Origin of the sequence: Anaerofilum hominis (genome assembly GCF_014287275.1) — a bacterium.
In the GTDB taxonomy this organism is placed as follows: domain Bacteria; phylum Bacillota; class Clostridia; order Oscillospirales; family Ruminococcaceae; genus Pygmaiobacter; species Pygmaiobacter hominis.
In genome coordinates this window covers 567291-785741 of sequence record NZ_JACONZ010000002.1, presented here as the reverse complement: position 1 = coordinate 785741, position 218451 = coordinate 567291, and the positions used below count along the sequence as shown (strand labels likewise).

General features: G+C 60.9%; 183 protein-coding genes, 3 tRNA genes, 1 pseudogene and 1 other annotated feature (1 of these 188 cut by a window edge). Of the genes and pseudogenes, 69 read left to right on the top strand and 118 right to left on the bottom strand.

Annotated elements, in window-relative coordinates; all coding sequences use genetic code 11:
• Positions 1-318 precede the first annotated feature (318 nt).
• From H8S23_RS08640 to H8S23_RS08570, 15 genes are all read right to left on the bottom strand, one after another.
• Entirely contained in the window at positions 319-1086 is a 768-nt protein-coding gene (locus H8S23_RS08640) for a response regulator transcription factor (RefSeq protein WP_186887916.1), read from the bottom strand.
• Positions 1079-2605, bottom strand: a complete 1527-nt coding sequence (locus tag H8S23_RS08635) for an ATP-binding protein (RefSeq protein ID WP_186887915.1) — start codon at positions 2603-2605, stop codon at positions 1079-1081. The genes H8S23_RS08640 and H8S23_RS08635 overlap by 8 nt, the downstream gene beginning before the upstream one ends.
• Before the next feature lie 181 nt (positions 2606-2786).
• The gene (locus H8S23_RS08630; RefSeq protein WP_186887914.1) at positions 2787-3458 is read right to left on the bottom strand and encodes a sigma-70 family RNA polymerase sigma factor; all 672 of its coding nucleotides are present in this window, start codon (positions 3456-3458) and stop codon (positions 2787-2789) included.
• Positions 3459-3461: 3 nt separating this feature from the next.
• Positions 3462-3893 carry an anti-sigma F factor gene (gene spoIIAB, locus H8S23_RS08625; protein WP_186887913.1) on the bottom strand — a complete coding sequence of 144 codons (432 nt, stop codon included), beginning with the start codon at positions 3891-3893 and terminating at the stop codon, positions 3462-3464.
• Entirely contained in the window at positions 3890-4213 is a 324-nt protein-coding gene (locus H8S23_RS08620; protein WP_243165931.1) for an STAS domain-containing protein, read from the bottom strand. Before H8S23_RS08620 ends, spoIIAB begins: the two co-directional genes overlap by 4 nt.
• Positions 4214-4409: 196 nt before the next feature.
• Positions 4410-5705, bottom strand: a complete 1296-nt coding sequence (locus H8S23_RS08615) for a bifunctional folylpolyglutamate synthase/dihydrofolate synthase (RefSeq protein ID WP_186887912.1) — start codon at positions 5703-5705, stop codon at positions 4410-4412.
• A 264-nt stretch (positions 5706-5969) separates the two neighbouring features.
• Positions 5970-8669, bottom strand: coding sequence for a valine--tRNA ligase (locus tag H8S23_RS08610; protein ID WP_186887911.1), 2700 nt, complete (start codon positions 8667-8669; stop codon positions 5970-5972).
• 74 nt (positions 8670-8743) lie between these two features.
• Positions 8744-8961 (bottom strand) — a binding site (T-box leader).
• Between the two features lie 33 nt (positions 8962-8994).
• Complete coding sequence (locus tag H8S23_RS08605) at positions 8995-9687, bottom strand: hypothetical protein (RefSeq protein WP_186887910.1); 693 nt, start codon at positions 9685-9687, stop codon at positions 8995-8997.
• A gap of 223 nt (positions 9688-9910) precedes the next feature.
• Positions 9911-11140, bottom strand: coding sequence for an aminopeptidase (locus H8S23_RS08600; RefSeq protein ID WP_186887909.1), 1230 nt, complete (start codon positions 11138-11140; stop codon positions 9911-9913).
• Between the two features lie 26 nt (positions 11141-11166).
• Positions 11167-12120 carry an ABC transporter ATP-binding protein gene (locus H8S23_RS08595; protein WP_186887908.1) on the bottom strand — a complete coding sequence of 318 codons (954 nt, stop codon included), beginning with the start codon at positions 12118-12120 and terminating at the stop codon, positions 11167-11169.
• 1 nt (position 12121) lies between these two features.
• A complete protein-coding gene (locus H8S23_RS08590; protein WP_186887907.1) occupies positions 12122-13099 on the bottom strand; it encodes an ABC transporter ATP-binding protein in 978 nt (325 codons plus the stop codon).
• An 11-nt stretch (positions 13100-13110) separates the two neighbouring features.
• Positions 13111-13983 carry an ABC transporter permease gene (locus H8S23_RS08585; protein ID WP_341479906.1) on the bottom strand — a complete coding sequence of 291 codons (873 nt, stop codon included), beginning with the start codon at positions 13981-13983 and terminating at the stop codon, positions 13111-13113.
• 7 nt (positions 13984-13990) lie between these two features.
• Complete coding sequence (locus H8S23_RS08580; RefSeq protein ID WP_186887905.1) at positions 13991-14923, bottom strand: ABC transporter permease; 933 nt, start codon at positions 14921-14923, stop codon at positions 13991-13993.
• A 102-nt stretch (positions 14924-15025) separates the two neighbouring features.
• Positions 15026-16567, bottom strand: coding sequence for an ABC transporter substrate-binding protein (locus tag H8S23_RS08575; RefSeq protein WP_186887904.1), 1542 nt, complete (start codon positions 16565-16567; stop codon positions 15026-15028).
• Positions 16568-16854: 287 nt separating this feature from the next.
• Complete coding sequence (locus H8S23_RS08570) at positions 16855-17931, bottom strand: 6-phosphofructokinase (protein WP_186887903.1); 1077 nt, start codon at positions 17929-17931, stop codon at positions 16855-16857.
• A gap of 222 nt (positions 17932-18153) precedes the next feature.
• Between H8S23_RS08570 and H8S23_RS08565 the strand changes: the two genes are divergently transcribed.
• Positions 18154-18227 (top strand) — tRNA-Gln (locus tag H8S23_RS08565).
• A 37-nt stretch (positions 18228-18264) separates the two neighbouring features.
• Positions 18265-18340: transfer RNA gene (locus tag H8S23_RS08560), tRNA-Pro, on the top strand.
• Between the two features lie 111 nt (positions 18341-18451).
• Here the strand turns inward: H8S23_RS08560 and H8S23_RS08555 are convergent.
• Positions 18452-18748: a hypothetical protein gene (locus H8S23_RS08555; RefSeq protein WP_186887902.1), complete on the bottom strand. Its 297-nt coding sequence runs from the start codon at positions 18746-18748 to the stop codon at positions 18452-18454.
• Positions 18749-18921: 173 nt separating this feature from the next.
• Between H8S23_RS08555 and H8S23_RS08550 the strand changes: the two genes are divergently transcribed.
• A complete protein-coding gene (locus H8S23_RS08550) occupies positions 18922-19701 on the top strand; it encodes a S24 family peptidase (protein ID WP_186887901.1) in 780 nt (259 codons plus the stop codon).
• A gap of 1092 nt (positions 19702-20793) precedes the next feature.
• Here H8S23_RS08550 and H8S23_RS08545 read toward each other — a convergent pair.
• Complete coding sequence (locus tag H8S23_RS08545; RefSeq protein ID WP_186887900.1) at positions 20794-21759, bottom strand: 1-phosphofructokinase family hexose kinase; 966 nt, start codon at positions 21757-21759, stop codon at positions 20794-20796.
• Between the two features lie 291 nt (positions 21760-22050).
• Here H8S23_RS08545 and H8S23_RS08540 point away from each other — a divergent pair, with 291 nt between their 5' ends.
• The gene (locus tag H8S23_RS08540) at positions 22051-22272 is read left to right on the top strand and encodes a YdbC family protein (RefSeq protein WP_186887899.1); all 222 of its coding nucleotides are present in this window, start codon (positions 22051-22053) and stop codon (positions 22270-22272) included.
• A 2-nt stretch (positions 22273-22274) separates the two neighbouring features.
• Complete coding sequence (locus H8S23_RS08535; protein ID WP_186887898.1) at positions 22275-22859, top strand: hydrolase; 585 nt, start codon at positions 22275-22277, stop codon at positions 22857-22859.
• A 445-nt stretch (positions 22860-23304) separates the two neighbouring features.
• Here H8S23_RS08535 and trxA read toward each other — a convergent pair whose 3' ends face one another.
• The 18 genes from trxA to H8S23_RS08445 form a co-directional block, all read right to left on the bottom strand.
• The gene (gene trxA, locus H8S23_RS08530) at positions 23305-23616 is read right to left on the bottom strand and encodes a thioredoxin (RefSeq protein WP_186887897.1); all 312 of its coding nucleotides are present in this window, start codon (positions 23614-23616) and stop codon (positions 23305-23307) included.
• A gap of 599 nt (positions 23617-24215) precedes the next feature.
• Positions 24216-25337, bottom strand: a complete 1122-nt coding sequence (locus tag H8S23_RS14120) for a coiled-coil domain-containing protein (protein ID WP_279289068.1) — start codon at positions 25335-25337, stop codon at positions 24216-24218.
• Between the two features lie 222 nt (positions 25338-25559).
• Positions 25560-26714: a cell division protein FtsZ gene (ftsZ, locus tag H8S23_RS08520; protein ID WP_186887896.1), complete on the bottom strand. Its 1155-nt coding sequence runs from the start codon at positions 26712-26714 to the stop codon at positions 25560-25562.
• Positions 26715-26966: 252 nt separating this feature from the next.
• Positions 26967-27974 carry an FtsQ-type POTRA domain-containing protein gene (locus H8S23_RS08515; protein ID WP_186887895.1) on the bottom strand — a complete coding sequence of 336 codons (1008 nt, stop codon included), beginning with the start codon at positions 27972-27974 and terminating at the stop codon, positions 26967-26969.
• Between the two features lie 163 nt (positions 27975-28137).
• On the bottom strand, positions 28138-29442 hold the full coding sequence (locus H8S23_RS08510) for a UDP-N-acetylglucosamine 1-carboxyvinyltransferase (RefSeq protein ID WP_186887894.1): 1305 nt from the start codon (positions 29440-29442) through the stop codon (positions 28138-28140).
• 174 nt (positions 29443-29616) lie between these two features.
• Positions 29617-30765, bottom strand: coding sequence for an undecaprenyldiphospho-muramoylpentapeptide beta-N-acetylglucosaminyltransferase (murG, locus tag H8S23_RS08505; RefSeq protein WP_186887893.1), 1149 nt, complete (start codon positions 30763-30765; stop codon positions 29617-29619).
• A gap of 302 nt (positions 30766-31067) precedes the next feature.
• Complete coding sequence (locus H8S23_RS08500) at positions 31068-32219, bottom strand: FtsW/RodA/SpoVE family cell cycle protein (protein WP_279289067.1); 1152 nt, start codon at positions 32217-32219, stop codon at positions 31068-31070.
• 53 nt (positions 32220-32272) lie between these two features.
• Positions 32273-33286 (bottom strand): phospho-N-acetylmuramoyl-pentapeptide-transferase, encoded by a 1014-nt coding sequence (mraY, locus tag H8S23_RS08495; protein ID WP_186887891.1) that lies wholly within the window; start codon positions 33284-33286, stop codon positions 32273-32275.
• 78 nt (positions 33287-33364) lie between these two features.
• Entirely contained in the window at positions 33365-34732 is a 1368-nt protein-coding gene (locus H8S23_RS08490) for a UDP-N-acetylmuramoyl-tripeptide--D-alanyl-D-alanine ligase (RefSeq protein ID WP_186887890.1), read from the bottom strand.
• A gap of 38 nt (positions 34733-34770) precedes the next feature.
• The gene (locus tag H8S23_RS08485; protein ID WP_186887889.1) at positions 34771-36216 is read right to left on the bottom strand and encodes a UDP-N-acetylmuramoyl-L-alanyl-D-glutamate--2,6-diaminopimelate ligase; all 1446 of its coding nucleotides are present in this window, start codon (positions 36214-36216) and stop codon (positions 34771-34773) included.
• Between the two features lie 40 nt (positions 36217-36256).
• On the bottom strand, positions 36257-38506 hold the full coding sequence (locus tag H8S23_RS08480; RefSeq protein ID WP_243165928.1) for a penicillin-binding transpeptidase domain-containing protein: 2250 nt from the start codon (positions 38504-38506) through the stop codon (positions 36257-36259).
• A gap of 140 nt (positions 38507-38646) precedes the next feature.
• Positions 38647-39108, bottom strand: a complete 462-nt coding sequence (locus H8S23_RS08475) for an FtsB/FtsL family cell division protein (RefSeq protein ID WP_186887888.1) — start codon at positions 39106-39108, stop codon at positions 38647-38649.
• A gap of 125 nt (positions 39109-39233) precedes the next feature.
• Entirely contained in the window at positions 39234-40157 is a 924-nt protein-coding gene (rsmH, locus tag H8S23_RS08470; RefSeq protein WP_186887950.1) for a 16S rRNA (cytosine(1402)-N(4))-methyltransferase RsmH, read from the bottom strand.
• A gap of 35 nt (positions 40158-40192) precedes the next feature.
• The gene (gene mraZ / locus H8S23_RS08465) at positions 40193-40612 is read right to left on the bottom strand and encodes a division/cell wall cluster transcriptional repressor MraZ (RefSeq protein WP_186887887.1); all 420 of its coding nucleotides are present in this window, start codon (positions 40610-40612) and stop codon (positions 40193-40195) included.
• Between the two features lie 413 nt (positions 40613-41025).
• Positions 41026-41310, bottom strand: coding sequence for a zinc-ribbon domain containing protein (locus tag H8S23_RS08460; RefSeq protein ID WP_186887886.1), 285 nt, complete (start codon positions 41308-41310; stop codon positions 41026-41028).
• A gap of 140 nt (positions 41311-41450) precedes the next feature.
• Positions 41451-41999 (bottom strand): sigma-70 family RNA polymerase sigma factor, encoded by a 549-nt coding sequence (locus tag H8S23_RS08455; RefSeq protein WP_186887885.1) that lies wholly within the window; start codon positions 41997-41999, stop codon positions 41451-41453.
• A 359-nt stretch (positions 42000-42358) separates the two neighbouring features.
• Entirely contained in the window at positions 42359-43735 is a 1377-nt protein-coding gene (locus tag H8S23_RS08450) for an MATE family efflux transporter (protein ID WP_186887884.1), read from the bottom strand.
• Positions 43736-44016: 281 nt separating this feature from the next.
• The gene (locus H8S23_RS08445) at positions 44017-44418 is read right to left on the bottom strand and encodes a hypothetical protein (protein ID WP_186887883.1); all 402 of its coding nucleotides are present in this window, start codon (positions 44416-44418) and stop codon (positions 44017-44019) included.
• A 301-nt stretch (positions 44419-44719) separates the two neighbouring features.
• On the opposite strand from H8S23_RS08445, the gene H8S23_RS08440 reads away from it, so the two are divergent.
• Positions 44720-44806, top strand: a tRNA-Leu gene (locus H8S23_RS08440).
• 601 nt (positions 44807-45407) lie between these two features.
• Here the strand turns inward: H8S23_RS08440 and H8S23_RS08435 are convergent.
• The 10 genes from H8S23_RS08435 to H8S23_RS08390 all read right to left on the bottom strand — a co-directional run bounded on the left by H8S23_RS08435 (position 45408) and on the right by H8S23_RS08390 (position 55664).
• Entirely contained in the window at positions 45408-46664 is a 1257-nt protein-coding gene (locus H8S23_RS08435; RefSeq protein WP_186887882.1) for an MFS transporter, read from the bottom strand.
• 14 nt (positions 46665-46678) lie between these two features.
• Positions 46679-47536 carry a hypothetical protein gene (locus tag H8S23_RS08430; protein WP_186887881.1) on the bottom strand — a complete coding sequence of 286 codons (858 nt, stop codon included), beginning with the start codon at positions 47534-47536 and terminating at the stop codon, positions 46679-46681.
• Between the two features lie 74 nt (positions 47537-47610).
• A complete protein-coding gene (locus tag H8S23_RS08425) occupies positions 47611-48609 on the bottom strand; it encodes a zinc-dependent alcohol dehydrogenase (protein WP_186887880.1) in 999 nt (332 codons plus the stop codon).
• A gap of 106 nt (positions 48610-48715) precedes the next feature.
• Positions 48716-49462, bottom strand: a complete 747-nt coding sequence (locus tag H8S23_RS08420; protein WP_186887879.1) for a ThuA domain-containing protein — start codon at positions 49460-49462, stop codon at positions 48716-48718.
• An 86-nt stretch (positions 49463-49548) separates the two neighbouring features.
• A complete protein-coding gene (locus H8S23_RS08415) occupies positions 49549-50511 on the bottom strand; it encodes an ABC transporter permease (RefSeq protein ID WP_186887878.1) in 963 nt (320 codons plus the stop codon).
• Entirely contained in the window at positions 50508-52007 is a 1500-nt protein-coding gene (locus H8S23_RS08410) for a sugar ABC transporter ATP-binding protein (protein WP_186887877.1), read from the bottom strand. The genes H8S23_RS08415 and H8S23_RS08410 overlap by 4 nt, the downstream gene beginning before the upstream one ends.
• Before the next feature lie 166 nt (positions 52008-52173).
• Complete coding sequence (locus H8S23_RS08405) at positions 52174-53172, bottom strand: sugar ABC transporter substrate-binding protein (protein ID WP_186887876.1); 999 nt, start codon at positions 53170-53172, stop codon at positions 52174-52176.
• 75 nt (positions 53173-53247) lie between these two features.
• Positions 53248-53643 carry a D-ribose pyranase gene (gene rbsD, locus H8S23_RS08400; protein WP_186887875.1) on the bottom strand — a complete coding sequence of 132 codons (396 nt, stop codon included), beginning with the start codon at positions 53641-53643 and terminating at the stop codon, positions 53248-53250.
• A gap of 81 nt (positions 53644-53724) precedes the next feature.
• Positions 53725-54651, bottom strand: coding sequence for a ribokinase (gene rbsK, locus H8S23_RS08395; protein ID WP_186887874.1), 927 nt, complete (start codon positions 54649-54651; stop codon positions 53725-53727).
• Complete coding sequence (locus H8S23_RS08390; RefSeq protein WP_186887873.1) at positions 54651-55664, bottom strand: LacI family DNA-binding transcriptional regulator; 1014 nt, start codon at positions 55662-55664, stop codon at positions 54651-54653. The genes rbsK and H8S23_RS08390 overlap by 1 nt, the downstream gene beginning before the upstream one ends.
• A gap of 719 nt (positions 55665-56383) precedes the next feature.
• Between H8S23_RS08390 and H8S23_RS08385 the strand changes: the two genes are divergently transcribed.
• From H8S23_RS08385 to H8S23_RS08355, 7 genes are all read left to right on the top strand, one after another.
• Positions 56384-56728: a helix-turn-helix transcriptional regulator gene (locus H8S23_RS08385; RefSeq protein ID WP_186887872.1), complete on the top strand. Its 345-nt coding sequence runs from the start codon at positions 56384-56386 to the stop codon at positions 56726-56728.
• Positions 56729-56747: 19 nt separating this feature from the next.
• Positions 56748-57320, top strand: coding sequence for an RNA polymerase sigma factor (locus H8S23_RS08380; RefSeq protein ID WP_186887871.1), 573 nt, complete (start codon positions 56748-56750; stop codon positions 57318-57320).
• On the top strand, positions 57317-58063 hold the full coding sequence (locus tag H8S23_RS08375) for a DUF4367 domain-containing protein (protein ID WP_186887870.1): 747 nt from the start codon (positions 57317-57319) through the stop codon (positions 58061-58063). Before H8S23_RS08380 ends, H8S23_RS08375 begins: the two co-directional genes overlap by 4 nt.
• 38 nt (positions 58064-58101) lie before the next feature.
• The gene (locus H8S23_RS08370; RefSeq protein ID WP_186887869.1) at positions 58102-58527 is read left to right on the top strand and encodes a hypothetical protein; all 426 of its coding nucleotides are present in this window, start codon (positions 58102-58104) and stop codon (positions 58525-58527) included.
• Entirely contained in the window at positions 58493-58987 is a 495-nt protein-coding gene (locus tag H8S23_RS08365) for a hypothetical protein (protein ID WP_186887868.1), read from the top strand. The genes H8S23_RS08370 and H8S23_RS08365 overlap by 35 nt, the downstream gene beginning before the upstream one ends.
• A gap of 78 nt (positions 58988-59065) precedes the next feature.
• Positions 59066-59317, top strand: coding sequence for a helix-turn-helix transcriptional regulator (locus H8S23_RS08360; RefSeq protein WP_186887867.1), 252 nt, complete (start codon positions 59066-59068; stop codon positions 59315-59317).
• Complete coding sequence (locus H8S23_RS08355; protein WP_186887866.1) at positions 59292-59525, top strand: DUF6514 family protein; 234 nt, start codon at positions 59292-59294, stop codon at positions 59523-59525. Before H8S23_RS08360 ends, H8S23_RS08355 begins: the two co-directional genes overlap by 26 nt.
• A gap of 148 nt (positions 59526-59673) precedes the next feature.
• On the opposite strand, the gene tig is transcribed toward H8S23_RS08355, so the two are convergent.
• On the bottom strand, positions 59674-60792 hold the full coding sequence (gene tig, locus H8S23_RS08350; protein WP_186887865.1) for a trigger factor: 1119 nt from the start codon (positions 60790-60792) through the stop codon (positions 59674-59676).
• 345 nt (positions 60793-61137) lie between these two features.
• Between tig and H8S23_RS08345 the strand changes: the two genes are divergently transcribed.
• From H8S23_RS08345 to H8S23_RS08330, 4 genes are all read left to right on the top strand, one after another.
• Entirely contained in the window at positions 61138-61485 is a 348-nt protein-coding gene (locus tag H8S23_RS08345; RefSeq protein ID WP_186887864.1) for a hypothetical protein, read from the top strand.
• Positions 61486-61774: 289 nt separating this feature from the next.
• Complete coding sequence (locus H8S23_RS08340; protein ID WP_186887863.1) at positions 61775-62263, top strand: HD domain-containing protein; 489 nt, start codon at positions 61775-61777, stop codon at positions 62261-62263.
• Positions 62264-62579: 316 nt separating this feature from the next.
• Complete coding sequence (locus H8S23_RS08335; protein ID WP_186887862.1) at positions 62580-64268, top strand: methionine synthase; 1689 nt, start codon at positions 62580-62582, stop codon at positions 64266-64268.
• 26 nt (positions 64269-64294) lie between these two features.
• Positions 64295-65368: an NAD/NADP-dependent octopine/nopaline dehydrogenase family protein gene (locus tag H8S23_RS08330; protein ID WP_186887861.1), complete on the top strand. Its 1074-nt coding sequence runs from the start codon at positions 64295-64297 to the stop codon at positions 65366-65368.
• 86 nt (positions 65369-65454) lie between these two features.
• On the opposite strand, the gene H8S23_RS08325 is transcribed toward H8S23_RS08330, so the two are convergent.
• The 16 genes from H8S23_RS08325 to H8S23_RS08255 all read right to left on the bottom strand — a co-directional run bounded on the left by H8S23_RS08325 (position 65455) and on the right by H8S23_RS08255 (position 83490).
• Positions 65455-66753 carry an acetyl-CoA hydrolase/transferase family protein gene (locus H8S23_RS08325; protein WP_207721113.1) on the bottom strand — a complete coding sequence of 433 codons (1299 nt, stop codon included), beginning with the start codon at positions 66751-66753 and terminating at the stop codon, positions 65455-65457.
• A complete protein-coding gene (locus tag H8S23_RS13845) occupies positions 66731-67045 on the bottom strand; it encodes a SelT/SelW/SelH family protein (RefSeq protein ID WP_207721112.1) in 315 nt (104 codons plus the stop codon). The genes H8S23_RS08325 and H8S23_RS13845 overlap by 23 nt, the downstream gene beginning before the upstream one ends.
• Positions 67042-67335, bottom strand: coding sequence for a NifU family protein (locus tag H8S23_RS08320; protein ID WP_186887859.1), 294 nt, complete (start codon positions 67333-67335; stop codon positions 67042-67044). The genes H8S23_RS13845 and H8S23_RS08320 overlap by 4 nt, the downstream gene beginning before the upstream one ends.
• Positions 67336-67341: 6 nt before the next feature.
• Positions 67342-68793 carry a 4-hydroxyphenylacetate 3-hydroxylase family protein gene (locus H8S23_RS08315; RefSeq protein ID WP_186887858.1) on the bottom strand — a complete coding sequence of 484 codons (1452 nt, stop codon included), beginning with the start codon at positions 68791-68793 and terminating at the stop codon, positions 67342-67344.
• A 40-nt stretch (positions 68794-68833) separates the two neighbouring features.
• On the bottom strand, positions 68834-69889 hold the full coding sequence (locus H8S23_RS08310; RefSeq protein WP_186887857.1) for a DUF2804 domain-containing protein: 1056 nt from the start codon (positions 69887-69889) through the stop codon (positions 68834-68836).
• 191 nt (positions 69890-70080) lie between these two features.
• A complete protein-coding gene (locus H8S23_RS08305; RefSeq protein ID WP_186887856.1) occupies positions 70081-70794 on the bottom strand; it encodes an ABC transporter ATP-binding protein in 714 nt (237 codons plus the stop codon).
• Complete coding sequence (locus tag H8S23_RS08300) at positions 70766-71506, bottom strand: ABC transporter ATP-binding protein (protein WP_186887855.1); 741 nt, start codon at positions 71504-71506, stop codon at positions 70766-70768. Before H8S23_RS08300 ends, H8S23_RS08305 begins: the two co-directional genes overlap by 29 nt.
• Before the next feature lie 16 nt (positions 71507-71522).
• Complete coding sequence (locus H8S23_RS08295) at positions 71523-72512, bottom strand: branched-chain amino acid ABC transporter permease (RefSeq protein ID WP_186887854.1); 990 nt, start codon at positions 72510-72512, stop codon at positions 71523-71525.
• Positions 72513-72531: 19 nt separating this feature from the next.
• Positions 72532-73404 (bottom strand): branched-chain amino acid ABC transporter permease, encoded by an 873-nt coding sequence (locus H8S23_RS08290; protein WP_186887853.1) that lies wholly within the window; start codon positions 73402-73404, stop codon positions 72532-72534.
• A gap of 71 nt (positions 73405-73475) precedes the next feature.
• Positions 73476-74735 (bottom strand): ABC transporter substrate-binding protein, encoded by a 1260-nt coding sequence (locus tag H8S23_RS08285; RefSeq protein ID WP_186887852.1) that lies wholly within the window; start codon positions 74733-74735, stop codon positions 73476-73478.
• An 85-nt stretch (positions 74736-74820) separates the two neighbouring features.
• Positions 74821-76152: an acetyl-CoA hydrolase/transferase family protein gene (locus tag H8S23_RS08280; RefSeq protein ID WP_186887851.1), complete on the bottom strand. Its 1332-nt coding sequence runs from the start codon at positions 76150-76152 to the stop codon at positions 74821-74823.
• Positions 76153-76186: 34 nt separating this feature from the next.
• Positions 76187-77299, bottom strand: coding sequence for a 4-hydroxybutyrate dehydrogenase (locus H8S23_RS08275; RefSeq protein ID WP_186887850.1), 1113 nt, complete (start codon positions 77297-77299; stop codon positions 76187-76189).
• 425 nt (positions 77300-77724) lie between these two features.
• On the bottom strand, positions 77725-79155 hold the full coding sequence (locus H8S23_RS08270) for a sigma-54 interaction domain-containing protein (protein ID WP_243165926.1): 1431 nt from the start codon (positions 79153-79155) through the stop codon (positions 77725-77727).
• A gap of 86 nt (positions 79156-79241) precedes the next feature.
• On the bottom strand, positions 79242-80534 hold the full coding sequence (gene rpoN / locus H8S23_RS08265) for an RNA polymerase factor sigma-54 (protein ID WP_186887849.1): 1293 nt from the start codon (positions 80532-80534) through the stop codon (positions 79242-79244).
• Between the two features lie 52 nt (positions 80535-80586).
• Positions 80587-82077, bottom strand: coding sequence for a glycerol kinase GlpK (glpK, locus tag H8S23_RS08260; protein WP_186887848.1), 1491 nt, complete (start codon positions 82075-82077; stop codon positions 80587-80589).
• 858 nt (positions 82078-82935) lie between these two features.
• Positions 82936-83490: a DUF4352 domain-containing protein gene (locus H8S23_RS08255; RefSeq protein WP_186887847.1), complete on the bottom strand. Its 555-nt coding sequence runs from the start codon at positions 83488-83490 to the stop codon at positions 82936-82938.
• Between the two features lie 297 nt (positions 83491-83787).
• Here H8S23_RS08255 and H8S23_RS08250 point away from each other — a divergent pair, with 297 nt between their 5' ends.
• The 3 genes from H8S23_RS08250 (at position 83788) to H8S23_RS08240 (ending at position 86311) form a co-directional block, all read left to right on the top strand.
• Positions 83788-84834, top strand: a complete 1047-nt coding sequence (locus tag H8S23_RS08250; RefSeq protein ID WP_186887846.1) for an MFS transporter — start codon at positions 83788-83790, stop codon at positions 84832-84834.
• 367 nt (positions 84835-85201) lie between these two features.
• Positions 85202-85423 (top strand): HPr family phosphocarrier protein, encoded by a 222-nt coding sequence (locus H8S23_RS08245; RefSeq protein ID WP_186887845.1) that lies wholly within the window; start codon positions 85202-85204, stop codon positions 85421-85423.
• Between the two features lie 237 nt (positions 85424-85660).
• Positions 85661-86311: a rhomboid family intramembrane serine protease gene (locus tag H8S23_RS08240; RefSeq protein WP_186887844.1), complete on the top strand. Its 651-nt coding sequence runs from the start codon at positions 85661-85663 to the stop codon at positions 86309-86311.
• Positions 86312-87296: 985 nt separating this feature from the next.
• Here the strand turns inward: H8S23_RS08240 and H8S23_RS08235 are convergent.
• Positions 87297-88184 carry a LysR substrate-binding domain-containing protein gene (locus H8S23_RS08235; RefSeq protein ID WP_186887843.1) on the bottom strand — a complete coding sequence of 296 codons (888 nt, stop codon included), beginning with the start codon at positions 88182-88184 and terminating at the stop codon, positions 87297-87299.
• A gap of 255 nt (positions 88185-88439) precedes the next feature.
• Here H8S23_RS08235 and H8S23_RS08230 point away from each other — a divergent pair, with 255 nt between their 5' ends.
• A complete protein-coding gene (locus H8S23_RS08230) occupies positions 88440-89744 on the top strand; it encodes a cation:proton antiporter (RefSeq protein ID WP_186887842.1) in 1305 nt (434 codons plus the stop codon).
• Positions 89745-90019: 275 nt separating this feature from the next.
• Here H8S23_RS08230 and H8S23_RS14115 read toward each other — a convergent pair whose 3' ends face one another.
• Complete coding sequence (locus H8S23_RS14115) at positions 90020-90154, bottom strand: hypothetical protein (RefSeq protein ID WP_279289065.1); 135 nt, start codon at positions 90152-90154, stop codon at positions 90020-90022.
• Between the two features lie 218 nt (positions 90155-90372).
• Between H8S23_RS14115 and H8S23_RS08225 the strand changes: the two genes are divergently transcribed.
• Both H8S23_RS08225 and H8S23_RS08220 read left to right on the top strand, forming a co-directional pair.
• Positions 90373-91884, top strand: coding sequence for an IMP dehydrogenase (locus tag H8S23_RS08225; protein WP_186887841.1), 1512 nt, complete (start codon positions 90373-90375; stop codon positions 91882-91884).
• Between the two features lie 264 nt (positions 91885-92148).
• Positions 92149-92655 carry a hypothetical protein gene (locus tag H8S23_RS08220; RefSeq protein WP_186887840.1) on the top strand — a complete coding sequence of 169 codons (507 nt, stop codon included), beginning with the start codon at positions 92149-92151 and terminating at the stop codon, positions 92653-92655.
• Between the two features lie 147 nt (positions 92656-92802).
• Here the strand turns inward: H8S23_RS08220 and H8S23_RS08215 are convergent, their stop codons facing one another.
• Together H8S23_RS08215 and yeiL are read right to left on the bottom strand one after the other, a co-directional pair.
• On the bottom strand, positions 92803-93558 hold the full coding sequence (locus tag H8S23_RS08215) for a heparan-alpha-glucosaminide N-acetyltransferase (protein ID WP_243165962.1): 756 nt from the start codon (positions 93556-93558) through the stop codon (positions 92803-92805).
• Between the two features lie 253 nt (positions 93559-93811).
• Positions 93812-94552, bottom strand: coding sequence for a transcriptional regulator YeiL (gene yeiL, locus H8S23_RS08210; protein WP_243165925.1), 741 nt, complete (start codon positions 94550-94552; stop codon positions 93812-93814).
• A gap of 50 nt (positions 94553-94602) precedes the next feature.
• On the opposite strand from yeiL, the gene H8S23_RS08205 reads away from it, so the two are divergent.
• Positions 94603-95577 carry a nucleoside hydrolase gene (locus H8S23_RS08205; RefSeq protein WP_186887838.1) on the top strand — a complete coding sequence of 325 codons (975 nt, stop codon included), beginning with the start codon at positions 94603-94605 and terminating at the stop codon, positions 95575-95577.
• A 15-nt stretch (positions 95578-95592) separates the two neighbouring features.
• Positions 95593-96531 carry a nucleoside hydrolase gene (locus H8S23_RS08200; protein WP_186887837.1) on the top strand — a complete coding sequence of 313 codons (939 nt, stop codon included), beginning with the start codon at positions 95593-95595 and terminating at the stop codon, positions 96529-96531.
• 527 nt (positions 96532-97058) lie between these two features.
• On the opposite strand, the gene H8S23_RS08195 is transcribed toward H8S23_RS08200, so the two are convergent.
• Positions 97059-97547: a helix-turn-helix domain-containing protein gene (locus H8S23_RS08195; protein WP_243165924.1), complete on the bottom strand. Its 489-nt coding sequence runs from the start codon at positions 97545-97547 to the stop codon at positions 97059-97061.
• A 402-nt stretch (positions 97548-97949) separates the two neighbouring features.
• The gene (locus H8S23_RS08190) at positions 97950-99377 is read right to left on the bottom strand and encodes a D-alanyl-D-alanine carboxypeptidase family protein (protein WP_186887836.1); all 1428 of its coding nucleotides are present in this window, start codon (positions 99375-99377) and stop codon (positions 97950-97952) included.
• A 463-nt stretch (positions 99378-99840) separates the two neighbouring features.
• Here H8S23_RS08190 and H8S23_RS13970 point away from each other — a divergent pair, with 463 nt between their 5' ends.
• Positions 99841-100518, top strand: coding sequence for an HAD family hydrolase (locus tag H8S23_RS13970; protein ID WP_186887835.1), 678 nt, complete (start codon positions 99841-99843; stop codon positions 100516-100518).
• Entirely contained in the window at positions 100515-101522 is a 1008-nt protein-coding gene (asnA, locus tag H8S23_RS08180; protein ID WP_186887834.1) for an aspartate--ammonia ligase, read from the top strand. The genes H8S23_RS13970 and asnA overlap by 4 nt, the downstream gene beginning before the upstream one ends.
• A 159-nt stretch (positions 101523-101681) precedes the next feature.
• On the opposite strand, the gene udp is transcribed toward asnA, so the two are convergent.
• Entirely contained in the window at positions 101682-102443 is a 762-nt protein-coding gene (udp, locus tag H8S23_RS08175; RefSeq protein ID WP_186887833.1) for a uridine phosphorylase, read from the bottom strand.
• A gap of 645 nt (positions 102444-103088) precedes the next feature.
• On the opposite strand from udp, the gene H8S23_RS08170 reads away from it, so the two are divergent.
• From H8S23_RS08170 to H8S23_RS08160, 3 genes are all read left to right on the top strand, one after another.
• Positions 103089-103361: a sporulation transcriptional regulator SpoIIID gene (locus H8S23_RS08170; RefSeq protein ID WP_186887832.1), complete on the top strand. Its 273-nt coding sequence runs from the start codon at positions 103089-103091 to the stop codon at positions 103359-103361.
• Between the two features lie 162 nt (positions 103362-103523).
• Positions 103524-104948: an amidohydrolase gene (locus H8S23_RS08165; RefSeq protein ID WP_186887831.1), complete on the top strand. Its 1425-nt coding sequence runs from the start codon at positions 103524-103526 to the stop codon at positions 104946-104948.
• 14 nt (positions 104949-104962) lie between these two features.
• Complete coding sequence (locus tag H8S23_RS08160) at positions 104963-105379, top strand: EamA family transporter (RefSeq protein ID WP_186887830.1); 417 nt, start codon at positions 104963-104965, stop codon at positions 105377-105379.
• Between the two features lie 220 nt (positions 105380-105599).
• On the opposite strand, the gene H8S23_RS08155 is transcribed toward H8S23_RS08160, so the two are convergent.
• On the bottom strand, positions 105600-105824 hold the full coding sequence (locus H8S23_RS08155) for a helix-turn-helix domain-containing protein (RefSeq protein WP_186887829.1): 225 nt from the start codon (positions 105822-105824) through the stop codon (positions 105600-105602).
• A gap of 199 nt (positions 105825-106023) precedes the next feature.
• Between H8S23_RS08155 and H8S23_RS08150 the strand changes: the two genes are divergently transcribed.
• Complete coding sequence (locus H8S23_RS08150; RefSeq protein WP_186887828.1) at positions 106024-106176, top strand: hypothetical protein; 153 nt, start codon at positions 106024-106026, stop codon at positions 106174-106176.
• A 261-nt stretch (positions 106177-106437) separates the two neighbouring features.
• On the top strand, positions 106438-109758 hold the full coding sequence (locus H8S23_RS08145) for a peptidoglycan-binding protein (protein WP_243165923.1): 3321 nt from the start codon (positions 106438-106440) through the stop codon (positions 109756-109758).
• A gap of 603 nt (positions 109759-110361) precedes the next feature.
• Here H8S23_RS08145 and H8S23_RS08140 read toward each other — a convergent pair.
• The gene (locus tag H8S23_RS08140) at positions 110362-111219 is read right to left on the bottom strand and encodes an AraC family transcriptional regulator (protein ID WP_243165922.1); all 858 of its coding nucleotides are present in this window, start codon (positions 111217-111219) and stop codon (positions 110362-110364) included.
• Between the two features lie 379 nt (positions 111220-111598).
• On the opposite strand from H8S23_RS08140, the gene H8S23_RS08135 reads away from it, so the two are divergent.
• From H8S23_RS08135 to H8S23_RS08105, 7 genes are all read left to right on the top strand, one after another.
• Positions 111599-112972 (top strand): carbohydrate ABC transporter substrate-binding protein, encoded by a 1374-nt coding sequence (locus H8S23_RS08135; RefSeq protein ID WP_186887827.1) that lies wholly within the window; start codon positions 111599-111601, stop codon positions 112970-112972.
• Positions 112973-113122: 150 nt separating this feature from the next.
• Positions 113123-114010, top strand: a complete 888-nt coding sequence (locus tag H8S23_RS08130; RefSeq protein ID WP_186887826.1) for an ABC transporter permease subunit — start codon at positions 113123-113125, stop codon at positions 114008-114010.
• A gap of 13 nt (positions 114011-114023) precedes the next feature.
• Positions 114024-114914, top strand: a complete 891-nt coding sequence (locus H8S23_RS08125; protein WP_186887825.1) for a carbohydrate ABC transporter permease — start codon at positions 114024-114026, stop codon at positions 114912-114914.
• Between the two features lie 9 nt (positions 114915-114923).
• Complete coding sequence (locus H8S23_RS08120; RefSeq protein ID WP_186887824.1) at positions 114924-115136, top strand: DUF6903 family protein; 213 nt, start codon at positions 114924-114926, stop codon at positions 115134-115136.
• A 55-nt stretch (positions 115137-115191) separates the two neighbouring features.
• The gene (gene gnpA / locus H8S23_RS08115; RefSeq protein ID WP_341479905.1) at positions 115192-117387 is read left to right on the top strand and encodes a 1,3-beta-galactosyl-N-acetylhexosamine phosphorylase; all 2196 of its coding nucleotides are present in this window, start codon (positions 115192-115194) and stop codon (positions 117385-117387) included.
• A 150-nt stretch (positions 117388-117537) separates the two neighbouring features.
• Positions 117538-119673 (top strand): nucleoside hydrolase, encoded by a 2136-nt coding sequence (locus tag H8S23_RS08110; protein ID WP_186887823.1) that lies wholly within the window; start codon positions 117538-117540, stop codon positions 119671-119673.
• 189 nt (positions 119674-119862) lie between these two features.
• Positions 119863-121236, top strand: a complete 1374-nt coding sequence (locus tag H8S23_RS08105) for an MATE family efflux transporter (RefSeq protein WP_186887822.1) — start codon at positions 119863-119865, stop codon at positions 121234-121236.
• Positions 121237-121674: 438 nt separating this feature from the next.
• Here H8S23_RS08105 and H8S23_RS08100 read toward each other — a convergent pair whose 3' ends face one another.
• Together H8S23_RS08100 and H8S23_RS08095 are read right to left on the bottom strand one after the other, a co-directional pair.
• A complete protein-coding gene (locus tag H8S23_RS08100; RefSeq protein WP_186887821.1) occupies positions 121675-122121 on the bottom strand; it encodes a DUF188 domain-containing protein in 447 nt (148 codons plus the stop codon).
• A complete protein-coding gene (locus H8S23_RS08095) occupies positions 122118-122552 on the bottom strand; it encodes a MerR family transcriptional regulator (protein WP_186887820.1) in 435 nt (144 codons plus the stop codon). The genes H8S23_RS08100 and H8S23_RS08095 overlap by 4 nt, the downstream gene beginning before the upstream one ends.
• A 272-nt stretch (positions 122553-122824) precedes the next feature.
• Here H8S23_RS08095 and H8S23_RS08090 point away from each other — a divergent pair, with 272 nt between their 5' ends.
• Together H8S23_RS08090 and H8S23_RS08085 are read left to right on the top strand one after the other, a co-directional pair.
• A complete protein-coding gene (locus H8S23_RS08090; protein WP_186887819.1) occupies positions 122825-123949 on the top strand; it encodes a DUF362 domain-containing protein in 1125 nt (374 codons plus the stop codon).
• Between the two features lie 37 nt (positions 123950-123986).
• Positions 123987-124901: a carbon-nitrogen hydrolase family protein gene (locus H8S23_RS08085; RefSeq protein ID WP_186887818.1), complete on the top strand. Its 915-nt coding sequence runs from the start codon at positions 123987-123989 to the stop codon at positions 124899-124901.
• Positions 124902-124956: 55 nt separating this feature from the next.
• Here H8S23_RS08085 and H8S23_RS08080 read toward each other — a convergent pair whose 3' ends face one another.
• From H8S23_RS08080 to galE, 3 genes are all read right to left on the bottom strand, one after another.
• Positions 124957-126054, bottom strand: coding sequence for a phosphotransferase enzyme family protein (locus tag H8S23_RS08080; protein WP_186887817.1), 1098 nt, complete (start codon positions 126052-126054; stop codon positions 124957-124959).
• Positions 126051-126980 carry a nucleotidyltransferase family protein gene (locus tag H8S23_RS08075; RefSeq protein ID WP_186887816.1) on the bottom strand — a complete coding sequence of 310 codons (930 nt, stop codon included), beginning with the start codon at positions 126978-126980 and terminating at the stop codon, positions 126051-126053. The genes H8S23_RS08080 and H8S23_RS08075 overlap by 4 nt, the downstream gene beginning before the upstream one ends.
• A 142-nt stretch (positions 126981-127122) precedes the next feature.
• Entirely contained in the window at positions 127123-128139 is a 1017-nt protein-coding gene (gene galE / locus H8S23_RS08070) for a UDP-glucose 4-epimerase GalE (protein ID WP_186887815.1), read from the bottom strand.
• Positions 128140-128636: 497 nt separating this feature from the next.
• On the opposite strand from galE, the gene H8S23_RS08065 reads away from it, so the two are divergent.
• The 8 genes from H8S23_RS08065 (at position 128637) to H8S23_RS08030 (ending at position 136139) form a co-directional block, all read left to right on the top strand.
• The gene (locus H8S23_RS08065; RefSeq protein WP_186887814.1) at positions 128637-129128 is read left to right on the top strand and encodes a COG2426 family protein; all 492 of its coding nucleotides are present in this window, start codon (positions 128637-128639) and stop codon (positions 129126-129128) included.
• A 664-nt stretch (positions 129129-129792) separates the two neighbouring features.
• Positions 129793-130338: an RNA polymerase sigma factor gene (locus H8S23_RS08060; protein WP_207721109.1), complete on the top strand. Its 546-nt coding sequence runs from the start codon at positions 129793-129795 to the stop codon at positions 130336-130338.
• Entirely contained in the window at positions 130325-130840 is a 516-nt protein-coding gene (locus H8S23_RS08055; protein ID WP_186887813.1) for a cupin domain-containing protein, read from the top strand. Before H8S23_RS08060 ends, H8S23_RS08055 begins: the two co-directional genes overlap by 14 nt.
• Positions 130837-131388: a hypothetical protein gene (locus H8S23_RS08050; RefSeq protein WP_186887812.1), complete on the top strand. Its 552-nt coding sequence runs from the start codon at positions 130837-130839 to the stop codon at positions 131386-131388. The genes H8S23_RS08055 and H8S23_RS08050 overlap by 4 nt, the downstream gene beginning before the upstream one ends.
• A gap of 2 nt (positions 131389-131390) precedes the next feature.
• Positions 131391-132368 carry a hypothetical protein gene (locus tag H8S23_RS08045; RefSeq protein WP_186887953.1) on the top strand — a complete coding sequence of 326 codons (978 nt, stop codon included), beginning with the start codon at positions 131391-131393 and terminating at the stop codon, positions 132366-132368.
• A 425-nt stretch (positions 132369-132793) separates the two neighbouring features.
• Positions 132794-133483 (top strand): ABC transporter ATP-binding protein, encoded by a 690-nt coding sequence (locus H8S23_RS08040; protein ID WP_186887811.1) that lies wholly within the window; start codon positions 132794-132796, stop codon positions 133481-133483.
• A gap of 199 nt (positions 133484-133682) precedes the next feature.
• On the top strand, positions 133683-135044 hold the full coding sequence (locus tag H8S23_RS08035) for an MFS transporter (RefSeq protein ID WP_186887810.1): 1362 nt from the start codon (positions 133683-133685) through the stop codon (positions 135042-135044).
• Positions 135045-135266: 222 nt separating this feature from the next.
• Positions 135267-136139: a zinc dependent phospholipase C family protein gene (locus tag H8S23_RS08030; RefSeq protein WP_186887809.1), complete on the top strand. Its 873-nt coding sequence runs from the start codon at positions 135267-135269 to the stop codon at positions 136137-136139.
• A gap of 293 nt (positions 136140-136432) precedes the next feature.
• Here H8S23_RS08030 and H8S23_RS08025 read toward each other — a convergent pair whose 3' ends face one another.
• From H8S23_RS08025 to H8S23_RS08015, 3 genes are all read right to left on the bottom strand, one after another.
• Positions 136433-136960 carry a DUF3592 domain-containing protein gene (locus H8S23_RS08025; RefSeq protein ID WP_186887808.1) on the bottom strand — a complete coding sequence of 176 codons (528 nt, stop codon included), beginning with the start codon at positions 136958-136960 and terminating at the stop codon, positions 136433-136435.
• Between the two features lie 130 nt (positions 136961-137090).
• Positions 137091-137963 (bottom strand): hypothetical protein, encoded by an 873-nt coding sequence (locus H8S23_RS08020; RefSeq protein WP_186887807.1) that lies wholly within the window; start codon positions 137961-137963, stop codon positions 137091-137093.
• Positions 137960-138520 carry an RNA polymerase sigma factor gene (locus tag H8S23_RS08015; RefSeq protein WP_186887806.1) on the bottom strand — a complete coding sequence of 187 codons (561 nt, stop codon included), beginning with the start codon at positions 138518-138520 and terminating at the stop codon, positions 137960-137962. Before H8S23_RS08015 ends, H8S23_RS08020 begins: the two co-directional genes overlap by 4 nt.
• A gap of 521 nt (positions 138521-139041) precedes the next feature.
• Here H8S23_RS08015 and H8S23_RS08010 point away from each other — a divergent pair.
• On the top strand, positions 139042-140424 hold the full coding sequence (locus tag H8S23_RS08010) for an MATE family efflux transporter (RefSeq protein ID WP_186887805.1): 1383 nt from the start codon (positions 139042-139044) through the stop codon (positions 140422-140424).
• A gap of 431 nt (positions 140425-140855) precedes the next feature.
• Here the strand turns inward: H8S23_RS08010 and sdaAA are convergent, their stop codons facing one another.
• Together sdaAA and sdaAB are read right to left on the bottom strand one after the other, a co-directional pair.
• A complete protein-coding gene (gene sdaAA / locus H8S23_RS08005; protein ID WP_186887804.1) occupies positions 140856-141734 on the bottom strand; it encodes an L-serine ammonia-lyase, iron-sulfur-dependent, subunit alpha in 879 nt (292 codons plus the stop codon).
• Between the two features lie 20 nt (positions 141735-141754).
• Positions 141755-142417 carry an L-serine ammonia-lyase, iron-sulfur-dependent subunit beta gene (gene sdaAB / locus H8S23_RS08000; RefSeq protein ID WP_186887803.1) on the bottom strand — a complete coding sequence of 221 codons (663 nt, stop codon included), beginning with the start codon at positions 142415-142417 and terminating at the stop codon, positions 141755-141757.
• 503 nt (positions 142418-142920) lie between these two features.
• Here sdaAB and H8S23_RS07995 point away from each other — a divergent pair.
• Positions 142921-143655, top strand: a complete 735-nt coding sequence (locus H8S23_RS07995; RefSeq protein ID WP_186887802.1) for an acyl-[acyl-carrier-protein] thioesterase — start codon at positions 142921-142923, stop codon at positions 143653-143655.
• Positions 143656-143694: 39 nt separating this feature from the next.
• Positions 143695-144258 (top strand): glycerol-3-phosphate responsive antiterminator, encoded by a 564-nt coding sequence (locus tag H8S23_RS07990; protein WP_186887801.1) that lies wholly within the window; start codon positions 143695-143697, stop codon positions 144256-144258.
• Between the two features lie 340 nt (positions 144259-144598).
• Here the strand turns inward: H8S23_RS07990 and H8S23_RS07985 are convergent, their stop codons facing one another.
• Together H8S23_RS07985 and H8S23_RS07980 are read right to left on the bottom strand one after the other, a co-directional pair.
• The gene (locus tag H8S23_RS07985; RefSeq protein ID WP_186887800.1) at positions 144599-145444 is read right to left on the bottom strand and encodes a pentapeptide repeat-containing protein; all 846 of its coding nucleotides are present in this window, start codon (positions 145442-145444) and stop codon (positions 144599-144601) included.
• Positions 145434-146387: a DMT family transporter gene (locus tag H8S23_RS07980; protein ID WP_243165921.1), complete on the bottom strand. Its 954-nt coding sequence runs from the start codon at positions 146385-146387 to the stop codon at positions 145434-145436. The genes H8S23_RS07985 and H8S23_RS07980 overlap by 11 nt, the downstream gene beginning before the upstream one ends.
• A 249-nt stretch (positions 146388-146636) precedes the next feature.
• Between H8S23_RS07980 and H8S23_RS07975 the strand changes: the two genes are divergently transcribed.
• Positions 146637-148568 carry a fructose-1,6-bisphosphatase gene (locus H8S23_RS07975; RefSeq protein WP_341479904.1) on the top strand — a complete coding sequence of 644 codons (1932 nt, stop codon included), beginning with the start codon at positions 146637-146639 and terminating at the stop codon, positions 148566-148568.
• A gap of 88 nt (positions 148569-148656) precedes the next feature.
• Here the strand turns inward: H8S23_RS07975 and H8S23_RS07970 are convergent, their stop codons facing one another.
• The 8 genes from H8S23_RS07970 to H8S23_RS07935 all read right to left on the bottom strand — a co-directional run bounded on the left by H8S23_RS07970 (position 148657) and on the right by H8S23_RS07935 (position 162679).
• Positions 148657-149145 carry a MarR family winged helix-turn-helix transcriptional regulator gene (locus H8S23_RS07970; protein WP_186887798.1) on the bottom strand — a complete coding sequence of 163 codons (489 nt, stop codon included), beginning with the start codon at positions 149143-149145 and terminating at the stop codon, positions 148657-148659.
• A 141-nt stretch (positions 149146-149286) separates the two neighbouring features.
• Entirely contained in the window at positions 149287-150483 is a 1197-nt protein-coding gene (locus H8S23_RS07965) for an MFS transporter (protein WP_186887797.1), read from the bottom strand.
• Between the two features lie 327 nt (positions 150484-150810).
• On the bottom strand, positions 150811-151848 hold the full coding sequence (locus H8S23_RS07960; RefSeq protein ID WP_243165920.1) for a nucleoside hydrolase: 1038 nt from the start codon (positions 151846-151848) through the stop codon (positions 150811-150813).
• A 141-nt stretch (positions 151849-151989) separates the two neighbouring features.
• Entirely contained in the window at positions 151990-152211 is a 222-nt protein-coding gene (locus H8S23_RS07955) for an ABC transporter permease (RefSeq protein ID WP_186887796.1), read from the bottom strand.
• Between the two features lie 358 nt (positions 152212-152569).
• Positions 152570-156076 carry a UvrD-helicase domain-containing protein gene (locus H8S23_RS07950; RefSeq protein ID WP_186887795.1) on the bottom strand — a complete coding sequence of 1169 codons (3507 nt, stop codon included), beginning with the start codon at positions 156074-156076 and terminating at the stop codon, positions 152570-152572.
• A complete protein-coding gene (locus tag H8S23_RS07945; RefSeq protein WP_186887794.1) occupies positions 156069-159365 on the bottom strand; it encodes a PD-(D/E)XK nuclease family protein in 3297 nt (1098 codons plus the stop codon). The genes H8S23_RS07950 and H8S23_RS07945 overlap by 8 nt, the downstream gene beginning before the upstream one ends.
• A gap of 1128 nt (positions 159366-160493) precedes the next feature.
• Positions 160494-161333, bottom strand: a complete 840-nt coding sequence (locus tag H8S23_RS07940) for a hypothetical protein (RefSeq protein ID WP_186887793.1) — start codon at positions 161331-161333, stop codon at positions 160494-160496.
• The gene (locus H8S23_RS07935) at positions 161330-162679 is read right to left on the bottom strand and encodes a citrate synthase (protein ID WP_186887792.1); all 1350 of its coding nucleotides are present in this window, start codon (positions 162677-162679) and stop codon (positions 161330-161332) included. Before H8S23_RS07935 ends, H8S23_RS07940 begins: the two co-directional genes overlap by 4 nt.
• A gap of 156 nt (positions 162680-162835) precedes the next feature.
• Between H8S23_RS07935 and spoIID the strand changes: the two genes are divergently transcribed.
• Positions 162836-163888 carry a stage II sporulation protein D gene (spoIID, locus tag H8S23_RS07930; protein ID WP_186887791.1) on the top strand — a complete coding sequence of 351 codons (1053 nt, stop codon included), beginning with the start codon at positions 162836-162838 and terminating at the stop codon, positions 163886-163888.
• Positions 163889-164141: 253 nt separating this feature from the next.
• On the opposite strand, the gene dcd is transcribed toward spoIID, so the two are convergent.
• The 11 genes from dcd to H8S23_RS07875 form a co-directional block, all read right to left on the bottom strand.
• Positions 164142-164663: a dCTP deaminase gene (gene dcd, locus H8S23_RS07925; RefSeq protein ID WP_186887790.1), complete on the bottom strand. Its 522-nt coding sequence runs from the start codon at positions 164661-164663 to the stop codon at positions 164142-164144.
• Positions 164660-166363 (bottom strand): MutS-related protein, encoded by a 1704-nt coding sequence (locus H8S23_RS14190; RefSeq protein ID WP_186887789.1) that lies wholly within the window; start codon positions 166361-166363, stop codon positions 164660-164662. Before H8S23_RS14190 ends, dcd begins: the two co-directional genes overlap by 4 nt.
• Positions 166364-166419: 56 nt before the next feature.
• Positions 166420-168858, bottom strand: coding sequence for a transglycosylase domain-containing protein (locus tag H8S23_RS07915; RefSeq protein WP_186887788.1), 2439 nt, complete (start codon positions 168856-168858; stop codon positions 166420-166422).
• A gap of 279 nt (positions 168859-169137) precedes the next feature.
• On the bottom strand, positions 169138-170082 hold the full coding sequence (locus H8S23_RS07910) for a glycosyltransferase (protein WP_186887787.1): 945 nt from the start codon (positions 170080-170082) through the stop codon (positions 169138-169140).
• On the bottom strand, positions 170069-171196 hold the full coding sequence (locus tag H8S23_RS07905; RefSeq protein WP_186887786.1) for an FAD-dependent oxidoreductase: 1128 nt from the start codon (positions 171194-171196) through the stop codon (positions 170069-170071). Before H8S23_RS07905 ends, H8S23_RS07910 begins: the two co-directional genes overlap by 14 nt.
• Positions 171197-171201: 5 nt before the next feature.
• Complete coding sequence (locus tag H8S23_RS07900; protein ID WP_207721108.1) at positions 171202-172008, bottom strand: glycosyltransferase family 2 protein; 807 nt, start codon at positions 172006-172008, stop codon at positions 171202-171204.
• Positions 172005-172790, bottom strand: coding sequence for a sugar phosphate isomerase/epimerase family protein (locus H8S23_RS07895; RefSeq protein WP_186887785.1), 786 nt, complete (start codon positions 172788-172790; stop codon positions 172005-172007). Before H8S23_RS07895 ends, H8S23_RS07900 begins: the two co-directional genes overlap by 4 nt.
• 19 nt (positions 172791-172809) lie before the next feature.
• Positions 172810-173754, bottom strand: a complete 945-nt coding sequence (locus H8S23_RS07890) for an NAD-dependent epimerase/dehydratase family protein (protein ID WP_186887784.1) — start codon at positions 173752-173754, stop codon at positions 172810-172812.
• Positions 173755-174782: 1028 nt separating this feature from the next.
• The gene (locus H8S23_RS07885; protein ID WP_186887783.1) at positions 174783-176063 is read right to left on the bottom strand and encodes a competence/damage-inducible protein A; all 1281 of its coding nucleotides are present in this window, start codon (positions 176061-176063) and stop codon (positions 174783-174785) included.
• 147 nt (positions 176064-176210) lie between these two features.
• Entirely contained in the window at positions 176211-177383 is a 1173-nt protein-coding gene (thiI, locus tag H8S23_RS07880; RefSeq protein WP_186887782.1) for a tRNA uracil 4-sulfurtransferase ThiI, read from the bottom strand.
• A gap of 685 nt (positions 177384-178068) precedes the next feature.
• Positions 178069-179199 (bottom strand): cysteine desulfurase family protein, encoded by a 1131-nt coding sequence (locus H8S23_RS07875; protein WP_186887781.1) that lies wholly within the window; start codon positions 179197-179199, stop codon positions 178069-178071.
• A gap of 488 nt (positions 179200-179687) precedes the next feature.
• Here H8S23_RS07875 and H8S23_RS07870 point away from each other — a divergent pair, with 488 nt between their 5' ends.
• Complete coding sequence (locus H8S23_RS07870; protein WP_186887780.1) at positions 179688-179996, top strand: hypothetical protein; 309 nt, start codon at positions 179688-179690, stop codon at positions 179994-179996.
• Here H8S23_RS07870 and H8S23_RS14250 read toward each other — a convergent pair.
• From H8S23_RS14250 to wecB, 13 genes and pseudogenes are all read right to left on the bottom strand, one after another.
• A pseudogene (locus tag H8S23_RS14250) lies at positions 179985-180283 on the bottom strand (DUF2304 domain-containing protein). The gene H8S23_RS07870 and the pseudogene H8S23_RS14250 overlap by 12 nt on opposite strands.
• 44 nt (positions 180284-180327) lie before the next feature.
• On the bottom strand, positions 180328-181050 hold the full coding sequence (locus H8S23_RS07855; protein WP_186887777.1) for a glycosyltransferase: 723 nt from the start codon (positions 181048-181050) through the stop codon (positions 180328-180330).
• An 18-nt stretch (positions 181051-181068) separates the two neighbouring features.
• Entirely contained in the window at positions 181069-182310 is a 1242-nt protein-coding gene (locus H8S23_RS07850; protein ID WP_186887776.1) for a lipopolysaccharide biosynthesis protein, read from the bottom strand.
• Positions 182311-182347: 37 nt separating this feature from the next.
• Positions 182348-183541, bottom strand: coding sequence for a Coenzyme F420 hydrogenase/dehydrogenase, beta subunit C-terminal domain (locus H8S23_RS07845; RefSeq protein ID WP_186887775.1), 1194 nt, complete (start codon positions 183539-183541; stop codon positions 182348-182350).
• On the bottom strand, positions 183541-184629 hold the full coding sequence (locus H8S23_RS07840; RefSeq protein ID WP_186887774.1) for a polysaccharide pyruvyl transferase family protein: 1089 nt from the start codon (positions 184627-184629) through the stop codon (positions 183541-183543). The genes H8S23_RS07845 and H8S23_RS07840 overlap by 1 nt, the downstream gene beginning before the upstream one ends.
• 1093 nt (positions 184630-185722) lie before the next feature.
• Positions 185723-187681, bottom strand: coding sequence for a DUF2142 domain-containing protein (locus H8S23_RS07835; protein WP_186887773.1), 1959 nt, complete (start codon positions 187679-187681; stop codon positions 185723-185725).
• 9 nt (positions 187682-187690) lie between these two features.
• Positions 187691-188116, bottom strand: a complete 426-nt coding sequence (locus H8S23_RS07830; RefSeq protein ID WP_479771386.1) for a methyltransferase domain-containing protein — start codon at positions 188114-188116, stop codon at positions 187691-187693.
• Positions 188117-188168: 52 nt separating this feature from the next.
• The gene (locus H8S23_RS07825; protein ID WP_186887771.1) at positions 188169-188537 is read right to left on the bottom strand and encodes a YcgL domain-containing protein; all 369 of its coding nucleotides are present in this window, start codon (positions 188535-188537) and stop codon (positions 188169-188171) included.
• 5 nt (positions 188538-188542) lie between these two features.
• Complete coding sequence (locus tag H8S23_RS07820) at positions 188543-189778, bottom strand: glycosyltransferase (protein ID WP_186887770.1); 1236 nt, start codon at positions 189776-189778, stop codon at positions 188543-188545.
• 24 nt (positions 189779-189802) lie between these two features.
• Positions 189803-192076, bottom strand: coding sequence for a glycosyltransferase (locus H8S23_RS07815; RefSeq protein WP_186887769.1), 2274 nt, complete (start codon positions 192074-192076; stop codon positions 189803-189805).
• 27 nt (positions 192077-192103) lie between these two features.
• On the bottom strand, positions 192104-193423 hold the full coding sequence (locus tag H8S23_RS07810) for a polysaccharide pyruvyl transferase family protein (RefSeq protein WP_186887768.1): 1320 nt from the start codon (positions 193421-193423) through the stop codon (positions 192104-192106).
• A 233-nt stretch (positions 193424-193656) separates the two neighbouring features.
• Positions 193657-196500, bottom strand: coding sequence for a GH25 family lysozyme (locus H8S23_RS07805; protein WP_186887767.1), 2844 nt, complete (start codon positions 196498-196500; stop codon positions 193657-193659).
• Positions 196501-196536: 36 nt separating this feature from the next.
• Positions 196537-197667, bottom strand: a complete 1131-nt coding sequence (gene wecB, locus H8S23_RS07800) for a non-hydrolyzing UDP-N-acetylglucosamine 2-epimerase (RefSeq protein WP_341479903.1) — start codon at positions 197665-197667, stop codon at positions 196537-196539.
• A 207-nt stretch (positions 197668-197874) separates the two neighbouring features.
• On the opposite strand from wecB, the gene lepA reads away from it, so the two are divergent.
• Positions 197875-199674 carry a translation elongation factor 4 gene (gene lepA / locus H8S23_RS07795; protein WP_186887765.1) on the top strand — a complete coding sequence of 600 codons (1800 nt, stop codon included), beginning with the start codon at positions 197875-197877 and terminating at the stop codon, positions 199672-199674.
• Positions 199675-200581: 907 nt separating this feature from the next.
• On the opposite strand, the gene H8S23_RS07790 is transcribed toward lepA, so the two are convergent.
• Positions 200582-201745, bottom strand: a complete 1164-nt coding sequence (locus tag H8S23_RS07790) for a PfkB family carbohydrate kinase (RefSeq protein WP_186887764.1) — start codon at positions 201743-201745, stop codon at positions 200582-200584.
• A 409-nt stretch (positions 201746-202154) separates the two neighbouring features.
• On the opposite strand from H8S23_RS07790, the gene H8S23_RS07785 reads away from it, so the two are divergent.
• The 12 genes from H8S23_RS07785 (at position 202155) to H8S23_RS07730 (ending at position 215497) form a co-directional block, all read left to right on the top strand.
• Positions 202155-203096, top strand: coding sequence for a carbohydrate kinase family protein (locus tag H8S23_RS07785; RefSeq protein ID WP_186887763.1), 942 nt, complete (start codon positions 202155-202157; stop codon positions 203094-203096).
• Between the two features lie 107 nt (positions 203097-203203).
• Positions 203204-204370, top strand: coding sequence for a BMP family lipoprotein (locus tag H8S23_RS07780; RefSeq protein WP_186887762.1), 1167 nt, complete (start codon positions 203204-203206; stop codon positions 204368-204370).
• A gap of 84 nt (positions 204371-204454) precedes the next feature.
• Positions 204455-206005 carry an ABC transporter ATP-binding protein gene (locus tag H8S23_RS07775; RefSeq protein WP_186887761.1) on the top strand — a complete coding sequence of 517 codons (1551 nt, stop codon included), beginning with the start codon at positions 204455-204457 and terminating at the stop codon, positions 206003-206005.
• Entirely contained in the window at positions 206002-207111 is a 1110-nt protein-coding gene (locus H8S23_RS07770) for an ABC transporter permease (RefSeq protein ID WP_186887760.1), read from the top strand. The genes H8S23_RS07775 and H8S23_RS07770 overlap by 4 nt, the downstream gene beginning before the upstream one ends.
• Positions 207104-208111: an ABC transporter permease gene (locus H8S23_RS07765; RefSeq protein ID WP_186887759.1), complete on the top strand. Its 1008-nt coding sequence runs from the start codon at positions 207104-207106 to the stop codon at positions 208109-208111. Before H8S23_RS07770 ends, H8S23_RS07765 begins: the two co-directional genes overlap by 8 nt.
• Positions 208112-208138: 27 nt before the next feature.
• Positions 208139-209254, top strand: a complete 1116-nt coding sequence (locus H8S23_RS07760) for an SIS domain-containing protein (protein WP_186887758.1) — start codon at positions 208139-208141, stop codon at positions 209252-209254.
• Between the two features lie 17 nt (positions 209255-209271).
• Positions 209272-210420 carry an SIS domain-containing protein gene (locus tag H8S23_RS07755; RefSeq protein ID WP_186887757.1) on the top strand — a complete coding sequence of 383 codons (1149 nt, stop codon included), beginning with the start codon at positions 209272-209274 and terminating at the stop codon, positions 210418-210420.
• 63 nt (positions 210421-210483) lie between these two features.
• Complete coding sequence (locus tag H8S23_RS07750) at positions 210484-211431, top strand: carbohydrate kinase family protein (RefSeq protein WP_186887756.1); 948 nt, start codon at positions 210484-210486, stop codon at positions 211429-211431.
• Entirely contained in the window at positions 211432-212400 is a 969-nt protein-coding gene (locus H8S23_RS07745) for a carbohydrate kinase family protein (RefSeq protein ID WP_186887755.1), read from the top strand.
• 59 nt (positions 212401-212459) lie between these two features.
• Complete coding sequence (locus H8S23_RS07740; RefSeq protein WP_243165918.1) at positions 212460-213272, top strand: BtpA/SgcQ family protein; 813 nt, start codon at positions 212460-212462, stop codon at positions 213270-213272.
• Positions 213273-213332: 60 nt separating this feature from the next.
• Entirely contained in the window at positions 213333-213770 is a 438-nt protein-coding gene (locus H8S23_RS07735; protein ID WP_186887754.1) for a hypothetical protein, read from the top strand.
• Positions 213771-214246: 476 nt separating this feature from the next.
• On the top strand, positions 214247-215497 hold the full coding sequence (locus tag H8S23_RS07730) for an MFS transporter (RefSeq protein WP_186887753.1): 1251 nt from the start codon (positions 214247-214249) through the stop codon (positions 215495-215497).
• An 86-nt stretch (positions 215498-215583) separates the two neighbouring features.
• On the opposite strand, the gene H8S23_RS07725 is transcribed toward H8S23_RS07730, so the two are convergent.
• Complete coding sequence (locus tag H8S23_RS07725) at positions 215584-216783, bottom strand: MFS transporter (RefSeq protein ID WP_186887752.1); 1200 nt, start codon at positions 216781-216783, stop codon at positions 215584-215586.
• A gap of 98 nt (positions 216784-216881) precedes the next feature.
• Here H8S23_RS07725 and H8S23_RS07720 point away from each other — a divergent pair, with 98 nt between their 5' ends.
• Positions 216882-217793, top strand: coding sequence for a carbohydrate kinase family protein (locus tag H8S23_RS07720; protein ID WP_186887751.1), 912 nt, complete (start codon positions 216882-216884; stop codon positions 217791-217793).
• Between the two features lie 376 nt (positions 217794-218169).
• Here the strand turns inward: H8S23_RS07720 and H8S23_RS07715 are convergent, their stop codons facing one another.
• On the bottom strand, positions 218170-218451 hold the 3' portion of the coding sequence (locus H8S23_RS07715; RefSeq protein WP_186887750.1) for a secondary thiamine-phosphate synthase enzyme YjbQ. It continues 123 nt past the right edge of the window; 282 of the gene's 405 nt are visible here — the last part of the coding sequence; its start codon lies off the right edge, out of view; it ends in the stop codon at positions 218170-218172.

Genomic DNA, 218451 nt, shown 5'->3' with positions numbered 1-218451 from the left:
CGCTTGCGTCCTTTTGTGAATTACTTTAAAGGAATTTTTTATTTTTACGAGCAGGTTTCTTCCTGCTCTAAGGGTTCCTTCAAGCTTCTTCCTATATTGTTTAATTTTCAAGGTCCTGTGCCGCTTTTTGGGCGGCCCCGCAGGCTTTTCGGTTGTCCGTGTTTCCTGCGGCTTAGTTATAATACCACACTCCCAAAGCGAAAGTCAACACCTTTTTTCAGTTTTTTTACTATTTTTTGCTTGCAAACAGAAGCTTCGGCAAACCGCCCTAAATCCATCTTCCCTTTTTGTGTTTTTTACATTTTGCGGGCACTTTTTTCAACAGTTTTCCACTTTTTCCACGCGCTTCCCCGCCGCCGGGGTCTCGGGGGATCTTTTCTCCGTTTCTTCCTCCTCTGCGCTGTCCACAAACCGGTATCCCACCCCCACCTCGGTGAGGATATAGCGCGGGTTCGCGGTGTCCCGCTCGATCTTGCGCCGGATGCCCGCCATAAAGACCCGCAGCCTCTGGTTGCTCTCATCGTCGCTGTAGCCCCACACCTCGCGATTGATATAGGTGTGGGTGAGGACCTTGCCGGGGTTTTGCACCAGCAGCACCAGCAGACGGTATTCGATGGGAGTAAAGTGGATCTCGCGCCCGTCCACCGACACCCTGTGCCGCTGGAAGTCCAGCGCCAGACCGTCCTTTTCAAACACGTCGCTGCGGGCGATCTGCGGCCGGGTGCGGCGCAGGTTGGCCCGGATGCGCGCCTGCACCTCGCCCAGGGTAAAGGGCTTGGTGACATAGTCGTCCGCCCCGGCGTCCAGCGCCTCGATCTTGTCTTTCTCCTGTCCGCGGGCGGACACCACCAGCACCGGGGTGTCCTGCCGCTGCCGGATGCGGGCCAGCAGTTCCACACCGTCGTAGTCAGGCAGGCCCAGGTCCAGCAGGATCAGGTCGGGGTTATTGGCCCGCGCCAGGGTATACCCCCCGGTGGCGGTGTCCGCAAGGTCGCAGGTATAGCCGATCTTCCGCAGCGACATCTCCAGCAGCCGCTGGATGCCGGGGTCGTCCTCCACGATCAGGATATGCGGCGCCTCACGCATGGGCACTCTCCTCCTTTTCTTTCAGGGGCAGCGTAAAAAAGAATCCCGCGCCCCCCTGCGCATTGTTTTCCGCCCGGATGGCGCCCCCATGCGCCTGTACGATGGCGGCACAGACCATCAGCCCCAGGCCCATGCCCCGCTTGCCGTCCGCAGTGGCGGACTGCTCGGACACAAAGCTCTCGAAAATATGGTCCAGCAGCGCGGGGGGGACACCCCCGCCGTCGTCTTCCACTGCAAAAAGCGCGTCCTCGCCCAGCCGCGAAACGGTCAGCCGCACGGCGGTGTCGGGCCGGGTATGGCAAAAAGCGTTGTCCAGCAGGTTGCACAGCACCTGCCGGATCAGCAGGCCGTCCATCGGCACGGTGAGCAGCTCATCCGGCAGATGCACCTGTACCTGGCGCCCGCCGCGCAGGCTGCGGGTGCGCTCCAGCGCGTCCGCCACCACGTCGTCCACGACCTCCGGCACCTTTTTGACCAGCAGCCGCCCCTCCTGGATGCGGGTGAGATGCAGCAGATTGGTCACCATATTGTTCATCCAGACCGCATCGCGGTCCACGTCCCGCATCAGACCGTACAGCTCGTCCCGGCTGATCGTGGCGGCGTTGCGGGCCACATAGTCCACGGTGCCCGCAATGCCGGTGAGCGGGGTGCGCAGGTCGTGGGAGATGCTGCGCAAAAAGCTGCTGCGCATCTTTTCTTTTTCCACCTCAAGCCGGATCCTCTCGCCCTCCGCCGAGAGCTTTTCCCGCTCCAGAGAAAGGGAGAGCTGGGTGACCGCGGCCTTGAGATAGGACCGGTCCGCCTCGCCAAGTTTCCGCCCTCCCAGGCGGAGGGCCGCGACCCCCAGCAGCCTCTCCCCGCCCATCAAAGGCAGGTTTTCCCATCCGGGAGCGCCGGGGCAGGCCTGCGGCGTCCCCGTCTGCCACTCCTCAAAGCAGCGGTACACCCAGGGAGCGTTTTCCGCCTCGCCGCTTTTGCTGCAGCTGCCAAACCGCAGCGGCGGCCGCAGGCCTCCGTCCCCGCCCGTCAGGTAGACCGTGCACTCGGCCCCCACCAGCTCAAAAATGCCCGTCTGGCCCTGGCGCACCACCGCCTCCTCCCCGCGCCGCACCAGATAACCCTGCCCGGTGCGGGCCAGCAGGTCTGCGCGGCGGGCGCTTTCCTCCGCCTGCCAGGCCCGGTGCTGCAGCTGGGTGGTGAGCGCGCCGGCCACCAGGCTGACCATCAGGTAGAAGAGGATGGTCAGCAGGTCGTCGGCACGGGTGATCTCAAAGCTGCCCACGGGCGGCAGAAAAAGCAGATTATACAGCACCGCACAGCAGATGGCCGCGCCCATGCCGTACAGGTTGCTGCCGGTGACGGCACACACCAGCAGCACGCAGAGCAGATAGAGCAGAGCGATGTTCACGTTGTTGATGGCCAGCACAGCGGACAGCAGCGTGGCGGCCCCGAGCAGCAGCAGCGTGGCGGCCACTTTATAGAGCGCCGAGGAGCGGACAAGTGCCGTGAGTCTCTGCATAACAGACGGCCTCCCTTCTCCCCGCCGCGCCGGGCGGGGACCTGATCTCACACTTCCCTGTTATCATACCATATCCGCGCAAAAACCCCAACCTCCGCGCCCCGGGACAAACAAAAACGGAGCGAAAAGCAGCCCTGTGCGCCGCTTTCCGCCCCGTTTTTTTCTTCTGTTTCGCGTCTGCTCAATCGGTCAGCAGGCCCCGCAGCATTGCCAACAGCTTGCGCTCCCGCCGGGAGATCTGCACCTGGGTGGTGCCCAGCCGCTTTGCCGTCTCGCTCTGCGTCTTGCCCTCATAAAAGCGGCAGCGGATCAGCAGGCGGTCCCGCTCGTCCAGGCGGCGCAGCGTCTCGCGCAGCGCCAGGGTCTCGGCGATCTTCTCCTCGTCGCTGTTCACCGGGATGTCGAACTGGGACGGGCTGTCCTCATCCTGCACTGGGGTGAGCGAGAGCACCGGCATGGCCGCGCTGATCGCCTCCGCCACCTGCTCGGGGCTGACCTGCAGATACGCCGCAAGCTCGCCCACGGTGGGCTGGGTCCCGGTTTTTTTCTGCAGCGTGTCCCGCGCGGCGTTGATCTTCAGCGAGAGCTCTTTGAGCGAGCGGCTCACCTTGACCGAACCGCCGTCCCGGAAGAGCTTTTTGATCTCGCCCAGGATCACCGGCACCGCATAGGTGGAAAACTGCACCCCCCTCTCCTCGTCGAACGCGTCATAGGCCTTGACCAGGCCCATGCATCCGGCGGAATACAGGTCGTCGTACTCGATCCCGCGGCCGCGGAAGCGGTTGGCGCAGGCATGCACCAGCCCCAGGTTGTTCTCGATGAATTCGTCGCGGCTGCACTGTTTGAGCGGCATAGGCTAACACCTTCTGGCAATGGTTTTCCCCATGGTCACGACGGTGCCCTTGCCGGGCGTGGAGCGGACCCGCAGCGTGTCCATAAAGGTTTGCATCACCGTGAACCCGAGGCCGGCCCGCTCTGCGCCGCCGGTGGTGGACATGGGCTGCATGGCGGCCTGCACGTCCGCGATCCCCACGCCCTTATCCGCGATGCGCAAACGCACCCGGCCGTCCTCAAAGATGCTCACGGTTATGTACACATTGCCGATGGTGCCGGGATAGGCATGCACGATGCAGTTTGTGACCGCCTCGCTGACTGCGGTCTTGATATCCGCCAGCTCGTCCACCGTGGGGTCGAGCTGGGCCACAAAGGCCGCCACCGCCCCGCGCGCGAACGCCTCGTTGCTGCTGCGGCTGGGAAAGGTGATCTTGGTCTGATTGATGGGCTTCATACGTTTGCGCTCCCTTCCAGCGTGATGATGCTGCCGATGCCGGACAGCCTGAGCATTTTTGCGATCTGCGCGCTGACCCCCTGCACCGCCAGCACGCCCCCGGTATCCTGCAAAAGCCGGTACCTGCCCAGGATCAGGCCGATGCCCGAAGAGTCCATAAAGCCCACGCCGCCAAAATCCAGCACCACCCGCTCGGGGGAGGCGGCCAGGATGCGCGCGTCGATCTGTTCCCGCAGCCTGCCCGCCGCGTGGTGATCGATCTCACCTGAGAGATAGACCGCCAGCACCGTGCCGCTCTGTTCCAGTCTGCATTCCGCCAATTTTTTCACTTCCCTGTCTTTTTTCCCTCTCTTTCCGCGGCCGGGGGCCATCCCGCCGCCCCTGTCGCCGCGGCCGTCCCTGAAAAACAAAAAAATCCCTTATCCCGGACAGTCCCGGCAAAAACTTCCGCCGGGGCGTGTCCGCGGGGATGGTTTGTCCATCACCTAGGATAAGGGATTTGCCCTGAACATTCTGTCACAGGCTGTCGAGGCCGCCGGAGAGTTTTCCCTCGCCGCAGAGCAGCCGCCGCGCCTCTCCCGCCAGATAGAACGAGCCACAGACGCAAAAGCCCCGGCCCCGCTTTTGGGCCAGTGCCAGCGCCTGTGCAAGGCTGCCGCAGGCCTCCACCCTGGGAAAATGCTCCGACGCGGCCGCGGCCAGCAGGTCGGCGCTCACCGCGCGCGGCGTGTCCGGCGCAGCGGTGTACACCTGGTCAAAACAGCCCTCCAGCGCTTTCAGCACCGCTTGGGCGTCTTTGCCTTTCAGCATCCCCAGCACGCCGGTGATCGGCGGCGTTTTGGTGCCTTTCAGCAGCGCGGCAAGGGCGGCGGCGCTGTCCGGGTTATGGGCGCCGTCCAGCAGCACCGGCGGGTGCAGGGACAGCACCTCGGCCCTGGCGGGCAGGGAGGCCTGTTCCAGCCCGGCGAGGATCGCCTCGTCGGGGATATCGTAGCCCTGGTCGCAGAGGCCGAGGGCCGCCTCGATCGCAACGGCGCAGTTGGCGGCCTGATGGCTGCCGTGCAGCCGCAGGCGCACCGCGTATCCGCCGTAGTCCACGTGGTTCTCGCGCAGGGTCTCCCAAAGCAGCTTTACATCCTGCGGCTCGGGCAGCCGCAGGGGAACGCCCAGTTCTTTACAGCGGCGGGCGATGACGGCGGCCGCCCCCGGCCGCTGGCCCGGATAACTCACCGCCACACAGCCGGGCTTGAGGATGCCGCACTTTTCCTCCGCGATGGCCTCCACCGTGCCGCCCAGCAGCTCGGTGTGGTCGAGCCCGATGCGGGTAAGGCAGGCCACTTTGGTGCTGCGGATGACATTGGTGGCGTCCCGTCCGCCGCCCAGCCCCGCTTCCAGACAGACCAGTTCGCACCCCTGCTGCAGAAAGCACAAAAACCCCACCGCTGTCACCAGCTCGAACTCCGTGGCGTAAACGCCTTCCTTTTCCAGCTGCCCGGCGGCGGCCCGCGCCTGTTCCGCCGCCTCGCCCAGCACGCCGGCGGGCAAAGGCGCGCCGTCCACCGTGATGCGCTCGCCGAACTCCTCCACAAACGGTGAGACGAAGAGCCCCGTCCGGATGCCCGCCTCCCGCAGGATCGAGGCCAGCATTGCCGCCACGCTTCCCTTGCCGTTGGTCCCCGCGATATGCACAAACGCCAGCCGGTCCTGCGGGTCCCCCAACAGGGCCATCAGCCGCCGCATGGCGTCCGGGTCTTTTTTCTCCCCCAGTCTCCTGCGGCCATGCAGCCACTCGATCGCCTCCTGATCGGTCATGGTCTGTTCCTCCTCCTGGTCGAAAACTCAGCTTTCTCTATCAGCATAGCAGCAAAGGGACCACAGGGCAAGGCCCGGCGGTCCCTTTGCTGATCGATCTTTTCAGCCCGCGCCGCTTTGAGAAACAGCGATGGTCTGGCCCCGGCGCAGGCGGCGGCCCCGCCGGGAGGCGTTTTGCTCCGGCCCCCGTGCGCCCGACCGAGGCCGCCGTGGGGCGTAGCCGTCAGCGTGCGCGCCCCGCGGCGGCTCAGAGGAGTCTGCCGTTCACCCCAGCGCCTGGATGGCAGCCTGGATATGGGCTTTTTTGTCCTCAGCCCGGGCCAGCTGGGCGCGCACGTTTTCCACCACCTGGGCGGGCGCCTTGGCGATAAAGCCCTGATTGTTCAGCTTGCCGCTTGCGGAGGCGATCTCTTTCTCGCAGCCCGCCAGCTCTTTTTCCAGGCGGGCCAGCTCTTTCTCCCGGTCCACCAGCTCCATCATGGGGATGAAAGCGCGGGCCTTGTCGGTGGCCACCTGCACGCTGCCGGAGGCGTCGCCGCTGAACGCGCTGCCGATCTCGATCTCGCTGGCAGCGGCAAACTTTTCCAGGTAAGCGCGGCCGGTCTCAAAATCCGCCGGGCTGTCGGTCTGGATGAAGATACGGGTCTTTTTGGCCGGGTGCACCCCCATCTCGGCGCGCACGGCCCGCACCGCCTTGATGAGCGCCACCAGATTGGTGAAGCCCTCTTCGTCCTGCGGGAAGCAGAGCTCCTCCCGCCAGACGGGCCAGGCGGAGATCATGATGCTCTCGCCGCTGCCGGGCAGGGCGCGGTAGATCTCTTCGGTGATGAACGGCATAAACGGGTGCAGCAGTTTCAGCGCCTCGCGCAGCACATACACCAGCACACGGCGCGCGCTGCGGGCCTGTTCCTCGTCCTCGCCGTACAGGCGCAGTTTTGCGATCTCGATATACCAGTCGCAGTAAACGTCCCAGATAAAATCATAAATTTTCTGCGCGGCCAGGCCCAGCTCAAACTTTTCGATATTGTCGGTGACCTCTTTCACCAGCGTGTTCAGGCTGGAGAGCACCCAGCGGTCGGACAGGTCCAGCTCTTCCGGCAGGCCGGGCTCCAGTTCGCCCTTGAGGTTCATCAGCACGAAACGGGCGGCGTTCCACAGCTTGTTGGCGAAGTTGCGGCTGGCCTTGACCTTCTCTTCGCTGTAGCGGGTGTCGTTGCCCGGCGTGGAGCCGGTGACCAGCGTGAACCGCAGCGCGTCGGCGCCGTACTGGGCGATGACCTCCAGCGGGTCGATGCCGTTGCCCAGGGATTTGGACATTTTGCGGCCCTGGGCGTCCCGCACCAGGCCGTGGATGAGCACGGTGTCAAAGGGCGTCTCGCCGGTGTGCTCCAGCCCGGAGAACACCATGCGCACCACCCAGAAAAAGATGATGTCATAGCCGGTGACCAGCGTGTTGGTGGGATAGAAATATTTGAAATCCGCAGCCTCGGTGTCCGGCCAGCCCAGGGTGGAGAAAGGCCAGAGCGCGGAGGAGAACCAGGTGTCCAGGGTATCCTCATCCTGGTGCAGATGGGTGCAGCCGCACTTGGGGCATTTGTCCGGCATGGCTTTTGCCGTCACATACTCGCCGCACTCGTCGCAGTAATAGACCGGGATGCGGTGGCCCCACCACAGCTGACGCGAGATGCACCAGTCCTTGATATTCTCCAGCCAATGGTAATAGGTCTTGTCGAACCGCTCGGGCACAAATTTCAACTTGCCGCTGCGGCACGCCTCAATGGCCGGCTTTGCCAGCGGCTCCATTTTGACGAACCACTGTTTGGAGATCATCGGCTCCACCGTGGTGTGGCAGCGGTAGCAGGTGCCCACGTCGTGGCGCAGCGGCTCGGTCTCTTTCAGATATCCGCCGGCGCTGAGATCGGCCAGGATGGCCTTGCGGGCCTCTTTGGCCGTCATGCCGGCGTATTTGCCGCAGTCCAGCACCTCCGGCTCGTCCGCCGCCGCCCTGCCGCCGGCGATCAGCTCGTCGGCGGCGGCCTTGTCGGCGGGCCCGGTCATGCGGCCGTCGTAGGTAAAGACGCGCACCAGCGGCAGGCCGTGGCGCTTGCCCACCTCGTAGTCGTTGGGGTCGTGGGCGGGGGTGATCTTCACCACGCCGGTCCCCTTTTCCATATCCGCGTGGTCGTCGCAGACGATGGGGATCTCTTTGTTGAGCAGCGGGAGGATGACATGGCAGCCGTGCAGGTGCTGATAGCGCGGGTCCGCCCCGTTGATGGCCACCGCGGTGTCCCCCAGCATGGTCTCGGGCCGGGTGGTGGCCAGCTCCAGCTGTTCGCCCGTCTCCTTGACGGTGTAGAGCAGATGCCAGAAGCTGCCCTCCTGCTCCTCATATTCCACCTCGGCATCGGAGATGGAGGTCATGCAGCAGGGGCACCAGTTCACCAGCCGGTTGCCGCGGTAGATCAGGCCCTTGTCGTGCAGCCGGATAAAGACCTCCTTGACCGCCTCGCTGCAGCCCTCGTCCATGGTGAACCGCTCCCGGTCCCAATCGCAGCTGGAACCCAGCTTTTTCAGCTGTTCCACAATGCGGCCGCCGTATTTTTCTTTCCACGCCCAGGCGCGCTCCAGGAAGCCGTCCCTGCCCAGGCTCTCCTTGGTGAGGCCTTCCTCCCGCATGGCGGCCACGATCTTGGCCTCGGTGGCGATAGAGGCGTGGTCGGTGCCCGGCAGCCAGAGCGCGGAATAGCCCTGCATCCGCTTGGTGCGGATGAGGATATCCTGCAGCGTCTCGTCCATGGCGTGTCCCATGTGCAGCTGGCCGGTGATGTTGGGGGGCGGGATGACGATGGTGTAGGGTCTCTTCTCCGGGTCGCGTTCGGCGTGAAAATACTTGTGTTCCAGCCAGAAGCGGTAGGTGCTGTCCTCCACCTGGGAAGGGTCGTATTGCTTGTCCAGCTCTCTCATCTGTTCTCTCCCTTTCTTTTGCTTGGTGTGCGCTGCCCGGGGGGACAAATAAAAAATCCCATACGGCAAACGCCGTATGGGACGGAAAGCTCCGCGGTACCACCCACATTGCCGCGCTTGAAAGTGCGGCCGCTCAAAACTCCTTAACGCGGAAAACGTGCGCGGCTAATGGCCCGAAAGCGTTCACCCGCCTGCTCCGGAGCGACCGCCGCGGCTGCTCCCCACCTGCTCGCACCCACCGCAGGCTCTCTTCAGGGAAGCGGGCCCCAGCCCTCTCCTTCACTGCATTTTCTGTTTTTGATTTTATCCGCTTTGGGCGGGATTGTCAAGACGGGAAAGCGGGCGGCCACGCAAACCCCAGCAGATCATAGGCGGAAACGCCGCAGGCTGCTGAAAACCCCGCGGCAAGCAGCTCATTCAGATAGTGATAGTGCAGCCTCACGCCCGCAAAGCGGATGTCCTGCGGCGGAAAACCCAGCCAGAAGCTGCGCGCATTGCCGATGTTCCACAAGAAGTCCTGCTTTAGGACCGTCTGCCCCACCACAGCGGGATGGGCGGTGGCTGTCTCCCAGCAAAGAGCATAGAGTACCAGCAGCGCTGCCAGCAGCAGCGCGTTCCCCCAGCGCGGACGCCACTGCCGCAGCGCGCTGGCCGTCCGCCGGGCATCCGCGCGGAAAAGGAAAAAGCCGATCAGAGCAACCGCCGGCGGCACTGCCCGCAGCGGCCATACCAGGCCGAAGCGGGCGCAGACACAGGTGAGCGCAGCAAAAAAGCCGCTGCCCAGCAGCAGAGTCAGGGGCAGATCAAACCCCTCCGGCAGACGGGTCAGGCGCCTGAGCGCAAACAGAAGCGCGCAGCCGGGCAGGAGGATGCAGACCCCGGCCCCCAGCAGCAGCGCCGGAAAGGCCTGCCAGGCACACCCGCCCGCCGCGGCCACGTCCCATACCACGGCCGCCGCGGGCAGCAGTGGCAGCCATGCGGCCCATTTTCCCTTTTCTCCGCTGATCTGTTTTTCCATTTTCACACCCTGCCTGCGTCACACGCCGCTGCCGCAGCCCTTTCCGCCCAGTTTTCCGCCTCTTTTCCGGGCCCCCGCCCGGCCCGCAAAAGTGTTTTTATCCTGTGCTAAGTATAGTGGAAATCCCTTTCTGTTTCAAGCCGCGCCCGGACGGCCCGCTGCGGAGACAGCCCCGGGGACGTTTTTCATCCCCGGGGCTGCCGGCATTTGTTTTTTCTGTTTTTCAGATCACGAACAGGCCGTCGCGGAAGATCTCCACCTCGCGGCCGACAGCGTCCCGCGCCGTGCAGCGCATGTCGCGGCTGCCGAACATGAAATCCACATGCAGCATCGAGGTGTTCAAACCGCGGGCGATGAGCGCCTCTTTGCTGCGGTCGCCCCCCGGGATCACATCCACATAGCCTGCGCCCAGCGCCAGATGGCAGGAGGCGTTCTCGTCGAACAGCGTGTCGTAGAACAGCACGCCCAGCTGGTTGATGGGCGAGTCAAAGGGCACCAGCGCCACCTCGCCCAGGCGCCGGGTGCCGCCGTCGGTGTCCAGAATACCCGCCAGCACCTCCGCGCCCTGGCCGCAGCGCCAGTCCACCACCTCCCCGTCCCGGAAGGTGAGGCAGAAGTCGTCGATGACGCTGCCGCCGTAGACCAGCGGCAGGGTATTGTACACCACGCCGTTCACCTTGTCCCTGTGCGGGGTGGTGAGGATCTCCTCCGTGGGGATATTGGGGGCAAAGACGATGCCGTCCGGCTCGGGGCAGTGGCAGATGCCGCCCGCAAACACCGCGCCGTCGCAGAGCTCCAGCGTCAGGTCGGTGCCCTTGCCGTTCTGAAAATGCAGGCTGCGCACCCCCAGGGCGTTGATCTTGCGCACGTTGCGCTGCATCTCCTCCACATGGGCGTCCCAGCCCGCCTCGGCGCTCTCCCCGCTCACATAGCAGCAGCGGTAGACCGCCTGCCACAGGGCCTCCAGCGCCTCGGCCTCCCCCATCTGGGGAAAGACCTTTTTCGCCCAGCGGCAGTTGGGCACAGGCACGCCGCTCCAGGCAAGGTCATTGGACATTTTTTTCAGCCGCAGGCCCTCCAGCGGGGCGCTGACCGCCTTTTTCCACAGCGAGAGCCGGGCCGGGTCCACCCCGGCCATGCCGTCGGGGTCGCCGGAATCCAGCCTCAGGAAACAGGCGTTTTTCTCGCCGTACAGGGTCTGGCTCTCCACCTGCCAGCGGGGGATATCGCAGAGGGTCTCCTCGTCCGCGTACTGCAGCCGCAGCCGGTCGGCGTCGGGGTCGGCGTAATGGGTCACCACATCCCGGGCCCCCAGCCGAAAGGCCTCCTCGGTGAGCAGGCGCACGAATCCGCTGGTCCAGACCGGGGCGTCGATCACCAGGATCTGCCCCGGCTGCAGGCTGACCCCGCGGGTCAGCACCAGCCGCGCATAGTTTTGACGGATATCGGACATGTCATCGCTCCTTTCCGCGGCGGGGGTCATCGCGCATAGGGGCAGGCCACAAAGTGGCCCGCCGACAGTTGGCGCAGCTCCATCCGGCCGGCGATGCAGCCCTCGCAGGCATATTTGCAGCGCGGGGCAAACCGGCAGCCCGGGGCCGGATCAATGGGCGAGCTCACCTCGCCCTGAATGGTCTCCAGCTGCTTGCCGCGCCGGGTGATGTCAATCACCGGGATCGCCGCCAGCAGCGCCTGGGTATAGGGGTGGGCCGGGTGGGCGAACAGCTCCTGCGTCGGGGCATACTCCACGCACTGGCCCAGGTACATGACCGCGATGTGGCTGGAGATGTGCTTGACCACGCTCAGGTCATGGGTGATAAACATATAGGACAGGCCTTTTTCGTCCTGCAGGTCCATCAGCAGGTTGAGGATCTGGGCCTGGATCGAGACGTCCAGCGCGGACACCGGCTCGTCGCAGACGATAAAGCGGGGGTCGGTGGCCAGCGCGCGGGCCACCCCGATGCGCTGACGGCGGCCGCCGTCCAGCTCGTGCGGGTAGCTGTTCATCAGCCGGGGCGCCAGGCCCACGGTCTCCATCAGCTGCGCCACACGGTCGTTCATCTCCGCCCTGCTGCGGCAGCGCTTTGCCACGATCAGCGGCTCGGCGATGATCTCCGCCACCGACAGGCGGGGGTTCAGGGACGCATAGGGGTCCTGAAAGATCATCTGCAGCTCCTGACGGGCCTGAAACATGCGCTGCTTGTTAAAGCGGGTGATGTCCTCGCCGTTATACAGCACCTTGCCCGCCGTGGGTTCCAGCAGGCGCAGCACCGTGCGCCCCAGCGTGGACTTGCCGCAGCCGGACTCGCCCACGACCCCCAGCGTCTGGCCCGCCTCAATGGTCAGGCTCACATCGTCCACGGCGTGCAGCTGGCCCGCCGGGGTGGAAAAATATTTTTTCAGGTTCTGGATCTCAAGCAATGGGGCCGCCATCTCACCGCACCTCCTCTTCCATCCGGTGGCACCGGATCATGTGGCCGTTTCGCAGATACTGCGCGGGGGCCTCGGCCCTGCACCGCTCGGTACAGTGCGGGCAGCGGGGATGGAACCTGCAGCCCTCCGGCAGCGCGGTGGGGTCTGGCATCAGGCCGTCGATGGGCGAGAGCCTCTTTGCCGACGCGTTGAGGCCGGGCAGCGAGCCGAACAGCCCCTCGGTATAGGGGTGATGGCGGCTGCCCAGAAAAATGTCCTCCGCCCGGCCGTACTCCACCACCTCGCCGGCATACATCACCGCCACCTTGTCGCAGGTCTGGCTGACCACGCCCAAGTCGTGGGTGATCAGCAGCATCGAGGTGTCCAGCTTGGTCTTCAGGTCGTTCATCATCTGCAGCACCTGCGCCTGGATGGTCACGTCCAGCGCGGTGGTGGGCTCGTCGGCGATCAGCAGCCGCGGCTCCAGCGCCAGCGCGATGGCGATGACCACCCGCTGCTTCATGCCGCCGGAGAACTGATGCGGATACTCCCGTTTGCGGGCCGCCGGGATGCCCACCATCTCCAGCATTTCGTCCACTTTTTTTGCCTGTTCCGCCCGGGACATGTCCGGCCGGTGCAGCTTGAGGGCTTCCAATATCTGGTCCCCCACCCGGATGACCGGGTTGAGGCTGGTCATCGGGTCCTGAAAGATCATCGAGATGCTCTCGCCCCGGATCAGCCGCATCTCCGCCTCGGTCCGGGCCAGCAGGTCCTGCCCCTCAAAGCGGATCTCGCCCCCTTTGACCTCGCCGATCCGCTTGGGCAGCAGCCGCATGATCGAGAGGGCCGTGGTGGTCTTGCCCGCGCCGGTCTCCCCGACCAGCCCCAGCGTCTCGCCCTTGTCCAGGCTCAGCGTGATGCCGTTCAGGGCGTGCACGTCGTCCTCGTCGGTGTGATATTCCACCACGAGGTCTTTGATCTCCAGCAATGCTTCACTCATGGCGCGCCTCCTTAATTCTTCAGCCGCGGGTCAAGGGCGTCGCGCAGCCCGTCGCCCAGCAGGTTGAGGGACATGACGGCCAGCGCGATGGCCGCGCCGGGGAAGATCACCAGATAGGGATCGTTGCGGATCACGTCCCGCCCCTCGTACAGCATCGTGCCCCACTCGGGCGCCGGCGGCTGGATGCCCAGCCCCATAAAGCTCAAAGACGAGATGATCAGGATGGCCGCACCCATGGTGAGGGTGGCCTCCACGATGATGGGCCCGATGGCGTTGGGGATGATGTGCCGCAGAATGATGCGGGCGTTGCCGGTGCCGCAGGCCCTGGCCGCCTCTACAAACTCCTGTCCCTTGATGGAGAGGATGGTGGAGCGGATGACCCGGGCGAAAACCGGCACATAGGCGATGGCCAGGGCGATAAGCAGGTTGACCATGCTCTGCCCCAGCGCGGCCACGATGGAGATGGACATCAGCATCGGCGGGATGGCCAGCAGGATATCCATCAGCCGCATCAGCACGTCGTCCACCCTGCCGCCGTAATAACCCGCCACCGCGCCGATGCAGGAGCCGATGGCCACCGCCACCGTCATGGCGATGATGCTCAGCGACAGCGACAGGCGGCTGCCGTGGATGATGCGGGCCAGCACGTCCCGCCCGAACTGGTCGGTGCCGAACCAGTGACTGCCCGAGGGGCCCTGCAGCCGCTCGGCCATGTTCTGGCCGATGACCGCCGTGTCGTAATCGGCCAGCAGGTCGGCGCAGACGGCGATCAAAATCATGGCGGTGAGGATCACCAGCCCGAGCATGGCCAGCTTGTTCTTTTTCAGCCGGCGCCACACGGCGGAAAACTGGCTGCGCTTTTTATAGGTCTGTTTTGTTTTCACCGTGTCCTCACCCCTTTGCATATTGTGATTTGACCCGCGGGTCGATAAAAGCGTAAATGATGTCCACCAGCAGGTTCACCAGGCTGTAGGCAATGGTCACAAACATGACCGCCGCCATCACCACCGGGGTGTCTTTCATGCGGATGGCGGTGATCAGCAGGGTGCCCAGGCCCGGCAGCGAAAAGACCGACTCGATGACCACAGTGCCGCCCAGCAGATAGCCGAAATCCACGCCGATGACCGTGACGATGGGCAGCAGCGCATTGCGCAGCGCATGGTTGAGCACCACCGACCGCTCCGCCGCGCCCTTGGCCCGCGCGGTGCGCACATAGTCCTGCCGGATGGCCTCCAGCATGGTGGAGCGCGTCATGCGGATCAGGGTCGCCATCGTGGCGGTGGACAGGGTGACGGCGGGCAGTATGTAGCTTTGCCAGCTGGCCGCGCCCGTGGCAGGCAGCACCCGCAGGTTGAGGGCAAACTCAAGCTGCAGCAGCAGGCCCATGACAAAGCTGGGGATAGAGGCGAACAGCATGGCGGTGACCATGCTCACCCCGTCCACAAGCGAATACTGGCGCACGGCCGAGATCACCCCCACCGGCACGCCGATCAGGGTGGCGATGAACATGGCGGCGGTCGCCAGCTTGAGGGTGGTGGGGAAGCGGGTCAAAATCTCCTCAAACACCGGCAGGCTGGTCTGATAGGACTTGCCGAAGTCCCCCTGCACCGCGCCTTTCCAGAAATTGAAATAGCGGACAAAGAACGGCTGGTCCAGGCCCAGCTCCGCCTCCAGCTTCGCCACCTGCTCGGGGCTGGCGGATTGGCCCAGGATCATCTGGGCCGCGTTGCCGGGCGTCAGGTTCATGATGGTAAAAACGATGAGGGAGATGCCCAGCACCACCAGCACCATCATGCCCAGACGCTTGAGGATATACTTGCTCATCAGCATCGGCTCCCTTAAAGGATTTTGTGAGACGGAGGAAAGGGGCGGAGGCTGCCCTCCGCCCCTTTCCTGCTGCTGCGGGCCTTACGCCCCGCGGGGAATTTATTCAAAGTAGAAATCCTTGAACATGTACACGCCCAGCGGGCTGGGCTCCACGCCTTTCAGGCCCGCGCTGGTGGTGATGGTGGTCTGCTGATAGACCAGCGGCAGCTGATAGGCGTGCTCGAGGATGTTGGCGCAGACAGCGTCGTAGGCCGCAACCTTGTCGCTGTCGCTGGCAGCGGCGGCCGCGTCCAGCAGGCCGGACAGCTCGTCGGTGGTGACATGGGTGATGTTGCCGGTGCCGCCGTAGCAATCCTTGTGGAACTGGCTGTACATGACCGAGTAGGCGTCCAGGAACATCGAGAACCAGGAGCCGATGGTGAGCTGATAATCGCCGTTGGTGTAAACCTTGTCGGTCCAGGCGCCGCCCTCCATGATGTCGATGGTCACGTCGATGCCCACCTCGCCCAGCTGGGACTTGATGATCTGGGCCACTTTCTGGTTGGTGTTGTCCTCTTTCAGGCAGAGGGTCAGGGAGAGGCCGTTCTCATAGCCGGCCTCTTTCAGCAGGGTCCGGGCCTGTTCGGGGTCATAGACGCTGCCCGGGGTGGAGGCGGAATAACCCGCGCAGACGGTGGGCACCGGGGAATTGGCCGCAGTGCCCAGCCCCTCCAGCGCGCCGGCGATGATGTCGTCCTTGTTGACGGCGGCGAAGATGGCCTGGCGCACCTTCTCGTTGGAGAGGATCTCGTCTTCCACGTTCATATTCAGGCTGAGCACGCTGGCCGCATCGCAGCTGTACAGCTTGAGGTCCGGGTTTCCCTCAATGGTGGGGATGTCGCTGGGGTTGACGTTCAGGAAAGCGTCGATCTCCCCCGCCTCCAGGGCGATCATGCCGGTATTCTTGTCCGTGATGGGGCGCAGGGTGACGGTCTTGATGGCGGGCGCGCCGGCGAAATAGTCCTCGTTCGCCTCCAGCGTGATGTGATCGCCCGAGACCCACTCGGCCAGCTTGTAGGCGCCGGTGCCCATGGGCGCGCGCTTGAGCCCCTCGTCGCCTTTCTCTTCGCAGTAAGCCTTGCTCATGATGGAAAAGAAAGGAGAGGCCAGAGAACCCATCATGCCGTTGAACGGCGCGTTCAGGGTCATCACGACGGTGTTCTCGTCCACGGCCTCGACGCTCTCGATATAGCGCGCCATATCCGCGGCCCAGCCGGCATCGATGGTGCGCTGGATGGAGAACGCGATGTCCTCGGTGGTGAGGGTGGTGCCGTCCTGGAACTTGACCTCTTTGTTGAGGATGATGGTATAGGTGAGACCGTCCTCCGAGACCTGCACGTCATCACACAGGTAGGGCACATAATTGCCGCTGCCGTCCGGCGCGGTGAGGGTGTCGTACAGCGCATAGGTGACGGTAAAGGTGTTCATGCTGGCGATGTTCATCGGGTCCAGGGTGCTGGGCTCGGCGCTCATGCCGTAGACCATCGAGGTGCGGGGGCCGTCGCCGCCCGCAGCCGCGCTGCTGCTGCCGCCGTTACCGCCGCAGGCCGCCATGGAAAACGCCATCACAGCAGCCAGCAGCAATGCCAGAACTTTTTTCATTTTCTTCTCCCCTTGTATCAAATCTGGATTCCTTTTCCAAAACGCGCCTCTGGGCGCGCTCTCCGCCCCCCCGGCCCGGCGGCTGCGCCGCGGCGGGACCTGAAAAGGCAGATGCAAACAGATACCATTTTAGCAACAAAAAATTTTGTTTGTCAATATGTCCAGGGCCGAAAAGCTGCAAAAATTTTCATTTTTCGCAAATAAAGCGCTTTTTTATGCAAAAAACCGGCCCCCAAAAGGGGCCGGCCGCTGCTTTTGCAAAAAAGATTGCGCTGAAAGGGCCGCGCTCAGCCCAGGCTGACGCCCATGCTGCGCGCCAGGTCCAGCATGGGGCAGTCGGCGGGCACCAGCTTGCTTTTGCCCGCGATCTCGGCCAGGGGGTTGTCCGTCACGACGCTGTTCACCATCGCCACCGCCACGCCGTACCTGTCCTCGGCCACCAGTTTGGCCGCATAGGCCCCAAACTGGGTGGCCAGGACCCGGTCGTAAGCGGAGGGGGTGCCGCCGCGCTGCATATGCCCGGGCACACACACCCGGGTCTCAAAGCCGGTGATGCGCTCGATGTCGGCGGCGATGCGGTTGGTCGCCGTCTTGACGCCGGCCGCGGCGCGGGCGGCGGCCCGCTCTTTCTTTTTCATCTTCGCTTCCGCGACGTCGTAAGCCCCCTCGGCCACGGCGAGGATGGAGAAAGTGCGGCCATTTGCGTTGCGCTTTTCAATGGCCTTGATGACCTTGTCCATATCATAGGGCAGCTCGGGGATCAGGATGATGTCGGCGCCGCCGGCGATGCCGCTGTAAAGGGTCAGCCAGCCCGCCTTGTTGCCCATCAGCTCGATGACCATGACCCGGCGATGGCTGGAGGCGGTGGTGTGGATGCGGTCGATGACCTCGGTGGCGATATCCACCGCCGTGTGGAAGCCGAACGTCACATCGGTGCCCCAGATGTCGTTGTCGATGGTCTTGGGCAGGCCGATGATGTTCAGCCCCTCCTCCGCCAGCAGGTTCGCCGTCTTGTGGGTGCCGTTGCCCCCAAGGCACAACAGACAGTCCAGCTTGGCCTTTTTATAGGTCTTTTTCATCTCGGCCACCTTGTCCACCTGGTCGTCCTCGATGACCTGCATCATTTTGAACGGGGTGCGCTTGGTGCCCAGGATGGTGCCGCCCTGGGTGAGGATGCCGGAAAAATCGCTCTGCTTCATCTCATGCCAGTCGCCGGTGATCAGGCCGGAATAGCCGTCCCGCACCCCGACGATCTCCACGTCCGCCCCAAAGCGCTCGTACAGCGCCTTGGCGGCGCCGCGGATGGTCGCGTTCAGGCCGGGGCAGTCCCCGCCGGAAGTCAAGATGCCCACGCGTTTTGTCATTTGTCGTCCCTCCCGTAGCTTCTCCCGCCGGCCGGCCCTCAGACGCCCGGCAAAGGCGGCGGTGTTTTGATCTTCTACTTAAAAGAGTATTCTTTCCCGCGGGGTTTGTCAATATAAGTCTGCCCCGCGCCGTCCGCCCAGGGGCAGAGAAAAAAACAATGATTTTTTTGTTTTTGAGGTGTTGACAAACGGTGGGTCGTTGGATATAATAATTAAGCACGTTGCGGAATTGTGTAATGGTAGCACGACAGACTCTGACTCTGTTTGTGAGGGTTCGAATCCTTCTTCCGCAACCACAAAGGCAGCAGTTGAATCTCTGCTGCCCTTTTGTTTCGGGGTATAGCGCAGCTGGTAGCGCGCTTGGTTCGGGACCAAGAGGCCGGGAGTTCAAGTCTCCCTACTCCGACCAGCAGAAATCCGCCGCTCTCTGAAGAGAACGGCGGATTTTTTTATCCTCCTTTGCCGCAGGCCGGGCGGCGGAGTTTCTCCGCCCGCGCCTCACCGCGCCAGAAGTTCTTTTTTAAAAGCGGTCCGCCGGTCCCCGGGGGCTGCTGCTGCGCTCTTCTTCCTCTAAAAAGAAAAGCAGCGCGCCCCGGCCTCCCTGCGGCCAGAACAAATGCTCCAAAACGTAATCCCGCGCCGCGTCCGCCAGATGTTCGGCTGCAAGTTCCTCTTGCCCAAACCTCTCTGCCAGCTTTTGGGCAAGCTCCCGCTGGGCAAAAAATAGCCCCGTGGTCTCACCGCTCCGTGCACGGATGCCGAACGCCTTGCCGTCCGGGCGCGCGACGATCGAAAATCGCTGTTGATCTGTTGTCATGACTGATCCTCCTATTGCCGTCGGCGGCGACGGCGTGATCGCGCGGCGCAAAGCCGTGCCTTTCCCATCATAAGCAGTTTCCATTATTTGTCAACCGAAAGGCAGGTTTTATGCAAAAAAAACGCAATATTTTACCGTACACGGATAATTGTCAGAAAGAAGAGCCGCTTTCCGTGGGACAGAAGCTCGATTATCTCAAGCGCCGTGACCAGCTCACCGTCAAGGAGCTCTCGCGGCGTTCGGGTGTCCCCGCCGGCACGCTGAACAAACTTTTGTGCGGCGTCACCCACCACCCCTCCATGCAGACCGTGGAGCGTCTGGCGGAGACTTTCCAGGTGCCGCTGCTTTATTTCAGCGACGACTTTGAAAAAGCGCGCCCCGCCTGTGAAAGCGCTGCGGCCGCCCACCGCAGCTCTCCGACCTCCCTCACGCTGCAGGAGCTGCGCCTCCTTCGGCTGTACCGTCGCGGCGCCCCGCGGGAAAAGAAGATCATCGAGGGCTTTCTGGAAAGTCTGGACCACTTTTACCGCACGCCTCCCTGTGGCGACGATGCCCTCACCCTGCCCTGCTATGTGCCCGCACATCTGGGCGCGCACGGGGTGGCCGCAGACGGCATGACGGTACATACCATTCAGGTGCGCGCGGACAGGACCGCACAGCAGGCGGATTTTGCCGCGCTTCTCTATGGCGTCTCTATGGAGCCGGCCTATACGCGGGGGGCCATCCTGGCGGTGCAGCGGGCGCAGGCGCACCATGACCAGGCCGGTATTTTTGTCCTCAACGGCGAGGGCTATATCCGTCTTTACTTTGACCACCGCGGTGTGCGGCGTCTGGACGCCCTCAACCGGGCCGTGCCCAATATCCCTGTGCGCCCTGGAGATGACCTGCGCTGCCTCGGAACTGTGATCGGGGCGCTGACGCGGGTGCGTCCGGCCGAGTCGGGCTGTCTTTAAAACGCCGCGGCAAAACTTTCTGTATTTCCCATCCCAGCGGCAGGTCCCTCTGCCGCTCTGCGTTCCGCCGCCTCTGCGGCGACTGCCTCCCTCCGACGCCCGTCTGTTGCCGCTCCCGCTGCGGCCGACAGGGGGAGGACAGACCGCTGTGAGCCCTGTGCAAAGGCAGAAAAACGCGCAGGCGCGTCCCGGCGTCATCGACTTGTATGCCGGGCCTGCGGCGTGACGGGCGTTTCGGCCTGTGGCAGGCCGCGGGTCTGACCGGAACACCCCGCCGCCCGGTCAGGCCTGGCCCGCTCCCCGGTAAACCGTGGCGGGAAGCAGCTGTTGCCCATGCCTTGGTGCGCACCGATCTTCCGGTCTGCAGCGCACCAGAACGGAAAGCAGTGTGCGCGGCCGGCGCTTTTATCCCCGCGGCGGCCCCTGCGGGAAAACCGCGCTGCACGCTTTCCATCACTGAAGCCTTTGGGGCAATCCCGGCCGCCGGGACCTCATTCCATAAAACAGCCCCCGGCAAAGCCGGGGGCTGTTTTACTTGCAGGCAAAGTTCCAGAGTACCGTACCCACAGCGCGCCGCGTCGGCACTGCCTGCCATCTGCGGGAGAGCGTCCGCCGGCCGCCCGAAAATGGGCTCATTAGAATCTCTCTATTGCAGGCTGTCCATCTGCCTTATCTTCTTTAAACCGATGTCCACTCTGTTCTTCTATTTTCTTTGCATTTTTCTCGAAAGTGTTCCAGAGTGTTCCCGCTCCCGGTACAGGGCCGCCGATGATGGGAACAGGTCCCGGTCTCCTGCCGGTGTGCGCGGCGCAAAAAGCCCCGGAGGCGGTCAGACTCAGACGGCAGCCCCAACCGGGTCCTACCGCCTGCTATGCTTTTTATTGCCTCGCGATAAAAACATCTTATTTCTATGCCTTCGCCCTCGCCGCTCACGCGCCAGTCGGGCGGATGGCCGAAAAAATAGCCTCCGGCTATTTTTTATTGCTCCGCAACAAAAAACATCTTATTCTCATTCGCCGTGGCCTGAGGACAGGCCACATGGCTACTAAAAAATAGCCTCCGGCTATTTTTTATAAAACCCCCGTCCGATTTTTACAGTTCTTTCAGCGTTACCCGCGCTTTCATCTCTTCGATCTCCTCCAGCCGCGGCGGCTGGGTGCCGGGGCGCAACACCTTGGCGGTAGCCGCGGCCACCGCCTGCCGGGCCAGCTCGGAAAGCGTCTGCCCGTCCTGCGGCTCCCACTGCTCCGGCCGGTGCGCCAGCCAGCGTGCCAGCACCGCCGTCATCGTGTCCCCTGCGCCCACCGTGCTGGCGGCGCGCACACGGGGCGCTGCGGCCAGCACGGCAAAGCGGCGCGCTGCAAAAAGCGCCCCGTCCGCCCCCAGGCTGACCGCTGCCAGGCCGGTGCGTCCTTGCAGCAGTGCCCGCGCCGCCGCAAGCAGCGCTTCCCCCTGCAGGGCCGCGCCGCCACAAAGGTATTCCAGCTCCTCCCGGTTGGGCTTGACGATCTCCGGCTCGCCCGCAAGACCCAGCCGCAGCGCCTCCCGCGAGGCGTCCAGCACCACCCGCGCGCCGCAGCCGCGGCAGCACCCGGCGGCCCGGGCGTACCAGTCGGCGGGTGCGCCGGGCGGCAGACTTCCCGCCAGCACCGCCACTGCGCCCGGCGGCAGCTGCCGCAGCTGCGCTTCCAGAGCTTCCAAAGCCCCGGCATCTGCCCGCGGGCCCAATTCGTTGAATTCCGTGGTGACGCCGGCCGACCGGTCCACGATCTTGGTGTTGACCCGGCAGGGGGCGGGCAGGCGCACAAACCCGGCCCGCACCCCTTCTTGCCGCAAGGTCTCTTCCAGCTGGTCGCCCGGGCCGCCCCCCAGCAAGCCCAAAGCGCAGGTGCCGCCGCCCATGGCGCGCAGCACCCGGCTGACGTTGACCCCTTTTCCGCCCGCGTCTCCCCGCACGGCGCCCAACAGGTGGGTGCCGCCCTGCACCAGCCTTTCCACCTCCGCCGTGCGGTCCCACGCCGGGTTGAGGGTAACGGTATAGACCATCTCCCCGCTCATCTCTCCACCCCTGTCCTCATCTTTTCTCGCCGCAGCGCCGCGGCCGGGCCGGCGCCCCCTACGGCTTCCTGCCGCAGCGCTCTTCCCCAGCGGGGCCCGCCGGCAACGCGCTGCTTCCGTCTCCATTCTACCTTTCCGTCAAAGCCGATGCAAGTGCCGCGGCCCTTTCTCCCGCACTTTTGGGGGCTTGCAATTGAGAGGCCAAACCTTTACAATAGAAAATCAGTACGGCAGCCGCCCTCAGGGGACGGCGAAATACTGAAAATCAAGGACTTAGGATGGTGGGATACAATGGCAGAATTCAAATATGAGATCGTGGAGAGGATCGCGGTGCTCTCCCAGAGCCCCAACGGCTGGGAGCGCCAGCTGAACCTGGTGAGCTGGAACGAGCGCGAGCCCAAATACGACATCCGCGACTGGGCGCCGGACGGCAGCAAGATGGGCAAGGGCATCTCCCTGTCCCACGACGAGCTGGCGATCCTCAAAGGCATCCTCGCCGAGATGGAAATCTGAGCATGGGATATCAGGAAGATTTTATCAGCGCGTTCAGCGAGCACATCCATCGCGACGGGGCCGAGGCCCTGCTCGCCTGGATGCAGACCACGGATTTTTTCACGGCGCCCGCAAGCACCCGCTTTCACGGCGCCTGCGAGGGTGGGCTGGTCATGCACAGCCTGAACGTCTATCAGGTGCTGTGCAGCCGCTTTTACACCGAGGGCGAAAACCCGGAGAGTTACGCGATCTGCGGCCTGCTGCACGACCTGTGCAAGGCAAACTTTTACAAGCCCGGTTTCCGCAATGTCAAAAACGATGAGACCAACACCTGGGAGCGTGTGCCCACCTATTCGGTGGCCGACGCGTTCCCCTATGGGCACGGTGAAAAGAGCGTGTACCTGATCGAGCGTTTCCTGCGGCTCAAACCGGCCGAGGCAATGGCGATCCGCTGGCATATGGGCGGCTTTGACGACTCGGCGCGGGGCGGCAGTTTTGCCATCAGCGAGGCCTACCGCGCCTATCCGCTGGCGGTCAAGCTGCATCTGGCCGATCTGGAGGCCACTTATCTGGTCGAAAAGGGCACCAGCGCGGTCAATCGCAGATAAGCGATCCAAAAAGAGAGGAGACCTCCGGGTCCCCTCTCTTTTTTGCTTTTTCCATTGCCCCGCGTTCCCGCAGGGGCGCTCTGCGCCGTTTCTCTCAAAGGGACCTCCGGGGCGACGCTTCCGCTTTCCGCCCCGCCCGGCGGGCGCGCCGCGTGCGGTTCCCCGCGCCCGGCCGCCGCAGGACCGTCGCCGTAGGACTGCCGCCGCAGCGCGCCTTTTCAGAAACGCCGCCCCAAAAACGGTTCGCCCCCTGTCCCAAAGCGCGTCCGCGCGCCGTAGGACGCTCTGCCTCCCACTGCGGTCACGGCGGCCCGGGCAGCATACAGAACACGGCCCCGCCGTATCCTGCCCGCTGCCCTGCAAGGTCCGGGGGCCCGCAAAAAAAAGGGAGCAAAAGGCGGCTGCAGTGCGGCCAGCTTTTGCCCCCCTGTCCGGCTCCTGCAGATCACAGGCCCAGGTTGGTGCGCAGTTTTGCTTTCGGCACAAATCCCACGCTGCGCTGCGCTTCTTTTCCGTCTTTGAACAGCACCACGGTGGGGATGCTCATCACGCCGTAACGGGCTGCCAGATCCTGCTGCTCGTCCACATTGACCTTGCCCACCACTGCGGTGGCGGCCAGCTCCTCTGCCAGCTGGTCGATGACCGGGCCCATCATTTTACAGGGGCCGCACCAGGTGGCCCAGAAATCCACGACTACAGGCTTCGTGCTTTTTAAAACGACCTCTTCAAAGTTTTCCGCAGTAATTTCCATCGCCATACGGATCAGCCTCCTTAAAAAAGTGAGAAATTTTCCTGTTTGGGAATATTATACCATTATAGTATAGTTATTGCAAGCCCTGTTTTCTGCCCTTTCGCCGGCGCGCAGAACAGGGCGCAGGGGATAAGGCGCAGCGGCCCTCTCTGTTAGGATGCCACCCGTCCAGCCGGGTATGCGGCGGGAGAAAAATCCACGCCCAGGCGGGAGGAAAGACCGGCCCGCCAGCGTCCACGGCCCGCAGGCATACGCGTGCCTGCCGAGGGCGATGAGTATGCTCCCCATGCCGATGCTCTCTGCAGCACGCAGGCACGCGGGTGTCTGCAGTGTGCCCGCCTCTTCGCCTATGCGTGAAAAAAGCGTCAAAGCTCCTCGCGCCCCTCTGCACCCTGCCGCGCTCCAGGCGGCAAAACGCTTTTCATCGCGGCTTCCCTCTTTCATCTGCCGGCCGCCCGGCCGTCGCACTGCCCTGCCGCAGCCCTGAAAAGCCAAGGTTTTCCGCCCACCGGCCGGGCTGGCAGGGCTGGGTCAGGCCTCTGCTGCGAAACCGTGCACAAAACGACAGGAGCCGTGAAAAGGTGATCTTTCACGGCTCCCCTAATTCAGCTGAGAATGTGGGCCAGTTTTTCCAGCACCAGATCGGACAGGCTGCGCGCCTTTGGTTCCGCCGCGTGAGGTTCGGCCGCTCTGGGGCGGCAGGGGGCGGGCTCCTGCCGGGGCTGTGCGCCCGGGGCGGCGGGCGGCACGGCATCCGCCGTCTGCCGGGGGGCGTCGAGGCGGGCGGCAGCGCCGCTCACCTGCTCTGTCTGAGCGCCCACATCCGCTGCCGCTTTCTGGATGCGCTCGGTGGCGGCCTTGAGGGAGGCATATGCCTCGTCCATCTGGCGCTCTACCGCTTCCAGCTGGCTGCGGAGAAGCTGCACGCTGCGGTCCATCTCCTGCGCGCCGAGGACGGCGGCTTCGCGGCGCTGTGCCGCTTGTGCCTGCGCATCCTCCTGCAGGTGGACTGCGGCGCGGTTGGCGTCGGCCAGGATCTTGTCCGCGTCCCTGCGCGCCCCGGCCGCGGTCTGCGCCGCTTTTGCGTCCGCCTCCCGCTTTACCCGGGCCGCCTCCTCCCGGGCCCGGCTCTCCGCCTGCCCGATCTCCGCCTCCCGTGCTTTCCACCCGTCCAGGGAGAGTTCCAGCTCTTCCACGCGCCCGGTCAGGCGCTCGTTTTCCGTATGTAGCTGGTCGGCCTGTGCCGCACGCGCTGCAGCTTCCTGCTGCGCGCGCTCCAGCGCCGTCTGGGTCTCCGTGGCCTGTTCCAGCGCCTGCTCCATCCGGCTCGCCCGCTCGCGCAGTTCAGCCGTCTCCTGCCGCAAGGCATAATTTTCCTTTTCCGAGGCAAACAGTTTTACCTTGAATGTCTCGCTCTCTTTTTTGGCGGCCGCAGCGGCCTGCTCCATCCTGTGGCCCGCCTCTTCCTGGGCGCTCAGCTTTTCGCAGAGCTCCCGCGTTTTTTCCAGCACCAGCGTCTTATCTTCCTGCGCGGCCTGAAGCTCTTGCTGCAGGCCCGCCAACTGTTCGCCCAGCGCGCGCTGCTGCTCTGCGTTCGATTTCATCAACGCGTCGATGGCGGCCAGCACGTCCCCCTTGCGGAACCCGAACAGAGCGGTCGGCAGCGGCTTGCCGCCTGTATCCCCGATGACGCCGATCGCCGCCGCTCCGTTTTGCGTCGCTTCCATCCCGGCCTCCTTGTCCCGCCGCCCCGGCCATCGGTATCGGCCGGGCGCAGCGTCTTTTATTTTTCCCGTGCCCTTTTGACAGAGCTCCTGTCCAACATTATAGCATCCCCTGCCGTCGAACAAAAGGGATTTTCTCAAAAAAGCGGCCTCAAAGGCGCTTTGCCAAAAATTAGCAAGACGGGCGCGCCCCTTGCCGGAGCGCGCCCGCGATCAGATCTGCTTTTATTTGCCGTGGTTGTTCAGCAGGGTCAGGACGTCATCGTAATAGCTGCCGTCGTCTTTTTCCTCTGTGTCGTCCTTGCCGCCGAAAGAGACGCCCGCGCCGGAAAAGCTCATAAAGGGGGGCGGCTCTATGCCGCTGTCTCCGTCGCCGGAAAAACTGATCCTGTCCTTTTCTTTCTCCTTTTCAAGCGAGGAGGGCGGGTTTTCAAAACCGGTGGCGATGACGGTGATGCGCATCTCGTCGCTCATGGCCTCGTCAAATGCAGCGCCCCAGATGATGTTGGCGTCCGGATGCGCGGAAGTAGTGATGAGGGAGGCGGCCGTCTCCACCTCTTCCAGGCCGATATCCGGCGAGGAAGTGATGTTGATGATGACCCCGCGCGCACCGGAAATGCTGGTCTCCAGCAGCGGGGAGGAGATGGCGGCCTTGGCCGCTTCCTCCGCCTTGGTGTGGCCGGTGGCGGAGCCAACGCCCATATGCGCGTGGCCCGCGTCTTTCATGATGCTGCGCACGTCCGCAAAATCCAGATTGATAAAGGCGGGGATGTTGATGAGGGCCGAGATGCTCTCCACGCCCTGGCGCAGCACGTTGTCCGCCGCCTCAAAGGCGTTGAGCAGAGTGATCTTTTCCTGGCTGATCAGCTTGAGGCGCTCGTTGGGGATGACGATGAGGCTGTCCACCTGCTCGCGCAGGTTGGAGATCCCCTCTTCCGCCAGGCTCATCTTGCGCTTGCCCTCAAAGGCAAAGGGCTTGGTGACAATGCCGACAGTGAGGATGCCCATCTCCTTGGCGATAGAGGCCACCACCGGCGCGGCCCCGGTGCCGGTGCCGCCGCCCATACCCGCGGTGATAAAGATCATCTGGGCGCCTTTCAGCGCCGAGGCGATCTCGTCCCGCGTCTCCTCGGCGCTGCGCTTGCCGATCTCCGGGTCGGCGCCCGCGCCCCGGCCGCGGGTGAGCTTTGCCCCCAGCTGCACCTTGTGGGTGGCATGGGAGGCGGAAAGGGCCTGCTGGTCGGTGTTCATCGAAATAAACTCGACGCCCCTGAGACCGGAGTCCACCATGCGGTTGACCGCGTTGCCGCCGCCGCCGCCCACACCGATCACCTTGATGTTGGTGACGTTCTCCGTCTCTTTGTCGAGAATAAAAGCCATTTGAAATTCCCCCTACAGCGTCTGTTGACAAAACCGCGGCGCCGCAGGGCCTGTCCCGTTTCGCCCTGCGCCCGCGCATCTATATTTAGTGGTTTTTATATGAAAGCATTCCTGTCGCACTCTATATATTACTTTATTTAGAGTAACAGATTTCAAAATACAATTCAATAGTTTTTGCAATAATGTACAAAATTCGTTCCCTGTTTTTGTTTACAAACGGGCAGTTGACAAAAATTTCGACAGCGCTGCGGCTCAGCCGGGCTGAAACACCGCCTTGCCCGCGTCGCTGGCGTCCAGCGTGCCCGAGGTGGCATCGGTAAAATAGGGGTCCTCCAGCGTTTTTTTCACGATCTCCAGTTTATAGTCCAGCTGGGCCGTGGTGCCAAGGCCCACGGTGATGCGCCCCGCATAGCTGAAGGAAAGCTCGTAAGGGTCGGTAAAGTCCACCGACGACACCTGCCCCAGCCCGCTCTGCCGGATCGCCCCCAGCACTGTTTTCACCAGCTCGTTGGAGGTCTCGTCTCCCGCGGAAAAGGGCTTGCCCGCCACCGGCGCAGAGGCGGATACCCCGTCCAGCCGGCAGAGCCCCTCCGGCGTCTGCGCCGCCGTGTTGAGGACTTTCAGATTTTCGCTGAGCAGCAGCGCGCCGCCCGCGTTTTCGATGTAGTAGGCCTCTACAGCCGGCGTGACGAGAAACACCACGGTGCCCGGCAGCCTGCGCCGCACCTTTACCGTTTCCAGGTAGGGCAGCTTCTGCTCCATCTCGGTCTCCGCCTCACTCAGCCGGAAGCGGAACATATTCTCGCCCTCCGGGTGTCCGAACGCCGCCACCAGCTGTTCCTGCGTGTAGGCGCAGTCCCCCTCTACCCGGTAAGAGTCGATCTTGAACAGCACCGTCACGGACAGCACGAAACCGGTGATGATAAAGACCAGCAGCAGCCCGGCGGTGATCAGGGCCCGCCGCCGCCTGCGCCTGCGCGCCTCGCTGCGGGTGACCCGGCGCGGCGTCTCTCCGTCCGGCAGGCCGCCCGGGGTGCTGAGCGCGTTTTTTTTGCGCTGCCGCAGGCGCTGCTTTTCGATCTGTGCCTGCCGCCGGCGGCGCTCTTTTTCCAGTTTCTGCTGCGCCTTTTGCTGCTGTTTCGCCTGTTTCTTTTTTTGCTTGACCCGCTCGCGGATCGCCTTGTCCCTCGCCTTTTTCTGCGCCTCCGTCAGCGGCGGGCGCTGCGGGGCGCCGCCGACCGGGCCGGCTGACCGGGCCACGGCCTGCGGCGGCAGGGGCCTGCCCGCGGGCCGGCTGTTCCCCCCCGGGGCAGGCGGCCGCCCGGACGGAGCCGGAGGGCGCGGCGGAGTGCGCCGCCTCCCGTTCTGGTCTCTTTGCCCCTGCATCCGCGTCCCTCCTTTTTTACGTCTTTGGACTTTATCCTCACTGCGCCAGCAGCGCTGCCTGCCGCAGCGGCGCTTCGGCCTGCGGGCGGCTGTCCACCTGCGCGCCCAGCGCCCGAAACAGCCCCGCGATATCCTCGTAGCCCCGGCGGATGAATTCCACGCCGGTGATCTCGCTTTCCCCCTGCGCGGCCAGGGCCGCGATCACAAGCGCCGCGCCCCCGCGCAGGTCTCTGGCTTCCAGCCGTGCGCCCTGCAGCCGGCTCACGCCCCGGATGCGCAGCAGCCCGCCGCCCTGCTCCACTTCGGCCTGCGCGCCCATGCGGGCAAACTCAGCGGCGCAGGCAAAGCGGTTGGTGAAAATGGTCTCCCGCAGGGCGGTGCCGCCGTCCGCCGTCAGCATTGCGGCCGCCAGCAGCGGTCCTGCGTCGGTGGCAAAAGCCGGGTAAACGCCGGTCTCCAGGCGTCCGAGACCGGCCAGACGTCCCGCCGCTTCGATCCGCACCCCGTCCCCCGGCAGCTGCCGCACTGTGCAGCCCGCCCGCTGCAGCAGGCCCGCCAGCGGCTGCAGCGGCGCAAAGGGCGCGCGCCGCAGCGTCACCGCGCCCCCGCAGGCCGCCGCCGCGCAGAGCACCGTCTGCGCAGTGATGCGGTCCGGGATGGGGGTGTAATCGCATCCGTGCAGCGCTCCGCCGCGGATGACAAGACGGCCGCTGCCCGCGCCCTCGACCCGTGCGCCGCAGGCGTTTAAAAATCCCGCCAGGTCCACCACCTCGGGCTCCCGCGCGGCCCCGGTGAGCACCGAGACGCCGCTGGCGGCAGCGGCGGCCATCATCAGCGTTTCCGTGGCCCCCACGCTGGGAAAATGCAGATGGAACTGCGCGCCGTGCAGGCCGCGGGGCGCGGCGCAGTCCAGCTCCTCACCGTCCCGGGAGATCTCGGCCCCCATGGCCGCCAGCCCCTCCAGATGGATGTCGATGGGGCGCGCGCCCAGCCTGCACCCGCCGGGAAAGGTGATCCGCGCCCGGCCCCCGCGCGCCAGCATCGGGGCAAGGTAGTAAATGGAAGAGCGCATCGCCGCCATCAGCTTCGGCGGCACGCTGTCCCCCACCGCCCCGCCGGGGGCAAGCAGCAGGTCCCCGCCCGTGCGCACCGCCGGGCAGCCCAGCGCCGCCAGCAGCTGCAGCGAGGTGTCCACGTCCCGCAGCAGAGGCGCGCGCCGGATGCGGACCGGCCCCTGCGCGAGCACCGCTGCCGCCAGGATGGGAAGGATGCTGTTCTTTGCGGTGGGCATTTCCACCTCGCCGAAGAGCGGCAGGCCGCCGCACGCCACGATCTTATCCACACAAAACGCCCCCCACGCGCGCCGCGCCGTGGCGTGCCGCGCACTGTATTGGGCTATCCTATGCGGAAAAGCGCATTCCTGTGCAAAAAGCGAAAAAACGGACGGCTGCGGCGCGTTTTTGCAGCGGCCGCCGCGCAAAATCCGCCTTTTCGCTCTGCCCTGCCCGGGCGCCGCTCAGGCCTTGCCGTCTGACTGCGGCCGGCGGTCGTCCTGCAGCAGTTTTTCCAGGTGGGAATAGATCTTCTCCAGGCTGTTCAGATGCGCGCAGCCACGGGCCGCAGCCCCCATCTGTGCCAGCACCGCGGGGTCGCCGGTGAGGCGGTCGACGGTCTCGATCAGCTTCTCGCTGGTCAGTTCCTTTTCCTCGATCAGCACCGCGGCGCCCGGCCTTGACAGCTCGAGCGCGTTATAGTACTGGTGGTTCTCCGCCACATTGGGGGAGGGGATCAGCACCGAGGCGCGCCCCGCCGCCGCCAGCTCGCTGATGGTGATGGCGCCGCTGCGGCTGATGACCAGGTCCGCCGCGGCAAGGCAGGACGCCATGTCGTCGATGTACTCCTTGACCAGCAGGCGGCTGTCCCCCAGGATGCCCTTTTCCTGACACAGGTCGCGGAACAGTTCCACCCCGTAGCTGCCGGTGGCGTGGATATGGAAAAAATCCCGCTCGCGGATATGCCAGGCGGCCAGATCCGCCACCACCTGGTTGATGGTGCGGGCCCCGAGGCTGCCGCCGAACGAGAGCAGGCAGATCTGTCCCGGCCGCACCCCCAGCTTTGCGCGGGCGCCCTCCCGGTCCGCCCGCAGGATCTCGGGCCGCACCGGATTGCCCGTGACGATGGTCTTGTGGGGCACGCCGAGCTTTTCCACCGCGTCGGGCATGGCGGCGAACACCGCGTCCACCTGTTTTGCCAGTATCTTGTTGGTCACGCCGGGAAAGGCGTTCTGCTCGTGCAGGGCGGTGGGGATGCCCTGCCGGGCGGCGCTCAGCACCACCGGCCCGCTGACATACCCCCCGGTGCCGATGACCAGATCGGGTGCAAAGTCGCGCAGGATGCGCCTGCTCTTGCGCCCCGCAGAGGACAGGTACCACAGGGCTTTCAGGTTGCGCACGATATTGTGCGGGGTCAGGCTGCGCTGGATGCCCTGGACCTCGATATGGTAGAACGGATATCCCTGCTTTTGCACCAGGCCGTATTCCATGCCCTCCCTGCGGCCAGCAAAGGCGATCTCGGCGTCCGGCTGCCGCTCTTTCAAATAGGCGGCGATGGCAAGCGCCGGGTTGATATGCCCGGCAGTGCCCCCCGCCGCGATGAGAACGCGCATCTCACACTCTCCCTTTCTTAAAGGCCTTGCGGCCCAAAATCGCCGCGGTCCGTGCGCCGCTGCAAGCAGGCCCCGTCCGCGGGGGCCGCCGCGCGGGGCAAAGCCCGTTCCAGGCGGAAAAACGCGGGGCCGCCGCATGCTTTTTCGGGGAACGCATGGCCGGGCCCCCGCCTGCCGACCGCTCCCCGCAGGGCCGCGCCGTTTCCCCCATGCCGCCCCCTGCGGGGCCCGGGCGCACAGCGCCGCAAAGGGGATGCGCGCCCCTTTGCGGTCCCCTCTCCGCACCCCCGCGGGCGCAGGCGCTATGTCTTTGGCGACCGCCCCTGCCGGCTGACCGACAGCACGATGCCCATCTCGCCCAGCAGCATCATCAGCGAGGTGCCCCCGTAGCTGAAGAACGGCAGGCTGATGCCGGTGTTGGGGATGGTGTTGGTGACCACGGCGATGTTGAGCACCGCCTGCACCGTCACCTGGGCGATGATGCCCACCACCAGCATGGCGCCGAATTTATCCTTGGCGTTGAGCGCGACCACCGCGCCCCGCACCAGCAGCAGCACGAAGAGCAGGATCACCACCATGGCGCCCACAAAACCCAGCTCCTCGCAGATGATGCTGAAGATGAAGTCGTTCTGCGGCTCCGGCACATAGAGGTGCTTCTGGCGCGAGTTGCCGAGGCCCAGCCCCATCACGCCGCCGCTGCCGATGGCCAGCAGGCTCTGCACGGTCTGGTGGCCCTTGCCCTGGATGTCCAGATAGGGGTTTTGCCACATCTCAACGCGGGTCATGGCATAGGGCACCAGGTCGGGGAAAGCCAGCACCGCCGCGGTGATGCCGCCCGCCACCAGGCCGCCGCCCAGGCCAAACCATTTCAGGCCCGTGCCGCCCACGAACATCATGATGCCGCCGATGGCCACGATCAGGATCGTGCCGGACAGATGCGGCTCCAGGATCATCAGCACGATGACCGGCACCAGCACCACCATAAAGGGGACCACGCCGTAGGAGAAGGTTTTCATCTTCGCGTAGTTGATGGAGATGATGTGGGCGAACAGGACGATAATGGCAAACTTTGCGATCTCACTGGGCTGCAGGGTGCCAAAGCCCGGGATCTGGATCCAGCGGTGGGCGTTGTTCAGCGCCGGCATGAAAAGCACCACCAGCAGCAGCAGCAGCGAGACGGCCATCAGCGGCCAGGCCAGCCGGTGAAAGATGTGATAGTCCACCCGCGAGGCGATGAACATGGCCGTCACCCCGACCACCGCGAACAGCACCTGGTCCTTGATGAAGTGAAAGCTGTCGCCAAAGCGGTAAAGCGCTGTGGCATAAGAGGCGGAAAAGAGCATGATGAGCCCAAAGACCACCAGGATCAGCACGATGATGAGAAACGGTGCGTCCACTGCCGAGCGCTGCTTGTCATCGCGGGGTTTCTTTTGTTGTTTTTTGCGGCTGTGCAATGCGCGTTTCTCCTTTTGCCGTGTTTTTGCGCCGCCGCGCGGCGCGCAGGGGGTCAGTTCAGATAGATGTAGACAAAGCCCAGCACCACGCCGATCAGGGTGACAAAGGAAAAGACCCCGTCGATCTTCACCTCGCTCCATCCGCACATCTCGAAATGGTGATGGATGGGCGTCATCTTAAAAATGCGTTTGCCGTGGGTGAGCTTGAAATAGGTCACCTGGATCATCACCGAGGCCGCCTCGGCCAGATAGACGATCCCCAGCAGGAACAGCAGCTCCGGGTGCCCGATGCCAAAGGAGATGGTCGCCACCGCCCCGCCCAGAAACATACTGCCGGTATCCCCCATAAACACCTTGGCGGGATAAAAGTTCCAGAACAAAAAGCCCGCGCACCCGCCGGCGATCGCCGCGCCGAAGATGCCCATGGTGTGATAGCCCAGCAGGGTGGCGATGGTCATGTATCCCAACATCGCCACAAAGGTGACGCTGGAGGACAGGCCGTCCAGCCCGTCGGTGAGGTTGACCGCGTTGACAAAGCCGATGATCAGGATGTACGCGAGCGGGTAAAACCAGTACCCCAGCTCCAGCCGGCCAAAGATGGGCAGGCTCAGCGCGGTGGACAGCGAGCCGTTCAGCTGCATGCCCGCCAGAAAGGCGGTGGTCACCACCACCTGCATCACGATCTTGTACCGCGCCATCAGGCCCAGATTCTGCTTGTGTACCACCTTGAGATAGTCGTCCACAAAGCCGACGAAAGAAAAACCGAAAGTGGCCAGCACCGCGATGAGCAGGGTGCGGTTCTGCTGCGCCTGCACCCCGCCCAACAGGTCGGGTTCCGCGACCGCAAGGGTGGTGAACGCGGCCGCGATCGCCGCCGTGCTGCCCAGAATGAACATCAGGCCGCCCATCATCGGGGTGCCCTGTTTTTTGTTGTGCCAGGTGGGGCCGATCTCCTTGATAGTCTGCCCGTAGTGCAGTTTTTTAAGCCAGGGCAGAATAAAAAAGCCGGAGACCGCCGTGACGGCGAGCGACAGCAGCGCCGCGATGATCAGCACGAATCTTGCCATTTTATCGATTCCTTCCTCTCGCCCGGCCGCGCCGGGGTCTGCTTTGGTTTTCTTCTTCGTCGCCCGGCCCGCAGGGGGTCACATGGGGCGGCCGCAGTACAGCGCCGCGATCTCCTCAAAGGCCATGCCGCGGCTGGCCTTGAACAGCACCGTATCGCCGGGCCGGCAATAGGCCCGCAGCAGTGCGGCGGCGTCCTCCTTGGTCTGACAGGGGTGCGCCTCCGCCAGGCCCGCGGCGGCGGCCCCATCGGCGATCAGCGCCCCGCCGGGGCCAAAGGTGATCAGGCAGTCCACACCGCCCTGGGCGGCCAGCCGCCCCACCTCCCGGTGCGCCTGTTCCGAGATGGCGCCCAGCTCCAGCATGTCGCCCAGCACCGCGACCTTTCTGCCGCAGGCGCCCAGCGTCGCCAGCGTCTCCAGTGCGGCGCGCATCGAGTCCGGGTTTGCGTTGTAGCAGTCCTCAATGATCTGCACGCCCTCGTGGTCCACCAGCTTCTGCCGCATGCCGGTGGTGCGATAATCCGCCAGGGCCGTGGCCGCGCGGGCGGGGTCCAGCCCCAGCCGGGTGGCCAGCGTATAGGCCGCCAGGGCATTGTAGACGTTGTGCCTGCCCACCGCCGGGATGCTCGCCGCAAAATCGCCATGCAGCCGGTCGCGGATGCGGAAGCTCTCGCCCTGCGGGCCGCTGACGATATCGCAGGCGGTCACCTGGGCAAAACGGCTGTTCACGCCGAACTGGATCTTTCGGATATGGCGCGGCGGCGCCACCGCCGCAAGGCGCGCGTCGTCCCCGTTCACCACCAGCAGACCGTCGTCCGGCAGGCCGTCGCAGATTTCCATCTTTGCCGCCAGGATATTGTCCTGGCTGCCCAGATTTTCGATGTGGGAGACCCCGATGCGGGTGATGACCGCTGCGCAGGGCCGCGCGGCGAGCGTCAGCTTATGCAGATCGCCCCGGTTATCCATCCCCATCTCCACCACTGCGTACCGGGTGGACTCGCTGAGCCGGAACAGCGTGCCGGGGACGCCGATCTCGTTGTTCTGGTTCCCCTCGGTCTTTACCGTCTGGCCAAAAGCGGAAAAAACGGCTGCGCAGAACTCTTTTGTGGTCGTCTTTCCCACGCTGCCGGTGATGCCGGCCAGCACGGGCGTATAGCGGGCTCGGTAATTGCCGCCCATGCGGATCAGCGCGTCCCGGACATTGCCCGCAGCGAACACCCTTTCGCGCGGCAGCCCGGGGATCTCGTGCTCCGCCACCACCGCCACAGCGCCGGCCGCCAGCGCCGCGGCGGCATGGTCGTGGCCGTCCGCCCGCTGGCCCTTGATGGCGATAAAGACGCTGCCGGGCCCCACGGCGCGGGAGTCGGTGACCACCGCCGTGACCGGCGAGACGCTGCCGGTCTCAGCCACGCCGTCCAGCAGCTCTTTCAGGGGGATCGCGTTCATAGTATATCACACCTGTTCTGTGTTTTTGTCGCAAACGGTCATTCCGCCAGGCCCTGTTCCCGCAGCCAGTCGGCCACGATGCGGTGCTCGTCGAGATAGATGGTCACCCCGTCGATGGCCTGATAATCCTCGTGCCCCTTGCCGCAGAGCACCAGCACGTCGCCCTCCCGCAGCTGCTCCAGCGCCAGGCGGATGGCGCGCCGCCGCTCCACCTCCACAAGATAGGGCTTGCCGCCGGTCTTGAGGGTGGGCTCCACGTCTGCAAGGATGTGATAGGGGTCCTCCCCGCGCGGGTTGTCGGAGGTGAGCACGATCAGGTCGCCGTACCGCAGGGCCGCCAGGGCCATGGGCTGCCGCTTGCGCGCGTCGCGTTCACCCGCGCAGCCGAACAGCACCACCAGCCGCCCCTGCACAAAGGGGGCAAGCCCCGCCAGCACCTTTTCGATGCCGTCGCCGGTGTGCGCAAAGTCGCAGATCACGGTAAAGCGGCCGCTGTAAAGCACCTCGCACCGGCCGCGCACCCCGGGCGAGCGGGTGAGCGCGTCCGCCGCCACGGCGGGGTCGACGCCCAGCGCCACGGCGGCCCCCGCCGCGGCAAGGGCGTTATGGGCGGAATAACTGCCCGGCATGGGGAACTTCACCCTGCGGATGAACCCCTCCCCCACCATCTCAAAGCGGACGCCGCCCGCATGCAGCTCCAGATTTTTCGCCACCAGGTCCGCCCGGTCCAGTGCGGTGGAATAGGTGATCACCCGCTGGGCGGGGATCTCGTCCATCAGCCGCCGCCCGTAGGGGTCATCCAGGTTCAGCACCGCCGTCTTTGTCTGGCTGAACAGGCTGCGCTTGGCGAGGTAGTAGTTTTCCATGGTCCCGTGATAGTCCAGGTGGTCCTGGGTAAGGTTGGTGAAGATGCCCGCCTCAAACTGCAGCCCATAGAGCCGCAGCTGGTCCAGCGCCTGGCTGCTGGCCTCCAGCACCACATGGCTGCACCCGGCGTTCACCATGCGGGAGAACAGGGCCGCCAGGTCCCACGCCTCCGGGGTGGTGAACTTGGCCGGGATCTCCATGTCGCCCACCTCGCTGCGGATGGTGCCGATCAGACCGCAGCGGCAGCCGGTCTTTTCCAGGATCTGTTTGAGAAGATAGGTGATGGTGGTCTTGCCGTTGGTGCCGGTCACAGCCACCAGCTTGAGGCTGCGGGCCGGGTTGCCGAAATAATTGTGACACAGCAGCGCATAGGCGCGCCGGGTATCCGCGACCACCACTTCCCGGGCCAGGCCCAGGCGGTGGTCTGTGACCACCAGCGCCGCGCCGCTTTCCAGCGCGGCAGCCGCAAAGGAGTGCCCGTCGGCAGAGCTTCCGCGCGTACAGACGAACACGGCGCCCGGCTTTGCCCTGCGCGAGTCGATGGTGACCAGCGCGGCGTCGGCCGCGGGCAGTTCCCCCTCGTAGGGGACCCCCTCAAAAAGTTGCTGCAGTTCCATCTGTCCTCTCCTCTCTGCGTTGGCGCTCTGTGCGGCGCGCTCAGTCCGCCGACACGCTGGGGTCATGGAAGCTGACGGTGACCACCGTGCCCAGCGGCACCTGGGTGCCGGCGGCAAGGTCCTGCGTGGTGGCGATCACCGACGATGAGCCGGTCGAGCCGTCCTTGCGCAGGTTGAGCCCGGCGGCGGCCAGCGCTTTTTCCACCGAGGCCATATCGCGGCCGGTGACTTCCGGCACCGTGACCATCTCGTCGGCCAGCCCCTCTTCTGTATAAAGTGTGACCGTGCCGCCGCGCGGCAGCGTTCCGCTGCTGGGGAACTGGCGCACCACCGTGCTGCCGCTGCCCTTGACGTCCACTGACAGGCCCTTGTCGCGGGTCAGCGTGACCTGGGCGTTGGCGACCTCCTGCCCGGTGACGTTGGGCACCGTGACGTCGGCCTCCGCCGCCTCTTCGGCGGTGTAGATCTTTTCGACGCCCAGATAGGGCAGCGCCTGGCTCATGATCTGGCCCACCACCGGCGCGGCCAGATAGCCGCCGAACACCTCGCCCAGCACCTTGTTCTGGGGCTCGTCGAGGATGACCAGCACTGCGATCTGCGGGTCGTCGCAGGGCGCGATGCCCACAAACGAGGAGATGCGCGCCTCGGGGTCGCCGGAGTCCAGCTTCTGCGAGGTGCCGCTCTTGCCGCCCACGCGGTAGCCCTTGACCGCCGCGCGGCCGGAAGCCTCCTGCATGATGGAGCAGATGGTCTTTGCGGTCTCCTCGCTGATGACCTGCCGCTTGGCCTCAGGTTCCAGGTCCTCCACCAGGTTCCCGCCCGCATCCAGCACCTTGCTGACCAGGTGCGGCTGCACCAGATCGCCGCCGTTGGCGATGGTGGCCACCGCGGTGATCATCTGGATGGGGGTGATCTTGTTGGACTGGCCGAACGAGCAGCTGGCCAGCTGGACCGGGCCCAGCCCCTCGGCGGTGTAAAACTGGCTCTGCGCCTCGCCGGGCAGGTCGATGCCGGTCTTTCGGGTGAGCCCGAAAGCGTTGAAATAATTAAAGAAAGTGCCCGCGCCCATCTTGGTGCCGATCTGGATGAAAGCCGGGTTGCAGGAGTTGACCAGCGCCTGCGAAAAGTTTTCAGCGCCGTGCCCCTCGGTGTGGGCGCAGCGCATGGTGGTGCCCGCCACCTTGATGGAGCCGGTGCAGTTGAAGCTGTCGTTCAGCGTGGAGGAGCCGGAGTCCAGCGCCGCAGAGGCGGTGATGAGCTTGAAGACCGAGCCCGGCTCGTACAGGTCGGACACCGCTTTGTTGCGCCACTGGGTCTGCTGGGCCTCCAGCAGCGCCTGCTTGTGTTCATCCACATCCTCAGTGGCCGGGTCGTCGGCCACGGCCTCCACCTCGGCCCGCTTTGCCTCGTCATAAATAGTGAACGGATTGTTGGGATCGTAATCCCCCTTGGTGGCCATTGCCAGGATGCCGCCGGTATGCACATCCATGACGATCACCACGCCGCGCGCCAGCGCGTTGTAATCCTGCACAGCGCGGTCCAGCTCTTTTTCCGCGTAGTGCTGGATCACCTCGTCGATGGTCAGCACCAGGCTGTTGCCGTCCTGCGGCGCGTAAAAGCTGTCGTATTCGTAGCCCATATCCCCGCCGGTGGCGGTCTGCGCCGACACCTGGCGGCCCGGCGTACCGGACAGCACGTCGTCGTAATAGGCCTCCAGCCCCGAAAGGCCGTTGTTGTCGGTGCCGGTAAAGCCCAGCACCGTGGCGGCAAAGTTGCCGTAGGGATAATACCGCTTGGAGTCCTGCGACAGGCTGATGCCCTTGTATCCCTTGCCGCCCTTGCCCTCGATGGCGAACTGCCGCACCGCGTCGGCCACCGGCTTTTCCACCTTGAGTTTGATGGTCTGGTAAGAGCTTTTGGTCTTGGCCAGCTTGTCAAGCACCGACTGCTCGTCGACCCCCAGGATCTCAGAGAGGCCGGCGGCGATGCCCGCCCGGTCCTCTTCGTCGATCTCGCTGGGGGCCACGGCCACGGTCCACACCGTGGCGCTCTGCGCCAGCACTTTCATGTTGGCGTCGTAGATCACGCCCCGGTTGGCCGGGATAACGGTGTCTTTCAGCTGCTGGTTGGCGGCTTTCACCTTATAGTCCTCATACTCGATGATCTGCAGGTCCACAAGACTGTAAACGACGCTGCCGAACCCCAGCAGGATCAGAATCGCCACCAGCGCCAGGATGCGGCGGCGGATCACGGTATTCATATTGGGCTGCGGGGCCTGCCGGTCGGACATGGCTGCCGCCTCCTTTTCCCTCAAATTTTGAAATTCCCCTATCGGGAAAGAAAAAGGGGTAAAAACCCGTTTTACCCCTTCCGTCCCTCTTGTATCCACGGGCCGCGCTGCCACGCGGCCCGATACTCTATCCTATTTTGTCACGGCGCAAGGTATTCCATCACGTTCATGAAGCCGGATGAAAAATTATCAAAGAAAGTTTTGACCTCGCTCTCCGGCTTGACGATCTTATCCTCGTTTTCCATCGTCAGATAAGTGATCTGGCTGGCGTCCATTTTGGTCAGCCCCAGCTGGGTGACCGCGTAGGTCTCCACAGAGGCCAGATCCGTTTTGCTCTCAAGCTGCAGGTTCAGGTAATCATATTCGCTCTTTGCGTCTGAAAGATCGCTTTCCGCCGCAGAGATCTGAGTGGTGAGCTCGGTGATCTGTGCGCGGGAGTACAGCACCCCCCATGCCAGCGAAAAGATCACCGCCACGGTGGCGACGATCTTGAGGCCCGAAAAATCGAACTTCCGTTTGGGCTTGGCGCCGCGCGCCACCTGCAGACGGGGGCGCTCCTCCCGGTTTTCAAATGTGCTGAGATCATAAGCGGCCTGCTGCATTTTTCGGGCCCTCCTTTCCTTTTAAATCGGTGTGCTTGCTGTTTTTTTCTGCCATGGGATGTTTCCTCCGCGCCCTGCGGATCTTTTAAGGGTCCGCCCTGTTCCGCCGGCGGCCGGCGGGGGGCTTAAAGTTTTTCGATGACCCGCAGCTTCGCGGAGCGGGAACGGCGGTTTTCCCGCTGTTCTTCCGCGTCTGCCTGTACGGGCTTGCGGGTGATCTGTTTTGCCTTTGCCACACCCCCGCAGACACAGACCGGGAATTCCGGCGGGCAGGTGCAGGCGGTACACCACCCGCGGAACCGCTGCTTCACCAGCCGATCTTCCAGCGAGTGAAAGGTGAGGATGCAAAAGCGCCCGCCCGGGGCCAGCAGGTCAAAGATGGCGTCCAGCCCCTCGCTGAGGGCGTCCAATTCCCCGTTTACCGCGATGCGGATGGCCTGAAAACTGCGCCGGGCCGGGTTCTTGTCTTTGCGGCGCACCGCGGGGGGCATTGCCGCCGCCACGATCCCGGCCAGCTGCCCGGTGGTCCGGATCGGCGCCTGCTGCCTGGCGGCCACGATCTTGCCCGCCACCTGCCAGGCATAGGGCTCTTCGCCGTACTCTTTAAAAATGCGCGAGAGCTCGTCCCGTTCCAGCGTGTTCACCAGGTCCGCCGCGGTGGGACCGCTCTGGCTCATCCGCATATCCAGGGGCGCGTCTCCCAGGTAGGAAAACCCCCGCTCCCGGTCGTCCAGCTGGTGGGATGAGACTCCCAGGTCCAGCAGGGCCCCATCCAGCCGGGAAACGCCGTGCGCGGCAAGCAGCTCTTTCGCGCTGCGGAAGTTGCCTTTCACCACTGTGGCAGGCAGGCCGGCCAGCCGCTCGCCGGCGGCCGCGATGGCGTCCGGGTCCTGGTCCATGGCGTAGAGCCAGCCGCCCGACAGGCGCTTGGCGATCTCCCGCGAGTGCCCGGCGCCGCCGGCGGTGCCGTCCAGATAGATGCCGTCCGGCCGGATGGCCAGCCCCTGCAGGCACTCGTCCAGCAGGATGGGGATATGAGAAAACTCCATTGGCCCGTCCCCCTCCCTGTCCTGCGTCTTTTTCATCAGAGGTCCAGCTCCTCCATGGCTGCGGCCATGTCGCCGCTGCGCATGCTGTCCTGCATCGCTTTCCAGCGGGCGGGGTCCCAAAGCTCGACGCAGTCGCCCACGCCGATGACCACGACCTCCTTGTCCAGGCCCGCATGCTCGCGCAGGGGCGGCGGCAGCAGGATGCGCCCCTGCTTGTCCGGCACCGCCTCCACCGCGCCGGCGTAAAGCATCCGGCGCAGGCCGCGGTTTTTGACCATGCCGCTCTCTGTCAGGCGGGCAAAGATCTGCTCGAACCTTGCGGCGGGCAGAGCGATCAGGCACTCGTCCAGCCAGCAGGTGACATAGAACTGGTCGCCCATCTCGTCGCGGAAGCGGACGGGAAAATTGAGCCGGCCCTTTTCGTCCAGCTTTTGGCTGTAGGTGCCGATCAGCAAACCGCCCGCCCCCTTTCGGGAAAAGGACTGTTCACCACTTCTCCCCACTTTTACCCACTGATATAGCATTATTATACTTGATGCCCAGTGGGAATGCAAGAAGAACTTTGTGAAAAAAGAACTGGCAAAAAAGTGGGTTTTCCGCTTGAGATCGCGGTTTTTTCGCAAATACGGCCAGGTCTGTCCCCAGCTTTCTCCGATCGGGAACACGGGGGGAGGAAGCAAAGCAAGACAAAGGCCGTTTCACCGCCGCCCCGCCGCCTGATTTTCAGGTGTTTCAAAGGTTAAAATTTCAGGGCCGCAGCGCCCCGCCGCGTTTTTTCCTTTGTCTTGTCACCCCGGTTTGAAACACAAAAAAACGCGCCTTTCTCACGAAAGGCGCGTTTTCGCAATCATCATTTTGAGACCGGGCTTCAGCCGTTCTCTTCTTCTTTCATGCGCGCGAAGCACTCGCTGCAGTAGACGGGACGATCCTCGCGGGGCTTGAACGGCACGCGGGCTTCTTTGCCGCAGCTGGCGCAGACGGCGGTGAACATCTCGCGCTGGCCGCGGCCGCCGTTCTTGCGGGCGTCGCGGCAGGCCTTGCAGCGCTGCGGCTCGTTCTCGAAGCCACGGCTGGCGTAGAACTCCTGCTCACCGGCGGTGAACACGAACTCGTTGCCGCAATCTTTGCATACCAATGTTTTGTCCTGATACATGCTTAGTTCTCCTCTAACATAGTTTTTTGCCCGCGGAAGGATTCAAACCGACACCTTTGGTAAGGACCAACGCTCTGTTTTAAGCTACATGGGGCGTATATCAAAAAGCCTTGCGGCTCTTTTGAACCGGCAGCACCGAATCATGGGGTTCTCTTGAGTTTTCTGCGCACTCTCACGAGGGCGTTGTCCACCGCCTTCGGTGTTTTCGACAGTTCCGTTGCGATCTCGGTGTAGCTCTGGCCCCGCAGGGAGAGGATGAGCGCTTTTTTTTCAAAGCTGGACAGCTCTGTATCGATGCTTTTCACCGCTTCGTGAACCTGTTCTTTTAAAATGGCGAGCTCTTCGGGCCCGGGCGCGGCCACCTGCTCGTCCAGGGGCAGCGCGCCGCTGAGCGCCTGATGCTTTTTGCGTCCGGCCGAGCGCCGGGCCGCCACGACGGCATTGCGGATGCAGACGGTCGCATAAGTGGAAAAGGAGGCCTGTCCGCCCTCTTCCTCAAAGCTTTTCACCGCGTGGAAAAGGCCGATATATCCCTCCTGCACCGCGTCGTCAAAATCAAGGCCCGGGCACACGGCCGCGCGCGCAAAGCGGCGGATCACCGGCATGAATTTTGCGATCAGCGCAGCCAGGGCCGCCTCGTCGCCGCCCCGCGCACTGCGCACCCGGACGGCTTCACTCTGCTCGGACATAAAGGGGACGCCTTTCCTCTGCAAGATGTTTTCTGCAATCCATTATAGTATAGAAGCGGACCCGCAGATTGTCAATAGTTTCCGCAAAAATACAGCCCTTTATAATAAAATTTTTGTTCAATCTGCACGATTCCACATCTCAAAAAAGGGGCAAAACGCCTGCAGCCCAGACGTCGATGCCCCACAGGATCCTCTTTTTGCTGAAACCGGACGAAAAAGGCCGGACAAAACGCGCCTGCCCGCGCGCAGCGGGCAGCCGGACGCCGGGGACCGCCGCCGGGAACCGCCGCCGGCCGCACGCCGTTTTGTATCGCCCTTTCCCCCGCGGCCAAAGGCCGGCCGCAGGGCGCTGCAGCGCGCTAGCCCTCTTCCGCCCGCGTGACGTTGCGGATCCACTTGCCCGAAAACATGCGCACCGACCCCAGCACCAGCTTTACCGGCGAATCCATTTTCATGCACAGGAATACAATGGGCGCGGGCAGCCGCAGCACCAGACCGGTGAGGATGCCCAGCGGCACCCCGATCAGCCACAGGCCGCCGCAGTCAAACAAAAAGGCGGTGCGGGTGTCCCCGCCTCCCCGCAGGATGCCGACGATATTGGTGATGTCCGGCGCAAAACACAGCTGCAGCACAGCCAGCACGGTGAGGATGGAGGTCGCGGCGGCATGCGCTTCCGGCGTGACATTGTAAATTTTCATCACCGGGCCGCGCAGGGCCAGCAGCACCAGACAGCTGAACGCCCCCACCCCAAAGGACATGGCCCACAGGGTCTGGGCCGTCTGCTGCGCGTGGCCGCTTTTGCCCTGCCCGATGGCCTTGCCGGTGAGCACCGCAGCCGCGTTGGCGACGCCGAAGATAAAGACGCCGCACAGCTGGTTCATGACGTTTGCAATGCTGTTTGCCGCCACAAAGCTGGAGCCGATGCGCCCGATCACCAGATTGGTCGCCGCTGCGCCCAGCCCCCACAGCACCTCGTTGCCCACCACCGGCAGCGCGTGGCGGATGTAGTCCGGCAGCAGCCCCCGGTCAAAGGACAGCAGGTGCCGCGGCTTGAACCTGACCCGTTTTTCAAAAAGCGCCATGTAGATCAGCACCATGATAAACTCTGACACGCGGGCAAAGATCGTGCCCACCGCCGCGCCTGCGACCTCCATGCGCGGAAAACCGAACTTGCCGAAAATGAAGCAGTAGTTGAAAAACACGTTGACGAAAAACGAGATGCCGTAGATCACGGCCGATACCTTCACCTGCTCCACCGCGCGCAGGCTCATGATATAGTTGCTGGACACCGCGAAAAAGATATAGCTGAACGCCAGCACGAACAGGTAGCTGCTGGCGGCCTCCACCACCGCCTCTTCATGGGAGAACAGCCCCATGAGCTGGCGCGGAAAAGCCAGCGACACCGCGGTGAAAATGACCGAGATGATCAGCACCAGCCGCATCGAGATGCTCATCACCCGCCGCGCCGCGTCCAGATCCTTTTTGCCCCAGTACTGGGCGATGAGCACGCCGCCGCCGGAGGACAGCCCAAAGCTGAACATCATCAAAATAAAAAACGGCTGGCCGCCCAGCGAGGCCCCCGAGATGGCGATATCCCCCAGGCTGCCCAGCATGACGCTGTCCATGATGTTGACCCCAAAGCTGATGATGTTCTGCAGCGCGATGGGGATGGCGATGGCCGCCACCGATCTGTAGAACTGCTTGTCCTTTACAAAGAAACTCTGTTTTTGTTCCAACTTGCACCTTTCCCTTGCTGATTGCCGATTGTCTCCCCGGCCTTTCCCGGGCCGGAGGCCGCCGCCGCCGGCGGCCAGCTCTATCCTATCACGGCGGCGCCCGACTTGTAAAGTTCCGCGCCGCCGCGGCAGCCGCCCGCCTTTTTCCTGTCTTCTGCGCCGCTTTGTCCCTTTCTCCCGGTGCGGCCGTCAAACGGGAGGAAAAGACGGCCCGCACAGCGCCAGAGGCAGCCCTTTTCAGACAGTCTGCCTTTGCCCGCCTTGCGGCCGGCCGCCGACCGTTACGGGCGGTCGGGCCCGGGCGCGTCCGTTTCAGCGAACCGTTCCCCGTCAGCCACCTTTACATAGAGGAAATTGCCGGAGTTTTCTTCCTGAAAGACAAGAGCTCCCCCGCGCACTTTAAAGCGGTTCACTGCATCGCGTCCCGCCTGCGCATCCTCTGTCAGGATCAGAACGTCTTCGTCCAGCTGCCAGGTCCCGTTTCCGATATAACTGCTCAAAAGCCCCTCGTAATATTGAAAAGAGCCGTCCTCCCCGATCGTGATGGTGAAATCCCCGCCAAAGCCCTCCTTTTCATAGACATAGCTTTTCCCCGCGACATCGCCGGCCTGTACCTGCCTGCCGCAGCCCACTGCGGACAGGGCAAGCACCAGGACTAAAACGAATGCGATCTGTTTTTTCATGACGGCATCCTCCCATTCCTGCCGGCGCTTCTTCGCCCCGCCGGCAATTCAAAAGTTTTTTCCCGGGCTTCCTTGAAAGGTTTATCCTCCCCGCTTCACCCAAAGAAAAAACTGTGCTGAATTTTAAATTTGATCTTCCGCTGAGAAGTTGTTATTTTACCATATCCGGGCGTTTTTTTTCAATACAGCGGGGCAAGATCATCCTCATCCGGGCCGGCAGCGCTGCGGGCAAACGGGACTTTTGATCCCACCCTTGATTTTCCGCCGCACATCCGATATAATAATATGGTCTTAAAAATGTGCCGGTATGATGGAATTGGCAGACGTGACGGACTCAAAATCCGTTGGTAGCGATACCGTGCCGGTTCGACCCCGGCTACCGGCACCACGCCGGAGCAAAGTAAACTTTGCTCCGGCGTCTTTTTATGCCTGCGGGGGCAAAGGCGTCCTCCATCCGCCTCCTTATTCTTCCTCTCCTAGTCGGGACCGCTGCGCCGGGTCCCGGTCTGGGGGCCGCCCTGCGGGCGGCTTTTTTTCACTGCGGGGAAAACATCGGCTCTGATCTTCCCGTCCGTTGGGCCGCGCCCGCGGCCGGGGTGCGCACTTCACGCTGTGAAGTGCGCTTTTTGATTGCGGCGGCTCCGGCCTCCCCGTCCCGCCGCCTGCCGGCAGACGTCGCGCAGCAGGACGCACCAAAAACGCCGCCGCAGGGACACCACCGCTCCCCTTTTTCTCCCCCTCCGCCGCGTGCGGAACAGCCGCGGTTCCGCCCCCCTGTCCCGCGCCGGAACAGCCAACGGGAGCCGGCTTTTGCGTTGCTCTCCCCGCCCCGCCGCTTTCGCCCGGCTGAAAATCCCCCGCAGATAAAAAGCTCCCGGGCGGCTGTCCGGCCGCCCGGGAGCTTGGAAATCGATGTCACTGTCTCCGCCGTTTTTTCTGCGCAGGGCGCCCTCAAAAACGACATGGGCCCTGACGCAGGCACAGACGGCTCATGCCTGCGCGCGCTGCACCAGCTTTTTGCCCAGGCCGACGGCCGCCGAGCCGAGGACGAACGCCCCCACATACAGGCCCATGGCCATCAGGAACGCGCCCTTATAGCTGCCGCCCACGTCATAGAACAGGCCGATGGATGAGAACGTGAACGCCCCCACCAGACTGTTGCCCGTCATCATGACCGACCAGATGGAGGAATAGTCCCTGCTGCCCAGCGCGGTGCGGGCCAGCAGCGGGCACTGCACCGTGTACATGCTGCCGCCAAGGCCCACCAGCAGGGCGGAGGGGATCACAAAGCCGGGGTTCGAGATGCTGTAGAGCATGCCGCCGTAACCCAGCAGGATGAACAGCGCCCCCCAGCCCAGCCCGGCCCTGACGCCGAATCTGTCGTTGACATAGCCAAGGATGACGCTGCTTGCCACACAGCCAAGGCTCATGCACATGGCGGCAGTCGCGCCGTAAGGGATGCTCTGCCCCAGCTCCATGGTGGAAAAATTGGCGATGTACTGCTGTACGCCGCAGCCCACGCTGTAGAGCATGCAGGTGATCCACACCATATAGAACACCGGGCTGCGCAGCGCCTGCCTGCGGGTGAGGCCCCATTCGGGGGCGGCGGGGGCGGCGGTCTCCGCCGCGGCTGCGGCCTCGTCGCTGCCGTAAGGCTCGCATCCAGCCTCCTCGGGGCTCTTGACAAACAGGAACAGCGCCGGCACCGACACCACAAGGCAGACGGCGGCCATCACCACATAGGCCATCCGCCAACCCAGGCCCACGATCAGCTGGGCGGTGATGAGGGTGAACAGAACGGTGGAGATCCCCTCCGCCGCCACGATGATGCCCAGCACCGTGCCCGCCTTTTTGCGGAACCACATGTTGACCACGATGGGGATCGCCACAAAGCCGGTGAACGCCACCCCGACGCCCACGATGGCGCCGGAGAGGTAGAACATCCAGACCGATCTGTAAGTGGCCATCAGCGCGATGCCGGCCACCTCGGCCAGGGCGGCGATCCCCATCACCCTGCCGATCCTGCGGGTGGTCAGCACCTTGGCGGCCGTGGTGTACATCAGCGCCATCGCGGCCGCCTCCACGCTCACCAGCATGGTGAACTGGCTGACCTGGCAGCCCAGCTCCGCCACCACCGGCGTCACAAAGTTGCCCGCGATGCACATGACCGCGCCGCCCAGGCCCATCTTCAGCAGGATGCAGCTGGCGAACACCACCCATGCGTAATGTATCTTTTTCTTCTTCATAGTTTACCTCGTCTTCACACCTCGCCCTTTATAATGCTGGAGGCAAAGGGGCTGCTTCTCGGGCGGATATCCGGCAGCCTCCTCTCGATCGCCGCACGGGCGTATTCGATGTCCTCTTCCGCCTCGTCCGCGTTGAAGCAGCCGATGCACACCATGTCCTGTTCCCGAATGGTGTTGAACGCGAAATTCAGCCCCACATACGGGGTGGTGCGGCCCGCCGCGCAGGGCTTGATGGTCAGCACCGGTTTTTTCGCGCTGTGGATGATCTTTGCCACGCTCTCGATCTCCACCTGCATCAAAAAGCCCATACAGTTGTAAAGCTGGATATAGGTCTCCACGTCATAGTCGTTGAGGTCGGCGTACTGGATGACCTCCGGCATGTGGGCGGACAGCCCCGGGATCATGCCCGCGCTGCGGATCATCGCCAGATAATCGGGCAGCCGGTTGATGGTCTTGGTGTTCTTGTTCAGCAGCTGCTCCACGCAGGAGTGCAGCGGCAGGCAGAACTTTGCGCCCCGGCGGGCGCACTTTTTGATCTCCGCCTCGGCCTCCATGCGCGCCATGGGGTTGTCGTCCATGTTGAGCACCGGCTCGTCCATCATGATCATTTCCCTGCCGGTGCGCTCCTGCGCCATCAGCACCGATGTGTGCAGGTCTTTATCCACCTCGAACAGGCCCAGGCAGGCGTCCACGCCGTTGTTCAAAAAGGTCTCAAAGATGTCGGCCACGCTTTCGGGCCCGCTGTGTTTTTGCAGGATCAGCGCGTCCTTTGCCGGGCCCTGGTGGCTGAACCCGGAGATCCAGTTGCAGCCGATGACCAGCCTCGGCAGCGATATTCCCGCCACTTGCGTGCGGGGAAACTCCTTGCTCATAACTTCCTCCGATCAGACAAAATTGAATCAACAAGAGTGCGCGGGAGGCGCACTCTTGTTGATCTCAAATCTGCTTATTTGTAGAAGAGGATAGCGCCCTTCATGTAATTGTCGCCCTTATCGCACGCGCGCTGGAACATATTGTCCATCGCTTCCATGTCCTCGAAATAGGCGGTGTGGGTGACCAGCTTGCCCGGCTCCAGCACGCCGCGCTCGATCATCGAATAGCAGCGCGGGCACATCTCTTTGAAGTGCGGGTTGCTCATCGGGGCCAGGTTGTAGACATACAGGCCGCCCAGGTGCCACTTCGTGCCATTGAAGGTCACGTCGCTGCGGTGGAACGAGCCGATGGTCAGCTTGCCGGCCTGACGGGTCATGGAATCGGCGAGATGGAAGCCGGAGTCGGAAGCGCCGAAGTCGATGCAGACGTCCGCGCCGCCCGCTGCGATGATATCCGCGACGGCCTTTTTGCCCTCTTCGCTCTCGGGGTCCAGCACACGGAAGCAGTCGGGGTTGCCAAAGTCTTTCCCGTACTCCATCGCCATCTTGCGGCGGTCCTCCCGCAGCTCAAAGACGGTGATGCGGCCCGCCTGGGAAGCGCGGGTCAGCAGCTGCAGGGTCTGCAGGCCCATGTAGCCCGCGCCCACCAGCACCACGTGATCGCCCAGCTGGACGTCGGTGATGTTGAGCAGGTTGGTCACGCAGCAGGCGGGCTCATAGACGACCTTCGCCCAGTCGTCGATCACGTCGGGCAGCTTCACCAGGCCCGCGGCGGGCACGGTGGAGTACTCGCACATCATCTCGTTGTTGCCGCTCAGGCAGGAAACGTTGTCGCCCGGCTTGAGCCCGGTGACGCCCTCGCCTACCCGCTCTACCACGCCCACGCCCTCGTGGCCGATGATATAGGGGTACGGGCCCGGCGCGTTGACGCCGCGGTACAGCCAGGAATCCCAGCAGCACAGGCCCACGGCCATGGTCTTGATCATCACTTCGCCGGCCTTGGGTTCCGGCACGTCATACTCCCGGATGGAGAGCTTCATATAATCTTCTACAAATACGCCTTTTGCCAACATTGCAAATGCACCTCCGGATTTTGTTTTATCGAGCCGTCCGCGGGGGCCGCGCCATGCGGCTCCGGCCGCCCGCGGGACGTCAGGTCTTTTTCAGTTGGTCCGCACCTCAGCGGGCCGCCCACAGAAAGCCGCGCCGGGTGAACGTCTCCACCTGCGGGATCTCCAGGATATTGTCCTGGTGCCCCAGCGAGCTGTAGAACACGCGCCCCTTGCCCCAGTGCTTGGTGTAGATGACCGGCATCTCCACGATGCCGTTGGACGCGTGCTCGCCCTTAGAGTCGACGCGGGTGGTGGCCAGCACGTCGATGCAGGGGTCCACATGCAGATAGTACTGCTCGGTATGCACCATAAAATCTTCCAGCCCCTCGATGATCGGAGAGGAGGAATTCTTTTTGAACTCCACCTTGTAGTCCCGCTGGAACGCGCCGGGCACTGTGTTCTGGGGATAATTTTCAGCGATATATTTCTGATGATCCTCAGAGAGCTTGGACATGTGGTGCAGATAGACGTCGCCCGGGTGGGACACCCACTGGCTGCCGGTCATGTACTGCCATTCCACGCTCCAGCGGAACGAATCGCACATGCCGCCGTGGACGCCCGCCAGGCCGGTGCCGGCCGCCACTGCTTCGGAGATGCCGAAGCAGTACCAGTCCGCCATCTCGCCCTGGGTCCAGCAGGGGATGATCAGGTCGAAAGACTTCATGTACTCGCGGTCATCGCAGCGCTCGAACGTGTCGGTGCGCGTGACCTCAAAGCCGTCCTCTTCCAGCCATCGTTTGAAGCGGGCGCTCTCCAGGTCGGGCTCGTGGCCCTCCCAGCCGCCGTAAAAAATAAACGCTTTCTTTTTGCTCATGGTCTCTTCCTTTCTGTCGGCGAGGCGGCCGCAGCCGGCCTCTTGGCACAGCCCCGGGGCTTTGGGCGCCCGCGGCTTACAAGCACTCAGTCCAGGCTCTTGGTCGCCAGCTTGGCCCGGAAAGTGTCGAACAGCACCGCGCAGATGATGACCACGCCCAGGGCGACTTTTTGCCAGTAGGCGTTGACGTTCAGCAGGTTGAGGGCGTTGTTCATAAAGCCCCAGACCAGCGCGCCCGCAAGCGTGTTGATGATGCTGCCCTTGAACGTGCCGCCGATGTACACGGCCGCGATGCCCTGCAGGGACAGGTCCGCGCCGGAGCTGGGCTGGCCGGAGGAAAGGCGCGCGGCCAGCACGATGCCCGCGCAGGAGAAGCAGAAGCCGCAGAACGAGTACATCGCCACTTTCACCAGGTTGACGTTCAGGCCGGAGAGCTTGGCCGCGGTCTCGTTCTCGCCCACGGCGATGACCGCGCGGCCAAAGGTGGTGTATTTCAGCAGGATGTGGCCCAGCAGGACAAAGACCAGCATGATGATGACCGGCACCGGGATGATGTCCGCCACATAGCCGCGGCCCAGGGTGAGAAACGCGTCGGGCAGGCCGGTGATGGGTACGCTTTTGGTGGTGACGAAGATGATGCCGTTGACGATGTACTGCATGCCCAGAGTGCCGATAAAGGGCGGGATCTTGAGATAGGTGATGAGCAGGCCGTTGGCCGTGCCGATGACCACGCCGATGAGCACGGCCACCGCCATGGCGACGAACATGTTCCAGCCGAAGCTCTTCATGAAAATGGCCGCGTTGCAGCCCGCAAAGGTGGCGATCATACCGGTACTGAGGTCGAAGCCGCCGCCTAGGATGACCAGCGAGACGCCGATGGCGCCGATGCAGACCACCGCGATCTGCCGGAAAACGTTGAGCAGGTTGTCAACGGTGAGGAACTTGTCGCTGGCGAAGACCATGATCACCGCGATGACGATGAGCAGCATCCATGCGCCCAGCTTGTCGGCGACCTTTGCCGCGACGTTGGAAACTTTTTTTACTTTCATACGGGTTGGGTCCTTTCTCCTACAGCGTATTCTGTGATCAGGCTCTGTGAAAAGTCCTCTTTCTGTACCTCGCCGGCCACATTGCCCTCGTACATGACCAGGATGCGGTCGCTGACCCCCATGATCTCCTCCATGTCGGACGAGACCACGACCACGGTCTTTCCGTCGGCCACCAGGTCGTTGATGATCTGGTAGATCTCGCGGCGGGCGCCCACGTCGATGCCGCGGGTCGGCTCGTCGAAGATGATGATCTCAGAGTCGGAGAACAGCCATTTGGACAAAACGACCTTCTGCTGGTTGCCGCCGCTGAGGAACATGGCTTTCTGGTTGATGGAGGGGGTGGCGGTGCGCAGCTTGTCGACATAGTGCTGGGACACCTCCGCCTCCTTTTTGTAATTGATGAAACCGTGGCTGAGGATCTTGCCCAGCGCCACCATGACCGTGTTCACCCGCACCGACGAGCGCAGGAACAGCCCCTCGTCGCGCCGGTTCTCAGTGATGAAGCCGATGCCGTGCCCAATGGCGTCCCGCGGGCTTTTCAGGTGGATCTCCTTGCCGTGCAGAAACACCTGGCCGCCCGCCTTGGGGTCCACGCCGAAGATCATGCGCATCGTCTCGGTGCGCCCCGCGCCCACCAGGCCGTAAAAGCCCAGCACCTCGCCGCGGCGGGCGGAAAAGGAGACGTCGTTCACGTGCTTGCCCCCGTCGGAGATGTTTTTGACCTCCAGCGTCACCTCGCCGATCTCGTTGCTTCGCTCGGGATACTGCTGGGTCAGTTCGCGGCCGATCATCATGGCGATCATCTCGCTCTTGGTGATGCTCTGGATGTCCCGCTCCCCGATGTAATGGCCGTCGCGCAGCACCGTCATGCGGTCGCACACCGCAAAGATCTCGTCCAGCCGGTGGGTGATAAAGACCACCGCCACGCCGTTCGCTTTCAGCTTGCGGATGATGCGGAAAAGGGACTCGGTCTCTTTGCTGGAGAGGGAAGAAGTGGGCTCATCCATGATGATGACCTTGGCGTTGATGCTGACCGCCTTGATGATCTCCACCATCTGCTTTTGCGCCATGGTCAGCGAGCGCACCAGCCGCTTTGCGTCGATCTTCAGATCAAATTCGTCAAAGAGCGCCTGTGCGTCCCGGGTCATCTTGCCCCACTGCACAAGGCCGTGCTTCAGGGGATAGCGGCCGGTAAAGACGTTCTCCGCCACCGTGATGCGCTCGATGAGGTTCAGCTCCTGGTAGATGATCGAGATGCCCATCAGCTCCGACTGCTTGGGAGAGGTGACCTCCACCTCTTTGCCGTCGAACCAGATGCTGCCGCTGTCCTTTTTGTAGGCCCCGGAGATGGTCTTCATCAGCGTGGACTTTCCCGCGCCGTTCTCGCCCACCAGCGCGTGGACTTCGCCCTTTTTCAGGGTGAGATCCACGTCTGTCAGGGCTTTTACACCGGGAAAGGACTTGTTGATTTTTCTGAGCCTCAGGATATCTTCCATCCAGGGCCCTCCTTTCCGTAATCTAATTCGGGTGCGGTTTTCCCGCACCCGGGGGCCGCCCCGCGGCCCGCGGCCGGATACGTCCCGCCGCCGGACCGTGTGGTGTTGCCCGCGCAGTCACCCCGCACCCGAATCAAAGTCAAATGTTGTTGTTCAGCCGTCCGTCTTACTTGGACTCCACATAGCCCACGCCGGTGCCGTAAACGATGGCCGGGGTCTCGTGGCCGCCCTCGACGGTGCCGCCGCCCAGCACGGTCTTGATGGCCTCCACCGTGACGGCGGACTCGAGCGCCGGCTGCTGGCAGACGGTGGCGATGTAGTTGCCGCCCTCGTCGATGTGCTGGATCTCCTCGTCCTCGCCGTCGAAGCCGACGACCATGACCTCGGTGCGGCCGGCGTTCTGGGTTGCGTCATAGGCGCCCAGGGCAGAGGTGCCGGCGGTGCCGAAGAAGATGTCGATGTCGTCGTGCGCGGTCAGCATGTCCTCGCAGCCGGACAGGGATTTTTCACGGGTCAGATCGCCCACAGTGTTGATGGTGTTGACGGTGTAGCCGTTCTCTTCCAGGCCTTTGACAAAGCCGTCATAGCGCTGCTGCAGCGCGTCGCTGACCAGCGAGACCTGCACGATGTTCAGATCTTTCTTGTAGTTCAGGCCGTCCAGATACTGCGCGACCCACTCGCCGCCCAGATAACCGGCGCTGTCGGAACGGGTGCCCTCCCAGAAGGTCATGAACTCTTTGGCCTCGGGGATGAGGTTCAGGTTGCCGATGTAGAAGATGGGGATGCCCAGCTCTTTGCACTTGGCAAAGCTGTCGACCAGCGCCTCGCTGTAGTTGGTGGAAACGGCCAGCGCGTCGATGTCGCTGCTGATCAGGTCCTCGACCGCCTTGACGGTGGACTCGGCGTCGGCGCCGCCGTCGGCAAAGACGACCTCATAGCCCTCTTTCTCAGCGGCTTCCATGAAGCCGTCATACATGCGCACATAGTACGGCATGGTCAGGCCGGCGATGGACAGGCCGATCTTCACCTTTTCACCGGACGCGCCGGACGTTGCGGCACTGCTGCCGCCCGCGGCCGGGGTACTGCTGCTGCTGTTGCTGCCGCCGCAGGCGGTCATCGCAAAGACCATGGCTGCTGCGAGCACGAGGCTCAGAAACTTTTTCATAATTTTCCTCCTTGATTTTCCCTATTGAGGCGGGGCCGGCCTTACGGCATTCTGCCGCGGCCCTCCACGCCGTATTTAAAAGTTTACCCCGCCAACCAGGATGACGTTGGCATAAGAGCTGTTTTCGCCGGTCCTGATGATGCACTTGGCTTTCTCAGTCAGCTTTTTGAACTCCTCGTGAGGTACCTTGCGGATGGGCTTGCCCTCAAACCGCCTGTTCATCTCTGCGGCCAGCGGCTGGTTCTTGTCGTCGATCTCTTCGGCGAGGATGATGGATTCCACCACCAGCTCCTCATCCACCGCGTCCAGCACCTCCAGGAAAGACGGCTTGCCCGCAGTGATCGAGATGTCGATCACCCTGACCCCCTTGGGGACCGGCAGGCCGCAGTCCGCGATGCACATGTACTCGGTATGACCCAGCGCGGCGACCTCCGAGATGATCTCCCGGTTCAGTAGTCTATCGCGTTTCATGCTTCACCTCCTCGTCTTTCATCCGCCCGCCCCGGCGGGCTTTCGCCCTTTGCCGGGGCCGGCTTTATCCAAGCGTGTTGATCAGTCACGCGTTGAATCCATCAGTTGTTCCGCCTCTTCCCTGGTGGGGATCGAGGTCTGCGCCCCCTTGCGGGTGATCGAGATGGCGGCGGCGGCGTTTGCCAGCCGGATGGCCTGTTCCAGCGCCATCCCCTCCGCCAGGCCCACCACAAGGCCCGCGTTGAAGGTGTCCCCCGCGGCCGTGGTGTCCACCCGCTGGGCGTCAAAGGTGGGGTAGATCTTTTCCCCCGCTTCGCCGCACAGCAGCGCGCCCCTGGGGCCGATGGTCACCAGCACGTTGCGCACGCCCCTGTCCCGCAGGCTTCTGGCCGCGGCGGTGATCTCGGGCACGGTGCCGGTTTTCATGCCGGTGAGTTTTTCCAGTTCGGTCTCGTTGGGGGTGATGAAGTCCAGCCCCCGCAGCACGGCGTCCGGGATATCGTCCGGCGCCGGAGCCGGGTTAAGTACGGTGGTCTTGCCCGCCTGTTTGGCCTCTTCCAGCAGGCGGTAGATATCCTGCGCCGGGGTCTCGAGCTGGGCCAGCACGATATCCGCCGCCGCCAGGCTCTCCCGGTTGGCCTCAAAATAGGCTGTGCCGCAAACGGCGTTTGCGCCGGGCACCACCATGATGCTGTTTTCTCCCTCGTCGTTCACCGAGATGACCGCCATGCCCGTGGGCGCCTCTTTGTCGCAGAGCACCTTGTCCACCTTTACCCCGGCGGCCCGCAGGCTGTCCAGAACGATGTCCCCCAGCCCGTCGGTGCCCACGGCGCTCAGAAAGGTGCAGTCGCCGCCCAGCTTGCCGCAGGCGCAGGCCTGGTTGGCCCCCTTGCCCCCCGGCACCTTGCTGAAAGACTTTGCCCGCACCGTTTCGCCCTTGCGGGGCATCTCGGTGACGCGAAGCACAAAATCGATATTCGAGCTGCCGGCCACAAGTATTTTTTTCATCATGTACTCCTCACTTTGGTCGTTTTTCTCATCAGGATCTTGGGCTGCAGCCGCACGCTTTCGGTGACCGTCTGCCCGCCGATCAGGCTGAGAAGCATCTCCGCCGCCCTGACCCCCATCTCCACCGTCGGCTGCTGGATCGTGGACAGGGGCGGATCAAAATATTTGGAAAAGCTGATATTGTCAAAGCCGATCAGCTCGACCTCTTCCGGCACCTTGTAGGACAGCTCCTTGAGAGCGTTCAGCGCCCCCAGCGCCATCATATCGTTCGCCGCCAGAATGGCCGAATACTTTTCGCCGGCCCGCTCCAGCTCGATCACCGCTTTGTAGCCGCTCTCCACCGTGTAGTCGCCATACTTGACCAGATGCGGGTCGTAGCCGCTGCCGTATTGCTTGAGGGCCAGCTTGTAGCCGTCCAGCCGCTCGGTGCTGGTGGAGACCCCCAGTGGGCCGGACAAAAACGCGATGCGGTCCGAGCCGTTGTTGATCAGCGTCTCACAGGAGCGGAACGACGCGTACTCGTTGTCGGAGTAGACGCCCAGCCAATCGTGATCGCCCGCGAGATTGCGGTCCAGCAGGATCATCGGGATGCCGTACTTTTCCGGCGTCAGATGCTCGTTTCTGGTATGGACCCCGGAGGGTACCAGGATGATGCCGTCGATTTTTTTCGCCACCAGACTTGCCAGGTATTTGATCTCGTTGCGCTCGGAAAAATCCGTGTTGGCCAGGATGGTGATGTAATCCGCCTGCTTGGCCCGCGCCTCGACGGCCTTGGCGATATCCGCAAAAAACGGGTTGGTGATGTCCGGCAGCACCAGCGCGATGCTTCTGGAACGCATCGTGCGTGTCATGAAGCTGGAGCGGTCGGTGGAGTAGTTCATCTTCTCGATGACCTGCTGCACCCGCGCCCGGGTCTCCGGCCCGACGCCCTCGGGGACGTCGTTCAGTACCCTGGAAACCGTAGCTTTGGAAACACCGGCGATCTTTGCAATTTCTTCAATCGTTACTTTCATGTTCTTATTTGTCCCTGTTTCCAATCGCATTTTGTTTCGTTGGTTTTAACTTTATTTGAGAAAACTTGTTTCGTAAACAAAATTAATGTCCAAATATCAACTATCGCTCTTGTGTAATTTTGCTCAGCCTCCAAGAACCGCTAAAAGGCCCGGGCAAATAACCGTTTTCTGTGGAATTTCGCCAAATCCGCCCGCCGCTGCGCCCAGATTTTCCGGCTTTCTTTTTGTCTTTTAAGGTAAGGGGCGCGCCGCCGGGACGGGAAAAGTTTTCCCCTGCGCCCTTTTTGTCCCGGCGTTTTTTTCGCCCCGGCGCCCCCAAAACGGCGGCGGCGCCCTGCAAAAAGCGCGGGGGGCGGCAGTTTTCCGTTTTTGTTTCTTTTTTGTTACTTTTTCCATTTTCTGCGCCCTGTCCCTGCTGGGGTCAGGGCGCCACTTGTATTCTGCCTCGTTGTATTGCTATAATGTGTGGCAGCACCCACCGCGGCGACCGGCTGCGGCAGAGCAAAAAGAAAGGACCGCGCCCGCCACGGCCTTTTTAGAGATCCTGCGCTTGAGGTGCCGTGGAGGGTGGGTCCGTAAAAATTAAGTGTTCTTTCTATTTTTTCTTCGCAAAATAGTTAAAAAGCTTTGTTAATATTACCTCTAATGCCAATTAATTAAGTTATCCTGCATTTATAGATCAGTTCATTCTTGTTAACCTTATTCAGGAGGTGAACAGAATGATCAATACGCTCGACTATGAGAAGCTCCGCGCCCAGATCAGGACCCGGCGGGTGCGGAATCACTGGCGGCAAGCGGATCTGGCCGAGCGCATCGACGTGACCCCCGCCTATATCAGCCGCATCGAAACAGGCAAGGACCGGCCCTCGCTGAGCATCCTGTACCGCATGTCCCAGGTCTTTGAATGCACGGTGGACGACCTGATCGGCGCGGACACGCGGGAGGCCGGCAGTTACCTGATCGCCACCATCAAGTCCCGCGCTGAAAAGGCGAGCGATCCGCAGCGGCGCAAGATCCTGCGGATGATCGAGCTTCTCGTGGCAGAGGACGTCAGCGTGGATTAGAGGAAGGCGGAGTGAAGATTTGCTGTTTCTGTCGCTGTTCACAGACCCGGAGGAACGGGATCTGTTCGTCTACCTTTTCAAAAGATACGAGAGGATGCTGCGCTCAAAGGCGCTCAAGATCGTACACAACCCATCCGATGCGGAGGATTGCGTCGCCACTGCCTTTGAGCGGGTGGGCCGGCTGCTGGCGGCTGACCCGGGCAGGCTGAAAGAGTTCGGCGTGCCCCGCGCGGTGAGCTATCTCGTCGCCGCGGTGACCAACGAGGCCAAGAACCTGGTGGGCTGCAGCGCCTACCGCACCAAGGCGGACTTTTCTTTTGAGGACGCCCACGGGCTTTCCGACGAGGGTGCGTCTGTGGAGGAACTGGCCATCCGGCGGGAGGATCACCAGCAATTGGTGGAGCTGGTCAACGGTCTGGCGGAAAAGTACCGCACGCCGCTGGTGATGCACTTTTACCTGCAGCTGTCCGACAAGGAGATCGCGCAGGCGCTGTCCATCAGTGAAAATTATGTCTCGGTGCTGTGCCATCGCGGCCGCGAGCTGCTGAAGCGCCAGCTGAAAGACCTGCGGGAAAAGGAGGGTCAGGTATGAGCGGCAAGGGACCGTCCTCTTTTGACGACGAGCTGTTTGACCTTATGCTGCGGCACGCGGTCATCGAGTCGGCGCAGGCGCAGGCCCAGCAGGTGATGGACGCGGCCCCTGCGGCCGAAGACCCGTTTCCGCCCTCGGAAAGATATCTGCGGCGGATAGAAAGGGCACACCGCCGCCAAAAGCGCGCGCTGTTTGTACAGCTTCACCGGCGGGCGCTCAAAACCGCGGCCTCGGTGCTGCTGGTGCTGTTTGGGCTGGCGGCCACCTCGTTTGTGACGGTGAGCGCCGTGCGGGCGGGCTTTTTGAACTTTCTGCTGGGCGAAGCGTCGGACCACACCAAGGTCATGCTCAGCGACGCGGCCGAGGGGTACGATCTGGCCAACCTGCCGGAGGGCTGGGACGCGATCTACATCCCCACTTATTTGCCGGAGGGGTTTCAACTGGATAAAGTTACTATAGGGAAAGAAGCTGTCATCGCTCAATACATAGATGGAAAAAACAGATATATCACGATTACACAATGGAATCGTCCTGATGTTTCCATATTTTTAGATAATGAACATGGTCAGCTGCAACCTCACACAGTAAACGACAATGCGGCCTTGATACGAAGTGATGGAACAGACACATCAATCGCCTGGACCAAAGATGATTATAGTTTTTTAGTTATGTCCTCTCTTTCTCAAAATGACTTATTGAACACTTGCGAGTCTTTAAAAAAGTATGAAAAAGAGTTATCATAGGAAAAGAAAATTTTCCCAATATAAAAAGGAGGCCCTTTATGTTAAAAAAGTCTGTCAGTGTATGTTTTTCCGTTCTCTTATTGTTGTTGACGCTTTGTGCGCCCGTGAGCGCCGCTGCCCTTGACGAGGATACCGCAACGCCGCGTTATACCCATTTTGGTGCTGTTTCTATTAACCTTTCTATTGACGCTCTCGGTTGTGCCACCGCCACTGGAGTTATCCAGGGCCGTCCCGGCGTGACGACCGGGATCAAAGCGGTCCTGCAAAAGTACAATAATAGCAACGGCACTTGGAGCGATATCAAAACTTTCAATGCCAGCAGTACTGATTTTAATTGTTTGCTGTCCGGCTCTTATTACGTCGCCCGCGGCACTTACCGCGTCTATGCCGAGTTTTATGCGTTCAACAACACCGGCGTCTGCGTGGAGATTGCCAGCGGCTACTCCCCCATCAAAGATTACTAAGTCAATCTTTTCTGTTCGCCCGGGCGCGGCCGTTTGGCCGCGCCTTTTTTGTCACTTTTGCCGCCCGGGCTTTCTGCCGCGTGCGTTTCTGCCCATCGGGGCCAAAGACGAAGCCGAAGGTGCGGAATGTCGGGACGCGCTGGGGGCAGTTTCCCTGCGCGTTCCCCGCGCATTTCCCTCCCGCCGGGGCGATGTGTCCCTTTTTTCTTCCCTGCACCTCTCATTTTTCTTCCGGCAGCCGTCCCGCGCGGCTGCCTTTTTTGTGTTCTTTTGCTTTCAAACTGGCAAAATCAAAATTTTTTTAAAAAATTCTCCACTTTCGTGTCATATTTTGTCTTTTGATTTGTCTATACTATGCCAGCCTCTCTCCAGAGCGGCAAAAGACCGTTTTTTTATTTTTCCGCGTTCCAAAACTCAAAAAGGGGGGATCCAAGATGATAAATTACAGGCCAAAAAATGAGGCATTTTCCACAATAGGAAGTATGTCTCGTTTTCACCAGCCTCGGGGCAGGCTAAAATCGCTGACGGGAGGTTTTTCATGTCTATCAACAGGAGTTTTTCGGGGAAACTGTATGACTACCGGGTCCGGCACGGACTGACGCAAAAAGACATGGCGGAGCTTTGCGGTCTTTCGCTTCGCCATTATCAGGATCTGGAGATCGGGCGTTCTTTGCCCAAGCTGGAGAACGCCGTGAGGATGGCTGCCATTTTGGACATCAGTTTAGATTCCCTGAAAGGGGAATTCAGAGGAGAGGTCGAATCTATTGACATATCGCTACACGATTTTTGAACAGCAGCTCTTTGAAGAACATATCGGCTATTACCGCACCTTTGGCATTGAGGGATGTGTGCGGACCGACAGCGGCTGGCAGCCCTGCATCCGGCTGCCGGACGTCTCTGTCGACCGCGAATTTGCCCACTGGCTGGCCGGGCGCTGCACCAGCAGCCAAATCTCCCCGGTCCATTTAAAAGACGCCGTGCTGGACGCGCTTCCCTGACCGCCCCTGCCGGCAAGATCTCCCGCACCGCTGCCGGCGGGCCCGCCCCTCTCCCCTTTTGATCTTCCCCTTTTTGAGCCCAGCGGAAACAAGAAGAGAGCGGCCTCAAACCGAGGCCGCTCTCTTTTTGCCGTTTTTTCACTGCCGGTCAGGCCAGCACGGCCTGACCCACCAGATAGTCCAGCACCTTGCGGTTGAGCACCGTCATGCGCACGAAGCCGTCGCCGTAATTTTTGGTGTAGCTGCTGTAATCATCCAGATACATAAAATCCTTGAAATAAGCGGCCACGTCCTCTTCGCTGACGTCAATGTCCGCATCCTCGGCCACCGCCTGCATCACCAGCCCCTGCAGCGCCTGATCTTTCAGGTCGTCGGCATATTTTTCGCCCAGTTCCTCCCGGTCCGACACCCCCACCGAGGAGAGCGCCTGCTCCAGCGTCATGCCGTAGCTCTGGGCCGCCATCTTATACTCCGCCATGGTGCGGTCCAGCTGATAATCGATCATGCTTTGGGGCACCTCGCTCACCTTTGCCTGATCCAGCAGCGTGGTCCACAGGTATTGGGCCGTGGCGTTCCACTGCAGATCGCTGCGCAGCTGGGCCAGCAGCTCGTCAGCCGTCTGCCAGCCGTAGGTCTCGGTCAGGTTTTCTTTCACGAACTCGTCGGTCAGCTCCGGCGTCACCTTTTCCTCGATATAGTTGACCGTGGTGGCAAACACCGCGTCTTTGCCGCTCAGGTCGGGGTTGGGGGTGTAGTCGTCGGGGAAAGTGACCTCCACGTCAAAGCTGTCGCCCGGCTTGTGGCCGATCAGCTGCTCGAGGAAATCGTCGATGTAAGAGGTGACGCCGATGGTGACGCTGGTGCCCGCGCCCTGCGTGCTGCCGCCCTCAAACTCGGTGCCGTCCACTTTGCCCACATAGTCGATGTTGACGGTGTCGCCGTCCTTTACCTCCCGGTCCAGCACCTGGTTGGTGGTGGCATAGCTGGACAGCATGCTCTGCACCTGCGCGTCCACATCCTCTTCCTTGATGGTGTGTACGTCGGCGGGCACCTCGAGCCCCTTGTAATCCCCCAGATCCACCAGATCCAGGGCGGTGATGCCCTCCCAGCGGCCGTGCTCGTCCAGCCCGTCGCTATAGTTGAAATCCGCGCTGCCCGCCCCGCTGCCGGACGCGCCCGAAGACGCGCCGCCGCCGCAGCCGGTGAGCACGCCCGCCGACAGTGCGGCGGCAAGCAAAAGGGCAAGCGTTTTTTTGGTCAGGTTCATACTGCAACTCCTCAAAATGATTTTCACCCGCGCCGCGCACCGCGCGCGCCGGGACCGGCCCGCCGTCCTGCCGGGCAGCTGCAAGGCCGATAAGCCGATAAGCCGATAAGCCGATAAGCCGATAAGCCGATAAATTGTATTATACACCTTTTGATGATAAAATGAGTAGGTTTTTTGTGAATTTTAACCTGTCGCCGCCCTCCGCGTCCCGCTCTGCCCGCCGGGCGGGCCCGGCAGGCGCGGCCTTTTGCGGCTTTTGCGGCAAATTTCTTGCACCGGCGCCGAAAATCCCGTATAATAGCATTCAGTGCCAACTGAAAAAATTACTGTCAAGGGAGATTTCCTATGGATGTACTTTTGATCGTCGCCTGCTTCTACTTTGCGTTCAGCCAGGCAAAAGCCCTCGTCGATTATGGCAATCAGCCCTGGGAGCTGGTCCATTATCTGCTGCTGTTCCTCACCCTTGCCCTGGCCGGGCTGGGGCTGTGGCGCTCTTGGATGTATTACAAGGATTGGAAATACAAAAAGGAACACCCCGAAGAGGCCGAGGTCCTTGGCGCCGGCGAGGCCGTGGAAGAGGACGCGGACGACGCGGAGGAAGAGGGCGACGGGGAGGAAGAGGCCGCAGAGGTCTCCGCCCTGCCCGAGGCGGAGGAAGCTGCGGACGGCGAGGAGCCGAAAGAAGAGCAATGACCTTTTGCGGGCCGCGGGGCCCGCTGCCCGCACGGCTTTCAGCGGGACGGACGGCCGCTGTGCCGCGCAGATCGGATGAGAACAGCCCTGTGCGCCGCCGGGACGGAGTTTTCCGTCCACAGCGGGCCGCAGGGCTTTTTCACTCATCTTTTTTGGTATTCCGCTGCGCCTGCGCTTATAATAAGGACAAAACCTCCCTTTTGCGCCGGCCCTGAAGCCCCGGGGGCCGCGAGGTCGTTTTATGGGCAGAACGGCGCTGCTTCGCCGGGAAAGTGAGAGGGCGTTTGCCATGAGACCAGCTCTGAGCCAACAGCAGACAGAAGAATTCATCAGCCTTGCGGGGGAGGTGCTTGCCAACCCCCTGGTGCGCGGCATGTCTGCCTACATCCAGCACGGGCAGACCAGCTGCCTTGCCCACAGCGTGGCGGTGGCCTGGTACAGCTTTGCCGTCTACAAACGGCTGGGCCTGCACGGACAGGAGCGCGCTCTGGTGCGCGGGGCGCTGCTGCACGATTTTTTCCTCTATGACTGGCACGAGCCCGGTCACCCGCGCCTGCACGGCTTCACCCACCCCGGCGCGGCGGCCCGCAACGCCGTGCGCTATTTCGGCATCAGCGGCCTGGAAGAGGATATCATCCGCAAGCATATGTGGCCGCTCACCGTGCTGCCGCCCCTGCACCGGGCCGCGCTTATCGTCTCGCTGGTAGACAAGGTGTGCACGGTGGCGGAGGTATTCGGCCACAGCTACCGGCCTCTATTGCTGCGCTGCGCGCTCTGAGGGCCGCCGCCCGTCTTCGCGAGGAGGAGTTTTCCCATTCTCGCAAGGGGACATTCCCTGTTCCCGTGCGGGCCGCCGTCCGCTCTCTCTGCCCCGCCCCTCATCTTTGTTTTCAAGCGTCCCTCCCCCGCGCCGTGGCGCGGCGGGAGGGGCGCTTTTTTTGAGCGACGCACTGTTCCGCCGCCCACTTTACAAAAACATTACAGGATACTGCGCCAAATAGGATTGCTTTTTTCTCCCACTTTTCTTTATAATAAAAACATACAACTTTATTTATTTTAAAAGTTGTCACTTATCATAAAAAGGAGGCGATCCCATGGATCACAAATTGGTGTTGGCCGCATCGCTGGGCAACTGCGTCCATGTGGCGGGGGCGATCCATTTTCTCGAGCTGGCGGCAGACGAGGGCTATGAAACGCTTTTTCTCGGCCCGGCCGTCGGCGTGGACGCGCTGCTGCGTCAGGTGCGGCAGCTGCGCCCGGCTATGGTCGCGGTGGGGTACCGCCTCACGCCGGACAACGTGGAACCCCTGCTGGACGCCCTGATCGCCGGGGACCGCCAGCTGGAACAGCATCCCCGCTGGGTTTTCGGGGGCACCCGCCCGGTGGCGGAACGGGCGGCCCGGCGGGGTTTCTTTGAAAAGGTCTTTTACGGGACCGAGGAGATGGATGAGACCATCGCTTTCCTGCGCGGGGCGGACCCTGCCTCCGGCGGAACGGCTCCGGCGGACGACCTGCTGGCGCGGCTGGCGCAGAAAAGCCCTTATCCCCTGCTGCGGCACCATTTTGGGCTGCCGGACTTTGCCGCCACAGAGGCGGGCATCGGCGAGATCGCGCGGGCGGGCGTGCTGGATGTGATCTCCCTGGGGCCGGACCAGAATACCCAGCAATATTTTTTCCATCCCGAGCAGCGGGACCCCGCCATGGACGGCGCGGGCGGGGTGCCGGTGCGCACCCCGCAGGACTTTTGCCGCCTCAAGGCCGCTTCCCGCCAGGGCAATGCGCCGCTGATGCGCTGTTACAGCGGCACGGCGGACGTCTTCCAGTTTGCAGAGCTGCTGCACCGCACCATCCGCAACGCCTGGTGCGCGGTGCCGCTCTGCTGGTACAACGAGCTGGACGGCCGCGGGGCGCGCCCGCTGGAGGTCTCGGTGAGGGAGGCGCAGGCTTTGATGGCCTGGCACGGGCGACGGGGCATCCCGGTGGAGGCCAACGAGCCGCACCACTGGGGGCTGCGGGACGCCCATGACGTGATCTCGGTGGTCATGGCCTATGTGGCGGCTTACAATGCCAAGCGGGCCGGGGTGCGCGATTACATCTCCCAATATATGTTCAACGTGCCGGGTTCCATGGGGTTTGCAATGGATCTTGCCAAAGCGCTGGCCATGCGGGAACTGGTGGAATCGCTGGCGGACGACAGCTTCCGCCCCCTGCGGCAGGTCCGCGCCGGGCTGCCCTTCCTGTCCGGCGATCTGGACGTGGCCAAGGGCCAGCTGGCGGCGTCCACCTTTTCCTCTATGGCGCTGGGGCCCCACATCATCCACGTGGTGGGCTACAGCGAAGCGGAGCATGCCGCCGGCCCGGCGGTGGTGATCGAAAGCTGCAAGATCGTGCGGGGGGTGGTGCGCTCGGTGCTCTACGGCGCGGCGGACCCCGCCGCTGACGGGCTGGTGCAGCAGCGCCGGGCCCGGCTGTTGGAAGAGGCCCGCTTTCTGCTGGCATTCATCCGGCGGCTGTACGGCGGCGTTTCGGCCGATCCCCTGGCGGACCCCGCCGTTCTGGCCGACTGCATCCGGCGCGGCATCCTGGACGCGCCCCATATCCTGAAAAACGAAAAATTCCGCGGCCTGTTGGAGACGCGGGTGGTGGCGGGCAGCTGCCTTGCCTGGGACAGCCGGGAAAGGCGCCCGCTCACTGAGGCGCAGCGGCTGGACCGGCTGGCGGCCGCAGGCAATCTGGAGGGGGCCGGCGCCCTGCCGGCCCGCAGCCCCCAAAGCGCGCGGTGACGCCCGCGGGGAGAAAGGAGCGCACAATGGCATTGAATGAAAACCGGGTGGCCGTCATCAGCTCGGGCAACGGCGGGCAGTCCATGGCCGCCTGGTACGCCCTGCACGGCTGGGAGGTGCGGCTGTACGCCCGCGAGGCGGAGCGGGTGGCCATGTTCCCCTCCGCCGAATTTATCCTCTCCGGCGCGGTCAGCGGCCGGGCGCCTTTGCAGCTGATTTCCTGCGAGATGGAAAAGGTCCTGCAGGACGCGGCCCTCATCATGGTGACCACCCCGGCCCAATATCACGCAGTGATCGCCCGCGCCATGGCCCCCTGGCTGCGGGACGGGCAGACGGTGGTGCTCAACCCGGGGCGCACCTTTGGCGTGCTGGAATTTGACGCGGTGCTGCGGGAAAACGGCTGCCGCGCCCGCCTGCGGCTGGCGGAGACGGACACCTTTGTCTTTACCTGCCGCTGTGAACAGGTGGGCCGGCCGGTGATCCACCGGGTCAAGGACTGCCTGAAAGTGGCCGCGCTCGCCCCGGCCGACACCCTGCCGGTGACCGCGATGCTGCGGCGGGCCTTTCCCACCGCCTGCCCGGCGGGCGGCATTCTGGACACCGGCCTGTCCAACATGGGGATGCTGTTCCACCCGGTGCCCGCGCTGATGAACCTGGTGCGCATCGAGGCCGGAGAGCGGTTTCGCTATTATCACGAGGGCATCTCCCCGCTGGTGGCGGAGATGCTGGAGCGTCTGGACGCCGAGCGGATGGCCCTGGCCCGCGCGGTGGGGGCGCCGGTGCTGCCGGTGCTGGACTGGCTGCGCAGCAAATACGGCTCTGCAGGCGGCACCCTTTACGACGCTTTGCAGGACACCAACGCCTATGCCGAGGTCTATGGCCCGGGCGACACCCACACCCGCTACATTTATGAGGATGTGCCCACCGGCTGCGTGCCGATGCTGGCGCTGGGACGCCGCCTGGGCCTGCCAATGCCGCTGACCGCGTCGGTGGTGGGCTGGGCCTCCGCCGTCTGCGGGGTGGACTTTTATGCCCGGGGCCGCAACGAAAAGCGGATCGACCTGACCGCCCTGCTGGAGGGCGCGGGCGCGACCGCGTGACCCGGGGCGCAAAGCGGCGGAACAGACGAGAGGACCGGGGCGGGAGAGCACTTTCTCCCCGCCCCGGTCCTCTCGTTTGATCGTTTTCAGAAGCGCTCCCGGAAGCGCCGCTCATACTCCTCGCGCAGCCCCCCGCGAAAATCGGGGTGCGCGATGCCGATCAGCGCCCGGGCCCGCTGGCGCAGCGTTTTGCCTCTCAGCTCGGCAGTGCCGTATTCGGTGACCACATAGCCCACGTCATAGCGGCTGGTGGTCACCGCCGCGCCCTCGTCGATCAGCGGCACGATCTTGCTGATGGCGCCGTGGGCGGCGGTGGAGGGCATGGCCATGATCGACCTTCCCCCGCGGCTCATATTGGCCCCGCGCACAAAGTCCACCTGGCCGCCCACCCCGCTGATCTGCCGCAGCCCCACCGAGGTGGAGACCACCTGCCCCATCAGATCCACCTGTACGCAGGAGTTGATCGAGACCAGGTTGTCGTTCTGCGCGATGACGCGGGGGTCGTTTACATAGTCCACCGGGTACATCTCCACCTCCGGGTTGTCGTGTACATAGTCGTACAGCCGCCGGGTCCCCATCAAAAAGGTGACCACGCTCTTGCCGGGGTGAAAATTCTTGCGCGCGTTGGTGATGACCCCCGCCTCCACCAGCTCCACCACGCCGTCCGAGAACATCTCGGAGTGGATGCCCAGATCCTTTTTGTCTTTCAAAAAGAGCAGAACGGCGTCCGGAATGGCCCCGATGCCCAGCTGCAGGGTGTCGCCGTCCCGGATCAGGGAGGCGCAGTGCCTGCCGATGGCCCGCTCCACCTCGCCCACGGCGGGCGGCGGCAGCTCCAAAATGGGCTCATCCGCTTCCACCACCGCGTCCAGCCGGCTCACGTGGATGAAAGAATCGCCCAGCGTGCGCGGCATGCGGGGGTTGATCTGCGCCAGCACCACCCTTGCGGCCTCGGCGGCCGGCTTGGTGTAATCCACCGCCACGCCGAAGCTGCAATAGCCGTGGCTGTCCGGCGGCGAAAGCTGCACCAGCGCCACGTCCGGCGACAGGCTGCCCCGCAGCAGGGCGGGGATCTCGGAGAAGTAGACCGGGGTCACGTCGGCGCGCCCCTCCTCCACCGCTTTGCGGGTGTTTGCGCCCACAAAAAGGGCGTTGTGGCGGAAGTGGCCCTCCATCTCCGGCCTGCAGTAGGGCGAATCCCCCATGGCGATCATGTGAACGACCTCCACGTCCCGCAGGCGGGGCGCGTCCGCCGTCATCGCCTCGATCAGGCGGGCGGGTTCGGACACCGCGTGCCCCACCACCACCCGGTCGCCCGACTGGATCTTTTTTACCGCCTGTGCGGCGGTACATTTCTTCTGTTCATAAAGCGTCGTCCAGTGCAATCCTTTCAGCTCCCTTTGCCGTTTCTTGGCCCTGCTCTTCCCCCTGCGCCCGCAGCCAGCGGCAGAGCGCGTCCCAGCCGGCCGGCGCGCAGAGGACAAAAGCGCGCGCGCCGGGGGAGGGCCGGGCGCAGCGGCGCTCGCAGCCGCACACCAGCACCTCCCGCCCGCAGGGGCCGCCTGCCGCCCCAAAAACGAACTCCAGCCCGGGAAACGCCCCCGGTAGCCGCCGGGCCAGGGCGGCGCGGTCATACCGCGGGTTGCAGCCGCCGCAGTAGCGCACCCGCACCCTCATCCCGGCCGCCGCGCCCGCAGCAGGCGGCGCGCCTCGTCCATCAGATCGTCGCCGACCCCCTGCTCCAGTTCTACCGCGCACAGGCCGTCCACCGCCGCGCAGAGCTCTTTCTCCACCAGCTGGCGGGTGGTGAGGGCGGCCGAGGGGCAGCTGCTGCAGGCGCCGGTGAGCCGCACCCGCAGAACGCCGCCGCGCAGACAGACCAGTTCCACGCCGCCCCCGTGCAGCCGCAGGCGCGGGCGCACCCGCTCATCCAGCGCGCGCTCTATCTCCTGCCGCAGTGCTTCCATACCGGTTCACTCCGCAACGCGGGCGATCTTTTTCGCCAGCGCTTTTTTCATCGGCAGGTTGCCCTGCCGCGCGATCATGACCCGCTGCGCCTGCGGCGAGCCCGCGCCGTGCAGCGACTCGGTGCGGTAGCCCACAGCCGCCGTGCCAAGGCAGAGGTTTTCGATCAGCCTCAGGATCCGCAGGCGGTTTTCCACGCTCACGCCCGGGGCGGCTTTGAAGTATTTTTCCACATAAGGCCCGATCTTCTCGTCCCTCAGGTCGGCCTCCGAGGGGGCGGTGACCACCACGCCGCCGGCGATGTCCTCTGCCAGCCGCGCGATCTCGTAGGGGAAGCGGGTCACGTTCTGCTTGCAGACGTTGGCCAGCAGCAGGTCGATGATGTAGCTGCCCGCCTCGGTGGGATGCCCCTCTGCCGAACAGGCGATGCCGCAGCAGTACAGCGTCTCGTTGAGATGGGTCATCTCGATCAGCTTATCCCGGATATGGCTGGCCCGCGGCACGCCGTTGTAATCCGCCGCCACGGCCGCCGCGCCGATCAGCACGTCGCCCACGCCCACCTTGCAGCCGCCGTAGCTCTGGCGGTGATAACCGGCAAAGCGCTCCACCAGCATGCCGGCAAACTCGGTCTCGCCGTTCAGGAAAATACGTTCGTTGGGCACGAACACGTCGTCGAACACCATCAGCGCTTCCACGCCGCCAAACTCGGCGTTGCCCACGTCGATGTCCCCGTTTTCCAGCTTGCGGGTGTCGCAGCTCTGGCGGCCGATGACCATAAACAGCCCCGGCGTGTTCATCGGCACGGCAAAGGACACCGCGTAGTCCCGGTCCTCCGGCTTCATGGCGATGGTGGGCATGATGATGACCTCGTGCGAGTTCAGCGCCCCGGTCTGGTGCGCTTTTGCGCCCCGCACCACAATGCCGTCCGCACGCCGCTCCACCACCCGCAGGTAGAGGTCGGGGTCCTCCTGCTCGTGAGGCGCTTTGGACCGGTCGCCCTTGGGGTCGGTCATGGCGCCGTCCACGGTCAGGTCCCGCCGCTGCACATCGAACATGAATTTTTTGAAGTTTTCGTGATAGGAGGTGCCGTATTTTTTGTCCACCTCAAAGCTGGTGCTGTACACCGCGTTGAAAGCGTCCATGCCCACGCAGCGCTGAAAGCAGGCCGCCGTCTGCTGGCCCAGCAGACGCTGCATCTTCACCTTTTTCACCAGATCTTCGGCGCTGCGGTGGATGTGGGTGAACCGGTTGATCCGCTCTCCCGTCTCGGGCGCCACCGCGGTCATCAGGTCCTCATATTCGGCCAGCTGCGCCAGATCATAGGTCATGCGCACCGAATTCAGCGAGGGCCTCAGGATGGGGTCCTCCACCGGGTCCTCCACCCGCCTGCCGAACATATAGACCTCCATCTTCAGGCGCCGGATGCTCTCGATATATTCTTCCCCCGTCATCAGGGACATGGCGATCATCTCTTTTCCCAGGATTTTTTGGCCGCGGGACTCACCAGGCGTTGCCCACCTTTTCCGCAAAGCCGAACAGGTCTTTAAACTCCAGTTCGGTGCCGTCGTCCAGCACCGCTTTGCCGCTGAACAGGCCGAACACCTGATGCTGGCCGGAATTATAGTCGCCCACCGACAGGCCGGACTGGCGGTCGTGCACGGGCACAAAGTCCATGTCCAGACGGCCGTCGCTGGATTCGAATTTCCACGGCTTCATGTAGTTTTCATCCGGCAATGTCAGCTTCAGATCCCCGATCACATCCCCGGGGATGCGGAAGATCACATCTTCCAGCTTGTTGGCTTTGCGGTCGTAAAAGACAATATTCTCGGTGGCGCTCGAAGTGTCCCCGAAGCCGTGCCCGATGTTGAAACCGAAAGGCTTGCCGTTCAGCATCGTGCTGCAGGAGCCCCAGTACCACTGGTTCACATGCTCCCAGATACCGCGGCCCCAGTCGTTGGTCCCCATCGCCGTCTCTTTGTGGAAGCGGTAGGTCTTGCCCTCAAACTCCATCGTGCCCTCTACCGGCATGCAGTTGACCTTATAATTGTAATAGAACAGGTTGGGGTCGGTCTTGTAGGGGATGACCATGACCGTCTTGTCCCCCTGCGGCACCGTAAAGACCAGGTCGGCGCAAAGATCCTGTCCCGGCGTGAAATTTTTATAGGCGATGCGCACATGGCAGGTGTCCCCCTGCTTTTCATAGATGCCCTCGGCGGTGGCCGTCCGGTAGTGGGTGGTGCTGTAGACGTCCCGCGGCATGGACAGCCCCTCGCTGCCCTCGGCGATCCACAGATCGGACTCGCAGATATGCCGCCCCCCGGCAAAGTCGATGAAATGTACTGAAAGGCGCGAGGTGGAACCCACATTGGCCATCGAGAGGCCCAGCGCGTAGTCCCGCTCCAGCGCGAGAAAATACTCCCATTCCCGGATGTCCTTTTCCGGCACCTGGATGGCGTCGCGGTTGTACTCCAGCAGATAATCCCGGGACCAGCCCGCCTCGATGACGCGGCCGTTTTCATCCAGCAGCGGATGTCGTGTCGTGATCTCGTGTTGCATCTGTCACAGCTCCTTTTTTCTGATCTCTGGCGCCGCCCTGAAAGCGGCGCAAAAAAGCGCGGGCGCGCCGCGCGCCCCGGCGGCGCGCCCGCGACGGTCTTTTTTTGGCAACGGGGGCCGCCGCGGCGGCCCCCGTTGTCGGAGGTTTCTAAAAAGGCCCGTGGGGATGCTGCGGGCCGTTCTAGCAAGAATTACAGGCCCAGGTACGCCTCCTTGACCCTGTCGTTGTTGAGCAGTTCCTGCCCGGTGCCCTCCATGGTGATCTTGCCGCTCTCCAGCACATAGGCGCGGTCGGCGATGCGCAGCGCCTGCCGCGCGTTCTGCTCGATCAGAAGGATGCTCATGCCGGTGGCGTTGAGCTGTTTGATGGTCTTGAACAGCTCCTCCACCACCAGCGGCGCAAGGCCCAGGGACAGCTCGTCGATCATCATGATCCTGGGGTCGCTCATCAGGCCGCGGGCGATGGAGATCATCTGCTGCTCGCCGCCGGAAAAGGTGCTGGCGATGCGTCCCTCATACTTTTTCAGCACCGGAAACATCGCGTAGCAGCGCTCCAGATTGTCCAGCACCCTCTTTTTGTCCTTGCGGTAGTGATAGGCCCCCATCAGCAGGTTCTCACGCGCGGTCAGCTCGGGGAAAAGCTGCCGTCCCTCCGGCACCATGCACAGGCCCTCGCCCGCCCCGTCGTGGGAAGCCTGGTTCGTGATCTCCCGGCCGCAGAACTCCACTTTGCCCGCGGCGCAGGGGTTCATGCCGCAGATGGTGCGCAGCAGGGTGGACTTGCCCGCCCCGTTGGCGCCGACCACGACGACGAGCTCCCCCTCGTTGACCCCCAGGCTGACGTCCTGCAGGATCTGAAGGCCGCCCAGCACCACTTCAAGGTTGCTGATCTGCAGTAACATCATAATCATCTCCTAAATAAGCTTTGATAACCTTGGGGTCGCTGGTGACCTCGGCCGGGCTGCCGCTGGCGATGATCTGGCCGTATTCCAGCACATAGATCTTGTCGCACAGGCTCATGATCACCTTGAGCACATGCTCGACGATGAGCAGCGTGATGCCCAGCTCCCGGTTGACCTTTTTCACGTATTCCAGGATATAGCCCACCTCGGTGGGCACCAGGCCCGCGAACAGCTCGTCGAGCAGCAGCATCTGCGGCTGGGTGGCCAGCGCCGCCGCCAGCTCGGCCTTTTTGCGCTCGTACATATTCAGCTTTGAGATCTTGACGGTCTGCTTTTCGGCCAGGCCCACAAACCCGATCATCTCACGGGCATAGGCCAGCGCCTCTTTTTTGCTTTTGCGGCGGCAGTAGGCCCCCACCAGCACCGACTCTTCCAGCGTCATGTCCGCAAAGGACTGCGCCTTTTGAAACGTGCAGGCGATGCCCGCCTTGCACACATGGTTCGGCTCCAGGTTGGTGATCTCCCGGCCGTCGAACCAGATGTGGCCGCTGTCGATCTTGTTGAAACCGGAAATGGATTTGAACAGCGTGGACTTGCCCGCGCCGTTGGGGCCGATGAGGCCCACGATCTGTCCTTTTTCCACCTCGACGTTCACGTCTTTGTTTGCCACAAGGCCGCCGAACGCGATAGTCGAATTTTCCACCTTGAAAAACATCGCGGTACCTCCTCTCCTATTTCTGCGCTTTCGCTGCGGCTTTTTTGTTCTCCACGCTGCGCGCGTCGGTCTCTTTGGGCTGGAAGATCTTGCTGCCCATGATCCCCTTGGGCTTGAGCAGCGCCATCACGATGAGCACCAGCGCGTAGACCACCACCGCAAAGGAGGCGAATTTGCTGGGCATGACGCCACGCACCAGCTCGTCAAAGACGATCAGCCAGCAGCCCATGACCGGGCCCCAGACGTTGCCCAGGCCGCCCACCATGCAGACCATGATGATGCGCAGCGAGATGGTGGAGGCAAACACCTCGGGGGTGTTGGCCATCATGTAAAAGGCGTAGAACGCGCCCATGATGGAGGCCATCATGGCGCTGATGATCACCGCCAGGATGCGCCAGCCGCGGATGTTGGAGCCCAGCGAGACGGCCAGGTCCGGGTTCTCCTTGAGCGCGACAAAGTTGGTGCCGATGCGGCTTTTGCGCACCCATACAAAGATCAGCATCATCAGGATGGCCAGGCCCAGCACCAAAAAGTAGAGGGCGCGGCGGCTCATCAGGTATTCGCGCGGCATGGACAGCCCCAGCGCGTACCCGGTAAAGGACATCTGCCCCGCCAGCGTGTAGATGATGGCGTGCAGCGCGATGAGGGCCATCGTGAAATACAGCCCGGAGAGCTTTGACCCCACGAAGCCGACGATCAGCGCCATCACCACATTGGCCGCCAGGCCCAGCAGGATGCCGCCCACCACCGGCAGCCCCAGTTTGGTCATGCCGATGGTCATGCCGTACACGCCCAGGCCGAAGAAGAGGGCGTGGGCGATGGAGAACAGCCCCGACATGCCCGAGAGCAGGTTCCACGACTCGCCCAGGCCGATGTACATCAGCACCAGGATGGCGATGTTCATATAGCGCCGGTTGCCCCACACGGGGATAAAGATGACCAGCGCCACCAGGAGAACGAGCAGTAAAGTCTTGATATTCAGATAGTCTTTCAGATCTTTTTTCATCACAGCTCACTCCCCTCCCTTAAATCGAACGCGCGACGTTCTGTTTTCTGGTAAAGATCCCATGCGGCCGTGCCAGCAGGATGATCACGAACAGGCCGTAAAGGATGGGGGTGCGGAACTGCGCCCCCAGCAGGCCGACGATGAGCTGTTCCAGTACGCCCACCAGAATGCCCGACATGAACGCGCCGGACAGATTGCCCAGGCCCGCCGAGACGCAGACGATGAAAGCGATGGACTGCATGCGGTCGCCGTAGGCCGGCTCCACCTGATACATGCTCATCAGCATGATGCCGGCGACGGCGATCAGGATATAGCTCAGCGCAAAGGCCAGGTCCAGCGTGCGGGCGCCCTTGACGCCCATGAGGGTCGCCACCTCTTTGTTCTGCACGACCGCCCGGATGGAGCGCCCCGTCCAGGTCTTGCTCAGGAACATCTGGAACGTGATGAGGATGACCGCGGACATCACAAAGCAGATGAGCTGGGTGCGGCCGATGCTGATGGAATCGGTGAAGAAGATGCGGGTCTCAAGAATGCCGAAATCGCGCGGATAACTGGTAAAGACAAAGTCCACCAGATTGATGATGATGAGGCTGAGGCCCATGGTGCAGAGGATCTGCGTGTTGCGGTCATGCCGCCAGAGCACGGTCTTGCGCATGAGAAAGCCCAGGCAGATGTCCATGACCAGCACGATCAGGACAGCGATGGGCAGCGGGATGTTCCACTCCCGGATGGAAAAATAGGTGATATACATCGACAGCATGATGCTGGCGCCGTAGGCGAAGTTTGCAAACTTCAGCGCCCCGCACTGAAAGCTCCAGGCGCTGGAGACCAGGCCGTACACGCCGCCGATACAGATGCCGTTGAGAACGTACCCCAGTATCGCCGAACCCATTTAAAAACCTCCTTAATCCGGCAGAGCGGGCCGCGGGCCCGCTCTGCCAAACCATCAAAAAATCAGTGTGTTCAGCCCTTCCAGGGAATGACGGCCTCGTCGGTCTTCAAAAAGTCGGGGAAGACGCACTTCAGCTCGCCGTCGACCCACTGGTTGACCACGAACTGGTTGGCCAGCGTATTGTTGTTCAGCTCGTCGAAATCAACGCCCCAGTACCATACCAGATCGCCCTCTTCGGCCTTGAAGTTTTTCAGCGCCTCGGCCAGCTTGGCGGTGTCATCCCAGTCGGCCGGGTCCATGGTCTCCAGCACCTTGAAATAGATCTGCATGCCGCCGTAGGCCTGCAGCGCGTGGGCCAGGGGCTTGTGGCCGTACTTCGCCTCAAAATCCTCGCGGAACTTGGTGATTCCCGGGGCGGCGCCCTCGGCGATGTAGGGGGTGGTGTAGGACTGGGTCAGGATGCCGTCGGTGATCTCGTTGCCCAGGTCGGCAAAGTTGGGGGTATCATAATAGCAGCCGGCGCCCAGGGTCACATTGGGGGTGTAATTCATCTCGTGCAGTTTTTTCTGGAACGGGGTGCCGTCCGCAGCGCCCTGGATAGGGATCAGGATGTCGTAGTCGGTGTTCATCAGCTTGGTCACGATCGCCGAGAAGTCGGTGGTGTCGTCGGGATAATTCTCCTCCAGCGCGATGGTGACGCCGTGCGCGGCCGCGTACTCTTTCATGGGATCGGCCACGTGGGACAGGCGGGTGGTGTAGACCAGCGCGACTTTCAGCTGGTCGGCGGGGACGTTGAGATACTGTTCGCCGATGCCGATCGCCTGCTCCATGACGCCGCTGCCGAACGCGGTCACGTTGGCGCCGCCGCGGAAGAAATAGTCGCTGGGGCCCTGTATCAGGTCATAGTCCCAGGCCAGCGAGAGATACAGCACCTTCATCTCGTCGCACATCGCGGCAAAGGTGCGGTCGGAGATGCAGCCGTAGCCGGACAGGAACACGCGGGAGCCCTCGTTGTACAGCCGCTCGAACTCGGAGACGGTGGCGTCGGTGTTGGGGCCGTCGGCAAAGACCAGCTCGATCTTGCGGCCGTTGACCTCGCCGCCCTGATGCTCCAGGGCCAGCTCGGCGCCGTACTGGTACTCGTGACCGCCGAACGAGTTGTTGCCGGTCAGCTGGGTGATCATCGAGATCTTGAACGGGGGAAGCTCGCCGCCCGCTGCGGCGCCGCTGCTGCCCGCGCCCGCCGCGGAGGAGGGATCGCTGCCGCCGCAGGCGGCAAGGGAGATGGCCAGACATCCGGCCAGCAGAAGTGACATCGTTTTTTTGAACATGTTTTGCCTCCTTGAATTCTTCTTTTATTGAGCTATATGCGATCGGGCACGCCCTTGTGCCCGTGGGTCCTGTGGTTTGCCCGCCTCACAGCCCGATGGCCCGCCGCTGCGGCTGGCTGTCGAACTTTTGAAAAAAGCGGTTCTCGTATTCCTCGATCAGCCCCGGCCGGAACGAGGGATGCGCGATATCGATCAGCGCCCGGGCCCGCTGCCGCAGCGTGCGCCCCCGCAGCGCCGCGATCCCGTACTCTGTGACCAGGTAATCCACGTCGTTGCGCGAGACGCTGACCGCGGCCCCCTCCTCTAAAAAGGGGACGATGCGGGAAAACCGCCCTCCCGCCGAGGTGGACGCCATCACGATGATGGAGCGGCCCCCGGGGCTGAGGGAAGCGCCGCGGATAAAATCCGCCTGTCCCCCCACCCCTCCCACCTGGGTGAGGCCGATGGTCTCCGCCGCGATCTGCCCCATCAGGTCCGCCTCCATGCAGGAGCTGACGGACACCATATTGCGGTTGCGCAGGATCACGCCGGGCGCGTCCACGTAGCTGACGGGGTACAGTTCCAGGCAGGGATTGTTGTCCGCAAAGCGGTACATCCGTTCGCCGCCGGCCAGGGCGGCCGCCACGATCTTGCCGGGGTGCAGGGTCTTGCGGCTGCCGTTGACCGCCCCCAGCTCTACCAGATCCAGCATGGCCTCGGTAAAAAGCTCGCTGTGCAGGCCCAGGTCCCGCTTTTGTCCCAGCGCGCAGAGCACGCCGTCGCAGGCCGCGCCCAGCCCCGCCTGCAGGGTGTCGCCGTCGCGGATGAGCCGCGCGCAGTGGCGGCCCGCTTCCAGCTCCTGCGGGCCCGCCCGCTCCCTTGCCAGCCCCCGCAGCGGGCGGCTGACCGGCACGGCGCAGTCGATGCGGTCCATGGTCAGAAAGCTGTCGCCCAAAGTGCGGGGCATGCGGTCGTTCACTTCCGCCAGCACCAGGCCCGCGCTCTCCGCCGCCTCTTTTATGTAATCCACGGTCGGCCCCAGGCTGCAGCGGCCCTGTTCGTCCGGCGGCGACACCTGCACCAGCGCCGCGTCGATGGGCAAAGTGCTGGTGAACAGCGCGGATAACTGTGAAAAGTGGATGGGGGTGAAGTCCCCCTTGCCCGCCATGACGATGTCGCGGGTGCCGTCGCCCACAAAGACGGCATTGTGCCGGAAGTGCGCCTCCATGCCCGGCCTTGCGCAGCCCGCCGGCCCCGGCGTCTCCATGTGCAGGAGCTCCACGTCCCGGTAGCGGCCGCGCTGCTGGATCAAAGCCTCGATCAGGGACAGCGGCTCGCCCGCCGCGTGTCCGACGGCGATGCGGCTGTGAGAGCGGATGCGGCGCACGGCCTGCTGCGGGGTGGCGAGCTTCCGGCGATAGCGGTCCTGCCAGTCCATACCGGCCTCCTTTCCGCCCTGTGCTCTGCCGGTCTCAGTACAGCTCGCCGTAGATCTTGCGCACCCGCGCCGCGTCCAGCAGCACGAAGTTGTTTGCGGTGATGCGGCCCTGCTTTTCCATCACATTCGCGGTGAAGTCGTCCAGATCGGCCAGCGTCACCCCGTATTCGCGCAGGGGCTTGCGCACGAGCACGGCGGACAGCAGCTCTTCCAGCCGCTCGTATACTGCCTCCCGGGGACATTCGAGCTCTGCGGCAAGCAGGCCGTTCAGCTCGTCGATGCGCCCCGCGGCGCTGATCTCCATATAATTGCGGAAGATGCCGGTGAACAGCGCATAGTTCGCCTCGCCGTGGGCCACGTGGTATTTTCCGCTGAGCGGATAGCTCATCGCGTGCACCGCCCCGCAGCCGGCGTTGCTGAACGCGCAGCCCGCGAAATTGCTGGCGGTGAGAAAATCGTCCAGCAGCTCGCCATACACCTGCTGCCCCTCCCGCTGGATGCGGCGGTAGCCTTTCAGGATCATGCCGATCGCCCGGTACCCGAACAGCTTGGTGTACGCGGTGGCCCTGGGCGAAACGCTCGACTCCACCGCGTGGATGAGCGCGTCGATGGAGCTGGTGGCAAAAAAGCGGTAGGGCAGGGTGCGGAGCAGCTCCGGCACCAGCGCGGCTTCGTCCGCATAGAGCGCCTCGTGGGCCAGCCCCAGTTTGGTGCTGCGGCTCTTGAGTTCCAGGATCGAGATGTTGGTCACCTCGCTGCCGGTGCCGCAGGTGGTGGGCACCAGCACCAGGCGGCGCTTTTTGCGCGGCTCGATCTTTTTGTCATAAAGATCCAAAACAGGGGTGACGGTCTCCAGGGCAAACAGCTTGGAGAGGTCCAGGACCGTCCCGCCCCCGATGCCGATGATCCGCTGCGGATCCCCCTGCACGTCGCGCCAGATCGCCTCCGCCATCTCGTCGGACGGTTCGCCGCCGCCGTACTTTTCCTGAAAGATCACCTGAGCGCCCGACCCGCACCCGTCGAAAAACGGGCGGTAAAGGAATTCATTGGTGAGGATGAGGTCGCCCCGGCCGATCTTCAGTTCCCGGCAGAACTGTTCGCAGCTGTCATACCGGCAAAGCGCCGGGTGCAATTCAAACTGTTTCATACCGTTTCCTTTCTCTCAAACTGTAACTATGCTTTCACTTCTCTACAAGGAAGCATATTCCGTGCCAGTTTTAATTATTTTTGCTATATTTTTTATTTTTTGTGTATTTTAACTATCTTATATTTCCAAAAATTGTAAGCATTGCTAATTGATTTTTTCTTTTTCCCTCCGGGGCCGGAGCCTCTTCCTGAAAGCAGCCGTTCCGGCACAAAAAAAGCGCCGGTGTGCTGCAAATTTGCAACGCACCGGCGCTTTTTTCCTCCGGGATTTGAGATTTAAGACAAAAACCCAGCTGTTTCATGCTCTTTTTGCTGTTGCACAAACGCAACAAAATGCATTTGTGCAACAAATTCCAATTTGCGGCCGCCTTTCCCCCGCCCGGGCGCGCGGCTGCTCCCCGCGAGATCGGAGGGGCGTTTTGCGGGTCATCTGCGATAGCGCTTCCGCTTGCGGACAAAGGTCGACGCATCCATGCCCAGGCTGGCCGCGGCGTCCCGCACATTGCCGTATTCCGCATACGCCGCCTCGATATATTCCAGCTCAAACTTTTCCGTCAGGCGCTTCAGGTCCACGGTCTCCCCCAGCGCCTGCCGCACCTCCGGCCCTGCCGCCGGAGCGGCCGGCCGCAGGGACAGGTCCTCCGCGCAGATCGTGGGTCCGTTGCTGAGAATGGCCGCCCGCTCGACGATATTTTTCAGCTCGCGCACATTCCCGGGCCAGTCATAGGTCCGCAGGCTGGCGAGGGCTGAGGGCAGAAATTCTTTTCTCATGCCGTATTTGCGGTTCAGCTCCGCCAGAAAACTTCTGGCAAAGGGGACGATATCGTCCGGCCGCTTGCGCAGCGGCGGGATCGTGATGGGAAAAACGTTGAGCCGGTAGTACAGGTCCTCCCGGAACAGCTTGCGGGCCACCATCTCCTCCAGGTCGCGGTTGGTCGCCGCCAGCACCCGCACGTCGATCTTGACCGTCCGGTGGGAGCCGATGCGCTCGATCTCCTGCTCCTGCAGCACCCGCAGCAGCTTCACCTGCATCTCCAGCGGCAGTTCGCCCACCTCGTCCAAAAAGATGGTGCCCCGGTCCGCCACCTCGAATAGGCCCACTTTGCCCTCGCGGCTGGCGCCGGTAAAGGCCCCCTTTTCATACCCGAACAGCTCGCTCTCGATCAGCTCTGCAGGGATGGCCCCGCAGTTCACCTTGATGAACTGTTTGTCGCTGCGGCTGCTGGTGCGGTAGAGGTGCTTGGCCACCTCTTCCTTGCCCACGCCGGTCTCGCCCAGCAGCAGCACCGTGGTGTCCAGGCGGGCCACACGGCCGACCATGCGCAGCACGTTCTGCATATTGCGGTCGGCTGCGATCAGGTCCTCGGTGCCCATCAGCTGCCGCCGCAGCGCCTCCGCCTCGCTGGTGGAGCGCCGCTTTTTTTCCTCGTTGCGCTCCAGCTCCTCCTGCAGGCGGCAGATCTCGGTGATGTCGCGCACATTGGTCACCACCATCGCCACACTGCCGTTTTCGGCCAAAATGGGCGAGCTGGTGATCATGGCCCGGTTGCCGTTGCGGAACTGCTGGTCCAGGGTCACGGGCCGTTTTTTCTCCAGCGCCAGCAGTGTGCCGGAGGCCGAGATCAGCCCTTCTTCCACGATCTGTTTCATGCTTCTGCCCAGCACCTGCTCCGCCTTCAGGCCCGAAATGGTCTCATAGGCCCGGTTCACCATGATGGTGACCGCCTGCCCGTCGGTGATGAAAATGCCGTCGTAAGAGTTCTGGATGATCGCGTCCAGCGTGTGGGCATTGATCTCAATATCCGGCAGCCGCATCCTCCGCGACTCGGATTCCATGTAAAAAGGCGTCTGTTCCATTCCTCACTCCCCTGTCCAGGCTGTAAACAGACTGCAGGGGCCGGCGCCCCGAAAAGCCCCGGCCCCTGCCTGTTTGCCCTGATCCCCTATGCCCCGCAAAGTCTGTCCCGGCGCTGCGCGGCGGCGGGGTAGCCCAGTGCGGCCCTGTATTTTGCCACAGTGCGGCGCGACACGGCGTCCTCCCCGCCCAGCAGCGCACAGAGGGCCGCGTCGCTGTAAGGCCGCGTCGCATCTTCCGCGCGCAGCAGCAGCTCCAGCCGCCGTTTCAGGTCCTGGCTGCTGCTCTGTGTTCCGCCCGCGCCGACCGCCTGGGCAAAAAACTGCCGCATGGGGTAAACGCCGTGATGGCAGCCCAGGTATTTGCCGCGCACTGCGCGGCCCACCGTGGTCTCATGCAGGCCCAGTTCCTCCGCCACCTGGGCCAGGCGCAGGGGCGCCAGACGGCGCTCCCTGCCCACAAAAAACTCCCGCTGGTGGGCGACGATGCATCCCGCCACCCGCAGCAGCGTCTCATTCCTGCGCTGCAGGCAGCGGCACAGCAGCGCGGCGCTCATCAGCCGTTCTCCCAGATAACGGCGCACCTCCTCGTCCGCAGAGGTGCGCTGCAGCTCCCGGTAAGGTTCCTCTACCGACACATGATACCGTTCGGGGGCCGTCACGGCCAGAACCAGCCGCTCCCCCTCGCTGCGCACCTCCACGTCGGGCAGGGCCAGGGCGGGCGGGTCCCCCTGTTCAAAGGCCGCGCCCGGCTTGGGGTCCAGTGCCCGGATCGACCGCCACGCCGCGCGCAGCTCCTCTTCAGCCACGCCCAGCCGCCGCGCAGCCGCCTCAAAGCGCCCCTGCGCCAGCGCGCCCAGCTCTTCTTCCACCACCCGGCGCTCCAGCGCCGTGCAGCCGCCGCGCCGCGCAAGCTGCAGCAGCAGGCACTCGCGCAGATCCCGCGCCCCCACGCCCGCCGGCTCCATGCCCTGAAGCAGCTCCAGCGCATCTGCAAGGCGTCCGGCGCGCGGCCCCTCGGTGAAAAGGCCGTCCGGCAGGCCCGTCAGATAGCCGTTCCCGTCCAGAAAAGCCGCCAGGGCCGCCGCGTCCTTTTTCTGCTGCGCCGGCGCGCGCGACGCTGCAAGCTGCAGCAGCACGCTGTCGTACAGCCCCGGCCCGGCGGCGCGCACGCCCGCAAAGGGGTCGTGCTCTTCCTCCGCGGCGGCGCGCACTGCCGGGCCGGGCCCGCAGTTCCACTCAAGGCGCACCGCCGGGTTCTGCTCGCTCTCCCGCTGCAGATAGGCTTCCAGCTCTTCTCCGTCCATCTGCAGCAGCTGCACCGAAAGCTTCTGCGCCACGCCGAGGGTCAGGCGCTGGCTCTGGTTCTGGATCAATTTCACGCGTTTCCCCTCCCCCTGCCGCTTCAACCGCCCCGGGCGTGTCCGCAGACGCTCATTCGTGCTCTTCCCAGTCCAGCGAGCGGCTCACCGCCTTGTGCCACTGGCGCATCAGATGCTCGCGTTCCGGCTGTTCCATCTTTGGAGTATACACCTTATCCAGGGTCCAATGGCTGCGGATCTCGTCGAGGTCTTTCCAAAAGCCCACCGCCAGCCCCGCCAGGTAAGCCGCGCCCAGGGCGGTCGTCTCCCGGATCATCGGCCTGCGCAGCGGCAGGTCCATGATATCCGCCTGGAACTGCATCAAAAAGTTGTCCCGGCTTGCGCCGCCGTCCACCCGCAGCTCTTTCAGCCGGATCCCCGTGTCGCTGGTCATGGCGTCCAGCAGGTCTTTGGACTGATAAGCGGTGGATTCCACCGAGGCGCGGATGATGTGCGAGCGGGTGGTGCCGCGGGTGATGCCCACGATGGTGCCGCGCGCGTACATGTCCCAGTGGGGCGCCCCCAGGCCGGTAAAGGCGGGCACCACATAGACGCCGCCGTTGTCGCGCACCTTGGTGGCGAAGTACTCGCAGTCCCGCGACTCGTCGATGAAGTGCATCTCGTCCCGCAGCCACTGCACCACCGCGCCGCCCACGAAGACACTGCCCTCCAGCGCATAATTCACCTTGCCGTCGAGGCCGATGGCAATGGTGGACAGCAGCCCGTTTTTGCTGCGGCAGATCTCGTCGCCGGTGTTCATCAGCAAAAAGCAGCCGGTGCCGTATGTATTTTTGGCGTCCCCTTTGTCAAAGCAGGCCTGCCCGAACAGGGCCGCCTGCTGGTCGCCCGCAATGCCGGCGATGGGGATCTCGGCGCCCTGGATGCTGACCGCCCCGTACACCTTGCTGCAGTCGCACACCTGGGGCAGCATCTGCATGGGGATGCCCAGATAATCGCAGATCTTCTTGTCCCAGCACAGGTCGTGGATGTCGTAAAGCATGGTGCGGGAGGCGTTGGTGTAATCGGTGACGTGGACCGCCCCGCCGGTCAGCTTCCAGATCAGCCAGCTGTCCACGGTGCCGAACAGCAGCTCGCCCGCCTCGGCCCGCTCCCGCGCGCCCTCCACGTTGTCCAGGATCCATTTGATCTTGGTGCCGGAAAAATAGGCGTCCACGATCAGGCCCGTGGTGTCCTTTACATAGGGTTCCATGCCGTCGCGTTTCATCTGCTCGCAGATATCCGCGGTGCGGCGGCACTGCCAGACGATGGCGTTGTAGACAGGACGGCCGGTCTTTTTATCCCATACGACGGTGGTCTCGCGCTGATTGGTGATGCCGATGGCCGCCACCTCGGCGGGGTCGATGCCGCTTTGGGCCAGCACCTCGATCAGCACGCCGTACTGGGAGGCGTAGATCTCCATGGGGTCATGCTCCACATAGCCGGGCCGGGGGTAGATCTGGGTAAATTCTTTCTGCGCGATGCCCGCGATGTTCTGGTCGCGGTCAAAGATGATGGCGCGCGAACTGGTAGTGCCCTGATCCAGCGAGATGACATACTTTTTCATGCACAAGCCTCCTGTTTTTCGCCTTTGCAGAGAAACAAAAAAGCCAAAGCAAACAGCCTTGAAAAGGCGTTTTTCGCTTTGGCTCTTGTCTCTAAGCGCAATTCGTTTTTCTTCTTCTTAATATATCATACAAAACTCAAAATCACAACCAGCGATCATTTGACGTTTTTCACAAATTATTCTCTTGTTTTTTGGGGATTTCTTTTTCCGCGCCGCCGCCGGGCCGGGTGTGCACACCGCGGAAAAGCAGGGCCCTGCAGCCATGGCCCGGGCGCGCTGCTCGGGGGCCGGGCCGGGCGCGCGCACCGCGGAAAAGCAGGACGGCAGCACCCTTGCCCCGGAGCGAAGCATCACCTGGCTGTGCCGGAGCAGCGCAAAAATGAGCGGCCGCCCGGCGGGGGGGCTGAAGCCCGCCGGCAAACGCTTTTCTCATGCTCCCGGACAAATCGCCGCCCGCAGGAGCGGTGCGGACCGCAGCGCGCACATAAAAAAGGGGGACTGGAGCGGACAAGCCGCTGTCCGCAGGGGGGCGCAGACCAAAACGGCGGCAGCCTCACGAATGCTGTGGGGACGAATAAGCCCCCGCCCGCAGAAGCGGCGCGGCTGCGCGCAGGCGTTTTCCTCCCTGCGCCCTCCCCCACGGGGAGGCGGCAGAAAAGCCGGCCGGCCCCGCAGCCTCTGGACGCCGCATGGGGCCGGCCGCACCATGGGCCGCACCTGCGTCCGTCATCTGCCCGCACCCCCGGACGCCGCACGGGCCGGCCGCTGTGTCGCCGGTTTTAGAGATAAAAACAGCGCCCGGCCGCTGGGGCCGGGCGCACACGGAGAAGCGGCCTCACCGCCGCCCTCTTCCGTTCCTTACACTTCAAAATCCACATAGTAGGCATTGCCCACAAAATCGTCCTCGTAGACCTCCAGATACAAAAGCGAAAAGCTGTCTGCATCCTCCGGCACCTCATAGGCAACTTTGGCGGTGATCTCCTCGTCTTTTGCCAGCTCATACTCCAGTTCCATCAGGCCGTCCCCTGCCGCTTCCACCGGGAAGCAGTAGTCCTCGTCCCCAGCGCCGTAATACAGCACAAAATCGCTGGAAAACATGGGGATGGTCTCGCCGAAAGTATTTTTCACCGTGATCTCGGCCACCACCAGCGTCGTGCCCTCGCCTGCTGCAGCGTCCCCGCAGCGGTCGGTCCTCTCCACCGAATCGACGGAGAAACTGAAAAACTGAGTGGTCAGTTTTTCGCCGACCTCGCCCACGACATATCCGCCGGTCTCCCGGCCATCTTCCGCCACTGAGGCGCCCGTCGTCATCGTGTCCACGCCCGGCAGCTTGTCGCAGCCGGCAAGGCTCAGCGCCAATGCGCCGGCCAGCGCCACCGCCGTCAGCTGCGCGGCCAATTTTTTAAGTTTCATATGCTCCTCCTCATTCCAAAACGATTCTCCCAAACAGTCCGTCGGTCACAGCGGGCGGCGGTCCGGCTCTTCCATGCGCAAGCGCGGTAAAAAAACCGGCGGTCCCCTCTGTGCAAACGCCGCGCTTTTAGAGTATCAGATGAGGGCCGCTCTGTCAAGAAATCCCATCTTGTCCGCTTTTCCGCCCCGGCTGTTCTTGTCACTGATGTGGGAATATAGTATACTGATTTTGACACCATACCGGGGGACCGATCCGGCCGCGGCTGTCATGATATCATTAAGGGGGAAGTGTATCGCATGGATTTTGCTCAATTTTCCGATTTTGCGGCTGCGCGCGGCTGCCGCCAGGTACAGGACGACGCTTTCGGCATCTACCGCGGCTATCCGTTCACCGTCCATTATAAAAAGGGCGGCCAGGGGCAGCTGACCGCCGCTTTCAAGTTCGGCTCCAAGACGCCAAAGTCCCTGCTCAAAGAAATGCGCGCCGCGCTCAAACCCTACGGCGCCTCTCCCATGTCCTATGCGCCCGACCGGGTGGGGTTCCTGCTCGCCGGCAAAGAGGGGGCGGAAGAAAATTTTGACAACGCCCTTTCCGCGCTGGCTGAGCTTTTTACCGCCGCAGGGCTGACGCCCCCCACCGTCTGCCCGTTCTGCAAGGGCAACGGCTGCGACACCCTCGCTTTTGTGGGCGGAGGCTATGTGCCCGTACACCGCGCCTGTCTGGACCGGGCGCTGGCCAGCAACGCGACCGCCGCCCGCCGCAGCATGCAGCAGGGCAATTACTTCACCGGCATCCTGGGCGCGCTTGCCGGCGGCCTGGTCGGCGCTTTGCCCTCCCTGCTGACCATCTGGTTTGCCTCCCGGGTCTTTGCGCTGCTCTTCGCCCTCATCCCCATCTGCGCTTATCAGGGATATAAGCTCTGCCGCGGCAGGCTCAACCGCGTCGCCACGGTGGTGACGATCCTGTCCTCCATCCTGCAGGTATTCGTGCTGGAACAGCTGCTCTTTTATATCTCCGTAGTGGACTACTACGGCATCTGGCCCAGCATTTTTTCCAGCATGATCCTCTATTTCCGGCTCTACACCCTCGGCGACATGATCGCCAGCATGGCCACTCAACTGGTATTCGTTGCGCTGGGCATCTGGATCAGCTGGCGCATGATCACCCAGACCGGCGGCACGGCCCTGCAGAGCGTGCAGTACATCAACGCCACCGTCGCCCCGTATGCCGCCCCCGGCACCACCCCTGCCCCGGCGCAGGCCCCGGCCCCGCAGGCCCCGGCAGGCGCGGCGCCCCCCGAAGTTCCCCTGTCAGAAGAAGATCCCTGTGAATGGAAAGGATAAAAGGGGAGTTTCTTTTCCTTTCTCTCTGCGGCAGGAGATTTGTCCATAATTTGTGAGCGATCTCAAAAGCGCCATTCTACTGAAAAATCAGTAGTTTATGGCGCTTTTTTCTTGTTTTATTGGTATGGAATCGGTTTTGTCTCAACCATTTTCGAAACATATAATTTTATATCGAATTTTTTGTTGGCATTTTTTACAAACAGCCTCAGGGAAAAATGGAAGAATTGTCTAGATTAGAGAACCTCTTCTTGAAAAACCGGTTTTTGGCACTTTGCACAAGACGGGCGTCATTTCTTATGCTATAATGACAATGCAGTCAGGAAAGACCTGCTGCAGAACACCACCTAAAGAAAGGAAGATGTGCATTATGGTTAAGCAAATCAACGTCAAAAACCTGTCCCAGGTTAAGGAGATCGTAAAAATGGCAAGCCGCTGCGACGACGAGATCGGCGTCCACGACGAGGCGGGCGCGATCGCAGACGCCAAAAGCATCCTTGGCCTGATGCGCCTTGACTATACAAAGCCCGTGCGGCTGGTGAGCGAGAACGCGTCTGCCATTGAGTACGTCGCGAAAGCTGTCCGCAGCTGAACTGGTTTTTGAGGGGCACTTACGGGAAAGAAGAGGGGATCCGCCCACAGGGGCGGGTCCTTTTTTATGCCTCCCTGCGCGCCGCAGGGGATAAAATTGCCATGCGGCGCAATATTTACAAAATATTCACCGCCCCCGGCTTTGCTTTCCCGCCCCTTTTTGTTAAAATAGAGAATATCCGGCAATACTGCCGGTGCGCGGGCCCTGCCCGTATTCTGACAAAAAAGAGGTAATCTGATGAGCTGGCTGGACAAACTGGAGCGCAAGTGCGGTAAATTTTCGATTCCCGGCCTGATGCGGATCATTGTGGCGGGTATGGCGCTGGTGTTTTGCTGCGATCTGCTGTTCCCCCAGGCCAACCTGATCTATTATATGTATTTCGATCCCGCCCTCATCCTGCAGGGGCAGGTCTGGCGGGTGTTCACCTTTATTTTTCTCCCCCCTGAAAGCAGCCTGCTCTTTATCGTTTTCTCCCTGTACTTTTATTACCTGATCGGCACCAGCCTGGAGAACGAGTGGGGCAGCTTCCGCTTTACCGTCTACTATCTGGTGGGCATGATCGGCACCATCGTGGCCGGCTTTATCTCCGGCGGGGCGACCAACAGCTATCTCAATCTCTCCCTGTTTTTCGCCTTTGCCGCGGTCTATCCCAACATGCAGGTACTGCTTTTCTTTCTCATCCCCATCAAGATCAAATGGCTGGCCATCGCGGACGGCGTCCTCTTTGCATTTCAGCTGGTCTTCGGCACCTGGCAGACGCGGGCGGTCATCATCGCCTCGCTGGTCAATTTTCTGCTGTTTTTCGGTCCCGACGTGCTGCGCAGGATGCGGGACAACTTCAAATACCGCAAGCAGCGCGAGGAGTGGCGCCGGCAGATGCGCGGCTGAGCTTCTCCCCGCCCCGCTTTTCCAAAACAGCAGCGTCCGGATGTTCCACGTCCCGGCAGCACAACAGAAAAAACTTCCTGCCCGATGCGCCGGGCGGGAAGTTTTTTGTTGTGAGCGCAAATCGGTTTAGGGGAGAACCCGGTACTGCAAGCGCCGGGCCGGCTGGGACGGCAAGCCAAAACGGCGGCGTTCACGCCGCCGGTATGGGAGAGGTCTGCGCTCTTTCCTGCAGGCCGGCCCCAGAACTTTCTGCAATTTTTGGGGCGTCCCCGGGCGCCGGTTTCCCTGGGCCGTTCTTTGCCGTCCCCGGGGCGGCGCTGGAGCGCGGTTCCACCCGCGGAGGCAAACGGAAAAGCCGCGGAGAGCTGCGGGGAACAGCGGCACGGTCTCAGCCAAAACCGGGCCGTCGAGCCCTCAGGCATTGCGCCTGCCGCCGCCAAACAGCAGTCAAAGCGGACGCCGCCAAAGCTTTTTACAGCCGGGCCCGCGCGGCCGGCCGCGGGACAACAGGACAGCCGCCGATGTCCACAGCCGTTTCCGTGAGGTGCGCCGCCGGGCGGGAGAGCTCTGTCCGCTTTTCCATCCCTGCCCGTGCCTCCCAGTTTATGTCTGTGTCGCCGGCCCGGGCAAAACTGGAACGCGGTTTTGCCCCCCCGCCGTAAAACGCCGCGCCGGACTACTGCTCCAGGCCGCTGCGCCTTTTGCTTCGCCGCGGGGCTTCCGCGGTCCGCGGCTTCTGAACCGGTGGCCGCGCGGCTGTTTTTTGAGCCGTCTCCCCGCTGAGGAGAGGGGCCCGGAAAGTCTCCCGCTGCCCTTGTCCGGGCCGCCGCACAGCCACAGTCATCTGCGCCCGCTTTTTACAGCGGGCCGTTTTTTGTCCCTGTCCCAACGCCCGGAAACGCTGTTCGGCGCCGTCCTGCGGACGGCGTGAAAAAACCTGTGCTGCGCCGGGGCTTTCCCGCCGCCGAAACGCCGCTCCCGCGTCTCAGCGGATGCGGTTATAAATGGCGCGCAGCTCTTCCAGCACATCGGGATGGCTGAAATCGCCGTGATAAACAAGCTGGATGTTGCGGGACATGCTGGCGTTTTCGATGGGCACCGCGACCAGCCGCCCGGCGCGCTCCTCCTCCCGGCAGGCGCTTTTGGCGATGATCGAGACCCCAAGGTCCTGGCTGACCAAGTCCTTGATCATGGCCACGTTGTCCAGCTCCATCATAACGTTGAAGTTCTGCACCGACTCACCCTGGCTTTGCAGATAGCTGTCGAACAGGGCGCGGGTGCCCGCTTTTGCGGGGCGCAGGATGAGCCGCTCGCCTTTCAGCTCGCCGGGCAGCACGCTCTGCCTGCGGGCAAAAGGATGCTGGGGGGACACGATCAGGCAGAGATAGTCGGTATCCAGCAGCACCGAGTGAAACCGCCCGCCGGGCAGCGCCCCCTCCACCACGGCCAGATCCAGCTCGTAGAGCTCCATGCGCTGATAAAGATTGTTTATGGTGTCCGTAACAATATTTATATGGGTCTCCGGGTGCTCATGGCAGTAAAGGGCCAGCACCTGCGGCATCAGGTTTTCTCCTGCGGTGGGGGTCAGCCCCACCGCCAGGTGGCGCAGGCTGCGGCGGCTGTCCTCAATGGCCTGCCGGGCCGACCGGTCCAGGGCCAGCGCCCGGCGCGCATATTTGATCAAAACCGCCCCCTCCGGGGTGGGGACCAGCTCTTTTTTGTCCGGCCGGAAGATCGGGATGCCATATTCCGTCTCCAACTGCCGGATATGATGGCTGACCGCGGGCTGGGTGAGATGCAGGGCGGCGGCCGCCCGGGTGAAGCTGCCCTCCTCGATCACGCGGATCAGGGTTCTGATTTTGGGATCGATCACAGCAAAACGCCTCCTTTTCCATCTCATCAAGTCCATTTTTTGTGCAAAGATTCAATTATCCATAAATATTTTTTATTGTATTAAAACGAATCATAATTTGATATTAGCACTTCCCCCTCATATAATCAAGACGTACCAAAAAGAAATGTAAATTTCTTGTAAAGTCTTTTCTGGTTTTCCCCTTACCCGCTTCACCGCTGCAGCCGGACGCGCCGCCCGGCCGCGGCGATCTCATTTTGAAAGGAGGGATGCGCCTTGGCACTGCTGGACCGCATCTCAAACACCAACGCGCAGGTGATCCTCTCGCTGGCCGCCATGCTTCTGGCCGGCTTTCTTGCCACCCGCGTGACCAAAAAGCTGCGCCTGCCCAACGTCACCGGCTATATCCTGGCCGGGGTCGCCATCGGGCCGTGGGCGCTGCATCTCATCCCGGACAGCGTCATGGGCGGTATGGATTTTGTCACCGACGTGGCGCTGGCCTTTATCGCCTTTGGGGTAGGCAAGTATTTCAAGCTCTCTGAGCTGCGCAAAAACGGGCTGCGCATCATTGTGGTCACCCTGTTTGAATCGCTTGCCGCCGGGCTGGCGATCACGCTGGTGATGTACTTTCTGTTCCACTATTCTCTCGCTTTTGCCCTGCTGCTGGGTGCCATCGGGTGCGCTACAGCGCCCGCTTCCACCATCATGACCATCCGCCAGTACAAGGCAAAGGGCGAGTTCGTCAACACCATCCTGGAGGTGGTGGCGCTGGACGACGCGGTGGCGCTGCTCGCGTTCAGCATCGCCGCCGCCTATGTGGGCGCGGTGGAAAGCTCCGGCGCTGTGGACCCCAAACTGGTGGTGCTGCCCATCCTTTACAATCTGGGCGGCATCCTGGCCGGGGCGCTGGTCGGCTTCTTCCTGCACCTCATCGCCGACCCGGAGCGCCGCTCCGCCGAGCACCGGCTTGCGCTGGTCATCACCCTGATCTTCATCCTCACCGGCCTGTGCACCAGCCTTGACATCTCGCCGCTGCTCTCCTGCATGGTGATGGGCACCGTCTATGTCAACGCGGGCGGCAATAAAAAGACCTTTAAAATGGTCACCCGCTTCACCCCGCCCATCCTGCTGCTGTTTTTTGTGCTGTCCGGCATGCGGCTTTCCCTGCCCGCCCTGCAGAGCGCCGGGCTGGTGGGCGTGGTCTATTTCTTCGTGCGCATCCTGGGCAAATACGCGGGGGCCTGGGCCGGCTGCGCCGTCACCGGCGCGCCCAAACCGACCCGCGACTGGCTAGGGCTGGCGCTGATCCCGCAGGCCGGCGTCTCCATCGGCCTGGCGGTGCTGGGCCAGCGCATGCTGCCCGGCCCCACCGGCGTGCTGCTCACCACCATCATCCTCTCCTCGGGCGTGCTGTACGAGATGATCGGCCCCGCCTGCGCCAAGGCCTCTCTGTTCCTGTCCGGCACCCTGCAGCGGCAGCCCCGTCCCCAGCCGCCCCACAGCGGCGAGGCGAAGCCCCTGCCCGGCAAGGCGGTCAAAAGCGCCAAGCCCGCAAAGGCCGTCAAAAAGGCTGCCTCCTGACCCGGCTTCCATGCCGGGCCGGCAGTCTGCAGCTCAGCGGCACAAGGTCCCGGGCCGGTGTTTTTCCGTCTGTTTTCCTCCTGCCCCGTGCCCCGGCTCCTCGTTTGGGGGCGCGCTGCGGAGCGCAGAAAGGGCCTGCCCGTATCCCCTTTCTGCGGCAGCCCTGCCGGCGCAGCGCTCAGACGCTGCCGCATACGGACCTTTACCTACCTTATACAAATATAAAAAAGGGAATGGCGCCTGCCATTCCCTTTTTTACGGATAAACGCCCGCGCTCAGAAGCTGCGCGGCGCTTTGATCTTTTTGGACTTGACCATGCCGATGGCGCTGAATACCAAGGCGGTCACTGAGATCGAGACCGAGATGCAGCCCATCACCAGGCCCACGATGCTGAAGATCTTCCCTTTCATGCAAAACGGCTCCTTTCCTTGGCCGGGCCGTGGCCCGGGCCGATTTCTACCGTTATTATACCAGTCACAGCTGCCCGCGGCAAGCAGCTTTTAGTTGTTTTGCGGTGTTTTGTAGCGGCGGACATTTTTGCCTTGACAAGCCAGATGCAAAAAGAATATTATTATGAATAATCCAGTGGAACGACCGAGGAAACGATCAAAGTAAAGGAGAAGAAACTATGGCTTTTATTTACGATGAACCGTCTCACACTTTTGGCGAATATCTCATTATACCGGGGTATTCCTCCTGCGAATGCGTACCTTCCGCCGTCAACCTCAAGACCTCGGTGGTAAAGTACCGCAAGGGCGAAGAGGAATGCCCCCTTACTATGAACATCCCCCTTGTCTCCGCCATCATGCAGTCGGTCTCCAACGACACCATGGCCATCGCCCTGGCAAAAGAGGGCGGCATCTCCTTTATCTACGGCAGCCAGTCGATCGAAAGCGAGGCCAGAATGGTCTCCAACGTCAAGAGCTATAAGGCGGGCTTTGTGGTCAGCGACTCCAACATCCGCCCCGACGCCACCCTGGCCGATATCCTTGCCCTGAAAGAGAAAACCGGCCACTCCACCGTTGCGGTCACCGAGGACGGCACCGCCGCGGGCAAGCTGGTGGGCATCGTGGCCAGCCGCGATTACCGCGTCAGCCGCATGTCCCCGGACGAAAAGGTCTCCAGCTTCATGACCCCCATCGACAAGCTGGTCACCGGCGACGAGAACACCACGCTGAAAGAGGCTAACGACATCATCTGGGACAACAAGCTCAACAGCCTGCCCATCGTGGATAAGAACGGCACCCTCAAATACTTTGTTTTCCGCAAGGATTACTCGGACCATAAGGCGAACCCCCTGGAACTGCTGGACAGCCACAAGCGCTATATCGTGGGCGCCGGCATCAACACCCGCGACTATGAAGAGCGCGTTCCCGCCCTGGTGGGAGCGGGCGCCGACGTGCTGTGCATCGACTCGTCGGAGGGCTTTTCCGAGTGGCAGAAAAAGACGCTGGAATGGGTGCGCGGCAAATACGGCGACAGCGTCAAGGTCGGCGCCGGCAACGTGGTGGACCGGGAGGGCTTCCTGTTCCTGGCAGAGAGCGGCGCCGATTTTGTCAAGGTCGGCATCGGCGGCGGCTCCATCTGCATCACCCGCGAGCAGAAAGGCATCGGCCGCGGCCAGGCCACGGCGCTGATCGAGGTCTGCAAGGCCCGCGACGAGTACTTCGAGCGCACCGGCGTCTATGTGCCGGTCTGCAGCGACGGCGGCATCGTACACGATTACCACGTCACCTTGGCCCTTGCCATGGGCGCAGATTTCATCATGCTGGGCCGCTATTTCTCCCGCTTTGACGAGAGCCCCACCAACAAGCTGAACATCAACGGCAGCTATGTCAAAGAGTATTGGGGCGAGGGGTCGAACCGCGCCCGCAACTGGCAGCGCTACGACCTGGGCGGCGGCGCCAAGCTGTCGTTTGAGGAGGGCGTGGACAGCTACGTCCCCTATGCCGGCAGCCTGAAAGACAACGTGGCCCAGACGCTGGCCAAGGTGCGCCACACCATGTGCAACTGCGGCGCGCTCTCCATCCCCGAACTGCAGCAGAAAGCCAAGCTCACGCTGGTCTCCTCCACCAGCATCGTGGAGGGCGGCTATCACGACGTCGTCCTCAAGGACAAGGGCCTCTCCTCTGCGGAATGACCCTTTCCTGCTTTGTGAAAATCAGCGGCCGCGCGGCGGCCGCTGATTTTTTGTGTTGTTTTTGTAAAAACTGTTTAAATTTTTCTATAACTTTTTAACTAATATGGATATTTTACCTAAAATCTATTGTTTTTAGCGGCGCAGGGCGGTATAATATGGTTGTAAAATAAGACAGGGGAAATGAGACCGGTGCTTATTTTGCGAAAGCGTTTTCCGGCAGCCCGCCGCGGCTGCGCCCCCCTGTCTGGAATAGAGGTAATCGCGATGTTTGAGGTTTACAAGATGATGGGGACCGATTTTGAAGGCAACGCGGTGCTGGAGCCTGAAAATCCCAACGACGCCTACGACCGTCTGCAGGCCGACCTGGCGGTGGCGGATGAATTTCAGGGGTATGGCGAAGAGGGCGATGAGGACCGCGTCTCTTTCAGGGAACTGCTCGAGCTTCGGTACGACCTGGAATCCCGCGCCTACTCAAAGCTCAAACGGGAGCTCACGCCGGTGCGCACCTACGAGGCCTTTGCCTCGCTGGAGGCATTCGGCTGCAGGATCAATCAAAAAGAGGTCTTTGACTACACCGATATCACCGAGATGGAGCAGGCCGAGCCGATGGACCTGGAGGGCGGCATGGAGGAGGCCGAGCACGCCAGCTACACCTCGCTGCTGGCCGGAGCGCCTGTGGACGACGACCCCCGCTATCACGAGCTCTCGCTGAAAAAGATCCGCGAGGAGCGCGACCGCATGCTGCTGCGGGAAAAGCTGAAAGTGAAATAGGGACGGTCGGATTTCTCTGCAAAAACAGCGGAAAATTTTAAGAGGCGGGCGCTTTTACACCAAAAGCGCCCGCCTCTCTTTTTTCATCAAAGCCCCCCTGCATCGGGCGCGTCTCACCCCCGCACAGGCGCTTTTCTGTTCCCCTCTTCAGGCGCAGAATCGGTACCACATCCATACAAGGCCGTAGATTACCGGCTGGTGCAGCAGATACACCACAAGGGTGCGGCGCCCCAGCGCACTCAGCAGCGGCGCCTGCGGCGCCAGGGCGCGCCGCAGGCGGGGGGCGTTTTCCAGCACACGGTGAAATGCCGTCCCTGCCCAGAACAGAAAAATCCAGGGCAGCAGCGGGAAATAATCCGACGAGTAAAAATCCGGCCCGGGAAACCCCAGCGGAAAAAGCCAGCGGGTGGTATACAGCCCGGCGGGCAGTTCCAGCAGCGGCAGACGCCAGACGCCCCAATAGCCCCACTGGGTGCCGTTGGTGAGCAGGAACAACAGCAGGCCGCCCGTCAGGAGGACGCCGGCGGGAAGCCGTTCCAGAAAACGCCCCGTCAGCGCCCACAGCAGGGCCGCGCAGCCCAGAAAATGCAGTACGCCAAAGCGGATGATCTGCTGGGGCATCACCAGCCAGGTGCCCAGGCTGAGCGCCATGCCCCACCCCAGCAGCTGCGCGCCGCGCCGCGCATTGCTGCGGCTGAAGCCGCAGGAGATGCCGGATAAAAAGATAAAACCGCAGGCGATGAACTGCTGCCAGACCGTCCCCTGCCACTCCCAGAACCAGCTCAGGCGGACGCCGAACAGGGCGACCAGATCATAGAGCAGATGATAGACAAGCATATTGAGCAGCACAAAGCCGCGCGCTGCGTCCAGCACGCCCAGCCGTCTGCCGGATGCGGTCTGCATTGTTTTCAAAGCGGGATGCTCCTCTCTCTGCGCGGCTGGGGCCCGGCAGGGCCCCGCGGCCCCCAAACGGACTTTGCCGCAACCGCGGCGTTTTTCTATTTTTCCCCCTGCGCGGAACAGCGGGGCCGCAGCCTCTCTTCAGGGGGGCCGCTCCGCCGCGGGACGCGGGGGAAATTTTTCCCAGCGCACCGGCGCGGCCCTCCCTTCCGGCCCTGCAAAACCTGCACTTTGCGCCGGGCGCCCGCGGGCCCGGCTACTCCTGCAGCTCGTCCTGCAGCGCCTGCAGGCGCTGAGGGTCCCGCAGCAGGTATCCTTTCGGGCCGCGTTCCAGGATGCCCTCACGGCAAAAATCGGCCAGCACATACAGCAGATGCCGGTAGCTGATGCCCAGATACTCCGCCGCCTCCGTGTGCGGCTCCGCGTAGACGCCGTCCCTGCTGGTAAAAAGGATATAGGAGGCCAGCCGGTATTTCAGCGGATAAGACTGGCTCTGGGCATAGTGCCAGGAATTGCTCACCGCCTTACGGCCCAGATAAAGGCAGATCGCCCGCAGAAAACGGGGGTCGTTCAGCACCCGGTCCCCGCAGCGGGTGAGGTCCAGCGCGATGCAATAGCAGCGGGTGTGGGCGCGCACCCCCTTGGTGTGGGCCTCCGGGTCCAGCATCTCCATCTCCCCCAAAAAACTGGGCACCTCATAAAAATTAAACAGGCTCACCTTGCCGTTTTTGAGGGTGGCGAACAGCTTGGCCCGCCCCTTTACCAGATAATAGAGCTTGGTCACCCGCTGCCCCTCCCGCAGGATCAGCTCCCCCGGCTCAAACACCGCCAGGCTGGCGTAGGGTGTGATATCAAAGGAAAAATACTCCTGAAACCGATACTCTTTGAGCATGGGCCCCAGCTTCCACTCTTCCGCCGTGGTCTCCCCCTCCTTTTCTGCTTCCGCGGCCGGCGCGGGATTTTTTTCAATGATTGGGATCTGTGTGAGATTTCTCATATCATTTTATCTCATCTGATGCTAAGATGCAATCAAAAGAGGATCACCGAGTGAACCATTTGACTGAAAGGAGCCATTTCATGAACAAGATCCCTGTTATTCTCGACGTCGACACCGGCGTGGATGACGCCGTGGCGATCATGTATGCGCTGACCTGTGAAGAGCTGGACATTTTAGGTATCTCCACGGTTGCGGGCAACCAGACGCTGGACAAGACCACCCGCAACACCCTTGCGGTGCTGGAATATCTGGGCCGCCCCGAGGTGCCGGTGGCCAGGGGGGCGGCCGGGCCTTTCTGCCGCCCGCTGCACACCGCGCCTCAGGTACACGGTGAAAACGGCCTTGGCAACGTGCAGCTGCCCGAGCCCGTCAAACAGCCGGAGGCCGGCGACGCGCTCACCTGCCTGCGGCGCTGGATCGAGGGCAGCGCCCAGCCGGTCACCATCATCGCGGTCGGGCCGCTCACCAACATCGCCCTGCTGCTCAAAGCCTATCCCCACCTCAAGGCGCGCATCGAGCGCATCGCCATCATGGGCGGCGGCGCGTTCCGCGGCAACGCCTCCCCCGCCGCCGAGTTCAACATCTATGTGGACCCCGAGGCGGCCCGCATGGTTTTTAAGGCCGGCATCCCCATGATCATGTGCGGGCTGGACGTGACCATGAAAGCTTATGCCACCGGCGAGGACATTGACGCCTTTGCCGCCCTGGGCACAAAAGCGGGCAAGTTCTGCGCCGACATCTTCCGCTTTTACTACGATTTCCACATGAGCGGCGTGCGCGGCAAGCTGCCCGGCTGCGCCGTCCATGACGCGGTGACGGTGATGGCCCTCACTCACCCTGAACTGATGCAGGGCCAGGACGCTTATGTAGAGGTGGACATCGACGGCGAGCACACCTGGGGCTGCACCGCTTCGGACTTCCGCGAGCGGAACTGCAGCGGTGAAAAAAACGCCCGGGTGATCTTGGATATCGACCGCGAGGCATTTATCCAGCAGCTGCTGAAAGCGGCCGCCAGCTTTTCGTAAAGGAGGAACCAAACCATGAACAAACGACCTGTTGTCATCGACTGTGATCCGGGCGTGGACGATACGCTGGCCCTCTGCCTGGCCGCCAGCCGCCCGGAGCTGGATATCCGCGCCATCAACCCGGTGGCGGGCAACGTGGGGTACGAGAGCACCTCGCAGAACGCCCTGCGGCTGGCCGACCTGATCGGCGTGGACTGCCGTGTGGGCCGGGGCGCCGAGGAGCCCCTGCTCGCCCCCTGCCGCACCGCGGGTTCCATCCACGGCCAGGGGGGCCTGGGCGGCTATCAGCTGCCCGCGGCGGCGCGGGATTTTGACCCCGACTATGCCTGGGACGTGCTTTACCAGGAAGCGGTGCGCGCCGGCGGCGAACTGGAGCTGGTCACCCTGGGCCCGCTCACCAATGTGGCCATCGCCCTCAAGCGGTATCCCGACCTGAAAGGCCTGATCAAAAAGATCACCATGATGGCCGGCACGGCCGGGCAGGGCAATACCAACGTCTACGCCGAGTTCAACGTTTGGGTGGACCCCCACGCCTGCGACATCGTTTTCAGATCCGGCATCCCCATCGCCATGTGCGGGCTGGACGGTAACGACAGCTGCCGTCTGGACACCCGGGAGATGGCCGAGATCTTCGACCGGCCCGGCCGCCTGTCCGCGGTGATCAGCCATGTGGCCCATTTTATCCACCAGCGCAACACCGAGCAGTGGCATCTGCCCGGTTCCACCATCAACGACCTGGTGACCATGGCCTGCTTTATCGAACCCTCCATGACCGTCTATGAGCCCTGCTATACCGTCTGCGAGACCCGCAGCACCATCTCGGCGGGCCAGACGCTGGTGGACCTGTACCACGTCAGCGGGAAAGAGCCCAACGTCGACGTTCTGCTGCGTGCCGATAAAGAGCGCTATAAAGAGCTGCTTCACGGCATGATGGATTTTTACGCCGCCCAGTAGCGGCCGGCCTTACAGCTCGGGACAGCCTTTCTTTTCTGCAGCGCGGCAAAGAAGGCCTGCAGAGATAAAAAACGCGCGCGGAGAATTGAATTTGCAGCTATAAGGAAGTATTACAAAAAAACTGACTGAACGGCTGACAAACAGATGCAACAAAGCAGAGAGTTGATCACTTTCAAAAGTGGTCGGCTCTCTGCTTTTTGTTACGCAGTAGAACGCTGTTTTTGAGGGTTTATATGAAAGTATCGTCCAAGTGATTTTTATGCTCTGAAAGCCGCATAAACCAAGGATATTTTGTCCTCTATTGCGTAATATTCCCACCCTAAAAGCAACTATCTGATAAGGCCATTGAATTAGACGGATTTGAGAATAATTCTATCCGATATTGGATTTCCCGATACCGGATGATCCGACGCCGGAAAATCCAATGCAATCAAATAAAGATATGTAAAATTTATGTGCGTGGAAATCCCCTCGCCAAACAACGGTTTTCTTGTTTACCGTTGGGCAGCTGACTGAACATTTAATGGTCAATCTACTTTCTGATATTTTGCATAAAAATAGATTGCGATATTTCCGCAAACAAAAATCAATATACCCATAACTCGCATAACAATTTCCTGCATAACATTCAGATTAAGAATAGCCGGAAAAGTAAGAAATATTATGATGCCACAAACAATTAGTCCCCATCCCATAAGGCGAATAATGAATAGCTTCTTTCTGTTATGCAACAAACTTATTAAATTGTTTTCTGCGTTCTCTTTATACTTATCCATATCACTCATATCAATTTTCCCTCCTGTGAGAAGTTCATTTACGCTGATATTTAATAAACTGCAAAGTTCTAACATAATAGAGGAATCCGGCATGGATCTTCCCGTTTCCCATTTAGATATGGCTCTATCTGTAATGTTCAGTTTTTCTGCGAGTTGTGCTTGAGTTAATTTTTTCTCTTTGCGACATTCCGCAATAAATTTTCCTGTTTCTATTTGGTTCATTAAAGCTCCTTCTTTCATCCTTACAATACGCCTATTTTCTGCTTTTTAACACGAACTATTGGTTGAATATGCTAAACTCAACCGTTGGTTTGGCAATTCTATTACACTCTGATCAATAATGTTGAGCCAATTTCGTGGGAGAAATCCATTTTCCTACCGCACCGCAGACAAAACGCAAAGAAGCCACAAAATAGGAAAAGACGGCATAGCCCTTTGTGGGGCTATACCGCCTAATTGGAAGAATATACTTCCTTGTAACCCGAAACCCTTTTCCCCGCGCGCTCTTTTTATCTCTTTATTGGGCCAGGGACGGCGGTGCGTCCGCTCCCCGCGCTGCGCGCCCTGCAAAGAACCTTCCTCGAAAGCGGCGGCCTGCCCGGCCGCCGGCAAGGAGCGCAAAGGCGGAAACCGGGCTTCGGGTCAATTGTACCGCGCGCTGTTGCGCAGTGGGCGCTGGGCGGAAGAGAGGCCCTGTCCCTCGCCGACCGCCCGCGGGCGGGGCTGCCGGTCCGGCCTGCGGGGCGCCTGCCGGGGCGCCTGCATCCGACGCGGCGCGCCCCCATGCCGCCGGCGATAACGCCGCATCAGCCGCCGGATATCGTAGCGCAACCTTACGTACAGCAGCAGACACACAAAAATCGCGAGCGCGGCGCCTGCCGCGACGCCCAGCCATTTCAGCGCCGTGAGGCCCGCCGCTTTCCAGTCCATTCCCTTTTCCGGGGCTGCTCCCGCGCCCGCCGACGCGGCGGCCAGCGGCACCACATACCGCAGCTCGGCACTGGCCACCTCGCTGTACTGGCCGCTGCTGCCCTCCGGCAGCGAAAGCCCCACCCTCACCGTCATGCCGTAACGGTCGCTTTTTTCCACCTGATAGCTCTTTTGCAGGCTGTCCACGCCTGTGCCCGCAGCCAGCAGCAGGGTGACCGGCTCCTCGGTAGCCAGGGCGGCATCCGCGGCCTCGATCTCCGCGCCCAGCTCCTGCGGCGTCAGGGTCACGCTGGTAAAAGCGTTAAAGCCGTAATCCAGCAGGGCCACGCTGTCCTCGTACATGGCGGCGTTTTTCGGCTCCGCCAGCACCACGCTGATCAGCGTGCGCCCGTCCCGCTGCGCGGCCGAGACCAGCGTGTGCCCCGCTTCGGTGGTATAGCCGCTTTTGCCGCCGATGATGCCGGGATAATAATATTTGGTAAAGTCAAACATCATTTTGTTGCTCGCGCCGATATTGCGGGCCTCCGCCTGCTTGTTGGTGGGCGGTATCACATATTCGGCGGTGGAAAAGACCCGCACGAACGCCTCGTTCTGCAGCGCCGCGCGGGTGATGAGCGCCATGTCCCGCGCGGTGGTGAGATGGGCGGCGTCGTCCAGCCCGTTGGCGTTGACGAAATGGGTGCTGCGCGCGCCCAGCTCCGCCGCCCGCGCGTTCATCATCTCCACAAAATTTTCGATGGTGCCGCCGACGGTCTCCGCGATGCCGTTGGCCGCATCGTTGGCAGAGGGCAGCATCGCCCCCATCAGGGCCTGTTCCATGGTCAGCTGTTCGCCCGGGGTGAGCGCCAGATGGCTGGCGCTGCGCGGCACGCTGAAAACGGAGGCGTCGGTCATGGTGACGGTATCCTCCCAGCTGCTGTTTTCCACCCCCAGCAGCGCCGTCATGATCTTGGTGATCGAGGCGGGCGGCAGCTGGGCGTCCATGTTTTTTTCATAGAGGATCTGCCCCGTGGAGGTGTCCATCAGACAGGCTGCGCCCGCGGAAAGCGGCGGCGCTGCCGCTTCCTCGGCGAGCGCCGGCGCTGCGGCGCCCAGCGCAAGCAGCAGCGCGGCGCACAGGGCAATGATTTTTTTGAACAAGGGAGGCTCACACCTTTGCGGATTTTTTGAGGCGCCGGGCGGCGGCCGGCACGGGCGCACAGGCGGCCGCTCCTGCCCGCGCTCTTTTAGTATGTCAGGAGGCGTGCGGTTTCATTCGCGGCCTTTCGCTTTGTTTCCGCCTCACAATTTGTCAGTCCATGCCGGATCATCGGCCTGTTTGTTACTTATTTTAACACAGCCTGTCCGTCAAGGAAAGGCCTGTCCGCTGCAAATCCTGTGAAAGTTCACCCGGCCGCCCGTCCGGAAGGGCCAGGGCCGGTGAGCGCGAAAAAGCGGCGCATCTCCCGGGTCCCGCAGCCCACGGCCCGGCAAGCGGCAATCCCCTCCCGCGCGGCGGCTTTTGTTATTGCCATGCCGGGCGCAATGCGCTATAATCGTTTTGTATAAGCCCCGGCTGGTGCGCCGGGGCTGTTTTGAGGGGGAAAGGGGAATTTTTTACTTCATGATCAAATCCGTTATTTTTGATATGGACGGACTGCTCATCGATTCTGAACGTCTGGAAATGAGCAGCTGGAGGCAGGCTTTCCGGGAAATGGGCCTGCCCTTTTCCGAGCAGCTGATCGCAAGCTGCCGGGGCACCGGGCGCGAGGATATCCGCCGCCGCTTCGAGGCCTATCTCGCGGGCAAGCCGGTGGGGTTCGACGACCTGCTGGGCCGCAAGAACCAGTTTGCCCGCCAGGTCACGGCCCGCGAGGGCGTGCATCCCAAAATGGGGGCGCTCACCCTGCTGTCCTGGCTGCGCGACAAGGGCTACGCCATCGCCCTTGCCACCTCCACCGACGAGGAGATCGCCGCCCAGAAGCTGCGCAGCATCGGTTTTTACGAATACTTTGACCTGTGCGTCTACGGCAGTATGGTCGCCCTCTACAAGCCCGCGCCGGACATTTTTCTGCACGCCATCGGGCTGCTGGGCTGCAGACCGCAGGAGTGCCTGGTGCTGGAGGATTCCCCCAACGGCATCCGCGCCGCCCATGCCGCCGGGGCAAAACCGATGATGATCCCCGACCTCACCCAGCCGGACGACGAGCTGAAAGAGCTGCTGTGGGCGCAGGGCACGACGCTGCTGGACGCCATCCCGCTGCTGGAGGACGACCGGGCGGGAGAGGAGGGCGCGCTGTGAGCAACACTGTGATCCCGCAGGGCTATCGCTCCTGCCTGACTTTATACGAGACCCAGAGGGCCATCGGCCTGATCAAAAACCTGTTTCTCAACCGCCTGTCCACGGCGCTGCACCTGAAACGGGTCACCGCGCCGCTGTTTGTGGACCCGGCCTCCGGCCTCAATGACGACCTGAACGGCGTCGAGCGCCCGGTCAGCTTCGACGTGCCCGCCTCCGGCTCGGACGCGCAGGTGGTGCATTCGCTGGCGAAATGGAAGCGCTTTGCGCTGGCGCAATACGACTTTCATGTGGGCAACGGGCTTGTGACCGACATGAACGCCATCCGCCGGGACGAAGAACTGGATAACCTGCATTCGATCTATGTGGACCAGTGGGACTGGGAAAAGGTCATCACCCGCGAGCAGCGCACCATCCCCTATCTGGAACAGACCGTCAACGGCATCGTGGGCGCCATCTGCGGCACCCTGTACGACCTGAAAGACTATTTTCCGGCGCTGGACGTGGAGCTTTGCCGCGAAGTGACCTTTCTCACCAGCCAGCAGCTGGAGGACCGCTACCCCGGCCTGACCCCAAAGCAGCGGGAGGACGCGGTGGTGCGGGAGTATCACACCGTATTTCTGGAGCAGATCGGCGGCAGGCTGCGCTCTGGCAGCCCCCACGACGGCCGCGCGCCGGACTATGACGACTGGGACCTGAACGGCGACCTGCTGTTCTATGACCCCCTGCTGGACCGGGCGCTGGAGATCTCCTCCATGGGCATCCGGGTGGACGCCGAGTCGCTGGACCGCCAGCTCACCCTGGCGGGCTGCGACGGGCGCAGGGCCCTGCCTTTCCACAAAGCGCTTCTGGCGGACGAACTGCCGCTCACCATCGGCGGCGGCATCGGCCAGAGCCGCCTGTGCATGCTGCTGCTGGGCAAGGCGCACATCGGCGAGGTGCAGGTCTCTCTGTGGGATGAGGAGACGATCACCGCCTGCCGCGAGGGCGGCGTTCAGCTGCTGTAAAAAATCTCGCAAAAAGCCGCCGCAGGGCGGCTATTTTTGTTTCCCGCTCCCGGCGGGGCCGGCAGTCCGCGCGGCGCCCCCGCTTTCCCGCGCGCAAAAAAGAGGGGCCGCATCTCGCGGCCCCTCTTTTATCTGCTGCTCAGACAGGCAATCGCCCGCTCAGACCCCGGCCAGGATCTCCACCGCGCGGATGGCCGTGCGGATGGCCCCGGTGGTGTCATGAGTCTCTTTCTGGTCCAGGCCCGCTTTTTCCCGCTCCTGGTTCCAGACGCAGAGCATCACTGCGCCCGCCTGCACGCCCAGCACCTGGCTGACCGTATATAGGGCCGCGGTCTCCATCTCGCTGCCCAGCGCGCCGCCCCGGATCCAGGCCTGCCACTTGTTTTCCAGCTCGTAGCTCACCGGCATACGGGCCGGGTCATGCTGGCCGTAGAAACTGTCCTTGCACTGCACCACGCCCGTGTGGCTGGGCAGCCCCAGTTCCTTTGCGGCCTGCCTCAGGGCGATGGTGACGTCGATATCCGCGATGGCGGGAAACTCGATAGGCAGGTATTCTTTGCTGGTGCCCTCCTGCCGGATCGCGCCGTTGACAACCACCAGATCGCCCGCCTGTACTTGCAGCTGCATGCCGCCGCAGGTGCCCACCCGGATCAGATGGGACACGCCCAGCATGTGCAGCTCTTCCACCCCGATGGCGGTGGAGGGACCGCCCATGCCGGTGCTCATGACCAGCACCCGGACGCCCCGGGTCTCCGCCAGCCAGCTGGTGTACTCCCGGTTGCTGCCGATCTGCCTTGCATTTTCCATCAGGGCGGCGATCTTTTCCACCCGTCCCGGGTCTCCGGGCAGGATGGCGTAGTCCGCGCCCTCCAGGTCCGCTTTGCAAAGGCCGATGTGATAGAGTTTTTCATGTTGATGCATAAATGTCACCTGCTTTCTGTGCCAAAACGGCACTCATAATCCTGATCGCGCACCGCCCGCAGCGCCCGCGCGCGTTCCCCTGCGATGCGGCCGCCGCTTTGGAAGCGAGAAGCGCAGACGGGGCGGCCGCCTGCGCCGGGCCAAACCTTTCCAGCGTTTTGGCCCGCCGCCTCCTTCCGAAGCGCTGCGGCAGAAACGCAAAAGACCACGCGCAGCCGCCAAAAATCGGCTGTCCGGCAGGGGGGTGTGCCGCCCGGCATGGACGGGACACCCCGGCCGCTCCACCGTCACGATGGGCAAACGCACCGGCTGCCACAGCGCCCGCGCGCATCCAGACCGGCCGCCCTCTGCGCTGGGGCGATGACCCACCTGTTTCAAGACCATTATACCACAGATCTGTCTGTGCGCGGCAGCAAAAAGGCCTTTCTTTTTTGGGTCTTTTCCATCCTGCCCGCCGCCCTGCCCGCCGTCCCAGGTGCTTGGGAAAAAGCGCCGGCCGGGCACGCAGGCACGCATTTTGCGTCGGCGGCCGCTCTGCGGCCTCTCTCCCCGCATAACCCCTGTCCCCCTTTGCATAAGATGGGATAACGGGCGCTTCCCGGCACGGCTGCGCCCTATCCTGATATGGTAAAGGTGGAATCATGTATGAAAGGCAACCCCGAAGAACGGGCCGTCGCGCTGGGCGAATATATTCTGGAGACCGGTCAGACCGTCCGCGCTGCGGCCAAGGTTTTCGGCATCTCCAAATCAACGGTACATAAAGACGTGACCAGCCGCCTGAGACGGGTCAACCACAGCCTTTACGACGAGGTGCAGAAGGTGTTGACCCAGAACAAACAGGAGCGGCATATCCGGGGCGGCATGGCCACCCGCCACAAATATCACCCGGAAGAGCCGGCCGCCGCCCAGGGGGAATGATTTTTTCTTGAACCGGGCCCGATTCTGTACTATACTTTCTGTAACGGAAGGCTGTCCGAAAAAGCCGGGAACTCCCGGCCGGGACCGGGGGCCGGGAGCGCTCTTTTCATCCCCCCTGCGGCCGGGCGGCGGCCTTAAAATCCGGAACAGGGGGAACAGGGTATGGAGGATCTGGCTCGGGTAGGGCGTCTGGTGGACGAGGTGGCGGAAAAAGCGATCGGGCTGAACAAAAAAATCTGGAGCTATGCGGAACTGAATTTCCGCGAGGACAAAAGCGCCGCCGCCCTGGCGGACGCGCTGGAAGCCGAAGGCTTTGCGGTAGAGCGGGGCGTGGCCGGCGTGCGCACCGCTTTTGTCGCCAGCTTTGGCAGCGGCAGGCCGGTGATCGCGCTGCTGGGGGAATACGACGCGCTGTCCAGCCTGTCGCAAAAAGCGGCCTGCCCGCGCCGCGAGCCTCTTGCCGAGGGGGCGCCCGGGCATGGCTGCGGACACAGCCTGCTGGGCGCCGGCGCTTTTGCCGCGGCGGTGGCGGTGAAGCGCTATATGCAGGAGACTGGCCTGCCCATGACCGTGCGCTTTTATGGCTGCCCCGCCGAGGAGGACGGCGGCGGCAAGGTGTACATGGCCCGTGAGGGCATGTTCGACGACGTGGATGCGGCGCTGACTTGGCACCCGGACGCGGTCAACGCCGTCAAGGGGGTGGGCAGCCTGGCCGTGATGGGGGTGCTCTACTCGTTCAAGGGGCAGTCCGCCCACGCTGCGGCCGCACCGCAGGCCGGGCGCAGCGCGCTGGATGCGGCGGAGCTGATGAATATCGGCTGTCAGTTCCTGCGGGAACACATGCCGCCCGACTGCCGCCTGCACTACGCTTTCCGCGACGTGGGCGGCGCCGCGCCCAACGTGGTGCAGGCCAGCGCCAGCCTGCACTATTATATCCGCGCCGGCCGGGTAGACGAGATGTTCAAGCTGTTCGAGCGGGTGAACAAGATCGCGGCGGGCGCCGCCATGATGACCGAGACCGAGATGCAGTACCGGATCATCGACGGCTTTTCCGACTATGTCCCAAACCGTGTTCTCAGCGAGCTGATGGCCCGCTGTATGGCCGACGTCGGCGCGCCCGCTTTTGACGAGGCGGACCGGGCGCTGGCCGCTGAGTTCGCCGCCACCCTCACTGCGGAAGAGCGGCACAGCAACCTGGATCCCGCCTGCCGGGACAACCGGCTGTCCTACCGCTACTTTGACGGCAAAGTGCTGGACGACACGGTGATCCCTTTCTGCTGCCAGCCGGACCTGCCCTCTCCCGGCAGCACCGACGTGGGGGATGTGAGCTATTGCGCCCCCACCGCCCAATGCCAAGTGGCGACGATGGCGCTGGGCACCGGCGGGCATACCTGGCAGATGACCGCCCAGTCCGACAGCTCTATCGGGGAAAAGGGCATGCTGGCCGCCGCCAAAGCGCTGGCCCTTACCGCCGTGCGGGCCGCCGCCGACCCGCAGCTGCTGGAGGCTGCGGCCGCCGAATGGCGCCAGAGCTGCCCGGACGGCTACCGCTGCCCCATGCCCGCTGAAAACCGGCCGGAATTTTGAAAGGGGGGTACGGCATGTGGGCGGTCTATGCCGCTGGTTCGGCACTGTTTGCCAGTCTTACGGCCATCCTTGCCAAGATCGGCATCGACGGCGTCAACTCAAATGTTGCCACGGCCGTGCGCACCATCTTTGTTCTGGTGATGGCCTGGGTGCTGGTGGGGGTCACCGGCAACTTTTCCGGCATCCGCGAGATCTCCCCGCGCGGCTGGCTGTTTCTTGCCCTCTCCGGCCTTGCCACCGGCGCCAGCTGGCTCTGTTACTACAGGGCGCTGCAGCTGGGCCAGGTGGCCAAGGTGGTCACCATTGATAAATTCAGCCTGGTGCTGACCATCCTGCTGGGCGCTTTGCTGCTGGGCGAACACCTGAACCTGAAAACCGTGCTGGGCGCGCTGCTGGTCACCGCGGGCACGCTGGTGATCGCGTTTGCCTGACGATCGGACGGCTGCGGCCGCCGTATGGGAAAGCCCTTTTCCCTGCGGCGGCCTTTTTGCCCCCTTTGCCGGCGGGACGCTTTTTTAGGAGAAAGGCCAGGGGGGCGGCGAAAACGCGGCGGTACGGCGCTTTTTAAAAAACCGCTTTCCCCTGCCGGCAAAGGGCGCGGAACGGCACAAAAAAACTGACGGGCGTTTCCCCGTCAGTTTTTTCTTGCCCTCAGCGAAAATCAAAAAAGCATTTTACCGGCACATCCAGCAGGTCGGAAAGGGCGAAAAGCACGTCCAACGACACGCCGCTCAGCGCGGATTCCACTTTGCTGATCGTCGTCCTGTCCAGCCCCAGCGCCTCGGCGAGCTGTTCCTGCGTATAGCCTCTGTCCCGCCGATAGTAGGCAATGTTCAGCCCGAGCTTTTTATACTTATCGTATTGCCCACTGTCCATGACTTCACCTCTATGGTAACAGTGTAACCGTCTTTCAGTGGCTTTAACATAGATTTAAATTCTTCAAATATTACTTCACATTCTTCATATCCTCTTTTATAATTTACATTGATAGAATTTTATCCCGCCATCTTTCTTCACTTTGGAAGAGAAAGGATCCCTCCTGCCGAAACTAAATTTTTCTGAGTGGGACCCGATCATGAAAGAAGAGTTTCCCGAGCGGCCGCGCCTGACAAGGCACCTGTACCAGCGGCAGGCCAGCAGCACGAAAGCGGAGTTGCGCCGCAGCTGGCTGGCGCAGCCCAGGGGCCTGCGGATGATGTTGTTGACGCCGCCGATACAGAAGAAATAAGCCCGTAAAAAACAGCAAAGCAGCAGAGATCGCTGGCGGCCAGGATCGTGCGGAGAGCGTTTTTCTCGATAAATTTCGGTCTTTACCGCCTGCCGCCCAAAAAATCATCATCGGGGCGCTTGATTTTTTTGCTCTCTTTTCCCGGCAGCATCCCCCGCCCCGCTGAGGCCCCTGTGGCGGCCTCCCCCGTCCCCGCATACCCTGTGGTAACGGCCCCGGGCGCTTTTGCGCCCCGCCGAAACTTTCAGGAGGAATGCCTTCATGAGCATTGGTACTCTTCAGATTTTCTCCCGCTCGGCGACCGACGGCCTCCCGGTGCCAGGCGTGACCGCCCGCGTGCGGCCTTCGTCCGGCACCGGCGACGCGCGAAACGTCACCACCGACGAGTCGGGCTATGCCGACCCCATCCGCCTCACCGCCCCCGACAAAAGCTATTCGCTGGACGAAAACAACGATTCGGTGCTGCCCTATGCCACCTACGACATCACGGTGGACCACGAGGGCTACTACCCCATCGTCATGCGCGGGGTGCAGGTGTTTGACGGGGAAAACTCCCTCGCCGAGCTCAACATGATCCCGGTGGAGGAGAACGCGCAGTTCCGTGCCGCGCCCGAAATTTTCGATATCCCCGAGCACGCGCTCTTTTCCGGCGACGGCGGCACCGGCGCCGAGCCCGCCGTGCAGTGCGAGCGCATTTTGACCGAAGTGGTCATCCCCAACAAGATCGTCGTTCACCTGGGGCGCCCGGCGGCCAGCGCGCGCAACGTGACGGTGCCTTTCCGCGACTACATCAAAAACGTGGCCAGCAGCGAGATCTATCCCACCTGGCCGGTGGAAGCGCTGAAAGCCAACATCTACGCCCAGATCAGCCTGGCCCTGAACCGCATTTTCACCGAGTGGTACCGCAGCAAGGGCAAGGGCTACGACTTTGACATCACCAACTCCACCAGCTACGACCAGTATTACGTCCACGGGCGCAACATCTTTGAGTCGATCAGCAAGGTGGTGGACGAGGTCTTTAACACCTACATCCGCAAAGAGGGCACCATCGAGCCCTATTACGCCGAATACTGCGACGGCAAATCGGTCACCTGCCCGGGCATGAAGCAGTGGGGCACCAAAAGTCTCGCCGACCAGGGCTACAGCGCCATCCGCATCCTGCGCTATTATTACGGCAACAGCGTCGAGCTGGTCACCACCAACAACATCAAGGACGTGCAGGAGAGCTATCCCGGCACCCCGCTGCGGGTGGGCAGCACCGGCGACGCCGTGCGCGTCATCCAGCGCCAGCTCAACCGCATCGTGAAAAACTATCCTTTCATGGGCACCATTCCCAACGTGAACGGGGTGTTCGGCACCGATACCGAGAGCACGGTGAAAAAATTTCAAAAGCAGTTCAGCCTCACCGCCGACGGTGTGGTGGGGCGCGCCACCTGGTACAAGATCAGCTATATCTACGCCTCGGTGAAAAAGCTGGCGGAGCTGACCAGCGAGGGCGAAGAGCCCAGCGGCCAGCCCTCCGCGGGCACCTATCCGGGCGCCGCCCTGCGCGAGGGCAGCACCGGGGCCTCGGTGCGCCAGCTGCAGTTCTGGCTGTCCACCGTATCGGGCTACGTCTCCTCGGTGCCGGACGTGGCGGTGGACGGCGTGTTCGGCCCCTCCACCACCGCCGCGGTCAGGGCGTATCAGAAGCATGCCGGCCTGGTGGACGACGGTGTGGTGGGGCGCGCCACCTGGGACCGCCTTTACGCCGACTACCAGAGTATCGAGGGGGACATCTCCGACTCGGACGTCAACTTCCCCGGCAAATATCCCGGCACCCTGCAGCAGGTGGGCAGCCGCGGCAACAGCGTGCGCCAGCTGCAGTTCTGGCTGTCGGTGCTCAGCGACTTTTATCCGGCCATTCCCGCCGTGACGCCGGACGGCATTTTCGGCAGCGCCACCGAGGCGGCCGTGCGCGCCTTTCAGGCCAGGTTCTCGCTGACCGCGGACGGCATCGTCGGCCCCGCCACCTGGAACAAGCTGTACGAGGTCTACACCAGCCAGATCAACGGCATCCTGGACCAGAACGAGACGCCGGGCGTCTATCCGGGCAGCCCGCTGCGGGTGGGCAGCACGGGCATCAAGGTCAAGGAGGCGCAGTTTTACCTCTATCTGCTCTCCGCCTATTACACCACCGTCCCGCGCATCGCCTACGACGGCATTTTCGGCCCCGCCACCCGCGAGGCGGTGGTCGCCTTTCAGCGGGTAGCCAACCTGTCCGCGGACGGCGTGATCGGCCCCGCCACCTGGCAGGCGCTGTACAGCACCTACCAGAAGCTGCGCACCACCGACGGCCCGGTCATCGCCTACCAGTTCGAGCCCTATCCGGGCCACCCCGTGGCGGAGAACACCGAGGGCCAGGCGGTGCGGTTCATCCAGTTTATGCTGGCCCTGGGCGAGATGTATTACCCGGCCCTGCGCGAGGTGGAGATCACCGGCTTTTACGACGAGGACACCCGCCTTGCGGTGGAGGCCTTCCAGGATGAATTCAATATCCCGGTCACCGGTGTGGTGGACAAAGAGACCTGGGACGCCATGCTGGAGATGCTGTTCGAGCTGCTGTCCTCCGCGGGCGGCATCGGCAACACCCCCACCGGCGATTATCCGGGCTATGTGCTCACCGTCGGCAGCGCCGGCCCCGCCGTGAAAGAGCTGCAATACTACATGAACCAGATCGCCGAGCGCTACTGCGCGGCGGACTTTGTGCGGCAGGACGGTTATTTTGACGAGGGGACCCGGGACGCGGTGATGGCGTTTCAGGAGGGCTTCGGCCTGCCGGTCACCGGCTTTGTGGACCGCGAGACCTGGGACGTGATCTACAATTACTACCTCACCCTCACCGGCCGCGCCACCGCCAAGACCAAGATCTGGGTCTACGACGAGTATGAAAACCGCATGATGGTCTATTACCGGGACGAGAGCGAGGCCATGCCCTACTCTTACGGCACCACGCTGCGGGTGCGGGAGTTCCGCGGCAGCAGCAAGAGCCCGACCCTGTGGACCACCGTGCGCGCCATGGAGAGCTGGAACCAGACCCGCCGCAGCTACGGCAGCGGCATCCCGGTGGGCTATGCGTTCAAGCGCATCTGGGAGGGCGGCCACGGCACCACCAGCCAGCACTACGCGGGCGTCGCGTTCGACGTGGGGCAGCGGCTGACCAGCGCGCAGCGCCGCCGCATCTGGCAGGTGGCCTCCAACCTGGGCGTTTGGGGCTATGTGGAGCCGCTCTCGATGACCCCCACCTGGGTGCACTTTGACCGCCGCTACGGCCGGCCCGCCTGCGGCGGCACCAGCGGCTATCCCACCGTGCGCCGCGGCAGCCGCAGCACCTATGTGCTGATCCTGCAGGACGCTCTCAACGCGCTGGGCTATGGCACCAAGACCCTGGACGGCGCCTTTGGGGCGAACACGGAGAGCGCCCTGAAAGCATTCCAGCGCAACAACGGCCTTTCCGCCGACGGCATCTGCGGCTGCAACACCTGGCGCAAACTGGCCGGCGCGGCGGTGGGCATCGGCAAGACGCAGACCGTCATCAACTGACGGGCGTGAAAAAGGGCCGCCTTGACGGCCTCGCCATAGGCCTCAGGGGCAGACAGCGGCCCGCAGCGCAATAACAGCCGGCAGGGCGGCCCCGCACAGCGCCCTGCCGGGACAAAAATACGGGCACACCGCGCTTTTTTTGCAAGCGGTGTGCCCGTATTGTAGGATCGGGTTTTTGAGGCGGCACGGAGAGGCGCCCGTTTGGGCGCCTCTCCACAATAAAACGGCGGCAGGGAGCGGGTCTCCCGCCGCCGCTTTCTGTTTTCGGGCAGGTGGTCTTGTGCGCGCATGCCCGCCCCTGCCCTTATCCGCCCTTTTTTTCCAGTGCCGCCGCAGGCCGGATCCTTTCCGAGCCCGGCGGTCTCCCCTCCCGCAAAGGCGGAACTTTTCTGCGCCGCGCTCTTTTCCGGGGCTGCGTGCGGACCGCCCCAAGGGGGAAAACCCCCGGGGCGAAAAGGCGCCGGGGGCGCACACATCGCCGCGGGGAGCGTCAGCCCCTTTTGCCGCAGCCGGCCGCCGGGAAAAGCGGCCGCGCGCGGCACATGGCTTTCGAAAAAGCGCGCCTTTCTGCGCCGCGGTGCGGGCGCGCTTGCCGCCCTGCTTTCACGCTTCTTTTTTGCCCTTTTCCACGTCCGCCTGCCGCGCTTGCTTGCGGTACTGGGCGGGGGTCATGCCGGTCAGCCGTTTAAAGCTCTGCGAAAAATAGCTCTGCGAGGAAAACCCCACGATCCGCGCGATCTGCGAGATATTGTGGTTGGTGCTTTCCAGCAGCTGTTTGGACCCCTCGATCCGCCGCTCGATGAGATAGTTGATGGGCGAGATCCCGTTGGCCCGCGTAAAGGCGTGCACCAGATAATACTTGTTCAGATGGGTACGCTTTGCCAGTGTGTCCAGCGTGATGTCGTCGCCGAAGTTTGAGTCGATGTACCTTTTGACGGCGCTGCACTCTTTGCTGGTCTTTTGATTATCCACCGGCGCCATGGCAAAATGCGCCGAGCGCATCATGTTCAGCACCAGCACCTCCAGCAGGTTCTGGCAGATCACCTCATAGCCCTTTTCATGCCCCTCGATCTCCCGCAGCATCTCCCGCAGATAAAACAGCAGCCGGTCGCGCTGCGCCCCGTAGTTGTAAACGCTGTACGCCGCGCCCGCCCCGTCAAAATCGAACGCCATCTTATCCACGCCCAGCACGATATATTCCAGCGGGTTCTGCCCCAGGCTGAGTTCCGTGTGCTCGATATTGGGGTTGACGATGATCAGGTCGTCGGCCCGCACCTCAAACTGCTCGCTCTCGACCTGGAAACGGCCGCGCCCCGAGAGCACATAAAAAAACTCGGCAAAATAATGGGTGTGGGGGATACTGCTCCAGTCCCCCTCATATTTTGACGTCGTCACATACAGCAGCCGCGCGCTGATGCGGCTGTCCGGCTGGCCCGGCATGGCATATCGCGTATTGCTCAAAAGATCAGCCCCATTTTTAGTAATATTGCTAAGAGCACAAAAGCTGCAGGAATTTCCAGCAGTTTCCATTATTATAAACCGTTTTTTTGCTGGATACAAGTGTACAATATAAACTCATTTCATGGCCGTATTTATGTGCAAAAAGACGATTATCTTTTTGTCCCTGTTTGACTTCAAAGTATTTTGCCTAAAATTCTTTTCTTTCCCGCTGTGTTTTTGTGGTATTATTTTAAAGCAATATTTTTAAAATTCAAAGCAAGAAAGAAATTTGAATCCCCCTTTACAGGAATTATACTGAAAGTGCGATTGGGGAACAGGATTCCCCGCCACGGGCCTGGTCCACAGGCCCCCACAGAAAAGGAAACTAGGAGGAAACCCGATGAAAAAGTTTCTTGCTCTCTCGATGGCCGCCGTCATGGCAGCCAGTCTGCTTGCCGGCTGCGGCGGCTCGGGCTCTGGCTCGGGCAGCAGCGCCGTCTCCAGCGGCAGCGCCGGCGGCGGCGCCGCCCAGACCATCAAGGTCGCCGCGATCGAGACCGCCTACGGCAGCGATATGTGGAAAGAGGTGGCCGCGGCCTTTGAGGCCGAGACCGGCATCCACGTCGAGCTGACCACCGACAAAAACCTGGAGGACGTCATCGGCCCGGCGATGAAAGCCGGCAATTATCCCGACGTCGTCCATCTGGCCACCGGCCGCGAGGACGCGCTGACCGAGACCTTTATCAAGGACAACGCCCTGCTGGACATCACCGACGTGCTGAGCATGACCGTGCCCGGCGAGAGCGCCAAGGTGAGCGACAAGATCGCGGGCGGCTTTACCGAGACCTCCCTGACCAACCCCTACGGCGACGGCAAGACCTATCTTGCCCCGATGTTCTATTCTCCCTGCGGGCTGTTCTACAACGCCGGCCTGTTCGAGGAAAAGGGCTGGTCGGTGCCCACCACCTGGGACGAGATGTGGGAGCTGGGCGACAAAGCCGCCGAAGAGGGGATCAGCCTGTTCACTTACCCCACCACCGGCTATTTCGACGCGTTCTTCTACGCGCTGATGTACTCTGTGGGCGGCGCTGAATTCTTCGACAAGGCCACCCATTACGAGGAGGGTATCTGGGATACCCCGGAGGCCCAGACCTGCTTTGACATCGTGGCCAAGCTGGCCTCTTACACCGAGCCCACCACCCCGGCGCAGGCCAACGACCAGGACTTCACCAAAAACCAGCAGCTGGTGCTGGACAACAAGGCCCTGTTCATGCCCAACGGCACCTGGATCGTGGGCGAGATGGCCAAAGCGCCCCGCGCCGACGGCTTTAAATGGGGCATGACCGCCCTGCCCGCAGTGGAGGACGGCGGCGACGGCTACAGCTATACCTGGTTTGAGCAGGCCTGGATCCCCGCCGGCGCGGCCAACCCGGACGCGGCCAAGCAGTTCATCGCTTTCCTGTACAGCGACGTGGCCTGCGAGATCTTTGCAAGTGCCAAAAATGCCGACGGCGAGCCCACTCCCGCCATCCAGCCGGTGCTGAACATCGCCGACAAGCTGGAGGGGGATAACCAGCTGTTCTACTCCATCTACGACAACGGCGCTAAAGCCGCCATGGGCAACTTTGCCGCCACCGACGCCATCGAGGGGCTGGACATCCGCACCGTCTGGTTTGACCCGGTCAACAGCCTGGTGGCCGGCACGATGACCGAACAGCAGTGGATCGACGGCGTCAAGGATGCCAGCGACCAGCTGCGCGGCGCGCTGAAATAAGCTCCGCCGATACCGCTGAAGCAACGACACAGCAGGAAAAGCGGCGGTGAGCAGTTCCCCTGCTCACCGCCGCTTTTTTTCAGGGAAGCGGGATGCGGGAAAAAATGCCCCCGCGTCCGCGCACGCCTTTATCAGAAAGGAGATGAGCTCGTGGAAAAAGGCAAGGGCCGCAAGCGGTTTTTGTTTTTCTGCGTGGCGCCGGCCGTCCTTCTGTTCACCGTCTTTATGGTGATCCCCTCCCTTAACGTCTTTCGCATGTCCCTGTTCCGCCGCAGCGCCTACTCCCCCACCGAAGAGTTTGTCGGGCTTGAAAACTTTACAAAGCTCTTTGGGGACGCAAACTTCATCCGCTCGATACAGAACACGATCCTGCTGATCGTGGTGGTCACCATCGTGACCTTTGGGTTCGCGCTCGTCTTTGCGGGCATCCTGACCCGCGAAAAGATCAAAGGGCAAAATTTCTTCCGCGTGATCTTCTATGTCCCCAATATCCTGTCCGTGGTGGTCATCTCGGCCATCTTCTCCGCCATCTACGACACCAATAACGGCATCCTCAACAGCCTGCTTTCCCTTTTTTCTCCCGAAAAGGTCGCGATCCTCTGGAAAGGCGAGGGCATGGTGATGACTAGCCTGATCATCGCCATGGTCTGGCAGGCCATCGGCTATTATATGGTCATGTACATGGCTTCCATGTCCAGCGTGCCCGAAAGCGTTTACGAGAGCGCCAACCTGGACGGCGCGGGCAGAGTGACCCAGTTTTTCCGCATCACGCTGCCGCTGATCTGGACCAATATCCGCACCACCCTGACCTTTTTCATCATCTCCACCATCAATATGGCCTTTCTGTTTGTCAAGGCCATGACCAACGGCAACCCCAACGGCGCCTCTGAGGTGGCGCTGAGCTATATGTACAAGCAGGCCTATACCAACTCTTCCTACGGCTACGGCATGGCCATCGGCGCGCTGGTGTTCCTGTTCTCCTTTGCGCTCTCCGCCGTGGTGAACAAGGTCACCGAGCGCGACGCGCTGGAATTCTAAGGGGGGATTTTTTATGGAGCAAGTCAAAAAGACCTCCGGCGGCGAGCGGCTGTACAAAGTGTTTATCTATGTGGCGCTCATCACCCTGGCGGTGCTGATCCTGGTGCCGGTGGCCTGGGTGTTTATGGCCTCTATCAAGGAGAACAGCGAGTTTTACGCCAACCCCTGGGCCCTGCCCGCGGGCTTTCACTTTCAAAACTTCGTCGAGGCCTGGACCGAAGCGCGGATGGGCGACTATATGCTCAGCTCGGTCCTTGTCACGGCGCTGGCGCTGGCGATCCTGCTGGTGGTTGCTCTGCCCGCCGCCTACGCCCTGTCCCGCTTCCATTTCCGCGGCCGCCGCTTTTTCAGCACCTGTTTTATGGCGGGCCTCTTCATCAACGTCAACTACATCGTGGTGCCCATCTTTTTGATGCTGGTGGACGGCGACAAGTTTTTGCGGGGGATCTTCGGCAGGGGATTTCTGCTCAACAACATCGTGGTGCTGGCCCTGGTCTACGCCTCCACGGCGCTGCCCTTTACCATCTATCTGCTGTCGGGCTATTTTTCCACCCTGCCCCACGCCTATGAAGAGGCGGCCTACATCGACGGCGCAGGGTATGGGCGCACCATGGTCAAGATCATCTTCCCCATGGCAAAGCCCAGCATCATCACCATCATCCTGTTCAACTTTCTCTCGTTCTGGAACGAGTATATCATCGCCATGACCCTGCTCACCGACCCCAACGGCACCCGCACCCTGCCGGTGGGCCTGATGAACCTGACCCAGGCCCAGCAGTCCGCGGCCCAGTACGGCCGCCTGTACGCCGGGCTGGTGCTGGTGATGCTTCCCACGCTGCTTCTCTACGTCTGCGTGCAGAAAAAGCTGACCCAGGGCATGACCCTCGGCGGGCTGAAAGGATGAGGTGAGACGATGCAATTCTGGAAAGAGCACGAAAAACTGCGCGTGGCGCTCATCGCCGCCTTTTTTCTGCTGGGGATGATGCTGGTCATCGCCGGCTGGAGGATGACCGGCAGCCTGCCCGGCCTGGGCATCATGCTGGCCGGCCTGGCGCTGCTGCTTGCCGCGCTGTATCTCTACAACAAACCCTTTACCGACCCCCGGCCCAAAAAGAAAAAGCGCTGAGCGCACAGGGCCGCTTTGCCCGGCCCCGCGCCGCGCAACACAATGAGCAAATGAGGTGAAGCGATTGTCCATCCGCGACAATGAGAACCAGACCCCTGCCCTTACCGGGCGGGTCACCATCCCCACCGATATGGACGTGGTGCCCGAGACGCTGGCCCTGCTGCGCCGCTGGGGCGCGGACGCCATCCGTGACTGCGACGGCACCGCCATGCCCGAAGAGCTGGTCCACTCGGGCGCCAAGATCTATTCCACCTATTACACCACCCGCAAGGACAACGCCTGGGCAAAGGCGAACCCCGATGAGGTGCAGCAGATGTACGTCAGCACCCGGTTCGTCACCGCCACGGGGCCCATCCTTTCCATCCATCTGATGGAGGGCCTCTACCCCGAGCTGCTGCGGGTGAACACCCACGACGACATCCGCCGCTGGTGGGAGGTCATGGACCGCACCACGGGCGAAGCGGTGCCGGTGCAGACCTGGCACTACGACTGCACGGCCGGCGATGTGGTCATCGAGAACGCCGAGCCGTTTCACGATTATTCGGTGAGCTTTCTGGCCTATATCATCTGGGACCCGGTGCACATGTACAACGCCGTGATCAACGGCTGGAAAGACGTGGAGCATCAGATCACCTTTGATGTGCGCCAGCCCAAGACCCACGCCTACACCATGCGGCGGCTGCGCCGCTATCTCGAAGAGCATCCCGAGGTCTCCGTGCTGCGCTTCACCACCTTTTTTCACCAGTTCACCCTGATCTTTGACGAGCTGGCACGGGAAAAATACGTGGACTGGTACGGTTATTCCGCCTCGGTGAGCCCGTATATCCTGGAGCGGTTTGAAAAAGAGGTGGGCTACCGCTTCCGCCCGGAATACATCATTGACCAGGGATATCACAACTGCCCTTACCGCGTGCCCAGCAGGGAGTTCCGCGATTTTCAGGATTTTCAGATGCGCGAAGTGGCCGCACTGGTGCGGGAGATGACCGACATCTGCCACGAGTACGGCCGCGAGGCGATGATGTTTCTAGGCGACCACTGGATCGGCACCGAGCCTTTCGGCCCTTACTTCAAAGACACCGGGCTGGACGCGGTGGTGGGCAGCGTGGGCAACGGCAGCACGCTGCGCCTGATCAGCGACATCGAGGGGGTCGGTTACACCGAGGGGCGCTTTCTGCCCTATTTTTTCCCGGATACCTTTCACGAGGGCGGGGACCCGGTGCGGGAAGCCAAGGTCAACTGGGTCACCGCGCGGCGGGCGATCCTGCGCAGGCCCATCGACCGCATCGGCTACGGCGGTTACCTGAAGCTGGCCCTGGAATTTCCCGAGTTCATCGACTATGTGGGCAGCGTCTGCGACGAGTTTCGCCTGTTGTATGAAAACGCCCGCGGCACCACCCCGTTCTGCTTCAAACGGGTGGCCGTGCTCAACTGCTGGGGCAAGCTGCGCAGCTGGGGCTGCCACATGGTGCATCACGCGCTTTATTACAAGCAAAACTACAGCTATGCCGGCGTGATCGAAGCGCTGTCCGGCGCGCCCTTTGATGTCAAATTCATCAGCTTTGAGGACGTGCTGCGCGACCCGGCACTGCTCTCCCGCTTTGATGTGGTGCTCAACGTGGGCGACGGCGACACCGCCTACACCGGCGGCAGCGTCTGGGAGGACCCGCGCCTCTCGGCCGCGGTCAAAAAATTCGTTCACGGCGGCGGCGGCTTCATCGGCGTGGGCGAGCCCGCGGGGCACCAGTATCAGGGCCGTTACCTGCAGCTGGGCAGCCTGCTGGGCGTGGAGGAGGAGCGCGGCTTCACGCTGGGCCGGGACAAGTACAACTGGGAAGAGCACCCCCACTTTATCACCGAGGACTGCGCGGGCGAGATCGACTTCGGCGAGGGCAAGGAAAACGTCTACGCGCTGGAGGGCGCCACCGTGCTGCGCCAGAAGCGCAGCGGCGTGCAGCTGGCGGTAAACTGTTTCGGCAAGGGACGCGGCGTGTATCTCAGCGGCCTGCCCTACAGCTTTGAGAACAGCCGCCTGCTCTACCGCGCCATCCTGTGGGCCGCTTCGGCGGAAAACCGGCTGCACGAGTGGTTTTCCACCAACGTCAACGTAGAGGTCCACGCCTATGTCAAAAACGGCAAATACTGCGTTGTCAACAACACCTACGAACCGCAGACCACCACGGTCTACCGCGGCGACGGCAGCAGCTTTGTAAAAAACCTCGCAGCCAACGAGATCGTCTGGTACGAGATCTGAGCGCTTCAAAAAACGTCCCGTACACACGGAGCGCGGGCAGGGGCCGACACCCCGCCCGCGCCCTGTTTTTACTGTTGACAACCACCCCTCTGTGCGCGCAAAATAAAGAAAACGCTCCCCCTATCCACTAAACGCGAGGAGGTATCCGCCATGAAACGATTGCTCTGTCTGTTTTTGTGCGCAGCGCTGCTCGCCTGTCCCCTGTTTTCCCTCACCGGCTGCGGGCGGGTCGACAGGGAGGCTGCCGTGCCGGTAGTCATCGACACGGACCCGGGCATCGACGACGCATTCGCGCTTTTGATCGCCGCCTCCAGCGACCGGCTGGACATCCGCGGTATCACGGCGGTACACGGCAACGTGCCAGTGGGCAAGACCGCGCTGAACGCGCTGAAGCTGGCGGCGTTCTTCGGCGTCGACTGCCCGGTGGCCGTGGGCGCTGAGGCGGCGCTGGACGGCTCAATGGCCACCATGGAGAACGTACATGGCGCCAACGGCCTGGGCAACGTGGCACTTCCCGTCCCAGCCAAAGGGTTTGACAGCCGCAGTGCGGTAGAACTGCTGCACAGCGCCGCACAGGAGGCGGGCGGCGCGCTGCAGGTGCTGGCGCTGGGTCCCCTGACCAACATCGCCGCCTGGCTCACCGCCTACCCGGACGACGCCGCGCTGATCGCGGGCGTCACGCTGATGGGCGGCTCGCGCGGCAAGGGGAACATGTCCCGCTATGGCGAGTTCAATATCTACGCCGACCCGCAAGCGGCAAATATTGTCTTTGACAGCGGCCTGGCCATCACGATGGCGGACCTGGAAGCGACCCAATATGCCTATCTGAAAACCGATGAGCTGCGTGCCCTGGCGGGAGAAGAGAACCCCTGCGCACAGCTGATCGGCGGCCTTTGCGATTTTCTGGAGCAGAAAGGTGCGGAGGACGGCGGCAAGACACTGCACGATGCGCTGGCCGCGGCCTGCCTGATCGACCCCAGCCTTGCGGGGGCGGTGCGGGCCCGTGTCACGGTGGACCCACAGGCCGACGCAAGGCACCGCGGCCAGACGGTGGTGGAGGAAGATGAAAACGGCAACGTGACTATTCTGGACAAGCCCGACACCGCGCGCTTTACCGAATTTCTGCGCGGCTGCGTGGAGCGTTATGAAGCGGCCCCGCCAACGGACAGCGCCTCTCTGCCCGGCGGCGAAGAGAGCTTGTTTCTCAGCCTGCCCTGGCTGCTCACCAGCGCGGATAAGGCGGCCGAGTCTGTGGTCCGCGTCTCCGATCAGCCATTGGGATTCGCGCTGGCGGACGGCTCTGCCGGTGTGATCGACACCCTGATCCAGTTCACATCCACCGGTGAGATCGCGGCGCTTGCAGAACTTCCTGAGGACACGGCTTCCCCTGTCCTGATCCTTCGCCAGGAAGACCGGGCCTACACGCTTTACCCCGTTTCCCATCCCTGGGTTCCGGGCAGTACCGGCCGTCATTACGTGCTTTACCGAGAACTGGAGCTGGCGCTGCGCACGGAATTTGAGGATATTGATCCGAAACTGCTATGGCCTGATTTTCAGCCGGCAGCTGCCTTGAACCTTGAAGAGGCTTTTCAGCTGGACTGCGGCGGCTGCTTGACCGCCTGTGCCCCGCTGTCTGCAGCCGGAACCGGCGTTTTTTGCCGCCCTGAAACAGACACAAAGCCGCTTCAGGCAGTCGTTCTGCGAGAGGATAGAAGTCGTTTTTATCTGGTCACTCCGGATGAGGACCGTCATTTCAGCGGCCTGGTCGCCAATGGTTCCGACGGCAGGTCCTATGAAGTTTTCAGCCTCCCGTTTCAACAAAACCCCGGGGATGGCGGGCCCGTTTCGGTGGATTTCTGTCTGGTCCCCGATCTCCCAAAAGGAGTGAAAGTGATCTCGCTGGACTATGAGGGGACCGTCTCCCATCACCGGCAAAACAGGGTGGCGCTGGATCTCACCACACTCCCCCAAACCGTTGTGGTGGACGGCATCGCTCTCACCCTGACCGGCCTGAGCCAGGGCAGCGGGCTTGTGTTCACCGAGGACGGAAGCATGAACCATCCTTTTCATATGGTGGAATACGCCCCCCGCGTGCCGGAGGGCTATCTCACTGAAGTGAGAGCGACCCGGGAAGATCTGACTGCCTCCCTTGGCTGGGGAAGCATTCCAAATCACCTCTTTATTCCCTATTCCACCGGGCTGGATGACAGCCTGGACAATGAGCGCTTTTTTGCCGCAGTGGATCTCACGCTTTTCTTTTCCGAGCCCGGCATTCTCGCGTTTTAAAGCCTCTGCCTCCCGGCTGCGCGCTTTTTCTGCGGAAGAGCGCGCAGTCCCTTTTTTCTAAAAAAGAATCCATGCCCTTGACAGGGCCTGTCCCTTATTGCAAAATAAACAGAGCCGTCGGGCTTTGCCCGCCGCCCTACGGCGGCCCTTAAAAAATCCTCCCCGGGAGGAAGGAGCTGTTTTTACCCCATGAAAAGATCCCCCGCCGTGGATATGACCACCGGCAAGGTCACCAGCCACATTCTGCGCTTTGCGCTGCCGCTGCTGGCGGGCAACATCTTTCAGCAGTTATACAACGCCGCCGACTCGATCATCGTGGGGCGGTTCGTGGGAAAGCAGGCCCTGGCCGCCCTGGGCGTGGCCGCGCCGGTGATGAACATCGTGCTGTTCACCGTCATCGGCCTGTGCACGGGGGCTTCCATCTTCATGGCCACCCTGTGGGGAGAGGGGGACCTGGACAAATGCAGGCGCGAGTTTTCCACCTGCGTGCTGGCGGGGCTTGCCTTTACGGCTGCGGTCTCGGTCGCGGCCATCCTCTGCATCCGTCCCGTCCTGTGGGCCATGCGCACCCCTGCCGAACTGACCGCGCAGGCGACAGGGTATCTGCGGGTGGTATTCGCGGGGCTGGTGTGCTCTTTTCTGTACAACATCTACACCGCGGCGCTGCGGGCCGCCGGGGACTCGGCCTCCCCGCTGTATTTTCTTGTCCTGTCCTCGGTGATCAACGTGCTGCTGGACCTGCTGTTCGTGCCGGTGCTGGGCTGGGGCGTGACCGGGGCCGCCGCAGCCACCGTGCTGGCGCAGGGCATCTCCGCGCTGCTCTGCTACTTTTATACCGCCCGCCGGGTGCCGCAGCTGCATCTGCGCCGCAGCGACCTGACGCTGGACCGGGCGCTGCTGCGCGCCACCGTGGGCTACAGCCAATCCGCCGCGCTGCAGCAGACCTGCTTTTTTGTGGGCAAGCTGCTGCTGCAGGGCGCGGTCAACCCGCTGGGCACCGACGCCATCGCCGCCTTTAACGCGGTAAGCCGCATCGAGGGGTTTGTCCTTGCCCCGGGCAACAGCATCGCCACGGCGGTCACCACCTTCATCGCGCAGAACAAGGGCGCCAAAAAGGCGGACCGCATCTTCGACGGCTTTTGCCAGGGCCGCCGTATGGCCTGGGGATACGGGGTGCTGATGGCGGTGTCGATGTACCTGCTGGCCGCCCCGTTCACCGCCCTGTTCGTCAGCGCCGGGGAGACCGCCGTGGTGCGCGAGGGGGTGCGCTATCTGCACGCCATGAGCATTTTTTATCTCATGCCCGCAATGGGGGACATGATGCAGGGTTTTTTCCGCGGCATCGGCAAGCTGAACGTCTCCCTCTTCGGCACCATCTTTCAGATCTCGGTCCGGGTGGGGCTCACCTACCTTTTGGCGGATCGTCTGGGCCTGGTCAGCGTCTGCGTCGCCACCGGCACCGGCTGGACCCTTTTTCTGCTGATCCTGGCGCTGCTCTACCGGCGGGAAAAGCCCCGCGTACAAAAAGCGCTCTCCCCCTGCGAAGCGGAGGCGCCGGCCTGAACCGCGCCGCCCGCCGGGCGGCGATCTCTTCTTCAAAAAGCACAAAAAAGGGAACGGGGCACCGGCGGACTGCCGGTATCTCATTCCCTTTTTTTATCCTCCGTGCCGGGCGGGGGACTCTCGCCCGCGCGCCTCTCTGCCGCTTTGGGCGGAAGTTTTGCGCTCTCCTGTGCGCCCAGCGGCCGCCACAAAAGAAGCGCTGCCGCAGGCATGGGCGGGCCCGGGCGGGCCGGATAACGCGTGCTCAATACCACTTTTTTTCCGCCGCCGGGGACAGCTTCCGCAAAAGGCAGGCCCTGCTCTGTAAGAGGGGCTTACCACTGGCTGGGCCGTCTGCCCGGGTCCCCTGCCGCTTTGGATAAAAATTTTGCGCTCTCCTGTGCGCGGCCGCTGCGGGCAGCTGCCCAAAACTGCGCCGGGGCAGACGCTTTTTATTTTTCAGCCGGGTCGGGCCAGCTGCTCCAGCAGCGTTTCCAGCGCCGCGCAGAAAGCCGCGTCCTGTGCGGCAGTGCGCCTGGCCGGGCCTTTGCCATACCGCCCCGCCCGTCTCTGCTTCCCCGCAAAGGCCCGCTGCTCCAACAGCGGGCCGATATTATCCTGAGTATACTGCCGCCCGTTCTGGTCCAGCGCGCAGGCGCCCCGCGCCAGGCAGAGGGCCGCCAAGCCGAAATCCTGGGTCACCGCCGCATCCCCGGGCCGCAGCAGGTTTGCCAGGGCCAGATCCGCACTGTCCGGCCCCCGGTCCACCATCACCAGTTCCGCGCCCGGGCAGTCGATGCGGTGGGCGTTGTCGCAGACCACCACGGCGGCGACCCCGCGCCGCGCCGCAATGGCCAGGGCCTGCCGCACCACCGGGCAGCCATCCGCGTCCAGATACAGCTTCACCCCGCGCTCCTCTCCCCTGCCGGGGCGGCCCCGGGGCAGCATCTGAGCCGGCGCGCTTCGGCCTCGCTGCCGCAGGCGCAGGCCAGATCGTAATATTCCAGCTTTTCGTCGATATGCCGCTTGTAGTCGCGCATGGCGCGAATGCGCGCGGAAAGCGCCTGCTGCTGGGCGCGCACCAGCTCGCGCCGCTCGGCCAGCGTGGCGTCCCCCTGCTCGTACAGCGCCATAAAGCGCGCCATTTCCCCCACGCCCATGCCGGTGTTCTTCAGACAGGTGATGGTGCCCAACCGGTCCAGATCGGCATCGTCGTAGACGCGCACTCCGTGCGGGTCCCGCTTTACGCGGGGCAGCAGCCCCCGCGTCTCATAAAAGCGCAGCGTGGACGCCGGGATGCCCGTCCGCTGTGAGATCTCCCTGATGGTGTAATTCAAAAGCCGTCCCCTCCCTGAAAAAAAACGCTTGACTTAAACCTCACTTTAAGGCTTATAGTTATTTTAGCCCAAAGTGCGCCGCCCTGCAAGGGCAAAAGATCAGACGGCGTCCCCGCCCCTGTTTTTTGCTCCGGAGCGGGAGGCGCGCTTTCTTTTCGGGGCTTTTTTCGGGCCGGCACTTGTCCTGTGCGGCGTTCTGCCGTACAATAAAAGCGGATCGGCCAAAGGAACAGCAGCCGTGCAAAACGGCCGGTGAGAAGGAGCAGTACAAGATGGAAAAAGCAAAAGTCTATTACAGCGATCTGCGGGCCCTGCCCGGCACCAATCTGCTGATGAAGCTGCAGCGGCTGATGCGCCGCGCGGGCATCGGCGAGATCGACATGAACAACAAGATGGTGGCCATCAAGATCCACTTCGGCGAGCCGGGCAACCTGTCCTATCTGCGCCCCAACTACGCCAAGGCGGTGGCCGACGTGGTCAAAGAGCTGGGCGGCAAGCCCTTTTTGACCGACTGCAACACCCTGTATGTGGGGCGGCGCAAAAACGCGCTGGACCACATCGACGCGGCCTATGAGAACGGCTTCACCCCGTTCTCCACCGGCTGCAACGTGATCATTGCCGACGGCCTCAAGGGCACCGACGACGTGGAGGTGCCGGTGGAGGGCGGCGAGATGGTGAAAACGGCCAAGATCGGCCGGGCCATCATGGACGCGGACATCTTTCTGACCCTGTCCCACTTCAAAGGGCATGAGGCCACCGGCTTCGGCGGCTGCCTGAAAAACATCGGCATGGGCTGCGGCAGCCGCGCGGGCAAGATGGAGCAGCACAACTCCGGCAAACCCAGCGTGGACCACGCGGCCTGCGTGGGCTGCCGCACCTGCGCCAAAAACTGTGCCCACGGGGCGATCAGCTTTGGCGAGGACCGCAAGGCCACCATTGACCACGCAAAGTGCGTGGGCTGCGGCCGTTGCCTTGGGGCCTGCAACTTTGACGCCATCTACAACGAAAACACCTCCGCCAACGACGATCTGAACAAAAAGATCGCCGAATACTCGAAAGCCGTGGTGGACGGGCGCCCCCACTTCCACATCAGCCTGGTGATGGACGTTTCCCCTTATTGCGACTGCCATGCGGAGAACGACGCCCCCATCATCCCGGATGTGGGCATGTTCGCCAGCTTTGACCCGGTAGCGCTGGACCAGGCCTGTGCCGACGCCTGCAACAGCATGCCCGTAATGCCCGGCAGCCTGCTGGACGACGAGATGCACGGCGAACATTTCTGCGACCATCACGACCATTTCACCAACACCACCCCGGAGACGAACTGGAAGACCTGTCTTGCCCACGCCGAAAAGATCGGCCTGGGCACCCGGGACTATGAGCTGATCCGGGTCTGAGCCCCGCACAGCGGGCAGCAGAAAGGCAGGGAGCGTCATGAAAGATCTGAAAAGCAGCTGCAGGATCGCGGTCGTGCAGGCCGCCCCGGTGCTGTTTGACAAAAAGGCCTGCACCGAAAAAGCGGTACAGCTGATCCGGGAGGCCGCGGCCGCAGAACTGATCGTCTTTCCCGAGCTGTTCATCCCCGGTTATCCCTACGGCATGACTTTCGGCTTCACGGTGGGCAGCCGCAGCGCCGAGGGCCGCCTGGACTGGAAGCGGTATTACGACAATTCCATCCTGGTGCCCGGCCCGGAGACCGGGCTGCTGGCGCAGGCGGCAAAAGAGGCGGGCGCTTACCTGAGCATCGGCGTCTCGGAGCGGGACCTGAACACCGCTACCCTCTACAACACCAACCTGATCTTCTCCCCCGAGGGCGCACTGGTATCGGTGCACCGCAAGCTGAAGCCCACCGGGGCCGAGCGGGTGGTCTGGGGCGACGCCCAGCAGGATTATTTCCCGGTCGTGGATACCCCCTGGGGCGCGATGGGCAGCCTGATCTGCTGGGAGAGCTATATGCCGCTGGCCCGGGTGGCGCTGTACGAAAAAGGCGTGTCGCTGTACATCTCGCCCAACACCAACGACAACGAGGAATGGCAGGCGACCATCCGGCACATCGCCATCGAGGGGCACTGCTATTTCATCAACAGCGATATGTTCTTTACGCGGGACACCTATCCCCGGGACCTGCACTGCGCGGAAGAGATCGCCCGGCTGCCGGACGTGGTGTGCCGCGGCGGCAGCTGCATCGTGGACCCCTACGGCCACTATGTGACCCAGCCCGTCTGGGACCGCGAGGAGATCATCTGGGCCGATCTGGATATGGGCCGTGTGCCCGCCAGCCGCATGGAGTTCGACGCCTGCGGCCACTATTCCCGCCCGGATGTGCTGGAACTTCGCATCCATGAATAAAAGCCCGAAAAGGGCCGGTGCAAAGCACCGGCCCTTTTCTTTTTCTGTGTTGGGGTCAACTGTATTTTTTTATGATGCGCGCCATCTCGTCCCAGGCCTGTTCCATCTCCTCCACCAACCGCAGCTGGGTGCGGGTGCGGTCCAGGTTCTGTCCGGGGCGGTGGGTCTTGAAGTAGGTGTCCCCCTCCAGGTAATCGGTCAAAAAGCGCATGCCGCATTCCAGCGTCATCAGCTTTGCCCCCCACGGCAGGGTCTGCTTTTCCAGCTCCGTCAGCGCCCCGCCCGCACTGGCCAGATATCCCCGGGTATAGGCCTCAAAAAGCGGCAGGCTGAAATGGACCTTTGACAGGTCCGGCTCGTCCTCTGCGGCGGTGGAGGCCCCAAAACGGATCGAGTCTCCATAGTCGTGCGCGGACAGGCCCGGCATTACGGTATCCAGGTCGATGACGCAGAGCCCCTCGCCCGTGGCCGCGTCGATGAGGATATTGTTCAGCTTGGTGTCGTTGTGGGTGACCCGCAGCGGCAGTTTTCCGCCGGCCAGCAGATCCGCCAGCACCCGGCAGTCCTCCCGGCGGGCGCGGAGAAAAGCGATCTCCGGCCCGGCCGAAGCGGCACGTCCCAGCCGGTCTTCCGCCACAGCGGCCTCAAACCTGCGGCAGCGGTCCGGCGTGTCGTGAAAATGCGGGATGGTCTCGTGCAGCGTCTGTGCCGGGTAATCGCTCAGCAGCTGCTGAAACTGCCCGAACGTCTTGCCCGTGTTAAAAAAGTCCTCGTCGCTGCGGGCCGCCTGCAGGCAGACCGTGCCCTCGATAAAGCGGTAGCAGCGCCAGACGCCGCCCTCGCTGTCGGTAAACAGGGGGCCGCCTGCGCGGGTGAGCAGCAGGTTAAGGGTCTCCCGCTCCGGGTCGCCGCCGCGCGCCGCGATCTTGCCGCGCAGATGGCGCGTCACGCCCAGGATGTTTTCCATGACCTGCTGCGGCTGCCGGAAAACCGCGGTGTTCAGCCGCTGCAGGATCCAGCGGCGGCCGCCTTCCGCCGTGACGGCAAAGGTGTCGTTGATGTGCCCCTCGCCAAACCGCTGGGCCTGCTGCACGGCGCCCTCAAACTCGAACGCCGCCAGCGCCTCCTCCAGTCTCAGTTCCTGTCCGCTCATGTCCCGCTCCCCCACAGACGCGTGGGATAGACGCCCGCGTCGATCATGGCGCGGACCGCCGCCACTACCACCGGCTTATCCTCTTTATAGGTGACCCCATACCACTTGTCGCGGCTGGTGAGCACTTTCACCTCGGCCCTGCCCTCACCGATCAGCGCGCTGACCACGCTGGGCAGAAAATATTCCGCTTTTTGCGGGTCCCCGGCCAGCGCCCCGTCGAGAAAAGCGGGAAAGCGCTGTCCGGCCTCTTTCAAAAAGCTCGCGGTGAACCCCCACATATTCATCGAGACGGTGGCGTCCCCGGGCAGGGGCTGCCAAGTGGCGCCCTCGTCCTCGGTGTATTTTGCGTCCGCGCCGTCCTTGAAGATCTTGGTGCGCTCGGTCACCCGCTCCAGCATGCCCCGGTCGGAGACCTCGCAGACCCCGCGCGCCACATGCCCGTTTTCGGTCAGGGTGTTGCGCAGATGGTACCCCACCATCGCATAGGCGTATTTCTCCCCGTCCGGGTGGGTCAGCAGGTACTCGTAGATCTTTTCAAACGCCTCCCGGCCGTAATAATCGTCGGCGTTGATCACGGCAAAGGGACCGTCCACCAGCGCGCGGGCCGCCAGCACCGCATGCGCGGTGCCCCAGGGCTTGACGCGGCCTTCGGGCACCGCATAGCCCCCGGGCAGATCGTCCAGCTGCTGATAGGCGTATTCCACCTGCAGATATTTTGCCGCGCGGCCTCCGATGATCTCCTTAAAGTCGGCTTCGATTTCTTTTTTGATCACAAAGACGACCTTTTCAAAGCCCGCGCGGCGGGCGTCGTACAGGGAATAATCGATGATGACCTCCCCATTGGGCCCCACCGGGTCGATCTGCTTGAGGCCGCCGTACCGTGAACCCATGCCCGCTGCCATAACGACAAGAACCGGTTTTTTCATGGTGTCGCTCCTTTGTTCATTTTTCCTTTTTATTATAGCGGTTTTGCCGCCTTTTTTCCATCCCCCGGGGCCGCTGCCGCCAAAAAAAGGCCCCCGGCGCAGGGGCGTGCCGGGGGTCCTTGAAAGGTGCTGGCCGCTGGCTTCAGCTGCGATAGCCGTCCGGGTTGTGGGACTGCCAGTTCCAGGAATCGCGGCACATCTCCTCTATGCCGTACTTTGCCTGCCAGCCCAGCTCGTTCTTCGCTTTGGCCGGGTCGGCATAGCAGGCGGCGATGTCGCCGGGGCGGCGCGGCGCGATCACATACGGCAGCGTTTTGCCGCAGGCCTTTTCATAGGCGCGGATCACGTCCAGCACCGAATATCCGTGCCCTGTGCCCAGATTGTAGATCACCAGGCCGGGCTTCTGCTCCAGCTTGTGGATGGCGGCCACGTGCCCCGCAGCCAGGTCCATCACATGGATATAATCGCGCACGCCGGTGCCGTCGGGGGTGTTGTAGTCGTCGCCGAACACGTTGACGTGGTCCAGCTTGCCCACCGCCACCTGGGCGATGTAGGGCACCAGGTTGTTGGGGATGCCCGCCGGGTCCTCGCCGATGCGGCCCGAGGGATGGGCGCCGATGGGGTTGAAATACCGCAGCAGCGCGATGTTCAGGCTGGGGTCCGCCCGATACACATCCTTGAGGATCATCTCGATCATCAGCTTGGTGGTGCCGTAGGGGTTGGTGGTGGACAGCGGGAACTCCTCGGTGATGGGCACGGTGTGCGGATCGCCGTAGACGGTGGCCGAAGAGGAGAAAACAAAATTCTTCACCCCGTATTTGCGCATCACTTTGAGCAGCACCAGGGTCGAGGTGAGGTTGTTGTCGTAATATTCCAGCGGCTTTGCGACGCTCTCGCCCACCGCCTTGAGGCCGGCGAAATGGATCACCGAGTCGATCTCCGGGTGGGCGGCGAAGAGGGCGTCGGTGGCTTCCAGGTCGCACAGGTCGATCCGGATGAACGGAAACTCCCTGCCCGCCAGCTCCCGCGTGCGGAGCACCGCCTCCTCGCAGGAATTGACCAGGTTGTCGGCCACGATCACATCGTAGCCCGCGTTGATGAGTTCCAGACAGGTGTGGGAGCCGATGTATCCCGCGCCGCCGCATACCAGTACCGCCATATCTTCTGCCTCCTTTGGTTTGCCCGGCGGGGGTCCTGCCCGCCGCCCGGCCTGCAGCCATGTCTCGCTTCTGTGCTTTCATTGTACCCCCCGGCCGGGGCAAAATGAATGGATTATTTTCTGCACTATTTGCATTTTTCAGACTGCGACATTTGTCCATATCCTTTAAACCGCTTTTATTATACAGAACGCGCATGTCCCTTGGCAAGGGCCCGCGCGGGAAACACGGGCGCTGTGCGGGGCGCGCGCCCGCCCGAACAGTGCGCGGAGACAAAGCCGCAGGGCAGGGCCAAAGGGCCGGCCCGAACCGGCAGCCCGGCCCGCGCGCTCCCCGCCCCTCCCCCGGGGACGCAAAAAAAGTATTTTCCTTGCCCTTTTGCGGGAAATCGGGTATACTAACCATGTTTCAGCTTTCGCGGCCCGCAGGGCCCGCGGCGGAACCCGCGTCCCCGCCCCCCGCGGGCTGCGGATCCTATTGATCAAGCCGAGGTTTTGAGATGCTTACACTGTTCAAAAAATATTTCTGGGTCTTTCTGGTCTCGATGGTGCCGATCGTGGAACTGCGCGGCGCCATCCCCATCGGCGTGGGCAGCGGGCTGCCGCTGGCGGGCACCTATATCACAGCCATCATCGGCAATATGCTGCCGGTGCCGGTGATCATTCTGTTCAGCAAAAAAGTGCTGCTGTGGTGCTGCAAGCTGCCCGGGCGCTGGGGCAAACCGTTCGACTGGATCTACCGCAAAGGGGTCAAGGCGGGCGACAAGATGCAGGAAAAGGCGGGCCGCGGCCTGTATTTTGCCCTGTTTCTGTTTGTGGCCATCCCGCTGCCCGGCACCGGCGCCTGGACCGGCAGCCTGGCCGCGACGCTGCTGGACATGAAGTTCTGGCCCAGCGTGCTGGCGGTGACCTGCGGCGTGCTCACCGCGGGCGTCATCATGGGGGCCCTCTCCGCCGGGCTGTTCGGCGGTCTGGGTATGCTCTTTGCCTGAGCGCAGGCGCACCGGCACAAAAAACGTCGATCCCGGCGGATAAGACCAGCAGGTCCCAAAAGGCCGGCGGTCCGTCAAGCGATTTGCTTCTCTTGACGGGCCGCCGGCTCTTTTTGCTGCATTTGCGTCCAAAAGCGCTTTCCCGCCGTGCGGCTTTCGGCCGCGCGCAGGCGGGAAAGTGCATTGTGGGGAGGGCGCATCCCGTCCGCCCTCCCCTGGCCCGCCTCCCCCGCGGGCCGGGCGGCGCAGGGCACAGTCCCCGCCCTCTTTGCCCTAGTGTCGCCCGTCCCCGCTCTGCGCCGGCGGCGGCGCGGGCGGGACGCTTTATCCCGCATAAAAGTCCTCTCCCTCAAAGCCCCGCGCAGCCCGGCCGGCTGGACGGGCGCAAAAAGGGCGGCGCCGAAAAAGCGGTTTTCCCTTTGGCGGGACCTGCCCCCCTTTTTTTAACCGCGGGTGAGGCGAGCCGGCGGACAGAGCCGGGCCTTTGGGGCCGTCAGGCGTCCGGCGGCGTTTTTCCGTGCCGGGGAGAGAAAAAAGCGTTCCCCTGTCCCCGTGCGGGCCGCGTGCGCCCTCAAAAGGTGAAAAGCGCGGCCTGCACGGAAAATTTATCCATAAAAATTTTTCTGTTTTTTGAAGAAAGGCCAGCGGGCCGGTCGTAACATGCATGAAAGGCGGTGAGGCGGTGGTGACGGACGCGGCGTTTGAACAGCTCGTTGAAAAATACCAGAAACTGGTCTACACAGTCTGCTACCAGATGACCCGGGACCCGCACACCGCCGAGGACCTTGCCCAGGAGACTTTCCTCTCCGCCTATACCCACCGCGACAGCTGCACGCCGGACACCGCCAAGCCATGGCTTTGCCGCATCGCGACCAATAAGGCGAAAGATTTTCTCAAAAGCGCCTACAACCGCAGGGTGGACCTCACCGATAACGACGAGGATGCACAGTACAGCAGCAGCGCTTCCCCGCCCGCTGAAGACCTGGTGGTCGACGCGGCCATGAGCCGCGAGATCGAGGGGCTGATACGGGCCCTGAAAGAGCCTTACTTACAGGTCTCGGTGCTCTATTTTCTGGAGCAGCGCCCTGTGGAGGAGATCGCCGCACGGCTTGGGCGTCCCCCAAAGACTGTACACACCCAGCTCTACCGCGCAAAGCAGATCCTGCAGCAGCGACTCATCAAAGGAGGGGTAACTCGTGGACGTATTTGACGACCGGACCGGCCACATCACCGACGAGGGCTTTGCCGCCCTGCTGGCCGGGCAGCTGGACGAACTTGCCAGCCTTGAGGCGGCCGAACACCTGTCTTTCTGCGACAGCTGCTGCGCCCGCTATGCGGACCTGCTCACCGGGGAGGCGCTGCTGGAGCCCGAGCACTCCCTGGTCCAGCCCGTGATGGAGCGGGCGAAACGGCGCAGCCGCGTGATCTTCTTTCGTCATGCCATGAAGGCGGGCCTGGCCGCCTGTCTGGCCCTTACCCTCTGGTTTACCGGCGTCTTTACGATGCTGCCCTCTGCGGTGGGCGCCGCCCTGCCCGACCGCGCCGCTTACCGTCTGGAACAGCAGCAGCGCCTCAATGAAGCCGCCGAAAAAGAACTGAAAGAGCAGTTGGACGCTTCCAACGCCCCTGCAGACACATTGAATACGCGCATCTCCAACGCCGTTGGCCAACTGCTGAATGCGCTGAACCAAAAAGGAGAATCAGACAAATGAAAAAGAACATTTTTCTCACCTTCGTGTGCTCCCTCTGGCCCGGCGCCGGTCAGATGTATATGGGATACATCAAACGGGGCGTTTCCCTGATGACCGCGTTCATGGTGGCGATCGGCCTCTCCGGTTTTCTGAATATCATGTTTTTTACCATACCGCTGCCGGTGATCTGGTTTTACGCCTTCTTTGACACCTGGTCGCTCCGCAACATGGACCAGGCCCAGCGCATCGCGTCTCCCGACGATTTCATCCTCCCCAGCGAGATGCGCCGCCACGGCGAAGCCGAGGCCTTTGCCCGCCGCTACCACGCCGTTTTCGGCGTCGGCTTTATCCTGGTCGGCATCTATGTGCTCTACGACAACCTGCTGATGCCGCTGCTGGCGACTTTCATCAACTCCATCTCCTATGATCTTACCTGGATCTGGAGGCTGGCGAACAATCTGCCCACCCTGGTGGTGGCCATGCTCATCATCCTGCTGGGCATGCGGCTGATCCGCGGCGACGCAAAGCACAGCCAGGACGATATGATCGAATTCAAGGGGGAGGAATAACTATGAGTGAATTATACGAGAACAACGGCGTGCCCGTGGACGACGGCCAGCCCGCCGCCCCCGGCATGGGCCCCGCCCCGGACCCCATGCCCCAGCCGGGACCCGCCCCGCAGCCCGGCCCAGGCGCCGCGCCCCAGACGCCGCGCAAGGTGCGCCGGGTGGGCACCCTGACGATGGGGGTGGCGCTGATCCTCACCGGCGCAGCCATCGGCATCTCTCTGGTCTGGCCCGCGTTTGACCTGACCCTGATCTTCCGCCTCTGCCCGCTCATCCTGGTGGTGCTGGGCTGCGAGGTACTGGTGAGCAGCTTCATCAAGGGGGACGTCAAGCTGAAATATGACTTCCTCTCCATGCTGGTCTGCTTTGTGCTGATCGTGGCCTCTCTGGGCGTCTCACTGGTGCCCTATGCGGTGCGCTACTGGGGGCCGGACCGCCAGCTCGCGCAGGACAGGGTGGAACGCCAGCTGGAAGAAGAGGTCTATCGGCTGCTGAAAGACGACAAAACGGTGTCCGATTTTACCGCCGCCGTCCACTTTGAGGGCTACGAGTTCGACAAGAACGCCACGGCCGACACGCTGGGCGACAGCGACTATGTAAGTTTTTACGTCGATCTGCGCGGCCCCTACGACAGTGACCAGGCTTTTGCGGAGGACTGCGTCCGCGTCCGCGACAAGCTGCTTGCAGCCGGCTTGCGGCCAAGTTCCCTCAACTTCGGCTGGGATAAGGGCACCGAGGAATACAGCGCCTCTGCCCGGCTCCATCTCTCCGGCAGCTTTCAGATGAACGCGTCGGCGGAACAGCTGCTCGACCGCGTCGAGTCCGAGGTGGAGATCTACGGCGACGGCGACCGCGAACCTTTTTACGGCAGCCTGAGCTCCGGTTTCCCGGAAGCCCCCGACGCCCCGGCGGCCCCAAGCGCCCCTGAAGCGCCCCAAGCTCCCGAAGCGCCCCAGGCGCCTGATGCGCCGAACGCCGCCTGATCTCAAAAAATCCTCCTGTCAAAAAGCAAAGATCTGTTCGTGCCCATGGAATGTGCCGGCGGCGCGGACAGCCCCAAAACAGCGGCAAGGCGTGCGCGGGAAGCGCGGTCTGCCGCTGTTTTTTTAATAAAAACGCATTGCCTCCGTGCCTGGCAGCGGGCCGCTTCCGCCTGCGCATGGGGCCGCTCTCGCACATGTACAGCTCACGAGGCGCCGGCATGCATAAACCCCGCCTCCCCCGCGCGAGGGCGTCTCTCGCAGGCGCCGCTTTTTCAGCGCCCATGCCCTGCCGGGCCGCCGCGGCAGACTGCGGGCGGCCGCCGCGCCTTTGCCGCTTAAATAAAATCCCCCTTTTCCGAACACACTAAAAGCTGCACGCCCCCGCGGGGCGCAAGGCAGGAAGCAGGAAGAGGGGGACTTTTTTGATGCAGAACAAAAACACGCCCGCCGTGGAGACGCGGGCGCTGTGCAAGGCCTATCACACCGGGGACGCGGCCCTGCCGGTGCTGCGGGAGGTGGCGCTCACCATCCCCGCCGGCAGCTTTGCCGCCATCACCGGGCCATCCGGCAGCGGCAAATCCACGCTGCTGTCGGTGCTGGGCTGCCTGGACACGGCGGACTCGGGCAGCCTGCGGCTGTTCGGGCAGGAAGTGGCGGGCGCGGATGAAAAGGTGTTGTCGGCGCTGCGCGGCGGCACGCTGGGATTTGTATTTCAAAGTTTTAACCTGCTGCCCGGCAGGACGGCGCTGGAAAATGTGGAGCTGCCGCTGCGCTACCGCCGCCTGCCCGCCGCCCGGCGGCGCGCGCTGGCCGCCCAGGCGCTGGAGGCGGTGGGGCTGTCCGACCGGGCCGCCCATCTGCCCGGCCAGCTGTCCGGGGGCCAGCAGCAGCGGGTGGCCATTGCCCGCGCGCTGGCCATGCGCCCGCGGCTGCTGCTGGCGGATGAACCCACCGGCAGTCTGGACAGCGCTTCCGCCGCCGGGGTACTGGAGTGCATGGAGCAGCTGCTCGCCCTGGGCACCACGGTGGTGCTGGTCACCCATGATCTGGCCCTTGCCGCCCGCGCGCCGCTGCGCTTTGAGATGCGGGACGGGGTGCTGTCGCCGGTGAACTGACGCCCGCCGCGCGCTGTATTTGTCGGATCATCCAAAGCAGCTCCGGCTTTTTCGTCTTTTTGTAAAAAAACGGTCAATTCATTGCGGCCTATTTTCTGTCATGCTACAATTGAGACAGGCTGTGGGCCGCGCCTGCGCGCGCCCGCGCCACACTGCCGCTTTGGGCCCCCGCCTGCGGCCGGAAACGAGGGTGAATCATTTGCTGAAGAGTTTTACCAAACAGGAAAAGAGCTGGATGATGTACGATTGGGCCAACAGCGCCCATTCGGTGGTCGTGGTCACCATCCTGCCCATTTTTTACAACACTGTGGCCGGCTTCACGCGGGACTCGGCCTCCAGCATGAGCGTGTGGGGCTACGCCACCAGCATCGCCATGCTGATCATTGCGCTGGCCGCCCCCATCCTGGGGGTGTTCGGCGATTTTGAGGGCTTCCGCAAAAAGCTGTTCACCATTTTTATGGTGGTGGGAGTCCTTGCCTGCGCCGGGCTTGCCGTCACCCCGCTCACCGGGTTTGAAAACGAGGCTGTGGCCGAAAAAGTCGGCCTGGCGGTACTGGTGCTGTATGTGGTCAGCCAGATCGGCTTTGCGGGCGCGAACATCTATTATGACAGCTTTTTGACCGACGTCACCACCAACGAGCGGATGGACCGGGTGTCCACGATGGGCTTTGGCCTTGGATATATCGGCGGCTCCACCATCCCGCTGCTGGCGTTTTTGATCCTGAACGCGGTGGGGGTCGATATGCTCTGGTGCCTCTCTTTCGCTTTCGGGTTTACAGCCGTCTGGTGGTTTGTGTTCAGCTTTCCGCTGCTCAAAAACGTAGAGCAGAAAAGTTTTGTCAAGCGGGAAAAGGGCGCGGTGCGGCAGGCGGTCGGCGGCCTTTCCAAAACGATGAAAGACATCTTCCACTACAAGACGATGTTTGTTTTTCTGCTGGCTTATTTCTTCTATATCGACGGCGTGAACACCATTATTCACATGTCCACCAGCTACGGCGACACGCTGGGGCTCAGTTCCACCTCCATGCTGCTGGCCCTGCTGCTGGTACAGGTGCTGGGGCTGCCTTTCTGCCTTGTCTACACCAAGCTGGCGGCCCGGTTCGGCGCACAGTTCATGGTGGGCGTGGGCATCTGCATCTACATGGGCATCACGGTGTTCGGCTTTTTTGTGCGCAGCGAGTGGCAGTTCTGGGTGCTGGCGGTGCTGGTGTCCACCAGCCAGGGCGGCATCCAGGCGCTTTCCCGCAGCACCTTTGGCAAGCTGATCCCTGACAAAAACCGCTCGGGCGAATTTTTCGGCTTTTACGACATCTTCGGCAAATTCTCCGCCATCATCGGGCCGTCGCTGGTGGGGCTGTGTTCCGCCATCGCCGCCAATGTGATCTATCGCCGCGAGGGCATCGATGCGGCCACCGCGCCCGCCACCCTGCTGGAGGCCATCAGCCAGCGGGCCGCTCCCTGGGGCGTGCTGAGCATCCTGATCATCTTCCTGATCGGCGCGGCGCTCTTTTTCTTCGTGCTGCCCCGCTATCAAAAGCGGGAGGCCGAGGGACAGAAATAATTCCCTCCGCCATGCCGCCGCCTTGACCGCCCCGGTGCGCCCGGACGGCTGTTTTTACGGCCATCCGCCCGGCTGCCGCACAGCGCCAAAAAAGCGCGGCGCCAGGATAAACTGTCTTTCATTCCACAAATACTTGATCTGAACCGAAAAGACCGGACCGCCGCCGGGCGGCCCGGTCTTTTGCGGCGGCAGGGCGCCGCCCGGTTTTTGGGAGGTCCATTTATGCCCGACGCATACGCACATATCCGCACCGCCCGGCACGCGCTGGCCCTTTCGGGGGTGAGCCTGCCCTCCGACGTGGCTTTCCGGGCCGGCGCAAACGGGCCCGACCCGTTTTTCGTCTATCGGTTTTGGGAAAGCCGTCCGGCCGCAGACCTGCCCTCTCTGGCCCAGCGCCTGCACGCCGAGCAGGCGGGCCCGTTTCTGGCCGCCCTGGCGCGGCTGGCCGTCACGCCCGCCCAGCAGAGCTACGCCGCAGGCTTTGCACTGCACAACGCGCTGGACAGCCTGGCCCATCCCTACGTGGCCTTTCTGACGGCAGAGGGCGCCCCCTATGATATTCCGCAGGGGCACTGCTATTATGAGGCGGCGCTGGACACCGCGCTCTGGCGGCGGGACGGCGGGCGCGGGCTGCCGCCCCTGGACCTGGTCGCCCCGCCCCTGATCACGGCGGAACTGGGCGAAACGGCGGCGCTGTTGGTGCGCGCCGTGGGTGAGGTGTACGGCGCACAGCTCCCCTTTCCCGCCGTGGTGGATGCGTTCTCCCATTTCCGCCTGGCGCGCTGGTTCTTCCGCTCCCGCTTTGGGGTGAAAAAGCTGGCCGCCCGCGGGATCGACGCGGCCCTCAAAAAACCGCACTACGCGCTCAGCCATACTCAACCGCGCAAGCTGTTGCCCGGCCTGCCGCAGGAATGGACCGATCCCTTTACCGATGAGGAAAAAACGGGCGGGATCGACGCGCTGCTGGCCGCCGCGGAAGAGCGCGGGGCCGGCCGCCTGACGGCGCTGCGGCGGTACTGGGACGGCGGGCTGCCGCTGGACGATCTGGCACGGCTGCTGGGCAGCGCCAGCTACGAGACCGGCCTGCCCTGCTGACGCCGCCCGCCTCACCTGCCCCAACATCTGCAGAAAAAGCAGGCCGGCAGGCACGCCGCTTTTCTCCGCGTCAGCCCGTCGAAAAACGATTTTCGCACCCCCTTTTTAGTGCAGGCGCTGATACCGGCCTGCTTCTCCCTCTATTCGCGAAAGCACATAAAAGAGGACTTCCCCTTTCTTCGGTGAAGCCCTCTTTTATGTGTTCCTCCCCATCAGAACCAGTGAGGATACCGTTTTCGATATCAAAGTATTCCCTGCATGTTCTTTAAATTTATTTTTATAAATTTTGCCGCTTAAACCCGCATCAAAAAAAAGACCGCCACGCTTAAAAGTATCGTTGCCAGACCCATCAGGAGGAACATCGTGGAGGTAAAGCTTTTGGAAATTGGTCTGTCCACATAACACTTTTGGGGATCGCTCGGATCATAATAAACCGCCATCCTGCTGCCGATCGGCCACAGCTGCTCTGCCAACTGACGCACATTTGCAACAGGGCCGATCTCCACATGCAGCCACCCTTTTTCATCTTCATGGGCTTTTGACTGCACAGGTACGGGTAATCCGGATATTCTCTTTATCTTTACCCCGCGAAATTTTTTCCTGGCTTGATAATGCTTCCCGGCAACCGTATATTCCAATATTGGATACATTCTTCCTGCACCTGGAAATCCGTACCGCACCACGGTCCCGCTGGTCTTATCTGTACACAGATCACACCGCTTTTTAAGGACGATATTTAGGAGAATACCAGTCAAAATCAATATCGCGCCAAGCCCTCCGACCGTTATCAATTCCAACCACGCAATTTGCAATTCAGACATAACGTTTCCCCTCGCAGACTTGATCCCGGCGTTTTTTGACATCCATATTATACCAGTTCCATCTATCTGCAACAAGAAAAAGCCGTACTTCCCGCAAGAGAAAAAGATACTCGTCATCCAATCGCAAGAATTATTTATCCACTGTTGCTTCCTCCCCGTAAATGACAGACGACACGATCTTCACAAACTCTTCCTTCTCCAGTTGTTCCGCAACAAGCTGATACTCTATGCCATCCCGCTCAAATTCAGCCACATACATATCATAATGGCCGGACGGCTCGTGTGTATCCGGGGCATATGGTCCATAAGGCATGGAACGATATCCAAAAGTTACTGCTGTTCCGTCTATATCAGAAGTTTTCGCCTCATTTTCCGGCAGGAGATAAATGCAATCGTTCAAAAGCCCGATCTTTGAAACAATAATAGAAAAGCCCTTGACCGCTGCGATCTCTTCTGTCAATTTGGGGCTGCCGTCTTTATAATAGGCGTGGTAAAAACCGAGCCATACGGTATCTTCTGCAATTTTTCCCCTCTTATCGGTGATCACCACTGCGGTCTCATTGCCGGGCGCTGGCGTCAGTCCCTCGGAGATATAGGCGGGAGTCAGGTCCTTTCCATAGTAATCCATGATCTCGTCCTTATCCCAGGTGACCTCATCATACAGGTCAGGGTCATACCATCTGCGGCCAGCGTCTGCAAATTCGGAGATCTCATTGAACACGATATCTTCCATGCTGATATGGAGTTTCGAATCGGCCGGAGGGGCATCGTTACTCGGATCATTCAGGATAACGTCATCCGGATGACCCGGCAATAAAGCGCCCGGACGGTTGAACCAGGTGGGGAGCACAGAGCCCACAGCAACGGCCAGCGCTGCCAGACAGGCCGCCGCAGCGCCCCATCTCACCCAGCCGGGCCTTTTCTTTACACGCGGTGCATGCGCCTCTTTTATATAATTTTCATCAATGTCACTGAGAACTTCACAAAAATCGATCTTCTTCATAGGTCAAACCCCCTCTTGGATAGATAGTTGTGCAGTTTCAAACGCAGGCGGCTGAGGGTCACAGATACATTTTTCTCTGTCATACCAAAACGGCTTCCAATATCCGAGAGACTGTCAAAATACCAGTATCGGCAGACGAATATGTTTCGCTTGTCGGCTGACAGCGCATCCAGAAAATCATTGATCGCGGCGACAAGTTCCTTATGGTCCATCTCCTGTTCCACAGGAGCCCCTGCGGACAGGTAGTCCGACAACTCCTCCAAAACAAGCGGCAGCTGCCCCCCGCCGCGCTTAGCTGCGGCATTGTGCCGGTATCTGTTCAGGGACAAGTTCCTCACGATCTTGCCAAGGAATGCAGACAGCATCCTCGGTTTATGGGGCGGTATGGAGTTCCACGCGCTCAAGTAGGTATCGTTGACGCATTCTTTTGCATCCTCTGTGTTTCCAAGAATATTTTTTGCAATAGAAGTGCAGTAGACGCCGTACTTGGCGGAGGTCTCCAAGATCGCTTTCTCATTCCTGTCCCAGTAAAGCTGTACGATCTTCTGGTCCTCCATGGGAAAGTCACCTCCCCTTTTTTATTTTTGAGCCTCTCATCTATCTACACAACTTCCGGGATAAAATCCTACACATTTTTGATAAAAAATTTCTATTTTGCCCGATCCCGCTGCGATCCTGCCTGTAGATGGAAACAGGCCGCTTTAAAGACGAGAGCGGTCCCTCGCGTTCAGCATCGCTGGACCTGTTATAGGACGGTCCTTTCGTGATACAGACAAAGCTTTTACTCTCAAACGCTTATTTTAAAAAGGGAGTTTTTCCCATTTCTCTTTACAATGCTCAGATAAAATGCTATACTAAGCGAGTAAAAATTGAATGTTCGCCGGCTTTGCCGGAATGATTCCAACTTTTTCTGTTTCCCTGGATAACTGAAACAGAGACGGTTGGGATCTTTTTTTGTGCTTTTTTGCACCCATTCAAGAAAAAACGCCGCAATTTCCGTCCCTGCTGCCGCGCCCCCTCTGCGGGCCGGGCGCGGGGACCTGCGGCCGCACAAAACCGTGAAAGGAAGGTTTTTAAAATGCACTCTGCTCCAAACAACAAGATGGCGGCAAAACCTGTTTTCCCGCTGCTGATGAGCATGGCGCTGCCGCCGATGCTCTCCATGCTGCTAGGCAGCCTGTACAACATCATCGACAGCATGTTCGTAGCGCGCTACAGCGCCGACGCGCTGACCGCGGTCAGCCTCGCTTTTCCGCTTCAAAACTTTGCGCTTGCCGTGGCGGTGGGCACCGGCGTGGGTATCAGCAGTTACATCGCCCGCAAACTGGGCGAGGGGGACCGGGACGCCGCCAACAGCGCGGTGGCCCACGGGCTGCTGCTCTCACTGGCCCACTATCTGCTCTTTGTGCTGCTGGGGCTTTTTCTCACAAAGCCGTTTTTGTCCATGTTCACCAGTTCCCCCGTCATCCTGGGGCTCGGGGCGGACTATCTGTTTATCGTTCTGGTGGGCTGCGTGGGCCAGCAGGTACAGATCGCCATTGAAAAAATGCTGCAGGCCACCGGCAATATGGTCTGGCCCATGTTGATGCAGGCGCTGGGCTGCGTGGTCAATATCATCCTTGACCCGATCATGATCTTCGGGTTGTTCGGCTTCCCTGAGATGGGGGTGCGCGGCGCAGCCCTGGCCACCATTATCGGCCAGCTGGCTTCGATGGCTCTTGCCTTTTTTTCTCTGTTCAAAAAAGAGCATGAGGTGCGGCTTGACCTGCGGCGTCTCAAGTTCCGCCCCGCGGTGATCGGCGAGATCTACAACGTGGGCGCGCCCACCATCCTGATGAACAGCCTGGGCAGCGTGCTGGTGATGGGGCTCAACAGCCTGTTGATGCGCTTTTCCGAGGCAGCGGTCTCGGTGTTCGGCATCTATTACAAGCTGCAGACCTTTGTCTTTATGCCGGTCAGCGGCATGGCCCAGGGCGCGATGCCGATCATGGGCTACAACTACGGCGCCCGCAGCCGCGGCCGCGTGGTGGCCTGTTTCCGGGACAGCCTGATCGTCTCGGCGGCCATCCTGGCCGCGGGCAATCTGCTGTTTGTGCTGCTGCCCGGCCCGCTGCTGGCGCTGTTCGGCGCAGGGCCGGAGATGACCTCCATCGGCGTACCCGCCCTGCGCATCTTGGGGTGCAGCTATCTGCCCGCAGCGCTGGGCTGCTGCATCCCCACCCTGTTCCAGGCGGTGGGCCGCGGCCGTTCCAGCCTGGTGATCTTCCTGCTGCGGCAATTCGCCATCACGCTGCCGCTGGCCTGGCTGTTGGCCGGGCCGATGGGGCTGGAGGGCGTGTGGGTCTCTTTCATCGTCGCCGAGGTGGCAGCCGCGGCCGCGGCCGCGCTGATGCTGGCGCAGCTGTTCCGCCGCGACCCGGTGCTCATCCGCGGATGCCCCACGCCGGAAAAGCAGGCATAGACGGAGGCCCCGGCCCGCGGCGCCTGCGCCTGGCCCGCAGCGCCTCTGTCCAGCCCGGTGCGGCACAGACACGGGTCACGGCCCCCCAGGCCTGACCCCACAAAAGGCAAAAAAGACGTCCCGCCTGCACTGCGGGACGTCTTTTTGTGCTCTGAGCCTCTCCGTGCGCCTCTGCGGGCGACGGTTTTCCACTGCGTCCGGGTTTTCGCGGCAGGCCCGGCGCCCGGGCCGCGCTGCCCCGGCAGGGAGTGACAGTGGAGAGCGGCCAAAACCGCCTTTACACCGGGCCCCTCCGTCGCCCCCGCGCATCGCCATGCCCGGGCGAGGTATTCCAAGACGGGCCGCCGCCTTTTTTGCCGTGCCCGGGCGCCGGCAAAAGCCGCGCGGCGCGCGGCCCGACGTTTCGATCTGCCTGCCGGCGGCGCGGCGGGTCAGATCTTTCCGATCTCTTTGAGCTGCTTTGCGTACGCCTTGCCCGCCGGCTGCGACGCGATGCCGCCCAGCGCGGTCTCCCGCAGCTCCATGGGCAGTTTTTTGCCCACCCGGTACATGGCGTCGACGCACTGATCTGCCGGGATGACGGAGCTTTGGCCCGCCAGCGCCAGATCGGCGGAGAGCACCGCGTTCACCGCGCCCGAGGCGTTGCGGTAGCTGCAGGGCAGCTGCACGAGCCCCGCCACCGGGTCGCAGACAAGGCCCATCACATTCATCAGGGCGATGCCGCAGGCGTTGGCCGCCATCTCGGCGGTGCCGCCCGCCAGCGTGACCGCGGCCGCGGCTGCCATCGCCGCGGCTGCGCCGCACTCGGCCTGGCAGCCGCCCTCAGCGCCGGACACCGTGGCGTTTTTGACGATGACCGCACCAAAGCCCCCGGCCACCAGCAGAGCGGAGAGGATCTCTTTCTCGCTGGAGCCATACCGCCCCGCCACCGCCAGCAGCACCGCCGGCAGGATACCGCAGCTGCCCGCAGTGGGAGCTGCGCAGATGCGCCCCATCGAGGCGTTCACCTCGCTGCAGGACAGGGCCATGGCCATCAACTCGTTGAGAAAAGGCCCGCAGATGCTCTCTGCGCCCACATACTGCTGCTGCCGGCTGGCCTGTCCCTCGATAAGGCCCAGCACCATTTTCTGGGGGCGCTGCAGCGCTTTGTTGGCGCTGGCCACCATCACCTCATATCTTTTTTTGAGGCCGTTGTAGATCTCGTCCTCGCTGAGCTCGGACAGCTCCATCTCATTCTTCAGGATGATGCGGTGCAGCGGCTCGCCGGTGCGGCGCTGCTCTTCCACCAGATCCGCGATCGTGTTGTACATCTTTTGTCCCTCCCCCTCATTCAAATGTTGATGGCGCGCACGCTGCGCACGTTGGGCAGCTGACGGATGCGCTGCACCAGGTCGCTGCCGATGCGCCCGTCCGTCTCGATGACGCAGTTTGCAATATCCCCTTTCGCCACCCGGGACACCCGCATGACGGCGATGTTGAGGCCGCTTTCCGCCAGCAGCCCGCTGACCGCGCCCACCACGCCCGGCTTGTCGTTCTGGGTGATGAGCAGGGTGGGCGCTTCGGCCCGGATATTGGCCGCCAGGCCATCGATGTCGGTGATCTTGATCCGTCCGCCGCCCACTGAGCAACCCGTCACCTGCGTCTCGCCGCCGTCGTCACAGTAAAAGGTGATCACCGCCGTGTTCTCATGGGCATCGTCCAGCTCCACGTCATAAAATTCGTACTCCATGCCCGCCTCGGCCGCCAGCGGCTCGATATTCTTGATGCGCTCGTCGTCCTCCTGAAAGCCCATTGCGCCGGCCAGCAGCGCTTGGCGGGTGCCGTGCCCCACGCCGGTCTTTGCAAAGGACCCATACAGCCCAAAAGTCACCCGGTGGAACGGGCGCTCGGCGATGATGCGGGCTACCCGGGCCAGTTTGGCCGCCCCGGCGGTGTGCGACGAGGAGGGGCCGATCATGACCGGGCCCAGCACCTCGAACAGGCTGATGTTCATCTTGTGTTCCCCCTTGCGCGGCGGCTGCGGCCGCCTTTTTCTATTACTCTACCCCATTTGCGCGCTTTGCGCAAGACAAAAGAACCGCGCGGCGCGCCGGGGCCTCCCCCGTGCCGCCCGGTCCCGCCCTGCTGCAGCCGTGTCCCACGCGCCCCCGCACCGCCGACGCCGGATGTCCGCGGCAAATATTGCCTGCGCCCCGTGCTTTCGGCGGGCCGCGCGTTCCCGTGCGCAGCGGCGCGGCGCACAGAGGTGTCCCCGGACGGCAGTTCCCCGCGCACGCCGCACGCAGCTTCCCGCTCGCCCCGCACGGCCGTTTGCACGCCCGCCGGCATTGCGGTATAATGGAGGCGGCAAAGAGCGGCCGCAGCAGGCCGGGACGCTGAAACAGCCCCTGCTTTAAGCCTCCGCGCCGGGGCCCGGGGCTGAAGCGCCGCCAAAAAGCGGCGCTGGGGAAACGCCCCGCCTTTTGCGCCGCAGCAAAAAACATCCGGGAGAATCCAATGGAAATCGCGACCTATACCAAAGACATCCTGATCGAACAGACCGAATGCGACCTGAAAAACCGCATGACCCTGGGGGCGCTGCTGCGCCGCGCCCAGCAGGCCGCCACGGGCCACTGCGACGCGGTGGGGGTGACCACCAGCTATCTGCTGGGCTACCACACCGCTTTTCTGCTGGTAAAGGCCAGCGTGGAGACCATGCGGGACCTGCGCCCGGGGGAAAAGCTGCGGATCGTCACCGAACCCAGCGCCCCGGCCCACGCCTTTTACAACCGATTTACCAGCTTTTACGGCGAGGACGGCGCGCTGGCCGCCGCGGTGGACTCGCGCTGGGTGCTGGCGGACACTGACAGCCGCCGGGTGCTGCGCCGCCCGCCCGAGGGGCTGGTGATACCGTTTTTTGAGCGGGTGGAAAAGGAACAGGACGTCTCGGTGGTGCGGGCGCAGGTGCAGGAGGATGCGGGCCAGGCCACGGCCGTCTACTCCCGCGTGGACCTCAACGGGCATCTGAATAACACCTATTACGGAGATATCCTCTGCGATGCGCTGCCGGCGGAAGTCTGGCTGGGAGAGCGCGGCTTCCGCAAAGCCGTTCTCGCCTACCGGGTGGAGCTGCCGCTGGGCCAGACGATGGCGCTGGCCCGCGGCCGGGCCGATTATCACGGCGCGCCTTGCTGGTATGTGGAGGGCGTGCGGGAGGGCGCGCGCTGTTTTGAGGGCAATATTTTGTTTTGAGCCCGGCCCCGGCCGGGAGAGGAAAAGGAGGATCGGAGCATGGAACTGCACGAGATCTTAAAGGGCTCGCCCATCATTGCGGCGGTCAAGGATTACGACGGGATGCGCAAAGCGCTCAGCTGCGACAGCGAGGTGTTTTTCATCCTCTTCGGCACCATCTGCGACATCGGCGATATCGTGGACGAGGTCAAGGCCGCGGGCAAGATCGTCTTTGTGCATCTGGACCTGATCGAGGGTCTGGCGGGCAAGGACGTGGCGGTGGATTTTCTCCTCAAGACCACCAAGCTGGACGGCATCATCTCCACCAAGCCCGCACTGCTCAAATATGCCCGCACCAAGGGCCTGCTGACCGTGCAGCGCTTTTTCCTGCTCGACTCGATCGCGGCGGCCAACGTGGACCGGCAGTTCGCCACCAGCAAGCCGGATATGGTGGAGGTGCTGCCCGGGCTGATGACCTCCGCCATCGCCGGGATCGCGCGGGAACACCCGGACACCCCCGTCATCGCGGGCGGCCTGATCAAGACAAAGGAGGACGTCATGAACGCGCTGAACGCAGGCGCCGCGGCGGTGTCCTCCACCAACCACGACGTGTGGTTCATGTGAGCACCGGCCTTTCGGCGCCCTGTGCCCCGGGCAGGGCCGCCGGACTGCCCGGGGGGGAAGGTTTTCGCCGCCCGCTCCGCAGACCATCCTTTGCCTTAACTGTCCAAGGCAGCCGTGACCCGGCTGCCTTTTTGTTTTTGCGATAGAGCGCCGCGGGAGCCTTTTTTCAGCCGCTCAGCCGCCCGTGCCAGCAGCGGAGAAAGGCGTGCCGCCCGGGCCAGCTTTTTTCCGCGCGGTACAAAAAACACCGGCGGCAAAAGGGACCGGCGGCCCTCCCTGCGTGGGAGGGCTGCCGGTCCCTGCGGTTCCCGCACAGACGGGCCGGGATGCCGCCTGTTCTTCAGCGCGTCTTTTCGCACCACCACTCCGGGCGCTTCAGGCGCGGCGGCAGCCGGGTGGCCCCGTCTCCTCTGGCCGCGTTGATCTGGCTTTGGGTGAGAAAGATGCTCTCGCTGAGGTCTGCCCCGCGCAGGTCTGCGTCCCGCAGGTCAGCGCCCAGAAAATTCGCCCCTGTCAGCACACAGCCCGAGAGATCGGCCGCGATCAGCAGCCCCATGCCGAAATCCGCCCCCGTCAGGCTGCCGCGCAGACGCCGCCCGGCGCCGTCCCTGACCTGCCGGGCGGGACGCCCGCGCAGCACCTGCTGCTGGGTCAGGGAAATGGCGCGGCGCAGGGTCCGATCGGCGTTTTTCCTCCACTGTTCCTCCGCCCCGGCCGGCAGCGGCTGCGGCAGCATCGCCTCCAACCGCTGTTCCTCCGCGATCAGGCGTTCCAGCCCGGGGAGCAGCGCCCCCGCCGGGCGCAGCGAAGCGGCGCAGACCAGATACCAGAGCGTCTGCCGCAGCCGGACGAGGGTCAAAAATACCGCGCAGAGCTGCGCGCGCCCCTCGGGCTCCCCGTTTTCCCGCAGGCCGGAGCAGAGCGCCGCGGCCCGCTGCCCCGCGCCCAGGCAGTCATAGGCGCGGCAGCCGCGGCAGCCGCGTTCTTCCAGCCGGTCATGGATGGCGCAGAGCCAGTCCGCACGCAGGTGTCTGCACGGCACGCCGGACGGCTTGTCCGCCGGAAACCCGTCGCTTTTTGAAAACCAGAGCGCGGTGCAGCACAGGCCCGCGCAGCGCGTACAGTCGCCCCGCAGCTCCGCCGTCAGCGCCGGATAGCGGTCCTCACCCCAAAGCTCACTGTTCATCCGCTTTCCCCTCTCTCTGCCCCGCTGCCCGCTTCGGCAGGGACAGCAGCGATACGGTGCCCAGGATCAGCGCAAAACCCGCGGCGTCCCAGCCCGTAAATTTTGCCCCCAGCACGGCGGCGGACACAAGGATCGCCGTCACCGGCTCCACACTGCCCAGCAGGCTCGCCTTGAGCGGGCCCACGATGCTGGCCCCCTTGAGAAAAAGAGAGAACGCCAGCGCGGTGCCGACCACGATGATGCCGCCCAGCAGTAAGAGCAGCCCGCCGTCCCAGGTCACCCGGGTGTTCCAGGGCCGCACCAACGCGGACAGCAGCACCCCCGCGAACAGCATGCCGAAGCCCACCACGGTCCAGGTGCTATAGCCCCTTGCCAGCAGCCCGGAGGAGAGCAGCGTGTAAAGCGCCGCCCCCACAGCGGCCCCCAGGCCGTAGCCCAGGCCCTGCGGGGTAAGGGCAAGGCCGGTGAGATCCCCGTGGGTCGCCAGCAGAAAGGTGCCCAGCAGCGCCCCCGCGATGGCCGCCGCTTCGGCGCGGCGCGGGCCGCGCCGTTCCCGGACGCAGTAAACGCCCAGGATGAGCACCGGCGACAGGGTCTGCAGCACGGTGGCCGTGCCCGCATTGGAATACTGCACGGCAGAAAAATAGGTGAACTGGCACAGCAGCATCCCAAAAACGGAAAAGGTCACCAGGGACAGGGCGTCCCTGCGGCTGCGGAAAATCGCGAACAGATCTTTTCCCTCCGCAAAAAAGCCCGTCAGCAGCAGCAACAGCCCCGCGCCGACCAGCCGCAGCGAGACCAGCCAATCCGCCGTGACCCCGCGGCTCTCAAACAGGTATTGTCCCATACAGCCGGAAATGCCCCAGCAGATGCCGCCGCCCAGCGTGAACAGCACCCCCGCCAGCCGCCGGCTCCCTCTCTCTTTTTCCATCCGATGCTCCATTCCGGCCGCGGTCTCCCCGCGGCCCCGATGATAAGATCCGCTCTTTGTTTCACGGCTTATTATAGAACAAAACCCTGTCTGCCGGCAAGACCGGGCCCGCCGCGTCCCGGGCCGTTTTCCGCCGCCGCACCCGGCACGGTGCGCGTTCCCCCTGGCTTTTGCCCCTCCCCCGCATTGACGGGGCAGGGCAAACCTGCTAGGATGGGGACAGTGACACCCTTTCCTGAAAGGGAGAAAAGGAGGCCCGTTTTGGATGAGACCCTGCTGGCCCTGCTGGCGAAAGACTTTCCGTCGGCAGAGGCCGTCTCCACCGAGATCATCAACCTGCACGCCATCCTTTGCCTGCCCAAGGGCACCGAGTATTTTTTCAGCGACCCGCACGGAGAAGCGGAAGCTTTCGGCCACCTGCTCAACACCGCCTCCGGCGTTATCCGGGACAAGATCGAAGGCCTGTTCGCGCGCTCGGTGCCGCTGGCGCAGCGGGAGGAACTGTCCCTGCTGATCACGCAGCCTGAAACTGTGCTGCCGGCGCGCGCCGGGCAGCCGGGCTTTGAGGACTGGTGCCGCATCGCCATCTACCAGACGGTGCAGGTCTGCCGCCAGCTTGCCTCCAAATACACCCGCTCCAAGGTGCGCAAAATGATGCCCGCCCGTTTCGCCTATATCCTGGATGAACTGCTTCACGCGGACACCGAGGAGAACAAGGAGGAGTACTACGCGGCCATCATCGACTCGATCACCGCCACCGGCATTGCCGTGGGCTTTCTCACCGAGCTGTGCGCCCTGGTCCGGCGCTGCGCGGTGGACCGGCTGCACATCCTGGGCGACATCTTTGACCGGGGCCCTCATGCCGATGAGATCATCGAGCAGCTGATGACCTTTCCGGACGTGGACGTGCAGTGGGGCAACCACGACATCCACTGGCTGGGCGCCTATCTCGGCAGCCCGGTGTGCGCGGCCAGCGTGGTGCGTCTGGGCATCAGCTACAACAACTTCGACCTGCTGGAGGACGGTTACGGCATCAATCTGCGCGCCCTTTCGATGTTTGCCGCCCAGGTCTACCGCCACGACCCCTGCACGGTCTTTCGCCCGCATCTGCTGGATCAGAACACCTACGACCCGGTGGACGAGGCGCTGGCCGCAAAAATGCATAAAGCCATCGCGGTCATCCAGTTCAAACTGGAAGGGCAGCTCTACCGCCGCCACCCGGAATACGGCATGGCGGAGCGCAGCCTGCTGGAGCGGGTGGACTACCGCGCGGGGACCCTGTGCACAGACGGCCGCACCGTGCCGCTGCAGGACCGCCTGTTCCCCACCGTCGACCCGGCCGACCCTCTGGCGCTCACACCGGAGGAACAGGCGCTCATGGACACGCTGACCCTCTCTTTCACCCACAGCAGGGCCCTGCGGCGGCATTTCCGGTTTCTGTTCTCCCACGGGGGCATGTACAAGATCTGCAACGGCAACCTGCTGTACCACGGCTGCATCCCCATGACGGCGGACGGCGCTTTCGACGCCGTGACGCTGGACGGGAGGCGGCTGTCCGGCCGCGCCTATCTGGACGCGGTGGACCGCAAGCTGCACGACGCGTTTTTCGGCGCGCCCGGCAGCCCCGCGCGCGAGGATGCGCTGGACTATATCTGGTATCTCTGGTGCGGCCCGCGCTCGCCCCTGTTCGGCAAAAGCAAGCTCTCCACCTTTGAGCGCTACTTCACCGGCGACGAAGCCCTGTGGCAGGAGACGCTGGACCCTTATTACACCTTTATCGAAAAGCGGGAGACCTGCGAAAAGATCCTGGCCGAGTTTGGCCTGCCGCCGGCGGGTTCTCACATCGTCAACGGGCACGTGCCCGTGCGGGCGGGCGAGCACCCGCGCAAGGGGGACGGGCTTCTTTACATCATCGACGGCGGCATCTCCAAGGCCTATCACGGCCGCACCGGCCTGGGCGGCTATACGCTGATCTTCAATTCCCATCACCTGGCCCTGGCGGAGCATCGCCCCTTTGAGGAGATCCGTCAAAACCCCGCCGCCAGCGCCCCGAAAGTCCAGATCGTGGAACCCATGCCCCGCCGCCTGCGGGTGGCCGATACGGACACCGGCGCCCTGCTGCGCGGGCAGATCGCGCGGCTGGAAGAACTGCTCGCCGCCTACCGGGGCGGCCTGCTGCCCGAGCGGGGCTGACAGGGCGCGCCGCCGCAAAAAAAGCCGTGTGCGGATGCACACGGCTTTTTTCTCATTCTCCCTGCGGCGGATGCGGGGCCTGTCCCGCTCACTCGGCGGCGATAGTTTCTCCCCGGCGGCGGCGCTGGACAAAGTCCCAGTTCATCAGCCGCAGCACCCGGTTCACCTGCGCCAGCTCTTCCAGGCTGATGTCCAGGCGTTTTGAGAGGTGTTCGAGATATCTCATATCGTACTCGAGATGGTTCTGATAGACCTCCCGCCCCTTTTCGGTGGGGTACAGGCGGCTGATGCGGGAATCCGTCTCGCCGTCCACCTGCACCACCAGCCCTTTCTGGACCAGTTTCTGCACCACCGCGGAGGTCGCGCCTTTGGTGCGGAACATCTTTTCCGACAGCTCGGTCTGATTGATCCCCTCCTCCTGCGCGATTGCTTTGAGGGTGTAGACCTCGTTGGGAAACAGCAGGATATCGCTGCCGTAATAGCGCGGCTTGTTCTCCGCCGAGCGCATCAGCCGCCCGTGCATATACAGGTTATCCACCATGTCGGAAAGCTCGCGCAGCTCTTTTTCGTATTTCATCCGCTCACCCCGCGTCCGCCCCGCGGCAGGCCGAACAGGGGCGCCCTGCCGGCCGGGAAGCTTGTACCTGGCCGTTTTTTCCATATCATGCGTCCTATTCTACTACAATTCCGCCGGCGGAACAAGGGGGGCTCTGCGGCGTCAGGCAGGCTCTTGTGCCTCTGCCGGGGCCTTGACGCTCATGCGCATCAGGCCAAACCCGGCCAGGGCCACCGCGCCGAAGATCAGGAACATCCAGCGGAAGCTGAAATGCTCCAGAAAGATACCGGCGAAATAGTTGCCCACCGTGCCGCACAGGGCCATCTGCACCGCAGCGCCCACCGTCACCGCCAGCGCGCGGTTTTTGGGCGGGATAATGGTGCTCACATACTCGATGGTGGAGGGCTGGAAAATGCCGAACGAGATGGACTCGAACAGCTGGATCCACACCATCATCCACAGATCGCGCACCAGACAGATGCTCAGCACCCGCAGGGCGGTGAGCAGATAGCCCACCTGGATCATGCGCTCGATGCCAAAGCGCTTGAGCAGACGCGGATAAAAGAACATAAACGGGGCGATGCCAATGGTGCACATGGCCATGGCGATGCCCTGGTGCCGGCTGTTGCCCCCAAAATCGATGAGGATGCTGGGCATATAGGTGAGGATGGCCCGCCAGCCCATGTTCACCAGAAAGACGGCGATGATATAGTAGCGGTACTTTTTGTTGCGGAACAGCGCCCGCAGCGCCTGGCCCATCGACTCGGCTTTCTGCCCTTTTTCCCTGCGGCCGGCACAGGGGATGCCCTGGAACAGCAGCACAAACACCAGCGCCAGCGCCATGAAAAGGGCGTGGAAGAGAAAGATCTTGTCGTTGCCGAACCGCGCCAGCGCGTCGCCGATGACCAGTGCGGCCACCGCGCTGGACAGGCTGCCCATACCGCGCGCCACGCTGTAGTTGATGCGCGGGTTATCCGCTTTGGCCAGATTGGTCCAGGTGTCCAGCAGGCCGATCATCGAGTAATCGAAAAAAGCCACCAGCAGGATGCTGGCCAGCGCCAGCGGAAAAAAGCCTGCTGTGGGCCCCAGCAAAAAGGCGCCGGGGATGGTGACCAGCATGCCCACCGTGACGATGCGCTTGATGGGGAACCGGGTGTCGCTGAGCTGTCCCAGCAGCGGCTGGGAGACAAGGTTGATGAGCGAGTTGCAGGTCATGATCAGACCGATATCGCTCGTGCCGTAGCCCCAGCCTTTCAGGTATACCGTGAGAAAAGAGAAATACGAGGTATACGACGCGTAATAAAACAGATAGACCAGGCAGATGAAGAGATATTGCCGTTTCTGTCTTTTCAGATCCATCGGGCTTTCACATCCATTTCATCTGAAATTTCAAAACACAAAAGGAAACCGCCGGTTTTGCCCTGCGCGCCCCCGCCGCGCCCCGGCTGGGCGGCGGGGGGCGCGCAGGGCGGCATGGCAAATTTTGACCGGCGTTTTCGCAGGGACGCGGTTGGAAAGGACAGGCAGTGAAAAAGCGGGCCCAGGCAGGGGCTTTTCCCGCCGCTGCGGACAGCCGCGGCAGACGGCCGCGCCACCCTCACAGCCTTGGCGCTGCGGAAAAGCGCCCGGCTGTGCAAAAAAGGGGCGGGGCTCAGCCGTTGTTTTTACCGGGTCCGGCCGGCCGCTTTACAGGCATCTGCCCGCGGCTTCGATCAGGCTGTCCAGGAAACGGCCCGTGTCCATATCGTAGACCACCTCTACATTTTGGGGCAGGGCTTCCAGGGCGCCGGCGTAGTCGCAGACCGTGGCCCCGTCAAAAAATTCGCCGCCGATGTTGATGTCGACGTGCATCCTGCGGCTGTCGGTGACCAGGGTGGGGTCGATCACGCCCGCCACTGCGCAGGCGTCGTGGATCGGCGCGCGGTCGCCCAGCTCCAGCCGGGTCAGCGCTTTGTTGTGGTTTTCACGGAAATAGGACAAAAGGTCCGCCACCATGCCGCCGGTCCTGTTGCCCAGCGCCCGCAGGCGGTCGACGGTGTCCTGGTCAAACAGCACCCGATAGGTGACGTCATAACCGAACATCGTGATGGGCACCCCGCTCTCAAAGACGATTTTTGTCGCCTCGGCGTCCACAAAGGTGTTGAACTCCATAAACGGACGGCTCAGCACAAATTCGCTGGTGCCCCCCATCAGGGAAATGCGCTCGATCTTTTCCAGCAGCTCGGGATACAGGCGCACCAGGAACCCCAGGTTGGTCAGCGGCCCCGTGGCGATCAGCGTGACCTTTTCATCGCTCTCCCGCAGGACCTTCGCCATCATCTCGACCGAGTGCAGGCCGCAGGCCTTTTTCGGGTTCTCTGCGGGGAAGGTGAAGCCGTCCATCCCGCTGACGCCGTGCACGCTGGCGCCGGTGATCTTTTTCTCTTCTGCGGGCACCGTCTCCTGAGGGCGCATTTTTTTGCGGGACGCCATAAACGACTCCATCACCTGCGCGTGGCTGCGCACCATGGGGTCCTGATAGCCCATGGCCACCGGGATCTCGTCCGCGCCGATATAGTGCAGCACGTTGAGCGCGTTCTGCGTGGTGTTCCGGATGGTGTTGTTTCCAGCCACCGTCGTCACCGCACGGATGTCCAGCTTTTGGCTGCCGTACGCCAGCACCAGCGCCATCATGTCGTCATGGCCGGGGTCGCAATCGATTATAACCGGGATCTTTTTCATCATAACTACCAACCCTTTCTGCCGCGCGCCGCCCAAAAAGCGAGCCTTGCAAACGGCAAATCAAATTTTTTAAAATCGGCGGCAGGGCCTGCGCGCGCGCTTTTTCACACAGACGGCCGGCCCGCAGCCCCTGCCCCGTCTTTTTTACAGCTTGCCCCGCGCTTTGGCCGCGCGGCGCTTGCGGCTCATGGCGTAGAGGATCAGGCCGATGACCGTGGTCAGATAGGGGATCATCTGGATGAACTCGGCCGGCAGGCTGAGCACCTGCAGCGTGCTGGACAGCGCGTCGGCGATGCCGAAGATAAAGCTGGCCAGAAAAGTGCCGATGGGGGTGCCGTTGCCCAGATTCTGCGCCGAGAAGGCCATATAACCGCGCCCGGCGGGAAACAATTAGTTTAATAGATTGACGGTTTATCTATAAAACTATATGGCATTTAGAATATATCACCCTCTTCCAAAATTGTCAACTGCTTTTGCTTCGAGCTCAGTGAGGCCGTATCTCCTCTGTCCGCACAGGCAGCTGCGCCGCAGCGGGATATTGGGAACATGCAAAATGCCCAGCCGGAAAATAAAAAGATCCGGCTCTCCGGGCAAAACAGTCCGGAGAGCCGGTAACGGTTTTTCTGCTGCTTTCAGGGCGCGGGTGCCGGATCTCCCCCGGCGCCCGCGCAGGTCTATTTTGTCAGGTGACGGTGCGCAGCCCGCTTTTCTCTGCGGCGTCCGCTTAGAACACCTCGATCTCGCGGCCCAGGGCAAAGGCGTACAGGCTGCACCGTCCCACGGGCAGGCCCAGACGGCGCTGCAGGGCCTCGCGGTAAAGGGCCAGCTGGGGCGCGTAAAGGTCGCGCAGCTGTTCCGGCGTTTTATTGCGGTCGGTCTTGTAGTCCACCAGGGCCAGCTCGCCGTCCTTTTCGATCACGCAGTCGGCCACACCCTGCACCAGCACCGGCTCATAAGCCAGCGGGCCGGCGAGGGCCGCGGCGCTGCCGGCCGGGATGCGGGTAAAAAAGGCGTACTCGCGCAGCAGCCGGTCGGCGGAGAGCATGCGCTCCATCAGGGGCGAGCGGAAAAAGGTCTGCAGCGCCGCGCGGTCGGCAGCGGCCGCCGTGATCTCGCTCACCCGTCCCTCCCGCACCAGCCGCTCCAGCTCGGCCCTGAGATCGCGGCGCGCGGCGGCAAAGTCGGCGTACTGCAGCACCGCGTGCAGCGCCGTGCCCCGCTCTGCGGCGGAGAGGCCGGACGAGTATATGAAAGAGGGGCGCCGGAGCGGGGTCTCCGCCTCGTCCCGCGCAGCGTGTACCAGCGAGGAGACCGACACCTTGGCCGGAACCGAGAGCAGCGCCTCCCGCGGATAGCGCCAGGCAAAATGGCGCTGCAGCGCCTCCAGCAGCTCCGGGTCCGGGGCCGCCGTGCGCCCTGCGGGCTGCGTGCCGGCGGCCTCCCCCTCGGGATGGAGGGGCGCTTTGACCAGCCGGGCCGACAGCGAGCCCTGCGGCGCAGCGGCCAGCGGCAGCTGTGCCGCGCCCGCAGCGGCCCGCAGTTCCTCTGCCTGCGGATGCAGCAGCGCCGCCATGCACAGCCAGTCGGCAAAGCTGCCCGCCCCCGCCGCCACCTGCGGAGTGAGCCCTCCCGCGCCCAGCAGGGTCACCGCCAGCCGCCCCAGCATCCGCGCCGGGTCCTTGCTGGCCGCCGTCAGGAAAAGCCTGTCCCTGGCGCGGGTAAGGGCCACATAGAGCACCCGCATCTCCTCCGACAGCTGCTCGCGCAGCAGCGCCTGGCGGATGGCTCTCTGGGGCGCGGTGGGATAACGCGCGCCGTTTTTGCCGCGCAGGCATAGCCCCACCCCCAGCAGGGTATGGCGCAGCACCGGCGCGGTGTAAAGATCCTTTTTATTGAACTGCCGGGCCGTATCGGCCAGGATGCAGACCGGGTATTCCAGCCCCTTGGAGCGATGGATGCTGAGGATGCTCACCGTGCCCGCCGGGGGCTTTGCACCGCCTGCGGCGGGGCGGCTTTTTGCCAGCAGGGCGTTGTCCACGCTGCGCAGAAAGCCGGACAGCCCGCCGCTGCCCGCGGCGGCATAGCCCGCCGCCATGCGCACAAACTCCAAAAGCGCGGACCGCCGCGTCTCGCCCGCGTCCCCCTCGCCCTCCGCCACCTGCACGGCCAGCAGATATCCGGTGTCGGCCAGCAGTTTTTCGCACACCGCGTCCACCGGCAAAAAGGCCGCCTCGCTGCGCAGGGTCATCAGCTTTTCATAAAAGGCCCGCGCTTTTGGCTCCGCGCTGCGGGACACCGCGCCGAACAGGCTGCCCTCGGGCGTCTGCGCCCGCAGCCGCGCCAGCTCCGTGCTGGAAAAATCGAACATGGGGGAGGTCATCAGCGCCGCCAGCGGCACGTCCTGGGCGGGATTGTCCAGCACCCGCAGCGCCGCGATCATGGGCTGCACCTCGGGCAGGGTCAAAATGCCGTCGCCAAGGTCGGTGTGCGCCGGCACGCCCCGCGCCGCCAGCGCGTCGGCAAACGCCGCCGCCGCACCGCGCGGGGAGCGCAGCAGGATGCAAAAATCGCCAAAACCGCAGGGGCGCAGCGCCCCGTCACCGCCGCGCACCGGCGCGCCCTCGCGCACCATGCGCACGATCAGCTCCGCCACCGCGTCCGCCTCGCCGAAAGCCGGGTTCTCCGCCGCATCCACCACCAGCAGCTCTGCGCCGGGCAGGCCCGTATCCTGCGCGCCGGACCCCGGCAGCAGCAGCTCTCCGCCGCTGTAGTCCAGCTCGCCCACCTGGCGGCTCATCAACTGGGAAAAGAAATAGTTGATGCCCTCGATGACCCCTTTGGATGAGCGGAAATTGTGCTCCAGGATCAGGCTGGCCGGATAATGCGCGCCGTCATAGGGGGCAAAGCGGTCTTTTTTCTCGATGAAGATCTCCGGCATCGCCTTGCGGAACCGATAAATGCTCTGCTTGACATCGCCCACAAAAAACAGATCGGAGCCGTCGGGCGCGGCCAGCAGATGATACAGCAGATCCTGGATCGCGTTGGTGTCCTGGTATTCGTCCACCATCACCGCGTCGAACCTGCCCCGCACCTCGGCGGCCAGGGGGGTGGGGGCGCCGTCCTCGCCCGCCAGCAGCCGCAGCGCCAGATGCTCAAAATCGGAAAATTCCAGCACCTTGTCCGCCAGCTTTGCCGCAAAAAAGCGCTCGTCAAACAGGCGCACCGCCTCGCAGAGGGCCGCCACCAGCGGCCGCGCGGCGACGATATCCTGCCGGAATTCCTCTTCGCCGCAGAGCAGCTGATCTTCCAGGATCGCCGCCGCCTGCGCCTTAACGCCCGCGCGCAGGTCCTGCGCCAACTGCTTTGCCGGCCCGTCAAAACCGCGCACCGGCGACAGCTTGCCGGGCGTGTACCCCGCCAGCAGCGCCCGCGCGCCGTCCCAGTCCCCCCGGGCCAGCAGGTCGCGCACCCGCTCAAAGCAGGCGCGGTCCCCCTCAAGGGCGGGGCGATAGGCGGCCAGTGCGGGCTCTGCGTCCACCACCCGCAGCGCCGCGCCGCAGAGAGCCAGCGCCGCCCCCGCGCCCTCCCGCGCGCCGCGCAGCAGCTCGGCCCCCCAGGGGCTTTCCGCCGCCGGGCCGTCGTGGTCGTACAGGGCCAGCAGCTGGCCCAGCGCCCGGTCAAAAAACGGCAGCGCCCGCAGATGGTCATAGACTGCCAGCAGAGCCTCCCCCGCCTGACGGTCGCTGCGCGCGCGGCCGAAAATGGACGCAAAAGCGGCGAAGTCCGGCTTTTGATACGATTCCTCCAGCACTTCGGCCAGCACCGACTGCCGCAGTTCATAGACCGCCGCGTCGTCCGCGACTGTAAAATCCGGCGGGATGTCCAGGCTGCTGAAATGCTCCCGCAGCAGCTGCATACAGAAAGCGCTGACCGTCGAGATGCTGGCCCGCTGCAGCAGCATCTGCTGGCGGCGCAGCTTCAGGTCGGCGGGCTGCGCGCGGATGCGCTCTTCCAGCTTGAGGCCCAGACGGCTGCGCAGCTCCGCCGCTGCGGCGTTGGAAAAGGTGAGGATCAGCAGCCGGTCCGCGTCTACAGGGTCCGGCCCGGCGATGAGCCGCAGCGCGCGCTCCACCAGCACCGCGGTTTTTCCGCTGCCCGCGGAGGCGGAGACCAGCAGCGCCCCGCCGCTGTCCTTGATGGCGATCTCCTGTTCGCGTGTCCACTCAGGCACCGGCGTTCCCCTCCTTTCCCTCTTGTGCCTCAAAGGCATCTTTCGGCGCGGCGATCTGCCGCTCGTTTCTGCCGTCCACATGGCGGCAGATGCTGCGATAATCGCACCAGTCGCAGGGCCGGCTGTTCTGCTTCACCAGCGGCCGGGCGTCCACGCCGCCCACATACAGCCCGGCCGCCATCTCGCGCACCAGATCTTCGATCCGGCGCTCGATGCGGCCCAGTTTTTCCAGATCCGCCAGTTTTTTGCTTTTGCGCAGCCTGCCGGTGGAAGTGCGGCCCACCGGGATAAAGGCCCCGCTCCCCTCATGGTCCATGGCGCGCAGCACCATATCATCGTCCAGCACCAGCCCGTCCACCCGGTACAGCGGCTCGTAGGACGCAGCCTCCTGCCTGTCCAGCAGGGGCGGCGGCGGGTCGGCGGACAGATAGAGCACCCCGGCGGGCACCGCGCCCGCAAAGGGGCCGCCGCTGTCCGCGCAGAGGCTGAACAGATAGAGCAGCATCTGCAGGTTCAGCCCGCACCAGACGTCGTCCAGGCTGAACTCCTTGCCGCCGGTCTTGTAGTCCACCACCCGCAGATAGGTGACCCCCTCCCGCTGCATGGTGTCCACCCGGTCCACCTTGCCCACCACCTGCACCCGGTCGCCGTCCGGCGTGACCAGCGAAAGCGGTTTTACCCCGCTTTCCGGCGCGATGGGCAGCTCGAACGCTTCCGGGTGAAAGCCGCTCTGCCGCTGTTCCCTCTGCATAAAGCAGAGCAGCCGCGCGGTGTTTTCCTTGATGCGGCTCACCAGATAGCCGAACCGTTTGCCCTCTGAGACCGCGGCCGGGATGTTGCTGCGGACGTATTCGTCGCACAGCTCGTCCGACAGGGCGGACAGCTCCTCCTCGGTTTTGTCCAGAAAGGATGCGCCGGTGCGCCGCAGCGCGTTTTCCAGCACGTAGTGGACGAAGCTGCCGCTCTCGATGGGGGACAGCTCCGCCTTGCGGCGCACCCGCAGGCGCAGCACATATTCGAGAAAATAGGCGTAGCTGCAGCTGTAATACCGCTCTACCCGGGTGGGGGACAGGCTCATCCTGCCGCCCAGCAGGCGGCGCAGCACGGCCGTGTCCTCCACCCCGAACCTGCGGGGACGCGCAGCCCGCTCCAGCACCGCCAGCAGCGCGGCCTGTTCCGGCTGGCCCTGCAGCGCCCGGGCCAGCGCCGCGGTGACGGGGTCGTCCTGCCGGTAGCGCGCCGCATAGCCGGCCAGCGCGGCCGGGGGGGCGGCGCAGAGCTGATCCACCCCGGGCGCCGGCGCAGGGGGACAAAGCCGCTGGGCCAGCGCCGCGGCGGGGGCGCTGAGGCTTTTGGGCTCCCCGTTCACGGTCTGGGGCGCGGTGAGCCAAAGCCCCTCCCGCGGCGCAGTGAGCGCCCGGTAAAAAAACATCTGTTCCTGCAGCACACGGTTTTCAAAGCCGCCGGGCATTTCGATGCCCTCGCCCACCAGCAGTTCCCGGTCCGCATGGGTCAGCAGGCCGCTGGCCCCTACCTGTTTGGGAAAATCCCCCTCGGTCAGCCCCAGGACAAAAACGTGCTGGGGCGAGGTCAGCCGCATGCGGTCCGCGGCGGTCACCAGCACGCTGTCCATGGTGCGGGGCACCCGCCCCACCTCGGCGCTGCGCACCAGCAGCACCAACAGTTCGTCATATTCGCCCGGCGCGACCCGGTCCTCTCCCAAAAGCCGCGCCATCTCGTCCAGATCTTCCATCGCCACGTCCCACATGCGCAGCGCATCGTCGGCCGCCTCCTCCTCGCCGGCGGCGCGCAGGGCAGCCGCGGTGGCCGAGAGCTGTGCCGGGGCGTCAAAGGCCGCCAGCAGCAGGTAGAGCCTGCGGGAGAGCGAAAGCCCTGTGGGGTTTTTGACGTGCTCCAGAAAGTCGAGCACCGGCCCCATCACCGCCTGCCGGGCCGTCTCAGCCAGTTCCAGCTCGGCCTCGTCCTCCGGCCTCAGTTCCCGGCCCAGTCCGGCCGGGTTGAGGGTGAACGGCTCGCGCCAGGCCGCGGCGCTGGGCTGCCATGTAAAGGCGTAGTTTTCCAGCGCCGAGACCGCCTCCACCGGCACGCCGCACAGCCCGGTCTTGAGCAAAGCCAGCAGATAGCGGGTGGAAACGCCGCCCCGTGCCAGCCCCAGTGCCGCCCGCAGAAAGGCCACGGGCGCGGTGTACTCCGCCGTGACCGAGCGGTCAAAGAAAAACGGGATCTGCTGGCGCGCCAGCGCCGCCTGCAGTGGGGCGCGAAAATCCTCCAGCAGGCGGCAGACGACGGCGATCTCGCTGTAGCGCGTGCCGCTCTCCGCCAGGGCTCGGATCGCGGCCGCCACCCGGGCGCACTCCTCCTCACGGGTGGCGGGCCGGTCCAGCGTGACCCCCTCGGCGGGCAGCGGCCCGTCGTCTGCCGCGCCGGTGAGCAGCAGTTCCACCGCCGCCAGGCCAGGCCGGGCCGCACGCCGGTTCCCGCGCAGCACGGTGGGCGTCTCCACCGTTTCCCCCTCGGCTTTCGCCAGCCGGATCAACCGCTGCGCCGTCTTTTTGACCGGGCTGAAGAGGCCGAACCCGCCCTCCGCATCGCTGAGGCCGTCGCAGCAAAGGGTCACCGTCACCCCCTCCGCCCACGGCATCAGCCGGCGCAGCAGCGCATATTGCGGCGCAGTAAAGCCGTCAAAGTCGTCCACATAAAACCAGACGTCTGCAAACAGGCCCGGCAGCAGCTGTTCCGCCGCGCGGCTGACCCGGTCGCTGGGGTCGATGGCCTTGCCCTCCATCGCCGCCTCGGTGGCGGCATAGATCAGCGAGAGCTCGGCCAGCTTTTCGCTGCCCGCCCGCGCCGCGGCATCCGCCAGCAGACCGCTGGACGCCCCGGCCGTTTTGAGCTCGCCGATCGCTGCCGCACACTCTGCCAGAAACGCGGTATTGTGGCGGTGGCGGCGGTAATAGCGCACCTCCTCGCCCAGCGAGGTGATAGCCCGCCGCACAAACACACATCTGCCCGCGTCGGTGAGGGTGGGCAGCGCCTGGCCGCCGCACTCCCTCTCAATGCGCTCGGCCAGCGTGCGGAAAGACACCGCCTCCGCAAAGGCGGAAAGCCGGTCTCCCAGCGCGTCGTAAAGCAGCAGCTCCGCCGTCTGGCTGAACTGCTCGGGCACCAGATAAAGGCAGCGCTTGCCCTGCCCGGCCCGCTGCTGCACCCGCTGCAACAGCTCGGTGGTCTTGCCGGACCCGCCTGTTCCCAAAATAAGCTGCAGCAAAACGCCGCCCCCTTTTTCTATAAAAATCGGACAAAAAACAGCCCCAGTTTGTCTTTTGCGCGCCGCCCGCCCCTGAGGAGCAGGCGCGGCCGTGAAGATCGGCCCTGCCGGGGCGCAAAAGCTAGGGCACAGCTCCGGGCAGAGCCCTTTTCTCTCCCGCCCGCGCTGCCGCATAGCAGGGGACAACAGAAGTCAGTGAGATGAGCCGTGGATCCCAATGGCCGCGTCCCCGCCGGTTATGCGGCAACCGGGTGACCGAAAAAAGTCTCCGCTTTGCCCCGGATATTTTTTATTGCTTTGCAATAAAAAACTTATCTTGATGGCCTCGCCCTCGCCGCTTACGCGGCAACCGGGCGGATGGCCGAAAAAATAGCCTTACGGCTATTTTTTATTGCTTCGCAATAAAAAAACTTATCTTGATGGCCTCGCCCTCGCCGCTTACGCGGCAACCGGGCGGATGGCCGAAAAAATAGCCTTACGGCTATTTTTTATTGCTTCGCAATAAAAAAACTTATCTTGATGGCCTCGCCCTCGCCGCTTACGCGGCAACCGGGCGGATGGCCGAAAAAATAGCCTTACGGCTATTTTTTATTGCTTCGCAATAAAAAAACTTATCTTGATGGCCTCGCCCTCGCTGTTTACGCGGCAACCGGGCGAATGGCCGAAAAAATAGCCTTACGGCTATTTTTTATTGCTCCGCAATAAAAAACTTATCTCGATGCGCCCTGGCCCGAGGACGGGCCACATGGGTGTTAAAAAACAAAACCAGCGGCAAAAGCCGCTGGTTTTATTGTAAACGCTGGTCCTCAAAAGGTCAATGACAGGAAATGGAAACTCAAAACGACGTGAGAAAAGGCAAAGGCTTCCGGGTGACGCCTGCCGCCGCAGTCTGCCGCAGTTTTCTCCCTGCGCCCCGTCCGCCGCAGCCCATAAAAGTTCCGCGCGCAGGACTTTTTCTACAAAACACACCGACACCACAGGCAGGCCAGGCAAGCTTCTATTTCCGGTCTGGCATATTTGCAGGGCACGAGGGGATGCGATAAAGCCTATATACTTCCGTTTCTCGCCCGCCGCACACCCCGGCGAGAATGGCTGCGCCATTCTCCCTTATGCATCCGTAACCCCAAGTCACTTAAGCTGTGGAGGAACCCTACGGGCGACCCGCACCATGCGAAACGCCAGCGCGCCGCCCAGCAGCCCAAAGGTCAGCACCGGCAGATCGGCGGCGTCTGCGACCGACACGGTATCAAAGGTCAGCAGGTAAAGCAGCTTCGCCCCGGTGAGGCAAAAGCAGAACAAAAATGCCGCCAGCCCCCAGAAATACAGCTTGCGCCCCTCCCGCGCGTCCTCGGGCAGATACAGCGCCCGCAGCAGAGCGCAGCACAGCAGCATGGCCAGCATGGCGGTGAGGATGTCCACGGTGGGCATCACCCGTTGGATGCTGGTGGGCGAGACCACGAACCTCTTGACACAGAGCAGGAAAAACGAGACCGTGGCCACGATGCCCAGCGCCAGGCCGGAGACAGGCTGGGGAAGCCCCTTGGCAAAACAGCCGCAGCAGGCCGTACACCAAAGGCCGGCGATGAGATAAAGCACCGACAGCACAAGGCCGGCGATATCAAAGGTCAGGCGGCCGGTGACGGGATCGGTGAGCGAGGCGCCGCCCAGCAGGGCGGACACGCCGGATACCGACAGCAGCAGCCCCGACGCAAAAAAGGAGAGCGCCTGCAGGCCAAAAGCAGCCGTCATCACCCGGCTGCGGTAACCGCGCTCAGGCCGGGACCGCCGCCGGATGGAAAGGCTGAAAAACCAGATAAGGAACAACAGCAGCGCCAAAAAAGCGTACCGCAGCCAGACGCTGCCCATGGCGGCAAAGCCGGTGCTTGGGTCGGTAAACAGCGCGTAGTCGGCAAAAAACACGCCCCCGGACGCAAGACAAAGCAGCACACAAAAGACACACAGGCTCATCGGCGGTCCTCCAGGCTGACATAGCGCTGGCGCACGCCCAGGTACTTGTAAGCCGGACGTATGATGCGGTTGGCAAAGACGACTTCCTCGATGCGGTGGGCGCACCAGCCGGGGATGCGGCTGATGGCGAACAGCGGGGTGTACAGGTCCACCGACAGGCCCAGCATGCGGTAGATCAGGCCGCTGTACAGGTCCACGTTGGCGCAGACGTTCTTGTTGCCCTTTTCCTCCGCAAAGACCTGCGGCGCCAGCCGCTCCACCGCGCACAGCAGCTTGAAATCGTCCCCAAAGCCCTGCTCGTAGGCCAGGTGCTCGGCGTTGGTGCGCAGAATGACCGCGCGCGGGTCGCTTTTGGTATACACCGCGTGCCCGATGCCATAGATCAGGCCGCTGCGGTCCCCCGCCTGTTTGCGGATCAGCCGGCGCAGGTATTCCTTGATCTCGGTGTCGTCGTCATAATCCCGCACGTTCGCCTTGATATCGTCCAGCATCTCCATGACCTTGATGTTGGCGCCGCCGTGCTTGGGGCCTTTCAGGCTGCCGATGCCTGCGGCGATGGCCGAATAGGTGTCGGTGCCGGTGGAGGACAGCACGCGGCAGGCAAAGGTCGAGTTGTTGCCGCCGCCGTGGTCCGCGTGCAGCACCATGCACAGGTCCAGCAGCTTTGCTTCCTCGTGGGTGAATTTGCGGTCCGCCCGGTAGGTGCGCAGGATGTGCTCCGCCGTGCTCTGGCCGGGCTTGGGCATGTGGAAATACATGCTCTTTTTGTCATAGACGCGGCGCTTGACCTGGTAGGCGTTGACCATGATGGTGGGCAGGGACGAGATGAGCACCACCGACTGGCGCAGGATATTTTTCAGCGTCTGGATCTCGGCGTCGTCGTCATAACTGTACAGCGCCAGCACGCTGCGCTGCATTTTGTTCATGATATTGGGCGAGGGTGCCTTGATGATCATGTCCTCGACAAAATTTTCAGGCAGGCCGCGGCTCTCCTCCATCGTGACCTTGAAGTCCGCCAGTTCCTCGGCGGTGGGCAGGCTGCCGAACAGCAGCAGCCAGATGACCTCCTCAAAGATAAAGCGGTCCTCGGCATAAGCTGCTTTGACGATATCCTGTACGTCGATGCCGCGATAGATCAGCTGGCCGTCACGCGGGGTGCGCACCCCATCGATCATATCGTAGCCCACGACGTCGCAGACGTTGGTCAGGCCCGCAAGCACACCGGTCCCGTCCGGATTGCGCAGGCCGCGCTTCACCCCGAGCTTTTCGGACATCTCCGGGTCGATATAGTTATTTTTTAAGTACTCCTCACATAGATATTCCAAGGAATGCAGTTTGTCCGACACATTACCACCCTCTCTGTGGGGCGCCGTTTTTGCCGCGCCCGTTATACTTCCCTATCATAATCCAAACGGCGGCGATGTGCAAGTTTTCCCGCCGGTCGTGCGCGGATACGGCAAAAAATGATCTGAAAGCCCGTCAAAAGAAAGGACTGCTGAAAAATGAGAAAGCTTTTTTCCTCCCTGCTGCTCTTCGCGGCGCTCACGCTGCTGCTGCCCATCGCCGCGGCGGCGCTCTCCGGCGGCGGCCTGCCCCAGGTGGACGCCTTTACCGCCATGCTCTCAAAGCCCGGCGCGGGCGCGCAGGGGGCGTCTTCCGCCCCGCAGGGGGGCCAGGACGCCCCGGCAGCCTGGGCCTCCCAGACGCTGCCCATCCTCAACAGCGCCACCGGCGAGGTGGAGACGGTCTCGCTGCGGGACTTTCTCATCGGCGCGGCGGCAAGCGAGATGCCCATCAGCTATCAAAAAGAGGCTTTCAAGGCGCAGATCGTCGCCGCCCACAGCTATGCCCTGGCCAACCGCGACGCGCAGCTGGCCGCCCCCGACCCTGCGCTGAACGGCGCCTGGTTCAAGGCGAATCCCGCCGGTTATGAGGGCTATATCAAGCCGGAAAGCCTCAAAACCCTGTGGGGCGACAAATACGACGCCAACTACGCGTATCTCTCTGCCCTGGTCGATGAGGTCGGCGCGCAGATCCTGACCTGGGACGGCGCGGCGGCGCTGACCACCTATTACGCGATCTCCAACGGCAGGACCGAGAGCAGCGAGGCCGTGTGGGGCACCGCCCTGCCCTATCTGTCCACCGTCGATTCCCCGCTGGACCTGACCAGCCCGGACTATGAACAGACGGTCACCATGTCCTCGCAGGACGTCTACGACCGGCTCAATCTCAGCTTTCTGGCGCTGGATCTTTCGGGCGCGCCGGGCACTTGGTTTGGCGAGGCCGTGCGGGACGAAGCGGGCTATATCGCCACCATGCCGGTGGGCGGCCAAACGCTGAAAGGCACCGAGCTGCGGGCCGCCCTGGGGCTGCGCAGCGCTGATTTTGACGTGTCGGTAGACGCGGAGAACCAGTTCACTTTCACCACCCGGGGCTATGGGCACGGCGCGGGGCTCTCGCAGTACGGGGCCAACGCGATGGCCATCACCGGCAAGACCTATGCCGAGATCCTGGCCCACTACTACCCGGGCACCGCGCTGGGTGCCGCGGGCTGAGGCGGCCGGTGCGCGCAAAAAGGAAAAACGCGCACGCGCGGCGGCCCTGCAGCGGCAGGTCCGTGCGCCGCGCCGCGGCCTGCGCTGAGCGGCGGCGCTTTTTGCCCGGCGGAAAGCGCCGTCCAACGCCCGGCCGCGCGGGGCCGCCGTCCCCTGCGGCGCGCATCCCGCCGCATAAAAAAGCCGCGGGCAGGAGAACGCTCTCCCGCCCGCGGCTTTTTATCCCCTCCGACAGGTCCTGCCGGAACGCCGTTCACTTTTCAAAATCCCGGTACATCAGGCTGGGCTGGATCCCCGTGTTGTGCTGATATTTGCCGCTGCGGTACGGTTCGTACTCGCCATGGATATCGTGGTAATAGATCTGGCAGATCTCCACATGCGGATAGATGCGGATGGGCTGGACGCAGAAGATCTCCAGCGTCCAGTAGCCCGCAAACCCCACGTCTCCAAAGCCCGCCGTCACGTGGATGAACAGGCCCAGGCGGCCGGTGGACGAGCGGCCCTCCAGCATCGGCACATACCCCTCGGTCCTTGTGTATTCCTCTGTGCGGCCGAGATACAGCCTGTGGGGCTCCAGCACCAGCCCCTCCTCCGGGATGGTGAGACGGCTGGTCGAGTTCGGCTGTTTCATGTCCAGCACCGTCTGGTCGTAGACCAGCAGCTCGTCCGCCAGCGTGAGGTTATAGCTGTTGGGGTTCACCTTTCTCTCGTCAAACGGCTCGATGATGATTTCTTTGCCCAGATGTCTTACGATTTCTTTCCCCGATAGAATCATTTTCCGTCTCCCTCTTTTCTCTGTTCCATGCTCCCAACTGCGCGGGGAACATCCCCTTCCGGTTCGTTCTTCTCGACTAGGACCTGTGCTTCTGCCACAATAGCTGCGGGGAATTGATACTGTTCCAGCAGACGAATGGCATTGCGGGTGCGGCAGGGGCCATCTTTGAGCCGGTAGTCAAAGCACACGCCTTGTCGGCTGACCTGCTCGCTGAAATGGTGATTTTCATACTCCCCCGCCAGCAGCTGCGTCAGCTCCAGGTCGTGGGTCGCCGCAATGCACAGGCATCCCGGCGCGCATAGGTACCTCAACACAGCGCAGGAGGATGCGATGCGCTCTGTGGTGTTGGTTCCCTTGAGCACTTCATCCACAAAACAGTAAAAGGATGTTCCGGATTCTAGCAGCTCTACCAGCCGCCGCATCGAGCGGATTTCGGCCACAAAGTAGCTCTCCCCGGCGGCAAGGTCGTCTCGCACCGCCATGGAGGTGACCACCGGCGCGCGCTTCAGCTCATACTGTTCGGCGGTACAGGTGCCGATGCTCTGCGCCAGGATATTGTTGATAGCAACCGCCTTGATGAAGGTGGATTTCCCGGACGCGTTTGAGCCCGTCAGCAGCCAGTTGGCCGCGAGGTCCAGATCATTCGGCACCCCGTTCTCCTCTTCCGTGAGCAGTGGGTGCAGCATGTCCCGCGCGCGCACGTGCAGCGCTGCGGTAAACTGGGGCCGCGTAAAGACCCGCAGGCTGTGCCTGTATGAGAGGACAGAGACCGCCGTGTCGATCTCCCCCAGCAACTCAAAAAAGCGGCCAAGCTCCTGCTCGGCGCTTTTGAGGCGGCAGATCGTGCGCTGGTATTGCAGCAACGGGATCAGCGTCAGCATGCCGAAAAGCTGGGCCAGCATGTACAGGTCGGACTGAGGGGAAATAGACAGCAGGGACGCGCCGGCGCCTAGCCGCCTTTCCATCTGCTGCGCTTCGCCCAGCTGGGCGGCGAGCGCCGGGCAGCGCCCTGCCAGCATCCGCTGCAGTGCGCGAGCGCAGCGCAGCGACGCCAGCAGATAACTGAGGGTCTCCAGCCACCCTTCCAGCAATTTCTGCGTTTTCAGATAAAGGCGGACATTGTTCGCCAGTGCGAGTGCCACGGCGGCAGTGACCAGCGTTGGCGCCGCCCACAAAAAGAACAGCGGCGCAAAGGGCAACAGCGCACAGCAGACAAACCGCCACGGCGCATCCAGCGCGAACTCCCCTGCGTGAAAAAGCACCGTTGGCAGTTCTACGCCAATCCTCTTGCCCAGACGCACCAGTGCCGTCTGGATTCGCAAGCGGAACGTCTCGTCCTCCAGCTCCGCCATCAGGGTCTCCCGCGCCTGGGACACCTCCTCTGCCGCCGGGCGGTGCAAAAGGGCATAGAGATACTCTTCACCGATCAGGGTGTGACAGGCGTTTACCCGCTCAAAGACTGCGTCGAGGTCGAGATCACCCCAGGTGAGGTCATCTACATCGCCAGTTGAGGGGGACGACATGTGCTGTTCCTCCCAGTAGCGGGCGACAGAGGCGCGCCGGTACTCGCTGTGCGGCACCGCGCCAAAACTCGCACGCAGCCGTTTTCTGCGCTTCTTTGCGCCCAATATCCCTTCTGTCACCAGATAGAAAATCATGGCAGCGGCCAGCAGCGACAGAAAGATCCATTGACCGTTCACGCTCTGTTCCCCCTCTCTGTATCCCTCTGTTCGACTTGTAGTCAGGACGCGTCCGGTCAGTGTCCCGGGCAGACCCCTACCGGCCCCTTGCCCTGTTTGTAATAGCCGGCGGCGCGGGGACAGCCCTGCCCCGGCAGCAGGCCGGTGACGGTGCAGTATTCGATCTGCTCCACTGTCTCATCCACAGGAAATTCTTTTTCAGGCAGGCCGCGCTGGGCCGCCCGCATCACATTGCGCCAGGCCAGCGTCGGTGGATGGGCGGAGTAATTGACCTCCAACGGCAGATTATCGTCGTAGCCGTACCAGCTGGCAGTGACATAATAAGGGGTCAGGCCGATAAACCAGTGGTCCCGGTTGTCGCTGGTGGTGCCGGTCTTGCCCACCGAGTCCATGCCGTCGTTTACCGCATAGCCCGCGCCGGTGCCCTGCCCCTGCATCACGCCGGCCAACAGCCGGTTCATGATATAGGCGGTGTCGGCGTCTATCACCTGCCGGGTCTTTACCTCCGGCTCCAGCAGCGTGCCGCCGCTGCCGCGGGTGACGCTGGTATAGCTGTGGATGGTGGTAAAGCTGCCGCCGCTGCCAAAGATACTGTAGGCGCCGGCCATCTGCTCCGGCGTGACGCCGGTGGTGCTTGAGCCCAGGATCATCGGCCCGCTGTCCCTGTCCTGAGAGACAAAGCTGGTGATGCCCAGCTCGTTTTTTGTGAAGCGGTAGATGCTGCCCACCCCCGCCTTTTCGCCCACCCGCACCGCGATGGTGTTGATGCTGCGGGCCAACGCGTCCGCCACCAGGATCGGCTTGTCCGAATAGGTGCCCGAAAAATTGCGCGGCCAGTCTTTCCACTCGCCGGTGGCCTCGTCCTTTACCTGCCGCACCGGGCCGTCCTCAAAGGCGGTGGACCAGTTGATCTTGTCGTTCTGCACCGCCAGCACATAAGCGCCGATGGGCTTCATGGTGCTGCCCACCTGGCGGAGCGCCTGGGTGCCCCGGTTGAAGCCGCGGCTGACCTCTTTTTCTCCCAGACCTCCCACCACGGCGCAAAGCCCGCCCTCATAGTTGAGGCTGACCATGGCCGCTTCGGGCCTCACCGTGACCGGGCCGGTGACCGGGTTCCCGTCCGCGTCCAGCACCGGCTCGCCGTCCGCGTCCTCCAGAGGTTTGGTCACGCTCACGCCGGGGCGCGGATAGACGCCGGCCGCCTCCATGACGTTCTCCATGGCGCTCTGCAGCGAGGGCACCACCGTGGCATAGATGCGCAGGCCGCCGTCATACAGCAGCCGCGTGGCCTCCGCCCGGGTCAGGCCGCGCGCGTCCATCAGGTCCGCGATCACGTCCTCCATCAGCGCGTCGGTGAAGTAGCTGGTGGGGGTGAGATCGGGCTCCGGATCCCGGCCCGGGCCGGTGATCCGCACCGGCTCCGCCGCCGCCGCGTCGTATTCGGCCTGGGTGATAAAGCCCTCTTCCAGCATTTCTCCCAGCACATAGTTGCGCCGCGCCAGGTGGGCTTCCGGCTTGGTGACCGGGTTATAGCGGGCCGGGCTGCGGGTGATGGCCGCCAGGCTGGCGCACTGGGCCAGCGTGAGCTGGTCCACCGTAGTGCCGAACAGCTTTCTGGCTTCCGCCTGCACCCCGGCCGTGTTGTCGGTAAAGCTGATGGTGTTGAGATAGGCCTCCAGGATCGTCTCCTTATCATAGGACGCATCCAGCCGGAAAGCCCGCCAGATCTCGCGGAACTTGCGCAGATAGCCCTCCAGCCCTCCCGCGTCGTCGTCCCGCGTCAGGTTTTTCACCAGCTGCTGGTCGATGGTGGAGGCCCCCACCTTGATGCCGTCCTCGCCGCCAAAATAGCTGCCCGTAATGGCGTGCTTGAGCTCGTTGGCGATCGCATACCCGGTGCGCAGCAGGTTCACGCCGCTGTGGCTGTAAAAATCTTTGTCCTCCACGGCGACGAACGCGTCTTTCAGCGCCTGGGGCATCTGCTCACCGGGCACGTATTCCTTGTTTTGGGTGCAGGGCAGGACGGCGTACTCCTGCCAGTCCCCGACCTCTTCGCGGGCGTAAACGACTGTCCCGGTCTTATAGGGGATCTGGTCAAGGTCCAGCCAAAGGTCGTCGTTGCAGGTGGCGACGCCCAGATAAGCGGCCAGCCCGCCGGCCCCCACCACGAACAGGGCCAGCAGCGCCAGCACCAGCCGCGCTTTCCACGAGCGGCGGCGCGGGCGTTTTTGCTTTGGGCTGCGAGCCTCCTTTTCCGGCTGCAGGGTCCGCGCGGCGCCCCGCGCGTTTTTCCTTGCCGCTTTTGGCTTTCCCGAGCGCCGCTTTTTTTCTTTTGCTGCGCCGCGCGCGCTTTTTTTCTCTTCCGGCGCGGTCCCGTCCCGATAAAGGCCGCCCTCCTGCGCGCCGCCGGGGAAGAGATAGTCCTCGTCAAAGATGCTGGGCGGCTCGACCGGCTCCCAGCCGTTCTGATATGGATGCCCTTTATCCTTGCCCATCAGGCCCGTCCTCCCTCCCCCTGCGCGGGGCAAAATCTATCCCTTATTTTACCGCCGTCCCGCCCAAAAATCGCGGTTATTTTGTAAACTTTCGGCTTTGCCCCCACAAAACGGACCCGCGCGGCAAAAAGCGGGCGGGCGGGGAGCGCAAACACAAAAAAGGGGCAAACCATGCGCGCCGCACGTTTTGCCCCTGCCGCCCGAGCCGGGCGCGGGATAAGGACCGCCGGGGCCGCCGCGCGGCCCGCCTCCTGTGGCAGGGACGCAGGCGGGCGCGTTTCACCCCTCGTCGCCCTGCAGCTTTTCCACCGACTCCACCAGATATTTTTGCCTGCGAAACACCAGGCCCACCAGCAGAGACAGATACTTCACCACGATGGTCAGCACCAGAAAGACCCCAAAAAAGCCGCCCGACAGCAGCAGCATGGTGGTGGTCCAGCCCTCGATATGGGCGCGGGAAAAATAGATCACCACCGTATAGATGCCGCTGAACAGGGTCAGCGCGAGAAAGACGAGGGAGACCGAGAGCGAGACCTTATAGGCCGCATCGGTGTAAAGCGCCAGCGAGTCAAGGGCCAGATCGGTGCGGTAGCCCCGCTCTTGCCCGGCCGCACGGCCGCACGGGTCGTCGTAAAACAGCTGCCGCAGCTTCAGCCCGCTGGCCGCGTAGGCCGCCTTGCGGTAGACCAGGGTGGGGTTCACTGCATGCACGCGGTGGATGGCCCGCCGCGACACCAGCCGGAAAACGTCGGTGCCCAGCTGGTACTGGCTTTTGGAATAGCGGTTGAACACGCCGTAAAACAGCCGGCTGGCCAGCCTGGGGGTGCGGCGCGGCCCCACCGACACGATATCAAAGCCGGTGAGCGCCGTGCGGTAGCTCTCCATCACCATCTCTTGCGGATAGTCCATCTGCGGGCGGTCGAACTCAAAGACAAAGTCGCCGATGGCAAGGTCCAGCCCGGCGTTCATGGCCAGCTCCATCCCCTGGCTGATGCTCAGGTTGACGATGGTCAGCGGGCGGGCAGGCCTGTTTTCCCGCATGAAAGCGCGCATCGCCTCACCGCTGCCGTCCGACGAATTGTCGTTGACGCAGATGATCTCGTACTTCTCAAAATTTTCTTCCAGAATGCCGTAAAGGCACGTCAGGAAACCGCCGATGCGCGCCGCGTCATTTTTGACGTAGACCACTGCAGAAGCGAAATTCTTCTCCTTATTCCCCGCCATCCGCAAGCACCTCCTCCATGTCGTATACCGTATTGATCTTGCCGGATAAAACGCTCACAAAGGTGGGCGCTTTTGAAAAGGTCCGGATCACGGTGGGCCGCGAATCGTCGATCTCGCTGGCCTTTAAGATCGGCTTCATGCTGAACAGCGACCGTTGATAGGCAAAGCCGTATTCCTCCCGCAGATATTTGCGCGCCAGCTGGGACATATAGTCCCAGGCGCTGCGCGGCTTATGGGGACAGTCATCGCAGTTGCCCAGCAGCCCGCCGCGGCAGAGCGCGCCCTCTTTTTGCTGGCAGGCAAAATGCGGCGTGGCCTCGTAGCTGGTGCTGTGCGGGGTAAAGGTGACGCTGGTCAGGCTGTGCAGCCCTGTTTTGCCAAAGGGCATGATGGAAAAGAACGGGCCGTCCATCACCGTGATCCCCACATCCCGCAGCCGTTCGCTCACGGTGCAGAGAATGATCTCGCACAGCTCGTATTTGATGCCGAAAGGCTCGTAGCCCAGCATTTGGAGGATCGTGTTCACCCCCGCATAGGCCGCGTTGACCACAAACCCGCTCTCGTACCGGGCGCCCCCTGCCGTCAGTTCAAAATGGGTGGCTTTCTGCTCGATGGCCGTCACCGGCGCACCGTACTGCACCCGGACATTGGGCAGGGCCGCCAGCTCTTTGAGAAAATATTCTTTTAAGACCTGCGCGTCATAGGTGTACTCCTCGGTGAGGAAAGCCCCGTCGCACAGCCCGGGGTTGAAATAGCGGCTGGGGGGCACGTCGTCACAGCGAATGCCTGCGGCGGCGCAAAAGCGCCGAAACTCCGCCGCATTGGTCCACGAATACGCTGCGCTGGTGGCGTAGACCTGATCGAAGCTTGTATGGACGCAAAAGCCGTAATCGTCCAGAAAGCGGCGGAAATACCCGGCCGATTTGACTGCGGTGGAATAACTGCGCGGATAGTGGTACCCCATGTGTACCCGCGCCTGGTTGATATAGGTCGCCCGGCAGAAAGCTCCGCTGTCCGCCTCCAGCACCAGCACCCGCTCGCCCCGCAGGCCGCAGAAACGGGCGCAGTAAAGGCCGTATAGCCCCGCGCCGATGATGATCTTGTCCCAGCTCATACCCCTCAGCCCCTTCTCGGCGGATCATAGACGCCCCTGGCGTTGGCAAACAGGATCTTCAGCAAGTCCGCGTTGCCCCGGATGGGGCTGATCTTGGTGGGCGTTTTGCCCCTTGCCGGATAGGCGCGGGTCACCGGCACCTCGCAGGCGCGCAGCCCCAGCTGGGTGGCGCGCACCGACAGATAAGCCAGCAGCTCATAGCCGCAAAAGACGTCCCGCAGCGGCTGCACCTGCGGGTGGGTCAGATAAAGGCGGGAATACGCGCGGTAAGCGCTCGTGGTGTCGGTAAAGCGGTGCCCGGCAGTCAGGCTGATGACGGGCGCATGGATGCAGCGCACCGCCAGCGTGCGGGAGAGCGGCGTGTTCACCGCCCGGCCGCCCCGGATAAAACGGCTGCCCTGCACCAGGTCATAACCCGCCTCCAGCTTTTCTACAAAGCGGTGCGCGTCCTCGATGGAATCCTTGTTGTTGCCGTCGATGGTCAGCACGCCCCGGTAACCCCGCTGCAGGGCAAACCAGATGCCGGTGCGCAGCTGTGCGCCCTGTCTGCCCGGCCCGGTCTTTACCAGCAGGCTGTTCACCCCCAGCGGCGCAAGCCGCGCGGCTTCGGTGCTGCCGTCGGTGCTGCCGCCGTCACACAGGATGATGTCGGTCAGCTTGTCCACCCCTGCGCCGCGGGCCCGCTGCAGCTCCGCGAGGATGCGTTCCCCCTCGTTGATGACCGGGATGAGCAGGCAGTATTCCGCCCTTTTTCCGCCGTACTCATGACATTCAAAATCGGGCACCCCGTCAAGCCCGGTGATCTTTTTCAAGCGAACACCTCCGCCAGATATGCCGCCATCCGCCCGATGGCGGCGGCCTCTGTTGTTTTTGTCTCCAGCGAGACGTATCCCCCGTATCCCCTGTCCCGCAGCAGCGCCGCAAGTTCGCCGTGCAGGGGACGCCGCTCCACGGGGGCAAGGCCCGGCTCGCTGATATGGATATGGCTGACAAGCGCCAGCCCGTCTGCGGCGGCTTTCAGCCCCTCTCCGTTTTGCAGGATGGTGCCAAAGTCCAGGTTCACCGCGATGCCGGGGCTGTCGAGAAACCGTGCATAGGCGACGGCGTCCGCCGTCCGGTTCAAAAAGTTCGTGTTGTAAAGGGGCGGGTTTGCCTCCAGCGCCAGGACCACGCCCCGCTTTGCCGCATAGCGGCCGATCTCGCGAAAAAAGGGCGCCGCGTCCTCCGGCCGCTTGTCCGGCGGGACGCTGCGGTTTTTGGGGCAGCCAAAGACCAAGCTGGGGCAGCCGGCCGCAGCTGCAAATTCCACCGCCGCCCGGGTATAGTCCAGCAGCTCCTGCTGCTCCTGCACGGCGCCGAAAACCTGTTCCGTGCGGCCGAACCAGATCGACTGCAGGCTGGGCACCGCAAAGCCGTACCTCTGCCGCAGCGCCTGCGCAAAGGCGGCCGCCGCCTCGGGGTGGTCATAGGGGCGGTCCGGACAGATGCGGGTGGGGGCCGCTTCCACACCGGCAAACCCCAGCGACCGCAGCGTCTCACAGACCGCGCCGTCCTCTTCGGCCCGCCAGCCGATATTGCTCGCAGACAGTTTCATGCCGCGCCCTCCTCCGCATTCAAGTCGCCGTCTCCATCAGCCGGCGCTGCTCCTTTATAAAGGCCCGCACGCCGGCCAGCACCTGTTCCCTGTCCGCCAGATAGCCGTCCCGGCCGCCCAGCAGCCCGGCGTGCAGGGTGCGCATGTCGTAGCGCACCGGGGCGCCCGGCAGCTCATTGACGAAGCTGCGTCCCAGCGCCGCCCGGCAGATCTCCGCCGCGGCTACCGGCTCGGTGGCCAGATTGAGCAGGGTCAGGTCCGCGTCCAGGGCGATCTTAAGGTCTGCCCAGAGCCGGGACAGATCATAAAACTGATAGACCGCCCGGCTGTCGGTAAAGGACAGCGCATTCCAGCTGTTGCCCTCAAAAAAGCCGCGCAGCGCTGCCTGCTCTGCCGCAGGCAGCTGCCGCAGCTGCAAAAAACCGGTCCGGGCGGGCAGATAAGCGCCCGCCACCAGTGGGCTCTTGCTGCAGAGTTCCCGGTATTTATCCTCTCTGAGCATCGAGGGGACCGGCGTCAGCAGATCGTGGATCAGGTTTTTTTTGAGCCCGCGGCCGAACAGGCCGGGCAGCCGCGCGATCAGCGCGTCGGGCCATGCGTCCCGCACCATCTGTTCCAGACGGTAGCGGTCCAGGCCATAGGGGTGCAGCCCCTCCGTCTCAACGGGGGTATCCTCATCCACGCCGGCCGGCGTTCCGTACACATCCACCGTGGAGATGAGCACCAGCCGCTGCGGCGCGATGCGGCGGATGTTTTCAAACGCCTGTTCCACCAGCGCCATATCCGCAGCAGGATCGGTGTTGGCAAGGTATTTTTCAGCCCGCACCCCGGCATAGACCAACAGCTCCGGCCGCGTGCCAAAGGCATCTTCGATATTCCGGGAGTGATAAAGCCCCTCAAACTCGTGGCTTTGGGCAAGATTTCCGCCCACAAAGCCCGTGACCCCCACCAGCGCGTCTCTCATACGGCAGCCGCCTTTCCTTTTTTAATTTCAGTTTCCCGTGCGCCCCGCGCGCTTTTTGTGCGGAAAGGCGCCTTCTTGTTTTGCTGCCGGAAAGCGTCCCCTCCGGCCCTGCAGCGGGGCATTTTGCCGTCCTGCGCTCCGCGTTTGCCCCCTGCGTATTCCGCGCACCTCCCGCAGAAAAGCCCTGCCGCAAAAGCACAAAAAACACCCGCACCCAAAACAGCGCGCTGCGGCCGCCACGCCGCCGCGGTCTGAAACGGGCGGCCCCTGCACGGCCTCCGCCGCTGCTGTCCCAGCCTTGCTGCGTAAGAGAAAACGGCGCAGAAAAGGGCCTCACAGCGGCCGCGTTCTTTGCCCGCCCCGCAACAGCCGGAACGCGCGGTCAAAGTGACGGAGGGACGGCCCGTGGTCCCCACGGGAATTCAAACCACTTTGGCCGCTGCAGAAAGGACCATGCGCGCAGAAAAGCAGCCGCTGCGCAGCTGTTTTTTATCTTGACCGGCCCCCGTCCCCGCCGCTTGCGCGGCGACCGGACGAATGAGCCCCACAGCAGCCTCCGCTTTGCTCCGGCTATTTTTTATTGCTCCGCAATAAAAAATAATTTATTTCTATCCGCCGCGGCCTGAGGACAGGCCACATGGCTACTAAAAAATAGCCTCCAGCTATTTTTTATTGCTCCGCAATAAAAAACAACTTATTTCTATCCGCCGTGGCCTGAGGACAGGCCACATGGCTACTAAAAATAGCCTCCGGCTATTTTTTATTGCTCCGCAATAAAAAATAACTTATTTCTATCCGCCGCGGCCTGAGGACAGGCCGCATGGCTACTAAAAAATAGCCTCCGGCTATTTTCATTATGGCGCGCCGGGGGGCTACGAAAACTCTATACCGTCCCCTTTCGGCCGCCCGGCTGCGGAGGCGCAAAACTGCGGTTTTTATCAGTATATCATGCCTGTCCTTTTCATGCAATTTGCAGCGCCCGGTCAACACCGAAAAAGAACGGCCCCGCACCCTGCGGAGCCGTCCACTTAAAATTCTTCCGCCGCATGCCTGCCAAAGCAGCGGGCGTCGGGGATCTCCAGCCCCAAGGCCAGCCGCCGCACCATATCCAGCGCGTGCTGGCTGCTCATGCGCCGCACCCTGCTGCGCTCCGAATGCTCTACCGACAGGCGCTTCACCCACACCCGGTGCCCGGTGCTGACCGCCACATAAACGGTGCCCACCGGCTTGTCCGCCGTACCGCCGCCCGGCCCCGCGATCCCCGTGATGCCCACGCCGAAATCCGCCTTTGCCTCCCGCTGGATGCCAAAGGCCATCTCGGCTGCCGTCACCGAACTCACCGCGCCGTACTTTTTCAGCGTAGAGGGCTTGACGCCCAGAATGCGCCGTTTGATGGAGCTGGCATAGGTCACCGCGCCAAAATCGAACATCTCCGAGGCGCCGCCGACGCTGGTGATCCGCTGGGCCAGCAGGCCGCCCGTACAACTCTCGGCCGTGGCCAGCCGCTGCCGTTTGCCCACCAGCAGCGGCACCACGACGTTCTCCAGCCCCTCGGCGTCCTCGCTGTAGATCAGGTCGCCCAGCCGCTCGCGAAAGCGCGCTGTGAGCTGGTCGCGCAGCGCGGCGGCCTCCTTTTCATCTGCGCCGCGCGCGGTGACCCGCACCGCCACCTCGCAGTTTTTGGCATAAAGCGCCGCCGTGGGGTTTGCCCCCTCCAGCAGGTCGCCCACCATCTCCTCCAGGCTGGACTCGCCCGGCCCAAAGATGTGCAGCATGGTGGAGACAATCGCTCCGCCAGCCATCTCCATCAGCCTGCCCCGCACTGAGCGCTCGAACATGGTCCGCATCTCGTGGGGCACTCCCGGCATTAGGATGGCGGTGCAGCCCTCGTCCCGGAACAAAACGCCCGGCGCCGTGCCGCAGGTATTTTCGATCTTTTCGCCCCGTTTGGGCACCATGGCCTGTTTTTCATTGTTGTGCGGCATACCGCCCCGGCACTCGAAATACATCCGGATCTTGTCCAGCTCGCCCTCGTCCAGCACCAGCTCGTCGTGAAAGACCCGGGCCACGGTCTCTTTGGTCAGGTCGTCCCCCGTGGGGCCGAGCCCGCCGGTGAACAGCAGCAGGTCGCTGCGCCCCTTGGCGTCCTCCACCAGCTGGGCCAGACGGTCGGGGTTATCCCCGATCACGCTTTCCCGGTGTACGGTGATCCCCAGCGCCGCCAGCTCTTTGGAAAGATACTGGGCGTTGGTGTTTAAAATATCGCCGAGCAGCAGCTCGGTCCCCACTGAGATCAATTCCGCTTTCATGGCCGCTCCTTTGCCGTCTGCTGCGGCCCGCCGCCGCAGAAAGGCTTTCTTTTTACGATCTTTGGCCCAGGCGAGCCACGTGAGCGGGCTGCCCGCGCGCCTCTCCTGTCCTTTTTGTAGTCATCCAGCAATAAATTCCAGAACGTTTTATTCGATGTGCAGCTTTTCCGCCCCGGCTGCGGCAGTCTCCTCCAGCGCGGCCAGCTCCGGCATCGCCGCCTCAGCTGCCAGGATCTCCTCCAGGCTGGGGCGCGTTTTGGGATGCGGCGGCGTGAAAATGGTGCAGCAGTCCTCAAAGGGCTGGATGCTGATGTCATAGGTATCGATGCGCCGCGCGATGTCTGTGATCTCACTTTTGTCCATGCCAATCAGCGGGCGCAGTACCGGCAGCTCCTGGGCCGCATCGGTGCAGACGATGGCTTTCAGGGTCTGGCTGGCCACCTGGGCCAGGCTCTCGCCGGTGATGAGCGCGTCTGCGCCATAACGGATGCTCAGCTTTTCCGCCACCCGCATCATGCTGCGGCGCATCAGTACCGTGAACAGCACCGGCACCCCGTGGTCGCGGATATACACCTGAGGCTCGGTGAACGGCACCACAAATAGCTTGAACGGCCCTGTCCAGGGCATCAGCTTGTAGGCCAGGTCCACCACTTTCTGCCTGGCCCGCTCGCTGGTATAGGGCGGGCTGGCAAAATGGATGCCCTGAATGGTCAGACCGCGCTTGGCCATCATCCAGGCCGCCGCCGGCGAATCGATGCCGCCGGAGAGCAGCACGCTGGCCTTGCCGGAGGTCGAGGTAGGCATGCCGCCCGCGCCCTTTACCTTGTCCGGATGCACATAGGCCGCATAATCGCGGATCTCCACAAAGACCTGACAGTCCGGGTGATGAACATCCACCGTCAGGTGCGGAAAAGCGTCCAGCAGCACCGCTCCCAGCTCGCAGGCCAGCTCCATCGAGGTCATGGGGAAAGTCTTGTCGCTGCGGCGGGCCACCACCTTAAAGGTCTTGGCCCCCTGCAGGGTTTCGGCCAGATACTCTTTGGCCACAGCGCAGATCTCGTCGAAATTTTTGCCGCAGACCGCTGCGCGGGAAAGCGCGGCGATGCCGAATACTTTCTGCATGCGCGCGTAGGCCTCGTCCATATCCGCGCTCTCGTCCTCCGGCTCCACATAAATGGTGCTTTGGGCGTCGTAGACCTTAAAGCGCCCCAGATCGGTCAGACGCCTGCGGATGGTCTTCATCGCGGCGACCTCAAAGGTCTTGCGGTTGAGGCCCTTGAGGGCCATCTCGCCCTGGTAGGCCATGATCAGTTCTCTCATAGTCGTCTTCCTTTTATTTTTCTTGTATTTTAGCAGCCTCTTCCGGGATGCGAAAGTGGAGTGGAAAGCGCGTCCGGGATAAAACTTCCGGCAAGCGCCGCGCAGGCCTGAGACCCGCCTTTGGCGGTCCCCCAAAGAAAAGAAGCCCCTGCGCCCTATCGCTGGGCAGCGGCCGCCCCTCTCTCCGCCTTTGGCCCCGTCCGCCTTTTGTCGAAACAGCTCTGTACAAAGGTCCAGAGGCTCCCGTACCCGCCAAAAAGGAGCGGCCGCAGCTGATGGCTCAAAAGCGGCCCGCTTTTTCCTGTTCGGGGTTTAACTGCCTTACGCGCGCTTTTGCCGCCCGTCAGGGAGGACCGGCAAGGCAGTCTCCTGCCTTGTGCGATATCCCCTGGCCGGCAGGAGGGCGGCTCTTCGCGTTTTGAACGGCAGCGCCCCCCCTGAAAAACGCGCTTTCCATCAGCCGGCTTCAAGAAACCGTTTCGCGGAGGCAGACGTGGCCGGAACTGCGTTTCTCTGCCCGCCCGCACAGACAGGCCTTGCGGCGGTCTCAATGCGCCCCATTGCTTTTGAAAAACGGCGCAAAATGTGCCGCTGTGTTCTGCATATCTGCCGCCCGCGTGAAAATCAGCTCATCCTACCCGCCGCGGGCAGCTCATCTTCTCCGCCGCAAAATGGGAGCCCGCTTTTATCGCCGCTGCAGCGCCCTCAGGCCCTCCTCCAGGCCGTTCAGCAAAGCGCGGACATCCTCCTCTGTGGAAGTGTCGCAGAAGCTCACCCGCAGCGCCCCGTCGATGCGGGCCGCCGGCAGCCGCATCGCCGTCAGCGTGTGACTGGCCGCCCCTTTCGAGCAAGCCGAGCCGCTGGAGACATAGATCTCCTTGCTCTCGAGAAAATGCAGCATCGTCTCGCTGCGCACGCCGGGAATGGAAAAATTGAGCACATAGGGCGAGGCGTCCGCCGGAGAGTTGACGGTGATGTCCCCCCGTTTTGCCAGTTCCTCCCGCAGCAGCTCGTTCAGCTTTTTCGCCCCTGCCAGCCGGGCGGGAATGCTCCTGCCATATTTCTCCGCTGCCGCCCCCAGCGTGACGATGTAGGGCACATTTTCAGTGCCAGGGCGCAGGCCGCGCTCCTGCCCCCCGCCGCCAAAGACCGGCCCGATGCGGTAATTCCTGCGCAGATAGAGCGCGCCGACGCCTTTGGGACAATGCATTTTGTGGCCGGAGAGCGCAAAGCTGTCGATCTCGCCGCCGGACAGCTGCAGGGGGTGCTTGCACCAACCCTGCACCCCGTCCACATGGATAGAGGCGCGGCCGTTTTTGGCGCGGACCTTTTTTGCCAGTGCCACCGGGTCCAGCAGGGTGCCGATCTCGTTGTTGACGAACATAAAGGCCACAAGGCCGGTCTGCTCGTCCACCGCCTCCAGAAAAGCCGCCTCATCGATATGTCCCCCTGCATCCGGCGGAATGGCGCGGATCTCCCAGCCCTGTGCCGCCAGCAGTTCCAGCGTGCGGTAGACCGCCGGGTGCTCGAAGCCGGTGACCACGATGTTTTTTGCCCAGTTTTTGGTGCGTTCCGCAGCCCCCTGCAGGGCGATATTGTCGCTCTCCGTCCCACAGGCGGTGAAAGTGATCTCAGCCCCCGTCACCCCCAGTGTCGCCGCCACCTGGGCGCGGGCGTGATCGACCGCCCGCTCGGCCACCATGCCGGGCTTGTAAAGAGAAGAGGGGTTGCCGAAGATCTCCAGCATCGTGTCGTAACAGAGTTTTGCAAGTTCAGGGTCCACCACTGTGGTGGCCGCGTTATCCAGGTAGTGCATATAAAACGCCTCCGGCTGCCCGGGAGGGACCGGGCAGATCATGGGGAGCGGGACGGCTTGTTCCGCCGTGCACCGTGCTCACAGTTTTTAAGGCAGCGCCCTGCCTTTTCGAAAAAAGGAGCGCGCCACAAATGCAGCGGCTCCAGCGGCGTTTTCCGCGCCGGGCGCAAAGCGCGGACCGCCGCCTTGACCAAATAATTATACAACAACCGGGCCGGGTGCGCAACTCACCCTTGCGCGCCCGGCCCGGAATGTTTAAAATGAAAAAAGGTCAAAAATTTATATTTCCCGCCGCGGACCGCCGGCTGACCGGACACGATCTTTTCTGTTCTGCCGGGCCGCTTTTTTTCACCGTGCACGGCACGGCTGCTGCGGGATTTCCCTCTGGCGGGAAAACCGGGAGGGATACAAGCTGGAAAGCAAAACGGGGCGCTGTCTGCACTGCCTGCAGAGCTGTAAAAAAATGTGCGCCCGGAGAGGAGAACCGCATGGGAATCGGAATGAGAAGTGTTCACTGGGTGGAGGTGCTGCGGCTGATCCCCACCAAAGATCATCTGGACCGGGAAAAGCTGGACGCCGTGCTGCGCTGGTTTGACCCTGAGGACCTGAGCAACCTGCAGCCGCTCAAGGTCGCCAGTGATGAACAGCTGAACCTGTATCTGCTGGACGGCCACTGCCGCGCCTGGGCCTTGTGGGCGACAGGGGTGGAGCTGGCGCCGGTGATCGTTAACGACAACTTTTTACCCCAAAAAGAATTTTTCCATAGTGCCGCGGTCTCATCGCTGTCAATCCAATGAGTTTTTTGCCGGTGCCTCGTGAAGTGCAATATATTGGGTGAGCTCTGTAATCTGCCGATCCATCTTGGAGAGCTTGATGGTGGTGGTGAATTGCTTGAGGATCAAAATAAAAATGACTCCCAGATAAAGCAAATTTGCTGGAGATTGAACCCCGATTAAATCGGCAGCCCAACTGACAAGTCCAGGGAATGCCCCAACACGACGAGCAAAACACTGAACAGGCTCCAAGAAATTGCATATTCGATTTGCAGACGATTCTTACGAATTTTGTAGAGAAAATAGAGCATTGTGAGGACCGCGCCCGTAAAAAGCAACATCAACAGCATCCCACTCATTCAGTGCACCTCCATTCCTTTTTAAACTTTGCGCCGCCTCGAAACCACTGAACGACTATAATCGAAATTGCCATGCGCAACATATAGCCGATACTGCGGGTGAAATTGAGATAACTGGTTCCTGCAATGCGCTCCTGCATCTCCACCTGTACCTCTGTTACTTTCGCGCCGCGCCGCATCAAATAGCAAATGGTGTCTGGTTCCGGTGCGTGGTTGATTTGAGTTGCAAACTCCTCTATCATCCGCCGGTTGTACAGCCGCATCCCGCTGGTAGGATCAGCAAGCCTTTTTCCTGTGGTTAAGCGAATGGCAAAAGCGATCAGATGACTGCCGATCATCCGCAAGGTGAACGGCTTTTTCTTTTCCACAAATCTGCTGCCAACCACAATATCATATCCTTCGGCAAGCTTGTCCAGCATCGGTTGAATATACTGCGGCAGATGTTGACCGTCGGCATCAAATTGAAGCGCAACATCATATTCATTTTTTAGTGCATATTTCATGCCGGTCTGGAACGCGCCTGCAAGGCCGAGATTGATTGGCTGATTAATAAAATTGAATCCACGCTCCCTGCAGATCTGCACGGTGTGATCACTGCTGCCGTCATTGACGATCACATAATCAAACTGAGGATAGTCCCGTATCAGAGTCGAAACAACGGAGACAATGCTCTCCTCCTCGTTGTAGGCGGGGATAATAATCAGAATTCTTTTATCCACACTTCAAACTCCTTTTTTCTATTTCTCTACAGAATAAAATGTTTTCGCAGCAGTTGCAATCGGGATAAACTGTGTCGCTGAGAGCAGCATCATCAGAATCACATAACTTGCGGACGCATACAGCACTCCATTTCGCCTTACCATCATATAAGGGATAACCAGTGCGATCCCGGCGGTGATCAGGTATCCTACCATAACCGCTCTTTGCCGACGCATAATCGTCAGGACCTGTGTTAACATGCTGGCAAACGCGCTGAACCCTCCCCCCAGCATGATCAGAACCAATGCGCCTTTATAGCTTGAGAGATCCAGCGCCGATAACAGCGAAAGGATTGGTATTCCCAGCAAATATGCTCCCAGCATTCCGAATAGGGTAACCCCCAGCAGCCCTAACGCTACCTTTGTGATCGCACCAAAAAAATAGTGAAACTTTTTCTCCTGCCAGTTCTTCGTAAGTTCATTGATCATCGGCTTGAAAATGTAAGTCGAAAATAGTGCGATAACCTGTGCAGGCAAATACAAAATCGCATAACAGGCCTGCTCCTGCTCCGCTCTAAGTGCGTCAATGGCATATTTGGGAGAGTTAACAATGTACATTAAAAGGAACATAGAAATAAAAAGTGGGAAACAAGTCTGCAGTAACTGGAGCACATTACCCGGCATAGTGCGTTCTCTCCCCGCGCATTTTTTCCTCTCGTTAGGGAAAGTGTAAACAGCTACACACAGGCTCGTTGCAACTAGCATGGCGCAAGAAGATACAATCAGATTTCCAGTTATGATCAGCGAAGCAAAAAAAACTGTGGAATAGCAAAAGGTACGCAGCGCAAGGCTTTTCCCAGCAATCGAAAGATGATACTGCTGATGCATCCTTCCTTCCAGCACGTCCGCAAATGCTTCCACCATCCGACAGGCAGACACTAAAAGAACCACAATACTTTTTTCCCATTCATATCGTGAAAATAGGCACCACAGGACACTGCTGAGCATCATCAATGCGCAGGTCAGCACTCTGTTCCAAAAATAATCGCCAAAGGAAAATCGCTGTTGAGCATCCGAGACCTGATAGGTCCTGATGCCATAATTACCAAGCATCATCAGCATCTGCGCCGTCGAAAAGGCAATCGAAAACACCCCTCCGTTTTCTGCGCCCGCAATTCGGGTCACCCCCAGCACCATAACCGCCGAGGCAATCGCACTGGCCGTACTGCCCGCCATATTCCAGACCACGTCCTGTCTGGTTACATGATGCTCCGTCTCCATCGCCCTCTCTCCCCTCGGCACATCCGCCGGTATCTGGCTAAGATTTCTTCATATAGATCTTTACTGCCAAATTATAGATCCCCAGCTTCCTGCAAAGCGGCACAATAATATGGAAGATCATCTTTCTTGTGATGCTGAGACGACCATAACTCCTTTGAAGACCCGCCCATTTTTCCCGCTCAAAGCAGGACCAAAATTTCTCCCGCTGCGCGGGGCATTTTGTTGGCATTTCCAAATTCTGCTGCATTACCTCTGCAAGCGGAACGCTCAGCAGCTGCGCCTCCTGCTGCAGCCCCGCCACCTGCTTTTCCCCCTTTTCAGTATTAACCAGCAGACTGGAGACTCCCTCTTCACAGAAGAAATCTGGATGCTGCCGCTTCAAATCGGCATAATCCCCGATCGTAAAATCCCCCTGACGCTTTAAACTGGAATACGGGCAACTGTAACAGGAGGGCCGCATCATACAAAGGCTGCTGTAAATGTTGTAAAACGCATACTCCTTTTTTGCCCTTTCAGTGATGTCCCCCGAAGCTGTCACCAACTTGAGCAGATGGACGCTTACCCCCTCGTCCTTCGCCCGAAAGGAGACCTCCTTGAGCGGCCCATATTTTTCGCTGACCGACTGCAGCATCGCCTTCCAGACAGCCGGGCTCGCCGCGCCGTGACAGACCAGATCAACAAAAAGGCAGTTCTCTACCGGGACCTTTCTACACCCCAGATAACTGCGCATCGCGGCGACCTGACAGGGGGTACCGCTGAACAGGACCTTTTTCAAGTCGCGCAGGTCCTGCTCTACCGCGCGATAAAGCGCGGGATCCAGCCTGCTCTGCGGATATTTGGACCCCTGCATCGCCGAGCGGGACGCCGCGTCCTGCGCACGCAGGTGGCACACGGAAAAATCCTGGTCAAAGGCCGCGCCATAGACCGCTCCCCCCGCGCTGAGCGCCCACAGGTCTGAAAGCGCGGTGAACATTCCACCGGATGAGGAGCGACAGAGCACCGTGCCGTCCCTGTGCTTTGCTGCATAGGCGGCGGGATAGTGTTCTGCAAGGGGATGTTCCTTTCCAACCGGGCACACCTTTTGGCACAGCCCGCAGGACACGCAGCGGACGGGATCAATGAATGGGTATAAAAATCCCTCCTCGTCTGCGGAAAAGGAGATCGCCCCGCGCGTGCAGATCGCGCCACACGCACCGCAGCCAAAACAGTATGCCTTGGGCTGAAGTTCCATTATATCGCCTCTCCTTCCAACGCGCTACGCAGGAATTCCAAAGACGCCTGTCGGTCCTCCTGATACAGCGGCTCTACCAATCTGTAATCAATGGGGCAGTCAAAGGCCAACTGCCCTTCTCCGATCCTTCGGTCCTGCAGATGGTACCTATCAAGCAGGTTTGTAATCCGGGAGCCCAGTGCGGACAGATTCAGGGAGATCTCGGTATAAAAATCCTTTTGAAAGCCGATCGAGAATGCCGTCCCATGGAAGCTGTTGGTCACCACATACCGCGCGTGCCACATCAAATAGACCCACTGCGCGGGTGAAATGGTGGGGTAATACCTTCCCTTCAGCGGAGTTCCCTCGGGGAATGGGACAAAAACCAGCCGCAGGCCAGTATCCCGGCTGAGCTTTTTTGCGCACTGGAGCAGTGTTTTGGAAAAGCCGAGCTGGTACACCATGATATAGGGCTTGTCCGACCCGACCGGCTGCATAACCCGCTCCCAGTCCTCACGGTCCAGCAGTTGCGTGGGGTCAACCACTACCTGCGCGCGGCGCCCGGTCAGCTCCTCGGCCAGCCGCGCCCCTTCGGGCTCGCGGATGCCAAGGTAGAAAAAGCTGCCCAGCGCCTGCGCATAGCGCTGCTCCAGGTCGGCGGGCAGTTTGCTCAGCCCAAAGCTCGCGGCATAGCTACTCTTTTTGCGCGCATCCGTGACAAAGGTCTGAAGGTAAACATCCAGATTTCCGGCGATGTTGTAGTTCCACACCTGATCGCTGCCGGACAAAAACAGATCATATCGACGGTTCAGCGCATCCAGTTGGTCCATCTCTACCCAATCGCTGTAATGGTAGTGCTCCCTGCGAAATCGCTCAAAGGCAGGCTGGGACGCAGACTTCACGACTTTTGCCCCCGTCTTAACGACAAGATCTGTCACTCGCGCGCTCAGGCTGCGGGGCGCCGCCGGCGGGACCGACAGTTTTTCCCCCCGCAGCCGGATAATCTCACATTCCGCCCCCAGCTTTTCCACGCTTTTCTGCAGCGCATATGCCTGAAGGCAGGTGCCATAATTGTTTGCAGCATGAAAAGTCAAGATTCCAACTTTCACTTTTTTCCTCCCGGCAACACCAATTTTCCACTGAAATGTTCCTCACAGATCCTTTTTGCAAAAATAGATTTTCGCGTGATTCAGTCTCTGGCATCTGCGTTTTTGACCAATGCAGAATCACGCATCTATACCCTGATTCCTGCAATCGTGAACACATAAGCAGGTATCATGTAGCAGTCGATCACCACAGTACCTGCTACATATAAAAAACCGTTTTCTTTATTTTGGTCACCCTATCCCCGTCCAGCGCGCCGGTGCAGGTATTATAGGACTATACTAATTTAAGACCCTCCAGCACTTAATCTCGTTGTAGATCTTCCGCGACCTGTTGCTTGTCCCCAGTAAAGTATCAGCTTCGCTGAATATCTTCTGAATATAGGGCATGTCGTTATGGATATATTCCATCTCATCCACAAATTTTTTTACGCGATGTCCACAAAACCATAGTCCGCTTATGCCTTCAGTCCGCTTATGCCTTCCGAACAGGAACAGAAATTATAACGGAATGAATGCCGGGGGTGGCTGATGGTCTATACCAGCAGTTTTTAGGCAAGCACATAGTGGTAGTGGTAGTCGTTGACGTTGAGGAATTTCTCCTAAATCTTGGATGCCATCGGCCACTTATCCAGTTCCTCTGCCCAACGGTAGTCTGTCTGGTGCACGATTTCGCACCCGCTCCATGATAAATAATGCCTCACACGGCGGAAAGGTCATCTCAACTTTTCGTGATTTCATCTGGCGGAAAGCCATATTTCCGCTGGACCATCACACAGATGACAGGACAATCTCTCATAGCCTGATCTGAGATGACGGTAGCATAGGTACCTCCAATAAGAATCTTAACCTTGGGATTTAGTCATCTAATTGCGTTCAACATTTCTTAGCTATAGCCAAGCGTTGAAGTGGTTAGCTTGCCCTTAGCCCACTCCAACAAAAAATCCTCCATCAACAACACCATCTGCTCGGTAATCACCTTTTAGGTAATACTAAGTGCCGCTTTGGGTCTTTTCCAGCTCCCGGCCCTAATTGATTTCAAATTTCCCCAAAAATTCATGAATAATATCTTCATACTGTTTAAGCCCTCCTTTTTTAATTACCATATTACCCTTAAAAAAATGTCGAGAATGCAATAGCTGTGTAGTACCAAGTTGCTGTACAGGACCACATCTCTTTCTGGCTGCCTGGCAAAAGCTCCTGCTCCTATTAAAAACAGAATAGGAAATAGAGGTATCATATATCGTCCCTGCATCCCCATAATGTAATAAGAACCAACTGTTGTCCAAGTAAGGGCTGCTGCATACCCCAAACCTGCGACACAAATCCATAAAAAAGCATACAATAATTTTTGCTTCCTTGTGACTATCAGAGACTGCTGCCTCGGAATAGAAAAAAGTGCCAACAAGATAAAACCCACAACGATGGTGTTTTCTATATTTACATATTGAAGTCCCCCCACACCCATAAAAACTAAATTTAAAGCCTGATTTATCATTGTGGAAAGTGTGAGCCTTATCATTTCGAAAGGATGAGTTACAAGATCACTCATTGAATAAGCGAGATTCCCCCATGGCCCGAAAGTATTGCCGGAAGAAACGCTTCTCGTGAGTACTGCTGTGTTCATGTAAATTCCCACAAATATACTTATGGCAGTTTCCGTGCAAATAAAAAACCATCGATGCCTTTTCTTTTTCCATTTTTCCTTCGGTACAGCAAAAAGCAGCAACGAAAGGGGAATATAAATAATTTTACAGGGTGCAAGAATTATGCCTAAACAAAAAGTGAGCATTAGTTGCCAAACTGTTATCGTTGAAGTTCGAGCATCATATATAAACTTTAATAAAAGTGCCACATAAATCAGTGAAACTGCATTAATAAAGGAATCATATGAGAACGAACCCGCTGATCGAACTGCCATCGGAAAAAGGGCGATAACGGTGAATAATTCGGGAAAAGGAGACAGTCTGATTGCAATATAACCGCAAGCTACATAAAACACAAGTGCCATAAATTGTGCTAAATACAATGTTGGCGTCTGTCCAAGATGCAATAATCTTGCCAACAGAATTCCGCATATCTGCGGAATGTACTCAATTGTAAAACCCACTGTTTTTTCAATGGTCATGTCTATAGTTCCAGATTTTTCCCCGTCCAGCGCAGTGTCAAATAAGTAGGCGTAGTGTCCCGCTGTAGGTTTTAGTCCCGTGTATACCTCTTGCTGTTCTGATACTCTAATTTTAATATTTTGCATTTCAGACGGATGATCCCATTTTCCATTTTCCCAAGCTGTTGCCCTTGCGATTGTAGAGGTGATATGAATATTTTCATCATTCACAGCATAAGATGGGTAAACCAACATATATAGCACGCCCAAACCTAAAGCCAAAACAACAAAAATCTGTTGTAATGGCCTTTTTTTACAAATAACCCAATAACCTATTAGGAGCAAAATATCCACACCACTACATATAATCACAAAAAAAGCAATAATATTTTTAGGTTTTCCATAGAGATCCAATTTTAAATAATCTTCTCTCTGTTCGCCTGAATAAAGTAATTTGTCTTCTATCTCACCAGCATTTTCTTTTGTCGTCCAAAGCAAATAATGCCTTTCTAGCTTGTCGGTCTCTAACACTGAAATTTTAACACGATATTTTTGTTCTGCAATAGAATAAGTCTGAGAAAACTGGATTGATAAATTAAAATTTCCTTTAGTAACTCCCAAAGGTGTTTTTACTTTTTCTAGTTCTTCCCCTGTAGTGTCATCATAAAGTATAGTCTGAAGAATCGCAGAGTCTTCCTCACCACCAAAACTCCCTGCTAACACAGCGATTCCTGTTAATGGCTCTTCACAATAGAAACCCTGCTCCAAATAACTATCCTCGCTATCAAGCAACAGTCCCTCAGAAAAGTTTAAAGTTTTCTTTAACGCCGTAGCCTCTGTCGACTTTGGCAAAACCACTGCAAAAAAATTGAACCCTTGAATTAGCAGCGTAAAAACAATAATTCCGCTAAACAAATAGATTTTTTTCTTTTTTAATCTTTTTATCAGCATATTCTTTCCCTATATAAAAGAAGAAGCTTTCTTTGAAAATTTAAAAAGTAAATTGCAGCCGACACTTTTTTGGCAAAACACTAAATGAAATCCTACGGCTTCAAATATAGAAACAAATTGTTCAATGGTATAATAGTTTTTCCACGCTAAACTCATACGTTCATTAATATCCCACTTATACTCTAACGCGCAGTAAGAAACGATAGCCTCTTTATTGGCATTCTCATAAAGTTTCAAGACAAACTCCGACATATTTTCTATATATTCTAAGACTCCACTGCAAAACACAGTGTCTGCCATTTTTGTGGGAAACTGATGCTTATTAAAATCGCATACTAATGTTTCTTCGCTACGCTTTACATAATCAACAGGAATATACTTTATTTCAGGCGCTAAATATTCTCTTAATTTCATTTCTCCGCACCCTAAATCCATAACGCTTTTGGCTTGAGGGTCAATTAGAGAGGATAAGTGTTTGGTCCTCACGTCAAACAATGTATGAAAGTATTCTCGATCTTTCCATTGATCGTAAAGATAGGGGAGTGCCCCCCCCAAAATCAAGACCTTCCATGAGCCCCATCTTGGTCAGCTGGTCAGCTAACTCTGCATAATTGTCCTTTTCAGCAACATAAATATACATCTCTCTTTTTTTAAAATCTTTGTATATTTTTGTGGCAGGATATACCTTTTTTCCCTCTAACTCTATATCATCTAAACAGTTCGATAATACATACTCTATCTCTACAGGCACATGCGCGATAACAGCCGCTATATTTTGTGGACTATCTCCAAAAACAATATATTCTTTTCTATGAAAAGTATCACAGTCGCTCTTTACTTTATTGTTCCACTTCAATGTCTTTATCTTTCCTTTCTATTCATTTTTTGAATGAGTTCTATATACTGTTCTACCATATGTTCCGTACTATATACAGATGCGTTCTGAGCGACAGTTTGAGCTTTTTTATTGTACTCATCTAAATTTTCTGTCATATCAATAAAAGCCTTCACCAAAGCATCCGTATTTAAATTTCGTTTACAACCAGCAATATTCAATACATCTTCCTGTGTTAAGTCTACAATATTCGGATATGCTGGCGGAACTACAATACAAGCCGCTACATCTTTAATGTCTCCAGCGTTACCTACATCCGTAAGGATCATCGGCTTGGCACAATAAAGCGCCTCTAAAACTGCGTTACTGCATCCCTCCTGCAGGGTAGGTAAAGTAAAAATATCTACAACTTCTCGTAAAAAGCGCCCCATATATTTGTGGTCAAAATAAGGGATAATTTTAATGCTATTTTTAGCTGAAGAACTTTTCAAAATGTGCTCAAATTCCTTATAATAATTGATATCCCCTTTGTTTCCCACCAACAAAAGTTTTATCTCCGGATAATCTTTCTGTAAAGCTTCCATTACCCCAATGAGTCCAATTTGATGTTTGACATGGTGAAAAGAGGCAATTTCCGCTACAATCACATCACTTTTTTTGAAGCCCAAACTCTGTCGTGTAACTGGCAATATCCCAGACTTACTATCTAATTCATGAAAATCCACTCCATTCAAAATCGTATGAATGTTGTTACGAGGAGCTTGAGTACGCGTGAGATAGTATTGTTCAACGAAACTGGATACTGGCACAATCTTATGTGCAGCAGTTAATTTATAACTATACGCACGAATTTCAGGCAAACTCATCCACGTGTATACATTGTGCATAGTATAAATGACCTTAAAGCCCATTTTCCTGGCACCCATTAACATATAAGTGTTATAGTGATAGTGCAAAGTATCAATACTTTTTTCCCAACAAAAGCGAATAAACTCATCCTCTTTTTCATCAAAAATATAAATATCTCGCAAATCTAAAAGTTTTTCCGCCATTTGCCCTATATTTCTAGACTGTGAAAGAATATACGCATTCCAACCATTTTTCTTGTATCCCAGATACAAATTTAAAACGACCTGTTCTAATCCACCTTTGTCAAAACTATTCACTACCAATGCCACATTTTTATGTCCTTGCTTTTGATGCAAAAAAAATCTAAAACGAAAACGGAACATCCAATAAATTTTAAATAATGTATGAACCACTCTGACACCTCCCGTAATTCTCTTTTATATCAAAGAATCTTTTACTGCTGATTTCCCTGCTAAATAGGTATCCACTAATTTTTGAAGGACTTGATAATTGGAGGCTGCCATATTTCTGCGTTGCTCCTCCGTAGGCAACTGATGATTTACAAAATCGCGATAATCTACATAATGCATTCCCAACGTTACAAAATCACCTATCTTTGTGGTGTCTAACACAGGCACTATTCCAAATTGAAGATATTCAATCAGTTTTGTCGGACATGCGACATTATTAACCACTATATCATCCCGTAGAACAAAGCCATAATGGCATTCTTTATATTCCTCCATTACCTCCGCCGGCGGCTTACATGAGACTTCCATAGCATGAGGTTTCTTTCTTTGCCCCCACTGTTTTTCAAATTCATCCGGTAATGGGACAAATATTTTATATCTGCAATCGTCTCCCATTTCTTCAATGGCATCCTGCATTTGCCCAATTTTTTGCCACTTTTGTAAACCGCCCGCATAAACTACCAGGGGGACTTGCGCTTCTTTAAGGCGTTTGTCTTCTGCATAATTCACCTTACATAAAAGATCTTGATTGAAAATCGGCATTACTTGTACTTGGCCCCTCAACTGTGTTTTATATTTTTCCTCCAAATGATGTTTCATGGCCTGATTTACAGTAATTGCAAGAGTGGCATACTGCGCTAAAAATTCTTCTGCTTCTCCTGCGATTTGCGCACCATAGTAGTCACCATATAAGGCAAATTCTTCGGGGACCGAGCCGTGTACATCCCATACTATCTTTACGAAAGGTTTTTTCAAAATCTTTCTCGCTTTGTCAGGTACTACATCTTTCATTATCTGAAGAACGCTATGCACATAGACTTTTCTATAGTTTTTGATTAGTTTTTTCATAAATTCCGCTTGAAGAGGGTCAGATAAATTCAATTTTAATTCCGCATGACACTTATCTACAACATTAAATTGAGGAGCTGCGCCGATATCATGAATATCAAAATATATTTTGTAATAGTTCGTAAGAACTTCCTCATCGACCGCTTTTACTCGCTGTTCATAGCCATCTGTGATATTTTTTTCATTGAAAATAGGTGCAAATACACAAATACATTTCTTCTTGCTTTCCCAAACTGCTTCCGTAATTTGATGTTGTATTGTTTTCAGAAGAATTTTAAGATTTTTTTTGTTTCTTCTTTCTATTCGATGTGGATTTGTCCTCCAAAAGGAAGGGGAAAGACGCCGAAATAACTTTCGGAAAATCTGTCGCACATTTTCTTTAAAAGGAAGCTCTTCTTTCAACTGCGCGTTTAGACGATTGATCTCTCCCTGTTGCATCGCTATGATCTGTTCTGAATTTTGATAACGTGATTCTATTTGAATCATATTGCCAAATATTTTTTTTATTTCCTCTTCACTCTTCCTAAGAACATCCATTGCCCACAACTCATTAGGCGGATATTTAACCAAGAATTGTACATCCTGAAAAAAAGATTCTAATAAAAGCGGTCTCCGATCTTCCCATAAAATGCCCCATTTATCCTCAAATTTCTTTTTGTTTTCTTGCGAGATCCGTATCCGACTGTTCATGGCAAGATTAGAAAATGAGCCGGATCCCCAGTGATGAATATAACAATCTCTTCTAATCCAAATTCGGAAATTAGCATTGTAAACTCTCTTGCAGTAATCGTCATCTTCAAAGGAACCGGGGAAAAACTGCTCATCCAGCATTCCAACAGTTTCTATAACTTCTCTTGTGAAAACCGTAGCAAAAAAAGTAATAAGTTTACTTTGGTTGCAACAATCTTGATAGGCCAATCTACGTTTTCGGGCAAATTGGTTCACCACAGGAAAAGCATTTTCATCTTTACTCGGGATCACATCTATGCCGATAGTCTGTTCATTTCCTGCAGCATTCGTGACAGGCCCTACCACATCACAAGGCTTTTGCAGCAGGATATCCAGCCAATAATCTGTAAGAATTACGTCAGAATTCAAAAGACAGATATGAGTAATTTCTTTTTTTTCTAGAAAATATTGTATACCAATATTGTTCCCTCCAGAAAAACCTTTGTTTTCTTTCGCATCTATAAATACCCCCTTTTGCGAACTATTTTGGATAATGTCGCAAAAATATTCTTCCGCTTGGTTCCTGTCTTTTAAGCTGGAACCGTTTTCCACTACACAAACTTCCCAAGGAGTGTCGTTTTTTGCCCTTACCAAAGAATTTAAAGTCAATTTCAAAAAGTCACTACTATTATAATTTAATATAATGATGCCTGTAGTTAGCATATTTTTCCCCTTCATTTTTGATATTATTTATTTTCGCTTCAGAAATCTTCGAACAGTCAGTGCTATCTGTACCAAGCGACTAGACAGTAGACTTTCTATCTGCTGTTGAAGTGCCTCCGCACGTTGTTGTATCTCTTTATTTTGTTTTATCTGCACATCCACTTGCATCTTTAGGTGTGTGCACTCTCTTATCTTATCTTCTAAACACGTCTCCACTTGATTTCGTAAACTTATTTCTTTTTGAAGTCGTCCTTCACAATCTCTAATCTGTGCCTGTAATGCTGCGGAATATTTTCCCAATTCAGTTATATCGTAATCTCTTTTTTCCTGCTGTTCTGCAATTTGAATTTTGATTTTTTCAATCCTCTCTGCACTCTGATTTGCTATTTTCTCCAGTAAAAGCTTTTGCCATTCTTTTTTTTGAACTTCCGTGTAAGAAAACTTAGGCATTTCACTTCTTAAAGTATTTTCAAGGAAAAATTTTATTTCTTTTTCTATATTGTTTCTAGCCATTAAAAACCCATTTCGATTTTCTGGAGGAGTACGCAAATCAAAATTGACCTTATTTTCTAGAAATTCCTGAGTAGTACAGTGATAAAGCCATTGCAAAAAAGTGCTATAACGAGTAGAATCATCTTTTGAGGAGTCATAGAGCAATAAAACTGGAACTCCCATAGCCAGACAAGGTAATGCACAATGTAATCGCGTTGTAACCACACAGCGAGCATTTTGGTAGCAGTCTAAAAGCTGTTCCACCACTTGTTGTCTTTTGTTCCATTCAGGAGGTCTTTCCATATTGCAATAATCCACCCAATGGGTTATTTGTTTCACCTCAATATTACTTTGCCTAAGTTTGGCTTTCATAGCGGAATGTACACTTTCTGTGACGTCCACCGCACATATATAGCTCCCTGCATCTGCTCTAAGAGGTCGTCTTGGCAACGTTAATGTTAGACATCCGGAAATATATGCTCTAATATCTCTCTTTTTTAACTCCTGGTAAGTAGCTTCATCTCTACAACCAATCGGAGCAAACGTTCTCAAATAATCTCCCCCGATTCCATCCAAAAAATGATATCCTATATCCCACTGATCATTAGGGGTAAAATGTATTCCTATGCAAAGGGGAAATATATTTGGATTTGGGGGCCAACGGTATTTTTTGTGTAAAAACCATCCATTAAAAATAGCGACGACTTTCTCTTCATCAGGCAAGAAAAAACTATCTAAATGCTCTCTTTCTAAAAGACAATCTATATGAGGAAGAAATCTTGAGGCCGCATAAGTTTGAATATCATCACCGATATTATCAGTTTTTTCATACCAAATTACCCCATATTTTCTCATAAGCTTCCCTCCGTATTGAAACAAAGTAATTATAACATATTACCTTCTGATCTACAAAGATGGACTTTGTGATTTTTTACTTAAGTTTTTTCTTTCTCAAAAAATATTTTTATTTTCATGAATACCATCATATTTTATTTTTACAAAAGTCCCCCTGATGTAGGAAGCAACTACATCAGGGGGATAAACTTCATGTTCGGTTTTGCTGGAACTATTTATAAGTTAATATTAGTCTAAACGCTTTGCTGTTTAAGATTTGTCCCTGGATAATAATGAGTCAGTACCCATCTCCAGCTATTCTCTCGGGCAATATAAGCTGCTGCACCATATTGACTCATCCCTACACAGTGTCCATTCCCATAACTAGTAAATGTCCATGTTCCATCTCCATTATAACTCCAGTTTTTCGCATTAGTCCCTAGATTCGCACTGTAAAGTCCCCAACAATCTTCATAAAATTTTCCTCCTGCAATAGTTACACCACATACGATTGCACTAGTAATATTTCCATAACTATCTTTTCTTATATCTGTAATCCATTTTCCCATTTCATTAGCATATTGGCTAAACACAGTATTACCCACCATTTTAATAATATTATTACGCATAGTTGATGTATTGATGGTATTAACTTTGGGATAATAATTTGGTGCCCATATATTATCATATTGGCTAACTACTGGTACCAAATAGGAGTAATTTCCCCAACCCATATTAGCAGCAGAATTAGTATAGCTACCAGCACAACTGCCATAAGCTGTGTTTGCTACTGAACCATTATACAATATCTCATAGCGAACCACCTGGTTTGTTCCCTGCAGCACTTCACTGGTGGGAAGTGATAAACCGACTGAGGGTACACTACCACGTCCTAGATGAAACTCAAGATAACTGCGCGCCGCTACAGCCTGTGCTTTATAAAGTTCCTGCCTATCTAAACCGGTCAGGCCCAAGCCGTTCCCGACTTCGTTTTGCACGATCTGGGCAACGATGCTGCGCATACTCCCCTGTATATTCTTCCCGACATTTTGATCGTAAACAGTAATTGTCCTGTTCAACCGGCCGTAATCCACATAGCTGATATTGGTATCTACATTACCATTAATTCCAGAAATTATACTTTCATGACTATTCTGCCAAATAGATGCTCCTACCCAAGGATTTTCAGAAGCGCTGGTATGCGCTACCCAAAAGTCATATCCTTCGTCAATCAAATCTTGCGTATTGATATAATTTTGAGCCGCTGAATAATAGGTATAAAATCCTGACAAATAACCATGAGCTTGCAACAAATTCATTCCTGTCCGTAAGATATCTGTTCTTTGTTCTTTATTGTTTGTATTCTCCCAAATTAGTTTATCCTCATAATCAATATAAACGGGATAAGTAATTTGTTCTTTCCAGTTATTCAGTGTGGATAGCGCATAGTTCACTTCATAGGCAATCTCACTCGTGTTAAACGCATAACTATATAAATATGCCCCTACCTGTAAGCCCACATTTAAAGCATTTTGCATGTTTGTCTCAAACATAGAATCAATCATATAGTCCCCACCAGCGCTATTCCATCCTAGGACACGAATAATAGCAAATTGTACTCCAGATTCTTTCACTTTTTGCCAGTCTATCTTCCCTTGATGAGAAGAAACATCAATGCCTAAAAGTCCATTCACAATAGTGTTTTCAAGATTTCCGGTGCTCATATTAAAAAAATATTCTATTCCTTTATATGTATTCCAGCCCTTTAACATTCCTTGTTCACGAGTATAACAAACTCTTCTTCCGTCTGGCAGAGTTGTAAGGCCTTCTGCAAGACGCCGAGTAGTCGGGTCAAAATAATACCACGTACTCTGCCCACTTGTGTTTTTTAAACTATTTATTTCTCCTTTATAGCCATCACCTGTATTCAAATCAAAATAATACCAGTAACCGTCTGGTTGCTGCCAACCCTTTAACATTCCCTCACGCAGTGTATAATACGCTTTCCGATTGCCTGGAATAGGGGACAACCCCAATGCCATCGTTCCATTACCCCAAAAATAGTACCATCTGCTTCCATTCCCAAACAAATTTAACTGCGCTTCACCTTTTACCGCGCTACCTTTTGAAGGGTCAAAATAGTAATAAGTATCCCAGCCTTCTGCACTTTTCAATGTGACAAGACCTTTGTTCATTCCTTTTTCACGAGTATAATATACTTGTCTTCCATCTGGCAGAGTTGTAAGGCCTTCTGCAAGACGCCGAGTAGTCGGGTCAAAATAATACCACGTACTCTGCCCACTTGTGTTTTTTAAACTATTTATTTCTCCTTTATAGCCATCACCTGTATTCAAATCAAAATAATACCAGTAACCGTCTGGTTGCTGCCAACCCTTTAACATTCCCTCATCTTTATCATAATATACTGTTCGGTCTCCAAGTTTCGTCCACCCTAAAGCTAAAATTCCATCGTTAAGAGGATCAAAATAGTACCATTTCTTACCCGTCCCAAATAAATCTGCATACATTTCTCCCTGATACAAGTCTCCAGATTCATTTATAAATACATAGCCTCTCTCTGTTACATTCAGGCCTGGGACCAAATTTTCCACTTCGTCTGGGAGACCATTCGTCAGTTTTTCTTCTTCGACAACATCTTTGTTCTCATCACCGCCCGGATTTTCTCCTCCTCCTGCGATGTTTCCGTTCTCATCACCGCCCGGATTTTCTTCTCCTCCTGCGATGTTTCCGTTCTCATCACCACCCGGATTTTCTTCTCCTCCTGCGATGTTTCCGTTCTCATCACCGCCCGGATTTTCTTCTCCTCCTGCGATGTTTCCGTTCTCATCACCGCCCGGATTTTCTTCTCCTCCTGCGATGTTTCCGTTCTCATCACCGCCCGAATTTTCTTCTCCTCCTACGATGTTTCCGTTCTCATCATTTACCAAATTATATTTCTGAAAAACATCTATATTTACTACTGGATTGGTTACGCTTTGTTCTTTATCTTTTTCAACAGATACGCTATCTGCATAAACAATGGGCATAATCAGCCCTATTGTTAAGGTCATTATCACGAGCGCAATCAACTTTTTCATGGAGTTTCTTCCTTTTTTATTTTTTCCTATAATCTTTCACTTAGATTTCAAATTTTCATACCAATGTAAAAGATATTTAACGATTCGTTCGCTTGCATGTCCATCCCCATACGGATTTGCTGCATGGGCCATAGTCTGATATTCTTTAGAATCCTGCAACAATTTTGTCGTCTGCTCAACAATGTCTTCCGTTTTTATTCCCACTACTCTTACTGTTCCTGCTTTTACCGCTTCTGGGCGTTCAGTTTCTGTTCTCAATACCAAAACAGGTATTCCAAATGCGGGAGCTTCTTCTTGAAGCCCTCCTGAATCTGTCATAACCAAATAACTTCTGCTCATCAGATTATGCATATCTTCTACATCAATGGGATCAATTAAATGGACTTTTTCAACATTACTTAATTTTGAAAAAACAATTTTTCTTACTTTCGGATTCAAATGCACGGGATATACAAATTCTAAATCCGGAAAAGACTGATGCAAAGAAAGTAGTGCATCGCAAATTTGTACTAAAGGCTTTCCCAAGTTTTCTCGACGATGGGCCGTAACTAAAATAATTTTATTAGCCCTTTTCAGAACTTTTTGAATTTCTGCATTTTTAAAACGATAGTCTGAATGAACCGTTGTACTGAATGCATCGATTACTGTATTCCCTGTCACAAAAACATTTTTTCTTTTTCCTTCTTTTTGCAAATTGTTTTTGTTGTTTTCTGTTGGAGCAAAATGCAACTCTGCAATTTCGCTGGTAAGGCATCTATTCATTTCTTCTGGAAAAGGGGAATACTTGTCATATGTTCTTAAACCTGCTTCTACATGACCTACCGGTATTTTTTGATAAAATGCTGCTAAGGCAGTAATAAAGCTAGTAGTGGTATCTCCATGCACAAGAACAATATCTGGCCGCTCTTGTTTTAAGATGCTTTCCATCTTTAACAAAACATCTATTGTAATCGTATATAGTGTTTGTTCTGATCTCATAATATTTAAATTATGTGTTACTTTTATACCAAAAATATTGATTACTTGTTGTAACATTTCTCGGTGCTGTCCTGTTAGACATACAACACTTTCTATCTGGGGTAAACTTTCTAAAACTTTCACAAGTGGACACATTTTAATAGCCTCCGGCCTAGTGCCGAACACACTCATAACTTTCATTTTCTTCACCTGCTTTTTTATTAGTGTATAAAGAATTACCCTTTATATTAATAATCTAAATTGAAACACTATTCACAGAGCCGATTATAATACATTTCACATTTTTAGTAAAGATTGAAAGTTCTCTTCAAAATATACTTCCATTTTCCTCTCTGGAAATCTATGTTATAATGTTTTACAAACTTTTCTACTTTACAATCAAGGAGGGCCCCCACCTTGTCCAAACAAAACATCCGCAATTTCTGTATCATCGCCCATATCGATCACGGTAAATCCACTCTGGCCGACCGCATTTTAGAGCTGACCCAGGCTGTGGACAAGCGGGAGATGGAAAGCCAGCTTCTCGACAATATGGATCTTGAGCGGGAGCGGGGCATTACCATCAAGGCCCGCGCCGTGACCCTGCGTTATGCTGCAAAGGATGGGCAGGAATATGAGTTCAACCTGATCGATACCCCGGGCCATGTGGACTTTGGCTACGAGGTCAGCCGGTCGCTGGCCGCCTGCGAGGGCGCGGTGCTGATTGTGGACGCCACCCAGGGCGTGGAGGCCCAAACGCTGGCCAACACCTACATGGCTTTGGAGCACGATCTGGAAATTTTACCCGTGCTCAACAAGATTGACCTGCCCTCTGCCGAACCGGACCGGGTGGCGCGGGAGGTGGAGGACGAGATCGGCCTGCCCTGCCTGGACGCGCCGCGCATTTCAGCCAAAACCGGCGAAAATGTGGGCGAAGTGCTGGAAGCCATCGTGGCCGGTATCCCCGCCCCCCAGGGGGATGAAACGGCGCCGCTGCAGGCGCTGATCTTTGATGCGGTCTACGACAGTTACAAGGGCGTCATCGTCTACGTGCGGCTGCGGGAGGGCGGCGTGCGGCCCGGCGACCGCATCCGCATGATGCAGACCGGGGCCGAATTCGACGTGGTGGAGGTAGGCCACATGGGCGCGCTCTCTCTTGCCCCCTGTGACAAGCTGGAGGCCGGCGAGGTGGGCTATATCACCGCCTCGATCAAAAGCCTGCGCGAGACCCGGGTAGGCGACACGGTCACCGGCGCGGACCGCCCCGCCGATGAGCCGCTGGCCGGTTACCGCAGGGTGGTGCCGATGGTTTTCTGTGGCATCTACCCCGCCGACGGCGCCCGCTACAACGACCTGCGCGAGGCGCTGGACAAGCTGCAGCTCAACGACGCCTCTCTGAGCTTTGAGCCGGAGACTTCGGCCGCGCTGGGCTTCGGCTTCCGCTGCGGCTTTTTGGGGCTGCTGCACCTGGAGATCATCATCGAGCGGCTGGAACGGGAGTTCGACCTTGATCTGGTCACCACCGCCCCCAGTGTGCAGTACCGCATCACCCTCACCGACGGCACGGTAAAGCTGGTCTCCAACCCCACCGACTATCCCGACCCGGCCACCATCCGCTCGGCGGAGGAGCCCTTTGTCAACGGCCACATTTATACCCCCACCGACTATGTGGGCAGCCTGATGGAGCTGTGTCAGAACCGGCGCGGCGTGTTCAAGGACATGAAATATCTGGATGCCACCCGGGTGGACCTGCATTACGAGCTGCCCTTGGGCGAAATCGTCTATGACTTTTTCGACGCCATCAAAAGCCTGTCGCGCGGCTATGCCAGCTATGATTACGACGTCAAGGGCTACGAACTCTCCAAGCTGGTGCGGCTGGACATCCTGATCAACGGCGACCCGGTGGACGCCCTGAGCCTGATCGTACACACTGACAAGGCCTACGAGCGCGGCCGCAAGATCTGCGAAAAGCTAAAAGACAATATCCCGCGCCAGCTCTTTGAAGTGCCCATCCAGGCGGCCATCGGCGGCAAGATCATCGCCCGTGAGACGGTGCGCGCCCTGCGCAAGGACGTGCTGGCCAAGTGCTACGGCGGCGACATCACCCGCAAAAAGAAGCTGCTGGAAAAGCAGAAAGAGGGCAAGAAGAAGATGCGCCAGATCGGCACGGTGGAGATTCCAAGCGAAGCGTTCACGGCGGTGCTGAAGCTGGACTGAATGCTTCCTCTCTGCCCAAAGGACAGGTCCGCCGCCGCTTTGCCTCCTTTCCTGCCGCTTCCTTATATATAAAGCAGCCGCAGCAATGTGAGCGGTTCTCTTTGGGGCAGCCAGCTTTATCTGCTGCAGGCTGCAGACGAAAGCGTCCCTGCAGGGTATTTCCCCGCGCCCTCAGGCCGGGCCGTCTGATCGTTCGGCTCCTCACCCTATCTTCAACAAAAAATCCCGGCAGAGCCGGGATTTTTTTGATATACGGCTGACCGCGCCTCTCCTTTGCATCTCAAAAGGTCAAACACTGCCGCCGCGCCTCTCGCCCCGCTGCCCTCACGGACAGCGCCCCTTGACATTGGTGTTGTCTGTCGTCGTGGATGTTTCAATCCTCTTTATTCCCGCCGAACGTGTGGGCAGCATCTCAAAGATCCATTACCGCTTTGCTTCCACTTCCAGGCCCGCCCTGTCTTTTCCTCATCCGTCTGCACAAACTTGCCGTTTCAGCGCGCGGGCCCCGGCTCCCGCCGGCCAGAGGCGGGCGCAGGCAGCGTTTCCCTCGCTGCGCCTGAAGCGCGCCGGCCTCAACTTATTGGGAGACCGTGTCCGGCCCCTCAGCCAAAAATTTACTGTTTGCCCTGTTTTAACGGAACCATCCCTCCCGGGACGGTTCCGTTTTTTGGTTTCAGCCGCGCCGCTTCTGCGGGCAGAGACGCTTTGCCCGCATTTATCATTTCAAGCAGTGTCGTATTTTGATCCGCGCCGCCCTTGCGGACAGCGACCTCTTTGGTGATTCTGGGAATGACCGTATCATTGTTTCGATCCGCGCCGCCCTTACAGACGGCGGCCTGCGCGGGGCAGCGGCGCCGCAGCCCGGTGTCATGCCCCGCTCCCATTCCCTTTCGCCGTCTGTTTTTCTTTACAGCTGAAAGGTCTTGAGGCGGCAGATCAGCTCGGAGGCTCTTTTTTCCAGCGAGTCGATGGTCACGCTGCGGTCGAAATAGGCCGAGGACGAGCCCACCAGATACTGCGCGGCGGCAAGCAGGCGCAAAAGCTCCTCTCCGGGGATCTGGTTCTCGGCCCCATAAAGGGCCAGAGCCGAAAAGATGTCCCGGCAATCGCTGTAAAGATAAGCCAGGCTGCCGCCAGTCCCCGCGGGGAGCTGGGCGATGTGGATCGTCAGATTTTTTCCGTCACAGTGGCACACGGAGGAGTGATCCAGCAGCAGATAAAAATTCGACAGCCCAAGTTTTACCAGCGCGCGGACGATGGGCAGGGGCTGATCCGGCGTGTAATCCAGCATCTTTCCCAGGTCGCCGACACGGCTGACGATCTCAAAGGCGATGTCGTAGTGGAGCATGGCGCAGAAAAAGACGGGAAAGAGCGGCACATGCCGGATGGAGTACTCCGCCGAAGAGGAGACGAGAAAAAGATTTGCGCTGGGCGAGATCGTGCGGATGGCAGAGACCGACTCCGCGGGCACGGAATCGTGGAGGGCGATGAGATTTGTCCCCCGCAGCAGGTGGCTCTGTCCCGCCAGATGCGCCGGCGTGATTGCGGTGGTCAGGTCCGAGGTGGCGAAAGAGCTGGCGATCAGCTGCTGATCCTGGTCCACCATCTCCATATAGACCGGCGAGGCCGAATCCGGCACGACCACCGAGCCGCCGCTGTCGATCCCTTTCTGCCGGCAGGCGCTGAGAAAGGAAGCGCCGAAAGAGTCCGAGGCCACGGCAAACATGGCCCGGGAGGAGACCCCCAGCTCCATCAAATACTCGGCGATGTTTTTGATCGGCCCGCCGTAGGTGATCCGCGTCTGGGCGGCCATATAGATCGGCGTGCTCCGCCCGGCGCTTCTGTCCGCGCAAACGCTGCGGATGTCCACATGGCTGGGCCCGATCAAAAGGGGCTTGAGCTCCTCATTGATGATGTACCCTCGCCCTTTCAAGATCCCCTTTTTATACATTGTATTCAGATAGGCCGAGATCGCGCTGCGGGTGATCCCCAGCTTTTTTGCGATATCGTACTGGGAGATCATCGGATCTTCGCGGATGATCTGAAGAATTTCCCGCTCCCGCTGTGTCATTGTCCACACTCCAAAATAAACTTTTATCCCCCTGGGGCGGGCCGCCGCAGCCGCCACTCTCCCCAAAGGTCCCCTGTCATTTTTATTTTACCATAAAACCCGGCGCTGCGCACTTTTACGCTCTCTTTTTATTTTTCGGTATGCCTGCGCCGCACGCCGCGCCCTCTTCCCCCGTTTCCGGGCCGCGCGCCGCGGCCCAACTGCGCGCGGTTTGGCGCTTTTTTCGCTGGCGGGCCGGCGGTTTTCACCGCTTTTAAACCGTTCGGCTTTGCCGACTTTTGGGAAAACTGCCAAAAATATCTAAAAAACATGATGTAAAAAGTCAATATTAATCATTAATTTGATATGATATTATAATTATGCTTTAAAAATACAGCAAATCATTTATTGCTTCTGAGAGGTCACAGTTATGTCCACTTATCTGTCCTGCGGAAACATTATGTCGGATATCATCGTTCAGCCAAACGGGGAAAAGAGCACCCGGCATATGGGCGGTCCTGCGTTCTTCGCCCTGTCCGGCATCCGCCTTTGGGAGGACGACTGCGCGCTTGTGACCCATACGGGCGCGGACTGGTCGGAGGACTATGAAAAATGGATGGATGCCCACGGGGTCCCCAAAGATCACGTGCGGGTGGACGCTGAGCACGTGACCTGCTACCAGATCACCTACGATGAAAACGGCCGGAGCGTCCGGGATCCCGAAAAGTCTTTTTCTTTCTACGGCGACGAGGCCATGGGGTATTTGAAGGCCCATCCCTCGGACATCAAAAAGGCCCTTGCGCCGGGCGTGAAAGGCATCTACATGGCGCAGGGCGCCGACCGGGTCATCTGGCGCCAGCTGGCCGCCCTGAAAGAAGAGTATCATTTCAAGATAATGTGGGAGCTGGAGCACTTCAACACCGGCAAAGACCTGAACCGCGTTCTGGAGGCTCTGCCCCTGGCCGACGCCTGGTCCCTCAACCACACCGAGGCGAGCGAGCTGTTCGGCATCCCTCTCGGGGACGACGAAAAAATGCTTCGCAACCTGCAGCAGCTGCCCATCCCTTTCACCTTTTACCGGGTGGGCAAGCGCGGCGCTTTTCTTGTCACCAAAGACGCGGCATGGTTCTGCGAGTCGATCGACGTCGCCCCCTATGTGGACCAGACCGGCTGCGGCAACAGCTCCACCGGCGCGATGATGTACGCGCTCTTTTCGGGGCGGTCCCCGGAAGAGGCGCTGGTCATGGCGAACCTCGCTTCCGGCTACAACTGCCTGCAGTACGGCCCCTATCCCCTGTACACCCCCGCGGTGCGGGAGCAGGCCTGCCGGCTGCGCGGCGAATACCTGAAAAAAGTGAAACGGGTGTTGTGAGCCGGCAGTCCTTATTCAGTACCTTTCCCGTGTGCGTTTGCGGGTCATAAAGGTTGCCGCGGACCCTCGCGGCAAAAATAGAAAGGCAAATCAAAGGAGGAGAACTAATGAAAAAAGTATTGGCATTGATCCTTGCTGCAGCACTGGCTTTCGGCCTTGTCGCCTGCGGCGGCGGTGACTCCAGCAGCACCCCTGCTGCAGGCAGCACCTCGGGCGCAGCCAGCACCACCGGCAGCGGTGAAAAAGACGGCACCCTGCTGTACTACTGCGCGTTTATCGGCGACTTTGGCCTGGGCGACATGGGCAACCGCGCTTCCCTGGCAGCCGCTGAGAAGTACAACTTGGAATACAAGCTGGTCGAGTACGGCACCGACAGCTCGGTGGCGGTCAACAGCTTCCGCGATGCGCTCGAGACTTCGACCTACGACTATGTCGTGGCGTCCAGCTGGTATATCTCCGACGTCATGAAAGAGATCGCCCCGATGTATCCGGACACCACCTTTATCCTGTTCGATACCTCCCCGACCGGCGATTTCGACGGTATGGACAACGTCTACGGCATCACCTTCGGCCAGAACGAGGGCGGCTTCCTGGTGGCGGTCTATTCGGCTCTGATGACCAAGACCGGCAAGATCGGCTGCTCGCTGCGCTCCGACACCCCCATCCTGAACGACTTCGGCACCGGCTGGCTGGCTGGCTACAAGTACGCTGCCAAAGAGATGGATCTGGACGTCGACATGGTGTTCTCCTACATCGGTGAAGACTCCGTGCAGTCCACCTATGAGTCCTGCAACGTGCTGTTCGACAACGGCGCCGACTATGTCTGGTCCGTCGCGGGCACCAACGTTCTGGGCGCCTGCCAGGCGGCTGAGGAGAAGGGCGGCCTGGAGGCTGGCTACGGCGTTATCGGCGTTGACTACGACCAGTGGACCTACTTCAAAGAGGTCGGCGACGCTGTCGGTTACGAGAACCTGGTCACCTCCATGCTGAAGAACATCGAGCCCTGCGTGGCCCTGATCTTCGAAAGCGTTATTGGCGGCAAGGGCGACATCAAGCCGGGCAACAGCTTCTACGGCGTGGCCACCGGCGGCACCGGCCTGGCGATCAACGACAACTATACCGAGAACACCCCGCAAGAGGTCCAGGACAAGATCGCTGAGCTGTCTGAGAAGATCGCCAACGGCGAGATCGACGTTCCCTCTTACTTCGACTTCAACAGCTATGAGGCGTATGCCGCTTACCGCGACAACCCCGACGCTGATTTCGCGGCGTAATCTCACCCAAAAACTGAATTAGTCCAATCGCTGAGCGGGCGGGGTAATTCCCGCCCGCTCAGTAATTAAAGGGGAGGCAAACGAATGTCTAAGGAACTTCTCAGAATGGAGGGCATCACCAAGATCTACGGAAACGGCTTTATGGCGAACAAGGACGTCACCTTTTCCGTAAGTGAGGGCGAGATCCACGCGCTGATCGGCGAAAACGGCGCGGGCAAGACGACCCTCATGAAGATCCTTTTTGGTGAGGAAGACTGCCAGAACGGCAAGATCTATATCAACGGGGAAGAAGCGCATATCGCAAACCCGCTGGACGCCATCGCAAAGGGCGTGGGCATGGTGCACCAGCACTTCATGCAGGTGCCCAACCTGTCGGTGGCCGAAAACATCATGCTGGGCATCGAGCCCGGCAGGGGCATGGTGTTCGACAAGAAAAAGGCCATCCAGCTGACCACCGAGGCGGCGGAAAAGTTTCAGCTGCATGTGGACCCCAACACGCTGATCCGCGACCTGAGCGTCGGGTATAAGCAGAAAGTCGAGCTGCTGAAAGCGCTGATCCGCGGCGTCAAGGTGCTGATCCTGGACGAGCCCACCGCCGTACTTACCCCGCAGGAGACTGCGGAGCTGTTCGTCCAGCTGAAAGTGCTGCGTGACCAGGGCTATGGCATCATCTTTATCTCCCACAAGCTGGAAGAGGTCATGGAGCTGTGCGACCGCTGCACCGTGCTGCGTCACGGGCGGGTGACCGGCCACGGCGATATCAAGGACCTGGACCCCGTCAAGCTCTCGCGCCTGATGGTGGAGCGCGACGTGGTGATGGAGATCGAAAAAGAAAAATCCGCGCCCGCCGACATTATCCTGCATGTGGAAAAGCTCAACTACCTGAACGACCTGGGCAAGCACATGATCAAGGACCTGAGTTTCGGCATCCGGGCCGGAGAGGTCGTCGGCATCGCAGGCGTGGAGGGCAACGGCCAGACCGATTTGTCCGAGATCATCACCGGCCTGCGCCGGCGCACCAACGGCGAGATCACCCTCAACGGCACAGAGACCGAGGGCAAGACCATCCGCGAGATCCGCGACCTGGGCCTTGCCCACATCTCTGAGGACCGCATGAAGTACGGCATCGCGCCGGACCTGTCCATCCGCGACAACATCGCGTCCATCTATCTGGACAACAAACAGTTCACCAAGGGCCCGCTGCTGAATGTGCGCGAGCTGAACAAGTTCGTGGACCACTGCATCGAAGAGTTTGAGATCGCCTGCACCGGCGGCGACGAAGCCATCCATCTGCTGTCCGGCGGCAACATCCAAAAGGTCATCATCGCCCGCGAATTCTCCAGCGGGGCAAACCTGATCGTCGCCAACCAGCCCACCCGCGGCATCGACGTGGGCACCACCGACCTGATCCGCAGGCTGCTGGTGAAATATACCCGGGAAAAGAAGATCGGCGCGCTGCTGATCTCCTCGGACCTGAACGAGATCCTGGAGGTCTCGGACCGGCTGCTGGTCATGAAAGACGGCCAGATCGTCGCCCAGTTCAACGATGTGAAATCGGTCACTGCGGAGCAGCTTGGCGAATACATGCTCGGCGTAAAGAGCATGACGCCCGAGGAAATGGGGGATTTGTTTTGAAAAAGGTACAAAAAGTTGAATACATGTTCGAATTTCTCCGCGTCTTTTTGGGTATCGTGATCGCCTTTTTGGCCTGTATCGTCATCATCGTGCTCATCAGCGAGGAGAGCGCGGGAGACGCGGTCTACAACTTCGTCGTGGGCCCCTTTATGTCCCCCCGCCGTTTTGGCCAGGTGCTGGCGCGCTATGCGCCCTACCTGCTCACAGGCTGCGGCATGTGCTTCATTTACGCCTGCGGCCGCTTCAGCCTGATCAGCGAGGGCATCATCAACATCGCCCCCATCTTTGCCCTGATCGTGATGTTCAAGACCCCGCTGATGACCAACCTGCCCCAGTTTGTCAACCTGATCATCATCATTGTGGTATGCGCCATTGCCGGCGGCGCCTTTGCCATGGTGCCCGCGTTCGGGCGCGAAAAGCTGGGCGCCAACGAGATGGTGACCTCTACCATCATGAACTATATGTGCCTGTATCTGGCCCTGTGGCTGCTGAAATCCACCGTGGCGGACCGCGGCCAGTCCTTCCTGACCTCCCCGATCTTCCCCGATAACATGCGGTTCACCCGCTATTGGGGCGACACCAACTTCACCTCCGCCATCTGGGTGGCGGTCATCGGCGTCGTTGTGGCCTGCATCCTCTTCTACCGCACCCCGCTGGGTGCGAAGATCCGCATGTGCGGCTCCAACCTCTCGTTCGCGACCTACTCCGGCATCAACGCCAAAAAGATGATGTACCTGGCCCAGCTGATCGGCGGCCTGTTCGCCGGCGTGGCGGCGGCCGTGGACTGCTTCGGCACCTACAACAGCTACTATTACCAGATCCTCACCAACGTGGGCATGGACGGCCTGCTGTGCGCGGTCATGGCGCGCAAACAGCCGCTGTTCGTCCCCCTCACCGCTTTTGTTTTGGCCTACATCCGCACTGCGGCCGCGGTGCTCAACGCCAACACCAATATCCCCATCGAGCTGGTCACCATGCTGCAGGCCGTCATCGTGCTGTTCGTCGCCGCTGAGGAGTTCCTGGGCAAGACCAAGCGCCGCGTCATCTTCAACATCTCCCGCGAGGAGGAAGCGGTCAAGGTAAAGGAGGCAAAGAGCAATGCTTGAATTTGTTAGCAACTTTATCTATTCGCTGATCCGCATCTCAACGCCGCTGATCTTTGTGTCGATCTGCTCCACCATCTCGCAGCAGGCGGGCCTTTTGAACATGGCCGCCGAGGCCATGATGCTGACCGCGTCGCTGGGCGGCGTGCTGTTCAGCGCCTGGACCCAGAACGTCTGGCTGGGCATTCTGGGCGGCGCGATGACCGCTGTATTGATCGCGCTGTTCCTGTGCTTTGCCACCTTTGTCATGAAGGTCGACCTCTATCTGATGTCCATCTCGCTGAACATGGCCCTGCTGGGCGGCACGGTGTTCGTGGTCTATCTGGTGACCGGCACCAAGGCGACCACGGCGGGCGTCATCAAAAGCCTTGCGCTGGGCAACGTGAACATCCCCCTCATCAAGGATATCCCGTTCATCGGCTCGATCCTGTCCGGCCACAACGTGTTCACCTATCTCTCCATCGTCATGGTCTTTGTCGTCTGGTTCCTGCTGTTCCGCACCAAGATCGGCCTGCGTATGCGCGCGGTGGGACAGAACCCGCAGGCGGCTGAGTCGGTGGGCATCAACCCCCGCAGGATCTACACCCTGGCCTTTGCGCTGGCGGCTTTTGTGGGCAGCTTCGGCGGCATGTATCTGTCGATGGGCTACCAGAACTTCTTTATCCGCAACATCACCGCCAATCGCGGCTTCATCGGCCTGGCGGCCGCGACCATCGCCAACGGCATGCCCATCGGCTCGATGCTGATGAGTTTCGTCTTCGGCCTGGCCTATGCGGTCACCAACTATCTGAAGCCCTATGTCGTGGACCAGTATTTCCTGACCGCCCTGCCCTTTATCATGATCGTTGTGCTCTACTTCATCATGTCTTTCTGGCGCTCCAAGCAGGCCGACCGTCTGCTGAAGATCAACCGTCAGCGCCTGGCGGAAGAAAAAGAGCGGCAGCTTTGGGAGGAAGAACAGGCCAAAGTGAAAAAGTCCGCCCCGGGCTCCGGCGAATCGTAATTTAATCAAGACAGGGGGTACCAACGATTGGATAAACAGAATTACTACAACACCATTGGGCTGCAGGTGGAGAGCCTGTTTGAGCTTGCCCCGGTCCAGGTGGAAAAATGTTTCGATGAAAAAAAACTCTCAGCACTTCTCCCCTTGCCCGAAGCGGCCGCCCTCAAGCGGCTGATCGTCGCCGGCTGCGGCGACTCCTACTCTGCGGCGGGCGCCATGGCGCCTGTGATCCGCAGGCTGGCCGGCGTGAGCTGCGCTTCGCCCGACCCGATGGAGCTGTGCAGCTTTTACACGGACGAGGATATCCTGGACGGCTGCAGGGCTGAGGAGGTCCTGGTCGTCGCCATCAGCGCCAGCGGCGGCAGCGTGCGCATCGTGGAAATGCTGGAGCGCGCCCGCGCTGCCGGCGTGCGCTCGATGCTGATCACCAACAACCCCGAATCCAAAGGCGCGAAAGCGGCGCAGCTGGTCTACTGTGTAGAGACGCCGGAACTGTGCAACACCCCGGGGCTGCGCAGCTACTTTGCCAGCCTGACGGCGCTGGCCGCGCTGGGCTCCTACATCGGCGGCTGCAAGGGCGTGACGGAACCCGCCGCCGCCCGGCAGGCCATCCTGGACTATGTGGCCGCCTGCCAGCCCTGCTATGAGGCGATCGACGATGCGATGTTCGAGCTTGCCGGCAGCTGGAAAGACCTGGAGAAATTTGAGATCGTCGGGGACGAGAGCGAGTTCTTCTCCGCCCAGTTCGTGGAGGAAAAGTTCATCGAGTGCGCCAGCGTCCACGCCTCCCATGCGGATTCCGAGGACTGGTGCCATATCAACTTTTTCCTGCGCGAGCCGGAAAAGATCGGCACGATCTTCCATGTGAACGCCAGCGCCCCTGATCTGGACCGCATCGCCGAGAGCGTGCGGGTCTCGGTCGCCATCGGCCGCCCCACCCTGGTGGTCACCGACGCGGACTGCGCTTTTGCCGAGGGCGCCGCAGTCTGCCGCCTCCCCAAAGCGCCGGAGAACGCCCCCTGGGCGCTGCTGATGATGGATCACGCCCCCGGTTCCCTGCTGGCGGCCTACTGCGCCGCCCGGGCCGGAAAACTGTTCTTCAGCAACCGCTACGACTTTCGGACCCGTACCTGGAAAATGTGATGAGGGGGGAATGCAAAATGAAACAAAACTATGACAACCCGCTGCGCCGCCAGTGCTTTGATCTTGTGCGCCTTGCGCCGGCCCAGTTCGACCTCGCCCGCGAGGCCCTGCTGGGGCTGGAACCTGAAAAACGCCTGGCCCATATCCGCCGGGTGATCGTCACCGGCTGCGGCGACTCGTATCTCGCCGCCGCAGAGGCCCGCGAGGTCTTTAAACACTATCTTCGCGGCACCGGATGCCGCATGGAGGCGGTGCGGGCGATCGAGGCCGCCCGTTACCTGCCGCTGGACGAAAACGCGTCCGACACCCTGCTGATCGCCATCAGCGCCTCCGGCGGCCCCGCGCGCATCGCGGAGATCCTGCAGCGCGGCAAGCGGCACGGCTGCCTGACCATGGCCCTGACCAACAACGGCGCTTCCCGCGCCGGCACCACCGCCGATCTCGCCTATGTGACCAACACCCCGGAATTTCCCGACCGGATGCCCGGCCTGCGCAGCTATCTCGCCTCCATGATGGGGCTGTTCGTGCTGGCCGCCGTGCTGGGCGAGGTGAAAAGCGGCAAAACCGGCCTGTGCGACGAACTGCGGGCCGAGCTGGAAGCCTATAACGGCCGTTTCGCCGCGGCGCTGGACCAGATGGACGACAGCGCCTATGCCGCCGCATGTACCATGAAAGACAGCAAGGGCTTTGAGGTCTGCGCCGACGGGCCGCTCTTCTCCTGCGGCGAATTCATCTCCGCCAAGTACGCCGAGGTCTCGGGCGACAAGTGCACGGTGGTGGACTCGGAAAACTTCTGGCATGTCAACAGCATCATGATGCCGCAGAACGCTTACGGCACCATCGACTATGTGGTCAGTGACGAGCGCAACTGCGAGCGCATGGCGCAGACCATCAGCGGGCAGGTGGAAAAGCTGGGCCGCAAAGTGCTGGTGGTGGCCGACAAGCCCGCCGCCGAGCTGGGCGTCACCGCCCCGGTGATGGAGTGCATCCTGCCGGTGCCGGCGCCGCAGTTCCGTTTTCTGCTGCCGCTTTATGCCTTTGTGCCCGGCTCGCTGGTCGCGGGCTATCACACGGCCCTGATCGAAGAGCCCTATTTCCGCGGGGGCGGAAAATTCTTTGACCCCTCCATCAACACCCTGGGGACCAACGAGATCCGCGTCCTGTGAGAGCCGCGCCGGGCGCGTTCCCTGCCCGCACGCTTTCAAAATTCACGCGTTAGGAGAATGTATATGGACTATATCGCAGCGGGAAACGTCATGCTCGACACCGTCCGCTTTGCAGACGGCTCCCGGTCCAACCGGGAGCACATCGGCGGCCCGTCCACCTTTGCCTACAGCGGTATCCGTCTTTGGACGGACAGCGTCCTGCAGTGCAGCAATGTGGGCGCGGACTATGCGGAACTGTTTTTGCCCTGGATCGAGAAGAACCGGATCGACACCCGGGGCCTCAAAGTAAAATGCGATCACTGCAACCACTCTTTTCTCGTCTATAACCCCGACGGCACCTATGGCGGCGACCCCGAGGTAGAGCGGTTCCGCAGCGACTGGGTGCAGGACTTCGGCTATATGAAGACTTCTCCGGAGGAGATCGGCGAGTTCACCCGCCGCGGCGGGGTCAAGGGCGTGTATCTTGCGCAGAACGTGGACTATGTCTTTTGGGAAAAGCTGGACGCGATCAAAAAACGGGACGGCTTTAAAATGATGTGGGAGATCGAATCCCCCAGCTCTTACAAGCGCTATCTGCCCGACGTGCTGAACGCCATGAAAACCGTGGATATCTTCTCCATCAATATCCAGGAGGCGCAGACCCTGTTTGAGGTGGAGGGCGAAGAGGCCTGCATCGCTGAGCTGCAGAAGATGCCCGTGGACGTTACCCTGTTCCGGGTGGGGAAAAAGGGGCTTTACTCGGTGACCCCCGACAAGGTCTATTTTGTCCCCTCCGCCCCGGTGGACCGGGAGATCGACCCCACCGGCTGCGGCAACACCTCCACCGGCTCGGCACTGTACGCCTATGCCGAGGGCTACGACCCGCTGATGATCGGGATCATGGCCAACGTCGCCTCGGCCCAGAATATCCGTCAGTTCGGCGTCATCCCCGACTTCGCCGCCGTGCGCGCGCAGGCCTTTGCCCAGGCAAAAGAACTGTACGAGGCCTATCCGCGCGGGGAGGGATGCTGAATGGCGGTCGAGTATCTGGCCTGCGGCAACATCATGTCCGACCGCATCGAGCGGCAGGACGGCAGCTTTTCTGAGTGGAACATGGGCGGCCCCGCCTTTTTCGCCCTCTCCGGCATGCGCCTGTGGACAAAGGACTGCAAGCTGGTCTGCCGGACCGGCGAGGACTACGCCTCCACCTATGGCCGCTGGATGGATGCCAACGGCGTCCCGCGGGACTCGGTCCAGGTCGAAGCGGAAAACGTGACCCGCTTCACGCTGAAATACAACCCGGACGGCTCGTTCTCCCCCACCCCCCATTTTTCCATGGAGCATCTGGGCTACCTGAAGACCCATCCCGAGGAGATCGACCTGGCCTGCGAGGGCCAGGCGGTCAAGGGGATCTACATGGCCCACAATCTGGACCCCGTCATCTGGCAAAAGCTCGGCGCCGTCAAGGAAAAATACGGTTTCAAGATCATGTGGGAGATCGAATATGCCAGCCAGATCCGCCGGATGCTGCGCCTGACCCGGCAGCAGATCCTGGACCGGGCGCGCAGGGTCATGGAGGTGGCCGACCTCTGGTCCATCAACCACAACGAGGCCGCGGACCTGTTCCAGCTGCCGCGCGAGGATGACGAGAGCATCATCAACGAGCTGCAGAAGCTGCCGGTCGAGTTCACCTTCTACCGGGTGGGCAGCCGCGGTTCTTACGCGGTCACCCCCACCAACGCCTATTTCTGCGAAGCCGTCGACCCTTTCGGCCCCTCTGTGGACCCCACCGGCTGCGGCAACTGCTCCACCGGGACGGCCATGTACGCCTATGTCTCCGGCGAGCATCCCGCCATGGCCGCCGTCATGGCAAACATCTCCTCCGGCTTTAACGCGGCACAGAAAGGCCCCTATCCCCTTTATACGGAAGAGGATATGCAGCTGGCCCGGCGGCTTGCCAAAGAGCGGTTCGACAGCCTGGGCCTTGCCGTTTCCCGCTGAGCGCGCCTGCCGCGCCCCGGCCGGGGACAACACCATCAACTCACAAAGGAGAACTCATCATGGATATGTTTAAAAATCTCAACGGAAAAAAGCTGGTCCTGGGCCTGGTGCATCTGCTGCCCATGCCGGGCACGCCGCTCTATGAAGAGGGCAACCTGGAAAAGATGACCGAAAAAGCCATCCAGGACTGCAAGACCCTGCAGAATGCCGGCGCGGACGGCGGCCTGATCCAGTCGGTGGACGTGATCTATCCCTCCACCGACGACACCGACTACGCGCGGGTCGCGACCCTTGCCATGATCGCCGGCCGGGTGCGCGCCGCCGTGGGCCCCGACTTCAAGATGGGCGTCCAGCTGATGTGGAACTGCATCACCCCCTCTCTGGCCGTGGCAAAGGCCACCGGTGCCGATTTCACCCGCTGCACCGCCCTGGTCAGCTCCACCGATTCGATGTTCGGCCGCGTGTATGCCGAGCCGCTGAAGGTGATGGAATACCGCAAGAAGATCGACGCCCAGAGCGTGGGCATGATCTCGGAGATCTCGGGCTATCACTTCAAGGGCGACTATGACAAAAACACCCTTCAAAACCTGGCGGCCAGCTCTATCAAGGTGGGGGCCAGCGCCGTCGAGGTGATGAACGGTGATTTCGAAATGAACGAGCGCCTGGTCAAGGACATCAAGGAATTGGGCGACATCCCCGTCATCCTGGGCGGCGGCACCTCTGCGGAAAACTGCAAAGAGCGGCTGCGCTATGCGGACGGCGCTCTGGTGGGCAGAGCCTTCGAGGGCGGCAAGTGGGGCGGCCCGATCATTGAGTCCATCGTGGCCGAATATGTCAAGCGGGTGCGCGAGCTGGAGAAAGAGCTTGCCTGAAGCCCCTGCCAGGCGGCGTTTGGCGCTTTCAAACCATCCATAGGAAAAGGGATACCTGTCATGAGAGAAAACCTGAAAAAACTGTTGGGCTTCCGCTCCAATACGCCCTGGAAAAAGATCGTCGCGGTCCTTTACTATCTGATCTGCCTTGCCGTTTTTGCGGTGGGGCTGGTCACCCCGCTGCCCATTGAGGCGGGCCTCTGGGACGTTTTCGTCTACAAGGTCTCGGTGACGGTGATCTTTTTGTGGATGATCAGCCCGGCGATCTTTCTCTCTGAAACGCCCCTGCGCCGGCGTCTGCCGCTTTTCCGGCAGCGGATCGGCTCCAAGTCGCTGATCGGCATGATGATCGTTTTTATCCTTTTCACCTATCTTTTCGCCATGACCGAGAGCTGGCACTCACCGGAGTATAAGGCCGCCTATGAGGCTTACAACACCGCGGCCTACAACGCTTTTATCGTGGCCGGCGGCGGGCAGCCGTCCCAGGGCGCGCCCTGACGCCCCGGCCAGCCGCTCTTCCATGAGGAACGGGCCGTTCTCCCCCGCTCCCTGTGCGGAGGGGAAAAGTGCGGGCCCGGACAGGGAAACAGGAACGGAGCTGCGCGGCCAAAAGCCGCGCAGTTTCGCCGCACGGGGCCGCAGAGCGGGCCGTCGGGGCGCCGTGCAGGGCGAGACGCCGCACGCCCCCGCAGGGCCGGCAGGGCGATCTTCAAAACGCATCGCGGGGCCGGACGTTGAGACAGCCTGCTCTGGGCCGAACGTCCGGCCCCGCGGCGCGCTGCGGCCGCCTGTGCTGCGGCAAAGTTTCTCCGTCCCGGGCCCGGCCGCCGGTCTGTTCTTTTCTGTGCGCCGGGGCTTTCCGCGCCGGGCGCACCGGTCCGCGCCGCGCGGCGGCACACGGCCGTTTCGTTTTTGTCCGCACCATCGGCCGCGCGGACGGGCCGGAGAACGCATTTTTCCAAGGGGGATCTCAGATGAAAAAACAAGGTTCGATCCACTATGCCTGGGTGGTGGTGCTCTGCTGCGTGATGATGTCTTTCACCAGCATGATCGCAAACGCCGCCTGCGGCAACTTTACCACGCCGGTCGTCCAGGAGCTGGGCTGCTCGGTGAGCTCTTTCACCCTTTTCATCAGCATACAGGCCGGGTCCATGGCGCTGATGTACCCCATCGCCGCCAAGGTGCTGACCACCAAGCCTATCGGCAAGGTGGTGACCGCGGCGCTGCTGCTGCAGCTGGTCGCGCTGGGGCTGATGGGCACCTACCACTCGGTCTACAGCTTTTATCTGTCCGGCGTGCTCTCGGGCGTGGGCTCCGCCTTTTCCTACCTGATCGCCCTGCCGATCATCATCAATATGTGGTTCAAAGAAAAGGCCGGTCTGGCCCTGGGCATCGTCACCTCTTTCGGCAGCACTTTCGGCATTTTGTCCAGCCTGCTCTCGGCCCAGCTGATCGTCCATGTGGGCTGGCGCAACGCCTACTTTATCCTGGCCCTGTGCGGGATGGTCTCGCTGCCGGTGGTCTTTTTTCTGCTCAAGACCCCGGAGGAAAAAAAGACGCTTCCCTATGGCAGCGAACAGCCCCGCGAGGGCGGCACGGCCCCGGCCTCTGCCGAATGGGGCCTTACCCGTAAACAGGCGTTCCGCCACCCGATGTTCTATCTGGCCTGGCTGACCTGCCTGTGCTACAGCCTGGGCAGCGGCGTGCCCAGCTATTCCGCCACCTTTGCCACCATGGAACTGGGCCAGTCGATCCAGTTCGGCTCCTACGCGGCCGTCTGCGTCAGCCTGGGCATGATCGCCTGCGGCTTCATCCTGGGCTTTATCAACGACCGCTTCGGCGCCAGGGCCGGGATGATCTGGGGCGCGGCGTTCAACGTCGCGGGCTTCAGCGTCATGATGCTGGCCATCCGCAGCCCCATGCTGGTCCTGCCCGGCTGCATCCTGCTGGGCCTGGGCGGCAGCATGTACACCGTGCAGGCGCCGCTGGTGGCCCGCAGCGTGCTGGGCCCCAAGCACTACTCGGAGATCTGGTCGGTCATGATGATCGGCAACAGCCTGATGGGCGCGTTCTCTTTCGGCCCCATCGGCCTGTTCTACGACAAGACGGGCAGTTACCGCGGCGCCTTTATCATGGCCATGGCGGTCTTTACCGCAGCGGTCTTTGTGGGCAGCGCCGCCCTCTCCCTGTCCAAAAAATACCGCCGGGAACACGGGACGGCCTGATCTCTCCGGCTTTTTCACACAACGGCAGCAGCCGGCGTCCCCGTCGGGAACGCCGGCTGCTGCTGCATTTCAAACCGCCCCGGCCCTCAGGCGGCGGGCTGCGCGGCGCGGCGGCCGACCGACAGCCAGAAAAGGGCCGCCGCGGCAAACCCGAACAGGCTGGTGACGCCGAACACCGTGCGGATGCTGCTGAACGAGACCAGCCAGGAGCAGAACAGGCTGGAGGCGATCATGCCCAGCCCCTCCCCCAGGGAGGACCACAGGCACTGCGCCGTGGCACAGCAGGCGGGGTCGGTGCGCTTTGCGATCATGCTCTGGGCGGCGGGGATCGCCAGCGCCAGGCCAATGGCCTGCAGCAGCAGCGAGGTGACGATGAACGGCAGCCCCGGCGCAAGGGCAAGGCAGAGGTTTTTCAGCCCATACCCCAGCATCGAGACCGCGAGCAGCGTCTCCACGCCAAAGCGCCGCTCCAGCCGCCGGTAATTCAGCATGACCGGCACCTCCACGATGGCGAGCACAAAAAAGGCGATGCCCAGCAGCGAGGCGCTGCCACCCTCCTGCGAAAAAAAGACCGAAAAATAGGTGGTGAACGCGCCGGACGACAGGTTTGCCAGAAAACTGCAGCACACCAGCATCACATAGGGCCGGGTCCTGGCCAGGTTTTGAAGCGCCCTGCCAAAGCTGAGGGCGCGGGGGGCGTCCGTCCCCTGCGCGGGGCGGACGAGCTGGGGCCGGGGCAAAAGCAGCGCGGCGGCGGCCAGCGTCAGGCCGAACACAGCCAGCAGGACGGGCAGGCACCCCATGCCGAACCGGTTGACCGCCAGCCCGATCACGACCGAGCCCAGGGCAAAGCTGAGCGAGCCCACCCCGCGCGAAAACCCGAAATCCAGCTTGTGCCCGCCGGCGTTCAGCGCCGCGATCCAGCCCGTGCTGAGGATCTGCGCCCCAAGGCTGAAGCCCACAAAGAGCGCGGCCCAAAAGGCGATGAGCCACAGCTGGCCGGCATGCTGGATGCTGTAGTAGGCAAGGGGGGCAAGCGCCGCCCCCGCCACATACAGCAGCCGCTCGGCCCGCCAGCGGTCGCTGATCAGTCCCAGCAGGGGCTGCGCCACCAGGGAGGCGGCCCCCGTCACCGCGGCGATCCTGCCGATCTCCATTTTGCTGACGCCCTGTTGGGACAGCATCAGCGAGAAAAAGCCGCTGTGGATGGCCATCATGCAAAAGATGCTTGCCTGCAGCAGGCAGAAATACCGGTTCAGGGTCCGGTCGTTCTGGGGACAGCGCATACGTTTTACCTCTCTTTTTCTGTCCTGCGGCAGAGGCGCGCGCCTCCCGCAGGGCAACCACAAAATTTGTCTGTATCGCTTGGAAAGGACTGATATTTATGGATTACATCGCCGCCGGAAATGTGATGAGCGATATCATCGAGCAGGAGGACGGCACCCGCAGCGCCATGCACCTGGGCGGCCCGGCTCTTTTCGCCCTGGCCGGCATCCGGCTGTGGACCGACAGCGTCAAGCTCTGCTCCGGGGTCGGCGCCGACTTTGAAGAGATCTACGGCCCCTGGATGCGGGCCAACGGCATCCCGGACGATGCGGTGTCGGTGCGCGCCGACCACACCTCCCTGCACATCCTGCGCTATCTGGAAAACGGAAAATACGGGCATCAGTCCATCTACGGGGCGCAAAACCTGGGGTATCTGAAGACCCGTCCGGAAGATCTGGAAGCCGCGCTGGACCACACAAAGGGGATCTATATGGCCCAGAACACCGACCGGGTGTACTGGCGCAAGCTGTCCCGCCTCAAAGAAAAGCACGGCTTTAAATTCATGCTGGAGCTGGAGTACAACAACGGCTGGGAGGACGTGCGCGAGATCTGCAGGCTTGTCGACTATTTCTCCTGCAACCTGAACGAGGCCTCGCTGCTGCTGGGGATCCCCCGCGAGCGGGAGGAGGACATCATCGCCCAGCTGCTGCAGCTGCCGGTGGAGCACATCTTTTTCCGGGTGGGCTCCCGCGGGTCCTACGCGCTGTACGGCAACACCGCCACCTTTGTGCCCGCCGTGGATATCGGCGAGCCGGTGGACCCCACCGGCTGCGGCAACTGCTCCACCGGCAGCGCCATGTACGCCTACACCGCGGGCTTTGACCCCATCATGACGGCCATTATGGCAAACATCGCCGCCGCCCATAATGTGCTGCAGTACGGCCCCTATCCCCATTTTACAGAGCAGACCCGCCGGGACGCGCTGGCGCTGGCGCAGAAGCTGCGCGCCGGTTACCCGCCGCTGCCCTGAGGCACTGCCGGGGCCCCGCGCAGCGCTCCCTGCCCTTTATCCCAAAAAACGGGAAGGCAAAGCCGTGTCCGAATAAGAAAACATGAGTTGAGCCGTACGATTTTGGCGCAGTGAGGGTTCAAACCTACGGGGCAAGCCATACAGGATTGCGCCCTTGGTTTTCGCCCACTCTGCATCCAAAATCGTGGGGCTCGACCGCGCAGCGCCGCAAAGGGTGCAATTTGGGATGCAGTGCAAGGCAAACCACCGCAGGCATCCTGTATGGCTGGCAAGGCGGTTTAACGCAGCAATGCGCCCAAATTGCACCCTTTGCGGTCATGTTTTCTTGTCCGGGCACGGCTAAAGATGCCTTCCCGTTTTTATTGTTAAGCGGGCCTCACGCGCCGAACACCGCCACGCTGTACTCGCGGGCGCGGGGCTCGGTGTACTCCGCGAAAAAGATCCCCTGGGAACCGCCCAGCTTCAGCTCGCCGTCCTCCACGATCAGGTCCACCGACTGGCCGGCAATGGAGGATTTTGAATGGGCCGCCCCTTCGCTGACCGCCCCCTCAAAGTGGAAGTTGTCCCGCGCGGGCCAGATGCGGACAAAATCGTCGATGATGTCCTCATGCCCTTTGGGGTCGTAAAAAGAGGTGATGAGCACCCCCGCGTCCACGTC

Excerpts from the sequence above, each read along its gene's own strand:
- H8S23_RS08640 (WP_186887916.1), bottom strand. The coding sequence starts at position 1,086 with ATGCGTGAGGCGCCGCATATCCTGATCGTGGAGGACGACCCCGGCATC.
- H8S23_RS08635 (WP_186887915.1), bottom strand. The coding sequence starts at position 2,605 with ATGCAGAGACTCACGGCACTTGTCCGCTCCTCGGCGCTCTATAAAGTG.
- H8S23_RS08630 (WP_186887914.1), bottom strand. The coding sequence starts at position 3,458 with ATGCCGCTCAAACAGTGCAGCCGCGACGAATTCATCGAGAACAACCTG.
- spoIIAB (WP_186887913.1), bottom strand. The coding sequence starts at position 3,893 with ATGAAGCCCATCAATCAGACCAAGATCACCTTTCCCAGCCGCAGCAGC.
- H8S23_RS08615 (WP_186887912.1), bottom strand. The coding sequence starts at position 5,705 with ATGACCGATCAGGAGGCGATCGAGTGGCTGCATGGCCGCAGGAGACTG.
- H8S23_RS08610 (WP_186887911.1), bottom strand. The coding sequence starts at position 8,669 with ATGAGAGAGCTGGACAAGCAATACGACCCTTCCCAGGTGGAGGACAGC.
- H8S23_RS08605 (WP_186887910.1), bottom strand. The coding sequence starts at position 9,687 with ATGGAAAAACAGATCAGCGGAGAAAAGGGAAAATGGGCCGCATGGCTG.
- H8S23_RS08600 (WP_186887909.1), bottom strand. The coding sequence starts at position 11,140 with ATGTCCGATATCCGTCAAAACTATGCGCGGCTGGTGCTGACCCGCGGG.
- H8S23_RS08595 (WP_186887908.1), bottom strand. The coding sequence starts at position 12,120 with ATGGCGGCCCCATTGCTTGAGATCCAGAACCTGAAAAAATATTTTTCC.
- H8S23_RS08590 (WP_186887907.1), bottom strand. The coding sequence starts at position 13,099 with ATGAGTGAAGCATTGCTGGAGATCAAAGACCTCGTGGTGGAATATCAC.
- H8S23_RS08580 (WP_186887905.1), bottom strand. The coding sequence starts at position 14,923 with ATGAGCAAGTATATCCTCAAGCGTCTGGGCATGATGGTGCTGGTGGTG.
- H8S23_RS08575 (WP_186887904.1), bottom strand. The coding sequence starts at position 16,567 with ATGAAAAAAGTTCTGGCATTGCTGCTGGCTGCTGTGATGGCGTTTTCC.
- H8S23_RS08570 (WP_186887903.1), bottom strand. The coding sequence starts at position 17,931 with ATGACAAAACGCGTGGGCATCTTGACTTCCGGCGGGGACTGCCCCGGC.
- H8S23_RS08555 (WP_186887902.1), bottom strand. The coding sequence starts at position 18,748 with ATGACAACAGATCAACAGCGATTTTCGATCGTCGCGCGCCCGGACGGC.
- H8S23_RS08545 (WP_186887900.1), bottom strand. The coding sequence starts at position 21,759 with ATGAGCGGGGAGATGGTCTATACCGTTACCCTCAACCCGGCGTGGGAC.
- H8S23_RS08540 (WP_186887899.1), top strand. The coding sequence starts at position 22,051 with ATGGCAGAATTCAAATATGAGATCGTGGAGAGGATCGCGGTGCTCTCC.
- H8S23_RS08535 (WP_186887898.1), top strand. The coding sequence starts at position 22,275 with ATGGGATATCAGGAAGATTTTATCAGCGCGTTCAGCGAGCACATCCAT.
- trxA (WP_186887897.1), bottom strand. The coding sequence starts at position 23,616 with ATGGCGATGGAAATTACTGCGGAAAACTTTGAAGAGGTCGTTTTAAAA.
- H8S23_RS14120 (WP_279289068.1), bottom strand. The coding sequence starts at position 25,337 with ATGGAAGCGACGCAAAACGGAGCGGCGGCGATCGGCGTCATCGGGGAT.
- ftsZ (WP_186887896.1), bottom strand. The coding sequence starts at position 26,714 with ATGGCTTTTATTCTCGACAAAGAGACGGAGAACGTCACCAACATCAAG.
- murG (WP_186887893.1), bottom strand. The coding sequence starts at position 30,765 with ATGCGCGTTCTCATCGCGGCGGGGGGCACTGCCGGGCATATCAACCCG.
- mraY (WP_186887891.1), bottom strand. The coding sequence starts at position 33,286 with ATGGCAAGATTCGTGCTGATCATCGCGGCGCTGCTGTCGCTCGCCGTC.
- H8S23_RS08490 (WP_186887890.1), bottom strand. The coding sequence starts at position 34,732 with ATGAACGCGATCCCCCTGAAAGAGCTGCTGGACGGCGTGGCTGAGACC.
- H8S23_RS08485 (WP_186887889.1), bottom strand. The coding sequence starts at position 36,216 with ATGGAACTGCAGCAACTTTTTGAGGGGGTCCCCTACGAGGGGGAACTG.
- H8S23_RS08480 (WP_243165928.1), bottom strand. The coding sequence starts at position 38,506 with ATGTCCGACCGGCAGGCCCCGCAGCCCAATATGAATACCGTGATCCGC.
- H8S23_RS08475 (WP_186887888.1), bottom strand. The coding sequence starts at position 39,108 with ATGCAGCAGGCCGCTTATGATCTCAGCACATTTGAAAACCGGGAGGAG.
- rsmH (WP_186887950.1), bottom strand. The coding sequence starts at position 40,157 with ATGGAGTTTTCTCATATCCCCATCCTGCTGGACGAGTGCCTGCAGGGG.
- H8S23_RS08460 (WP_186887886.1), bottom strand. The coding sequence starts at position 41,310 with ATGTATCAGGACAAAACATTGGTATGCAAAGATTGCGGCAACGAGTTC.
- H8S23_RS08455 (WP_186887885.1), bottom strand. The coding sequence starts at position 41,999 with ATGTCCGAGCAGAGTGAAGCCGTCCGGGTGCGCAGTGCGCGGGGCGGC.
- H8S23_RS08445 (WP_186887883.1), bottom strand. The coding sequence starts at position 44,418 with ATGAAAAAACAGATCGCATTCGTTTTAGTCCTGGTGCTTGCCCTGTCC.
- H8S23_RS08435 (WP_186887882.1), bottom strand. The coding sequence starts at position 46,664 with ATGAAGAAGAAAAAGATACATTACGCATGGGTGGTGTTCGCCAGCTGC.
- H8S23_RS08430 (WP_186887881.1), bottom strand. The coding sequence starts at position 47,536 with ATGAGCAAGGAGTTTCCCCGCACGCAAGTGGCGGGAATATCGCTGCCG.
- H8S23_RS08425 (WP_186887880.1), bottom strand. The coding sequence starts at position 48,609 with ATGTTGGCAAAAGGCGTATTTGTAGAAGATTATATGAAGCTCTCCATC.
- H8S23_RS08420 (WP_186887879.1), bottom strand. The coding sequence starts at position 49,462 with ATGAGCAAAAAGAAAGCGTTTATTTTTTACGGCGGCTGGGAGGGCCAC.
- H8S23_RS08415 (WP_186887878.1), bottom strand. The coding sequence starts at position 50,511 with ATGAAAGTAAAAAAAGTTTCCAACGTCGCGGCAAAGGTCGCCGACAAG.
- H8S23_RS08410 (WP_186887877.1), bottom strand. The coding sequence starts at position 52,007 with ATGGAAGATATCCTGAGGCTCAGAAAAATCAACAAGTCCTTTCCCGGT.
- H8S23_RS08405 (WP_186887876.1), bottom strand. The coding sequence starts at position 53,172 with ATGAAAAAGTTTCTGAGCCTCGTGCTCGCAGCAGCCATGGTCTTTGCG.
- rbsD (WP_186887875.1), bottom strand. The coding sequence starts at position 53,643 with ATGAAACGCGATAGACTACTGAACCGGGAGATCATCTCGGAGGTCGCC.
- rbsK (WP_186887874.1), bottom strand. The coding sequence starts at position 54,651 with ATGAAAAAAATACTTGTGGCCGGCAGCTCGAATATCGATTTTGTGCTT.
- H8S23_RS08390 (WP_186887873.1), bottom strand. The coding sequence starts at position 55,664 with ATGAAAGTAACGATTGAAGAAATTGCAAAGATCGCCGGTGTTTCCAAA.
- H8S23_RS08385 (WP_186887872.1), top strand. The coding sequence starts at position 56,384 with ATGATCAATACGCTCGACTATGAGAAGCTCCGCGCCCAGATCAGGACC.
- H8S23_RS08375 (WP_186887870.1), top strand. The coding sequence starts at position 57,317 with ATGAGCGGCAAGGGACCGTCCTCTTTTGACGACGAGCTGTTTGACCTT.
- H8S23_RS08370 (WP_186887869.1), top strand. The coding sequence starts at position 58,102 with ATGTTAAAAAAGTCTGTCAGTGTATGTTTTTCCGTTCTCTTATTGTTG.
- H8S23_RS08360 (WP_186887867.1), top strand. The coding sequence starts at position 59,066 with ATGTCTATCAACAGGAGTTTTTCGGGGAAACTGTATGACTACCGGGTC.
- tig (WP_186887865.1), bottom strand. The coding sequence starts at position 60,792 with ATGAACCTGACCAAAAAAACGCTTGCCCTTTTGCTTGCCGCCGCACTG.
- H8S23_RS08345 (WP_186887864.1), top strand. The coding sequence starts at position 61,138 with ATGGATGTACTTTTGATCGTCGCCTGCTTCTACTTTGCGTTCAGCCAG.
- H8S23_RS08340 (WP_186887863.1), top strand. The coding sequence starts at position 61,775 with ATGAGACCAGCTCTGAGCCAACAGCAGACAGAAGAATTCATCAGCCTT.
- H8S23_RS08335 (WP_186887862.1), top strand. The coding sequence starts at position 62,580 with ATGGATCACAAATTGGTGTTGGCCGCATCGCTGGGCAACTGCGTCCAT.
- H8S23_RS08330 (WP_186887861.1), top strand. The coding sequence starts at position 64,295 with ATGGCATTGAATGAAAACCGGGTGGCCGTCATCAGCTCGGGCAACGGC.
- H8S23_RS13845 (WP_207721112.1), bottom strand. The coding sequence starts at position 67,045 with ATGAGGGTGCGGGTGCGCTACTGCGGCGGCTGCAACCCGCGGTATGAC.
- H8S23_RS08320 (WP_186887859.1), bottom strand. The coding sequence starts at position 67,335 with ATGGAAGCACTGCGGCAGGAGATAGAGCGCGCGCTGGATGAGCGGGTG.
- H8S23_RS08315 (WP_186887858.1), bottom strand. The coding sequence starts at position 68,793 with ATGTCCCTGATGACGGGGGAAGAATATATCGAGAGCATCCGGCGCCTG.
- H8S23_RS08310 (WP_186887857.1), bottom strand. The coding sequence starts at position 69,889 with ATGCAACACGAGATCACGACACGACATCCGCTGCTGGATGAAAACGGC.
- H8S23_RS08305 (WP_186887856.1), bottom strand. The coding sequence starts at position 70,794 with ATGATGTTACTGCAGATCAGCAACCTTGAAGTGGTGCTGGGCGGCCTT.
- H8S23_RS08300 (WP_186887855.1), bottom strand. The coding sequence starts at position 71,506 with ATGTTTTTCAAGGTGGAAAATTCGACTATCGCGTTCGGCGGCCTTGTG.
- H8S23_RS08295 (WP_186887854.1), bottom strand. The coding sequence starts at position 72,512 with ATGAAAAAAGATCTGAAAGACTATCTGAATATCAAGACTTTACTGCTC.
- H8S23_RS08290 (WP_186887853.1), bottom strand. The coding sequence starts at position 73,404 with ATGGGTTCGGCGATACTGGGGTACGTTCTCAACGGCATCTGTATCGGC.
- H8S23_RS08285 (WP_186887852.1), bottom strand. The coding sequence starts at position 74,735 with ATGTTCAAAAAAACGATGTCACTTCTGCTGGCCGGATGTCTGGCCATC.
- H8S23_RS08280 (WP_186887851.1), bottom strand. The coding sequence starts at position 76,152 with ATGGACTGGCAGGACCGCTATCGCCGGAAGCTCGCCACCCCGCAGCAG.
- H8S23_RS08275 (WP_186887850.1), bottom strand. The coding sequence starts at position 77,299 with ATGAAACAGTTTGAATTGCACCCGGCGCTTTGCCGGTATGACAGCTGC.
- H8S23_RS08270 (WP_243165926.1), bottom strand. The coding sequence starts at position 79,155 with ATGGAACAGACGCCTTTTTACATGGAATCCGAGTCGCGGAGGATGCGG.
- glpK (WP_186887848.1), bottom strand. The coding sequence starts at position 82,077 with ATGAAAAAGTATGTCATCTCGCTGGATCAGGGCACTACCAGTTCGCGC.
- H8S23_RS08255 (WP_186887847.1), bottom strand. The coding sequence starts at position 83,490 with ATGAAACTTAAAAAATTGGCCGCGCAGCTGACGGCGGTGGCGCTGGCC.
- H8S23_RS08250 (WP_186887846.1), top strand. The coding sequence starts at position 83,788 with ATGGATTTTGCTCAATTTTCCGATTTTGCGGCTGCGCGCGGCTGCCGC.
- H8S23_RS08245 (WP_186887845.1), top strand. The coding sequence starts at position 85,202 with ATGGTTAAGCAAATCAACGTCAAAAACCTGTCCCAGGTTAAGGAGATC.
- H8S23_RS08240 (WP_186887844.1), top strand. The coding sequence starts at position 85,661 with ATGAGCTGGCTGGACAAACTGGAGCGCAAGTGCGGTAAATTTTCGATT.
- H8S23_RS14115 (WP_279289065.1), bottom strand. The coding sequence starts at position 90,154 with ATGAAAGGGAAGATCTTCAGCATCGTGGGCCTGGTGATGGGCTGCATC.
- H8S23_RS08225 (WP_186887841.1), top strand. The coding sequence starts at position 90,373 with ATGGCTTTTATTTACGATGAACCGTCTCACACTTTTGGCGAATATCTC.
- H8S23_RS08220 (WP_186887840.1), top strand. The coding sequence starts at position 92,149 with ATGTTTGAGGTTTACAAGATGATGGGGACCGATTTTGAAGGCAACGCG.
- H8S23_RS08215 (WP_243165962.1), bottom strand. The coding sequence starts at position 93,558 with ATGCAGACCGCATCCGGCAGACGGCTGGGCGTGCTGGACGCAGCGCGC.
- yeiL (WP_243165925.1), bottom strand. The coding sequence starts at position 94,552 with ATGAGAAATCTCACACAGATCCCAATCATTGAAAAAAATCCCGCGCCG.
- H8S23_RS08200 (WP_186887837.1), top strand. The coding sequence starts at position 95,593 with ATGAACAAACGACCTGTTGTCATCGACTGTGATCCGGGCGTGGACGAT.
- H8S23_RS08195 (WP_243165924.1), bottom strand. The coding sequence starts at position 97,547 with ATGAAAGAAGGAGCTTTAATGAACCAAATAGAAACAGGAAAATTTATT.
- H8S23_RS13970 (WP_186887835.1), top strand. The coding sequence starts at position 99,841 with ATGATCAAATCCGTTATTTTTGATATGGACGGACTGCTCATCGATTCT.
- udp (WP_186887833.1), bottom strand. The coding sequence starts at position 102,443 with ATGCATCAACATGAAAAACTCTATCACATCGGCCTTTGCAAAGCGGAC.
- H8S23_RS08170 (WP_186887832.1), top strand. The coding sequence starts at position 103,089 with ATGAAAGGCAACCCCGAAGAACGGGCCGTCGCGCTGGGCGAATATATT.
- H8S23_RS08165 (WP_186887831.1), top strand. The coding sequence starts at position 103,524 with ATGGAGGATCTGGCTCGGGTAGGGCGTCTGGTGGACGAGGTGGCGGAA.
- H8S23_RS08160 (WP_186887830.1), top strand. The coding sequence starts at position 104,963 with ATGTGGGCGGTCTATGCCGCTGGTTCGGCACTGTTTGCCAGTCTTACG.
- H8S23_RS08155 (WP_186887829.1), bottom strand. The coding sequence starts at position 105,824 with ATGGACAGTGGGCAATACGATAAGTATAAAAAGCTCGGGCTGAACATT.
- H8S23_RS08150 (WP_186887828.1), top strand. The coding sequence starts at position 106,024 with ATGAAAGAAGAGTTTCCCGAGCGGCCGCGCCTGACAAGGCACCTGTAC.
- H8S23_RS08145 (WP_243165923.1), top strand. The coding sequence starts at position 106,438 with ATGAGCATTGGTACTCTTCAGATTTTCTCCCGCTCGGCGACCGACGGC.
- H8S23_RS08135 (WP_186887827.1), top strand. The coding sequence starts at position 111,599 with ATGAAAAAGTTTCTTGCTCTCTCGATGGCCGCCGTCATGGCAGCCAGT.
- H8S23_RS08125 (WP_186887825.1), top strand. The coding sequence starts at position 114,024 with ATGGAGCAAGTCAAAAAGACCTCCGGCGGCGAGCGGCTGTACAAAGTG.
- H8S23_RS08120 (WP_186887824.1), top strand. The coding sequence starts at position 114,924 with ATGCAATTCTGGAAAGAGCACGAAAAACTGCGCGTGGCGCTCATCGCC.
- H8S23_RS08110 (WP_186887823.1), top strand. The coding sequence starts at position 117,538 with ATGAAACGATTGCTCTGTCTGTTTTTGTGCGCAGCGCTGCTCGCCTGT.
- H8S23_RS08105 (WP_186887822.1), top strand. The coding sequence starts at position 119,863 with ATGAAAAGATCCCCCGCCGTGGATATGACCACCGGCAAGGTCACCAGC.
- H8S23_RS08090 (WP_186887819.1), top strand. The coding sequence starts at position 122,825 with ATGGAAAAAGCAAAAGTCTATTACAGCGATCTGCGGGCCCTGCCCGGC.
- H8S23_RS08085 (WP_186887818.1), top strand. The coding sequence starts at position 123,987 with ATGAAAGATCTGAAAAGCAGCTGCAGGATCGCGGTCGTGCAGGCCGCC.
- H8S23_RS08080 (WP_186887817.1), bottom strand. The coding sequence starts at position 126,054 with ATGAGCGGACAGGAACTGAGACTGGAGGAGGCGCTGGCGGCGTTCGAG.
- H8S23_RS08075 (WP_186887816.1), bottom strand. The coding sequence starts at position 126,980 with ATGAAAAAACCGGTTCTTGTCGTTATGGCAGCGGGCATGGGTTCACGG.
- galE (WP_186887815.1), bottom strand. The coding sequence starts at position 128,139 with ATGGCGGTACTGGTATGCGGCGGCGCGGGATACATCGGCTCCCACACC.
- H8S23_RS08065 (WP_186887814.1), top strand. The coding sequence starts at position 128,637 with ATGCTTACACTGTTCAAAAAATATTTCTGGGTCTTTCTGGTCTCGATG.
- H8S23_RS08060 (WP_207721109.1), top strand. The coding sequence starts at position 129,793 with ATGAAAGGCGGTGAGGCGGTGGTGACGGACGCGGCGTTTGAACAGCTC.
- H8S23_RS08050 (WP_186887812.1), top strand. The coding sequence starts at position 130,837 with ATGAAAAAGAACATTTTTCTCACCTTCGTGTGCTCCCTCTGGCCCGGC.
- H8S23_RS08045 (WP_186887953.1), top strand. The coding sequence starts at position 131,391 with ATGAGTGAATTATACGAGAACAACGGCGTGCCCGTGGACGACGGCCAG.
- H8S23_RS08040 (WP_186887811.1), top strand. The coding sequence starts at position 132,794 with ATGCAGAACAAAAACACGCCCGCCGTGGAGACGCGGGCGCTGTGCAAG.
- H8S23_RS08030 (WP_186887809.1), top strand. The coding sequence starts at position 135,267 with ATGCCCGACGCATACGCACATATCCGCACCGCCCGGCACGCGCTGGCC.
- H8S23_RS08025 (WP_186887808.1), bottom strand. The coding sequence starts at position 136,960 with ATGTCTGAATTGCAAATTGCGTGGTTGGAATTGATAACGGTCGGAGGG.
- H8S23_RS08020 (WP_186887807.1), bottom strand. The coding sequence starts at position 137,963 with ATGAAGAAGATCGATTTTTGTGAAGTTCTCAGTGACATTGATGAAAAT.
- H8S23_RS08015 (WP_186887806.1), bottom strand. The coding sequence starts at position 138,520 with ATGGAGGACCAGAAGATCGTACAGCTTTACTGGGACAGGAATGAGAAA.
- H8S23_RS08010 (WP_186887805.1), top strand. The coding sequence starts at position 139,042 with ATGCACTCTGCTCCAAACAACAAGATGGCGGCAAAACCTGTTTTCCCG.
- sdaAA (WP_186887804.1), bottom strand. The coding sequence starts at position 141,734 with ATGTACAACACGATCGCGGATCTGGTGGAAGAGCAGCGCCGCACCGGC.
- sdaAB (WP_186887803.1), bottom strand. The coding sequence starts at position 142,417 with ATGAACATCAGCCTGTTCGAGGTGCTGGGCCCGGTCATGATCGGCCCC.
- H8S23_RS07995 (WP_186887802.1), top strand. The coding sequence starts at position 142,921 with ATGGAAATCGCGACCTATACCAAAGACATCCTGATCGAACAGACCGAA.
- H8S23_RS07990 (WP_186887801.1), top strand. The coding sequence starts at position 143,695 with ATGGAACTGCACGAGATCTTAAAGGGCTCGCCCATCATTGCGGCGGTC.
- H8S23_RS07985 (WP_186887800.1), bottom strand. The coding sequence starts at position 145,444 with ATGAACAGTGAGCTTTGGGGTGAGGACCGCTATCCGGCGCTGACGGCG.
- H8S23_RS07980 (WP_243165921.1), bottom strand. The coding sequence starts at position 146,387 with ATGGAGCATCGGATGGAAAAAGAGAGAGGGAGCCGGCGGCTGGCGGGG.
- H8S23_RS07970 (WP_186887798.1), bottom strand. The coding sequence starts at position 149,145 with ATGAAATACGAAAAAGAGCTGCGCGAGCTTTCCGACATGGTGGATAAC.
- H8S23_RS07965 (WP_186887797.1), bottom strand. The coding sequence starts at position 150,483 with ATGGATCTGAAAAGACAGAAACGGCAATATCTCTTCATCTGCCTGGTC.
- H8S23_RS07960 (WP_243165920.1), bottom strand. The coding sequence starts at position 151,848 with ATGATGAAAAAGATCCCGGTTATAATCGATTGCGACCCCGGCCATGAC.
- H8S23_RS07955 (WP_186887796.1), bottom strand. The coding sequence starts at position 152,211 with ATGGCCTTCTCGGCGCAGAATCTGGGCAACGGCACCCCCATCGGCACT.
- H8S23_RS07940 (WP_186887793.1), bottom strand. The coding sequence starts at position 161,333 with ATGAGCCTGTGTGTCTTTTGTGTGCTGCTTTGTCTTGCGTCCGGGGGC.
- spoIID (WP_186887791.1), top strand. The coding sequence starts at position 162,836 with ATGAGAAAGCTTTTTTCCTCCCTGCTGCTCTTCGCGGCGCTCACGCTG.
- dcd (WP_186887790.1), bottom strand. The coding sequence starts at position 164,663 with ATGATTCTATCGGGGAAAGAAATCGTAAGACATCTGGGCAAAGAAATC.
- H8S23_RS07915 (WP_186887788.1), bottom strand. The coding sequence starts at position 168,858 with ATGGGCAAGGATAAAGGGCATCCATATCAGAACGGCTGGGAGCCGGTC.
- H8S23_RS07910 (WP_186887787.1), bottom strand. The coding sequence starts at position 170,082 with ATGGCGGGGAATAAGGAGAAGAATTTCGCTTCTGCAGTGGTCTACGTC.
- H8S23_RS07905 (WP_186887786.1), bottom strand. The coding sequence starts at position 171,196 with ATGAGCTGGGACAAGATCATCATCGGCGCGGGGCTATACGGCCTTTAC.
- H8S23_RS07895 (WP_186887785.1), bottom strand. The coding sequence starts at position 172,790 with ATGAAACTGTCTGCGAGCAATATCGGCTGGCGGGCCGAAGAGGACGGC.
- H8S23_RS07890 (WP_186887784.1), bottom strand. The coding sequence starts at position 173,754 with ATGAGAGACGCGCTGGTGGGGGTCACGGGCTTTGTGGGCGGAAATCTT.
- H8S23_RS07885 (WP_186887783.1), bottom strand. The coding sequence starts at position 176,063 with ATGAAAGCGGAATTGATCTCAGTGGGGACCGAGCTGCTGCTCGGCGAT.
- thiI (WP_186887782.1), bottom strand. The coding sequence starts at position 177,383 with ATGAGAGAACTGATCATGGCCTACCAGGGCGAGATGGCCCTCAAGGGC.
- H8S23_RS07875 (WP_186887781.1), bottom strand. The coding sequence starts at position 179,199 with ATGCACTACCTGGATAACGCGGCCACCACAGTGGTGGACCCTGAACTT.
- H8S23_RS07870 (WP_186887780.1), top strand. The coding sequence starts at position 179,688 with ATGGGAATCGGAATGAGAAGTGTTCACTGGGTGGAGGTGCTGCGGCTG.
- H8S23_RS07850 (WP_186887776.1), bottom strand. The coding sequence starts at position 182,310 with ATGGAGACGGAGCATCATGTAACCAGACAGGACGTGGTCTGGAATATG.
- H8S23_RS07845 (WP_186887775.1), bottom strand. The coding sequence starts at position 183,541 with ATGGAACTTCAGCCCAAGGCATACTGTTTTGGCTGCGGTGCGTGTGGC.
- H8S23_RS07835 (WP_186887773.1), bottom strand. The coding sequence starts at position 187,681 with ATGCTGATAAAAAGATTAAAAAAGAAAAAAATCTATTTGTTTAGCGGA.
- H8S23_RS07830 (WP_479771386.1), bottom strand. The coding sequence starts at position 188,116 with ATGGATTTAGGGTGCGGAGAAATGAAATTAAGAGAATATTTAGCGCCT.
- H8S23_RS07815 (WP_186887769.1), bottom strand. The coding sequence starts at position 192,076 with ATGCTAACTACAGGCATCATTATATTAAATTATAATAGTAGTGACTTT.
- H8S23_RS07810 (WP_186887768.1), bottom strand. The coding sequence starts at position 193,423 with ATGAGAAAATATGGGGTAATTTGGTATGAAAAAACTGATAATATCGGT.
- H8S23_RS07805 (WP_186887767.1), bottom strand. The coding sequence starts at position 196,500 with ATGAAAAAGTTGATTGCGCTCGTGATAATGACCTTAACAATAGGGCTG.
- H8S23_RS07790 (WP_186887764.1), bottom strand. The coding sequence starts at position 201,745 with ATGACACAGCGGGAGCGGGAAATTCTTCAGATCATCCGCGAAGATCCG.
- H8S23_RS07785 (WP_186887763.1), top strand. The coding sequence starts at position 202,155 with ATGTCCACTTATCTGTCCTGCGGAAACATTATGTCGGATATCATCGTT.
- H8S23_RS07780 (WP_186887762.1), top strand. The coding sequence starts at position 203,204 with ATGAAAAAAGTATTGGCATTGATCCTTGCTGCAGCACTGGCTTTCGGC.
- H8S23_RS07775 (WP_186887761.1), top strand. The coding sequence starts at position 204,455 with ATGTCTAAGGAACTTCTCAGAATGGAGGGCATCACCAAGATCTACGGA.
- H8S23_RS07765 (WP_186887759.1), top strand. The coding sequence starts at position 207,104 with ATGCTTGAATTTGTTAGCAACTTTATCTATTCGCTGATCCGCATCTCA.
- H8S23_RS07755 (WP_186887757.1), top strand. The coding sequence starts at position 209,272 with ATGAAACAAAACTATGACAACCCGCTGCGCCGCCAGTGCTTTGATCTT.
- H8S23_RS07750 (WP_186887756.1), top strand. The coding sequence starts at position 210,484 with ATGGACTATATCGCAGCGGGAAACGTCATGCTCGACACCGTCCGCTTT.
- H8S23_RS07745 (WP_186887755.1), top strand. The coding sequence starts at position 211,432 with ATGGCGGTCGAGTATCTGGCCTGCGGCAACATCATGTCCGACCGCATC.
- H8S23_RS07740 (WP_243165918.1), top strand. The coding sequence starts at position 212,460 with ATGGATATGTTTAAAAATCTCAACGGAAAAAAGCTGGTCCTGGGCCTG.
- H8S23_RS07735 (WP_186887754.1), top strand. The coding sequence starts at position 213,333 with ATGAGAGAAAACCTGAAAAAACTGTTGGGCTTCCGCTCCAATACGCCC.
- H8S23_RS07730 (WP_186887753.1), top strand. The coding sequence starts at position 214,247 with ATGAAAAAACAAGGTTCGATCCACTATGCCTGGGTGGTGGTGCTCTGC.
- H8S23_RS07725 (WP_186887752.1), bottom strand. The coding sequence starts at position 216,783 with ATGCGCTGTCCCCAGAACGACCGGACCCTGAACCGGTATTTCTGCCTG.
- H8S23_RS07720 (WP_186887751.1), top strand. The coding sequence starts at position 216,882 with ATGGATTACATCGCCGCCGGAAATGTGATGAGCGATATCATCGAGCAG.